Source organism: Chitinasiproducens palmae (genome assembly GCF_900095735.1).
Taxonomy (GTDB): domain Bacteria; phylum Pseudomonadota; class Gammaproteobacteria; order Burkholderiales; family Burkholderiaceae; genus Chitinasiproducens; species Chitinasiproducens palmae.
In genome coordinates this window covers 132,837-356,334 of record NZ_FNLO01000001.1, presented here as the reverse complement: position 1 = coordinate 356,334, position 223,498 = coordinate 132,837, and the positions used below count along the sequence as shown (strand labels likewise).

The 223,498-nt window shown below is 66.8% G+C and carries 168 protein-coding genes and 3 pseudogenes; 65 read left to right on the top strand and 106 right to left on the bottom strand.

What is annotated here, in order from left to right:
• Positions 1–351 precede the first annotated feature (351 nt).
• The gene (locus BLU54_RS01210; protein WP_211435278.1) at positions 352–906 is read right to left on the bottom strand and encodes a cupin domain-containing protein; all 555 of its coding nucleotides are present in this window, start codon (positions 904–906) and stop codon (positions 352–354) included.
• Positions 907–1,773: 867 nt separating this feature from the next.
• Between BLU54_RS01210 and BLU54_RS01205 the strand changes: the two genes are divergently transcribed.
• Positions 1,774–2,307, top strand: coding sequence for a winged helix-turn-helix domain-containing protein (locus BLU54_RS01205; RefSeq protein ID WP_091903746.1), 534 nt, complete (start codon positions 1,774–1,776; stop codon positions 2,305–2,307).
• 132 nt (positions 2,308–2,439) lie between these two features.
• On the opposite strand, the gene BLU54_RS01200 is transcribed toward BLU54_RS01205, so the two are convergent.
• Both BLU54_RS01200 and BLU54_RS01195 read right to left on the bottom strand, forming a co-directional pair.
• Positions 2,440–4,824, bottom strand: a complete 2,385-nt coding sequence (locus BLU54_RS01200; RefSeq protein ID WP_091903744.1) for an ATP-binding protein — start codon at positions 4,822–4,824, stop codon at positions 2,440–2,442.
• Between the two features lie 235 nt (positions 4,825–5,059).
• Entirely contained in the window at positions 5,060–5,890 is an 831-nt protein-coding gene (locus tag BLU54_RS01195) for a response regulator transcription factor (RefSeq protein WP_235837734.1), read from the bottom strand.
• Between the two features lie 1,058 nt (positions 5,891–6,948).
• On the opposite strand from BLU54_RS01195, the gene BLU54_RS01190 reads away from it, so the two are divergent.
• Positions 6,949–8,286: an MFS transporter gene (locus BLU54_RS01190; protein WP_170844971.1), complete on the top strand. Its 1,338-nt coding sequence runs from the start codon at positions 6,949–6,951 to the stop codon at positions 8,284–8,286.
• A gap of 30 nt (positions 8,287–8,316) precedes the next feature.
• Here BLU54_RS01190 and serA read toward each other — a convergent pair whose 3' ends face one another.
• Both serA and BLU54_RS01180 read right to left on the bottom strand, forming a co-directional pair.
• The gene (gene serA, locus BLU54_RS01185) at positions 8,317–9,528 is read right to left on the bottom strand and encodes a phosphoglycerate dehydrogenase (RefSeq protein WP_091903740.1); all 1,212 of its coding nucleotides are present in this window, start codon (positions 9,526–9,528) and stop codon (positions 8,317–8,319) included.
• Between the two features lie 330 nt (positions 9,529–9,858).
• Positions 9,859–10,791 carry a tyrosine-type recombinase/integrase gene (locus BLU54_RS01180; protein ID WP_091903738.1) on the bottom strand — a complete coding sequence of 311 codons (933 nt, stop codon included), beginning with the start codon at positions 10,789–10,791 and terminating at the stop codon, positions 9,859–9,861.
• A gap of 332 nt (positions 10,792–11,123) precedes the next feature.
• Between BLU54_RS01180 and panS (BLU54_RS01175) the strand changes: the two genes are divergently transcribed.
• The gene (gene panS, locus BLU54_RS01175) at positions 11,124–12,095 is read left to right on the top strand and encodes a ketopantoate/pantoate/pantothenate transporter PanS (protein WP_091903736.1); all 972 of its coding nucleotides are present in this window, start codon (positions 11,124–11,126) and stop codon (positions 12,093–12,095) included.
• Between the two features lie 217 nt (positions 12,096–12,312).
• On the opposite strand, the gene BLU54_RS23555 is transcribed toward panS (BLU54_RS01175), so the two are convergent.
• The 17 genes from BLU54_RS23555 to BLU54_RS01085 all read right to left on the bottom strand — a co-directional run bounded on the left by BLU54_RS23555 (position 12,313) and on the right by BLU54_RS01085 (position 31,713).
• Entirely contained in the window at positions 12,313–13,386 is a 1,074-nt protein-coding gene (locus tag BLU54_RS23555; RefSeq protein WP_170844970.1) for an IpaD/SipD/SspD family type III secretion system needle tip protein, read from the bottom strand.
• A gap of 275 nt (positions 13,387–13,661) precedes the next feature.
• Positions 13,662–14,546 carry a hypothetical protein gene (locus tag BLU54_RS23550; RefSeq protein ID WP_170844969.1) on the bottom strand — a complete coding sequence of 295 codons (885 nt, stop codon included), beginning with the start codon at positions 14,544–14,546 and terminating at the stop codon, positions 13,662–13,664.
• A 21-nt stretch (positions 14,547–14,567) separates the two neighbouring features.
• Positions 14,568–16,283, bottom strand: coding sequence for a type III secretion system translocon subunit SseC family protein (gene sctE, locus BLU54_RS01155; protein WP_091903728.1), 1,716 nt, complete (start codon positions 16,281–16,283; stop codon positions 14,568–14,570).
• Positions 16,284–16,303: 20 nt separating this feature from the next.
• Positions 16,304–17,128 carry a SycD/LcrH family type III secretion system chaperone gene (locus BLU54_RS01150; RefSeq protein ID WP_091903726.1) on the bottom strand — a complete coding sequence of 275 codons (825 nt, stop codon included), beginning with the start codon at positions 17,126–17,128 and terminating at the stop codon, positions 16,304–16,306.
• A gap of 239 nt (positions 17,129–17,367) precedes the next feature.
• Positions 17,368–18,528, bottom strand: coding sequence for an EscU/YscU/HrcU family type III secretion system export apparatus switch protein (locus BLU54_RS01145; RefSeq protein WP_091903723.1), 1,161 nt, complete (start codon positions 18,526–18,528; stop codon positions 17,368–17,370).
• Positions 18,529–18,576: 48 nt separating this feature from the next.
• Complete coding sequence (gene sctT / locus BLU54_RS01140) at positions 18,577–19,329, bottom strand: type III secretion system export apparatus subunit SctT (RefSeq protein ID WP_091903721.1); 753 nt, start codon at positions 19,327–19,329, stop codon at positions 18,577–18,579.
• Between the two features lie 40 nt (positions 19,330–19,369).
• Entirely contained in the window at positions 19,370–19,624 is a 255-nt protein-coding gene (gene sctS, locus BLU54_RS01135; RefSeq protein WP_091903719.1) for a type III secretion system export apparatus subunit SctS, read from the bottom strand.
• 15 nt (positions 19,625–19,639) lie between these two features.
• A complete protein-coding gene (locus BLU54_RS01130) occupies positions 19,640–20,455 on the bottom strand; it encodes an EscR/YscR/HrcR family type III secretion system export apparatus protein (protein ID WP_091903717.1) in 816 nt (271 codons plus the stop codon).
• Positions 20,452–21,630 carry a FliM/FliN family flagellar motor switch protein gene (locus tag BLU54_RS01125; protein WP_170844968.1) on the bottom strand — a complete coding sequence of 393 codons (1,179 nt, stop codon included), beginning with the start codon at positions 21,628–21,630 and terminating at the stop codon, positions 20,452–20,454. Before BLU54_RS01125 ends, BLU54_RS01130 begins: the two co-directional genes overlap by 4 nt.
• A gap of 90 nt (positions 21,631–21,720) precedes the next feature.
• The gene (locus BLU54_RS23055; RefSeq protein ID WP_139169384.1) at positions 21,721–22,029 is read right to left on the bottom strand and encodes a hypothetical protein; all 309 of its coding nucleotides are present in this window, start codon (positions 22,027–22,029) and stop codon (positions 21,721–21,723) included.
• 1,144 nt (positions 22,030–23,173) lie between these two features.
• Positions 23,174–23,506, bottom strand: coding sequence for a hypothetical protein (locus BLU54_RS01115; RefSeq protein WP_139169382.1), 333 nt, complete (start codon positions 23,504–23,506; stop codon positions 23,174–23,176).
• A gap of 91 nt (positions 23,507–23,597) precedes the next feature.
• Complete coding sequence (locus BLU54_RS01110; protein WP_091903708.1) at positions 23,598–24,950, bottom strand: FliI/YscN family ATPase; 1,353 nt, start codon at positions 24,948–24,950, stop codon at positions 23,598–23,600.
• A complete protein-coding gene (locus BLU54_RS01105) occupies positions 24,947–25,354 on the bottom strand; it encodes an InvB/SpaK family type III secretion system chaperone (RefSeq protein WP_139169380.1) in 408 nt (135 codons plus the stop codon). Before BLU54_RS01105 ends, BLU54_RS01110 begins: the two co-directional genes overlap by 4 nt.
• 33 nt (positions 25,355–25,387) lie before the next feature.
• Positions 25,388–27,484, bottom strand: coding sequence for an EscV/YscV/HrcV family type III secretion system export apparatus protein (locus tag BLU54_RS01100; RefSeq protein ID WP_091903703.1), 2,097 nt, complete (start codon positions 27,482–27,484; stop codon positions 25,388–25,390).
• Complete coding sequence (locus BLU54_RS01095) at positions 27,478–28,836, bottom strand: HrpJ domain-containing protein (protein ID WP_091903701.1); 1,359 nt, start codon at positions 28,834–28,836, stop codon at positions 27,478–27,480. The genes BLU54_RS01100 and BLU54_RS01095 overlap by 7 nt, the downstream gene beginning before the upstream one ends.
• Positions 28,833–30,683: a type III secretion system outer membrane ring subunit SctC gene (gene sctC, locus BLU54_RS01090; protein ID WP_170844967.1), complete on the bottom strand. Its 1,851-nt coding sequence runs from the start codon at positions 30,681–30,683 to the stop codon at positions 28,833–28,835. Before sctC ends, BLU54_RS01095 begins: the two co-directional genes overlap by 4 nt.
• A 109-nt stretch (positions 30,684–30,792) precedes the next feature.
• Positions 30,793–31,713 (bottom strand): helix-turn-helix domain-containing protein, encoded by a 921-nt coding sequence (locus BLU54_RS01085; RefSeq protein ID WP_170844966.1) that lies wholly within the window; start codon positions 31,711–31,713, stop codon positions 30,793–30,795.
• 501 nt (positions 31,714–32,214) lie between these two features.
• Between BLU54_RS01085 and BLU54_RS01080 the strand changes: the two genes are divergently transcribed.
• From BLU54_RS01080 to BLU54_RS01050, 8 genes are all read left to right on the top strand, one after another.
• Positions 32,215–33,594 (top strand): PrgH/EprH family type III secretion apparatus protein, encoded by a 1,380-nt coding sequence (locus BLU54_RS01080; RefSeq protein ID WP_091903693.1) that lies wholly within the window; start codon positions 32,215–32,217, stop codon positions 33,592–33,594.
• A 5-nt stretch (positions 33,595–33,599) separates the two neighbouring features.
• The gene (locus BLU54_RS01075; protein WP_091903691.1) at positions 33,600–33,866 is read left to right on the top strand and encodes an EscF/YscF/HrpA family type III secretion system needle major subunit; all 267 of its coding nucleotides are present in this window, start codon (positions 33,600–33,602) and stop codon (positions 33,864–33,866) included.
• A gap of 5 nt (positions 33,867–33,871) precedes the next feature.
• The gene (sctI, locus tag BLU54_RS23545) at positions 33,872–34,285 is read left to right on the top strand and encodes a type III secretion system inner rod subunit SctI (RefSeq protein ID WP_170844965.1); all 414 of its coding nucleotides are present in this window, start codon (positions 33,872–33,874) and stop codon (positions 34,283–34,285) included.
• Positions 34,275–35,363 (top strand): type III secretion system inner membrane ring lipoprotein SctJ, encoded by a 1,089-nt coding sequence (gene sctJ / locus BLU54_RS01070; protein WP_170844964.1) that lies wholly within the window; start codon positions 34,275–34,277, stop codon positions 35,361–35,363. The genes sctI and sctJ overlap by 11 nt, the downstream gene beginning before the upstream one ends.
• Positions 35,353–36,147, top strand: coding sequence for a hypothetical protein (locus tag BLU54_RS01065; RefSeq protein ID WP_170844963.1), 795 nt, complete (start codon positions 35,353–35,355; stop codon positions 36,145–36,147). Before sctJ ends, BLU54_RS01065 begins: the two co-directional genes overlap by 11 nt.
• Entirely contained in the window at positions 36,131–37,036 is a 906-nt protein-coding gene (locus tag BLU54_RS01060; protein ID WP_091903685.1) for a hypothetical protein, read from the top strand. Before BLU54_RS01065 ends, BLU54_RS01060 begins: the two co-directional genes overlap by 17 nt.
• A complete protein-coding gene (locus BLU54_RS01055; RefSeq protein ID WP_091903683.1) occupies positions 37,033–37,278 on the top strand; it encodes a hypothetical protein in 246 nt (81 codons plus the stop codon). The genes BLU54_RS01060 and BLU54_RS01055 overlap by 4 nt, the downstream gene beginning before the upstream one ends.
• Positions 37,279–37,394: 116 nt before the next feature.
• On the top strand, positions 37,395–39,203 hold the full coding sequence (locus BLU54_RS01050; protein WP_091903681.1) for a thiamine pyrophosphate-requiring protein: 1,809 nt from the start codon (positions 37,395–37,397) through the stop codon (positions 39,201–39,203).
• Between the two features lie 219 nt (positions 39,204–39,422).
• Here the strand turns inward: BLU54_RS01050 and BLU54_RS01045 are convergent, their stop codons facing one another.
• From BLU54_RS01045 to hpnH, 3 genes are all read right to left on the bottom strand, one after another.
• Positions 39,423–40,133, bottom strand: coding sequence for a lytic polysaccharide monooxygenase (locus BLU54_RS01045; protein WP_091903679.1), 711 nt, complete (start codon positions 40,131–40,133; stop codon positions 39,423–39,425).
• Positions 40,134–40,924: 791 nt separating this feature from the next.
• Positions 40,925–41,959: a hopanoid-associated sugar epimerase gene (gene hpnA, locus BLU54_RS01040; RefSeq protein WP_235837733.1), complete on the bottom strand. Its 1,035-nt coding sequence runs from the start codon at positions 41,957–41,959 to the stop codon at positions 40,925–40,927.
• A 153-nt stretch (positions 41,960–42,112) separates the two neighbouring features.
• Positions 42,113–43,291 (bottom strand): adenosyl-hopene transferase HpnH, encoded by a 1,179-nt coding sequence (gene hpnH / locus BLU54_RS01035; protein WP_091903674.1) that lies wholly within the window; start codon positions 43,289–43,291, stop codon positions 42,113–42,115.
• A gap of 874 nt (positions 43,292–44,165) precedes the next feature.
• Between hpnH and BLU54_RS01030 the strand changes: the two genes are divergently transcribed.
• Positions 44,166–46,157: a TonB-dependent receptor gene (locus BLU54_RS01030; protein WP_235837756.1), complete on the top strand. Its 1,992-nt coding sequence runs from the start codon at positions 44,166–44,168 to the stop codon at positions 46,155–46,157.
• An 88-nt stretch (positions 46,158–46,245) separates the two neighbouring features.
• Here the strand turns inward: BLU54_RS01030 and BLU54_RS01025 are convergent, their stop codons facing one another.
• Together BLU54_RS01025 and BLU54_RS01020 are read right to left on the bottom strand one after the other, a co-directional pair.
• A complete protein-coding gene (locus BLU54_RS01025; protein ID WP_091903669.1) occupies positions 46,246–46,830 on the bottom strand; it encodes a Fur family transcriptional regulator in 585 nt (194 codons plus the stop codon).
• A gap of 124 nt (positions 46,831–46,954) precedes the next feature.
• Complete coding sequence (locus BLU54_RS01020) at positions 46,955–48,148, bottom strand: alpha/beta hydrolase (protein ID WP_091903667.1); 1,194 nt, start codon at positions 48,146–48,148, stop codon at positions 46,955–46,957.
• Between the two features lie 201 nt (positions 48,149–48,349).
• Between BLU54_RS01020 and BLU54_RS01015 the strand changes: the two genes are divergently transcribed.
• From BLU54_RS01015 to BLU54_RS00985, 7 genes are all read left to right on the top strand, one after another.
• Complete coding sequence (locus BLU54_RS01015) at positions 48,350–48,682, top strand: HNH endonuclease signature motif containing protein (protein WP_091903665.1); 333 nt, start codon at positions 48,350–48,352, stop codon at positions 48,680–48,682.
• A gap of 148 nt (positions 48,683–48,830) precedes the next feature.
• Entirely contained in the window at positions 48,831–50,186 is a 1,356-nt protein-coding gene (locus BLU54_RS01010; RefSeq protein WP_091904458.1) for a Gfo/Idh/MocA family protein, read from the top strand.
• Positions 50,187–50,738: 552 nt separating this feature from the next.
• Positions 50,739–51,242, top strand: coding sequence for a sigma-70 family RNA polymerase sigma factor (locus BLU54_RS01005; protein WP_211435277.1), 504 nt, complete (start codon positions 50,739–50,741; stop codon positions 51,240–51,242).
• Positions 51,239–52,231, top strand: coding sequence for a FecR domain-containing protein (locus BLU54_RS01000; RefSeq protein ID WP_091903661.1), 993 nt, complete (start codon positions 51,239–51,241; stop codon positions 52,229–52,231). The genes BLU54_RS01005 and BLU54_RS01000 overlap by 4 nt, the downstream gene beginning before the upstream one ends.
• Before the next feature lie 115 nt (positions 52,232–52,346).
• Complete coding sequence (locus BLU54_RS00995; RefSeq protein WP_091903659.1) at positions 52,347–54,755, top strand: TonB-dependent siderophore receptor; 2,409 nt, start codon at positions 52,347–52,349, stop codon at positions 54,753–54,755.
• Positions 54,749–55,987: a PepSY-associated TM helix domain-containing protein gene (locus BLU54_RS00990; RefSeq protein WP_091903657.1), complete on the top strand. Its 1,239-nt coding sequence runs from the start codon at positions 54,749–54,751 to the stop codon at positions 55,985–55,987. The genes BLU54_RS00995 and BLU54_RS00990 overlap by 7 nt, the downstream gene beginning before the upstream one ends.
• Positions 55,984–56,214 carry a hypothetical protein gene (locus tag BLU54_RS00985; RefSeq protein ID WP_091903655.1) on the top strand — a complete coding sequence of 77 codons (231 nt, stop codon included), beginning with the start codon at positions 55,984–55,986 and terminating at the stop codon, positions 56,212–56,214. Before BLU54_RS00990 ends, BLU54_RS00985 begins: the two co-directional genes overlap by 4 nt.
• Before the next feature lie 142 nt (positions 56,215–56,356).
• Here BLU54_RS00985 and BLU54_RS00980 read toward each other — a convergent pair whose 3' ends face one another.
• From BLU54_RS00980 to pxpB, 7 genes are all read right to left on the bottom strand, one after another.
• Positions 56,357–56,887: an ankyrin repeat domain-containing protein gene (locus BLU54_RS00980; RefSeq protein WP_091903653.1), complete on the bottom strand. Its 531-nt coding sequence runs from the start codon at positions 56,885–56,887 to the stop codon at positions 56,357–56,359.
• 196 nt (positions 56,888–57,083) lie between these two features.
• Positions 57,084–57,737 carry a pyroglutamyl-peptidase I gene (gene pcp, locus BLU54_RS00975; protein ID WP_091904457.1) on the bottom strand — a complete coding sequence of 218 codons (654 nt, stop codon included), beginning with the start codon at positions 57,735–57,737 and terminating at the stop codon, positions 57,084–57,086.
• A gap of 241 nt (positions 57,738–57,978) precedes the next feature.
• The gene (locus BLU54_RS00970; RefSeq protein WP_091903651.1) at positions 57,979–58,935 is read right to left on the bottom strand and encodes a DUF979 domain-containing protein; all 957 of its coding nucleotides are present in this window, start codon (positions 58,933–58,935) and stop codon (positions 57,979–57,981) included.
• Positions 58,932–59,660 (bottom strand): DUF969 domain-containing protein, encoded by a 729-nt coding sequence (locus BLU54_RS00965; RefSeq protein ID WP_091904455.1) that lies wholly within the window; start codon positions 59,658–59,660, stop codon positions 58,932–58,934. Before BLU54_RS00965 ends, BLU54_RS00970 begins: the two co-directional genes overlap by 4 nt.
• A gap of 92 nt (positions 59,661–59,752) precedes the next feature.
• On the bottom strand, positions 59,753–60,514 hold the full coding sequence (gene pxpA, locus BLU54_RS00960; protein ID WP_091904453.1) for a 5-oxoprolinase subunit PxpA: 762 nt from the start codon (positions 60,512–60,514) through the stop codon (positions 59,753–59,755).
• Between the two features lie 198 nt (positions 60,515–60,712).
• Positions 60,713–61,705, bottom strand: a complete 993-nt coding sequence (locus tag BLU54_RS00955; RefSeq protein WP_091903649.1) for a 5-oxoprolinase subunit C family protein — start codon at positions 61,703–61,705, stop codon at positions 60,713–60,715.
• A complete protein-coding gene (gene pxpB / locus BLU54_RS00950; protein WP_091903646.1) occupies positions 61,699–62,358 on the bottom strand; it encodes a 5-oxoprolinase subunit PxpB in 660 nt (219 codons plus the stop codon). The genes BLU54_RS00955 and pxpB overlap by 7 nt, the downstream gene beginning before the upstream one ends.
• A 371-nt stretch (positions 62,359–62,729) precedes the next feature.
• On the opposite strand from pxpB, the gene BLU54_RS00945 reads away from it, so the two are divergent.
• The 4 genes and pseudogenes from BLU54_RS00945 (at position 62,730) to metE (ending at position 68,225) form a co-directional block, all read left to right on the top strand.
• Positions 62,730–63,248, top strand: coding sequence for a winged helix DNA-binding protein (locus BLU54_RS00945; protein WP_091903644.1), 519 nt, complete (start codon positions 62,730–62,732; stop codon positions 63,246–63,248).
• 118 nt (positions 63,249–63,366) lie between these two features.
• Positions 63,367–64,506 (top strand): MFS transporter, encoded by a 1,140-nt coding sequence (locus BLU54_RS00940; protein ID WP_091904452.1) that lies wholly within the window; start codon positions 63,367–63,369, stop codon positions 64,504–64,506.
• A 352-nt stretch (positions 64,507–64,858) separates the two neighbouring features.
• Positions 64,859–65,468: pseudogene (locus BLU54_RS00935) on the top strand (RBBP9/YdeN family alpha/beta hydrolase).
• Between the two features lie 456 nt (positions 65,469–65,924).
• Positions 65,925–68,225 (top strand): 5-methyltetrahydropteroyltriglutamate--homocysteine S-methyltransferase, encoded by a 2,301-nt coding sequence (gene metE, locus BLU54_RS00930; RefSeq protein ID WP_091903640.1) that lies wholly within the window; start codon positions 65,925–65,927, stop codon positions 68,223–68,225.
• 64 nt (positions 68,226–68,289) lie between these two features.
• Here metE and BLU54_RS00925 read toward each other — a convergent pair whose 3' ends face one another.
• On the bottom strand, positions 68,290–68,916 hold the full coding sequence (locus BLU54_RS00925; protein WP_091903638.1) for a flavin reductase family protein: 627 nt from the start codon (positions 68,914–68,916) through the stop codon (positions 68,290–68,292).
• A gap of 171 nt (positions 68,917–69,087) precedes the next feature.
• On the bottom strand, positions 69,088–69,876 hold the full coding sequence (locus BLU54_RS00920; RefSeq protein ID WP_091903635.1) for a bestrophin-like domain: 789 nt from the start codon (positions 69,874–69,876) through the stop codon (positions 69,088–69,090).
• 287 nt (positions 69,877–70,163) lie between these two features.
• On the opposite strand from BLU54_RS00920, the gene BLU54_RS00915 reads away from it, so the two are divergent.
• Positions 70,164–70,937, top strand: coding sequence for a class II aldolase/adducin family protein (locus BLU54_RS00915; protein ID WP_091903633.1), 774 nt, complete (start codon positions 70,164–70,166; stop codon positions 70,935–70,937).
• A 220-nt stretch (positions 70,938–71,157) separates the two neighbouring features.
• Here the strand turns inward: BLU54_RS00915 and BLU54_RS00910 are convergent, their stop codons facing one another.
• The 7 genes from BLU54_RS00910 to BLU54_RS00880 all read right to left on the bottom strand — a co-directional run bounded on the left by BLU54_RS00910 (position 71,158) and on the right by BLU54_RS00880 (position 94,435).
• Positions 71,158–72,306, bottom strand: a complete 1,149-nt coding sequence (locus tag BLU54_RS00910; protein WP_091903631.1) for a BamA/TamA family outer membrane protein — start codon at positions 72,304–72,306, stop codon at positions 71,158–71,160.
• 24 nt (positions 72,307–72,330) lie between these two features.
• On the bottom strand, positions 72,331–85,368 hold the full coding sequence (locus BLU54_RS00905; RefSeq protein WP_091903628.1) for an Ig-like domain-containing protein: 13,038 nt from the start codon (positions 85,366–85,368) through the stop codon (positions 72,331–72,333).
• A gap of 109 nt (positions 85,369–85,477) precedes the next feature.
• On the bottom strand, positions 85,478–86,644 hold the full coding sequence (locus BLU54_RS00900; RefSeq protein ID WP_091903627.1) for an HlyD family efflux transporter periplasmic adaptor subunit: 1,167 nt from the start codon (positions 86,642–86,644) through the stop codon (positions 85,478–85,480).
• Positions 86,641–88,809 (bottom strand): type I secretion system permease/ATPase, encoded by a 2,169-nt coding sequence (locus BLU54_RS00895; RefSeq protein WP_211435276.1) that lies wholly within the window; start codon positions 88,807–88,809, stop codon positions 86,641–86,643. The genes BLU54_RS00900 and BLU54_RS00895 overlap by 4 nt, the downstream gene beginning before the upstream one ends.
• Positions 88,806–90,206, bottom strand: a complete 1,401-nt coding sequence (locus BLU54_RS00890) for a TolC family protein (protein ID WP_091903623.1) — start codon at positions 90,204–90,206, stop codon at positions 88,806–88,808. Before BLU54_RS00890 ends, BLU54_RS00895 begins: the two co-directional genes overlap by 4 nt.
• Positions 90,207–91,846: 1,640 nt before the next feature.
• Complete coding sequence (locus BLU54_RS00885; protein WP_328586089.1) at positions 91,847–92,578, bottom strand: DUF72 domain-containing protein; 732 nt, start codon at positions 92,576–92,578, stop codon at positions 91,847–91,849.
• Positions 92,579–92,875: 297 nt separating this feature from the next.
• Complete coding sequence (locus tag BLU54_RS00880; RefSeq protein WP_091903619.1) at positions 92,876–94,435, bottom strand: FAD-dependent monooxygenase; 1,560 nt, start codon at positions 94,433–94,435, stop codon at positions 92,876–92,878.
• 385 nt (positions 94,436–94,820) lie between these two features.
• Between BLU54_RS00880 and BLU54_RS00875 the strand changes: the two genes are divergently transcribed.
• A complete protein-coding gene (locus BLU54_RS00875) occupies positions 94,821–95,072 on the top strand; it encodes a hypothetical protein (protein WP_091903617.1) in 252 nt (83 codons plus the stop codon).
• Between the two features lie 206 nt (positions 95,073–95,278).
• Positions 95,279–96,490 carry a zinc metallochaperone GTPase ZigA gene (gene zigA / locus BLU54_RS00870; protein ID WP_091903615.1) on the top strand — a complete coding sequence of 404 codons (1,212 nt, stop codon included), beginning with the start codon at positions 95,279–95,281 and terminating at the stop codon, positions 96,488–96,490.
• A 629-nt stretch (positions 96,491–97,119) separates the two neighbouring features.
• Here the strand turns inward: zigA and BLU54_RS00865 are convergent.
• Positions 97,120–97,761 (bottom strand): helix-turn-helix domain-containing protein, encoded by a 642-nt coding sequence (locus BLU54_RS00865; RefSeq protein ID WP_091903613.1) that lies wholly within the window; start codon positions 97,759–97,761, stop codon positions 97,120–97,122.
• A gap of 119 nt (positions 97,762–97,880) precedes the next feature.
• Here BLU54_RS00865 and BLU54_RS00860 point away from each other — a divergent pair, with 119 nt between their 5' ends.
• Both BLU54_RS00860 and tdh read left to right on the top strand, forming a co-directional pair.
• Entirely contained in the window at positions 97,881–99,080 is a 1,200-nt protein-coding gene (locus tag BLU54_RS00860; protein ID WP_091903612.1) for a glycine C-acetyltransferase, read from the top strand.
• A gap of 12 nt (positions 99,081–99,092) precedes the next feature.
• Positions 99,093–100,121, top strand: coding sequence for an L-threonine 3-dehydrogenase (gene tdh / locus BLU54_RS00855; RefSeq protein ID WP_091903610.1), 1,029 nt, complete (start codon positions 99,093–99,095; stop codon positions 100,119–100,121).
• A 186-nt stretch (positions 100,122–100,307) separates the two neighbouring features.
• On the opposite strand, the gene BLU54_RS00850 is transcribed toward tdh, so the two are convergent.
• The gene (locus BLU54_RS00850) at positions 100,308–101,213 is read right to left on the bottom strand and encodes a LysR family transcriptional regulator (RefSeq protein WP_091903608.1); all 906 of its coding nucleotides are present in this window, start codon (positions 101,211–101,213) and stop codon (positions 100,308–100,310) included.
• A gap of 158 nt (positions 101,214–101,371) precedes the next feature.
• On the opposite strand from BLU54_RS00850, the gene BLU54_RS00845 reads away from it, so the two are divergent.
• A complete protein-coding gene (locus tag BLU54_RS00845) occupies positions 101,372–102,682 on the top strand; it encodes an MFS transporter (RefSeq protein WP_091903606.1) in 1,311 nt (436 codons plus the stop codon).
• 25 nt (positions 102,683–102,707) lie between these two features.
• Positions 102,708–104,177, top strand: a complete 1,470-nt coding sequence (locus BLU54_RS00840; protein WP_091903604.1) for an N-acyl-D-amino-acid deacylase family protein — start codon at positions 102,708–102,710, stop codon at positions 104,175–104,177.
• 16 nt (positions 104,178–104,193) lie between these two features.
• On the opposite strand, the gene BLU54_RS00835 is transcribed toward BLU54_RS00840, so the two are convergent.
• From BLU54_RS00835 to BLU54_RS00810, 6 genes are all read right to left on the bottom strand, one after another.
• Complete coding sequence (locus tag BLU54_RS00835) at positions 104,194–106,485, bottom strand: TonB-dependent siderophore receptor (protein WP_170844961.1); 2,292 nt, start codon at positions 106,483–106,485, stop codon at positions 104,194–104,196.
• A 356-nt stretch (positions 106,486–106,841) separates the two neighbouring features.
• Positions 106,842–107,963, bottom strand: a complete 1,122-nt coding sequence (locus BLU54_RS00830; protein WP_091903600.1) for a FecR family protein — start codon at positions 107,961–107,963, stop codon at positions 106,842–106,844.
• Positions 107,964–108,038: 75 nt separating this feature from the next.
• Positions 108,039–108,530 carry a sigma-70 family RNA polymerase sigma factor gene (locus tag BLU54_RS00825; protein ID WP_407919384.1) on the bottom strand — a complete coding sequence of 164 codons (492 nt, stop codon included), beginning with the start codon at positions 108,528–108,530 and terminating at the stop codon, positions 108,039–108,041.
• Between the two features lie 381 nt (positions 108,531–108,911).
• Positions 108,912–109,823 (bottom strand): MarR family transcriptional regulator, encoded by a 912-nt coding sequence (locus tag BLU54_RS00820; protein WP_091903595.1) that lies wholly within the window; start codon positions 109,821–109,823, stop codon positions 108,912–108,914.
• The gene (locus BLU54_RS00815; RefSeq protein WP_091904450.1) at positions 109,816–110,070 is read right to left on the bottom strand and encodes a hypothetical protein; all 255 of its coding nucleotides are present in this window, start codon (positions 110,068–110,070) and stop codon (positions 109,816–109,818) included. Before BLU54_RS00815 ends, BLU54_RS00820 begins: the two co-directional genes overlap by 8 nt.
• A 68-nt stretch (positions 110,071–110,138) precedes the next feature.
• The gene (locus BLU54_RS00810; protein WP_091903593.1) at positions 110,139–111,542 is read right to left on the bottom strand and encodes an MFS transporter; all 1,404 of its coding nucleotides are present in this window, start codon (positions 111,540–111,542) and stop codon (positions 110,139–110,141) included.
• 309 nt (positions 111,543–111,851) lie between these two features.
• Here BLU54_RS00810 and BLU54_RS00805 point away from each other — a divergent pair, with 309 nt between their 5' ends.
• The 6 genes from BLU54_RS00805 to BLU54_RS00780 all read left to right on the top strand — a co-directional run bounded on the left by BLU54_RS00805 (position 111,852) and on the right by BLU54_RS00780 (position 117,579).
• The gene (locus BLU54_RS00805) at positions 111,852–112,652 is read left to right on the top strand and encodes a sulfurtransferase (RefSeq protein WP_091903591.1); all 801 of its coding nucleotides are present in this window, start codon (positions 111,852–111,854) and stop codon (positions 112,650–112,652) included.
• A gap of 38 nt (positions 112,653–112,690) precedes the next feature.
• Complete coding sequence (locus tag BLU54_RS00800; protein WP_235837732.1) at positions 112,691–113,599, top strand: TauD/TfdA dioxygenase family protein; 909 nt, start codon at positions 112,691–112,693, stop codon at positions 113,597–113,599.
• 45 nt (positions 113,600–113,644) lie between these two features.
• Positions 113,645–114,625: an ABC transporter substrate-binding protein gene (locus BLU54_RS00795; protein ID WP_091903587.1), complete on the top strand. Its 981-nt coding sequence runs from the start codon at positions 113,645–113,647 to the stop codon at positions 114,623–114,625.
• Positions 114,622–115,455 (top strand): ABC transporter permease, encoded by an 834-nt coding sequence (locus tag BLU54_RS00790; RefSeq protein WP_091903585.1) that lies wholly within the window; start codon positions 114,622–114,624, stop codon positions 115,453–115,455. Before BLU54_RS00795 ends, BLU54_RS00790 begins: the two co-directional genes overlap by 4 nt.
• On the top strand, positions 115,445–116,218 hold the full coding sequence (locus BLU54_RS00785) for an ABC transporter ATP-binding protein (RefSeq protein ID WP_211435275.1): 774 nt from the start codon (positions 115,445–115,447) through the stop codon (positions 116,216–116,218). The genes BLU54_RS00790 and BLU54_RS00785 overlap by 11 nt, the downstream gene beginning before the upstream one ends.
• Positions 116,219–116,418: 200 nt before the next feature.
• Positions 116,419–117,579, top strand: coding sequence for a porin (locus BLU54_RS00780; RefSeq protein ID WP_091903582.1), 1,161 nt, complete (start codon positions 116,419–116,421; stop codon positions 117,577–117,579).
• A gap of 246 nt (positions 117,580–117,825) precedes the next feature.
• Here BLU54_RS00780 and BLU54_RS00775 read toward each other — a convergent pair whose 3' ends face one another.
• Positions 117,826–118,617 carry an enoyl-CoA hydratase-related protein gene (locus BLU54_RS00775; RefSeq protein ID WP_235837731.1) on the bottom strand — a complete coding sequence of 264 codons (792 nt, stop codon included), beginning with the start codon at positions 118,615–118,617 and terminating at the stop codon, positions 117,826–117,828.
• A 155-nt stretch (positions 118,618–118,772) separates the two neighbouring features.
• On the opposite strand from BLU54_RS00775, the gene BLU54_RS00770 reads away from it, so the two are divergent.
• Positions 118,773–119,978, top strand: a complete 1,206-nt coding sequence (locus BLU54_RS00770) for an MFS transporter (RefSeq protein ID WP_091903580.1) — start codon at positions 118,773–118,775, stop codon at positions 119,976–119,978.
• Positions 119,979–120,165: 187 nt separating this feature from the next.
• On the opposite strand, the gene BLU54_RS00765 is transcribed toward BLU54_RS00770, so the two are convergent.
• Positions 120,166–122,628 carry a hypothetical protein gene (locus BLU54_RS00765; protein ID WP_091903579.1) on the bottom strand — a complete coding sequence of 821 codons (2,463 nt, stop codon included), beginning with the start codon at positions 122,626–122,628 and terminating at the stop codon, positions 120,166–120,168.
• An 843-nt stretch (positions 122,629–123,471) separates the two neighbouring features.
• Here BLU54_RS00765 and BLU54_RS00755 point away from each other — a divergent pair.
• Entirely contained in the window at positions 123,472–127,716 is a 4,245-nt protein-coding gene (locus tag BLU54_RS00755; protein WP_091903577.1) for a hypothetical protein, read from the top strand.
• 72 nt (positions 127,717–127,788) lie between these two features.
• Here the strand turns inward: BLU54_RS00755 and BLU54_RS00750 are convergent, their stop codons facing one another.
• Positions 127,789–129,189 carry an MFS transporter gene (locus BLU54_RS00750; protein WP_091903576.1) on the bottom strand — a complete coding sequence of 467 codons (1,401 nt, stop codon included), beginning with the start codon at positions 129,187–129,189 and terminating at the stop codon, positions 127,789–127,791.
• An 847-nt stretch (positions 129,190–130,036) separates the two neighbouring features.
• Between BLU54_RS00750 and BLU54_RS00745 the strand changes: the two genes are divergently transcribed.
• Positions 130,037–131,431 (top strand): amino acid permease, encoded by a 1,395-nt coding sequence (locus BLU54_RS00745; RefSeq protein ID WP_091903575.1) that lies wholly within the window; start codon positions 130,037–130,039, stop codon positions 131,429–131,431.
• 59 nt (positions 131,432–131,490) lie between these two features.
• Here the strand turns inward: BLU54_RS00745 and BLU54_RS00740 are convergent, their stop codons facing one another.
• The 3 genes from BLU54_RS00740 to BLU54_RS00730 are packed head-to-tail and all read right to left on the bottom strand — an operon-like array spanning position 131,491 to position 135,231.
• Positions 131,491–132,174, bottom strand: a complete 684-nt coding sequence (locus tag BLU54_RS00740) for a GntR family transcriptional regulator (RefSeq protein ID WP_091904448.1) — start codon at positions 132,172–132,174, stop codon at positions 131,491–131,493.
• Positions 132,174–133,877, bottom strand: coding sequence for a dihydroxy-acid dehydratase (ilvD, locus tag BLU54_RS00735; RefSeq protein WP_211435274.1), 1,704 nt, complete (start codon positions 133,875–133,877; stop codon positions 132,174–132,176). Before ilvD ends, BLU54_RS00740 begins: the two co-directional genes overlap by 1 nt.
• A gap of 10 nt (positions 133,878–133,887) precedes the next feature.
• Entirely contained in the window at positions 133,888–135,231 is a 1,344-nt protein-coding gene (locus tag BLU54_RS00730; RefSeq protein ID WP_091903574.1) for an FAD-dependent oxidoreductase, read from the bottom strand.
• Positions 135,232–135,349: 118 nt separating this feature from the next.
• On the opposite strand from BLU54_RS00730, the gene BLU54_RS00725 reads away from it, so the two are divergent.
• A complete protein-coding gene (locus BLU54_RS00725) occupies positions 135,350–136,684 on the top strand; it encodes an MFS transporter (RefSeq protein WP_091903573.1) in 1,335 nt (444 codons plus the stop codon).
• A gap of 70 nt (positions 136,685–136,754) precedes the next feature.
• Here BLU54_RS00725 and BLU54_RS00720 read toward each other — a convergent pair whose 3' ends face one another.
• From BLU54_RS00720 to coxB, 7 genes are all read right to left on the bottom strand, one after another.
• Positions 136,755–137,000, bottom strand: a complete 246-nt coding sequence (locus BLU54_RS00720) for a hypothetical protein (RefSeq protein WP_170844960.1) — start codon at positions 136,998–137,000, stop codon at positions 136,755–136,757.
• Positions 137,001–137,071: 71 nt separating this feature from the next.
• Complete coding sequence (locus tag BLU54_RS00715; RefSeq protein ID WP_091903572.1) at positions 137,072–139,366, bottom strand: FdhF/YdeP family oxidoreductase; 2,295 nt, start codon at positions 139,364–139,366, stop codon at positions 137,072–137,074.
• 137 nt (positions 139,367–139,503) lie between these two features.
• Entirely contained in the window at positions 139,504–141,003 is a 1,500-nt protein-coding gene (locus BLU54_RS00710) for a c-type cytochrome (RefSeq protein ID WP_235837730.1), read from the bottom strand.
• Entirely contained in the window at positions 140,985–141,419 is a 435-nt protein-coding gene (locus tag BLU54_RS00705; protein ID WP_091903571.1) for a hypothetical protein, read from the bottom strand. The genes BLU54_RS00710 and BLU54_RS00705 overlap by 19 nt, the downstream gene beginning before the upstream one ends.
• Entirely contained in the window at positions 141,416–142,021 is a 606-nt protein-coding gene (locus BLU54_RS00700; RefSeq protein ID WP_091903569.1) for a cytochrome c oxidase subunit 3, read from the bottom strand. Before BLU54_RS00700 ends, BLU54_RS00705 begins: the two co-directional genes overlap by 4 nt.
• Entirely contained in the window at positions 142,014–144,293 is a 2,280-nt protein-coding gene (ctaD, locus tag BLU54_RS00695) for a cytochrome c oxidase subunit I (RefSeq protein WP_091903566.1), read from the bottom strand. Before ctaD ends, BLU54_RS00700 begins: the two co-directional genes overlap by 8 nt.
• An 8-nt stretch (positions 144,294–144,301) precedes the next feature.
• Complete coding sequence (gene coxB, locus BLU54_RS00690) at positions 144,302–145,294, bottom strand: cytochrome c oxidase subunit II (RefSeq protein WP_091903564.1); 993 nt, start codon at positions 145,292–145,294, stop codon at positions 144,302–144,304.
• A 350-nt stretch (positions 145,295–145,644) separates the two neighbouring features.
• Here coxB and BLU54_RS00685 point away from each other — a divergent pair, with 350 nt between their 5' ends.
• On the top strand, positions 145,645–146,190 hold the full coding sequence (locus BLU54_RS00685; RefSeq protein ID WP_091903562.1) for a PRC-barrel domain-containing protein: 546 nt from the start codon (positions 145,645–145,647) through the stop codon (positions 146,188–146,190).
• A gap of 445 nt (positions 146,191–146,635) precedes the next feature.
• On the opposite strand, the gene BLU54_RS00680 is transcribed toward BLU54_RS00685, so the two are convergent.
• The 5 genes from BLU54_RS00680 to BLU54_RS00660 form a co-directional block, all read right to left on the bottom strand.
• On the bottom strand, positions 146,636–147,628 hold the full coding sequence (locus BLU54_RS00680) for a carbohydrate kinase family protein (protein WP_091903560.1): 993 nt from the start codon (positions 147,626–147,628) through the stop codon (positions 146,636–146,638).
• A gap of 209 nt (positions 147,629–147,837) precedes the next feature.
• Complete coding sequence (locus BLU54_RS00675) at positions 147,838–149,526, bottom strand: GMC family oxidoreductase (protein ID WP_091903558.1); 1,689 nt, start codon at positions 149,524–149,526, stop codon at positions 147,838–147,840.
• The gene (locus BLU54_RS00670; protein WP_407919383.1) at positions 149,486–150,181 is read right to left on the bottom strand and encodes a gluconate 2-dehydrogenase subunit 3 family protein; all 696 of its coding nucleotides are present in this window, start codon (positions 150,179–150,181) and stop codon (positions 149,486–149,488) included. Before BLU54_RS00670 ends, BLU54_RS00675 begins: the two co-directional genes overlap by 41 nt.
• Complete coding sequence (locus BLU54_RS00665) at positions 150,145–151,188, bottom strand: hypothetical protein (protein WP_235837728.1); 1,044 nt, start codon at positions 151,186–151,188, stop codon at positions 150,145–150,147. The genes BLU54_RS00670 and BLU54_RS00665 overlap by 37 nt, the downstream gene beginning before the upstream one ends.
• A 31-nt stretch (positions 151,189–151,219) precedes the next feature.
• Entirely contained in the window at positions 151,220–152,320 is a 1,101-nt protein-coding gene (locus BLU54_RS00660; protein WP_091903557.1) for an enolase C-terminal domain-like protein, read from the bottom strand.
• A gap of 387 nt (positions 152,321–152,707) precedes the next feature.
• On the opposite strand from BLU54_RS00660, the pseudogene BLU54_RS00655 reads away from it, so the two are divergent.
• Positions 152,708–153,130: pseudogene (locus tag BLU54_RS00655) on the top strand (CinA family protein); the annotation flags it as partial.
• 174 nt (positions 153,131–153,304) lie between these two features.
• Positions 153,305–154,099, top strand: a pseudogene (gene nadE, locus BLU54_RS00650) (ammonia-dependent NAD(+) synthetase).
• 52 nt (positions 154,100–154,151) lie between these two features.
• On the opposite strand, the gene BLU54_RS00645 reads toward nadE, so the two are convergent.
• The gene (locus tag BLU54_RS00645) at positions 154,152–156,017 is read right to left on the bottom strand and encodes a sensor histidine kinase (RefSeq protein ID WP_328586092.1); all 1,866 of its coding nucleotides are present in this window, start codon (positions 156,015–156,017) and stop codon (positions 154,152–154,154) included.
• A 5-nt stretch (positions 156,018–156,022) separates the two neighbouring features.
• A complete protein-coding gene (locus BLU54_RS00640) occupies positions 156,023–156,694 on the bottom strand; it encodes a response regulator transcription factor (protein WP_091903553.1) in 672 nt (223 codons plus the stop codon).
• Between the two features lie 382 nt (positions 156,695–157,076).
• Between BLU54_RS00640 and BLU54_RS00635 the strand changes: the two genes are divergently transcribed.
• The gene (locus BLU54_RS00635) at positions 157,077–157,664 is read left to right on the top strand and encodes a glutathione S-transferase family protein (RefSeq protein ID WP_091903551.1); all 588 of its coding nucleotides are present in this window, start codon (positions 157,077–157,079) and stop codon (positions 157,662–157,664) included.
• A gap of 178 nt (positions 157,665–157,842) precedes the next feature.
• Here BLU54_RS00635 and BLU54_RS00630 read toward each other — a convergent pair whose 3' ends face one another.
• From BLU54_RS00630 to BLU54_RS00620, 3 genes are all read right to left on the bottom strand, one after another.
• Entirely contained in the window at positions 157,843–158,769 is a 927-nt protein-coding gene (locus BLU54_RS00630) for a 3-hydroxyacyl-CoA dehydrogenase family protein (RefSeq protein ID WP_091903549.1), read from the bottom strand.
• Positions 158,770–158,925: 156 nt separating this feature from the next.
• Positions 158,926–160,020, bottom strand: a complete 1,095-nt coding sequence (locus BLU54_RS00625; RefSeq protein ID WP_091904436.1) for a tartrate dehydrogenase — start codon at positions 160,018–160,020, stop codon at positions 158,926–158,928.
• Positions 160,021–160,457: 437 nt separating this feature from the next.
• Entirely contained in the window at positions 160,458–162,635 is a 2,178-nt protein-coding gene (locus BLU54_RS00620) for an ATP-binding protein (protein ID WP_170844959.1), read from the bottom strand.
• A 227-nt stretch (positions 162,636–162,862) separates the two neighbouring features.
• Between BLU54_RS00620 and BLU54_RS00615 the strand changes: the two genes are divergently transcribed.
• Together BLU54_RS00615 and BLU54_RS00610 are read left to right on the top strand one after the other, a co-directional pair.
• Positions 162,863–163,192: a 2Fe-2S iron-sulfur cluster-binding protein gene (locus BLU54_RS00615; RefSeq protein WP_091904434.1), complete on the top strand. Its 330-nt coding sequence runs from the start codon at positions 162,863–162,865 to the stop codon at positions 163,190–163,192.
• Positions 163,193–163,348: 156 nt separating this feature from the next.
• Positions 163,349–164,434: an SDR family oxidoreductase gene (locus BLU54_RS00610; protein WP_091903545.1), complete on the top strand. Its 1,086-nt coding sequence runs from the start codon at positions 163,349–163,351 to the stop codon at positions 164,432–164,434.
• Positions 164,435–164,504: 70 nt separating this feature from the next.
• On the opposite strand, the gene panS (BLU54_RS00605) is transcribed toward BLU54_RS00610, so the two are convergent.
• Complete coding sequence (panS, locus tag BLU54_RS00605) at positions 164,505–165,452, bottom strand: ketopantoate/pantoate/pantothenate transporter PanS (RefSeq protein WP_091903543.1); 948 nt, start codon at positions 165,450–165,452, stop codon at positions 164,505–164,507.
• A gap of 291 nt (positions 165,453–165,743) precedes the next feature.
• On the opposite strand from panS (BLU54_RS00605), the gene BLU54_RS00600 reads away from it, so the two are divergent.
• From BLU54_RS00600 to BLU54_RS00575, 6 genes are all read left to right on the top strand, one after another.
• Positions 165,744–166,373, top strand: coding sequence for a CDP-alcohol phosphatidyltransferase family protein (locus BLU54_RS00600; RefSeq protein ID WP_091903541.1), 630 nt, complete (start codon positions 165,744–165,746; stop codon positions 166,371–166,373).
• Positions 166,370–168,301, top strand: a complete 1,932-nt coding sequence (locus tag BLU54_RS00595) for a bifunctional alpha/beta hydrolase/class I SAM-dependent methyltransferase (protein ID WP_091903539.1) — start codon at positions 166,370–166,372, stop codon at positions 168,299–168,301. Before BLU54_RS00600 ends, BLU54_RS00595 begins: the two co-directional genes overlap by 4 nt.
• Before the next feature lie 34 nt (positions 168,302–168,335).
• Positions 168,336–169,898 carry a phosphatase PAP2/dual specificity phosphatase family protein gene (locus BLU54_RS00590; protein ID WP_211435273.1) on the top strand — a complete coding sequence of 521 codons (1,563 nt, stop codon included), beginning with the start codon at positions 168,336–168,338 and terminating at the stop codon, positions 169,896–169,898.
• A complete protein-coding gene (locus BLU54_RS00585) occupies positions 169,895–170,407 on the top strand; it encodes a hypothetical protein (RefSeq protein WP_211435272.1) in 513 nt (170 codons plus the stop codon). The genes BLU54_RS00590 and BLU54_RS00585 overlap by 4 nt, the downstream gene beginning before the upstream one ends.
• Before the next feature lie 151 nt (positions 170,408–170,558).
• Positions 170,559–171,287, top strand: coding sequence for a lysophospholipid acyltransferase family protein (locus BLU54_RS00580; RefSeq protein ID WP_211435288.1), 729 nt, complete (start codon positions 170,559–170,561; stop codon positions 171,285–171,287).
• Positions 171,287–172,216 carry a phosphatidate cytidylyltransferase gene (locus BLU54_RS00575; protein WP_091903535.1) on the top strand — a complete coding sequence of 310 codons (930 nt, stop codon included), beginning with the start codon at positions 171,287–171,289 and terminating at the stop codon, positions 172,214–172,216. The genes BLU54_RS00580 and BLU54_RS00575 overlap by 1 nt, the downstream gene beginning before the upstream one ends.
• Before the next feature lie 407 nt (positions 172,217–172,623).
• Here the strand turns inward: BLU54_RS00575 and BLU54_RS00570 are convergent, their stop codons facing one another.
• From BLU54_RS00570 to BLU54_RS00560, 3 genes are all read right to left on the bottom strand, one after another.
• Positions 172,624–175,086, bottom strand: a complete 2,463-nt coding sequence (locus tag BLU54_RS00570; protein ID WP_091903533.1) for a DUF2207 domain-containing protein — start codon at positions 175,084–175,086, stop codon at positions 172,624–172,626.
• Between the two features lie 4 nt (positions 175,087–175,090).
• Positions 175,091–175,648 carry a LemA family protein gene (locus BLU54_RS00565; protein WP_091903531.1) on the bottom strand — a complete coding sequence of 186 codons (558 nt, stop codon included), beginning with the start codon at positions 175,646–175,648 and terminating at the stop codon, positions 175,091–175,093.
• Between the two features lie 97 nt (positions 175,649–175,745).
• Positions 175,746–177,005, bottom strand: a complete 1,260-nt coding sequence (locus tag BLU54_RS00560; protein WP_091903529.1) for an MFS transporter — start codon at positions 177,003–177,005, stop codon at positions 175,746–175,748.
• A 204-nt stretch (positions 177,006–177,209) separates the two neighbouring features.
• Here BLU54_RS00560 and BLU54_RS23540 point away from each other — a divergent pair, with 204 nt between their 5' ends.
• Positions 177,210–177,878 carry a hypothetical protein gene (locus tag BLU54_RS23540; protein ID WP_170844958.1) on the top strand — a complete coding sequence of 223 codons (669 nt, stop codon included), beginning with the start codon at positions 177,210–177,212 and terminating at the stop codon, positions 177,876–177,878.
• 80 nt (positions 177,879–177,958) lie between these two features.
• The gene (locus tag BLU54_RS00550) at positions 177,959–178,771 is read left to right on the top strand and encodes an IclR family transcriptional regulator (RefSeq protein WP_170844957.1); all 813 of its coding nucleotides are present in this window, start codon (positions 177,959–177,961) and stop codon (positions 178,769–178,771) included.
• A 371-nt stretch (positions 178,772–179,142) separates the two neighbouring features.
• Here the strand turns inward: BLU54_RS00550 and dmpG are convergent, their stop codons facing one another.
• The 12 genes from dmpG to BLU54_RS00490 all read right to left on the bottom strand — a co-directional run bounded on the left by dmpG (position 179,143) and on the right by BLU54_RS00490 (position 192,885).
• On the bottom strand, positions 179,143–180,171 hold the full coding sequence (dmpG, locus tag BLU54_RS00540; protein ID WP_091903522.1) for a 4-hydroxy-2-oxovalerate aldolase: 1,029 nt from the start codon (positions 180,169–180,171) through the stop codon (positions 179,143–179,145).
• Complete coding sequence (locus BLU54_RS00535) at positions 180,168–181,130, bottom strand: acetaldehyde dehydrogenase (acetylating) (RefSeq protein WP_091903520.1); 963 nt, start codon at positions 181,128–181,130, stop codon at positions 180,168–180,170. The genes dmpG and BLU54_RS00535 overlap by 4 nt, the downstream gene beginning before the upstream one ends.
• A gap of 193 nt (positions 181,131–181,323) precedes the next feature.
• Positions 181,324–182,100 carry a 2-keto-4-pentenoate hydratase gene (locus BLU54_RS00530; RefSeq protein ID WP_091903518.1) on the bottom strand — a complete coding sequence of 259 codons (777 nt, stop codon included), beginning with the start codon at positions 182,098–182,100 and terminating at the stop codon, positions 181,324–181,326.
• Between the two features lie 11 nt (positions 182,101–182,111).
• Complete coding sequence (locus BLU54_RS00525; protein ID WP_091903516.1) at positions 182,112–182,924, bottom strand: 2-keto-4-pentenoate hydratase; 813 nt, start codon at positions 182,922–182,924, stop codon at positions 182,112–182,114.
• Positions 182,921–183,130, bottom strand: a complete 210-nt coding sequence (locus BLU54_RS00520; RefSeq protein ID WP_091903514.1) for a tautomerase family protein — start codon at positions 183,128–183,130, stop codon at positions 182,921–182,923. Before BLU54_RS00520 ends, BLU54_RS00525 begins: the two co-directional genes overlap by 4 nt.
• Positions 183,131–183,765: 635 nt before the next feature.
• Positions 183,766–185,529, bottom strand: coding sequence for an NYN domain-containing protein (locus tag BLU54_RS00515; RefSeq protein WP_091903512.1), 1,764 nt, complete (start codon positions 185,527–185,529; stop codon positions 183,766–183,768).
• A 115-nt stretch (positions 185,530–185,644) separates the two neighbouring features.
• Positions 185,645–185,812 carry an MFS transporter small subunit gene (locus tag BLU54_RS23050; protein ID WP_139169376.1) on the bottom strand — a complete coding sequence of 56 codons (168 nt, stop codon included), beginning with the start codon at positions 185,810–185,812 and terminating at the stop codon, positions 185,645–185,647.
• 134 nt (positions 185,813–185,946) lie between these two features.
• Positions 185,947–187,335: an L-lactate MFS transporter gene (locus tag BLU54_RS00510; RefSeq protein ID WP_091903510.1), complete on the bottom strand. Its 1,389-nt coding sequence runs from the start codon at positions 187,333–187,335 to the stop codon at positions 185,947–185,949.
• A gap of 108 nt (positions 187,336–187,443) precedes the next feature.
• Complete coding sequence (locus BLU54_RS00505) at positions 187,444–187,677, bottom strand: formate dehydrogenase subunit delta (RefSeq protein ID WP_091903508.1); 234 nt, start codon at positions 187,675–187,677, stop codon at positions 187,444–187,446.
• A 71-nt stretch (positions 187,678–187,748) separates the two neighbouring features.
• Positions 187,749–190,721, bottom strand: a complete 2,973-nt coding sequence (gene fdhF, locus BLU54_RS00500) for a formate dehydrogenase subunit alpha (RefSeq protein ID WP_091903506.1) — start codon at positions 190,719–190,721, stop codon at positions 187,749–187,751.
• 56 nt (positions 190,722–190,777) lie between these two features.
• The gene (locus BLU54_RS00495) at positions 190,778–192,334 is read right to left on the bottom strand and encodes a formate dehydrogenase beta subunit (RefSeq protein ID WP_091903504.1); all 1,557 of its coding nucleotides are present in this window, start codon (positions 192,332–192,334) and stop codon (positions 190,778–190,780) included.
• A complete protein-coding gene (locus tag BLU54_RS00490; RefSeq protein WP_091903502.1) occupies positions 192,331–192,885 on the bottom strand; it encodes an NAD(P)H-dependent oxidoreductase subunit E in 555 nt (184 codons plus the stop codon). The genes BLU54_RS00495 and BLU54_RS00490 overlap by 4 nt, the downstream gene beginning before the upstream one ends.
• A 161-nt stretch (positions 192,886–193,046) precedes the next feature.
• Here BLU54_RS00490 and BLU54_RS00485 point away from each other — a divergent pair, with 161 nt between their 5' ends.
• Entirely contained in the window at positions 193,047–194,150 is a 1,104-nt protein-coding gene (locus BLU54_RS00485; RefSeq protein WP_091903501.1) for a substrate-binding domain-containing protein, read from the top strand.
• A gap of 139 nt (positions 194,151–194,289) precedes the next feature.
• Here the strand turns inward: BLU54_RS00485 and BLU54_RS00480 are convergent, their stop codons facing one another.
• Positions 194,290–195,714 carry a DUF445 domain-containing protein gene (locus BLU54_RS00480; protein ID WP_235837727.1) on the bottom strand — a complete coding sequence of 475 codons (1,425 nt, stop codon included), beginning with the start codon at positions 195,712–195,714 and terminating at the stop codon, positions 194,290–194,292.
• A 299-nt stretch (positions 195,715–196,013) separates the two neighbouring features.
• On the opposite strand from BLU54_RS00480, the gene BLU54_RS00475 reads away from it, so the two are divergent.
• Positions 196,014–196,910 carry a LysR family transcriptional regulator gene (locus tag BLU54_RS00475; protein WP_091903497.1) on the top strand — a complete coding sequence of 299 codons (897 nt, stop codon included), beginning with the start codon at positions 196,014–196,016 and terminating at the stop codon, positions 196,908–196,910.
• A gap of 149 nt (positions 196,911–197,059) precedes the next feature.
• Here the strand turns inward: BLU54_RS00475 and BLU54_RS00470 are convergent, their stop codons facing one another.
• Together BLU54_RS00470 and BLU54_RS00465 are read right to left on the bottom strand one after the other, a co-directional pair.
• A complete protein-coding gene (locus tag BLU54_RS00470; RefSeq protein WP_091903495.1) occupies positions 197,060–198,058 on the bottom strand; it encodes an ABC transporter substrate-binding protein in 999 nt (332 codons plus the stop codon).
• A 131-nt stretch (positions 198,059–198,189) separates the two neighbouring features.
• A complete protein-coding gene (locus BLU54_RS00465; RefSeq protein WP_091903493.1) occupies positions 198,190–199,002 on the bottom strand; it encodes a TauD/TfdA dioxygenase family protein in 813 nt (270 codons plus the stop codon).
• Between the two features lie 225 nt (positions 199,003–199,227).
• On the opposite strand from BLU54_RS00465, the gene BLU54_RS00460 reads away from it, so the two are divergent.
• Entirely contained in the window at positions 199,228–200,325 is a 1,098-nt protein-coding gene (locus BLU54_RS00460) for a porin (protein WP_091903489.1), read from the top strand.
• Positions 200,326–200,345: 20 nt separating this feature from the next.
• On the opposite strand, the gene BLU54_RS00455 is transcribed toward BLU54_RS00460, so the two are convergent.
• The 3 genes from BLU54_RS00455 to BLU54_RS00445 form a co-directional block, all read right to left on the bottom strand.
• Positions 200,346–200,633, bottom strand: coding sequence for a hypothetical protein (locus tag BLU54_RS00455; RefSeq protein WP_091903487.1), 288 nt, complete (start codon positions 200,631–200,633; stop codon positions 200,346–200,348).
• A 221-nt stretch (positions 200,634–200,854) separates the two neighbouring features.
• Complete coding sequence (locus BLU54_RS00450; RefSeq protein WP_091903485.1) at positions 200,855–202,018, bottom strand: mandelate racemase/muconate lactonizing enzyme family protein; 1,164 nt, start codon at positions 202,016–202,018, stop codon at positions 200,855–200,857.
• Positions 202,019–202,069: 51 nt separating this feature from the next.
• Complete coding sequence (locus BLU54_RS00445; protein WP_091903483.1) at positions 202,070–203,434, bottom strand: MFS transporter; 1,365 nt, start codon at positions 203,432–203,434, stop codon at positions 202,070–202,072.
• A gap of 216 nt (positions 203,435–203,650) precedes the next feature.
• Between BLU54_RS00445 and BLU54_RS00440 the strand changes: the two genes are divergently transcribed.
• Positions 203,651–204,784, top strand: a complete 1,134-nt coding sequence (locus BLU54_RS00440) for a LacI family DNA-binding transcriptional regulator (protein WP_091903481.1) — start codon at positions 203,651–203,653, stop codon at positions 204,782–204,784.
• Positions 204,785–205,000: 216 nt separating this feature from the next.
• Here BLU54_RS00440 and BLU54_RS00435 read toward each other — a convergent pair whose 3' ends face one another.
• The 4 genes from BLU54_RS00435 to nhaA all read right to left on the bottom strand — a co-directional run bounded on the left by BLU54_RS00435 (position 205,001) and on the right by nhaA (position 211,244).
• Positions 205,001–206,452 (bottom strand): bifunctional 2-methylcitrate dehydratase/aconitate hydratase, encoded by a 1,452-nt coding sequence (locus BLU54_RS00435; RefSeq protein WP_091903479.1) that lies wholly within the window; start codon positions 206,450–206,452, stop codon positions 205,001–205,003.
• A 72-nt stretch (positions 206,453–206,524) separates the two neighbouring features.
• Entirely contained in the window at positions 206,525–207,736 is a 1,212-nt protein-coding gene (gene prpC / locus BLU54_RS00430; RefSeq protein WP_091903477.1) for a bifunctional 2-methylcitrate synthase/citrate synthase, read from the bottom strand.
• Positions 207,737–208,952: 1,216 nt separating this feature from the next.
• Entirely contained in the window at positions 208,953–209,384 is a 432-nt protein-coding gene (locus BLU54_RS00425; protein ID WP_091903475.1) for an HU family DNA-binding protein, read from the bottom strand.
• A gap of 300 nt (positions 209,385–209,684) precedes the next feature.
• Positions 209,685–211,244: a Na+/H+ antiporter NhaA gene (gene nhaA / locus BLU54_RS00420; protein ID WP_091903473.1), complete on the bottom strand. Its 1,560-nt coding sequence runs from the start codon at positions 211,242–211,244 to the stop codon at positions 209,685–209,687.
• Positions 211,245–211,539: 295 nt separating this feature from the next.
• Between nhaA and epsC the strand changes: the two genes are divergently transcribed.
• Positions 211,540–212,457, top strand: a complete 918-nt coding sequence (gene epsC / locus BLU54_RS00415) for a serine O-acetyltransferase EpsC (RefSeq protein WP_091904428.1) — start codon at positions 211,540–211,542, stop codon at positions 212,455–212,457.
• Positions 212,458–212,526: 69 nt separating this feature from the next.
• Here the strand turns inward: epsC and BLU54_RS23045 are convergent, their stop codons facing one another.
• Positions 212,527–212,709, bottom strand: a complete 183-nt coding sequence (locus tag BLU54_RS23045; protein ID WP_139169374.1) for a hypothetical protein — start codon at positions 212,707–212,709, stop codon at positions 212,527–212,529.
• Here BLU54_RS23045 and BLU54_RS00410 point away from each other — a divergent pair.
• The 4 genes from BLU54_RS00410 (at position 212,702) to BLU54_RS00395 (ending at position 216,248) form a co-directional block, all read left to right on the top strand.
• Complete coding sequence (locus BLU54_RS00410; RefSeq protein WP_091903471.1) at positions 212,702–212,977, top strand: hypothetical protein; 276 nt, start codon at positions 212,702–212,704, stop codon at positions 212,975–212,977. The two genes, BLU54_RS23045 and BLU54_RS00410, sit on opposite strands and share 8 nt — an antisense overlap.
• A gap of 9 nt (positions 212,978–212,986) precedes the next feature.
• Positions 212,987–214,597, top strand: a complete 1,611-nt coding sequence (locus BLU54_RS00405; protein WP_091903469.1) for a PepSY-associated TM helix domain-containing protein — start codon at positions 212,987–212,989, stop codon at positions 214,595–214,597.
• A complete protein-coding gene (locus BLU54_RS00400) occupies positions 214,594–214,941 on the top strand; it encodes a DUF3325 family protein (RefSeq protein ID WP_091903467.1) in 348 nt (115 codons plus the stop codon). The genes BLU54_RS00405 and BLU54_RS00400 overlap by 4 nt, the downstream gene beginning before the upstream one ends.
• A gap of 134 nt (positions 214,942–215,075) precedes the next feature.
• Positions 215,076–216,248: an alpha/beta hydrolase gene (locus BLU54_RS00395; RefSeq protein WP_091903465.1), complete on the top strand. Its 1,173-nt coding sequence runs from the start codon at positions 215,076–215,078 to the stop codon at positions 216,246–216,248.
• A gap of 298 nt (positions 216,249–216,546) precedes the next feature.
• Here BLU54_RS00395 and BLU54_RS00390 read toward each other — a convergent pair whose 3' ends face one another.
• Complete coding sequence (locus BLU54_RS00390) at positions 216,547–217,374, bottom strand: aldo/keto reductase (protein WP_091903463.1); 828 nt, start codon at positions 217,372–217,374, stop codon at positions 216,547–216,549.
• On the opposite strand from BLU54_RS00390, the gene BLU54_RS23040 reads away from it, so the two are divergent.
• The gene (locus BLU54_RS23040; RefSeq protein ID WP_139169372.1) at positions 217,373–217,609 is read left to right on the top strand and encodes a hypothetical protein; all 237 of its coding nucleotides are present in this window, start codon (positions 217,373–217,375) and stop codon (positions 217,607–217,609) included. The two genes, BLU54_RS00390 and BLU54_RS23040, sit on opposite strands and share 2 nt — an antisense overlap.
• 145 nt (positions 217,610–217,754) lie before the next feature.
• Here BLU54_RS23040 and BLU54_RS00380 read toward each other — a convergent pair whose 3' ends face one another.
• The 4 genes from BLU54_RS00380 to BLU54_RS00365 all read right to left on the bottom strand — a co-directional run bounded on the left by BLU54_RS00380 (position 217,755) and on the right by BLU54_RS00365 (position 222,179).
• Positions 217,755–220,280, bottom strand: coding sequence for a heavy metal translocating P-type ATPase (locus BLU54_RS00380; RefSeq protein WP_091903460.1), 2,526 nt, complete (start codon positions 220,278–220,280; stop codon positions 217,755–217,757).
• A gap of 98 nt (positions 220,281–220,378) precedes the next feature.
• Complete coding sequence (locus tag BLU54_RS00375; protein ID WP_091904426.1) at positions 220,379–220,576, bottom strand: heavy-metal-associated domain-containing protein; 198 nt, start codon at positions 220,574–220,576, stop codon at positions 220,379–220,381.
• 372 nt (positions 220,577–220,948) lie between these two features.
• Positions 220,949–221,347, bottom strand: a complete 399-nt coding sequence (cueR, locus tag BLU54_RS00370) for a Cu(I)-responsive transcriptional regulator (RefSeq protein WP_091903458.1) — start codon at positions 221,345–221,347, stop codon at positions 220,949–220,951.
• 217 nt (positions 221,348–221,564) lie between these two features.
• Positions 221,565–222,179, bottom strand: a complete 615-nt coding sequence (locus BLU54_RS00365) for a glutathione S-transferase (RefSeq protein ID WP_091903456.1) — start codon at positions 222,177–222,179, stop codon at positions 221,565–221,567.
• 399 nt (positions 222,180–222,578) lie between these two features.
• Between BLU54_RS00365 and BLU54_RS00360 the strand changes: the two genes are divergently transcribed.
• Entirely contained in the window at positions 222,579–223,256 is a 678-nt protein-coding gene (locus BLU54_RS00360) for an alpha/beta hydrolase (protein WP_091903454.1), read from the top strand.
• Positions 223,257–223,498 lie beyond the last annotated feature (242 nt).

Genomic DNA, 223,498 nt, shown 5'->3' with positions numbered 1-223,498 from the left:
GTCCCGTGCCTTTGTCCCGTGCCTTTGTCCCGTGCCTTTGTCCCGCGCCTCTGTCCCGCCGCTCTGCCTCCCCGCGCTGCCCCGTGGCTCCACCTCCTCGCTGCCATGCGCCGGTGGACAATTTCAACGGCGGCGGTCGTAGGAAATTCCGCAGCGGTCCCGCGCTCACCCGATTCAGCCAGCGTTGCGCCGCCCCCCTTCTTCACTCACCGTCGTCAGTCGCCGTCCTCAGTCACCGTGCCCGCTCGCCGCTCGGCCCGACGCGGGCGTGGCGACCAGCGCGGCGCCGCGGCGGCGCCGCGCCAGCCAGCGGCAGCGCGCACCGGCGCAGCGGGCGAACCACCGCACCCGCTAGTCGTTCTTCGACGGCGCGGGCTCCATCACAGGCTGCGTCAACGGCACGCCCTTCGCGCCCGCGTAGAACACCAACAGCTCAAGCGGCTCGCTGCCGCTGACGCCGCGATGCACGCCATCGACCATTTCCGGCAGCGCCGCGCCCGGACCCAGGGTCAGCGTCGCTCCATCGGCGCGGCGCTCGACGGTCAGGACGCCCTTCACGACATACGCCACGTTTGGCACCGGATGCGCATGCCACGGCAATGCGGTATGCGGAGGAATCCGGTATCGCAGCAGCGACAGTTGCGGCTGTCCGGCCGGATAGCGACGGTAGCGGCGCCTGTCCCAGGATTCGGTGGTCTGCAACAAGGTCTCGACCACCACCTGCGACGCGCCGACCGGTGCCTCGGCCGGTGCCTCGGCCGGTGCCTCGGTCGGAGTCTCGGCGGCAGCGACAGGCGTGATGCCGCCCAGGCAAGCCAGCGGCACACAGCTCAGCCACAGCAGGCCGGCGGCGCCAGCCCGCGCGACCGTCATGGATGGTTCGTCGTAGCGTTTTCTGCAAATCATCGGCGTACCCGCTTGAAAGTTCGGATGCCTACCTTATTGGACAGCATCGCGGCCGTCAGCAAATCCGGGCGCCGCTTGACCTTCTGGCACGAAGCGACGCGCACACCTCAGGCAGTGCGCAGCGGCACGCTGGTCCGACGGCGGCTGATTCGTTGCTGAGTGGTTGCTGATTGGTTGCTGATCCATTGCCGATCGATCAATGACGCGCGTTGATCCAGCGCCGAGGCGCGAGGCTCCCGAGCGGATCACCTCCATGCAATGCACACCGGGACTCGTTGCGACCGCGGTCGTCGTCGGCCGCCGCGACCGTGTGCGCCGCTGCGGCTACACACCCATGCGCTCACACGCCCAGATGCGGCGAGGCCCACATGTCGATAGGCCGATACGCCGATACGCCGATACGCCGATACGCCGATAGGCTCATGCGCTGAGACGCCGATGAGCCGCAAGGCAACCTGTCAGGGAATGGCTTTGATCGACGGCGCGCCGGCCAACAGGCCGCTTCCACTCGTTGCGCGCCGCCGCGACGCATCGAGCCACCGCGATCCGGGCCAGTTCGATGTCGTGGCGCCCAGTTCCGCGCCTTTCGTAAGCGGCCACGCGTGCCCACGCGGAGCGCCCGTTTCGGTCATGCCGGCGCGACCCGGACCAGGCCGCCCGGTAAGGGGGTGTTTCCACACCGGCAATCACGGCGATTTAGTCCTGTGCCTATTCACGCCCCGGAGTACAGCGACGCAATATGAATTTGGGCGAGTCATTCGACCGGCTGTTTTCGTGGCGACGCTCGCTTGCTTTCCAGTCCGCTACAGTCCGCTCCGCGGCGCGCCGTAGTCAGCATCTCAAACCTCAGCAGTCCGCAGGATTACGATGAATACAACAGCCTCGAACCCGTCGCGCGCGACCGTCGACGACGCGACGCAGCAACTCACGCATCTACTCGGCGACTTCCTGTTCAAAAGCGACGTGCCCGTGCTGACCCATTCGAAGACGGGCAACACGTGCTTTCTGACGACCAAGGAGTTCGAGTTGCTGCGCGCGCTCCTGACCGGTCCAAAGCGAAAACATGACATCATCGATCGCATCTGGACGCGACGCGGCGTCGTCGTGAGCGACGACAGCTACTACCAATTGGTCCGCCAACTGCGCAAGCGGCTCGAATGCGCGGGCTTCCAGCGGGAGGTGATCCGTACCATCCCCGGTTTCGGCCTGACCATCGGCGTACCGATCTATGCGCTCGACTCGACCGGGGCGCCCCCGGCTGCAGCGATCGACGGCGTCCGCGGTCCGGTCGCGCCAGGCGACGATCCGCCGACTGCCGAGCATGCGGCCTCCGGCGGCGCCAGAGCCGCCGTGCCTGCTCGCGCCGAAGCCCGGGTCGATGCACGGCCCGACGTCCGCTGACGACAACGCTGAACCCACGCAGGCCTGAGCACCCGCAAGCCAGTCGCGGCGTCGCTTGCATACGCTGACAGGTCTGGGCTCGGCCCAAACCTCGTTGGACCCGCCTCGCTCCCGGCACGGCCGGGCAGCACGCTATTCGCCCAGGCGCTGCACGGCGGCGACCAGCTCGTCGATTCGCGTCGCGAGCCGTGCCGCGGCGTCGGGCGCGAGCTTGCCCGCACGAAGATCCCGCTCCAGACGGCTCGCGAGCGTCGCGATGTCGTTCAGCGACAGCGTCAGGGCCGCGCCCTTCAGACGATGCACGTAATGCGCCATCAGCTCGGTATTGCGATCCCTGAAGGCGGCCAGTAGCGCCAACGCGTCCTGCCTGAGCACGGCCGCCACGTCGAGCACGACGTCCGCACTCGTTTCCGGCGTCAACGGCGCCACCGCAACTTCACACCACAATTCCAGCAATGCGGCAAGCTGGTGCAGGCGCACCGGCTTCTTCACGAAGCCGTCGATGCCCGCATCGAAGCAAACGCCCTGCTGGGCATGCGTCACGCCCGCGGACAATGCGATGATCGGCAGCCGCGGCGCGCCGGTTTCGGCCTCGAAACGACGTCTGGCCTTCGCCACCGCATCGCCCGCCATGTCCGGAAGGTTGTAGTCCAGCAGCACAAGGTCGAGCGCTTCCCGCTCCAACAGCGCGATGCCGGACGCGCCGTCCGGCGCCAGCAACACGCGGCAGCCCAGCGATCGCAACTGGCGGTCCAGCACATAGCGATTGACCTCCTGGTCCTCGACCACCAGCACGCGCGCTTCCTGGCGCGCGCTGCGCAGGTCGGGGCGCTCGGATAGCGGTTCGTGTGCCGCCGGCGCCGCATCGGCCAGCACCAGCGTGACCGGCAGGCGCACGTCGAAGCATGCGCCCGGTCCGTCGTGCTCGCTCAGCGTGATCGTGCCCCCCATCAGCGCCGCCAATTCCCTGCAGATCGCCAAGCCGAGTCCGGCGCCGCCCGCGGCCGCGTTCGAGCCCCGCACGAAAGGCTCGAAAATCCGTGCGCGTTCCTTCTCCGGGATGCCGATGCCGCTGTCGGTGACGCGGATCCACAATTCGCCGCGCGACGCGCGCTGCCGGCCGACAGTCAGCGTCACGCGCAGCGCGATACGTCCGTGCGACGTGAACTTGACCGCGTTGAACAGCAGGTTGCGCATGATCTGGCCGACGCGGCGCTGGTCGAGATACGGCACGACGTCGTCGGGTGCATCCACCGTTTCAACGAATGCCAGGCCTTTCGCCTGCGCCTTGAACTCGATCAGAACGGCAACTTCGCGAACGAACTCGCGCAGCGGCGTTGGCACCGGCGCAAGATCGGCCCGCCCCGCATCCAGCCGGGAAATGTCCAGCGCGTCGTCCAGCAGGCCCTGTAGCGCCTGCGCGGCCGAAATCGCGATCTGGGCGAGCCGCGCCTGTTCCGGATCGAGGCGCGCGTCGTCCAGCAGTTCGATGGAGGCGAGAATGCCATTCAGCGGCGAACGGATCTCATGGCTCATCACCGCGAGGAACATGGCCTTCTGCCGCTCGCTTTCCATCGCGGCGCGACGGTCGCGCCGCGCCCGCACGAAAAAGAAGATCAATACCGAGACGCAGAAGGCCAGCGTTGCGGCTTCCTCCGCATAGTAGGCCGCGAGCACGGACAGCGATGGCGCACCGTAGTCCTCCCGAGCCAGCACTTCGCGCGTGATCACGTCCGCCTCGCCGGCGCTGACGCCGCGCAACGCCTTGCGCACGATCGACTGCAGGATCGGCAGGTCGCGGCGCACGCCGATCGAGAGGTCGGAGGTCATCCCTGACAGCGCGCCGGACACCTTGAGGAAGCGGCCATAGCGCCGCCGCAGCAGCGGGCTGACCGCGATGTCGCTGTCGATTGCGGCATCCGCGCGCCCCGAGATCACCGCCTCCAGCGCATCTTCGGTATCGTCGGCGTCGACGATCTCGATCGACGGGTAACGCTTCGCAACCGCTGTCGCCTGCGCACCGTCGCGCTTCATCGCAACGCGCTTGCCGGCCAGATCGGCTGCTTCGACCATCATCGGCGCGTTGCCCTGCGTGACGATCACGGTCGAACTGACGAAGTAGGTGCCGACGAACGTGAGTTGCGATGCTACTTCCGCGCGCAACATGTGCTGATACTCGGCCGGCAGCATGTCGATCTCGTCGCGCCGCAACAGGTCTGCCGAGTGCCGCCATGCGCCGGGCGGCGCAAACGTGAAGCGCAAGCCTGTCTCGCGGGAGATCAGCCGCAGGTACTCGACGGCAAGCCCATGGTAGTAGCCGTTCTTCTCGTAGACGACCGGCTTGCACACCGGGTCCGCCGCGACGCGCACAACCGGATGGGCGGCGATCCATGCGCGTTCCTCAGGCGTGAACGACACGGCGTCGGCCGGGTATCCCGGCGCGGCCCAGGCGACGGAGAGCAAGCCCAGGAGCAGCCACGAAGACAGGCGGGCGGCCGGCGCGAACCACGACTTCATTGCGCCCTCGCGCAACGTCGGGGTGGCCGGGCAAGAAGCGGCCGGCCGGCGCCGCCGTCAACCGTCGCAGCTTGGCCACGCTGCGCGCCGCGCCGCCATGCTGCCACGGCAGATGCTCGCGCCGGTCTCGATGACCGGCGCACCTGCTGGCAGCGACGGCCGGCGGGCCAGCCAGGCGGATTCGATCGCCCCGCCCGTGTGCACTGCCAGAGCACCTGCAAGTGCTTCGACTGCTTCAATTTCCGTCCTGCTCCAACACCCCGTCGAGCCTGCCCAGGCCCCACACCTTGAAAAACTCGCGGTCGGAGCGGATGCCGAGTTTGCGGTAGGCAGACGCCTTTTGCGCACTGATGGTCTTTGGGCTGCGCCGGAATTTGGCCCCGATTTCCGACACCGTGAGGCCCTCGAAGAAGCAGCGCAATACTTCGACCTCGCGCGGCGTCAGACACTCCTGCAGCAACCGACGTTGCTCGACTGCCTCGCCCTCTCCGCGCCGCAGCACGGGACACGGGCCATTGACCCATGCGCACGTGTCGTCCGAGGCAGTGCAGGCGAGCGCCCCCGCTTGCGGCGCTTGCCGACCCGCGGCGTCGCCGTCGCCGGGCGCGCCCTCGACGCCGCTGGCCGGGGCCGGCACGCGGGTCGTGTCCGGCGCATTCCGCTTGCGGAGCATCACCGAGCGGACGCGTCGCACCAGTTCGGCCGGCGCCAGTTCCTTGCCAAGGAAGGCGTGCGCGCCGGCCCGCTCGGCCAGCATCGCGATCGAGCGATCGTTCAGCGCGGACAGCACGATCAGCTTGGTGGTCGGAAACCGGCTGCGCAGCGCCCGAATCAGCGTCACGCCATCGATCTCGTTCGGCCCGAGCGCGTAGTCTATCAGCAGGACATCCGCTGGGGTCGTACGCAGTCCTTCCAGCAGGCTGCGACTGTCGCCGTAACTGCCGACGACCTCGAAGCGCCCGTCCTCCTCGAAGCGCTTCGCCAGCCCGTAGCGGACGATTGCATGATCGTCCAGGAGTGCGATGCGGAAATGCTCAATGCCCGACGATAGGAATGCTTGACTCAAGTCGTTCTCTGCCTGTTGTCCACCTTGACGGAAAGTAGCAGGCGCTGCCGCGCGAACTCGTGCCCATGGTCGATCCCGTTGCACGACGCGACTCAGCGAGGCGCACGTCTGCGGTCCGTCACGCCGTCTCGTACAACTGACCACGTACCCTCGGCCGGACGACGCGGGCGAAATCGGACACGGTCATTGTAAGTCAGTATGCCCGACATCCCTTCTGGATTCGTCACAGTTGGCACTCAGGCACCGTGCATGCGGCACTTGGCGCGCGCTATTGACGCAGGCGCCGTCGCATCTCCGATCTGATCGCAGTCGAACACGCGCCACCTTTCCATCGAGAGGCGTTCGCCCGCACACCGCCTGCGCCCGGCGGTCGATATAACGTTTTGCAACATATTCTTCGGACACCTGCCGTCGTTCTTCGTCGATCCTGCAGGTCCTCGGCGCGACTTGGACGAAGTCCGACGCCGCGTCAGCGCGCCCGGGCGACCCGCCTGCACGGCCCGTGTGCATGACCCGTGTGCATGACCCGTGTGCACGACCCGTACGCATGATCCGTGTGGATGCCCCGTCTGCATGGCCCGTCTCCATGGCCCGTCTGCATGGCCCGTCTGCAAGATTAGTCGCCACGGAGGAGGCACTGACGCGTGCGGCCTTCGGGTTAGTCGTCGGGGCAGGCACCGCGCACGCGCCGCCACCGGCGGCATCGCGCTTCACCGCCACTTGTTGCAGCCTTGCGCGGCATCGGGCCGCCACGCGCTCGCGACCGCACGGCCAAGCCGCGCCCCCGTCGACCTGTGGTGCAGCCGTCGGAGGCCGGCGCCTCGCGCGAAGGCGTGCGGCCAAGCGATGTCGCCACGGCTACCGTGCGCCGTGGCATGCGCCTGCGGCGCTGCGCGCCGCCTCGCTGGCCGACCACTACGGCACCGCGGCCAGGCGGGCATGCAGAGGCCGGGGCGTTCATCCTGGCACGCCGCCGTGGCGCGACCCGGCCTTTTAAGAAAACGCCGAACCCTCGCATCCAGCCATGGGCCGCGTCATACAAGAAAGGAGACCAAGTGATGAATCCGAGCAGAAGGCAGGACTGTTCCGGCACACGTCCATCCCTGATCTGGGCCATGCCGCTGCCACGCAGACTGCGCTCTCGCGAGATCGGCATGCTTGCGCTGTCGACCCTGGGGGGCGCGCTGGAATTGTACGACTTCGTCGTCTTCGTGTTTCTCGCCAACGTGCTCAGCGAACACTTCTTTCCAGCCACGACGCCGATCTGGCTGCGTCACGCACAGACGCTCGGCATCTTTGCAGCCGGCTATCTGGCGCGGCCGGTCGGCGGCCTGATCGTCGCGCATTTCGGCGATCTGCTCGGGCGCAAGCGCATGTTCATGTTGAGCGTGTCGCTGATGGCCGGTCCCACGCTGGTGATCGGACTGCTGCCCACCTACGCCACGATCGGCGTGACCGCCCCGGTTCTGTTGCTGACCATGCGCCTGCTGCAAGGGGCCGCCGTCGGCGGCGAAGTGCCGGGAGCGTGGGTGTTCGTTGCCGAGCATCTGCCCGAGGACCGCATCGGCCTGGCATGCGGCGTCTTGATGAGCGGCCTGATGAGCGGTTTCCTGCTCAGCTCGGCGATCGTCACCGGGCTCGGTGCCTACCTGGGCGAGTCCGCGATGCTGGCTTACGGTTGGCGCATACCGTTCGTGATTGGCGGCGTGTTCGGCCTGGTGCTGGCCTACCTGCGCCGCTGGCTGCGTGAAACGCCGGTCTTCTGTCGGCTGCGCGACGAACGCGCGCTGTCCAGCGAAGCACCGCTGCGCACGCTGATGCGCGCGCAGCGCGCGACCGTGCTGCGCTGCATGGTACTGACCTGGTCGATCAGCGCCTGCGTGCTGGTCATCGTGCTGATGACGCCGACCTTCCTGACCGGTCGTTTCGGCGTGGACGCAGAGGACGCCCTTTGCATCAGCACCACGATGCTGGTCGCACTGGTCGTCGGCAGCGTCATCTTTGGGGGGCTGATCGATCGCTACGGCGCGCGCCGCACCGTCAGCCTTGGACTCGGGGCAGTCGCCCTATCCTATGCAACGTTGATGGAGACCGCGGCGCAAGGCGCAGACAAGGCAACGCTGCTGGCGCTCAGCGCCTGCGTCGGCCTGCTGGTCGGGGTGGCCGGCGCGATTCCATCGATCCTGGTTGCCGCCTTTCCGGCCGAGGTGCGCTTCACCGGCCTATCGTTCTGCTACAACGTCGCCTACGCGATCTCGGGTGCGGCGACGCCCTTGCTGATCGCCTGCGCGACGCCGTTCACGCCGCATGCGCCGATGCTGTACGTGTTGTTGGTTTGCGCCACCGTGATCGTCGTGCAGTGCTGCTCGAACGTCAGCGGCGGCGCGGAGCGCTGAGGCAGTGAGGGCGTGCTGCCGAGCGGCTGCTCAGACCGTCTCTGGCAGGATCACGCGCGAGCGGATGAAACCCGACTCGCCAGTGAGTCGCGCCAGCAGCGCCTCGGACGGCCGGCGGTCGAGGTCGGTCACCACATAGCCGAGTTCGCCGCGCGTCTGCAGATGCTGCGCACAGATGTTCGCGCCGTCTTCGGCCAGCGCGGTGTTCAGCCGTGCCAGCGCGCCGGGCGCGTTGCCATGCACGTTGAGCAGGCGCGCGGCACCGGTGATCGCGCCGGGGCTGATCTCCGGAAAGTTCACCGCGCCCGTGGTCGCGCCCGTCTTCAGAAAATTCAACAGTTTGGCTGCGACCTCGATGCCGATGTTCTGCTGCGCTTCCTGCGTGCTGCCGCCGATATGCGGCGTCAGAATGACATTCTTCGCGCCCCGCAGCGGGCTCTCGAACGGCTGGCTGTTGCTGCCGGGCTCGACCGGGAACACGTCGATCGCCGCGCCGCCGATCTGCCCGGCGTCGAGCGCCGCCTTCAGCGCATCGATGTCGACGACCTTGCCGCGCGACGCGTTGATCAGCATCGCGCCACGCTTGCAGTATGCCAACACTTCCGCCGTGATCATCCCGGTGGTGGCCGGCGTCGCAGGCACGTGCAGGGTGATCACGTCTGCCTCCCCGACCGCGTCGCGCAGGCTCGTCGCACCGCGCGCCACGCCCAGCGGCAACTTCGGCTGCACGTCGTAGTACACGACCCGCATGCCCAGCGCTTCCGCGAGCACACCGACCTGGGAACCGATGTTGCCGTAGCCGATGACCGCGATGGTCTTGCCCCGCGCTTCATACGCACCCGCCGCACCCTTCGCCCAGACACCGGCATGCGCCAGCGCGGTCTTCTCCGGGATCCGCCGCAACAGAAGCACCGCCTCGGCGATGACCAGTTCGGCCACCGAGCGGGTGTTGGAGAACGGCGCGTTGAACACCGGGATGCCGGCGCGGGCTCCGGCGTCCAGATCGACTTGCGAGGTGCCGATGCAGAAGCAGCCAAGGGCGAGCAGCGACTTTTGATGACTGAAGGCTTCCGCATCGACGTGCGTCGCGGAGCGGATACCCAGCAGCTGCGTGCGCGCGATCGCCTCGGCGAGCGCATCGCCTTCGAGCGCGGAAGGCTGGCGTTCCACGTCCAGACCGGCCTGGTTGAGCAGATCGTAAGCCGTCTGATGAATGCCTTCTAGGAGCAGTACGGGGGTCATTGCAGGCGCTAGGGTACGAATGATCGGAAAGATCAACTATGCCACGACGCCGGCGGCCGCGCTGGCCACAGGCCAATAGCCCGACCGCGAACAGGGCGTAGGAACACGCACGCGAGGTCATCTTGGGGGCGAGCAGTGGCCTGGACTGCCGGGCCTCGGCATGGACGCGGCTCGGGGCAGCCGCACGGGGCAGCGGCTCGGGCCGAGCCCGTCGACGCCGCTGCCGCAGCGCCTGCACGGCGCACCGGTGCGCCAGGCCCGCTTCGACCAACGACGAACCACGGCGGGCGGCTGGGGCGCTCCGGACAGCACGGCGATGCGACGGCCCGCTCAGTCGCGCGCGTCCACCACGCCGCCGTCGATCGTGCGCTGCAGGCGAACGACCGTGCGCGAGCTGGTCAGGCCCATCAGACGGCTGACGTTCTGATGATCGTCGCCAGCCAGCAGACGCCGCCTGCCCCATGTGTTGCGCAGCACGCGCGGGCTCATGTCCGGCGCGCTGAAGCCAACGTCGAGCAATGCCTGACGAACGATCCGGCACAGCGCTGCGGCCGACACGTCAGGGCCGCGGTCGCCCGGGAACAGCAATGCGTTGGGCGGATCGTCGCGCAGCCGGCGCGCGCGCCAGTCGGTCAGCAACGGGATGGCGAAGGCTTCCAGCGCGACGGTGCGCGCCGGCCTCGGCCCGTGCTCGCCAACGTGCAGGTAGGGCGGCCGCCCGTCGGTGCGCAGGTCTTCGGTGCGGGCGGTTCGGAACTCGATGGCTGTCACACCGGTCGCGAGCAACATCGCGACGATGGCCTTGTCGCGACGTGCCGCCGCATCGTCGCCGGGATCGGCTTGCGCCCATTGCTGCAGCCGCAGGTCCGCGTCGGGCGGCATGTACAGCGGCACCGGCTCGGTGGTCGGCCAGTGCGCGTCGGCCAGCAGCTCGGCCACCGGATGTTCACGGCGAACCTGGTCGGCAATCAGTTGCCGGCTCAGGCGGTCGAGCAATTTCAGGTAACGAAGCCGCGTCGTGGTGCCCGGCAGGAATCGCTGCTCCGACTCCGCAAAGAACGCTTCGACATGCGTGGCGTCGAAGCTGGCAAGGTTGACGCCGCGCCCGATCAGGAAGCGCAGGAAGCGCCGAAACATCGCGCGGTGCTGAACGATCGAGCGCGCGGAGAAAAGGCGGCGGTCGGCGCCGACGGCTTCACGCTCCTGCCAATCGGCGTAGGCGTTCTCCGGATCATGCAACCAGCGTGAGGAAGCGGCATTCATGCGGCGCGTCAGGGGTCGAGCGAAATGGGACGAAAAGAGACGGATGGGACGAAAAGAGACGGATGGGACGAAAAGAGACGAAATGGAACGAAACGGAAACAGAAGGAGCGAACAGCGGCGATGTCGAACGCGCCGGCGGGACCTGAAGCAGCGCAAGCGGCGCGGCTCGCTCGATCCATCCGATTCTACGCGAGTCTGCGCCACTTGGAGGCGCCGGCACGCCCCGCGGGCGGGCACCGATGCTACCATCCCGCAGCGCACCGTCGCGCAGCCTTCGCCGATCGCCGCTTCCCTCGTCCGCTGTCGGTCCAACCGCGCTCGAACCCATCGTCATGTCGCATCCATCGCAATCCGCCGGCGGCAGCCGCGTCATCCGCGTCCTGCTCCGCCTGTTCCCGCTGTGGGCGCTGGCCGTCGCGGCGCTCGCCTGTGTCACGCCCACCGCCTTCACCTGGCCTTCGGCGCACCTGGCCGGCCTGCTCGGCTTGGTCATGTTCGGCATGGGGCTCACCTTGACGCCAGCCGACTTCGCGCGTGTGCTGGCCAGGCCGGCTCCGATACTGGCCGGCGTCGCACTGCACTATCTCGTAATGCCGGCAGCCGCATGGCTGGTGGCGCATCTGCTGCACATGCCCGCCGAACTGACGGCGGGCATGGTGCTGGTCGGCAGTGTCGCCAGCGGCACCGCTTCGAATGTGATCATCTTCCTGGCACGCGGCGACGTGGCGCTGTCCGTCACGATCAGCGCGCTGTCGACGCTCGTTGGCGTGGTGGCCACCCCGCTGTTGACGCGCCTCTACGTCGACGCGTCGATCGCCGTCGATGTTGCAGGCATGCTCATCAGCCTGGTACAGATCGTCCTCGCGCCGGTGATCGGTGGCGTGGTCGTGCACACGCTGCTTGGCGAACGTTTGAACCGGGTGGTCGACGTGCTGCCGCTGGTCTCCGTGCTCGCCATCCTACTGTTGATCGGCGCCGTGGTCGCGGGCAGTCGCGACAGCCTGTTGGCCGCCGGTCCGCTCGCCTTGGTCGGCGTCATCATGCACAACAGCCTGGGCCTGGCCGGCGGCTATTGGTCCGCGCGGCTGCTGCGCTTCGACGAGGCAACCTGCCGCACGATTGCGATCGAAGTCGGCATGCAGAATTCCGGGCTCGCCGCGGCGCTCGGCAAGCTGTACTTCGGACCGCTTGCCGCGCTACCCGGCGCGATTTTCTCCGTGTGGCACAACCTGAGCGGGTCGCTGCTGGCGTCGCGCTGGGCCGCGCGCCCGCCGCGTAATAACGCGCTTGCCGCGCGGCGCTGAATCCCGGCTGGCGAACGGCTAATGGTTGATGGCAAGTGGCTGATGGTAAGTGGTTGATGCGTAGTGGTTGATGCGTAGTGGTTGATGCGTAGCGGTTGATGCGTAGCGGTTGATGCGTAGCGGTTGATGCGTAGCGGTTGATGGCTAGCGGTCGGAGGTGGGCGGGCACGGGCCCGCGTCGCGGAGTGCCGATGGCGCCCGACTTCCGTGGCGCGTGTCAACGGGCCAGCTGCGTCTTCATCATCTCGGTCAGGCTGGCCAGCGCGTTACTCAGCACGCGCACCAGATTATCGAAGTTGCCGACGGCCCGCGAAAACCCTTCGGCTGCACGTTGCGCATTCATCTGCAACAGATCCCGATAATTCGTGAAGCCGGTGTACCACGCCTGGTATTCAACCATCGACTTCGTGCCGCCGGCAGGCAGCGACTTGCGTATCTTCTCGACCAGATCAGTGCTGATGCGAATCCCGTCGTTGTCCACTTTCGCCAGGTCGCCGAGCTCCGCCTGCCAGGTCGCCTTTTCCGCGCCGGTCAGCTTGAGCGGCACGAAAAAGTCGCCCGCAGGCGACGCAATGTCCTTGAAGAGGTCGTCCAGTCCTGGCGGAAACGTGACGGTCGATTTGTCGTCGCCCTCCTTAAATGTCAGCTTTCTGCGCACCTCGTCCATCGCGGAAGTCAATCGCGCGAGCAGGAGCATCACCTTGCGCGCGACCTCACCATAGGGACCGACCGCTTTCTGCTGAGCGTCGGCGATCACCTGCGACAGGTCGTTGGCCGGCTCCCACGGCGTCGGCTCGTCGCTCTGGCCCAGCGTGCGCGGATCGATGTTCGCGGCCGCCACCCGGCTCGCATCGATCGCGGCGCTCAGCGCGCTCGCGCGATGCCGCACGGATACCTCGTGCCGGACAATCGAACCCGTGCCCCCCGCCAGCGGCGCGTCCGTGAACAGATCGAGCGAGCGACGCAGTGCTGCATTCGCCAACGTCAGGGCGCTGTCGCTCGCGCGGTTGCTCTCACCTTCGCGCTCGGCCGAGACCGCGGGCAGCGCCACGCCAAGCTGGGCCGCCAAGCGCGTCAGCGCCTGCATCGCGGCATCGGCATGGGCTTGCATCGGCGTACCGACGTCCGCAAGCAAAGGCGCCGGGCTGTCGCCATTGCCGACGCTGCCGACGAGCGGCGCGACGATGTCGGGTACTACAGCAGTGGACGTGGCTGCCAGCAACGCTTCGTTTGCGGCCACGCCACCGGTCGGACGTTCGACGCCCGGCTGCACTGTGTATCGATATGACATTGAGTTGCCTCCAATGCAACGCGCCGGCACTGCGGCGCTGGGTCTCCAAGATGGCGAGCTGGTCCGGGTTGCTTCCCGGCGGCATGTGGACGGACATGCGAACGGCACGCATGCGGTCATGCGAACCGCACGCGTGCGCCATGGGCGTTGCCAGCGCCGCGCAGCGCAGCGCCCGTCAAGCGTCGCGACAGCCGACCGCATTTCGGCCCCCCAGGACGAGGCGCCATGAGAAGCCCGCAGTCGTGCCGCGCTAGGTGAATCGTGCGCCGCGGTGGTCAGACCCGCATGTTCGCGGCGAGAGCGGCATTCGTCTGCAGGCGAGCCGACAGGTACTGCATCATCGTATCCAGCCAGCGTTGGATGTCGCCCAGGTTGCGCGACATCGTGTCGTTCTCGACATTGGTGAGGTTCATCGCGACAGTCCCTTCGCTTTGCGCAACGACTTTCTCCCCTTCGAGCGTCGCCGCGCCCGTCCTGCCGCCGTTTTGCGCGGTGCCTGAGATGGCCTCGCCGGTCGCTTTCCACATGTCTGCCCTGCCCAACTGCTTCTGCAGTATCGGGTCCGCCCGACCGAGATCCGACGGACGCTTGTAAGCGCCGCTGCGGATCGAACCGCTGCGCCATACGCCGCCGATCAGCGCCAGTCCGCCTGCCAGGCCGCCGCCAAGCTGCGCGTAGCCCGCGCTGGCCGCCTTGCTGGCCTGGACGTCCGCCGCGTGGCGCTGCGCCGCAAGACCATGCGCAACGTACTCGTGATTGACACGGCGCGCCTGCGCGGCGAGGCTAGCCATCAGGATGGCAAGCTCTGCCATCGCACGGTCGCCGAGCACGCCATGAAAACAGCGGCCGCCATCGGCGCTGCCCGCGCCTTGCTGCGCTCGCGACGCTGCCGGCTCGCGCAGTCGCGGCCGTGCCGATGCCGTCGCGCGCGCCGCCACGGCATCGTCATCGGGTGCAAGCGCGGCACGCGCCGCGCCTGCCGTTGCGCTCCCCGTGTGCACGGCGACGTCCCGCTGCCGCGCCCCGCCGGACGCGGCTTGCGTCGGCGCCGCATCGGCGTCGCTGCCGGGCGCACGACCTGCGCCAGCCATCTCACTCATCAGCCAGACAGCGCGGCGCGCCGCTGCGTCGACTGCACTGTGGTTTACATTGCTCAACATCCTCGGCTCCTGTTCACACCCTCAAACGCGCGCAAAGTTTCGCGCAATGGCCTGCTTGGCCGCCGTGTCGTTCGCCAGCATGTCACTGAGCAGGCGGGCCAGACTGTCGGCCAGCGCGGCACGCCGCCCGACATCGTTGGCGGTCTGCCGGATGAATGCGCCGTGTTCGACAAGTTCATAGCGCGACCGGATCATCGCGCTCTCGCTCTCCCCGACACGCGCCTCCACGCACCCGGTACCGATGCTCATTGCGCCGGACGTCGCTGCGCCTAGCGTCTCCGCGCGAATCTGCCAGCGTGCAACACTGCGTTGGAACGTGGCCACCTCATTCACCGTGGCCGGCAGCAGACGCGTCTGCGCCCGCGCGAACGCGTCCGCGACCGGGCGCATGCAGGTCCGCAATTGCGCCAGCACCGGGCGTAGGCCGGCTTTGCCGACCGCTGCCTGCAGTCCGCGCAGCAACGGCCGCCCGAGCCGCATCAGCGTTTGCGAGACGAGCTTGCTGCCGGCGCCACGCATCACGCCGTAGGCAATGGCCGCAACGGTCGCAATCGCCGCCAGGCAAGCGGTCAGTTGCCCGATCGCCTGGGCCGCGGCCGTGCTCATGCCATGCTTCTCGCATTCGAGCGCAATGGCCTTTGCCGCTTGCTGGACCCACTTGCCGATCTGCCGCATCACGGGCGCGAACGCCTCGGCAAGGAACGACTTGCCCGTCACGGCCTCGTGGATCGTGTCGGCCGCCGTCAGCGCAAGACCGGCGGTGGCGACCACCAGCGACGCGCCACCCGTGAACAACGCGCCGATGAAGCCGAAGATCGCCATGCCGATGCCGACGATCTTCGACACCGTTCCCATCGTGCGCTCCGCAACGCGCGCCTTTTCGAGTTCCCGCGCATAGTCCTCGGCCTGCCGACGCGCGCGCAACACGCGCGACTCCTGCACCGCCTTGATGGTCCGTTCGTGAGCCTGCTCATCCCCCACCGCGGCGTCACGCAGCAGCGTGCTCAACTGCGCCATCAGCAACACCAAATCGGCGGCGTGCGACTCGCTCGCGTCGAGCAGAAAGCGGTCGGGCGCCACCATGGCAGCCGCCGCTTGCGCAATACTTTCCCGGTAGCCCAGCACCGCGCGATTGACCGCGGCCACCGCGTCCAGCAAGGCCCGATGCAGCGAGGCTTGCTCACCGCTGCGCGCGGCTACGGCACCCGCGCCCGCCTCCCGGATGGCGGCGAGCGAGCGCATGGCCGCATCGCGCACCGCATCGACGCAGGCCTCGGCTTCACGCGCCCGTGCGCCGATGGCAGCGGTCAGCGCATGATGCGCGTCGAGGCGTTGCAGGCATACCGCGCCGTCGGCCTCCTCGCCGCGAGCCAGCGCGTGTAACACACTGGCCGGAGCGAGGCGATCGGACGCGCCGCACGCTCGCGCGCCTCCCGTGCGTGGCGCCCGCAACTGGGGCATCGCCAGTGCAGCGCCGGCAACGGCGCGCGGCGCGCTTGCCGCCCCTTCACATGGCGGGCACTCGCCTTCGGACAGCGCTGCGCCGCGCAACGCAGCCACGACCTTCGCCCGCGTCGAGCGCGCCTCCTCGTCCGCAACGATCGTTCCGCCCTCACCCGAGGCGGCCAGCAGCGCACTCATCGCGCCCGGCAATGCGTCGCCCACCGAGCCCCATGGCGCGAAGCGCCACGCGGCAGCGCCTGCCGCCGAGCCAGCCATTCCTGCACTTGTCGTCATCGTGTCTCTCCCCTTTCCGTTCAGGCGGATCGCGCCACCACGCGCGCCGCCCCCATCGCTGCCTTGGCCAAGCCCCACGTATCGCTGTTGGATGCGCGCGCGCCGCTGCCACGCGCGTTTGCCGCGAGGGGCAGCGCGGTCGCGGGCAACGTGGCGGCGACCGTTTCCCCGCACGCGCCGCCGGCGGCGCTTACGTCATGCGCAGGGCTGTCGGCGCGCGCGGCGCCGCCGGGCGCCCAGCCGGGCGGCGCGGCGGTGTCCGGCATCTGGCTAGCGTGGTCGCGCGGCGTGGTAAGCAAGGCGCCTTCAGCGCCCGTCGCAGCGGGGTCGGACGACGCAGGCGAAGACGGCTCAGCGCCGGCAGCAACTGCCGGCAGATGAGCGAGGTAGTGCCGCGCCAAGGTCACGACGTCGTGGTGAGTGCTGGCGGCCACCACTGACTCGAAACACCGGCGAGCACGACCGACGCGTCCCATCGACAGGTAACACTGGCCGGCATGCAGCATCGCCCGATAGTCGTCGCGCGACTGCGCGAACGCGATGCCGTAGAACTCCACCGCCTTTGCATACTCCTGACGCGCTTGATAGACCGCTGCGAGCCCGAACGGGTAATCCGGATTGGCGAAGTCATACATCAGCAGGAAACGGAAGAAGGTCTCGGCTTCGCTCAGCTTCCGTTCCTGGTAGAAGCGGTAAGCGAACGCATAGAGCTCCTCCATCGTCTCGTCGGACAGGCCGCTCATCGCCCGCCGCGCCGCGTCGCCGCCTAGCGAAGCGATCAGCGCGGCACGCGCCTCGTGTTCCGTTTCGCCGGGTGGCGGCTTGGCGTCTGAAGGTTGGTTCATCTCGGCTCCTGAGACAGCCGCCGACGCACGCGCGCAACATACGGCGGGTGGCGGGCATGAGGGACACTCGCTGACAGCGCGAGGGCGACCGTTTCATGCTATCGAGCGCGGTCTCGAAAAGCTGTCACGTTCCGCCCGACACCAGCCTTCTCGTGGCGAGTGGCGTTCATCAACTTGCGGCGAGCGCGGGGCGAGTGCGCGGCGCATATCGATTACCGGCATGCGCTCGCCGCGCCACCTCAGGCGGACGTGCCGCGCTGCGCGGCGCCGTCGCGCACGCCGGCCGCTGGATCGCCGTCGTACGGCGCCGAACGAACGTCGTCAGCTCCGCTCGCTCCGGAGCCGGGATCGTTGGCCGCGAGCTCGACCTCGCGAAGCCAGATCAACACGCGCAATACCGCTTCGAGTTGGTCTGGGTGCACCAGCGAGTAACGCGTCGCCGTGCGATAGACGCGTCGAGCGAGCGGCGGGTCACGCACCACTGGCACGCCGACCGACTCGGCGTAGGCGATGACCGCCAACGCACGCGCATTGCGCTCCCGTACCGACACCATCGGCCAGAACAGCAGTGTTTCATCCACGTACAGGCCGACCGCGAAGTGCGTCGGATTGGCGAGCACCACGTCGGACTCGCGCACACTGGCCTTGGTCTCGTCGTCCAGCAACTCCGCGCGCAGATCGCGCCGACGGTATTTGACGTGTGGATCGCCTTCGTCGCGCTTGATCTCCTGTTTGACCTCGTGCTTGTCCATGCGCATCTGACGATGGAACAGCAGGTGATCGATCGCGGCGTCCAGTACGAGCAGCGGTAGCATCGCTGCAAGCAACAGCAACACCAGATCCTGCGTCAATCCTGCCCAGGAGGAGAGATCGAGCGCCGACGACGGCAGCGCGAACAGGCGTCGGCCGGCAAGGCGTACAAAGGCGGTGGTGGCACAGCCGAACGACAGCATCACGATGACCGCCTTCAGCGCATCCTTCAGCGTGCGGACTCGGAACAGGCGCTTGAAGCCCCGGGCCGGATGCAGCGCGGCAAGGTCGGGACGCATGGCCTCGACCGCCAGTCGCAAGCGCGTCTGTGCAAGCGTCGCGACCGCCCCCACGACGAAGCAGATCAGCAGCAACGGCGCGCTACAACGCAGCCACAACGACATGGCGTCTTCCAGCGCCGGGCGCAGTCCGGCGGCCGACCCGGGCGCCGCAAGCGCCGCGGTGCCGAACGCGAGCGCGAGCGCCGCGCGCACCCCGTCGCGCAGGACACCGATACCGACCGCCGGGAGCGCCAATGCCGCCGCACCGAGCACGCACGTGGTAACGAAGTCGCGACTGACGAACATCTGCCCCTTGCGGGCAGCACGCGCCAACTTCTGCGGCGTCGCCTTCTCGGTCTTCTCAGCCATCGCCGCTCCCGGCAGGCGGTTGCGCGGCAACACACGAGGTCCGCATGTTCATTGCGCTGACATGAGCGCCGTGCCGGTGCGCAACCATAGCGTCCACAGCCCAGGGCCCACGGTATCGCCGAGATACAGCAGCAGCACAGCAAAGGCCAGCAGGCTCTTGATCGAGAGCGACAGCGAAAACGCGTTCACCTGCGCGCAATACCGGCTGTAGATGCCGAGAATCGCGTCGCCAAGCAACATCACGAGCATGGCCGGCGCAGCAAGACGCATGCCCTCGGCGAGTAGCGTGCTCAACAAGCCAAGCACCGTACCGACCGAACCGAGGCCGCCGATCGGCCAGGCATCGTAGCTGCGCTGCAGCGCGCGTACCACCGTGTGCAAACCATCACCAGCGAAGAAAATCGCCGAAAACAACATGCCGAGAAACGACGCGAGCGTCGACGATTCGTGCCCGCTGGCCGGGTCGATCGACTCCGCCAAGGTCGCCCCGCGCTGATTGTCCAGCAATTCGCCGACCGCCTGCGCCACCCAGAACGGCAGGCAGAGCGGCAGTGACAGCAGCAAGCCAATGGCAGCCTCCCGTCCCAGTGAAAAAGCGAGAGTCGGCAGGTCCGGGAGTGCCGTATCGCCGCTTACCCCAAGACCGACAGCGGTCCAGACGACCAGCGTGGCCCGCACGGTCACGCCAGGCAGAATACGCTCGCCCAGGCACGGAAGCAGCATGAACACGGGTAAGGTGCGGGCGCCGGCGTAGCTGAATGCGACCGCCTGCGCGAAGAACATGTCGATCAGCGTCAGCATCGGCAAGCGTCGCGCGCGGGAGCTTTACCGACGCTCGGCATCAGCGCAGCGCCAGCGCGAACATCTCGTTCGCGAAGGCGAGCATGCGCGCCGACAGCCAGTCGGCGGAAAAGAGCAATACGCCGATCACGGCGATCACTTTCAAACCGAACGGGAGCGACGCTTCCTGCAGTTGCGTAATGGTCTGGACGATGCCGACCAGCAGACCGACCAGCGTCGCCACGCCGACCGGCAGCGCGGCGAGCAGCAACGCGATCAGCAACGCCTTGTTGCTGCCGTAGATGAGTTCTTCCATTGCACCGCGCCCCGCTCAAGCCGGCGGCAGCGCCAGATAGGGTTCGATCAGCCCCCGGCCCAGCAGCGACCAACCGTCGACCGCGACAAACAGGGCCAACTTGATCGGTATCGCAATCGCGATCGGACTCATCATCATCATGCCGAGCGCAAGAAGCACACTCGATACCACCATGTCGACGACGACGAAAGGCAGGTAGATCAGAAATCCGATGCGGAACGCGTCCTTGATTTCCGACAAGGCGTAGGCGGGCAGCAGCGCAAACAGCGACGGCTCGCCCGCGTGCGACGCGGACCCATACGCGTCGGCGCGCGCCTCGCTGCCGCGCGCGTCGCCATTGCCGCTTTCTTCGCCACTTTCTTCGCGATTTTCCTCGCGATCTCCCTCGCCGTCGCCACCGACCTCTCCATCCCGCGGCGCCCCCCCTGACCATCGGCCGTCGCGCATCTCGATGCGCAAGCGCGCCCGTTGCGCACGCTCGAAAAACGCGATCATGTCTGGACTGGCCTGCCGCTTCAGAAACGCGCGGTAGGCGCCGAGTCCGTCGGTGAAGAAGTCGTCGACCGCGGCGGCATCGCGCGGATCGATCGTGTGCGTCTGCAAGTAGCGGTAGGTTTGCTGCCCGATCGGCATCATCACAAAAAGCGAGAGCGCCAGCGCCACGCTGTGCAACACCATATTGCTCGGAGCCTGCTGCACGCCGAGGGCATTGCGCACAATCACCAGCACGATGGAAATCTTCAGGAAACACGTGCCCGACGCGATGATGATCGGCAGCAGCGTGGCGAGCGACACCGCAACGATCAACGACAACGGAGAATCAACCGTCATCCGCCAGCACCCGACGATACATGCAACGCGTCGATCTCCACGGCCAAGCCATCTTCCAACCGCACCAAGCGACCGTGGGCCACCCGAGTGCCGTCAATGCGGATGTCGACGCGGGACAGGCAGCCTTGCCGAAGCGGCAAGGTGGCTCCCGTCTCCAGCTGCGCCAGCTCGCCGAACGACAATGTCAGTTCATCGAGCACGAACGTCGCCTGGACGGGCACGTCCTGAATTGCAGGAGTCGATGCGGTGAGCGCGGTTGGAACGATGGCCGGCGCCGCGGCCGCGGTGTGCGACGCCGTACTGCGAGGCGGCGGCCGGTCTGCGCCGGGAGGGAGATCGCTTGGCCACCCGTCGTCGCCATGCGCTGCACGGTCGGGCGAGCCACCCCACATCGAGCCGTCGCCACTGTGGCAATCGTCACGCGCCATCGCTTCCGCAGGGCTTTCGTCGGCAAGGGGCCTCGGCGCCTCTTCCCATTGACCGTGCGGCATTGCCGGCAGCGCTTCGTCATCCCATGATTCGGTCAGTGCGATATTGCGTTCCATCACTTTCACTCTAAAAAGGCCGTGCGCAGCCGGGCCCGGGCCGCACTCAAGCCGCGCATCGACGCGCTCGATCACAAGCAGGTCGCCGATCGACATGCGTGTCAGCAACCTGGGGCGAACCGCACTGCGTCCAAGCACCACGCGCACCGGAACGCGGTGCCCCGCGATCCAACCCGGCACGCGCGTGTCGAGCCGCGCCGTAGGCGCGCGGGGAAAGGTCTCGAAGAACACCTCGTGCGGCTCGCTCGGGCCGCTGCGGTGTGCGACGGCAAGCTGCCACGCCGCGCCGTCGGCAACCGCTTCAACGCACAGCGGCGTCACCGATCGCCAGCCGCCCGCAGGTGCGGGCAAGAGGGCCGCCGTGACAGGTTTCGACACCGTCAGCGCAACCAGCACGTCCGAGTCGATGGCAGCCCAGTCGAGCGCGGGCAGGCCCGGAAAGTGGTGTGCCAACCAGAGCGGCAACGCGACGCGAGCGCGATGCGCGTCGTGGTCGGTGCGCGCGTCGACGACGACATGCGGGCCATCTGGCAACCGCGCGGGCCTGGCCTGCAGCCCCAGTCGGCGCAACGCCGCACAGTCGCGACGGACCGCAACGAGACGTGATTCAAGACAGGGGATATGAATCATCGGTGCGGGCACGGGCTCATCAGGCGGAGGTGCCTGTTCATCGGGCAGCGCCGCGCATCGCTGGGCGTGGTCGGTCGGCGTGCGGTCCATTCAATCGGCCCGCCGACTGACTGTTGCGCGCGGCACGGATCTGCCGACACGCGGGCGGAAACGACCGCCACGGCCGTCGTCCGTGACAGTCTCTTCCGCAGCCTCGGCGCTCGATCCTGACTGCTGTCCCCCGGCGCCACCGTCCCCGTCGAGCGCATCGCCGAGCGAGGCCAGCCGCGTGCCGGCCAGTTGACGCGTATTGCCTGCCAAGCCGCTCGCCGGTTCGAGCCGATAAGTGTCGGGCAACGCACTGGCATGGGCCTGCAGCGCGGCCGTCACGTGCGCGTCGCTGCCGGCAATCGACAGCACGAACCTCGCACCGCCTGCGGCCGGCGCTGCGCGCCGGACATGCAGCGCGACCGTTGGATGCGCTGGCCAGGACGCGAAGCGATACGCAATCACACCTGGCCCACCGCCTTGACATGCATGCTCGACCGTGCGCCGCATCGTGGTGGACAGCGCGCGGCGCGTGGGCCCGTTCCCGGCCAAACGGTTAGCGACACCCTTTTGAGTGGGAGGCGCTCCGCGATTGTCATTGAACGTAACCATGCCGGCCCAGCGATCTGCTTGATGCAGGTCGCGCGCGTTGCTGTCGTCTAAGCAAGACCGAGCATGGTCGCTACCACGCGTGTGATGCGTCGACGCTGCCCGTGCATCGCTCGGTACCACGGCAATCGCCGAACACGCGTCACCGCATGCAACACTCGCGTTGCATGACACGCCGCCGGCACGCTCGACGTCGGCGCGCCCGCGTGCGCGGTCGTCTTCGAGGGCGTCGGATGCGCTGGCCCGCGATGTTTGCACTCCGGCGCGCGGCGCGTGCATCGAACCGACCTCGCCCGCAGCTGCGATTGCTGCGGCCTGCCGTTGCGTCGTCACATCTCGCCCTGCTGCCGGCTCGCCGGCAAGCGACAGCCGCGCTGCCGACCGGCGCATGGCATGCGCCGACACGAGACCGCGACGCGCTCCGCTCCGCTCGCGAGCGCTCGCCTTTGTCGACGACAACCCGAATCCGCCTGGCGCGTCTTCGCTGCGCATCCGCGCGCTGCCATTCACCCGGGCCGGCATGCCACGGTGCGCCGATTCGTGCGCCGACCCACGCGACGATGCGCCCGACCAGTCCTGCGTCGCTCGCGGCGCGCGGCCAGCAGAGACGCCCAAGCCGCCGGCGGCAGGGACTTGCGCATCGTCGCGCTCAGCATCCCCGCTCGCTTGCGCGTCGCCGCGTCGGCAGTCTTCGGCGTCACCGACCGGATCGCGCGCCGCGGCCCGCCCTACGCAATACGACAGCCAGGCACGGTAATCCGGCGTTGCCGCCGCCGTCTCCGCTGCGCGCGCGCGGGCCTCCTCGGCGATACGCATCAATGCAGAGCGGCGCACCGCCAATGGCCGACCAGTCGCCGGGCCCGTATCCGCCTCGTCGAGGCGCCCGTCGCGCATCGGCGCACTCACGCTATCGGCGTTGATCATCTGCCTGCCTCTCCATCGATCGGTTCTCGGTCCGCCGCGCCCCGCGCTGGCGCGCAGCACTGGCACGCCGCAACGTTTCTCCGTGCTTCGCTTCGCTGCGGCGCAGCGCCTGCGTGGCGCGCGCGATCGACTCCATGTGGGCCGCAATCGCATCTCTTATCTGTTCGCGCTCAATCTGCAGCGCGACTCGCTCGGCCAGCCGCGCCGTTTCCTCCGCGCGCAGCGCGAACAGGTCGCGGCGGCGCATGGCCCCGCAAAGATGGGTCGCGTCGATCTTCGCGTCCAGCGCTGCCAACATTTCGTCGAGCGCGCGCAACGCGTCCTCCAAGGCCCGCCCTTCGAGCACCTTGGCGGACAACGCGCGGCGCGCGGCGCGCAGGCGCTCATCGCGTAATTTCAGCAATTGCTCAATCCTGGCCAACGAGTGCCCCCATTCTTGCCACCGTTTGCGCCATCGCACTGCTCTCTGCCAGCCCCTGCCGCAGGAACGTATCGAGCTCACCACGCGCGGCGAGCATCGCGTCGACTTCCGCGTTCTGCCCTTCGCGGTATTCGCCAAGTTCGATGTACAAGCGCCACTCCTTGTACAGGGCCAGCATCGCGCGCATACGGCTCGCCGCCTGTACGTGCGCCGGCGAGGCAACCGCATTGAACACGCGGCTGACGCTACGCAGCACGTCGATCGCCGGAAAGTGGCCCTTGCCGGCCAGTTCGCGGCTCAGGAGCACGTGGCCGTCGAGCAGCGAGCGGATCTCGTCACCGACGGGGTCGCTCTCGTCTTCCGATTCGATGAGCACCGTGTAGAACGCCGTGACACTGCCACGGCGGGTCGCGCCCGGTCTTTCGAGCAGCCGCGGCAGCCGTTCGAAGACGCTGGCCGGATAGCCGGCGCGTGCCACCGGTTCGCCTGCCGACAATGCCACGTCGCGCAGCGCGCGTACATGACGCGTGATCGAATCGACGAACAGCAGCACATCGGCGCCGCTGTCGCGCAACCATTCGGCGATTGCGGTCGCCACGGCCGCCGCGTTTGCGCGCAAAGCCGATGGCTGATCCGAAGTCGCATGGACGAGCACGGTCCGCCCGCCGCGCGGGCTCGCCCGCAGCGCCGCGATGCATTCGCTCAGCTCGCGGCCGCGCTCGCCAACCAGTGCGACGACAGACACATCGGCTTGGCCGTGGCGCAGCAGCATTTGCATCAGCATCGACTTGCCCGCACCCGCCGCGCCGAAGATGCCGATCCGCTGTCCGACGCCGCATGTCAGCACGCCGTCGATCACCCTTATACCGGTATGGAACGGCACATCGACCGGCAAGCGCGCCTCTGGCCCAGGGGGCTCGCATTCGAGCGGCCAGGTCGCCGCGGCGGACGCAAAGCCGGGCAGACTTTCGTCGACCGGCGACAGACGACCCACGACACGGCCTTCGCCATCGATCACCGCGCCCAGCAGGTGGCTGCCCACCGTGACGTGCGCGGTGCGTCCGGTCGGCATCACCAGCGCGGCCCGCGTCAGACCATCTACCGCGCCGAGCAGGCTCAACGTCGCGCCTTCGGCGCTCAAGGCCTGCACCCGCGCCCGCGCCAGCGCTCGCGCGTCTCCGAGCGCGGCGCGTACCATGCACGACTCGCCGACCGCCACGCCGTCCAACGGCGCTTCGATGGTGGTGCCGCGGATACGCGACGGATGCGCGCCATAGTCGCCCAGCCCCGCCAGCCCGCTCCGCTGCGTGGCGGTGCCGAACACCCGTCGTCCACTCATTTCGCCAGAATGTCGACGACCGCGCACAGGTCAGCGTAGAAGTTCTCCAGCGCTTCGGCGAACGCCTCCTCGTTTTGCAGCGCGGTCGCCGTCAATGCCGCATGCAATATCAAGCGCCCCTCGAGTATCGACAGCACTGGCCGGCGTTCAACGAACAGCGCGCTGTTCAACGGCAGCAGATAGGCGAACAGGTCGGCCGACACCGCGAGCACGGCCTCTTCGCCGATGTCGCGCATTTCGCTCCACAACAGACAATATTGATCCCGCGTCTCGATCAGGATGTCCGGCACCGCATTCAACGAAATGCAGATCGGCGAGTGGGCGTCCAGGTCGTCGCCGATCGCATGATCGCAGCCCATGAACCGCAAGGCGGCCTTTACCAGCTCAGGTAAGTCAATGTTCAATCGCTTCTCCTTTTGTTGCACTGCGTCGATCGTTCATACGGTACAAACCACGTTGACTTGACCGGCGTCGCCGATCTCGCCGAGCGAGAGCACGTCCAGGGCTTCCAGGCGCGGCTCGATCAATGCGCGCGCAAAGCGGCGGATGTCGACTGACGTGATCAGCACGACCTCGGCCGCTTGAAACCCGCTCTGCTCGACGGCGGTCTCCACGGCGTCGAGTAGTTGCGCGGCTTCGTTCGGATCGAGATTCAGGAAAGTGCCGCCCGCCGTTTGCCGGATGCCCTTACGCACGATGTCCTCCGTTTCTCCGGAAAAGACGATGGCGTTCAGCATCCCGTCGGACGTGTAGCGGTGCGCGATGTAGCGGGCCAGCGCGCCGCGCACGTGCTCGACCAAGGTAAGCACGTCCTTCTCGCGCGCGCCCCATTGCGCCAGGGTTTCGAGGACCAGCTTGTGGTGTTTGATCGGCACCTGCTCCCGCATCAGCCGCTGGAGTACTTCGGCGATCCGTTGCACCGGCATGTGCCGCATGGTTTCCTTGACGAGATCGGGATACTGTCGTTCCGTGCGATCGAGCAGCGCCTTGGTTTCCTGGATACCGAACAACTCGCCGATGTGTCGCGCCACGACGCCGCACAGGTCTCGATAAAGCACCTCGTCCGCGCGCCGCAGCGATACGCCTAGCTCGCGCAGACGTTCGCCCTGCGCGTCGTTGACCCAGATCGACGCACCGCCCGACGGCTCATCGACGATCCGCAGCGGAATGTCCAGGCCGCGTACCATGTCGACCGCGCCCAACACCCGTCGACAGCCGAATGCAACCGCGGACCAGCCGGCCGGTACCTCGTGGATTGCAAGCTCGGCCCGATCGGCCTCGATGTGCGGGGATGGTTGACACGCGAACGGTGGCAGCGACACGCCAAGCTCGTCCGTCAGACGGGCGTGCCAGCGTTCCACCCTTGCCGGCCAGTCCTCCGCGGCGAAGACGCTTGCCGGGAGCCGCACCACAACCGGCGCCGGACCAGGCTGATCCGCCGGATCGAGAGCGCGGCGCGGCGCGGCGCCGGCGTGCGCTCCCGACGCCTGGTCCGGGCGGTTTGGGTCGCCGCGCGGCGTGCGTCGGCGATGCCACAGCCACAGCAGTGGCAGCGCGATGGTCCAGAACACCGGCAACGGAAAACCGGGCACCAGGCCCATCCCGAGCGCCACGCCCGCCGTCGCCAGCAGCCCGGGCCGACTGGCGAACACCTCTTCGACGATGCTGCGCCCGAGGGTCACGCCTTTGTCGCTGACCCGCGTCACCACGAAACCGGCCGCCATCGCAATCAGCAGCGCCGGAATCTGTGCGACCAGGCCGTCACCGATCGACAACAGGGTGTAACGATGCAGTGCATCCGCCATTCGCATGCCCTGCTGCCCGACACCGACACCGACGCCGCCCGCGAGATTCACCACGATGACGATCATGCTGGCAATGGCGTCGCCCTTGACGAACTTCATCGCGCCGTCGAATGAGCCGTAGAGCTGGCTTTCGCGTTCCAGCGAGGCGCGCCGTCGCACCGCCGTCTCCATGTCGATCGTGCCTGCGCGAAGATCCGCGTCGATGCTCATCTGCTTGCCCGGCATCGCGTCCAGCGAGAAACGCGCCCCCACCTCGGCGACCCGTTCCGCGCCCTTGGTGATCACGATGAACTGCACCACCGTGACAATCATGAAGATGACGAATCCGACCAGTACGTTTTCGCCGATCACGAAGCGCCCGAAGGTCTCGATGATGTGGCCGCCCCGTCCTTCCAGCAGGATCAGTCGACTGGTGCTGACCGACAGGGACAGGCGAAACAGCGTGGTTACCAGCAGGACCGCGGGGAACGCGGAAAAACCGAGGATCTCCACGATGTAGAAGGCGCTCATGAAGATCAGCACCGCCGTCACGATATTGAGACCGACCAGCAGATCCAGTACGTGCGCCGGCAACGGCACAACCAGCATGGTGACGATGGCCAGCATCATTGCCAGCACCGCCAGTTCCGGGTTACGACCGAATGCGCCGAGCCACTGGCGCGCCGTGCCGGACGCGACCGCGCGTCCGGCAGCGGCGGGACCCAGGCGGGGTCGAGACGGGTTCAGCATGCACGGCACTCCGCACGGCTTTCGCAGCGGTGCAGTTCATCCAACCGGGCGCGCACCGCATCGATCAACATCTGACGACCTTCAGGCGTTTCGTACGCATCGTGTGGCATGCGCTCGAAGCCGCATGCGAGCCGCTGCGTCAACGCCGCCTGCGTGCGCGCCGACGCGTCCGGCAAACGCCTGCCCAACAAGATGCCAACGTGGTCGGCCACCACTGCTGGCGAGCCGATGCCGCGCGTCGCGACGCCGAGCAGGTCCGCGTCGCTCAAACGGTCGAGGCCGGGTAGAACGCGAGCGCCGCGGCTCACGAACGAGACAAAGCCGGTCACTGCTTCACTCAACAACCGCAGCCGACGCAAACGCCGCAACAGCGGCGAAAACGCCTCGACATGCCCGCACGCCGGGTCCTGTGCGTGCTGGTCCGCGTTGAACGCAGCCATCAGGAAGTCGATGATCCAGGTCAGATGGCGGAGCGGGTGGCGCGCTGCAAGATCGCCGAGCAGCGAAAGCGGACTCGCCTCGGATAGCAGGAAGTCGCGGTACATGGCTCGCAGCGTGTGCCCGTCGAGTGCGGGCGCTGGTGCCCGCGCCGCCATGCGCCGCGCCACGCCCGACACATTGACGCCAGCGTACAACCGCGTGCGAGCGGCCGCCTCCGAACACGCCGCGACCAATGACGCGATCGCGGAATCGACCAATTGCGCCGCTCCCGACGAAGCGTCGAAGTACGCAGCCCGTGTCACGCCAATGCCTTCGCCGCCATCGCCATCGCCATCGCCATCGACAGCGACACCGTCATCGTCGCCGTCGCCGTCGCGGACATCGACACGACTGAAATCGGACATGTGATCGGGCTGCAGCGGTGCCGCGTCGGCCTGCCCGTCGTCGTGTTCCGGTCGGGATGCGTCATCGGCACAGCAATGGGCATGCAGCGCCTGCAACGCGAGCAGTGCGTCGCTTTCGTCGGCGAACAGCCGGCGCGCGCGGCGCACCAGCGTAACCGGTGTCATCGGGCCAGCGTGCAGCGCTTTTGCCAGCGCCTCGAACTTGACCTCGACCTCGCTGTCGAGGATTTGCTCGAGTTCCGGCAGGCCGGCGCGCCGCGCGCCGGCCGTCAGTCGTCGGGGCTTGAGCAGCGCGGCCGCCAATCTCGCTCGTGCCTCGATGCCTTCGCTCGCGGCGTTGGCCTCAAGCAACGCCGCATCGTCCATCGCCTCCGCAGGCGGGCCGTCTCCCACATCCGCTTCGGGGCGCCACTCGACGGTCGGCCGCGCGTCGCGATGGCGCGCGCCGGGCGCCGCCGGCGGCGGCACGACGGGCGCGGTCCCGATAACGCCAAGCGTGGTGGTCACATGAACTCCTTGAGCAAGTGCACCGTGTCGCGCAGACGCGCGTTGCGTTCCACGGCGCCTGTCTCGAAAGGCTGCCCGTCGGACCAGCTTGCGCCGGCGTCGAGCACGCGGGGCTCGATCAGGAACAGACGCGCGACCTCGTGACGTTGCTTCGAGACGCTGCGGAACAGCCGCCCTAGCCACGGGATCGACGACAGCCCGGGAATCGACGAAGCACGGTCGTCCGTCAGCGACAGCGTGCTGCCACCGATCAACAGGCTTTTCCCACGCGGTACCCGCGCCACCGTACTCAACCGGGTCCGATACACCACCGGCAGGCTCATGTCGGAACCGACTGCCAGGCTGTTCGGCGTCGCGCTGCCATCCTCGACCCCGACAGCCATCTCGATCTCGTCGGCCTCTGTCGACAAACGGGACTGGACGTTGATCATCGTGCCGAAGGTGATGCTGTCCAGGCTGACCGCGCGCTCGCCCTGCAGCCGGGTATAGAACGTCTCGCTGCGGTCGAACATGGCCGGCTGATTCTCCTGCGTCAGCAGGATGGGCCGCGACACCACCGTGGCATCGTCGGTCTGCATCAACGCGTGAACCCGTGCAAGAAAGCTCGTGCCATCCAGCGTGCTGGCCAGCAGGCCGTCATCGTTGAAGCGGACTTGTGCGCCCCCCAGGCGCGCCGCGCCGGACCAGTCCACGCCCAGCCGATCGAACGATGACTTCTTGACGTCGATGATCCAAAGCGACAATTGCAGCTGTCGCTTCTGCACATCGAGACGGCGCACCAGGGACTCGATTTCCGGCAGGCGCTCCGCCGGACCGAACAGCACGATGCTGTTGGTTTCCGGGTGCGCGACGACTCGCACGCCCTGCGCGTCAGTCGACACCGTGAAACCCGTTGCCCCGCCCTCGCGTCCGAGATCGGCGCCGGCCGGCGCGTTCGCACGGGCGTCCGGAGCCGCCGACACCGGCTCGGCCATGGGCATCGGCGGCACCGATGCCTGCCGCAGCAACTGCGTCGCGCCACGCTCGCCCCGCCACTCCTGCGCGCCAGCCCGCGCGTCGTTGCCGGCCCGAGCCGCGGCGTCGGCGCCGGGCGGGACAGCGCCTGCCGCGGCATGCCACGTCGGCAGCGGCGCGCCGTCGCGCAACAGCGGCCGTGCCGCGGTCGCATTGGCCTCTCCAAGAAGGCGCTGCAACATGGTCACCATTCCTGGCACCTTTACCGACGTGCCGCGCATGTCGATGTCGCGATCCACGACGAACGCATGCTGCAGCGGCACCACACGCACGGCCCAGCCGCCGCCGGTCGGGGTACGCGCCGCGTCGAGATAACGCGATGCCGCCTCCACCAACTCGACATAGATCGGCACGCCCGATACATAGAAGACGCGGGCCGCGTCGTCGCCGCGCAGCCCAAAGCGACGGTCAAGCAGACCGCTGCCCGCCAGGAACCTTCTCACGTCGCCGAGTGTCACTTGCCGGGTGCGGATCACGGCATTGCGCGTCTCGTTCGCGTCATACACATAACGTGCGCTGCCGTCGTCATAGGTGAGCAGCGCCAGGCGATCGGCAAGCTGGCGCAGCAGCGCATCGGGCTTCGACAGATCGAAGGTGCCGCTGATCCGGCGGCGCTGTACCGCCGCGCTCGCGACAATCGGCTTGCGCAGCGCGCCGCTCACCGCGTTGAGCAGTTCCTTCATTGAAACGTCGCGTGCCACGAAGCCGGTCGCATCCGGCGCGGGCGCCTCCTCGCCTGCGTCGACGGAAGCGCGCTCCGGGGCGAGCGGTGCCGCCACCCCTTCGGCCCGCGCCTGCATCGCTGGCTGCGCGACGAGGCAGGCAACCAGCACCCGGACAACCGTTGCCCTGGAACGCCGCCGGGCAACGCGCGTGTCCGCAACCCCGCGCCTCTCAATCGATCTGTCGCCCGCCCTGCGTGGTGCCACTGCAGCCACCGGCTCACGCATGGCCGAGTTGCCGGGCGCTGGCAAGTCTGAGTTGCGTAGGCGAGCCGCCGAAGAATTCTCGGATTTCGCGGGACAGATGCGATGGCGTGGCGTAGCCGCCTCGCATCGCGATATGCGTCATCGTCCCTCGGCCATTGACAATCTCGAATAGCGCGTTGACCGCGCGCCAACGCCGCAGTTCCGTCTTCAGGCTGCGTCCGAGCATCGTGCGACACAGCCGCCGGAAGTGCGTCTCGGAAAGTCCGTAGCGTTCGCCCAGCATGCGGGTCGAAGCCGCGCCAATGCCCTGCTGCAGCAGGAAACCCATCAGCTTGTAGGCCTCCTCGCGACGAAAAAAGTCGAACAGCGCGGACTGACGTATATCGCGCTCGAGTTGTCCTCGGATCAGCCAGCGCTCGAACTGTCGGAAGTTCGTTGCGTCGGCCGCGCATACCACGAATGCCGGACGACCGACTGCGGTCCAGCGCGTCGGCGGCGGCATGTCGCGCGGCAGCGCACGGTCGGCGCCACCCACACCGGCGCCGTCCGGTTGAGCGCTCGCGTCGTGCGTGGTCGGGAAACCGCCGAGCGGCGGCCGCTGCGTCGGCACTGGCGCATGCTCGGCGCTGGCGCCGTCCAGGCAGGCGAGCAGCGCACATGCTTTGCGCAGCGGCAGACGGCGCAGACGCCACATCTGGTCGTCGCAGCGCAACTTCAACGGCTTCGCGCAGCCCAACACCACGCCGCTCGCCTCGTTGCATACCGCAACGTCGGTCGTCTCGCCGCTTTGGCGCCAGAGGGAAAGCGTCGCGCTTTCGGCAGCCGGCTTGACCAGCCACAGCGAGGCGCCCTCCAGTTCAACAGTGGCGGCGCGGCGCACCACGCGCCAGTCAGGACGGTCATAGGGGCGGCTTGGCTGGGCGCTCTGGCTCATTGTCATCGAATAGTGAGACCACGTGGAGGGAGACAGTGCCACCGCTCTCGACTCCGACATCGGTGTTACCCGGGACGTCAAGTTGCGGCAGCAATGATGGGTTATGAGCTGGCTTCATCTCCCACGTAAACTCTCTCGCACTACTTATCAATTGGTCAAGGACGACAACGTGTCGCTTCATCGATCTTAAAAATGTTTCAATTGCGCGTTCGATAGTCGGTCGCAATTGGAGACGCCAAATCACCTGCGGATCACGCACGATTCATTCACTTGCCGACGTCAGTCCATACAATGCCTCGCTATATCGCTTGCGCGCCGATACGGCGGCTTAGGTTGCGTTTGCGGCTTGACGCGTACGGCGGTCGAAGTCGCCAGCTGAAGACAACAGTCGCGCGGGCAAGTCAGCATCGGCCTTGCCATGGCGCGATCCCAAGCAACTGCAGACGCTCCGCATGCGCCGCTCGCCGGCCCGCCTCCTAGTAGCCGAACCGCTCACCCGTCATGATCGACCGCAACATTGAACTGCTCTTTGCGTTGCGCATCCTGTCTGGAACGATGGCAGGGACCGAGGTGCCGCTGGAGCGCGACCGCTATCTCATCGTCGCTGGGCCGGGACGACCGGGGGCACCGCCCGGGCCCGCGCGTGCAGCTGGCGATGCGGGCGAGGCGCCGACTTCGGTCGTGGCGCCGGCCAGCATGAACGGACGAGAAGCGGTGGCGGCCGATCTGCTGGACCGGGCGCTGACCGAGGCCAATGGTCGAACCGTCTGGCTGGCGGCGCAAACCGACGTCGCGTTGCGAATCGATCTGTCTGACACTGCCCTGAGCGGTCGGTTTTCGGTAACCGACATCGGCCACGACACGACCGCCTGTTTCGAACTGCAACGCCGCGTCAGCTATGCCGGACTCAGCTTCGCGTTGAAACCGATCGACGCGGCTTGGGAGGAAGCGGTCCTTCTGCCCCCCGATGCATCACCGGATGCACCAGCGGATGCATCGCCGGACGCGTTGCGCGACGCGTCGGCGGCTTTGGCGTCGGGGCTCTCATCGGCTTGCGCATCGAACGCATCGCTCCCCGACGGGCAGGCTGGTGACGTCGCAGCGGGGGCAGGCGCCGACGCCAGCGCCCGACATGCCGAGGCACCCCAACCACCCCGCCGGGCGGGCAGGCTGCCGCTGCGGCGACGGCTGTTGTCGGCCGTCGCGATGCTGTGCGTCGTCGGCTCGATCGCGGCGGCGGCAGCGCGGGCCCTGCCGGGCGCCCTTGCCGAGCGGCAAACCGAGCGCGAATCGCAAACCCGCATGGTGGCGCCGCCCGAGCGCGCGCGCGGCGGGGCGCTGCTTACGGCAGCGATGCCGCAGCGGCTGGCCGGCGTCGAGGCCCGACGATCGGTCCACCAGGCCGCGATGCAAGCCGGTCTGAAGCCGGTTGCCATCCGCTTGGCGTCCGGCGCAGGTCGAGTCGTCCTTCTCGACGATGGCACGCCGTCGCCCGTGCGCGCGCGCTTGGCAGCGCGTTTCAAAGCCGCGCTCGCCGGTCTTGCGCCCGCCGTTCCGATTCCAGAACTCGAATATGTGCCGGCCAACGCCGCCATTGCCGCGGCGCGGGCGCTGTTCGTTCAGGCAGGCATCCCGATGCGGGAACAGCGGCACGGCAACGGCATCCGCCTCTCGCCGGCCGCACGTCTGGACGATGCCACCCGTCAAAGCATGCGCGCGCCGTTACAGCATTTTCGCGCCCAGTGGGGCGACACACTGGTGCGGATCGACTTCGAGCCGTTGCGTGACCCACGCGACGGTAAATCGCATCTCGACGGCCGCGCGGGCTACGTACTGCTCGCCCCCGGCCATTGGTACTTCCCCGACGTTCTGAAAGGATAGCAGTCATGCCCGAAGAGACCGTGCTCCCCACCATCACGCTGACCGGCATCGAGGTAATCGACAGGTCGCAGGCCTTCGAAGTGGGTGCCACCCAGCTGAAAGCGAAACTCGAGGCGGCGCAGGCTGCGATCGAAGGCGACGCCAGTTCTGCGTTCAAGCTGGCCCAGTATCAGTCCGCCTTGTCCGCGTACACGCTCTTTCGAAATGCACAGAGCGCGACGGTCAAGGCGCATCGCGACATTGCCGCGACGACTCTGTCGAACCTGCGCTGAGCACCATGTCGATTCTTCATCTGATGGCGGGTCAGGCGATGCCGCGCTGGTCCACGCCGATCGCGCCCGTCGCCTCTGGCGGCACAGCGTCTCCGCTCGCACCGCTCCGGCTCGACGGTCTTGCGGACCGGGAGGCAGGGATCGCCGTCGCCCACCTGCGCCCGGTCGGTGACATGCCGAACGCGGTCGACGTCGGACTCGGCGCGGCGCTACGCGCGACCTATGCGCGGCTGGCGGGCCGCGAAGCGTCGTATCACGCGCAGATCACCGCCTTCGCCGACGGCAGCGCCGGTCAGGATGCCGCCGCACTGCTGCGCCTGCAGGCAACCCTGGGCGACGCAAGCAACGAGTTCGCATTGGCGAGCACATTGGCGCGCAAATTCGTCGGTGCAATCGAGACGCTGGCTCGTGCTCAGTGAAACCGATGCATGGCAGTCCGGCAGCGATCGCCTTCGCTCCGCGCTTTGCGCTCTGCCTCGCCCGCGCTCCAACCGCCGCAGCCGCCGCCGCAGCAGCAGCGGCTTCACGTTACTCGCGGTACTGCTGCTGTCAGGTTGCGACCACGACACGCGCCTGCTCGACGCGCTGGATCAACAGCGCGCGAACACGGTGGTGGCGGTGCTGCTGCGTAACGGCGTTGAAGCGCGCAAGACGCCGGTTGACAAGGCAGGCTACGCGGTGGATGTCGCGCCAGCGGACTTCGCGCTCGCAGTGGATCTGTTACGGCGCTACGAATTGCCCGGTCGGACGCCCGTCGAGGTCAGCCAGGCCTTTCCCGGGGACGCGCTGATCACGTCGCCCGCGGCGGAACGTACACGCGTCCTTTCCTACATCGAACAGCGGCTCGAACAGACGCTTGCCACGTTGGCCGGCGTGGTGAGCGTGCGGGTCCATCTGAGCTATCCGATGCCGGGCACCCTGGAGACAAGGAAAACCCAAGCGATGCGTGCCTCGGTGCTGCTGCACTATCGGGAGGACGAACGTGGCGAGGGCGACGAGACCTGGCTGATCGCCACCGTGAAACGGTTCGTCGGGAACAGCGTGGCCGACCTCGACACGGCGAACATATCTGTCGTTCTCGACGCCAGCAACCCACCGGCGCCGCCATCCAGACCGCGAACGCGTGCGCCGGCCGAACCCGGCTTTTCGATGCCGCTGCGCATCGGTGCGGCGTCTTTTCTGGCGGCGGTGGCGGTGACATTCTGGTTGGCGCTTCGCGGTCGGCACGGCACTCCGACGATGCGTCCGGGCGAGACGAGCGCGGCCGCCCACGTCGCGCCGGGCCGGCCAGTACCGGCGTCGCTGATGGCGCGTGTCGCAGCGATCGTTCATGCCGCGGTTTTGCGCTTCGGGCACCGCTTCGGGGTCCGCTTCCGAGACCGCAATGGCGACGCATTCAGCACGGGCGCGCCGCCGCATGACGCATCGCGCGTGGCTCCCTCGTCCGCGACGCATTCGACCGCCACCGCGCTGCCTGGGGACGGCGATGCCCGATGAGCACTGCTCGGCCGCGACCCCGCTCGGAGCACTGGACCGTGACACGGCTGCCGCCCTGTTGACTGTGCTGTACGCCCCGTCCAGCTACCTGCATCCGGCGCGCCGACGTGGTTTGCCGGCCATCGCGGGGCTGCCGCCGGCGCTCGCGCACGCTTACCTTCGCCGCATCTACCGGCTGCAGGGTCGCATGGCATCGGATACCCGACTCGACGCGCTGTGCGAACGCTGCATCCGGGAGTGGCGGAACTTGCCACGGGTCGCGGCGCTGATCGGCGCGAGACTGATGCATGGCACCCTCCTGACCGGCTCACTGCATCGCACATTGGACGCTCGGCTGTTGGCGTTCCTGCGCCTACCCTTGCCAACCGTTTCAGCCGCGCTCAGTGCGGCCGCACGTCGCGGTTTCACTGCCGAGTCTGCTTGGCTGACGGGAACCGTCTCGCCGGAGCAGGCGCACGACAGCCTCGCATCCGTGGGACTGACGAGCATCGCGCCGCTATTCGCCACCTGGCCCGCCGCGTTGCGCGAACGTCTACCCTTGCTGTTCAGCTCCACGGTCGCAACGCGCGGCGGCCTGCCCGGTGCAGGCGACGACGATCTGGCAAGCCAGGCACGCCCGCTCGCGACAACGATGCCTCGCCCGACAATCAGCGCGACCGTTTGCTCAGCCGATGCGCTGACCGAGCCAGCGTACAACGACGCCTCGCCGTCGGTGCCTGGCGTCTCCGAGACCACCATTCGCAACTGGCTTGCCTTCGCCTTCATCCATGCACGACTTCCCTGATTTGCCCGGCCTGTCGCGATACCGGACCCGCGCCGGCGGCGACGCATCCCGTCCCGCCACGCGCGTCGACGGCGTGCTGCTTCCGTGCGCTACCAAACGCGCGGCGACGCGCGCCGATGCCCTGCTACGGGACGCCCATCGCCATGCACGACACATCGTCAAACAAGCTCAGCGCGAAGCAGACGCGATCTGCCGTCTGTCATTCGCATCGGGCTACGCGGACGGCTATGCCGGCGCGGTCCGCACATGCATCGATTCGTTCGATCACATGGCGGATTTGATGCTCGCCGAAATGCGCGAACAACTCGACGACGCTCGCCACGCGCTCGCCGCTCGCCTGGATAGCGAGAGCGTCTGCCGCCAGTTGTTGGAGGAACTGTCCGACGACTTTCGCCAGCGTGGCGATGCGGTGGCGGGCACCGTCCTGAAAGTGCGTTTGCCGGACAGCGCCGCTGCCCTTGCACCGGCCCTGCGCGCGGGACTCGGCGGTGCGCGCCCGCCGGCCGGCAGTGTCGTCGTCGAGACCGGCGGTGCGTGCTTCGCGCTTGAATGGGCGGGCCGCGCATTCGTGTTCGAAGCGGCGGATGCGGCCATGCGCCTGCTACCGGCACGCGCCCTGCCGAAGCAATTGGGTGTCGACACGCATATGCTGCGTCGCCGGGCGATCGCCGCCCTGGCGGAGGGGCTGGAACACGAGCTCAAAAATGCACCGGCACGCACGCCTGCCGCGGCCAGTGCGCCGCGTTCGGAAGCACCTGCAGGCTCACCCTTCGACCAGCCTCACGTCGCGTCCGACGGCATCATCGCGCGCCGCGCCGCCGGTACGCGGACCGATACCGCCCTGATCGCTGAGCAAGCACGTTACGAATCGAAAGGAGAGACAGAATGAGGATCGTTGGCCTCCCGCCAATGCACGCGCCGGCGAGCGCCCCAGCGACGCCGACCTGGGCCGACGCGAGCCCCGTCAACGCAGGCAGCGAGCACGTCGTGGAGCGCCCCGCACTCAGCGAGGAAGAACGTCGCGCCTGGATCCTCGCGCAATTTCGGGAGGAGATGATGCGGCGAATCTTCTTCCCCGACCCGGATGCCCCCGACGCGCTGCCTCGCCTTCGCCCGGACGGCGGCGACTGAAGGCGCACCGTCAGCCCCTTTGGACTGGAACTTGCTGGCTCTGCGGTATCTGAACGAGGACGGTCGACCGCACATGCGCTTGTGCGACGGTCCCTCACATCGTGGAAGGCACAGACATGGCACAGACAGTTGGCGATTTCCTGGTCGAGCGTTTGCATCAATGGGGCGTGCGGCGCATCTTTGGCTATCCCGGCGACGGCATCAACGGCGTGTTTGGCGCGTTGAGCCGCGCGGGCGGCAAGATCGAATTCGTGCAAGCGAGACACGAGGAGATGGCTGCCTTCATGGCTGCGGCCCATGCGAAATTCACTGGCGAACTGGGTGTCTGCATCGCGACCTCCGGCCCCGGCGCATCCCACCTGCTGACAGGCCTCTACGATGCGCGCATGGATCACATGCCGGTGCTCGCGATCGCGGGACAGCAGGCGCGCACCGCCCTGGGCGGACATTACCAGCAGGAACTCGACCTCAAATCGATGTTCAAGGATGTGGCGGGCGCCTTCTGCGAGCAGGCGACGGTCCCTGCGCAAATGCGTCACCTGGTCGACCGCGCTGTACGGGTCGCGTTGGGCGAGCGAAAGGTTACCGCGCTGATCCTGCCGAACGACCTGCAGGACATGCCTTACGAGGACCCGCCGGCAAAGCACGGCACCGTTCACTCCGGCATCGGCTACAACGCCCCGCGCGTGGTGCCGCAGGATAACGACTTGCAGCGTGCGGCCGAGGTGTTGAATGCCGGCAAGAAGGTCGCCATTCTGGTGGGCGCGGGCGCGCTGCGCGCCACCGATGCGGTGATCGCGATCGCCGACAAATTGCAAGCCGGCGCAGCGAAGGCGTTGCTCGGCAAGGCTGTGCTGCCGGATGCGCTGCCATGGGTCACCGGTTCGATCGGCCTGCTTGGCACCGAGCCGAGCGACAAGATGATGCGCGAGTGCGATACCTTGCTGATGATCGGCTCCGGCTTCCCTTATTCGGAATTCCTGCCGAAGGAAGGCAAGGCGCGAGGCGTGCAGATCGATCTGAAGCCGGACATGCTGAGCCTGCGTTACCCGATGGAGGTCAACCTTGTCGGCGACGCCGGCGAAACCCTGGCCGCGCTGCTGCCCTTGCTCGACACGAAGACCGACACCGGATGGCGCGAGAAGATCGAAGGATGGACGCGCGATTGGTGGACGACGTTGGAGAAGCGCGCGCTGACGGACGCCAAGCCGATCAATCCGCAGCGCGTCACGTGGGAGCTGTCGCCCCGCCTGCCCGACCGCGTGATCCTGAGCAGCGACTCCGGTTCCTGTGCGAACTGGTATGCGCGCGATCTGAAGATGCGGCGGGGCATGATGGCGTCGCTGTCCGGCGGACTGGCGTCGATGGGTGCCGCCGTGCCATACGCGATCGCGGCCAAGTTCGCGCATCCCGACCGTCCGGTGATCGCGCTGGTCGGCGACGGCGCAATGCAGATGAACAATATGGCGGAGCTGATCACCGTCGCGAAGTACTGGCAACAGTGGGCCGACCCGCGCTGGATTTGTGCCGTGTTCAATAACGAGGACTTGAACCAGGTGACCTGGGAGCAGCGGGTCATGGAAGGCGATCCGAAGTTTGTCGCGTCGCAACAGATTCCGAATGTTCCGTATCACCGCTTCGCCGAATCGATCGGCCTGACCGGCATCTATGTCGATTCGGCTGAGGGCGTGGCCGATGCTTGGGAACGCGCGCTGCAGTCGGACCGCCCGGTCCTGCTCGAATTCAAGACGGATCCCGACGTGCCGCCCTTGCCGCCCCACGTCACGCTGGCGCAGGCCAAGGCATTCGCGACCACGTTGCTCAAGGGCGATCCAAACGAAGGCAACGTGATCGTCAATACCGCAAAGCAGGTGCTGAACTCGGTGCTGCCGGGCAAACATGGCAAGGCCGACGACGACGCCTGAGCCACGTCGGACCTTCTCCCGGCCAACCCAGCCGGGCAGTAGTCGGACATGTAACGGGCGTGCGTCAGCACGCGTTCTCGCGCGGCGATGCACGCCGCCACACGTCGTAGCGGCTCGCCGCGTGCGCGCACGCGGCGGCTCGGTACGCGCCGCGGGCCTGCCACGCGTGGCCGCCCTCACCACTTCGCATTCCGGTCGCCAGGCGCGCCCGATGCTTGATCACTCGCGCTTCGTCGGCGGTGCGAAGGGACTCGTCAGCGCCGCCCCACCATTGACGAATTCCGCATCGATCTGCTGATAGAACGCATGTGGCGTGTCGGCCACCTCCCACACCGCGAGAATCACGTGGTACCCATCGCGCTTCGGCAGCTTGCAGGTGTGGACGGTCGGCGACGTGGGCATCAGCTCGGGATGGTCCCAATAGGGCTGCTGGCTGTTCTGATACTGGCAGAACGGCTTGGCCTCGAATTGCGCCCGTGTCAGCGGTGCGTTCGGATTCCAGTCTTGACGGGTGATGAAATAGTTCCAGCGGCGCGTTTTGTGAAGTGCGCTATATTCCCACACAAAGCGCTGGTGCTCGCCCGCATGCATCACCGTCTTGCGCCAGCGCTGTGCGCTTTGCTCGTCCAACACCTTCTCCGCGCCATTTACACTCGTGCTGGCGATTTCGCCGTCACGCGGCGGCGTGCCGTTGGGCGCGTCAGTGCTCGCCACAGGATCGCTCAGCCCGCCGTCCCGCGCGGGAAAGAACTTGCCACTTTCCATCGCGTTCGTTTTCCACGCAGGGATCGGACAGTCGCGGTTCTCGCCTTGGCTGCAGAGTACGACCCGCGACGGGGGCTCGACAACGCGGCCATGGGCTTGCACTTGCGACGCGCCGCACAACGCGACGATGAGCCACAGCTGCGAGAGACGATGCTTACCATTCATGCGATTTTCCCCTTTTCGTTACCGAATCGATGCCGCCGGTCGCGCTGCGTGATATTGGCAATGCGGGCAATGCTCGACGGGCATCGTGTGCGCCCGCACTTCAAGCACCGCCACCCTCGATGGCAGCCGATATGAGGGTAATCCTCGACAGACTTGGACAAGCTCGCATAAATTTGAGAAAACGTGCGGAATTGCGACGTGCGCCATGGCCATCGAGACAATCCAAGCGCGTTCGGCAGGCGTCGCGCCGCACTCGCCGATATCCGTCTGTAGTCCGAACCGATTGTGGTTGACGCTCACGCGTCTGGCCACATCACTGTCGCAGTCAAGCCGCTCAGGCGCGGATGTCCCCGACTCGACGAGTCAGCGACTCGACCGAGCGACGAGGCGGCCAGGCGGCAATACAAGGGGCGACGCTGAAACGCATGGGTGTTGGGATCAGTGAGGGCCTGCATGTTGTCCCTCCATGCCTGTACCCGCCCTTACACGCATGCCTTCGCATGCCGTCCGATGTGCCATCCCGTTCCCCGCCATGACTGGCAATACCTGGGCGGTCGTACGAGGTTACGTCGGATGCCCTGTTATGCGCGCCGGGAGTTGGCAGCGACGCCGGCGCACGCCTGACGTGGGTCGCCCGTAGGCGCTTGCACGCGGGCGAGGCGCTTGCACCCGTGCAAAGCGCGCGCGCCAAGCAGGCTTGCACACATCAGACGTGGGCGGCGCGTGGGCTAGGATCAGGAGTGCGAGCTGGCTGCTGCAACAGCCGTGAGGAAGCCGTCCGGGGCCGGCCCTCAGCGTAGATAGCCGTTGACGTCGAACCAGTCGAGCGCATCTTGCAGACCCTCGACGTAGGGCCGCGCGCGATAGCCGAGCTCCAACTTGGCCCGGCTCGAATCGAAGAACATCCGATAGCGCGACATGCGGAGCGCGTCGCGCGTCAGCAGCGGCTCCTTGCCGGTGAACCGCGCGCCGAATTCAGCCAGCGCCGCCAGTGGATACAGCGGCGCGCGCGGCAAGCGCACGGTCGGCGCGCGCCGACCGGTACGCGCCGCGATCTCGGCCAACAGCGTTCCGAGCATCACATCCTCGCCGCCCAGGATGTAGCGGCGCCCCAGCTGGCCGCGAGTGAGCGCCAGCAGATGCCCTTCCGCTACGTCGTCGACGTGTACGAAGTTCAGCCCGGTGTCGACGAACGCCGGCATCCTGCCGCGCGCCGCCTCGACGATGATGCGTCCGGTCGGCGTCGGACGGACATCCCGTGGCCCGATCGGTGTCGATGGATTGACGATCACTGCCGGCAGGCCGCGCTCGGCGACCATCGTCTCGACCAGTCGCTCTGCCACGACCTTGCTGCGTTTATACGCGCCTATCGTCTGCTCGGCCGTGGCTGGGCGGCTTTCGTCGACTGGCACCACGGTGTCGCCAACGCGCAGCGTTGCGACGCTGCTGGTGTAGACGACCCGCTCCACGCCAGCGCGGAGCGCCGCCTCCATGATGTTGCCGGTGCCCTCGCGGTTCGCACGGACGATCTCTTCAGGGTCCGCGGCCCACAGCCGGTAGTCGGCCGCCACATGGAAAACAAAACGCACGCCACGCAATGCGGCGTCCAACGAGGCCGGATCGCGCAAATCGCCCAGGGCGACGTCGAAGTCCTGGCCTGCGATATTGGTCGAAGCACTGGTGGGACGCACCAGCACACGGGTACGGTAGCCGGCCCGGCGCACCGCGCGCGCCACCGCCGCGCCGACAAAGCCGGAGGCCCCGGTCACCAGCACCCGGTCGGCATCGACTGCCGCCGCGCTGCCGCGCGTCATAGCTGCTGTCATGCGTAATATCGTTTCAAGATGACCACGTGAGCGCGCTGCCCGTCCCGGTCAGGGGCTGCCGCAGGCCGAGGCCACGGCGGCCGCGGAAGATGCACGGGCGCACGGGCGCACGGGGCACAGGTGCCTGTCGCGAGCGCCGGCGGCCACCCGCGATCATGCCACCTGTTCGTCCGCGGTCTTCGGTGCCGCCTTCGGCGCCGCCTTGGGCTTGGCCGGTGTCTTGCGCTTGATTTCGTCGAGCTTGATTTCGACGTGTCGCGAAAACACGTATTCGGCGGGGCGCTGTCCATCGAGCACCACGTCCGGCGCCATCTCGCCATCGGTCTTGACGCCACGCAGCGCCACGCCCAACGCCTTCAGCGGATGACGCAGGGTATCCTTCACCGCGGTGGCCTCGTAGCCGCTATGCACCATGCAGTCCGCGCATTTCTCGTAATTGCCGGTGCCGTATTTGTCCCAGTCGGTGGACGCCATCAGCTCCGAATATGTCTTCGCGTAACCTTCGCCAACCAGGTAGCACGGGCGCTGCCAGCCGAACACGGTCCGCGTCGGGTTGCCCCATGGCGTGCAGTGATACGTCTGGTTGCCGGCCAGGAAATCGAGAAACAGCCCGGACTGGCTGAATGCCCAATTGCGCCCACCGCGACCGCGCCGGAAGATGTCCCGGAACAGCGTCTTGGTTTTCTCGCGATTCAAGAAGTGCTGCTGATCGGGGGCACGCTCGTACGCATACCCCGGCGAAACGGTGATGCCGTCGACACCGATCCGCTTCACTTCGTCGAAAAAGCTTGCGACGCGCTCCGGGTCCGTATCGTTGAACAGCGTGCAATTGATATTGACGCGGAAACCCTTGCGCTTGGCGAGGCGAATCGCCTCCACCGCCCGGTCGTAGACGCCTTCCTGGCAGACCGACTTGTCGTGCGCCTCGCGGTCGCCGTCCAGGTGCACCGACCAGACGAAGAACGGGTTGGGCTCGTAGTCGTCGATCTTCTTTTCCATCAGCAGTGCATTCGTGCACAGGTACACGAACTTCTTGCGCGCGATGATGCCTCGCACGATCGACGGCAGTTCCTTGTGCAGCAAGGGTTCGCCGCCGGCGATCGAGACCACCGGCGCGCCGCACTCGTCCACGGCTTCGAGACACTCGGCCTCGGACAGGCGCTGATTCAGAATGGGATCCGGATAGTCGATCTTGCCGCAACCCGAGCAGGCCAGGTTGCACCGGAACAACGGCTCCAGCATCAGCACGAGCGGGTAGCGGCGCGTGCGCAGCAGGTGGTGTTTGACGACGTACGAACCGACATACATCGCCTGCAAAAGCGGAATGGCCAAGGGGTTACCTCGCGGGCTGCATTGGCAAACGGGCATTTTAGCGCCGATGCGCAAAGGAGGTCGGCCGTCCCCGCAACGCCGATCGCATCGGCACGGCCCCGGCGGTCGGCAAGCGGGCGCTTCCTCCGGTTTCCCCGGCTTCCCGGCAGCCATCGGCCACGGCATGGACTATCGGGCGGAGCGCCGACGCGCGGGCGTCGCCTATATGTCCGGCGCCAGACCGGGCCGGCGCCCGCTTGTCATACGGTGCATGTTCGCCCGCCAACCCGCCACGCGGGGACGCAGCAGATTGTCGGCTCAGAGGAGGCACTGAGTCCGCGCTTCCAAAGCGCCGATGCTGCAGCAAGACCTTGCTGTTTCAAGGGCCTTTGTCCGGGCGGTAGCGGTTCCTCGTACGAGGGCGCGATCCGGGCCGCTCGGTAGGTCGCTCTATAGGTCGCTCGGTAAGCCACTCGGTAGCCGGTATGGAATCCGAGCGCTGCGACTGCTGTCACCAGCGTGCTGACATTATCCGGCTGACGGATATGACATCGGTAGCTTCCGCGCATATGCGACGGGCGGTTGCCACGCCCCACATTCGGCCGCGAGCGCTCCGGTGCAAAAACACAACATGCCAGTAATTGATACGTTATTTTATAACATTGGCGTTATACAAAGTTATAACATAACGAACACGTTCAACCTGCTGCTGCCCGCTTCCGTGACACGCCCTCCTCTCGATTCCGACTCTCGTGCCCGCCGCATTCGACCTGCCGGCGCCCGCCCCTTGCTTCGACTGACGCCCATCGCGCTGCTGGCGCTCTCCGCATTCGCGCTCGCGGCCGAGCCCGCCGACCCGGCCACCGCGCCTCAAACTGCAACAGCGGCAGCGGATATGCCGCAGCCAGCAGGAACTGAAGCAACGCGCGTGGACGATGCGCAGGCGCCGGTCCTTACTACCGCCAACCCGCTCGGCAGCCGCGAAATCGCATCGCCGTCCACGATTCTGTATGGCAACGCGCTGGCCCTGGCCGAACAGGATTCGCTCGGCGCCACGCTAAACGGACTGCCCGGTGTGTCGACCACGACCTATGGCCCGTTTGTCGGGCGTCCGATCATTCGTGGCATGGACGGCGACCGCATCCGCATCCTGCAAAACGGCGTCGCGTCGCTTGACGCGTCGTCGCTGTCGTTCGATCACGCGGTGCCGATCGACCCGTTCTCGGCGGAGCGTATCGAAATCGTGCGCGGGCCGGCGGCGCTGCTGTATGGGGGCAACGCGGTGGGCGGCGTCGTCAACACCATCGACAACCGCATCCCGCGCGAATCGCTGGACGGCGTCAGCGGACAGGTCGACAGCCGCTACGACACCGCCAACCGTTCTCGCAGTGGTGCGGCGATGGTCGAGGGCGGCAGCAACGGTTTCAACTTCCACGTGGATGCGTGGGCGCGCAAGACCGGCGAGGTGAAGATCCCCGGTTACGCACACTCGGCAGTGCAGCGTGCGCGCGACGACGCCGACGCCGCCCAGCCGTACGGCACGCTGCCCAACAGCGATGGCCAGGACAGCGGCGGTTCGGTTGGTGCTTCCTACACCTGGGCCAGCGGTTATGCAGGACTCGCCTGGTCCGGCTATCAGGCGGATTACGGCTCGGTCGCCGAGCCGTCAGTGCGCCTGCGCATGCGTCAGGACCGCCTGACCGGCGCGGCTGAGGTTCGCGACCTGGATGGACCGTTCAAGCAGGCGAAGTTCGATTTCTCGTACACCGATTACCAGCACAAGGAAATCGACGACGGCGAGACCGGCACGATCTTCAAGAACCGGGGCTTCGACTCGCGGCTGACGCTGACGCACCGCGACATCGGACCGGTGAAGGGCGCGGTCGGCGTCCAGTTCTCTCAGAACACGTTCTCGGCACTCGGGGATGAGGCGCTGGTGCCCCGTACGCAGACAACCACGGCCGCCTTGTTCGGACTGGAAGAGTGGCAGGCGCTGCCACGGCTGAAGGTATCGCTCGGCGCCCGCTACGAGCGCGTGCGCCTGCAACCCGATGCGGCCGGCAACGAGCGCTTCGCCGGCGCCGCGTCGCGCGAGTTCAACGCCGGCAGTGCCGCATTGGGCTCGATCTTCCAGTTGGCACCGAATTGGTCGGTGGCGGGCAATCTGTCCTATACGGAGCGCGCGCCCACGCTCTATGAGCTCTACGCCAACGGACCACATGAGGCGACCGGCCAGTTCCTGATCGGCAATGCCGACGCCGCGAAGGAAAAGGCAATCTCCGCTGACCTGTCATTGCGTTTCGAGAACGGCCCGAACAAGGCAAGCTTTGGCGGCTTCTACAGCCGCTTCCACAACTATCTGGCGGAATACGCGACGGGTCGGCTGGTTGACGACAATGGCACGGTGTCGCCCGACGGCGAACTCGCGGAGGCAGTCTACCGCGGGGTGCCGGCGACCTTTTACGGCCTGGAAACCGACAGCACGCTGCGTGTGTTCGAGCGCGGCGGACACCACGTCGACGTCGGCCTGCGTGGCGACTACACTCACGCCCGCAACAGCGACACCGGCGAGCCGATTCCGCGCATCGCGCCGCTGCGCGCCACGCTCAGCCTGGATTACGGCTACGGTGCATGGTTCGCCCGGGGCGTGATGGTTCATGCGTGGGCGCAACATCGGCATCCGGACGACGACACGCCGACCTCGGGCTACACGACGCTCTCGCTCACCGCGGGCTACCGCTTCAAGATCGGCCGGAGCAATGGCCTGCTCTACGTCCGTGGCGACAATCTGACCAATCAGACCGTGCGCTACGCCAGCTCCGTGTTGCGAGACATCGCGCCGCAACCGGGCCGTGGCGTGACGGTCGGATTGCGCACGACCTTCTGAACGTCGGGGCGACTATCCGCGCGACCATCGGCACAACCATCGGCGTAAGCCCCGGCCGAAAGGCGCGGCGCCAAGGGTCGACGCGACATCAGCGCGTCGGCGCTTCGCCGTTTGCTGCGGCGCGAGCCTGACACGCCGCGCAGACACCCTTGATTTCGGCGGCGTCGCCGGCGATTGCATAGCCGACACGCGCGATGCTCTCGGCAAGCGCGCGCTCGATCGCGTCATCGTGAAACTCGGCGATTTTCCCGCAATGCTGGCAAACGACCAGCAGGCCGTGTCTGCAATGCGTGACGTCGTGGCAGGCCGCAAACGCGTTGATCGACTCGATCTTGTGCACCAGTCCCATCTCGAGCAGGAAGTCCAGCGCGCGATAGACGGTAGGCGGAGCCGAACCGGCGTGAACCTTTCGCATCTCGTCGAGCAGCGTATACGCCTTCGTCGCGCGATTCGACGCCAACAGAAGGCCGAAGACCTTGCGCCGGATCGGCGTCAGTCGCTCACCGCGCTCGCTGCAATAGGCATCGGCGAGTTCAAGCGCCGCCTCCACCGCGGCCGGGCTCAGCGGACTGGCGTCGTCATGGTGATGGGCGTGCGCATGCTCGCCGCCAGCCGTACCGGCGACGGACGGCTCGACAGCCGGCTTGGAGTGAGAGGGAGTTGCGTTGGGCATGGCCCGATTGTACCCGGGACTTGCTTGTGCCGTGCTTGGCAGCGTGGCAGGCAGCCAGCAGGCAAGCCACGCTGGCCGTTTGGGCGCAGCGTGGCATCGTTCCGAGCCGGAACGGGCGCCCGCATTACCGCTGCGCGGTCTGACCGAAGGCCTGGCCGAGACGCTGTCCCGCGTACTGTTGCGCGTCCTGCGCCTTCTGCACAACCGCGGCGGTACCGAAGAACTCGTGCGTCACGCCCGTGTAGACCTTGCGCTCGACCGGCACGCCGGCGGACTGCAACGCATTCGCGAGCTGTGCACCGTCGTCGCGCAGCGGATCGATCGTGGCGTTGATGATCGTAACGGGCGGCAGCCCGGCCAGTTGCGCATGCACCAGGTCAAGCCGCGGATCCTGCTTGTCGGCTGGCGTGCGGATCAAATTCGCGACGAACCATTCGATCATCGGGCGGTTCAAGGGCTTGGCCGTGGCGTTTTCGATGTACGACGGCGTGTTCAGGCTGCCGGTCTGAGCGACCGGATAGACGGACACCACCGCCAGCGGCTTCGTCACGTTCGCGTCGCGCGCGGCGATTGCAGTGGCGACGGCAAGATTGCCGCCGGCGCTCTCGCCAGCCAGCGCGATGCGCTTCGGGTCGCCGCCAAGTACGTTGGCGTGCGCGACTACCCACTTGTACGAGGCGAAAGCGTCATCCCAAGCAGCGGGGAACTTTGCCTCCGGCGCGCGTCGGTAATCCACCGACACGACAATGGCGTTCGCCTGCTTGGCCAAGCCGCGCGCACCCGCGTCGTATACGTTGCGGTCGGCGATCACCCAGCCGCCGCCGTGAAAGTACACGACGATCGGGAATGGCCCCTTGCCCGCCGGCGTGAAGACACGCGCGGCCAAGCCACCCGCGGCGCCCTGCACGGTAATGTCGCGGCTCGTCACGCCCGGCACCAGCGCTGTCGGAGACGTGTCGCGCCCTTGCTGACGAAGCACCGAATTCACCGCATCGGCAATGGTCGGCTGCTGGCGCGCCTCGGCCGGCGTCAATTTTTCGATGGCTTTCGGATCCAGTGCCTGGAACGCATTCAAGACGGTCAGCATGTCCTGGTCGGCGCGGACTTGCGCGCTCGCTTTCGCGACAGCGTTCGCGACCGGTGACGGCTTGTCCGGCGGCGTGTTACATGCGGACAGCAGGAAAGCCGCCGATGCCGCCAAGACGGCACCCGCTGCGCCGACACGCACCGGCAGGCGGGCCGAGCGGCTGTCCCGCGCGGCTTCAAGGATAGGCGCAGCCTGATGGTCAGTGCAGCGTTCAGCGGATTTGGTTCGCATCTTGAGTCCTTATCGTTGTCTGGATTGCCAGCCTGAGTCGCGCTTGCGCGCGGCGGCCGCACTTCGGTAGGCAAGCGCCATGCCCACCGATGCGCCGCACGCGACTGCATGCCTGCGGCGGCGGCATGCTTGGTTTGGATTGCGTATGACCTGCCGGCCCGGCGGCGCACACGTTTGAAGATGTCAATAGTAGACTGGGTCATGGTAGTCAAACGCCGCCTTCGCCAACTCGACCCGCCGACGTCCCCCGCACCCCAGACCGCGCGCTGCGGTCTGTGCGGTCGGCCACTTCCCGCCGATGCGACCGTCGACCAGCATCATCTCGTGCCCCGCTCGCAGGGCGGCCGCGCCACGGTGCCGATTCATCGCATTTGCCATCAGAAGATTCATTCCGTCCTGACCGAAAGGGAACTCGCATCGGCCTACGCAACGTTCGAGGCGTTGCGCGCGGTGCCGAAGATTGCCCGCTTCGTGCAGTGGGTCGCGGGAAAACCAGCCAGTTTCTATGACCGCAGCAAGCGTCGTCGCCGTTGAAGCGTGCCGGAACGGTCCTTGCGTTCGTCTGCATTTCCGAACGTTATCGAGACGCCTCGCGCAACCCGTGCTTCGAACGGAAGCGGTTCACGTTGCGAACATCTCGAAAGGCGTCGCCACGCGCGGCTATCACAGTAAGGGACAGGACATGCAGACGGATTGGAACTCGGCGGAAGACACCGCCACGCGTCGTTCGGGCGGTACGGACACATCGCGAGCCACTGCGCGGCACGGCGATGCCCAGCCGGCACCCGGCGGCGCGCGCCGGAATTTCCTACGCGCCGCTGGCGCGGGCTTGGCGGCATCGATTGCGTCCGGCAGCGCGCTGGCGGCAGGAACGGCCGAGACCGAACGCAACCGCGTGGGCTTCACACCGATCGACGACCCGAAAACCGAGGCACCCAAATCGATGCCGGATCCGAATGCCGCGCCGGACGATCGCATCGGCTATGCGGTCGTCGGGCTCGGGCGACTGGCCGTCGGTGAGATTCTGCCCGCGCTGGCCGAGTGCAAATTCTCGAAAATCGCCGCCCTGGTCAGCGGCGACCGCGACAAGGCATTGAAGCTGGCGCGCCAGTACGGGGTCAAGACCGAGTCGGTCTACGATTACGCGAGCTACGACCGCTTGGCGAGCAATCCCGACGTGAAGGTGATCTACATCGTGTTGCCGAACAGCATGCACGCAGATTTCACCGTGCGTGGCGCGCGCGCCGGCAAGCACATTCTCTGCGAAAAGCCGATGGCGACCAGCGTTGCGGACTGCGAACGGATGATTGCGGCATGCCGTTCGGCCAACGTCAAGTTGATGATCGCGTATCGAAGCCAGTACGAGCCGATGGATCGGGCCATCGCGAAGATGGTACGCGACGGCGCACTCGGGCCGCTGCGCGAGTTCGTCGCTGGTAATTCGCAGAACACCGTCGACCCGCAGCACTGGCGGCACAAGAAGGCGCTGGCCGGTGGCGGCGCGCTGCCTGATATCGGCCTGTATTGCCTGAACGCAGCACGCTTCATGTCCGGCGCGGAACCCGAGGAAGTCTTCGCCACCACCAGCCGCGTGCCCAACGACCCACGCTACGCGGAAGTGGAAGCCGGCGTCCATTTCATTCTGCGCTTCCCGGGCGGATTCACCGCAACCTGTGTCAGCAACTACGCCAGCCACGACTCCCGCTTCCTCCGGCTGCAAGGCCCGAACGGCTGGGTGGAATTGAATCCCGCCTTTGCCTACAACGGACTCAAGCTACGGCACTCGCGCTTGCAGGACAAGCACAACACCGTCACGGATATCGAATTTCCGCCGGCCAATCAGTTCGCGCTGGAAATCGATCACATGTCGCTATGCGTAATGCAGGACCGCACACCGCATACGCCCGGCGAGGAGGGACTACAGGACCAGCGCATCATGGAAGCCATCTACCGGTCCGCCGAAACGGGCCGTGCGGTGCGCCTGTCACCGCCGCCGGGACCGACGCGCGGGCCGGAGCCGGACGAGCAGACGTTCTGACCCGTCCTGCCCGACTGGTGGTCCGACTCGCCGGAAACGGCGTGCGCGTGGGATGCGGGTCGCCGCGCACCGGCCCGTGCAACCTGACCGATATCGGTCAGCTCGCTTCTGACTCGGCGGTTAGTTTGGATGGTCGCCGCGCATGGCCCGCGCCGATCGTGGCGACTGGGCGGCGTGGCTGGGCGACCGCCATACTCCGGCGGCGCCGGCCGCTGATGGTTCATGCGCGAGGCAGCGGCGAACATCGCCAATGCTGCTCGACGTTTACCGACGCGGCGAGATCGCGCGAACGGCGCAGCGCGAACCGCAAACGGACGCTGGCGCCGAATCGGTGCAGATCGCGCCGAAACACGCCGAATCGCACTGAGTCGCGCTGGGTCGCGCTGAGTCGCGCTGGGTCGGGTCGTCCGCGGGGCGAGATGTCCGATCGCCGGCGAGCGGCTGTAGCGGCTGTAGCGGCAAACATACACCGGCGAGCGTTTCGACCGAAACAGGATTGCTTCTCATTTACAATCCAATCGTCTCTGTTCATCTCCGAGTCAGATAGCCATCGTGCCGCCCTCCTTACGTGCCGATGAAGAGCACATCCTCTACGTCGACAACCACGCGTGGCTGCACGCCTGGCTGCGGCGCAAGCTCGGCTGCGCGTTTGAGGCGGCCGATCTAGCTCATGACACTTACGTCAGACTGCTGGCGTCTCGGCGATTGCCGGCGCCGCAGGATTCGCGTGCGTATCTGATGCAGATTGCGAAGGGCCTGGTGGTCGACCTCCGCCGGCACCGCCGCATCGAGGCGGCGTATCGCGAATCTCTGATGCTGCTGCCGGAAGCTCATTGGCCCTCGGCCGAGGCACGCGCGGCATTGTTGGAAACGTTGGTCGAGATCGACGCGATGCTCGACGCGATGCCGCCAAAAGTCCGCCAGACTTTCGTCCTGTCCCGTTTCGACGGCCTGACCTACACCCAAATCGCGGACCGGCTCCGCGTATCGGTGCCCAGCGTGCGGAAATACATGTTGAAAGCCGCGCAAGCTTGCTTGACTATCATGGCTGCATGAGCACGCGTGCCCCGCAGGCGCGGCGCGGCGCCGCTTGTGCAAGCCCTAATGACGGGCCGCTCGACCAGGCGCTGCAGTGGTTGGTCTTGCTGTGGTCGGGCGAAGCCGACGCGAGCCAGCAGGCGGCGTTCGCGCGGTGGCACGGCGCCAGCGCCGCCAACCAGGCTGCCTGGCGACATGTACAACAGATCAACGACCGGCTAGGTTCAGTGCCGCCGGAACTTGCCAACACCACCTTCCGGCAGGTGGCGCGACGCCAACCACGTCGCGGCGCGCTGCGTGCAATCGCCCTGTTGGCAGGCACCGGCGCTCTGGCCTGGGGCGGTCGCGAGCTTCTACCCTGGCCGGTGTGGGCCGCCGACTACCGCACCGGCGTTGGCGCTCGGCGCGCGCTGGTCCTGGCGGACGGCAGCCGCCTCACCCTCAATACCGATACCGCGGTCGACGTCCGCTTCGACGTCCGCACGCGCCGCATCATGCTATGGCGCGGCGAAATCCTGATCGTCACGGGCCACGGCGCCGCCGCCGGAGGCCGGCCCTTGCGAGTCGAAACCGCACAGGGCTCCATCCTCGCGCTCGGCACCCGTTTCAGCGTGCGGCAAGAAGATCGGCGTTCCCGCGTAGCGGTATTCGAAGGTGCGGTGTCGGTCGAGCCACGACGTGGCGGCGCGCCGCTGCGGCTCTCCGCCGGCGAGCAGACGACGTTCTCGGCGGGCGGGGCCGCGCTGCCGTCGAGCGCTGAAGCCAACGCACTGGGCTGGACGCGGGGCGAACTGATCGTCGAGCAAATGCGTCTCGACGCGTTTCTGCGCGAACTCGACCGTTATCGCCCTGGCGTCCTGCGCTGCGATCCCGCAGTCGCAGCACTGCGCGTCTCCGGCGTATTTCCAATCGGTGAACCCGAGCGCGTGCTTGCCGCCCTGGAACGCGCACTGCCGGTACGCGCCCATTACGCAACCCGTTACTGGGTGATGGTTCGCGCGCGTTGAAGGGCGCCGAGTAAGGGGCGCCCCGAAAAAAACTTGCAGATGCGGTATCACTTTTCCGATCAGGCGCGGGATAGGAGAGCAGCACTTCTCCAAACTGATCAGAAAAGGATCTTGGATGTCCACTCGCCTCGCCCATTCCTCCCTGGCGCGCCAACTGCTCGCCGCGCCGCTGCTGGCTTTCAGCCTGTCAGCATCGCTCGCCGCCGCGCAAGGCACCCCGACCCAGCGCTATGACATCGCCGCCGGCACGCTCGATCAGGTTTTGAATCGCTACGCCAGCCAGGCGGGCGTGCTGCTGATGATCGACAGCGCACTAACGGCGGGACGCAGCAGCGCTGGGCTGCACGGTCGTTACGCGTTGGATGCTGGCTTCGCCGCCATCCTGGCCGACAGTGGCCTAGCCGCGCTGCGCGATCAGACCGGCGGCTACCGGCTGGCTCGGGTGGCCGCGAGCGCCGCGCCGGCGACGGTTAACGAAGGCGAACTCAGCCCTGTGTTGGTAACCGGCGTTGCCGAGACAGCGCGCGGCCCGGTGCGCGGCTACGTCGCGTCGCGCAGCGCCGGCGCTACCAAGACCGACACGCCGCTCCTCGAAACACCGCAATCGGTCTCGGTGGTCACACGCGACCAGATGGACGACCAGGCAGTGCAGAGCGTTCGCGAGGCACTGCGCTACACCGCCGGCGTCATGTCGGAATACCGCGGCGGCGGCGGCAGCCGCTATGACACGGTCACGTATCGCGGTTTCGGCGGCGGCGCGAACTACGACTACTCGTATCTCGACGGCACTCGGCTGCTCGGTGGCAATTACGCCGTACCACAAATCGACCCTTACAACCTTGAACGCGTTGAAGTCGTCAAGGGCCCGGCCTCCGTGCTGTATGGCCAGATCAACCCGGGTGGCATGGTCAATCTGACCAGCAAGCGGCCGACCAGCGATGCGCAACACGAAATCGTCGTGGCAGCCGGCAACCATGGACGCTGGCAAGGCGCCTTCGATCTCGGCGGCCCAGTCGATCAAAACGGCACGGTGCTGTACCGATTGACGGGGGTGGCGCGCGACAGCGACACGCAAACCGACTTCGCGCGAGAACAGCGCGTGTCGATCTCGCCGTCGCTCACGTTCCGTCCGGATCGCGACACCTCGCTGACGCTGCTTGCAAACTATCAACACGACCCGCGCGCCGGTTACTTCGGCTTCCTCCCGGCGGTGGGCACGGTTTTGCCCAGCACTTTCGGCCGCATAGCCACTAATTTTTTCGACGGCGATCCAAATTTCGACCGCTTCGATCGGACCCAGTATCAATTTGGCTATGCGTTCGAGCATCGCTTCGACGACGTCTGGACGGTCCGCCAGAATTTTCGCTACATGCACATGGACACCGACTACGAGTCGGTCTATACCAGCGGCCTGGCGGCCGACGGCCACACGCTGACGCGTCGCGCGATTCGCGCCGTCGAACACAGCGACGCGCTGACTCTCGACAACCAGGCACAGGCGAAATTCGATACGGGGCCGGTTCGGCACACAGTGCTGTTCGGCGTCGATCTGCAGCGTTACACGGAGAGCATGGCGCTCGGCACCGGCGCGGCACCAACGCTCGATATCCTCCACCCGATTTACTATCAGAACATCGTCACACCCGCGCTTAGCCAGTCGAGCAACCAGATCAATAACCAGATCGGCGTCTATGCCCAGGACGAGATACGGCTCGGGCGCTGGGCGCTGCAACTGGGCGCACGCAACGACTGGGCGACCGCTCAGACTCAGGACCGGGTGGCAAGCACCACGGCAAAGCAGGCCGATCACGCTTTCACCTGGCGCGCCGGGCTGCTGTACCTGTTCGACAATGGTGTCGCGCCATACGTGAGCTACGCGACTTCGTTCCTGCCGACCAGCGGCACCGATGCAGGCGGCCGCGCATTCGTCCCCACCAAAGGAGAGCAATACGAGGCCGGCGTGAAATACCAGCCGCGCAACTTCAACGGCTTTTTCACCGCGTCGATCTTCCAGCTCAAGCAGCGCAACGTGCTGACCACCGACCCTCAGAACCCGCTGTTCAGCATCCAGACCGGCGAGGTGCGGGTGCGCGGCGTGGAATTGGAGGCACACGCTGAACCCCTGCGCAATTTGAGAATGGTGGCGTCGTACACCTATCTGAACGACGTGGTCACGGCTTCGAACGACGGTACGGTCGGCAAGCGGCCCGCGATGATTCCGACGCACATGGCCACGCTGTGGCTGGACTACACGCTGCCGAGCCAGACGCTGCCAGGTCTGGGCGCCGGCGCGGGGGTGCGCTACGTCGGCCCGAGCTACGGCGCGGCGACCGATAGCTTTCGCGTACCCGGCGTCACGTTGTTCGACGCCGCCGTGCACTACAACCTCGGCCAACACTGGCGGCTCGCGGTGAACGTCGACAACCTGTTCGACCGCACCTTCGTGTCCTCCTGCGCAACCGCGACGAAGTGCTTCTATGGGGCGCGCCGCACCGTGCTGGGCAGCGCGCGCTATCAATGGTGAAGCCGGCGGCGAAGCGGCCGCCCGCCAAGTCGCGCACACGCCGTATCTGGCAATCGGTACACACCTGGAGCAGCCTCGCCTGCGCGGTCCTGCTGTTGCTGTTGTGTTTGACCGGCTTGCCGCTGATTTTCCACGACGAAATCGACGCATGGCTGGACACCACCACTTCCCGAGCACCGGAAGCGACGCCGGCGGTGATCGACGGCGCCGACGGCATCGCAACAGCCAACCTCGATCGGCTCGTCGATGCCGTGGCACGGCAGTACCACGACGAACGCGTTCAATACGTGATCTGGAGCGATGACGACGATGCAAAACTCAAGGTGAATCTCGCCCCGCCAGCCGGTGTCGCGCGAGGTAACCGGCTCGTGACGATCGACATGCACGCCGGGCGCATCCTGGGCAGTGCGTGGAGCGAGAAGGATTGGCGCCAAGGCAGCCTCATGACGGTCGTACTCACACTGCATACCGACATGTTGTTGGGCCTGACGGGTAGCGTGATCTACTGCGCGATCGGGGCGCTTTTTCTGCTGTCTCTACTGTCGGGCGCCGTGCTGTACGGACGGTTCATGACAAAGCTGGCGTTCGGCACGGTGCGCGCCGCGCGCGGCGCCCGAATCCATTGGCTCGACCTGCACAACCTGCTCGGCATCGTGACGCTGGCATGGGCCGTCCTGATGGCGGCTACCGGGATGCTGAACACGCTCGACGCACCGCTGTTCGGTCACTGGCAGAAAACGGAACTCGCTATGCTGTTGTCCGCCTACCGCGACGCCCCGCCCGTCGTGCGCCCTGCCTCGCTGAGCGGCGCCATTGAGGCGGCCAGGCGCGCGACGCCCGACCGCACACCCTCGTTCGTCGCATTCCCCGGCAGCTTCTTCAGCAGCCGTCACCACTATACGGTGTACATGCACGGCACGACACCGCTGACGTCACGACTGCTGGTACCCGTGCTGGTCGACGCCCGCAACCTGACGGTGAGCAAGGTGGCGCGCTTACCGTGGTATCTGATCGCGCTCGAAGCATCCCGGCCGCTGCACTTCGGCGACTATGCGGGTTGGCCGATGAAAGTGCTGTGGGCGTTGCTGGACTGCGTGACCATCGTCGTATTGGCGAGTGGCTTGTATCTTTGGCTGGCGAAGCGAAGGCCGGCCGCGTCCGAGGCCACGGCGGGTAGATCCCTGTCCCGGCCGACTGCGGACATACGCCGCCCGCCGGAGGAGCGTCAATGAAGCCGCGCCAACGCGCCGCCGGGGCTTGGCGCATGCCCGTGGTGTTTGCTGGCTTGATCCTGGGCAGCCTGTGCGTCGCCCTGGCCGGCGGCGCGATTGGCCGCTACCTCGCATGGACCGGGCTCGCGTGTCCGCTGCTGGCGCTGGCGTGGTACGTGCCGCGTGCATGGCGTCGGCCCGCACGTCGTACCGGACCGATAAACGGGACTGGCAATGAGCCGAACTGATCCGCGTCGTCACCCATTCAGCGCGCCGCTTGAAGCTTGCGACAAGGGCAACTCGTGGGCAACTCGTGGGCAACTCGTGCGGTCCCGAATAAACCGAACTGGGAGAAAGCGACGCCACTCGTCGGTGCGCGCCGAATCAGCGTCAACTGGACAGACGGCCGACGGCATTGACCGCGCCCATGTGCTCGGCGGCCGCTTGTGCCGTCACGCCGTTGGCATCCCGCGCGTCGCGATTTGCGCCGCGCGCGAGCAGCAAGTCGACGATTTCGCCGCGATCGAACATGGCGGCAATCATCAGCGCGGTTCGGCCATCCGGCGACGCGCCGTCGACGTCCGCGCCGGAGTCCAACAGCAGGCGCACCATCTCGACGTCGCCCTTGAAGGCAGCGCCCGCCAGCGGCGTCTGGCCACGTGCATTGCTCAGGTTGGGATCGGCACCACTTTCGAGCAGCACGCGCGTGCTGTCCAGATGGCCGTGATAGCTCGCCAGCATCAGCAGGCTGTCACCGCTCTCGTTGCGCAGGTTGGGCGGCAGGTTGCCTGCCAGCAGGCCTTGCAGTGCGGCGGCATCGCCGCGGCGCGCGCAATCGAACACCTGCGAGGCGAAAGCCAGCGTCTCCGCGTCGAGCGACGACGGATCGTCTGAGGTGGAATGGGAAGGTTGATCGGACATGAAACGGCTCCCTCGGGGCGGGTCGGTCGGCGCAAGTGGGTGCAAACTGGTGCAGACCGGTCTGGAGCGGCCGCTGGGCGGCTGCCGCGCAGTTTCGATTGTAACGACGCATCGTCTCGCGCGGGGAACGTCAACGCGCGACGCCCGTCGCGCCACTGCGCGGCGGTCGCCGCCCAGGATGCCGAAGCGGCAGTGCTCAGTGCAGTGCGCCGCCCGTCTCGACCAGATCGGGGCCGGGTCGCAGTGCCTCTGCGATGGCGACGCGCAAGCCGGTCGCAATGATCTCGACCGAGACGCTTGCCACCCCTGGCCGCGCCGCGGTCTGCGACGGCAGGTAAGGCACATGGATGAAGCCGGCGCGAGGCGCGTCGTCCCGGCCGGCCAATGCATGCATCAACGCATAAAAGATGTGGTTGCAGACGAAGGTGCCGGCGGTTTGCGAGACCGCCGCCGGCACCCCCGCGGCGCGCATTGCGTGAACCACGCGCTTGATCGGCAACGTCGAGAAGTAGGCGGCCGGTCCGTCTGCCACGATCGGTCGATCGACGGGCTGAGCCCCGGCGTTGTCGGGAATGCGCGCGTCGTCGACATTGATCGCGACCCGCTCGACCGACAGTTCGGTGCGCCCGCCCGCGACGCCCGCCGCCACGACGAGACAAGGCCGCAGTGTATCGAGCGCGGCGCCCAGTTCTTCGCGCGATTTGTCGAACACGCACGACAACTGACGCGCGACGATACGCGCGCCGCCGACCATCTGCCCGTCGAGCAGGCGCGCTGCCTCCCACGACGCGTTGACGGGCTCTTTCTCGAACGGCTCGAAGCCAGCCAGCAAGACAATTTGCTCAGTCATCGAAGCCTCCTTGGCATCGATTGATGCAGGCGCCGTTTGATGGGCGCCCGGGACGGAATGCAACGACACGCTGCGCGCCGCCACCGGCGATTTCGCGCGCCCGACGTCGTCGAAACCACACCGGCGCGCCGGGCGGCAACGCCGGCCGGCCTTCGGTGAGGGCGGGCCGGCATGAATTCGCACGAGTCGACCGGTGCCAGCGGCGCCGGCACCGGTCACACTCAGGCAGCGCGGCCCGCCCTCAGGCGAAGCCGAATACGCTCAGGATCACGATATTCGCAATCAGCACCGCGATCGCCGTCGGGATCTGCGCCTTGATCACGCCGTGCTTGTCCTTCAGCTCCAGCAGCGCGGCTGGCACGAGGTTGAAGTTTGCCGCCATTGGCGTCATCAGGGTCCCGCAGTAGCCGGAGAACATGCCGATCGCCACCATCAGTGCCGGATTGACGTGAAACACGCTGTACAGGATCGGCACGCCGACGCCGCCGGTCATGACCGGGAAGGCCGCGAAGCCGTTGCCCATCACGATCGTGAACAATGCCATGCCGACGCAGTAGACGATCACGGCGGTGACGCGCATGTCCATCGGGATATAGGTCGTCGTCAGGTGGGCGACCGCCTTGCCCACGCCCGCATCGGCGAACACCAGACCGAGCATGCCGAGCATCTGCGGCAGCACCGCGGCCCACGACAGCGCATCGACCAGACGCCGCGTCTCGCGCATCGATTGGCCGACGGTATCGCGCGTCATCAGGCAGGTGACGATCAGCGCCACGATACAACCCACGCCGAATGCCACCAGCGTTACGTTCTTCGGATCGAGCAGCGGCTTGCCGGCGATGACCAGATAGCCGGCGCTGAGGGTCAGCACGACCGTCACGACCGGAATCGTCAGCGCGGGCACGAACAGTTTGTTGCCGAGACGGCGGGCGCTGGCGTCGCGGACCGCCTGCGACACGCTGCGCTCCCGCCCCGCCGTCACGCCCTTGAAGCCGGCGATCAGCGCCATCACGATCACGGCGCCGCCGACGATCGCCGGCGGCAGCACGTCGCCGATCAGGAAGATCAGCGCATAGATCAGCCAGAAGCCACCCGCCGCGAAACGACGCGGATGCGTGCGGTCACTCAGGATCATGCCCGAGACGACCAGCAGAATGATGCCGACGAGCCAGTACAGATAATTGATCGACAGAATCACTTGCCGTCTCCGTTGGGAAGGTCGTTGATGCGTGCGCCGGCGCCGAACTCGCGATCGAGTCGCCGGTCGAGGCGCCACATGCGGAAGCCATGGATCAGGAACGCGCAGATGGCGGTGGGGATGCCCCAGACCGCGACGTGAAGCGGCGCGACGTCGATGCCGGCTTCGTGCAGGAAGGTCACCATCAGCACGATTGCGCCGAATGCGACGAAGATGTCCTCGCCGAAGAACAGACCGACGTTGTCCGTTGCGGCGGCGAAGGCGCGCAGGCGCTCGCGCAGTGCCTCTGGAACATCGCCGTAACGCGTCTTGGCCGCACCTTCGGCCATCGGCGCGAGCAGCGGACGGACCATCTGCGGATGCCCGCCCAGTCCGGTCAGTCCCACCGCGGCGGTCAGTTCGCGCGCGAACAGGTAGACGATGAACAGGCGGCCGACGGTGGCCGAGCGGATGCCGGCAATCCAGGCCTGCGCGCGCTCACGCAGGCCGTGGCGTTCCAGCAACCCGATCACGGCCAATGGCAGCAGGATGATCAACGGCAGGTTGCGGGTCTTCACGAAGCCCGTGCCGATCACGGCGAGGACTTCCACTGCGGTGTGGGGGGCAGCCAGTCCCGTCGCCACCGCGGCGATCGCGACCACCAGCATCGGATTGAAACGCAGCAGAAAGCCTGCGATCAATACCGCGACGCCAATCATGGGCCAAAGGTTCACTGTCATGGACAACACGCTCCGCTGAGGAAGGATGACGACGAGAGACTGCTTCTGGGACATCGGCACCGTCGACGCCTCGGCGTCGACGATGTGATTCGGTCACTTCACGGCGTCGCCACTGCGACGGATTCGGGCGCGCGCACCGCGATCCCGGCGGCGTCGAACGCGGCCCGCAAACGGCGCGCGAAGGCGACCGCGTGCGCGCCGTCGCCATGCAGGCAGATCGTGCCTACCTGCAGCGGCACCCACGCGCCGTCGATCGACTGCACACCGCGTCGCTCTATCATCGCGAGCGTTCGGCGCAACACTTCTTCTTCGCTGTCGAGCAACGCACCGGGCTGGTTGCGCGGCACCAGCGTACCGTCCGCGCAGTAACCGCGGTCGGCGAACACTTCGTCGACGGAACGCATGCCGGCGCGCTGCGCGGCGGCGATTAGCTCGCCACCGGCCAGACCGAAGATGGCCAGCGACGCATCCACGCCGCGCACGGCATCGACGATCGCCTCGGCCAGGCGCCGGTCGCGCGCGGCCTGGTTGTACAGCGCGCCGTGCGGCTTGACGTGGGCGAGCCGCCCGCCGGCGGCGGTCGCGACGCCGGCCAGTGCGCCGACCTGATACGCGACGAGACTGAAGGCGTCGGCGGGCGCGATCTCCACGGTGCTGCGGCCGAAGTTCGCGCGATCGTCGAAGCTCGGATGCGCGCCGATCGCGACGTGGTTGTCGATCGCCAGCTCAACCGCGCGACGCATCAACTGATGCGAACCGGCGTGGAAACCACAGGCGATGTTGGCCGAACTGACCAGCGGCAGCAGCGCCGCATCGTCGCCGATGCCTTCGGCGAGATCTGCATTGAGGTCGATGCTCATCATGAACGGAACTCCGTGAAGCCAGCGTGGCAAGCGGCCCGAGGCCGATGAAGGCGTAAAGACAATGACGGCGATGAAGACGATGAAGGCGATAACGCGCTAAAACCGCGGAAAACAGGTCAATCCGAACCGCAGGCAGCGCTGGACCGCCCGGCGTCGCTCCCCGTCGTTTGCTGCATGTCCTGCCACTGCACGGCGCTATCGCATCGCTTCCCCGAGCGCGTCGGCCACCTGACGCAGATAGTCGCCGACCGCCTGCAACGCGTGGCGCGCCTCGGCGGCGTCGACCTCGACGAAGCGCAGCGTGGTATTCAGGCGTGCCTGCGAGAGACGCCACAGATCCGCGCCGATGACCGCGCCGGCGCGCGGATAGCCGCCCGTCGTCTGCGCGTCCCGCATCAGGATGATCGGCTGTCCGTCCGGTGGCACCTGAATTGTTCCCGGCAACACCGCATGAGACAGCAGGTCGTCGTCTCGCTCGCGCTGCAGCCCACGGCCCTGCAAGCGATAGCCCATGCGGTTGCTGTTCGGCGTGATCTGCCAGCGTTGCTGCCAGAAGTCGTCGCGCGTCGCGCACGAGAACTGTTCGAATTCGGCACCCGGCAGCACGCGCACCGTCAGCACGTCGTCGCGCGCTGCCCCGCCGCGCGGCGCCAGCGAACGGCACAGCGCCGGCGACTTCACCCCGATCGGCGGCCGTTCGAGACCGACGCCGGCCTGGTCGCCCGGCGCGCCGAGCGGCAACGCATCGCCGTCATTGAGCGCGCGCCCGTGGAAGCCGCCGAAACCCGCGGCGAAGTCGACGCTGCGCGAGCCGAGCTTGACGGGCACATCGATGCCCCCGGCGACCGACAGATAGGCGCGCATGCCGGCGCGTGGCGCCCGCAACACGAGCGCCTGTCCCGGCTGCGCGGTGTAGGCCCACCACGCGTGCACCGGTTCGCCGTCGAGCCGCGCGTCCCAGTCCGCGCCGGTCAGTGCGAAGCGCACCGCGCGGTCGAAGCGCAGCGCCACCGGACCCAGCGTGAGTTCGAGCCCCGCGGCATCGGGCGCATTGCCCACTAGCAGATTGCCCACCGCGAGCGCGAGCGGATCGAGCGCCCCGCTGCGTCCGACGCCCAGATGGCGCATGCCCTGGCGCCCGCCGTCCTGTATCGAACTGAGCCGGCCTGCGGCCACGACGGTCAACATGGCTGGTCTCCGACGGCTTCGAACCGGACGCGGTCGCCCGGTTTGAGAAAGGTGGGCGCGTCCGCATCCGGGTCGAACAACGCGACGTCGGTTCGTCCGAGCAGTTGCCACCCGCCTGGCGACTGCGCCGGATAGATGCCGGTCTGGGCGCCGCCGATCGCCACCGTGCCGGCCGGCACGCGCAGACGGGGATTGGCGCGCCGCGCCATGTGCAGTCGGGCGTCGAGCCCACCGAGGTAGGCGAAACCCGGCTGGAAGCCGACGAAGAACACCGTGTACTCGACCGATGCGTGGAGCGCGATCGTATCCGTCACCGACAGGCCTGCGTGGCGGGCGACGTCGTCGAGATCCGGGCCCGCGTCGCCGCCGTAATGCACCGGCACGCGCCGTAGTTCTCCCTGCACCGCGTCCGCGGAGGCCGATTGCCGCCAGGCGTCCCGCATGCGCGCTTCGACGATGTCCGCCTCGATGGCCAGCGGATCAAATACAACCGTGACGTTGTTCATGCCCGGCACCACATCCACGACGTTGTCCCAGCCACGCGCCGAACGCGCCAGCGCCAGCATGCGCGTCTGGCACGCATACGTTGCCGGCGGGGGCGCCGAGCAAACGAAAGCGGCCTCGCCGAGCGGATAAAACACAGGTTCAGTCATCGACAATCGTGTCCACCAGTGAGCGCGCACAGCACGACGGCGCGCGCTTTCGCGGCGCCGAGCGAGCCAGCGGCTGCCGCAAGTCTCGTTGCGTACGCGTAAGCGAGGTCCGAGACGCCGGCCGGGCCGCGCCAAGCCGCGCCGGATGCTGCTCACGGGCCGCGTCCCGGCACGACGTCTCGGAAAAACCGGCGAATCATACCTTATCAATAAAATGCCAATAAATTATCGCTAACACTGAGACTGTCGCGTCTCGTCTTCGCAACCTGCAGCCGCTGCCTTGCGACCCGCGGCGCAGTCGCCGACGCCCGCGGGCGGGCTTATACTGCTGCGCTGTGCTCTACCCTGCCTTGCGCTACCTGTTTCCCGCCATGAAGCCGACCGCGTTGCCCAACAAGCTGGTCTCGTCGAACCACCTCGTCTCCGAACGAGGCCCGGAAACCTCGGAATTCGAGTTCGCGCTGATCATGGTCGGCAACGCGTTCAATCGCTGGATGGTGCGTTGCATGGCGGCAGCCGGCGCGCCGGACATGACGGCGGTCGAAGTCTCTTTGTTGCATCACATCAATCATCGCGACCGCCCGAAGAAGCTTGCCGACGTGTGTTTCGTGCTGAATATCGAGGACACCCACATTGCCAGCTATGCGCTCAAGAAGCTGGTCGCGCGCGGCTTCGTGCGGCACGCGAAGAACGGCAAGGAAGCGTTCTTCTCGGCCACCGACGCGGGCCGCAAGCTGTGCGCGCGCTATCGCGAGGTACGGGAGCAGTGTCTGATCGACTCCCTGGGCGAGACTGGTCTGCGCAACGACGAGTTCGGCAACGCCGCCGCGCTGATGCGCGCCGCGTCAGGCATGTACGACAGCGCGGCCCGGACCGCCACCTCGCTGTGAACCGCCACCTCGCTGCGAACCGCCACCTCGCTGTGAACCGCCACGTCGCCGAGCACCGTACCTCGTCATGCGAGTGCGCATACGGCGTGCCGGGCCGGCGGGCTGCCGCATGAGTCGCATGAGTCGGGTCATCGCGCCGCTCGCGCTGGCGATGTTCGCACTCGGACTGGACGCCTTCGTGGTCGCCGGCCTGCTACCCGCGATCGCGACGCAGTTTGGTGTCGACACCGCGCAGGCAGGTCAGGCAGTCAGCGCTTTCACCCTCTGCTACGCTCTGTCCGCACCGATTTTCGCGACGCTGCTCGCCGGTCGTTCGGTGCGCCGTGTGCTGCTGGCCGCACTTGGCCTGTTCACGCTCGCCAATGCATCGAGCGCGCTTGCGCCGGATTTCGGCATATTGCTTTTGACACGCGCGCTGGCAGGCATCGGCGCCGGCGTCTTTGCGCCACTGGCGCTGGCTGGTGCGGCAGCACTGGTCCCGCCGGCGCGGCGCGGACGCGCGCTGGGCCTGACGATGGGCGGGATGAGCTGCGGCACCGTACTCGGCGTCCCGCTAGGCCTGTGGCTCGCGCACCGCGCAGGCTGGCAAAGCACGTTGTGGCTGGTCGCGGCCTGCGGCGCGATTGGATTCGCAGGCATTGCGTTGCGCCTGCCAGACGTGCCGGCCGCGCCGCCGCCCTCGTTGCGGCAACGCCTGGCCATGCTGCTCGACCGCCGCGTGGCCGTCACGGTCGCGGTCACCTTCCTGATCGGGGTCGGCAGCCTGGGCCTCTATACGTACGTTGCGCCGATCCTGGCCACGGGCGGAGGCGTCACGGACCCGACGCCTTATTTCTGGGCATGGGGCGTCGGTGGCGTGGCGGCGAGTGTTTCGATCGGGACACTGATCGACCGGACCGGCCGGCCACGCGCGCTGATGGCGGTGGTGCTCGCCACGATGAGCGTCGCGCTCGCGCTGTTGCCGTCGACCGCCGGTATATCGATCGCCTCCATCGCGGTGTTCGCCGTGTGGGGCGCGATGGGTTGGTCCACCGCTGCTCCGCAACAACACATCCTGCTCGGCCTGCAGCCCCGGCACGGCGGTGCGGCCGTTGCGCTGAACAGCTCGTGCAGCTATCTCGGCAGCGCGGCGGGCGCGGTTGCGGGCGGCGCCCTGCTGGCCGGGGGCATGCCGGCAACTCGACTGCCGTTCGTCGGTGCCGCCGTTATCGCGCTCGCCCTGCTCCTCCAGTGGCGCAGCCTGCGCGCCGGCGCCTGATCCGCGCCTGATCCGCGACTGTGCGGCGGCTGTGCGGCGGCTGGACCCCGCGCTTTCGCGCGGATTTGGAGACTGGCTTCGCGACCCGACGCACCGTCAGTGCTACCGTCCGCCGCAGCGGCTGATCCGGCAGCCGGCCGCTGCTCTATGGGTTCCAAAATAAGCGGCACGATCTTGCAGAAAAACTGACCGATGTCGCGCGAAAGCGACCCATGACAGTTTTTGGCATAAGAAAATGAAAACTTAGACGTTCGCAACGCGCTCGATCATGCCTAGACTGAGCGTTAATGTGATGGCGAACGCGCACCGCGCGCTTGCCGGCAATTGCGAGAATTGGAAAGAGGCTGGCTCAATGGTACCGCTGTCCACAGTTCAAACTGCGCTGCTCGTCACCGTGCCCGGACTGCGCGGAAGCGGCGAAGGTCATTGGCAGACCTGGCTCGAAGGACAGTTCGAGCGAAGCACCCGCGTTCAACAACGCGACTGGGCGCATCCCGAGCTTGACGAGTGGGCGCAACAGATCGTGCGCACGGTCGCTGCTGCCGAAGAGCCTGTGGTCCTGGTGGCGCACAGCTTCGGTTGCCTCGCGACTGCACGGGCGCTGGCCGACCTCGCGCTGCCAGCCGTTCGCGGCGTGCTCTTCGTCGCGCCCGCCCGTCCGGAGCGGTTCGCCGTGCAGGTCGAACAGCTGGCTGGCAGGCTCACCTGCCCGTCGATCGTCGTCGGCAGCGAGAATGATCCGTGGATGCCGCTCAACGATGCTCGGGCACTGGCGCAGCGTTGGGGCAGTTCCTTTCTCAATTACGGCCTGTCCGGCCATATCAACACCGAGGCGGGTTTCGGTCCGTGGGAAATGGGCCGGCAGATGATTCTGAGTTTGATGCACTGCGCGCGTCCTGCGCGCAGCGAGGCGCCGGCGCACGCACTCGCCGCCTGAGCCGCTACCGACGGCCTGCCGCTGACGGCGCCGCGGGCCCGCGGCGGTCATCTCGTCATCACGTTGCGTGGCGAACGGGCGCGCCTGCGCACCCGCCCGGTCCAGGCTCGATCGTCATCGCGCCCCATCGCACCCCCTTGGTACCCGTAGCACTCGCTACGCGTCGTTCCCGCCCCTGCCGGGGTCGCGCCCGCGCTGCACCAGCGTTGTGCCAGCGCATGGTTGCCTGCTGCTTGCGACGCGCCCGACGCGCCGTTCAGTCGGCCGGCTCTGTCGGCTGTCCAGGTCGGCCCCGCTCGGCACTACCCAGCCGCTGGCGGAGGCGCCGGCATGTCGTATGGGGTCGCGGCACCATTCCGACCCGGTCGCCTGCGCCATCGTGCCTGCATGAACGAAATTCAACTTGATCTGAAAATCGCTCGTTTGAATTTCATGTTGAAAGGCGACAGACTCGGGCTTTCATCCAGTTGATGGAAGCCCAATGGCACAGACTCACATTCTCGGCTTTCCGCGCATCGGCGCACAACGCGAACTGAAGTTCGCACTGGAAGCGTTCTGGCGCGGTGAAGCGGGGCCGACGCAGCTCACCGAGGTGGGCGCCCGCTTGCGCGAGCGCCACTGGGCACGCCAACGAGAGGCCGGCCTGGATCGCGTCACGGTCGGCGACTTCGCATACTACGACCAGATGCTCAACACCGCTGCGCTGCTCGGCGCGCTGCCGTCGCGCTTTGGTTTCGATGCGAAGACGCTGACCCTTCCTCAATCGTTCGAACTGGCGCGCGGCAACGCCGCCCAGCCGGCGATGGAGATGACCAAATGGTTCGATACCAACTATCACTTCCTGGTGCCGGAGCTATCGGCGCAAACCCGCTTCGACGGGGGCGTCGACTGGCTGTTCGATGAAGTCACGCAGGCGCGCCAGCTTGGCCATCGCATCAAGCCGGTGCTGATCGGACCAATCACCTTCCTGTACCTCGCCAAATCGCATGCCGCCGATTTCGAGCGGCTGTCTTTGCTGGACGCCGCACTCGACGCGTACCGCCGGATTCTCGCGCGCCTTGCCGAGCACGGCGCGGATTGGGTACAGGTCGACGAGCCAGCCCTGTGCCTCGACCTGCCCGCGGCGTGGCGCGCGGCCGCCGAGCATGCCTACGCGACGCTTGGCGGTCAGAACGTACGCCTCTTGCTGGCCACGTATTTCGAGCGCGCCGATGAGCATGCTGCTTGGCTAGCGAAATTGCCGGTGGCTGGCGTGCACGTCGACCTGGTGCGGGCCCCGCAGCAACTGGCGGCATGGCTGGACGCGCTGCCGGCCGATCGCGTGCTGTCCGCTGGCATCGTCGACGGCCGCAACATCTGGCGCACCGACCTGCGACGCGCGCTCGACACGCTGGCGCCGGTCGCCGCACAGCTCGGCGAGCGCCTCTGGGTCGCCCCGTCGTGCTCGTTGCTGCATGTGCCGGTCAGCCTTGAAGCGGAGCGCAGGCTCGATCCACAGATCAAGGCATGGCTGGCGTTCGCGGTCGAAAAGCTCGACGAAACGGTGGCGCTCGCGCGCGGCCTGTCGGCGGGCCCGGCGGCAATTGCCGATGCGTTGACGGCGTCGGACACCGTGCAGCGAACGCGCCGCAGCTCCGAACGAGTCGTCAATCCGTTGGTGCAGCACCGGCTTGCCGAGGTCGATGCCGACATGGCGCAGCGCGCCAGCCCGTTTGCGCAACGCATCGCCGCCCAACGGGCCGCACTCGATCTGCCCCTGCTGCCGACCACCACCATCGGTTCGTTTCCGCAAACCCCGGCAATCCGCCAAACGCGCGCCGCCTACAGGCGCGGCGAACTGGACGCTCTCGGCTATCTCGAAAGCATCCGCGCCGAGATCGCGCATGCGGTGCGCCGACAGGAAGCGCTCGGGCTCGATGTCCTGGTGCATGGCGAAGCCGAACGCAACGACATGGTCGAATACTTCGGCGAGCAACTGTGGGGTTATGCGTTCACCGAGAACGGCTGGGTGCAGAGCTATGGTTCCCGTTGCGTGAAGCCGCCGATCATCTATGGCGATGTCTACCGTCCCGAAGCGATGACGGTGGCAACCACCTGCTACGCGCAAGCGCTGACCGACCGCCCGATGAAGGGCATGCTGACCGGCCCCGTCACGATGTTGCAATGGTCCTTCGTCCGGGACGACCAGCCGCGCGCGACCACCGCGCTGCAACTGGCGCTGGCCATCCGCGACGAAGTCAGCGACCTGGAGCGCGCCGGTATTCGCGTGATTCAGATCGATGAACCAGCGTTCCGCGAGGGGTTGCCGTTGCGACGCGCAGACTGGGAGACTTATCTTGAATGGGCCGTGCGCACATTCCGGATCGCGTCGACCTCGGTTCGCGACGAGACGCAGATCCACACCCACATGTGCTACTCGGAATTCAACGACATCCTGCCGGCAATCGCTGCGATGGATGCGGATGTCATCACCATCGAGACTTCCAGGTCGGCGATGGAGCTGCTCGACGGTTTCGGTGCCTTCGATTACCCGAACGAAATCGGACCGGGCGTCTACGACATTCACTCGCCCCGCGTGCCAGCCGCGGACGCGATGCGCCAGTTGCTCGACCGCGCGTGCACGGTGATTCCGCCGGAGCGCCTGTGGGTCAATCCGGATTGCGGACTGAAGACGCGCGGCTGGCCGGAAACCGAGGCCGCGCTTGCCAACATGGTGGCGGCGGCGCGCGCGCTGCGCGAGCGGTTGGCGCGCGAGGGCACGGCTGCGTTGACGAGCCGCTGAGCAACACCCGCGCCGGACCGCAGACGCGGCAGCGGTCCGGCGCGAAACAGGCTCCAGGCAGGCGTCAGGCAGCCGGACGGCGCATCCTGAAACGAGCGGCTTCGCTGATCGTGAAATAGTCGGCGGGTCCACCGCCACGCAGGATCGGGTCGGCCGCGGCTGTCTGGTAGATGCCGCCGGGCAGCAGATCCTGCGCGATATGCACACCCACCACTTCGCCCAGCACCAGCCATGTATCAACCTGTTCGCCGGATGCGGTCTGCAGACGGACGATCTGAGTCAGGCGACATTCGAATGAAACCGGCGCTTCCGCAACACGTGGCACGGAAATCATGCGCGACGCCACGGGCGTCAGCCCGGCCAGCTCGAACTCATCGACCTCCGGCGGGACCGCAGCGCAACTGGCGTTCATCCGCTCGGCCAGCGGGCGCGTGGCGAGATTCCAGCCGAACTCGCCGGTGGCCTCGATATTGTTCAGGCTGTCCTTGCGACCGACGCTCGAAAAACCAATGATCGGCGGCACATAGTTGAAGCCATTGAAGAAGCTGTACGGCGCCAGATTCAACCGCCCCCGGGCGTCGTGAGAGGAGATCCAGCCGATCGGCCGGGGACCGACGATCGCATTGAACGGATCGTGCGGCAAGCCGTGCCCACGGCTCGGTTCGTAGAAATGGAAGTCGTTGTCGCTCATTGCAGCGGGATTGGCGGGTGACGAAGCCGACGCACTGTCGGTTTCTATTCCTACCAGTGTATCGGTCGCGCGCCATCCGCGCTGCGTCTGTCCGAGGCGCGGCGCGTGCCGTGGACGTCCTTGTGCCGGGCGCGCGGCAGCGCGCTCGACTCGCCCCGCCCTGCCCGAGGTCTACCGTTCGACGTACGCCAGTGCATCCGCGATGGGACGCGGCGAGATCGTGATCAGGCCATCGAACGGCGTCTGCAGTTCAAAGATCAGGAAGAGCGACGCGCCGATCGTCACCGCGGCGCCGAAGACGGTCGCGAACACGAGTGCGTTGCGCGTCGCACTCAAGCTGAAAACCACGAACATCATCACCAGCCACAGTACAAGGACCGCGAAGAACGGCGCGTCCGCGACACCGTTGGTATTCTCGATCATCTGCCAGCGCAGATCGGTCAGCGAGCGCATCAAGTCGAGCGAGTCGGTCTGCAACCTGAGCGCAGTGGCATCCGGCGAAGGCCATGCGCGCACGTCGCGTTCGATCTTGTCGAACAGCGCGCCCTCGGCGATGCCACCGAAACCGCTGCGCGGATTCTCGCGTGGCGTCGGCGGCCGATGGTGCGCGCTGTCGATGGACAGCTGCAGGTAATCCCGCAACATGCCGTGAGCCGGCTGCGCAACCGGCCCACGTTGCCTGAAAAGGCGGTCGAGTTCGATGAGCCGCGACGCGAACAGCTGTACCGAATGCCCGGTCGTTTCGAATTCGCTTTTCTTCGCGGTGATCAACAGGCCGAGCACGATCGCGGTGAACGTGACGAGCATCGTGAAGATCGCGTTGAGCACCTGCGCGGTATCGCGGTCGCGATGGTGCACCGGCAGGCGCAAGCGCAGGTGCATGCCGATCCAGGTGGCACCCACCATCAAGAGGGTCAGACCAACCGAGATCAGCAAATGACGATAGTCCCCAAAACTCATCGTGCTCCTTTCAGCCACTCGGGCTGTCGCGCGTGAACCGGCGGCCGCGGCGCCGGAAGGTCGAACGCCCCTCCCGCGCCGCGGGCCCCGGCCGCACCGCCGGTGCCGGGGCGCCAGCGGACGGGTTCCATCATACGGGGCGCGCAGGACCGACGCGGCGCGGTGCGATCGGCGCTTACCCTAATGGCGAAGCGCGAACGCAGCGCATATCGTTCACCCGTTAATAAATCTATTGTCGGCAGCCGGATCTGGCCCCGACCCCACTTCGCTTGCCGCCAGGAGGCGTCATGTCCACCGTTCTCGAAAGCCCCTCCCTGCAACGCCAGTGTAGCGACGCCGAATGGCAGGCACGGCTGCGTCTGGCCGCCACCTACCGCGTGTTCCACATGCTCGGCTGGACCGAGCTGATCTTCAACCACATCACGCTGCGGGTGCCCGGGCCCGACAAACACTTCCTGATCAACCCGTTCGGGCTGACTTATGACGAAGTGACGGCTTCCAACCTGGTAAAGATCGACCTCGCCGGCAACATCCTCAGCGAAAGCGCCTACCCGATCAATCCCGCCGGCTTGATCGTGCACAGCACCATCCATGAAAGCGTCGACGACGCCCACTGCGTGATGCACACCCACACGACGGCCGGATTGGCCGTGGCGTGCATGGCAGACGGACTCGAGTACAGTAATTTCTATGCGGCGCAGTTGCACGACATGGTCGCGTACCACACCTTCGAAGGGATCACCGTCCACGACGCCGAAAAGCCGCGCATGCTGGCTTCGCTCGGCGACAAGCGCCTGTTGATCCTCCGCAATCATGGCCTGCTGTCGCATGGCGCATCGGTCGGACACGCTTTTGCCCTGCTCTGGACGCTTAATCGGGCCTGCGAAATCCAGTTGGCGTGCCACTCGATGCGCGGTCAGACGCTGCCGATCGCATCGAACATCGTCGCTCAGTCGACCCGCGATTCGCTGCAGTTCGACCCGCGCTTCGGTGCCGGCGACGCGATCCTCGACGCGTTGATCCGCCAGGTCGACAAGATCGACGACAGCTATCGTCAATGATGCGGAAAAGTCGGCCCTGCTCGCGCGCCACGCGGCGGGTCGGCCGAGCGGTGCACGTCGGGCAGCGGCACGCGTCGCCGACCTGGTCGGCTCACGCCGTGGCCGCAGCGGCGGCCCGTCCGCCCCCCGTCGTCATATCGACAGCCACGACCGTGCGGCAGTCGGGCAGCGCCGCCTGCCACGCAGCGCCATTTCCATCCGGTCCCCGCTCGCACACGCTTCAAAAGCGCATGCTGACCGACATGCCGAAATTCTGCTCGACGTCCTCCCGCTGCTTTCGGAACGGCTTCGCCGCATAGAGCGAAACGGGCAAGCCGGCGACCGAGAAGGTGACTGCGACGCCGGCCGACGCGCGCACGACCGCGCGCGTGTCCGCTGCCGCGTCGGGCCGCAGGTCGCCGCCCCATAGCGAGCCGACATCGGTGAATACACTGATCGACACCGCACTGCCAAGCAGCGTGCCGACTTTCTTGATGACGTCCAGACTGGCGGTTGCGTAGCGATCGCCGCCCGCGAAGTAGTTGCCGTCGCGCGGCCCCACATGGCGCGGCTCGAAGCCGCGCAGGCTGACACCGCCAATGAAGAAGCGATCCGCGACGCTCGGCGAGCCGCCGCCGACCGCGTGCATATAGCCGACGCGCACGATGTTGAGCAGGCTGAGCGAATCCGGCACCAGCGCGACCTTGGTGCGGAGGCGGCCTTCGGACTGGAAGACCCCGTCCCGGCCGGAAGCAAGGTTGTAGAGATGGTTGTCGAGGTCGGCGCTCATCGTCAACCGCGTCGTGTCGACGAATTTGTCCAGCGCATACGACGCGCGCAGGTACACGCCCGACCGCGTTCCTTCGTCGTGCCGGAACGATAGGGGTGCATCGCCGGCGAGATGGTCCACCGTCTGCACACGGTAGCCCAGGCCCGTGGTCAGCACGCCCTTGGCGCCGATATGGAACTGCACATAGGGCTCGATGCCGTAGGTCCTGGCGCAGAAACCCTGGTCGTCATACGCGTCGCGGCGATAGTTGAAATCCACGCCGGCATCGACGCGCTCGCCGAACGCGTTGGGCTTGAAGAGGCCGGCCTGGCCGCGCTGCGTCTCGCGCGCGTAGCGGAACGTCGCGAATGTGAAGACGCCTGGGATCAGATTGTTCTTGCCTACATAGGCGGAGCCGATCAGACCGCTCTCGCTGTCCACCGCCGCGCCAAGTTCGAGGCGTTCCGGCCCGGGCGACGGCGGCGCGGCATGACGTGGTTCGGTGGCGGACGCATCGGCCGCCGGCGCGGGTGAAGCGTCGCTGGCCCGTGCCGTCGTGATCGAGGAGATCAGCGAACAGCACAGACCGGCGGCAAGGGTGAAACGGCGCACGGACGTCATAGGCGAGGCCCGCGCGCGACAGGCTTAGATCGGTGTGACATTGACGTGGATCTGGTCCTCGATCAGCACTGTGGTACTGCCCAGCGTATAAGACTCGTAGGCATGGTTGTTGATCAACACCTGCCCGTGGAACACGCCGCCGGCCAAATTCACGGTATCGTTCTGCGACCCCTCGATCGTGAGTTGCGGAGCGCCACCCGTGGCCTTGTTCGCGCCCGCGGCATCCAGCGTCAACGTGTGCGCGCCGTTGTCACTGCCCAGCTGGATCGTCTCGATGTTCTGCACCGGCGTCGACTTGCCGACGATCGAGGCCACCGCATCCTCGATCAGCAGCGTATCGTCGCCATCACCGCCATCGATCACGATGTCGTTCGCGTCATACACCAGCACGTCGTTGCCGCCGTCGCCGTACAGCGAGTCGGCGCCGACGCCACCGCGCAGCAGATCGTTGCCGTCATTGCCGTGCAGGACGTCGTTGCCGCCGAAGCCATAGATGTGTTCGTCGGCGGACGAGCCGGTGATCGTCTCGCTGTTCGTCGTGCCCAGCATGATTGACGAGTTGATCGTTGTACCGAGACCGAGGTTCGCCAGCGTCGTCGAACTCGTGGTGGCGCTCAGCCCGCCCGCATCGGTCGCAGTGAGCGAATAGGTTGGCGCCACCCCGATGTTCAGCGCGGTATCGAGATAGACCGAGCCAAGCAGCTCCAGCACCGCTTGGTTGTCGATCGTACCGCCGGTGAGCGAGGTGATGGTGAGCGTCGACGACTCTGGCGCGCCGGTCAGCACATTGTAGTTGCCGTGATCCACGCTGTACTGCAGGCCCAGCTCAGTCGCCAGCGCATTGGACGCCGCGAGGTCGAACGCACCGATATTGATCGGCACGCTGTATTCGATCGAGACACTCTGCAGATTGTTGCCTGTGTCGTAGGCGACGAATGTTTGATTGCCGATGTCGGCCAACTCCAGCGCGTCGACGCCCAACAGGCCGCCCAGCAGCCCGTTGTTCAACGCGACGACCGGCGACTGGTTCGAGGTATCGATCGTGACAACCTGTGAGGCGGTGTTCGTGTCGACGTTGCCGCTCTGGTCGACGACCTGCACGGTGACCGTGTGCGCGCCGCCGGACAACGCACCCGGCCCGAAGAACCAGGTCGTGCCGCTGGCGTCGCTCGGGTCGATGGTGGCGTCGGTCCATGCGCCGCCGTCGATGCTCACCTGCACCCGTTCGCCGGTCGCGAGCGGCGCATCGACATGACCGATGATCGTCGGGGAAACGTCCGTGGTCCGCCAGTCGCCGACCGTGCCGGTATCGTCGGAGATCGCGGTAATGGTCGGTGTGACCACCGGTGCCACCGTATCGACGATATTGATCGTCAGCGTGGCGCTGTCGGCCACGATGCCGTCGGACAGCGTGTAGGTGAACACGTCCGAATGGTTGAACGCGGCCGGGTCGCCCGAACCGGTATAGGTGTACGACCCGTCGGCGTTGATGTGCAGCGATCCGTAGAGCCCCTGGATCGTCGCGCCGTTCACCGCGTCGACGCCGACGGTCGTGCTGTCCCACGTCACCTGGGTAACGGAGGCGTTGCCGTTGACGCCCAAGTTGTCGGCGCCCGCTGGATCGGTGATCACATTGCCGGTCAGATCGCCGTTTTCGAACGCATAGCCGGTGTACTGGGTCGTGATCGACGTTTGCTGCAGCAGCGACAGCGTGTTACTGAGCAGGGTACTGGCGAGCGTGCTGATCACGCTGTTGAGCAGGTCCCCGGAGTCGAGACCGAGCGGCGCCAGCGCGGTGGTGACTGCGTTGTTGCTCAGCACGTCGCCGAGGATGCCGACCAGCGCGGAAACCGGCGTTTCCTGCCCGGTGGCATTGACTGCGTCCAGCGCAGTCTGCAGCAACGGTTCGACGATCGTCGAGCCGAGGTTGCCCAGCGGGATGCCGAGCACGCTGCCGTCAAGCGCGTTCGCGACCGTATCGAGAATCAGCGTTTCGTTGTCCGGGCCGAGCAGAACACCGCTGTTGCCGAGTTCGGTCAGCGAGACGCCGCCATCGTCGTTCGAATCGAGCAGGTCGGTCAGCGTGCTCTGATCGGCGTTGTGCACCACGACGTGGTAGGTGCCTGCCGGCAGTCCACCGACGTCCGCCGTCAGCGTGTTGTCGCCAACGACGCCGAGCACGCCGACGTTGCCGACGCCGCCGAGCAATTGGCCGCTCGACGTGGCGGAATATACGACATTGCCGTTCGCGTCGACCACGTCGATCTGATACGCGTCGGCCACCGCCACCAGGGACGTCTGCGTCACCTCGATGTGGAGGATGCCGGCGCTGTTCGGCGCAATCGTGAATGCCTGGCTGCCGTCGGTCCCGTCGTCCGCTTCCGCGACACCCAGCACCAACACGTCGTTGCTCGTGACCGGCGCCTGTTCGACCGCGACCACGCCGCCGCCATCCAATGTCGCAGTGTCGGGCACCGCGTCGAGCGTATCGCTGCTCGTGACCGTCAGGTCGTAGCCGACGCTACCGGTACTGGTGTTGCCGGCCGCATCGGTGGCCGTCGCGGTGATGGTATGCGGTCCCTCCGCGAACGGCGCGGTGGGCGTGAACGTCCAGCCACCGTTGCCGTCGGCCGCGGCCGTGCCGATCGGCACGCCGTTGTCGTAGAGGTTGATGACCGCGTTCGCTTCGGCCGTGCCAGAGAAGGTGGGCGTCGTGTCGTCAGTCGTCCCGCCGGACGCGACCGGTCCAGTCACGGTGCCGACGTCGTCGTTCGCCGACGTGATCGCCGGCGCGAACGGGGCCTCGGTGTCGACTGTCACATCGTACGCCGCACTCGATGCGCCAGTGTTGCCGGCCGCGTCGGTGCTCGTCACGGTGAACGAATGCGCGCCGTCGTCGAGCGGTGCGGTCGGCGTGAAGTTCCAGTCGCCGGAATCGTTCGCCGTCGCTGTTCCGATCACCGCGCCATTGTCGTAGATCGTCACGGTCGAGTTGCTCTCGGCCGTGCCGTTCAGTGTCGGCGTATTGTCGTCGGTCGACGTGCCTGCGGTGACCACTCCGGTGACGACACCGACGTTGTCGGTCACCGAGACGAGCGTCGGGGCGGCCGGCGCAGCCGTATCGACATCAATCACGTAAGCGGCGCTCTCCACCCCCGTGTTGCCGGCGGCATCCGTCGTCGTCGCGGTGAAGCTGTGCGGACCGTCGTCCAGCGCCGCGGTCGGCGTGAAGCTCCAGGCACCCGTGCCGCTTGCCGTGGCGGTACCGATCGCCGCGCCGTTGTCGTATATCGTGACGGTCGCGTTCGACTCGGCCGTGCCGGTCAGCAGCGGCTGCGCGTCATCGGTCGTACCGCCCGATGCCACCACGCCGGTAATCGCGCCGACATCGTCCGTCGCCGACGTGATGGTCGGCGCCACTGGCGCGGCCGTGTCCACTGTCACACCGTAGGGATCGCTTTCGGCGCCGGTATTGCCCGCAGCGTCCGTGGTGGTGGCCGTGAAGTTGTGCGGACCATCATCGAGCGGCGCGACCGGCGTGAAACTCCACGCGCCCGTGCCGCTGGCCGTGGCGGTGCCGATTGCCGCGCCGTTGTCATATATCGTCACCGTCGCGTTCGCTTCGGCCGTACCGGTCAGCAGCGGCAGGTTGTCGTCGGTCGTGCCGCCGGGCGCAACCACGCCCGTGGTCACGCCGACGTCGTCGGTCACCGACGTGATGGTCGGCGCCACCGGCGCTGCCGTGTCGACCGTTAGATCGTAGGCGGCGCTCGCCAGGCCGGTATTGCCGGCGGCATCGGTCGTCGTCGCGGTGAAGCTGTGCGGACCATCGTCGAGCGGCGCGACCGGCGTGAAGCTCCACGCGCCGGTGCCGCTGGCGACGGCAGTGCCGATCGCCGCGCCGTTGTCATAGACGGTCACCGTCGCGTTCGCTTCGGCCGTACCGGTCAACAGCGGCAGATTGTCGTCGGTCGTGCCTCCGGAGGCGACCACGCCCGTGGTCGTGCCGACGTCGTCGGTCGCCGAGGTGATGGTCGGCGCCACCGGCGCTGCCGTGTCGACCGTTAGATCGTAGGCGGCGCTCGCCACGCCGGTATTGCCGGCGGCATCGGTCGTCGTCGCGGTGAAGCTGTGCGGACCATCTTCCAGGGGCGCGATCGGCGTGAAACTCCACGCACCGGTGCTACTGGCAACGGCAGTGCCGATCGCCGCGCCGTTGTCGTACACGGTCACCGTCGCGTTCGCCTCCGCCGTGCCCGTCAACAGCGGCTGGGTGTCGTCCGTGGTGCCACCCGACGCAACCACGCCCGTGGTGGCGCCAACGTCGTCGGTCGCCGAGGTGATGGTCGGCGCCACCGGCGCCGCCGTATCGACCGTCAGATCGTACGGCGCGCTCTGCGCGCCCGTGTTGCCGGCCGCGTCCGTTGTCGTGGCGGTGAAACTGTGCGGACCGTCGTCGAGCGGCGTCGTCGGCGTGAAACTCCACGCGCCAGTGCCGCTGGCAATGGCGGTGCCGATCGCCGCACCGTTGTCGTACACCGTGACCGTTGCGTTCGCTTCGGCGGTGCCGCTCAGCAGCGGTTGCGTGTCGTCGGTGGTGCCACCGGACGCGACCACGCCGGTGCTTGCGCCGACGTCGTCCGTAGCCGAGGCGATGGTCGGCGCGACCGGCGCCACCGTATCGACGACGATGTCGTACGGGGCGCTCTGTTCCCCGGTATTGCCGGCCGCGTCGGTCGTCGTCGCGGTAAAGCTGTGCGGACCGTCGTCAAGCGGTGCCGTCGGCGTGAAGCTCCACGCACCCGTGCCGCTGGCGACGGCGGTACCGATCGCCGCGCCGTTGTCGTACACGGTCACCGTCGAATTCGCTTCGGCGGTGCCGGTCAACAGCGGCAGGTCGTCGTCGGTCGTGGCGCCCGCCGCGATCACGCCGGTGGTGGCACCGACGTCATCCGTCACCGCGCCGATCGACGGCGCAACCGGCGCCGCCGTGTCGACGGTCAGATCGTAGGCGGCGCTTGCCACCCCGGTATTGCCGGCGGCATCGGTGGTGGTCGCGGTGAAGCTGTGCGGACCATCGTCGAGCGGTGTCGTCGGCGTGAAGCTCCAGGCACCCGTGCCACTGGCAACGGCGGTGCCGATCGCCGCGCCGTTGTCGTACACGGTCACCGTCGCATTCGCTTCGGCGGTGCCGCTCAGCAGCGGCTGCGTATCGTCGGTCGTCCCGCCGGACGCGATCACGCCGGTGCTCGCGCCCACGTCGTCGGTCGCCGACGTGATGGTCGGCGCGACCGGCACTGCCGTATCGACGGTCAGATCGTAGGGCGCGCTCTGCGCGCCGGTGTTGCCGGCCGCATCCGTCGCTGTCGCGGTCAGGCTGTGCGGGCCATCGTCGAGCGGCGTCGTCGGCGTGAAGCTCCAGGCACCCGTGCCACTGGCAACGACAGTGCCGATCGCCGCGCCGTTGTCGTATACGGTCACCGTCGCATTCGCTTCGGCGGTGCCGCTCAGCAGCGGCTGCGCGTCGTCCGTCGTGCCGCCCGACGGGACATTGCCGGTGACGGCGCCGACATCGTCGCTCGCGCCGTCAATCGACGGCGCGAGCGGCGCGGCGGTGTCGACGGTCAACGCATACGGTGCGCTAGCCGGGCCGGTATTGCCGGCCACATCGGTGGACGTCGCGGTGAAGCTATGGGGACCGTCGTCCAGCGGTGTCGTTGGCGTGAAGCTCCACGCGCCGGTGCCGCTTACGATCGCCGTGCCAATCTGCGCACCGTTGTCGTAGACCGTGACCGTGGCGTTGGCCTCTGCCGTGCCCGTCAGCAGCGGCTGGTCGTCGTCGGTCGTGCCGCCGGAAGGGATCGCGCCGGTCGTGGCGCCGACATCGTCGGTGGCGGACGCGATCACCGGCGCTTGCGGCGCCGCGGTATCGATGGTCAGCTCGTAGCCGGCGCTCGGCGGACTGGTATTGCCGGCTGCGTCGGTGGCCGTCACCGTGATCTCGTGCACGCCGTCGCCCAACGGCGTCGTGGGCGTATACGTCCACTCCCCGGCTTCGTTGCTGGGCGCGGTGCCGATCGGCGTGCCGTTGTCGTAGATCGTGACCGTCGCGTTCGGTTCGCTATTGCCGGTCAACGTCGGCGTGGTGTCGTCGGTCGTATCCCCGGACGCGAGCGGGCCCGTCACGGTACCGGCGTCGTCGGTCGCCGAACCGACGCCTGGCGCCGCGGGTGCGACCGCATCGACCGTCACGTCGTACGCCGCGCTCTGCGGACCGACGTTACCTGCCACGTCGGTCGCCGTCGTGGTGAACGCGTGATGCCCGTTGTCGAGCGGGGCATCGGGAGTGAAGCCCCAGACGCCGCTGCCGTCGGCCCGTGCGGTGCCGATGGCCGCGCCGTCGTCATAGACCGTGATCACCGCATTGGCCTCGGCGGTGCCGGTCAGCAAGGGCTGGGCGTCATCGGTCGTGCCGCCCGCCGGGACCGTGCCCGTGATCGGCCCGACATCGTCCGACACGGCGCCGATCGTCGGCGCGTCCGGCGCCGTCGCGTCGACATTGACGGTGTACGCCGGACTCGCTGCGCCGGTGTTGCCGGCGGCATCGGTCGCCGTCGAAGTGAACGCGTGCGTGCCGTTCTCCAACGGTGCGGTAGGCGTGAAGCTCCAGGCACCGGTGCCGTCGGCCGTCGTCGTGCCGATCTCGTCGCCGTTGTCGTAGACGGTCACCGTCGCGTTCGCTTCGGCGGTGCCGTTCAAGGTCGGCGTGTTGTCGTCGGTGGTACCGCCCGACGCGACCGGCCCGGTCGTCGCCCCCACGTCGTCCGTCGCGGAACCGATGGTCGGCGCCGCGGGCGCTGTTGCGTCGATGTTGACGGTATAAGCGGCGCTTTGCGGCCCGGTGTTGCCGGCGGCGTCGCTCGCCGTGGACGTGAACGCATGCGCGCCGTCGGCCAGCGGCGCGGTAGGCGTGAAGGTCCACGCGCCGGTGCCGTCGGCGACCGCGGTGCCGATTGCCGTGTCGTTGTCGTAAACGGTGACCGTTGCGTTCGCCTCGGCCGTGCCGGTCAGGCTCGGCGTATTGTCATCGGTCGTCCCGCCGGAGGCGATCGGACCCGTCACCGTGCCGGCGTCGTCCGTCGCCGAACCGATCGCCGGCGCGGCCGGCGGTGTCGCGTCGACGTTGATGGTGTAGGCCGGACTCGGCGCGCTTGTGTTGCCTGCCGCATCGGTCGCGGTGCTGGTCAGTGCGTGGGCGCCGTCGGCCAGCGGCGTGGCGGGCGTGAAGCTCCAGGCCCCGGTGCCGTCGGCGGTCGTCGTGCCGATCTCGTTGCCGTTGTCGTAGACGGTGATCGTCGCATTCGGCTCGCCGCTGCCGTTCAGGGTCGGCGTGTTGTCGTCGGTCGTGCCGCCCGCGGCGATCGGGCCGGTCACCGCGCCGGCGTCGTCCGTCGCCGAGCCGATCGCCGGCGTCGCTGGTGCGGTTGCGTCGATGTTGACCGTGTATGCCGGGCTCGCCTCGCCGGTGTTACCCGCAGCGTCGGTCACGGTGGTGGTAAAGGCGTGCGCGCCGTCGGCCAGCGGTGCAGTCGGCGTGAACGTCCACGCTCCCGTGCCGTCGGCGACGACCGTGCCGAGCGCCACGCCATTGTCGTAGACCGTCACTGTCGCGTTGGCTTCGGCGGTGCCGTTCAGGGTCGGCGTGTTGTCATCGGTCGTGCCACCCGCGGCGATCGGCCCGGTCGTCGCGCCGACGTCGTCGGTCGCCGAAGCGATCGCCGGCGCGGCGGGCGCGGTGGCGTCGACATTGATCGTATAGGCCGGACTCGCAGGTCCCGCGTTGCCCGCCGCGTCGGTTGCCGTCGCGGTCAGCGCGTGGGCACCGTCGGCAAGCGGCGTGGTGGGCGTGAAGCTCCAGGCACCGGTGCCGTCGGCCGTGGTCGTGCCGATCTCGTCGCCGTTGTCGTAGACGGTCACCGTCGCGTTCGGCTCTGCACTGCCGTTCAGGGTAGGCGTGTTGTCGTCGGTCGTCCCGCCTGCAGCGATCGGACCGGTGACCCGACCCGCATCGTCCGTCGCCGAGCCGATCGCCGGGGCGGCCGGCGCCGTCGCATCGATATTGATGTCGTACGCCGGGCTTGCCGGGCCGGTATTGCCGGCGGCATCGGTTGCCGTGGTCGTCAGCGCGTGCGAACCGTCGTCCAGCGGCGTGGCCGGCGTGAAGCTCCAGGCGCCGGTACCGTCGGCGGTCGCGGTGCCGATCGCGTTGCCGTTGTCATAGACGGTGATCGTCGAATTGGGTTCGGCCGTGCCGTTCAGCGTCGGCGTGTTGTCATCGGTGGTGCCGCCGGCGGCGATCGGGCCGGTCACGTCGCCCGCGTCGTCCGTTGCCGAGCCGATCACCGGCGCAGCCGGCGCGGTCGCATCGACGTTGATGTCGTACGGCGCGCTCTGCGCGCCGGTATTGCCGGCGGCGTCCGTTGCCGTGGTCGTCAGCGCATGCGCGCCATCGGCGAGCGGCGTGGTCGGCGTGAACGCCCATGCACCCGTGCCGTCGGCCACGGCCGTGCCGATCGCCGCGCCGTTGTCGTACACGGTGATCGTCGCGTTCGGCTCCGACGTACCATTCAGCGTCGGCGTGTTGTCGTCGGTCGTCCCGCCCGAGGCGATCGGACCGGTCGTCGCACCCACGTCGTCCGTCGCCGAACCGATTACCGGCGCGGCCGGCGCCGTCGCGTCGACGTTGATGTCGTAGGCAACGCTCGCCGGACCGGTGTTGCCTGCCGCATCCGTCGCCGTCGACGTGAACGCATGTGCCCCGTTTTCCAACGGCGCAGTCGGCGTGAAGCTCCAGACGCCCGTGCCATTCGCCGTCGTCGTGCCCAGGGCCACGCCATTGTCATATACGGTGACGAGCGCGTTGGCTTCGGCCGTGCCGTTCAGCGTCGGCGTGTTGTCGTCGGTCGTCCCGCCCGAGGCGATCGGACCGGTCGTCGCACCCACGTCGTCCGTCGCCGAGCCGATCACCGGCGCGGCTGGCGTCGCGGTGTCGACGGTCACGTCATAGGCGGCGCTTGCCGGGCCGGTATTGCCGGCAGCATCCGTGGCGGTGGTGGTAAACGCATGCGCGCCATCGGCGAGCGGCGTGGCCGGTGTGAAGTTCCAGGCGCCGGTGGCATCGGCGCTCGCGGTGCCGATCTCCGTACCGTTATCGTAGACGTGGACCGTCGCGTTGGCTTCGGCCGTTCCGGTCAGCGTCGGCGTCGCATCATCGGTGCTGCCGCCCGCTGGCACGGTGCCGGTCACCGCACCGACGTCGTCGTCGGCCGCGGCAATGACGGGTGCCGCCGGCGCGGTCGTGTCCGGTGTGCTGGCATCGACCGTGGTCGTGCCAGGCGCGCCCGTGTTGCCGGCGGCATCGGTCGCCGTCGCGCTGATCGTCGTACCGTCGGGCACCGCGCCATTCAACGGCACGGACCAGTTGCCATCGGGATCGGCGGTGGTGGTGTAGTCGGGACGACCGTCGCCGTTCACATCGACACCGACGGTCGCGCCCGGTTCCGCGGTCCCCGACAGGACCGAACCGTCCGCACCGTTGGTGGGGTTGACGGTCGGCGCCGCGGGCGCGGTCGTGTCGACACTCAGGTCATACGCGGCGCTGCCAGCGCTGACATTGCCAGCGGCGTCGGTCGCGGTGCTCGTGAAGCTGTGTGCGCCTTCGGCCAACGGCGTCGCCGGCGTGAAGGTCCAGGCGCCGCCGCCGTTCGCAACGACGGTGCCGATCTGCGTGCCGTTGTCGTAGATCGCGACGGTCGCGTTGGCTTCCGCGGTGCCCGTCAGCGTCGGCGTCGTGTCATCGGTGCTGCCGCCCGTCGGCACCACGCCCGTGTTCGCGCCGACATCGTCGGTCGCCGACGTGATCGCCGGCGCGACCGGGGCCGCGGTGTCGATCGTGATCTGATAACCGCCACTCGCCGGACTGGTGTTGCCCGCCGCGTCCGTCGCCGTGGTGGTCAGGTCATGGGCGCCGTCGCCCAGCGGCGTGGTCGGCGTGTAGCTCCAGTTGCCGCTGCCATCCGTCACGGTCGTGCCGATCGTATTGCCGTTGTCGTAGACGGTGACGGTCGTGTCGGGTTCGGCGGTGCCCGTCAACGTCGGTGTCGTGTCGTCGGTCGTGCCGCCGGACGCGATCGGGCCCGTCACCGGCCCCGCGTCGTCGGTTGCCGAACCGATCGCCGGGGCGCTCGGCGCCGCGGTGTCGATCGTCACGTCATAGGCCGCGCTTGCGGGGCCGACATTGCCGGCGGCATCGGTCGCGGTGCTCGTGAAACTGTGCTGGCCGTCGGCCAGCGCCGCAGGCGGCGTGAAGGTCCATGCCCCGCTGCCGTTGGCGACCGCGGTGCCGATCGCCGCGCCGTTGTCGTAGACGGTGACGGTCGAGTCGGCTTCGGCCGTGCCGGAGAGCGTCGGCGTATTGTCGTCCGTGCTGCCGCCAGACGGCACGTTGCCGATCACCGCGCCGGCATCGTCCGCTGCCGCCGAAATGACCGGCGCCGCCGGCGGCGTGGTGTCCGGCGCGCTCGCGTCGACCGTGACCGTGCCGGGCGCGCCGGTGTTGCCCGCGGCGTCGGTGGCCGTCGCACTGATCGCCGTGCCGTCGGGCACCGCGCCATCAAGCGGCACCGACCAGTTGCCGTCTCCGTCGGCTGTCGTCGTGTAGTCGGGCGAACCGTCGCCGTTGACGTCGATGGCGACCGTCGCACCCGGCTCCGCGGTGCCGGACAGCACCGCGCCGTCGGCGCCGTTGGTTGGATTGATCGAGGGCGCGTCGGGTGCCGTCGTGTCGACCGTCAGCTCGTATGCCGCGCTCGCCGGGCTGGTGTTGCCGGCGGCGTCGGTGGCGGTGGTCGTGATCGCATGCGCGCCCTCGGCGAGAGGCGAGGTCGGCGTGAAAGTCCATGCCCCGCTCGCGTCGGCGTTCGCCGTGCCGATCTGCGTCCCGTTGTCGTAGATGGCGACGGTCGAGTTGGCCTCGGCCGTGCCGCTCAGCGTCGGTGTCGTGTCGTCGGTGCTGCCGCCGGACGGCACCGTGCCGGTGATCGAGCCGACATCGTCCGCGGCAGCGGCGATGACCGGCGTGGCGGGCGGCGTCGTGTCGACTGCCCCCGCATCCACGGTCCCGGTGCCGGGCGCGCTCATATTGCCGGCCGTATCCATTGCGATCGCAGTGATGGTGCTGCCGTCGGACACCGCCGAGCGCAGCGCCACGGACCAGATGCCGTTTTCGTCGGCGGCCACCATGTAGTCGGCCTGACCGTCGCCGTCCACGTCGATCGCCACCATCGCGCCCGCCTCGGCGGTGCCCGTCAGTACTGAACCTGCCGCGCCATCGGTCGGATCGACCGTCGGCGTGGCCGGCGGCGTCGCGTCGACGGTCAAGTCGTAGGCGGCACTCGCGGTGCTGACATTGCCTGCCGCGTCGGTCGCGGTGGTGGTGAAGCTGTGTGCGCCGTCGACCAGCGGGGTGGCGGGCGTGAAGGCCCATGCGCCCGCGCTGTCCGCCTGCGCGGTGCCGATCATCACCCCGTTGTCATAGACCGTGACCGTCGCGTTCGCTTCGGTGGTGCCGGTCAAGGTCGGCAACGCATCGTTCGTGATGCTGCCCGAGGCGAGCGACCCGGTCATCTGATCGACGTCGTCGATCGCATCGTTGATCACCGGCGCGGCGGGCGGCGTCGTATCGCCGCCAGTCCCGGCGCCGACAGTGACCGTGCCGGGCGCACTCGTGTTGCCGGCCGGGTCGGTCGCCGTGGCGGTGACCGTCGACCCGGCCGGCAGTTCGGAACCGATCGTCACCGACCAGTTTCCGCCGCCGTCCGTGGTCGTCGTGTAATCCGGCTTGCCGTCACCGTTCGTGTCGACCGCGACGGTCGAGCCCGGTTCGGCAGTGCCCGACACCACCGATCCGGGCGCCCCGTCGGTGGGATTGACGGTGGGCGCGCTCGGCGCGGTGGTGTCGACCGTCACCTCGTAGATCGGCGTCAACGCACTGACATTACCCGCGGCGTCGGTGGCCGTCACCGAGAAATTGTGCGCGCCGTCCGCCAGCGCCGTGCCAGGGGTGAAACTCCAGTTGCCGAACGCGTCGGCGGTCGCGCTGCCGATCGCGACGCCGTTGTCGTACACCGTGACCCTGGAGTTCGCCTCGGCGGTGCCGCTGAGAGTGGGCGTGTTGTCGTCGGTCACACCGCCAGAGGCGATCGTGCCGGTCGTCGCGCCGACATCGTCGGTCACCGCATGGATCACCGGCTCATCGGGCGCAGTGAGGTCGGGCGCCGTCAGCGAGGTGGTCGGCGAGGTGCCGCCCGGCGTCGTCTGCGTGACGTCGACCTGCTGCCCGTTGTTCTGCGGCTCGGTCAGCGGCACCGTGAAGTTGCCCTGCCCGTCGGCCGTGCCGGTCCCGATCGTCTTGCCGGACCCGTCGGTGACGACGATCGTTGCATTCGGCGCGCCATGGCCGGTCACCGCGGTGCCGTCGGCGTTGAACTGCGCGCTCGGCGCGTCGGGCGTTGCTGCGCTGGAGCCGCCGTGCCCGTGCGGGCCGCTGCCGCCGCCGCTCGCCGCCGCAATGCCAATGCCCGCGCCGAGTACCGCCAGGCCGCCGAGCAACAGCGGGCTCAGGCCTGCGCCGCCATCCGCCACCCACGCGAACGCAACCGGACCGCTGGATGTGTCGCCCGCCGCAAAGCACGCCGCGGGATCGAGCTCCGCCTTGTAGACCTGCTCCGCACCGCTCGCGTCGTTCTGATCGTCGAGCACCAGCTTCGGCATCTCGTCCGTCGGGCAGTCGAAGTAACTGACCAGACGCACGACCGTGCCGTCGGTGTACTTGATGATCAGATCATGCCCCTGGCGCTGCATCGACTCGATGTCGCCCTGCTGGGCGAAGAGCCGGACCTCCGTGCCTGCCTGGACCTGAATGGTGGCGTCTTGCGTGGCCTGCGAAACGGTGTGCGTCTCAACTGCTCCCGACTGCGCTTTTACGTCAATCCGCTTGTCCATTTTGGCTCCTGGCCGTGGGTCATGGGTGGCCGGCCGACGCGATCCGCCGCGGCCGTTCCTGTATCGCGAAGACTATTGATCGGTAAACCTTGCACAGCCGCGCCGGGTCTCAGCGCAGCCGGGCCTTCATCAGCGGACGTGTGAGGTAACTCAATATCGACCGGCGTCCGGTTTCGATATCCACCTCGGCAACCATGCCGGCCCGGATCGGCAACTCCACACCGTTGCGCTTCAGATGCGAGCGGTCGGTCGTGACCATCACCCGGTAATATTCTTGCGGACCATGCGGCGTGTCTTCCTTCACGGTGTCTTCCGAGATCTGCGTGACCTTGCCGCGCAAGTCGCCGTATACGGAGTAGTCGTAGGCAGAGATCTTGACGCTGGCCGGCATGTCGGGCGCGATGAAGGCCACGTCCTTCGGCTCGACCAGCGTTTCCACCACCAGTTGATCGTGAATCGGCGTGATCTCCATGATCGTTTCGCCGGGCTGCACGACGCCGCCGACCGAGTTGATCTTCACGTTGTTGACCAGTCCGGCCACGTGTGCGGTGACAAGCGTGCGATTGAGCTGGTCCTTTTTCTGCAGCATGCTTTGCTGCAGTTCGGCGAGCTTCGCCTTCTTGTCGACCATCGTGCTGTACGCTTCCTGCACGTATTGATTGCGCAGATCGCCGATGCGCCCATGCAGTTGGGCAGACTGCTGCTGCAACTGGAGAAGTTGCGAACGCGGCGCCGACTGCTTCTCCACCAACGGACGGATCATTGCGATCTGCTGTTGCAGGATGCGGTCTTCTTCCTGCAACGCGCCGATCGACTTGTTCAGGCGTGCCCGACGGGCATTGAACAGCCTGACCTCGGACTGGCGCGCCTTGTCGTTGCCGTGATCGCTGAAGGTCAGCTCGCTTTTCTCGCTCACCTCGGCTTCGAGACGACCGACTTCGGCGGACAGCGTGTCGATTTGCGACTGCGTTTCGTTGTAGGCGGACTGGAAACGCGTGCTGTCGATCCGCGCGAGTGGTTGGCCCTGGTGGACCACGCCACCCTCGCGCACGAGCAATTCGGTGAGGATTCCGCCTTCCAGGCTCTGCACCGACTGCAGGCGCGACGATGGCGTGACCCGCCCCTTGCCGCGCGTTGTTTCGTTGACTTGCGCCCATGCCGACCACGCGATCAGCAGCACCAGCACGGCGGTGATGAGCCACACCGTACGGCTTGCCCGCACCCGGTGCAGGCGGCCGCCGTCGGACACGTCGAGAAGCACCGGATGGCTGCTCATGATGCATTTTCCGAGACGACTTTCACCTCGGGCGCCGCGGGCGCCCGCTTTGCACGCTGCGCGCTGGCCAGCTCCACGAGCTTGCCCATCTCGCCGTCGTGGACCACCTTGCCGTCGTGCAGCACCACCGCACGCTGCGTCAGCGCGAGCAGTTCGCGTTTGTGCGTGGCGATGATCGCGGTCCGTCCGTGCAGCCAGGTCTTCAGGAAACTGACGACCTTCGCCTCGTTCGCCTGATCGAATGCCGAGGTCGGTTCGTCCAGGATCACGATGCGCGGGTCCTGCAGGATGACGCGAGCGAGGCCTATCGCCTGCTTCTGCCCGCCGGAAATGTTGCCGATCGACAGGATGTCCTGGTCGAGTCCCCGCACATGCTTGCGCACGAATGTGCCAAGCCCCACCGCATCGAGCGCATCGTAGAGCTGCGCGTCGGTCCATAGCGCATGGCCGAGCGTCAGGTTCTCGCGCAGCGTGCCCTGGAACAGCGCCACCGACTGCGGCAGATAAGCGATCTGCCGGCGCCGGTCGATCGGATCGATTTGCGCGATGGCCAGGTCATCGAGCAGCACGTTGCCTTGTTGCGGATCGGTCAGCCCCGCCAGCAAGCGCATCAGCGTCGACTTTCCGGCGCCGTTGCCGCCCAGCAGCGCAACGCGCTCGCCCGCCTTGATCGACAGGCGGCCGATCTGGAGGGCCGGCGCGCTTTCCGCATCGTGCGCGTACTGGACGTTCTCCAGCCGGTAGGCGCCGCGCAGATGTTCGGCCCGCACGAAGTGGCGCTCGACGGGCCGCTCGATCGGCAGCGCGACGATGCGGTCGAGGCCCTCCATCGCCGCCTTCACGAACTGCCAGCGCGCCAGCAGACCGGCGACCTGGCTCATCGGCATCAGCACCCGACTGGACAGCAGCGTGCAGGCCACCATGCTGCCGGTTGTCAGGTCACCCGCGGTAATCAGGTAGACCCCGACGATGACGACCGCGGTGTAACACAGCTGCTGGGTGCTCGTGCCGAGCAATTGCAGCATGCCGGTGACATCGCGCGTCTTCGTGCCGGAAGTGGCCATGATCGCGGTGAGGCTGGCATGCGCGCGCTGCAGCCGCTCTTCGGAACGCGTCGCCTTGACGTTCTCCAGGTTGTCGACCGCCTCGAGCAGCAGCCCGTTGAGCGCGGCGCTTTCCTTCGCGTTCTGGCGCGACAGATCAGCCAGTCGGCCCTGCATCAACATGCCCGGCAAGACGATCAGCACGACGGCCGCCAGCACGACGAGCACTGCCCAGCCGCCGATGACACCGATCAACGCAAGCAGCACGACCATGAACGGCAAGTCGCACAGCGTGGCCAGCGTGCCCGACGTGAAGAAATCGCGCACGCTGGCGAAGTCGCGCACCTGGTTCGCGAACACGCCGATCGACGTCGGACGGTGCGCGAAGCGCATGTGCACGACACGCTCGAACAGTTGGGCGGACAACCGCAGGTCGAGCGCCCGCCCCGCGTGGTCGATCAGGCGTGCGCGCATATAGCGCAACACCCACTCCAGCAGGATCGCGATGCCGACACCGCTGGCCAGCACCCACAGCGTGTCGAACGCCGCATTCGGCACCACCCGGTCGTAGACCTGCATCGAGAACAGCGCGGTGCCGACCGCGAGAAGATTGGCCATCAGCGACGCGAGCAGCACGTCGCGATAGATGCGCCATTGCTCCCTGACCGGCCCGAGAATCCAGTGGCGTGGCTTGCCGTCGAAGCTCGCGTCGAGGTGCGGCGAGACGACTTCCACGTGCTTGGCGATCAGGTAGTGGCCCGCATAGCCGTCCTCGAGCGCGTCGCGCGGCAGCGCGCTACGCCCCGCTCCCGACTCCGGATGCGACACCTCGGCCGCGTCCGACATCAGCTTCTCGAGCACCAGGCAACTGCCGTCGCGCATCAACAACAGCACGGGCAACGCGTGGTGCGAGATTTTCGAGAGCGGCAAGCCGACCACGCCGCACGTCATGTTCACCCGGCGCAACGCGCGCTCCACCTCGACGAACGGCAGCACCCCCGGCGCGCTCAACAGCCCGTCGCCAAGCCGCTCGGCCGATGTCGCCACGCCATGCGCCGCGCAGAGTCGGACCAGCCCGGGCAGCAGCCCGCGCTCATACACGGACATATCGATCGTGCTCAACGCATGACCTCCCGGCCTTTGAAGGGCAACATGCTGTAATGGCCCGGATCGTCGAAGGGTGCTGTCGGCTGCTGCGCCTGCAACTGCCCCGCCGTTGGCGAGTCGGGGAGGAACGTTGGAAGGTCCGGCAGGGGCACGTTGGTTTTTTCCTGCAACAGCGTGCCCTGCAGGCCCAGCGTCTGTGCCGCCTTGTATTCGGTGCGGCGCAGTTGATCGGCGGCCGCGATCCAGTTCAGCTGCGTGCTGTACAGCTCCTGGATGCTGGTGAACAGGTCGGTCATGCTGCGCAGGCCGGCGGTGAACTGCTCTTCGTACGTCGACACCACACGACGCGCCTGATCGACCTGCTGTTTGAGCAGGGCCTCGCTTGCGGCCAGCGTCCTGAGTTGGCGCGCATAGCTCTGCGTCTGGTTCTTCAAATCGCGGGCGACGCCTTCGAGGCGCTTCTGACTGCCTTCGTACTTTTGTTCCGCGGCCTGTGCCTGGCGACCGAACAGGTCGGACACGCCAAGGTCGACGCCCAGCACGAGTCCGACCGACCCGCTCGTCGGCCCGCCCCCGGAAAAGCCCGGGTGACCCGCGGCTTCAGCCCGGAGGGTCGGCTTCGTCGACGCCTTCGCGACATCGATGCCGGTGCGCGCCGACTCGACCGCTGCCGACGCTTTCAGATAGTCCGGCGCATCCTTGATCGAGGCATCGATGGCCGCGGTGGAGTCGACGCGCGGCGCGTAGTCGAGGTTCGGCACGGCTTGCGTTGCGACGTCCGGCTCGCCAACGAGCAAGTTGAGTTGAGACAGCGCCACTTCGCGGTCCGACTCGAAGGTCTGCAGTCGCTCCTCAGCCCGGGAGCGCTCCAATTCGGCGCGCGACGTTTCGGACAAATCGCCCAGTCCGCCCTGCGCGCGGTCCTTGGTCATTTCGCCGAGCTTGATCGCGTTCGTTCGGTATTCGTCGGTGGCCGCAAGCCGGGCCTTGGCAGATTCCGCATCGAGATACAGTCCGGAAATGTTGAAGATCACCGCTTCGATCTGCTTTTTCAGGTCGGAGACGATCTGCACGCGGTCGTAACTCGCACCTTCGATCTGAGACGAGACCTTGCCCCAGTCGAACAGCATCTGCGACACCACCACTTCCGAGCCGATGTTCTGCTGCAGGGCCAAGGTCTCGTCATGGCCCAATGCAGTGGCGCGGCCCACGTTGACGGAAATACGCGGACGCTCGCCGTCCTTGATGATCTCGATATTTGTCTCTTGCTGAGCCACATCCTGACGCAAGGCCGCAATCATCGGATCGCGCAATGCCGCCAGCCGCACTGCGTCCTCCAGGGGCATCGCCCGGGACAGGCACGGTATTACGGCCAGGCTGAAAGCGAACGCAAGATGCGCCGTACGACTCATGTGAACCTTTAGAGATTCTTCGGATAAACGCGGCAGCAAGGATATGCCGCTCCTACTCACGGCCACTCGCCATTGTTATTCAGGCAGCCGCATGTAGCAGTCTCAGTAAAAACTCCTGGCGTGCCCACCCGTCGGCCGCCGCTACGCTCTCTCCAGGGCCCCTGAGCGGCGCCTCGCAATTAGGTTCCTTGTTGCCCGAGGCATTTTCCCCGTTACCCGATGGAGCCGCTTTTCAGTGCCAGACCCATTTCCCGGTGAAGCCATTGTAGTCGAGTTTTTTGCGCACAATCAATTGGCTTTATACATGCCTAAATACTTTTCATTCGGGCGTTTGAATTGATGCATCGCCTTTAAGGAAAACTATTTCTTTATTGATCTAAGTCAGTTGGTCGCGATAAGGAAAGCCATAGTTGCGCTGCATATTCTGTTGTTGTATATCACGCGCGAGCCATGCATCCCCCACCGATCTCCCCGCTTCCAGTTCTATTGCCGACCGCTCCAGACAGGTCTCCGGCGCCGGCCATCGGCATCCGGACTTGATCCAATAGTTCTGACCAATCAAGACGTTGCGTTGCGGATGCCGGTCATGTGATGGTGCTCGACATCAGCCAGCGGCAGCCTCGCCGAATGCAAAGCGCGCCAGTGCTGGCCTGTGCGTATTCATCGAGAGAGATAGCTACCGCGTCTTCGATTAACGGGAACATGCAAATCGACATAAATCAGGTACAAGCTACGCTCGCAGGCGAAGCCTAGCCTATTATCGATAATTATTACTCCCCTGTTCGCGTTAGAGAACGGCAGTTTGCGGCAATCATCGATTACAACGCGAAAGGCCGGCCTGCCAAGCGGGCAGAGCTGCGATTAGTGCCGCGCATGCACGCGCGACCCAGTGCGCTGCTGCAAGACTAGTCGTGGCGTACCGACCGCATACACTTCGCAGGGGGGTAACTGGACGAATTACCGGCGCCATAACCTTTGAAGAGACCACCGCATCGAATGAAACTTCACGGGGCGCGCCGGGCTCCTGGACAAGGCTCGAAGGACACCGATTATTAGCGGACACAGGGCGTACCCGAGTGTTCGCGATTTGATCTTGGAAGAACAACCAGAAGATCAAGATAGCTGTCCTAACGGTCAATGCCACCGCTTATCTATTGCTCATTTCTTTTGTGAAACGTATTGGCACGGCTCGCCATCGGAGGACTATGTGCGGAGTTGGCTCAAGGACAGAACGCTTGCCATGCCATCGTCCCGAATACGAGTGAGTGCTTGCGGCAATGCAGAACGCGCCATCCGCAAGGAATGCATTACCGTGGCTGAGAGCAAGCCGCGATGCCTGCCATCGCACGCCACCTTGCACGGACCTGCTCGCCGTTAGCATGCCAAGGCAGCTTTCTCGTTGATGTTCTATCGGAGCGCTAACGATGCGGTATGCGGCAGTGCAAAGTTGTACGTGATACCAGGCGATGAACGGAAGACGCAGGCTCAGTGGGTCAACGGACACAAATCATCGGATGATTCGCACTGTGAGTTCCGTGCCGACAGAGCGACGGGCAATGCCATTGACTCGGGCGCAACGCCGATCGACGACAGGCTTCGCACGCGGAACCTCGCCCGGGCTTCCGCCGCGAGGCGTGGGCCTAGCCGATCAGTGCTGCGACTTTCGCGCGAAGCGCGAGAGCGTTGGGCACCGCTTCGCCACTGGCAGTGTTATCGAAGATGCACCACACTGCCTCGGCGGCATTGCCTGCCTGCACGAGTCGATTCGCCAGTGCGTCGAGGAAAGATGCTTCGTACGCTGAATAGTAGATTCTGGGCGAACCATGCAGTCGCATGTACAGCGGCCCCCCGTCAGCACTCGGCGGCATCGCGCCGCGGACTGGCGCCGGGTCTGCGTGCACGAAGGCGACCCCGAAACCGGTCATGGTTTCTTCCGCCTGTTCCGAAAACCAAGTCGCGTGTCTGGGCTCGCAGACCACCCGCACCGCCGTCAGGCCTCTCAACAACGCGAAGAACCGCTGAACAGCGGTCCGTTCAAATTCCAGACTCGGTGGTAATTGCAACAGCAGGCAACCAAGCTTCTGATCCAGCGCCGAGACCTCGCGCACGAAACGATCGAGCGGAACCTCGGCATTTCGCAGCGCAAGCTCGTGCGAGATGGTTTTCGGCATCTTTACCGAAAAGCGAAACGCGTCCGGCACAGTGGCGGCCCATCGCGCGTACGTCTTGGGCTGATGCGAACGATAAAACGACGTGTTGATCTCCACCGACGTGAAGACCTGTGCGTAGCGCGCAAGGTGGCTCCCGTCCGCCGGAAAGCGTGCCGCTTGGGCTGTTGGCAGAGCCCATCCAGCGCAGCCGATGCGAATCACGGGCGCGGGGCCATGCGTGTCGAGGGATGTGTTGCGGTGTATGTTGCGGTATGTCTGGGGACTCATGCATGACAGCGTAGCGGATCGCGGCGTTGCGCGCTGCGCCCATGACGAGCTAGCCAAGCAGTCGCAATGTCCACGGCACTCGTCCGCCATGCCTGGGGCGCCCTTTCGTCACGCCGCCATCAAGCATCGGTCTCGCGTCCATCGCGCAGACAGAGAACGCAGACAGCAGCGCGGCCAGGCGTCGGGCGATTTTCGACGAAAAACGGCAACCAGCCGGCGCCGCTGCCCGTCCTAGCGGCCGCGCGCCTCGCCCTCAGGCGTGCCGAACCAGCGGGACAATGCGTCGGCGATCGGATCCAGCGCCACCGCGTCATCGCTGGCAAACGCCACAATACCGTCGGGACGCACCAGTAGGACACGTAACGCCGGACACCGCGCCGACTTGGCAGCTGCATACAGAACGCGCCCCGTCCATCGCCGGGCAAGCGCTTCGAGCCGCCGGTCCGGTCCAAAATCCAGGAGCACGCCTTTGCCTTCATTGAGTCGTTCGTCAACGGCACCGCTGGGGGCGAGACCGACATCGGGCATGGTCTTGCCGATCAGCGGATGCAAGCCGTCCGTCTCATAGCGAAGCGAGATGCCCGACACCCGCTCGGCGAAGTAGGTAGCGCCATCGCGCGTCTCCATCAGGTCCTGGAGGACCCCGCGCAACGCGTGCGCGCCCGCGTCGGGCCGCATGAGTGCAACCTGGGCGCGCGACCACGCCAACACGCGCGCCGCGACCGGATAACGCTCGGCTTCATAGCTGTCGACGAGGCCTGCCGCTGCGTCGCCGCGGACGGCGGCGGCCAATTTCCACCCCAGGTTCAACGCGTCGCCCAAACCAAGATTCAGTCCCTGACCGCCCAGTGGCGAGTGCACGTGCGCGGCGTCACCGGCCAACAGCACACGGCCCTTTCGATAGACCGCTGCCTGGCACGCGCGGTCCGTCCAGGTCGTTGCGCGCTGGAGCCTTGTCAACCTCACGTCCGCGCCGGAAATGCGTCGCAGGACCGCTTCGACATGTTCCCGCGCGATCGGCGCCTTGCGATGCGACGCCCCGCCGTCGAACTCGACCATCGCAATGGTGGACGGCGGCGTGAAGGTGTACATACCGGCCGATGTCAGATGTCGACCGGCAGCAAGCACGTTGCCGTCGGCAAGGTCGATTTCCACCGAGTACCCGGTGAACTCCGGGGCGGTGCCCTCGAAGCGGAAGCCACCTATCTTGCGGACCGCGCTGCGCCCACCATCGCAGCCCACCAGCCACGCAGCACGGAAGCGCTCGGGACCGGCGCATACACCGACCTCGTGGTTCGACGCCAGATAACCGTCGACCGTCGCACCGCGCCGGATCTCGACGCCGAGCGCTTCGGCCCTACCTGCCAGGACGGCCTCCAGCACTTCCAGCGTGACCGCCATGGTCCGGTCCGGCAGACCGGGCAACGGTGCCGGCCAATGCGATTCGTCGACTCGGTCCCTGAAGAACTGGATGCCGGCAAAATGGCCCGCCGGCCGACGCGACTGATGCTGCCAGTGCGCTGCCTGCGTAACGTCGCTTGACACATTGCTGGCGCGCTGCGCGGCGACCAGCGCTTCGAGCAGGCCACGGCGGTACAACGCTTCGAGACTAGCCGTCGACAGCCCTCTCAGGCCGAACGGCAAGCGCTTCAGCGGCGCGTCGGCCGTTTTCGCCTGCTCCAGCACGAGTACGGACACGCGCTGCAACGCAAGTTCGCAAGCGAGGAAAAGCCCGACCGGGCCCGCGCCAGCGATGATGACATCATGGGAAAGAAAGGAATTTTCGTGCATGAACGGCTCCAGTGTCGATGTTCGACCGGAGCGTTCCCCGAAGCGAGGTCCACACGGACGAACACCGGGACGCGTTCGCGTCCGACGTTCGTCGTGGGGATCTCGTGCACGAGGCCAAAGACCAGAGCTTTCGTTACCGAAAGGACTTGGGCTGACCACACCAAGTCTGCCTTTTCCGACAGCGGTTTATAGCATTCCGCCATCGCGCGCGCAAGCACCGCACCGAGTGCGAACGCACCTGGCCACGCATCGCCGCAGGCTCGCGGCGCGTCATGTCGGCGGGCCCTGTGCGCGATGGCGGGCGCGCGACGCCCTGTCGCCACGCTGTCCTCATCGGCTTCCTGACGGCGACGGCCGCCGTCATGCAGTGCCCGTCAGGAGTACCGTGCTGCAAGCCGATGCCGACGCCGATGCCGATGCCGATGCGCGCAAGTCGGCCGTGCGCGTCGACCGTGCAGGATCAACGCGTCGCCGTCCTCGACGAACGCGCGATGCTCACCGTTCGCCGTCTGCCGCGATGCCGGCGGCCGTCGAAGTGCCAGGACGTCACGGCACATCGGACGAGGCCCAGCAACGACACGTCGCGCTGCAATGCATCGTATCGAACCGCATTGCACAGAATTTTGATATGTTATAACATATTTAAAAGCGTTACTAGACTTCGCTGATTGGCCCGACATCGGGGAATCCAGTTGGCACGCTCGCCCGACCAGTGCCGCACCCTTCGTGCAATTGCCACGTCCTCACCGCGCGACAACGCTTCAAGCGGGCGCCGGCCGCGTGAAACACCCAGCCCAGTGCCGCCGCAGCGCGTGACCGCCCTCCCACAGAACGATAGCCCCGATGCGCAGTGCACCCACGATCAAGCCGGGACGCCTTCCCGTCACCGTACTGTCCGGCTTTCTTGGCGCGGGCAAGACCACGCTGTTGAACCATATCTTGAACAACCGCGACAACCGGCGCGTTGCGGTGATCGTCAACGACATGTCCGAGGTCAACATCGACGCGACACTCGTACGCGACGGTGGCGCGGCGTTGTCACGCACCGACGAAAAGCTGATCGAAATGAGCAACGGGTGCATCTGCTGCACCTTGCGCGAAGATCTATTGGTCGAAGTCGAACGACTCTGTCGGGATGGACGTTTCGACCAGCTTGTGATCGAGTCGACAGGTATCTCGGAACCGCTGCCGGTCGCCGAAACCTTCACGTTCGAAGGTGAAGACGGCCGCAGTCTCAACGAGGTCGCGCGCCTCGACACGATGGTGACCGTCGTCGACGCATTCAACTTCCTGCGCGACTATGGTTCGGTCGACAGCATCGCCGAACGCGGCCAATCGCTTGGTCAAGACGACACGCGGACCGTCGTCGACCTGCTCATCGAACAGATCGAATTCTGCGACGTGATCGTGCTCAACAAGATCGACCTCGTGGACGCGCGCGAGCGCAAGCGGTTGATGGCTATCCTGCACGGTCTGAATCCGCGAGCGCGTATCGAAATCGCCGAATTCGGACGCGTCCCGCTTCAGTCGGTGCTCGACACAGGATCGTTCGACTTCGAGGAAGCGTCGAAGGCCCCTGGCTGGCTGAAGGAACTGCGCGGCCAGCACATGCCGGAAACAGAAGCGTATGGCATCCGCAGCTTCGTATACCGCGCACGCCGTCCATTCCACCCCCAACGCTTCTTCGATCTCGTCGAAAGCGAGTGGCCGGGCGTCATCCGTTCGAAAGGGTTGTTTTGGCTGGCATCCAATCCCACGCTGGCCGGCTCGTGGTCGCAGGCCGGTGCGGTTGCCCGCCATGCTGCTGCCGGCCTTTGGTGGGCCGCAGTGCCACGCGACGACTGGCCCAGCGACCCGGAAATACGCGAGTCGATCGAAGCGGATTGGGATCACGCGGTCGGCGATGCGCGTCAGGAGCTGGTGCTGATCGGAATCGGAATGGACGAAGACGCGCTGCGCGCGCGCCTCGACTGCTGTCTGCTGAGCGACGACGAAATGCAAGACGGTCCGACTGTGTGGACGACGTGGCCGAATCCGTTCCACGAGTGGGCCTGAGCGGCGAACGACGGCTCGTCGGCAGCTCGCGCTCGCTGCCATCAACTGCTGACGCCCGAAGACCGACGCCGCACCGAATCGGGCAGCCGAACGCATGCGGTCGCCAGGCGTTCAGGCCGATGTCACCATCGCGTTGAGCGTACGATGCCAGTCGCCGTCGCCCGTGCCTGCGACAGCATAGTGCGACGAGCCGTGCGTCGCTCGGGAGGACACGGCGCACCCGAACAGCATTCGAACACGTGATCGCGACCGTGCGGTCCCGCCAAGTCAGCCCGTTCACCGCCTCGTCACCCGCTTCACCGACTTCACGCAGTTCAAGAAAGGCCGTCGGCGGCAGGGCGCGCAGCGTGGTCAGCGGCATGGGCGCCATGGCGCGCGACGCGTCGATCGCTCCATTATGCGGATCGCTGAGCGGCGTGCCGAACGTCGGAAGACGATCGGCGGTCGGCGGTCGGCGCTGAACATCGGTCGCGATCGGCAACCCGGCAATCGCGGTTTCCTGATCCGCTGCCGCATCACCGCACGGCTCCGCAAGGCCGAGCACGTGCAGCGGCGCTGCGCTGCTGCTTAGCCATTCGACAATGGTCACCAGCCACCGTGCTCGCCGCCGCTGGCTGCGTGCCGCCTGCTCAGCCATGTACCACAACGAGCAGTGCCTTGGCGGCAGCCTTGCCGGGATTCCGGATGACATGGGGTTCATCGGCGACGTAACGGGCCGTTTCCGTCACGCGCAGTCGCTTGCTGTTACTGCCGGTCTCCACTTCGAGACTGCCCTGCAGCACGGTCAGATGCTCGCGCGTGCCCGGCTCGTGCGCGTTCGACGTCAGGGCACCACCCGGTTCGATCGTCAGTTCGTACCATTCGAACTTTCCGGCCAGATCGATCGGCCCCCAGACCCGCAGCTGATATTTGCCGTCTGGCCCGCTCAGCGTCGGCATCTCGCTGGGTGATGACACCGAGATCGCCTCAGGCGCCTTCGGATTCGCGAACAGGTAGTCCAGCCCGACACCCAGCGCATTGGTCAGCCGCCAGGCCACCGCGATGGTCGGGTTTGCCCTGTCGCGCTCGATTTCGGACAGCATCGATTTCGACACGCCAGCGGCACGCGAAAGCTCGTCCAGCGTCATACGGCGCGCACCACGCAAGCGCGCGATCTGCTCACCCACGCGGGGGGGCGCGGTCACTGCGGCGTTCGCAACCGCGTCGATCCCGGCGCGCTCGGTGGCGATGTCCTTCGGCTGCGTCTTGCGGCGCGATGCTGCGCTTGCCATCTGGCTTCCTATCCCTTAGAGTTCGTTCGACATACCGAACGCGAGTTCGATATATTAATACTTTCAGCGTCGGTTCGGAAGTGCCGCCGCCGCTCGCCCGTTGCCACCGGATCCGTGTCATGACCGATCGATATCTCAAACATCTACGCGCCACGCTCGACACCATACGCGCCGACGGCTTCCACAAGTCGGAACGCATCATTGCGACGCCCCAAGCGGCGGAAATACGGCTGGCGGATGGAACGCCGTTGCTCAATCTGTGCGCGAACAATTATCTCGGCCTGGCCGATGATCCGAGATTGATCGAAGCCAGCAAGCAGGGCCTCGATCGCGACGGCTTTGGCATGGCATCGGTACGCTTCATCTGCGGCACGCAAACGGTTCACAAGGACCTCGAAAACGCATTGGCGGCATTTCTGCAAACCGAGGATTGCATCCTGTATTCCAGCTGTTTCGACGCGAATGGCGGTTTGTTCGAGACGCTGCTCGACGACCACGATGCAATCATCAGCGACGAACTGAACCACGCCAGCATCATCGACGGCGTGCGCCTGTCGAAGGCGAAACGCTACCGCTATCGCAACAACGATCTGGCCGATCTGGAAACCCGCCTGCAGGAAGCGGATGCGGCCGGCGCGCGCTTCAAGCTGATTGCGACCGACGGCGTTTTCTCGATGGACGGCATCATCGCGGATCTGCGCGGCATCTGCGACCTCGCCGACCGCTACGATGCGCTGGTCATGGTCGACGACTCGCACGCGGTCGGATTCGTCGGCGAGCATGGGCGAGGCACGCCGGAGCACTGTGGCGTGCTATCGCGCGTCGATATCATCACAGGCACGCTCGGCAAGGCGCTGGGCGGCGCGTCCGGCGGCTACGTCGCCGCTTGCAAGGAAGTCGTGGCATTGCTGCGCCAACGGTCCCGGCCCTACCTGTTTTCGAACACGCTTGCGCCGAGCATCGCGGCCGCCACGCTCAAGGTGTTGGAATTGCTCGCCAGCCCGGAGGGTGCGCGTCTGCGTACGCAGGTGCGCGCCAACGGCGCGCGTTTTCGCCGCGCGATGGGCGATCTCGGCTTCGACCTGGTGCCGGGCGACCATCCGATCATTCCGGTCATGCTGAGCGATGCGCAGCGCGCCACTCGCATGGCGGACGCATTGCTCGACGAAGGCGTCTACGTGATCGGCTTTTCGTACCCGGTCGTTCCGAAGGGGCGCGCCCGCATTCGCACGCAAATGAGCGCGGCACACACGTTCGCGCAGATCGATTCGACCGTCGAGGCGTTCGCACGAGTCGGCCGGTCCCTGGGCGTCATCTGAGCGGAGATCACCATGAAGGCGCTCGTCAAGCAGGAACGTGGTCCGGGGCTGGTGCTGGCGGATGTCGCGACTCCGGAGATCGGCCACAACGATGTGATGATACGCATCACGCGCACGGCCATCTGCGGCACCGACATCCACATCTGGAAATGGGATGATTGGGCGCAACGCACGATCCCCGTGCCGATGCATGTCGGTCACGAATATGTGGGCGAGATCGTCGGCCTGGGCCAGGAAGTTCGCGGCTTCCAGATCGGCGACCGGGTGTCGGGCGAAGGGCACATCACTTGCGGCTTCTGCCGCAACTGTCGGGCGGGCCGTCGCCATCTGTGCCGCAACACCATCGGCGTCGGCGTCAACCGCGAGGGCGCGTTCGCGGAATACCTGGTGATTCCCGCGTTCAATGCGTTCAAGATTCCACCGGATATCTCCGACGATCTCGCCGCGATCTTCGATCCGTTCGGCAACGCGACCCACACCGCCCTGTCGTTCAATCTTGTCGGCGAGGACGTGTTGATCACTGGCGCGGGGCCGATCGGCATCATGGCGGCGGCGATTGCGAAACACGTGGGCGCGCGGAACGTCGTCATCACCGACGTCAACGATTACCGACTCGACCTGGCAAGCAAGATGGGCGCGACGCGTACCGTCAACGTGGCGCGCGAAGCGCTGTCCGAGGTCATGACCGACTTGCACATGACCGAAGGGTTCGACGTCGGGCTGGAAATGTCGGGCGTGCCCAGCGCGTTCACCGGCATGCTGGCGGCGATGAATCACGGCGGCAAGATCGCGCTGCTCGGCATTCCGCCGTCGCAAACGGCGATCGATTGGACCCAGGTGATTTTCAAGGGCCTCGAAATCAAGGGCATCTATGGCCGGGAGATGTTCGAAACCTGGTACAAGATGGTGTCGATGCTGCAGAGCGGCCTGGACCTGTCGCCGATGCTGACGCATCGCTTCCCGATAAGCGAGTATCGCCAGGCCTTCGAGACGATGCTGTCCGGCGAGAGCGGCAAGATCATTCTGGATTGGACCGTCTGACGGTCATCCAGCAAGCCCGCAGTTGGCCCGGCGGCCGGTTGCTCAAGCTTGCCTGGAAATCTTCTGGCGGTAGGCCCAACGCGAGCCCAATGCAAGCCCAACGGAGGCCCGGCCCAGGCGTGACCCGGGCGCAACCCGGGCGCGATGGCAGCGTCGTGCGCCCCTTTGGCCGCCACCGCACGGCCGTCATGCCTCGGGCTGCCAGTCCGCGGCCGCCGCGACCAGACACTTCATGAAGGCGTCGGACGCGTCGGTCGCCGGCGTGTCGGCGTTGTAGACGATCGACATCCGCAGTGACGGCAGTGGCTCTTCGATCGCCAACGCGACGATGTCGGCGTCGCTTGGCAAGCTCGTCAGCGAGAGGGCTGGCAGCACGCTGACGAAGTCCGCGTGTCGCACCAGAGCCGTGGCAATCGTCAGCGATGAGCACTCGACCACCGTCGCGGGCGGCTGCATGGAAGTCGGCCAAAAGCTTGGCGTCGGGAACACGCCGCGCCACTGCGGATGTTGCGGCACCACCCACCGGCAGGCCATCAGTTCGGGCAACGACCTCGCGCTACGCATCGGATGGTCGCGCCGCACCACGATGCGCTGTTCGATATCGAACAGCTTGATGGTCTGGATGTGATCCGGGAACTCGCCGGGCCCCAACTGCAACACCGCGAGGTCGAGGCTGCCATCGAACAGTCGATCCAGCGCGGTCTTCAGCGAAGACTCGATCATGGCGACACGCGCGCGCGGCAGGCGCACCAGAAACCGTTCCAGCGCGGCTGGGATTAGCGTCAACGCGGCGGAGGCACTGACCGCTGCCATGACGCTGCCTCCGTCCCCTTCGCGGCGCGCGGCCATCGCGTCGGCGGTGCGGCGCATTTCGGTGTCGACGCGCTGCGCGTGGCGCAGCAGCGCATGGCCGTGTTCCGTCAGGACCACGCCGTTGATCGTGCGTTGCACGAGGGGCAGTCCAAGCTCCCGCTCCAGCAGCCGGACGGTCTTCGTCACGGCTGGCTGGGTCAGCCCGAGCGCGCGCGCGGCGCCGCGAATGCTGCCGTGCTCGGCCATCGCCAGAAAGAACTGCAGGTGCTGATGTTTCATCGCTTTTCGGTCGGACGTCGCCCTGGACGGGTGACAACTTTTCGTCTCGAGAACACGCGGTTCGTTGTCTTCCCGTGGAAATTTGACGTTAGCACACTCCGCAAATCGAACACAAAGACCGACGCGACCGGTCCGTCCGGAGATCGCTCGTGAGCCAGATGCGTGCTGCAACGTTGGACATCGGGGACACTCACCCGCCACGGACGGCGCGGCTCGTCGTGGCGACCAGCGTCGGCAGTGCGCTGGAGTTCTTCGACTACACCGCGTACAGCTTTTTCGCCATCGTCATCGGCAAGCTGTTCTTCCCGTCCCTGTCGCCCTATATGCAATTGCTGTTGTCGGTCGTCACATATGGCATGGGTTATGTGATTCGGCCGCTCGGCGGCCTGATCTTCGGGTCGATGGCGGACAGGCGCGGCCGCAAATCCGCCATGATGGCTACCGTGTTGCTGATGGCGCTCGGCTGCGCCGTGATCGGATTGGCGCCGACCTACGCGACGGCGGGAAGCATGGCGCCGCTGTTCATCATCGTCGGACGCGTTCTGCAGGGGATTTCCGCCGGCGGCGAAGTCGGCGCCGGCACCACCATCCTGGCGGAAGCGGCCGCGCCGGCCCGTCGGGGTCTGTTCGGCAGCCTGACCTTCGCGAGCCAGGGACTGGGCGTGACGTTGGGCGCCCTGCTGGCGGTGTTGATCAACCGCACCCTCTCCCCCGAACAGATCGCGCAATGGGGCTGGCGCGTGCCTTTCCTGCTCGGCGTGCTGATTGCGTTTGTCGCACTCTTCCTGCGTTCGTCAGCGCGCGAACTGGACATCGGCGCGGCGCCAGCGCCGCCTGCCCAGGCGGTGCGCCGACCTGCGGACCATCGCATCCTGTCGGCGTTGCGGGACCATATCGGCAAGCTGTGCTTCGGCACGCTGCTCGTGATCGGCAGCACTGTCTGCGCGAACATCGTCACCTTCTACATGCCGACCTACGCAATCAGTGTGCTGCACATGGCGCCAGCGAATGCGTTGACCGCGGCAATGACCTCAGGCGCGGTCGTGTTCGTCGGCTCGATCTTGGCCGGTTGGCTGTCCGACCGCCATGGCAGGAAGACGGTCATTCTGTACTCGCGCCTGGCGCTGGTCATCGTGCTGTATCCGGCGTTCCGCTGGCTGGGCGAGGCGCCGACCCCGAGCAATCTGATCCTGGCTGTCGCCTTCCTGAGCGCGTTGTCGGCACTCACCACGGCGCCGAGCATCACGATGATTCCGGAGATGTTTCCCGCGCGGATCCGGGCGAGTGGCGTGTCGATCGTGTACAGCGTCGGCGTCTCGGTTTTTGGCGGCTTCGCACAGGCAAGTGCGGTCTGGCTGATCCACGTGACGGGCAGCAACCTGGCGCCCGCGTATTACACGATCGCCTGCATCCTGGTGTCGACCGTCGCCCTGTTGTTCGTGAAGGACCAGACCGGTCGTCCCATCTGACACGTCTCCAACGCACACGCAGACCATGAACGTCCCCAACCTGTTCGACATCGTGATCGCCGGCGGCACCGTTATCGACGGCATGCGCACGCCGCGTTATGACGCCGACGTCGGGGTGATCGGCGATCGCATCGCGGCCATCGGCAACCTGACCACCGCACCACGGCGTCTGACGCTGGACGCCCGCGACCGGATCGTCGCGCCCGGCTTCATCGACGTCCACACGCACGACGACCAGGCGGTGCTGCACGAGCCGGAGATGCCGGCGAAAGTGTCCCAAGGAGTGACAACCGTGGTCACCGGCAATTGTGGAGTCAGCGCGGCCCCCTTGCCCGCACGCGCCGAACTGCCGATGCCGCTCAGCTTGCTTGCCGAAGCGGGTCTACGCTTCGGCACCTTCGCCGACTACATGGCACGCCTGCGTGCGTCGCCTTCTTCGGTCAACGTCGTGCCTCTCGTCGGACACTCGAGCCTGCGCGCTTGCGCAATGGCGCGCCTGGACCGCGCCGCCGAGCCGGAGGAAATCGACCGGATGCGGCAGATGCTCGACGAAGCACTCGAACAAGGAGCGTTCGGCTTGTCCACGGGGCTGGCCTACCCGACCGCGAGCGCGGCGCCGACGGCCGAAGTCATTGCAGTGGGACGCGCGTTGCGGGAGCACGGCGCGCTCTACGTCTCGCACATGCGCAACGAGTCCGATCGGGTCGAGGAGGCGTTGGAGGAGACCTTCGAGATAGGCAGGGCGTTGGGCGTGACGGTCCTGATCTCCCACCACAAGATCGGCAATCCGCGCAACTTCGGTGGCTCGGCGCGGACGCTGCCGATGATCGCGGCAGCGATGAAGAGGCAGGGCATATGTCTCGACTGTTATCCCTACGATGCCGGCTCCACGATGATCAGTACGGATCCGGATATGCTGGATGGACGCGTCCTGATCGTGACGAGCGAGCCATACCCGGAGCATGCCGGTCGCGATCTGGACGACATCGCGCTGCAATGGCGGGTCGGCAAGCAGGAGGCGGCACGGCGGCTGCAGCCGGGCTCGGCGATTTATTTCCTGCTATCGGAAGACGACGTGCGGAACATCATGCGGTTTCCGGACACGATGATCGGCTCGGACGGGCTGCCGGGCACCGATAAGCCGCATCCACGCCTTTGGGGTACGTTCCCACGCGTGCTGGGGCACTACTGCCGCGACCTGGGCCTGTTTCCGCTCGAGACTGCCGTCCACAAGATGACCGGCCTGACCGCCACGAACCTTGGCCTGACGAACCGCGGTGCCGTCATCGAGGGCTACGCGGCGGACCTGGTCGTGTTCGATCATGTAACGGTGGGCGACCTGGCGGATTATCGCGCGCCCAAGCGAGCGAGCGCCGGCATCGACCACGTCCTGACCAACGGCAGCGTGACGTGGACCGGCGGCAGCCACACCGGACGTCGCCCCGGCTGCATACTGCGTCGCCGGGAGAAGGCCGTCGCAGCCCGCCCCGCCTAGCCGCCCACGCGGCCGTTCAATAGCGCCAGGTCAGCGTGACGCTGCCGTTCAACGGCGCGGCGTACAGCGCCCGGTCATATTCCAGTGTCGCGAAATGCTTGTTGTTGAAGGCGTTGTTCAGATTGCCGGTGATGCTGAAGTGCCGATCGACATCGTAGCGCATCATGAAGTCGACGCTCGCATAGGCATTCTGCCGCGCCGTCCCTTCGCCCGCCAGTTCGAAACGCGTTGCGCTCTGCCAGCGCACGCTGCTGCCGACCGTCAGCTTCCGCTCCAAGGCCGGGACACGGTACGTCGTCGACAGGTGCGCCGCCTTGCGTGGAATGAAGGTTCGCGCTGACAGCCCGTCGTCGCCGACGATACGCAGAAGCGTCGCGCCCGCGCTCACGTTCCAGTCCGGGGTCAGCCGTCCCGACACCTCCGCCTCGATGCCTTTCGAGGTCGCATTGCCTGCCGTGTAGTACTCCTGCTGGGTCGCGAGATTCAAACCAGCGTCGGTCGCGATGTTGGTCTGCCGGATCCGATAGACCGCCAGCGACGCGTTCAAGCGGTTGTCCAGAAATGCGCCTTTGATGCCCGCTTCGAGACTCTGACCACGCGCCGGTCCCAACAACGATGAATTGATGTCGAGCTGGTACTGCGGATTGAAGATTTTCGTGAAACTCGTGTACGCGGTGACCTGCGGCGTCAGGTCGACAGTCAGGCCGACGTATGGCGCGGACCCTGACGACTGCTGCGCGTAGCTGGTGCCGCTGGCATCCCCGCTGCTGCCGGCCTGCGTGTAGTTGATGCCGAGCAGCAGCTTAACGCGATCGCTCAGGTTCCATCGCGACGACGCGTACAGCGAGCGGCGTACGTCGAGATAATGGGTGTAGAGGATATCGCCGTTGAAGACAGGCTTCGGAAACGTGCCCGCCAGCAACTGTGCGTAGCTTACGTCGGAATAGTCGGTATCTCCCTCGCGCGACGGATTGCTCAGTTCCGAGCGGGAAAAGTTCGCGCCGACGACCAGGTCGTGGCTGCGCCCGAACAGATCGAACTTACCGGACACATTGGTATCCAGGACGAGTTGCCGATTCGACTCCTTCCACCACGAGGTATATGAACTGAAGCCGCTCGTACCGTCCGCGTTCAAGCTGCCGAGCGGATAGAAGATGTTCGCGGTACTCGTTATATCGTTGTAGACGGCGGACGTCTTCCACTTCCAGCCAGCGCCGAGCTGTTGGGAGAGTTCGGCGAAAGCGCGCTGCTCCTCCGTATTGAAATAGGCCCAGCTCGGCGCCAGACTGGTTCCCACGCCGTAGGACATCTGTCTGCCGTCGGCGTCGAGCAACGGCAGTCCGCCCCACTGCGCGCCGGGCGACCGATTGCGCTGATAACTGTAGCCCAGGGTCACCAGCGTGTCGGGCGTGACGCTCGCCTCGATCACACCGTACAAGACATCCTTGCTGGGCTTGTAGCGATCGATGTACGAATGCCCGTCCTGATGAACCGCGACCAGACGACCCGCGACCGTACCCGCCGCATTGAGCGGCCCCGAGATGTCCGCCTCGACGCGCTTGGTATTCCATGACCCGTAGGACACGTTGCCGGACGCTTGGAATTGATAGGTCGGACGTTTGCGGATCAGGTTGACGGTGGCCGACGGGTTGCCGGTCTGCGCGTTCAAGCCATCGGCGCCGCGGAGCACCTCGACGCGGTCGTACAGCGCCATCTCGATGTCGCCATATTGCGACTGGTAGATCAACGGCAGGCCGACACCGTCGAACTGGAAGTTCGTGATCTGGAAGCCACGCGAGTTGAAGTCGGTCCGATCCGTCTCGTATTGATCGACCGTCACGCCCGTCACGTGCTGCAGCGCGTCGTTCACGCCGTTCAGGTGGAAGTCATCCATCTCGGCACGTGACAGCACCGACACGGACTGCGGTGTTTCCTTCGGCGACAGCGCGATCTTGCTGCCGGCGGTGGTCGAGTCGATCGTGTAGGAGCGGGTCTTTTCGGTCGGCAGCTGCATGCGTTCGTTGCTGGCCGCCACAGTGACCACGGGCAGCATGTCGTCGGTCCGTTCCGCCGCCGGGGCTGGAGCCGCCGGCTTCACCGTCAGCGTGTCTGCCTGTAGCTCGGGAACCAGGTCGCTGCCGGCGAGGAGTTTGGCCAATGCCTGCGCCGTCGTCATGTGTCCTTCGACCGCGGGCGCCGCCTTGCCGGCTACCAGAGACGGCTTGACGAGCAGTTGCACACCGGCCTGCCGGGCGAGCTCGGTCAATGCGCTGCCAAGCGGTTGCGCGGCGATGGAAAATGTCTTCACCGGTCCCGCGGCAAGTGCGGGCGCCACCTCGGCGCGCGCGCTGGGCGCCGCAAGTGTTGCGACGGCGGAAACAACGGCGACCGTAAGGATGGCTAGCGGAAGGCGGGGCAACAACATCAACGACATCTCCAACAGGTAGCGAAATGAGAACCACTACTGAGGAAGACGCATCGCCGATCCGAATCCTGACATGCCGTCTTGAAAAAATCTGATCGGCAGCCTGAAGACAGCGCGAAGACAGCGCGAAGACAGCGCGAAGGCAGCGGGGAGACAGCGGGGAGACAGCGGGGAGGGGCGCGGCAACGCGAGCGCACGCGGCCGCGCGGGCCGGTCGGAGACCGCATGCAAGGCAGGACTTATCCGGCCCTGACGATCTCCACCGTCTCGCCGCGCTGTCGCAGGCGAACCGGAAGCACGCGGGGCAACGCCTGCACGAAACGACCCACTTGCGCGATCTCGAAACTACCGGTCAACCGCATGGCACGCACAGCGGGATCGTGCACGGCGACGTTGACCGCTCCGTAGCGCGCGAATTCCTGCAACGCGCTGACCAGCGTCGTGTCATCGAAGTTGAGGCGCCCCGCGCGCCACGTCGCGACACGGGCCGGCGGCATGGATGTGGCGGCGAGCAAGCGCCCATTCGCATCGGTCGCCACCGTCTGGCCCGCGAAGAGTTCGACAGTGGCTCGCGGTGCGCCCTCCGGCTGCCCGGCGCCGACGCGCACGTGGCCCTCCTCCACTGCAACGCGGACATTGCCGCCGTCGAGTCCGGTCTCCGTGCAACGAACGGCAAAGCGCGTCCCGAGCACGGTCACCGTCACCGCTCTCGCCAGTACGTCGAACGGACGCTGCCGGTCCGCGGCTACGGTGAACATGGCCTGTCCCCTCAGCAGCCGCACTTCGCGCCGGTGCCGAAACAAGCGCACCTCGAGCCGGGTTCCGGTATCAAGCTGCAACACGCTGCCATCCGCCAGCGTGACCGAACGAAACTGGCCGCGGCCAGTTTCATAGTCCTGCGCGAACACGAGACTTTGCTGCCAATGACGCCATCCAATCACGCCGGCACCGACCAGCGCCACCGCGCTACCGGCCATTGCGACGCGCGGCAAGAGCGCGCGTCGTGCGAGCGATACGGCCTCATGCCGGAAGTGGTCGCCGGCGTCGGTGCCGGTCGAAGCGAACCTCCCGCGCAGCCGCTCGATCTCATGCCGTGGCACGCGATCGAGCGCTTGCCAGGCCTCGCAGATGCGATCGTAAGCTGAGCGATGCACTGCGCTGTGCTCGAGCCAGCGCTGAAACGCCGCTTCGTCCGCGGCATTCACGCTGCCCTGACGGCTGACCAGCCAGGTTGCCGCCTGCGCGTCGATCGCGGCTGCGGCATCGGCCCGCGCCCCGTGCGCCGACGGCGGCGCGTCCTTGTGAGTTCGTTCGCCATCCGGCGGCAGTTCGTCACCCGGGGTCGATCTCGGCATCGTCATAGTGTCAGCGCGTATAAGGATGAAGACGCGCGACGACGCGAAAACCTGACATCGGTGGACGCTGATTCATTGCTTTCAATTGGCGATAGGCGCGTCGGTGCTCGTGGCACCGTCGAACGCAGCAAGCTGCTGCCGACAGGCAAGCATGCCGCGGATCACATGCTTCTCGACCATGTTACGCGAGATGCCCATCCGCGCCGCGATCTCCGCGTGAGTCAACTCGTCGAACTTGAACAAGACAAACGCCTCGCGGCAGCGCGGTGGCAGCGATTCGATTGCCGCGATCAACGCCTTGGTGCGTTGCAACGACGCGCAGATCTGCTCGGGCTGGCCGGCCTGGTCGGCAACCGGCTCGTCGACGCATTCGGCATTGTCGAAATGACTTGCGCGTACCGTCGCGCGACGGTGGGCATCGACGACCAGGTTGCGCGCCGTACGATACAACAAGGCGCGCAGATCGCTGATGGGCGTTCCCGCGTCCTGCAGGGAAAGAACGCGGACGTAGCTCTCCTGGGCAATGTCCGAGGCGGCGTCGCGGTCTCCCACCAGTCGGGAAAGGAACCGCAACAATTCTCGGTAGTAGCGTTCGACCACGGACGTGACGGGTTTTCGGGACCCGCCTTCCGCGCGCGTGCAAGCGCGCCTATCGAAATTTGGGATAAACGATAATGATTATCATTGACTTTGCGTCGCGGGTCAACTTTCTGCGCGTGCCCTCTTTGTCGGTAGCGTTGGTACGCCCGATGATCGCGCCTCGCCCGTCCGCGCATGGGCCTGGCTTCGACACGTCATCGCGTGCTGCAAGCTGCCTCGCGTGCCGCGCTGACGCTGATGACGCTGATGACACCGGCACGTCCAACACGGCCGCCGAACCGTGCGGTCGGCATGGGCGGTTTGCGTCGCATTGAAGGCGGCGCAGCGACGGCGGCGCAGCACCCCCCAGTGCAGCTACAACGGGTGGAAAGGCGTGCGCGCCCTGTCGTCGAGCCGAGCGTTCAGACGGTTCAACAACGCGATCAGCTGCATCTGGTCGCTTGCGTCGAGGGCCGACATCAACTGCTGATAGCCCGCGTCGAGGCATGGATCGACCCGGTCGAGCAGCGCTTCGCCGGCCTCGGTCAACGCAACCGCGACGCCCCGACGACCGTCGGCAGGACAACGCGTCAGCAATGCGCGCGCTTCCAGCGCGCGTACGAGATGGGAGGTCGTGACCTTGTCCAGGCCGATGGCACGAGACAGCGTCGCCTGGTCGACGCCGGGCCGGGCACTGAGGACCGTCAGTACCGAGAGCTGGCCCGGCGTGATGCCGACACCGCCACAAGCCCCTTCGAAGATGGCGACCGAAATCTGATGCGCACGGCGCAGCAGGAAACCGGGCCGCGCGTACAACAGCGCCAGGCGCGCCTTCGGCGTCTTGCGACCGCCGCCTTTGCTCCGGCGCGCCCCGGTCGGGGCTCCCGTGTCGAGGAACGGGTTGGCGACACGCACGTCAACACCGGTATCGACAGCATTGGACAGGCGTGCGGAATACAGGACGCGGCATCCCGCGTGTTCGGCGGCGGCGACAAGCAAGGCGTCGTTATACGCGAGCGAGGTGCGTTTAGCCACCACGCAGGCGGCAGCCACCGTCGCCTCCGACACCTGATGCAGCGATGTGTGCACTCCGATCGACTGAACGAATTCGTCGATGTCCGGCCAGCTCATGCGCAGGACGCCTTGCAGCGCCTGTATCGTGTCTGCGATCACCTGCGGCGTCACCGTCACCCCTTCCCGAACAATCTGTTCGGCGAGGTCGGCCTTCCGGCTGTCGGCATCGATCAGATGCAGCAACACGCTGCTGTCGACGAAAGTCTTAGCCATGAGCGTCGCCGTCGACGCGCGCGAAAAATCCCGCCGGGAGGCGGCCTCGGAAGCGACGCAGGCGTTCGAGGCTGCCCTGGTGTGTCGCGCGATGAACTTGGAAACCGTGCGTTGCGCACTGGCTGACTTCCAGCTCGTCTCCATCCCGCAAGTCCAGCGCGTCAACGACCGACGCGGGCAGGCTCAGCAGCAGGGAATCGGCGAGGCGCACGACGCGCGCGCGCTCGACGGCAGGAGACGTTGGCATGATGGCAAACATTTCGGGATGGGAACGAGCGCCAACATTAACGCATTCAGGCGTGACATGCGCATTTTTCAGCGGCGCGCCGCGTGCCCGCTGAGCTCGTGCCCCGCCTGCGCACTCAGGCGAAGACAAAAGACGACACTCAGCATCGCGACGCAACCGATCGCCGCGAATGCATGCGAGAAGTCCGCCGCGACAGGCTGAGCGCGCATGCCCAGTTGGGCGGACACGCCGACAATAACGGTACCGATCGAAATGCCCAGCATGACGGCCAGCTGTTGTGCCGCCGTGTTGAGCGTCGTCGCGGGCGAAACCTTGCTGGCGGGTAGATCCGCGTAGGCGATGGCGGCCAGCGCATTGAACTGGACCGATCGCGAGAAGCCGCCGGCCGACACGATCACGGCGATGAGGGTGAAGCCCCACTCGGCACGGAACGCCGCGCAAGCCATCAGCGCAGCGGAGCACAGCACGCCGTTCACGATCAGCACGCTTCGGAAGCCGAAACGGCGCAACAGTCCCGTGGTTTGCGTCTTCGTGACGAAGGCGATGGCGCCGCTCGCGAGCAGCACCGCACCGCTCTTCACGGCGGAATAACCCAGACCGATCTGCAGCATGAGCGGCAACAGAAAGGGCAGCGCGCCATAACCCACCCGAACCAGACTGCCCGCCCAGAACGAAGTCTTGAACGTCTGGAAGCGGAGCAGACCGAAGTCCAGCAAAGGGCGTCGGCTGCGGCGCGCCGCGGCGATGTAGCACGCTGTCGACAACGCGAAGGTGACGCCAAGGCCGAAATAGGCCGCGCCCGGGATTGCCTGATGACGCACAATTTCCAGCATGGCGACGAGGGAGGCCAGCGCTACGCCAAGGCTCAGCCACTCCCACAGGTGGAACGGCGAGTCGTCCTCCTCGACGATTTGCGGCACGACACGGCCGGCGAGGACGAAGCCGACGAGTCCGATCGGAATATTTATCCAGAAAATCCAGCGCCAGGACGCAAATGTCGAGATCAAGCCGCCCAACGGCGGGCCAAACAGGGGGCCGAGCATCGCAGGGGTGATCATCCATGCCAGTGCCAGCACCAGCTGCGCGCGCGGCGCAGTCCGCACGATCGCGATCCGTCCGACCGGCACCATGAGCGCGCCGCTGAAGCCCTGCACTGCCCGCGCCGCAATCAGCGCCGGCAGAGTCGGCGCAAAGCCACACATGGCGGAACTGAGTGCGAACACCAGCATGGCGCCGCGGAATGTGGCGCGCGTGCCCCATCGCCCGGCGAGCAGGCCGCTGAGGGGAATGAATATGACGCTGCAGAGCAGGTAGACCGTCATGCTGAGATCGAGGCTGAGGGCGCCGACACCGAGCGCCTGCGCGATCTCCGGCACGGCCGGCGCAATGATCGTCGAGTCCAGCTGCTCCATGAAATAGGCGCTGCCGACGAGGAGCGACAGCGGACGGAAATTCGTGTTGGCGTCAGACATGCGGTTCGAATGGTTTCGTACGCTAACTATCTATGAAGTACGTCGCGCTGTTTCGACTTGCGTCGGAGCGAACGTGCGTCGGGGCGGACGCTACGCGATTCTGCCCTCCCAGCGCCCGGAGACAAATGCGTTTTCTCGCATTGCTTCGGCTTAATCGAGATAAGCGCCTACGCTGCTTTCGCCTAAGATGTGCTGCACGAGCGCTTGCATGCAGTCGCAACATGGTTAGTGTACTTACCTGTTTCGCTTAAACGACTGCGCCGGCGTCAAAGCAGTCGTTGAAACAATTGGCCGACTCTTTTTCCATTCATGACTCAGATCAGTTTCTCCGCCGCGGCTGCACTGCCCAACCTCCCGGAAGACACCATTGCACTGGATCTGCGCGCGCCCGATGCGTATTGGCACGCACACCTTCGGGGCGCCCGACATGTCGACGCCACGCTGTTTGCATTGCCAAAGACGGATGCGGCGTCGGTGCAACAATTCGAGGCGCGGCTGCGCTGGCTGCTGTCAACGCTGGGTGTCGCTCGTGACGCGTCGGTACTGGTCTATGGCGACACCCTCGACGGAACGGTCGCGCGAGCCGCCTGGGCCCTCTCCTTTGCCGGTCTCGACCGGGTAACGGTGCTCAACGGCGCATTCGCCAAGGTGGATCCCGCGCGGCTGACCGACGAAGCTCCCGCGGTGACTGCAATCGCGGCACGCTTCGAATTCCGTCACGAGCAGCTGGCGACATCGGCCCGGATCGCGGCCGACATCGGTCACGGCGGCGCGCATCTCGTCGATGCGCGCGACGCCGATGCCTATCACGGCACGCTGCCCCACCCCGTCCGAAGTGGCCATATCCCGGGAGCCCGGCACTGGGACAGCCGTCGCGAAGTGAGCGGCGAGGGCGGCATCGAAGATGCCGAAACGCTCATCGAACGGTTCGCAGCGCTGCCGATCGCACGCGACGAGCCGGTGATCGTTTACTGCGGCAGCGGCCCGCGCGCCTCGCGTACCTGGCTGGCCTTGCAACGCGCCGGCTTCACACGGGCGAGCGTGTACCAGGGTTCGTGGAGCGAATGGAGCGGATTGAAGGACTTGCCGGTGGAAGTCTCGGCGACCTGAGTCACGCCCGCCCCCGCCGTATTCTTTGGAGAGACATTGTGGCAACCCTCGTCGACGACGATTTCGAATTACTGCAACAACGCCTGCTGCCGGAGAGCAGCTACCGGGATCGGGGCGAGGCCCGGCTCGGCATTTCGCTCGAGCCGTATTCACCTGTCGTCGGCGCAACCGTGCGTGGCTTCCGCATCAATGGCACGACGACGGTGACAGGCGAAACGCGTGAGTTTCTCAACGAGAGCCTGAACCGCTACGGCTTCCTCGCGTTCGAGCCGGGCACCGTGTCGGCGAACGACTTCAAGTATCTGGTTCAGTTGTTCGGCCGCTCTGAATACACCGGCACGCCGTACACGCCCGTTGCGGAAGAAAGTTCGAACGTCAACACGATCGACTCGAAGATCAAGAAGACGCGCATGAACTTCATCTGGCACATCGACCAGGCGTTTCGTGCGGAGCCGCCGCGCTTCACGATGTTGTTCGCGAAGACAGTACCGCCTTACGGCGGCGACACGGTGTTCAGCAACGCCCAAGCCGCCTACGATCTGCTCGACCCGCTGTTCGCGCAGTATCTCGAAACGCTGTATGTCGTCCAGGACGTCGAGACGATGGGGTTCCTCACGCTTGCCTATCGAGACGCGGACGAACTGGCGAGGCAGAAGGCACGTTACCCCTGGATCAAGACGCCGTTGATCCGCGTCCACCCGGACACCGGCAAGAAACAGATCTACGTCAACGAACTGTACACGCAGCGGATCCTTGGCGTGTCGCGGGTCGCCAGCCAGAACATCCTCGGCATCCTGTTCGATCTCATCAAGTCGCCGGAAGTTCTGACGCGCTTCCGGTGGGAAGAAGGCTCGGCGCTCATCTGGGACAACCGGGTGGTACAGCACCGAGGCGTTGGCGACTACGGCTCCGGGCACCGGGTCCTGCTTCGCGCGGTGGTCGAATAGGCCCGTTCGCAAGCCATAGTTCCTTCCAATCGAATCGGAGTCACGATGAATCGCCGTGAAGCACTCAAGGGGCTTGCCGCGCTTGGCCTGGTTGGCGCGGCCGGCCAAACGCCGGCGGCCGGCGCAGCCAGTTCGGCGGAGCGGCCGATCCGCATTACGCTGCCGTCGACCGGCAGCGCCGGCTCGGCCTGGCGCCCGCTGATCCAACAGAACGGTTTCGATAAGGGACTGAATCTGCAATGGGTCACCGCCGACCCCGGCAGCATGCAAGTGCAGTTGACTGCCGGTTCCCTCGATGTCGGGGTGTTCGGGGCGGTGGGGCTGGCCACGCTCGCCAACAAAGGCAGCGACATCGTGCTGTTCGGGCCTGCACTGAACAATCACGGCCGCTGGCTGGTGAGGGCCGACAGTCCCTACCAGAAGCCTCTCGACCTGCGCGGCAAGACGATTGCATCGACCGCGGAGACGAGCGAGACATGGCAACAGGCACTGATCGCCGCGCATCTGGACGGTCTGGACCTGCGCAAGGACTTCAAGGTGATCCACGGTTCGCCAACGGCGAACCTCGCGCTCTTCCAGCGTGGCGACGTCGAGGCGATCGTCACGCTGGAGCCGACCGCGAGTCGTCTGGTCGCGCAGGGCGCGCGAGAGATCGCGCGCGTCGCGGACATCTGGAAGCACGCGACCGGCGAACAGACGTCGCCATTCCTGGTCGGTCTCGCCGCCAGCCAACGATGGCTCGACGCGAACCGCGCGACCGCGCAGCGCATCGCTGCGATGTTGGTGACGGTGAACGGCTATGTGCACCAGCACCCGCAGACCCTTGCGCAGATCGCGCCGCAGATCGGCTTCAAGCCGAGCGAGCGGGCCGCCGCAGCGCTTTTGCCGCAGCGGCTGGCGGATGCATACGCGACGACCTGGGACAGCAAGACGTTCGCCACCATCGACCGCCAGATCGACACGGCCGTTTCGCTCGGCATGTTGCCGAAGCGACCGGGTAGGAAGATCTATACGCAACTGTCATGAGCGATGCTGTCAAATCGTCGTTGATCCGGCCCACCGCGCTGCGGCGGCGCACGCCCAGCCTGCGGCTGGTGACCGCGCGCTTGCTGCCGGCCGTGCTCTACTTCCTGGTGCTGCTGGTGCTGTGGGAGGCCATGGCGCGTCGCCTCGATTCGCCGCTGGTCCCCGACGTGCGCGCGATCTACGCGCAGCTTGTCGAGATTACCGAGAACGGTACTGCGTTCGTACAGATCTGGCTGACCTTCGGACGCATGGCGTTGGGCTTCCTGCTCGCGCTGACCGTGGCGTTGCCGGTCGGTATCGCCACGGCACGCTCGCGCATGCTGTCCCGTTTCGTCGAGCCGGGTGTCACGCTCGGCCTGACCGTGCCAGGATTGGTGTGGGCCCTGCTGTGCGTGATCTGGTTCGGTACCAGCCTCTGGTCGCCGGTCATTTCGGTCGCGCTCGGCGTGCTGCCCTCTCTCGTGATCTCCGTCAAGGAGGGCATCCAGTCCCTGAGCGGCGAACTGGTCGAGATGGCGCACGTGTTCCGCCTGAAGAAGACCACGGTGCTGCGCAAGATCTGGCTGCCGGTGCTGTACGCGTTCATCGTGCCGGGCACGCGCGTCGGCTTCTCAATCGCCTGGAAGGTCATCGTGCTGGTCGAGATCTTCGGCATGTCGGACGGCGTCGGCTATCAGCTCAACGCACAATTCAGCACGCAGAACGTGGAAGGCGTCATCGCGTGGACCGTCGCCTTCTGGGCGACGATGCTGGTGGTCGAACACCTGATCTTCGCGCCCATCGAGCGCCATGCCAATCGTTGGAAGAAGAGAGCATCACATGAGCAGTAGTATCGCGATCGAACGGGTCCGCAAGACATTCGCGCGCTCCTCGCACGGCAACGGCGTGACCGTCTTCGACGGCATCGACATGCAGATTCCCGCCGGCGAGCTGGTGGCGCTGGTGGGACCGTCCGGCTGCGGCAAGTCCACCCTGCTCAACATGATCGCCGGTCTGGAAGCGCCATCGGCCGGCACGATCCGCTTCGGCGCGAGCGACACCCACGTCGCCCCGGAACTGAGCGTGGTGTTTCCGCAGCCGCGTCTGATCGATTGGCTGCGGGTCGAGGAAAACATCGCGATCGCCTTCGATCGCGCGCTGGAGCCGGGTCAACGCGCAACAGCCAAGGCCGAGCGCGAGGCGACCACCACCGAATTGCTGGCCAAGGTAGGGCTCACGAGCCATCGGCGCGCCTACCCGCAGTTCCTGTCCGGCGGGCAGAAGCAGCGCGTCGCGATCGCACGCGCATTCGCCGTGCACCCCGACGTGCTGCTGCTCGACGAGCCGTTCAGCGCACTCGACGAATTGACCGCCCGCAAACTGCGCGAACTGTTGCAGGACATGTGGGTCGCCGAACGCGAGCATCGTCCCACCGGCGTCTTGGTCACCCACAACATGCTCGAAGCGGCGTTCCTCTGCGACCGCATCTATGTGATCGGCCGCCAGTCCGGGCAGATCCGCGCGTCGATCGACGTCGACGTGCCGCGTCCGCGCGACCCCGACGACCCCGCGCTGTTCCAGGTGCATCGCCGCATCATGCAGGCGCTCGAATAGCCGGCCGCGGCTTTCGTTGGCAGCGGGTGGGGCCGCCCTTTACCGCCCTTTACCACCCTCTGCCACCCTCTGCCGCGCTCCGCCGCCCGCTACCGCTTCAAGCACTGCTTTCCCACGCCGCGCCCGCTCGCAATCGGGCGCAATCGGGCGCAATCGGCCGCGTCCAGTAAGCCGGCATCGCTCTCGCCCTCCCGACCACAATGAAAAACAATCGCACCCATCGACACGTCGCATATGCTGTCGTCGCGCTGTCATGCCTGCCCGCAATGCAGGCACGCGCGCAAAGCAGCGTGACCCTGTACGGCATCATCGAGGATGGCCTGGTCTACACGAACAATCAGAAAGGCGGCGCCGCGTTGCAGGCGACCACCGGCGCCACCAACACCAGCCGCTTCGGCCTGCGCGGCACCGAAGACCTGGGTGGCGGCTATCGGACCGTCTTCACGTTGGAAAGCGGTTTCGATGCATCGACAGGCAAGCTGGGACAGGGCGGCTTGATGTTCGGACGAACGGCGAGCGTCGGCCTGGCGTCGCCCTACGGTACCGTCACGGCGGGCCGTCAATACGAGCCGCTCAGTCAATACGTCGGCACCTTGAGCAGCGCGTTGCAATGGGCCGGCTGGACCGGTGCGCACCCCGGCGACGTCGACAACATGCAGTCGACGATCCGCTTCAATCATTCGGTCCAATACGCGAGCCCCGCCCGGAACGGTTTTTCGTTCAAGGCGATGTTCGCGCCGGGCGGCGCGGCGGGCTCGTTTGCGCGCGAGCGCGCCCTGAGCGTGGGCGCGGGATGGCAAAGCCGGCTCGGAGGCGTGAGCGCCGGCTATCTGAACATGCGGGATCCGTCCGTGTCGGCATATGGTGGCACGCTGCTGCCGGGCGAGGCCGGCTACACCAGCCCGGTGACCAGCCCAATCTATAGTGGCTATGCATCCGCGCGGACACTGCAGATCATCGCGGTCGGCGCGAATGCGCGGTTCTCGCAGGTACGGGTCAACGCGATTTATACCAACACGCGTTACCAGGACGTGTTGACGACTGCCAGCACGCCGTTCCGTGGCGGAACCGCACAGTTCAACACCGGCGAACTGAACGGCAGCTATCAGTTGACCGCCAACCTGTTGACCGGCGTCGCCTTCATCTATACCAAGGCCGAGGACGCAAGGTACATGCAGTGGAACCTCGGTGCGGACTATGCGCTTTCGAAACGCACCGATATTGGTCTGGTCGGTGTCTGGCAACGCGCGACCGGCACCGATTCCACCGGCAAGGCTGCGGTCGCGCACATCGCAAGTTTGACCGCGTCGAGCAACAGCAACCAGGTCGCGGTCAGGCTCAACCTGCGGCATCGCTTCTGAGAAAGAGGTCGCAGGCGGACGGCGGCACGGCGAGTTGCGCTCGGCGGCGGACCGAGAGCGCCATGCAAGGCCTGAGGTCAGGTCGCGCGGCGCCCCGCTGGCCGCACGGCAAGCGGCGGCGCAGCACGTTGGCGGCAGTCGGTCGATCAGATGCCCGGGGCTGCCGGCATCGCCATGGCCGGTCCGGCGACCGCCGCCTGTGTGGTCGTCCCGAACAGAGAACGGCGCGTCGCGCCCGGCGCGGGCTTACTTCCCGTCACGCACCCATGCTGGTGCGCGCTTCTCGAAGAACGCAGCAAAGCCTTCACGCGCCTCGTCGGTCGCGCGCAGGCGCGAGATCGTCTGAGCGGTCAGTTCACGGGCTTCGTCGCCAAGCGGCAACGCGTCGAGCGCGGCGAACAGGCGCTTGATCTCGGTCTGGGCATTCGGCCCATTTACCAGCAGTTCATCGATCAGACGGAGCACCGCGTCGTCGAGCAACTCAGCGGGCACCACCCGGTGCACCAGGCCCATCACCAGCGCCTCGTCGGCACTGATGCGGCTCGCGGTCAGCGCCAGCCGCGTGGCCTGGCGCGCTCCGATCGCGCGGACCAGGTACGGACCGATCACCGATGGGATGATGCCGAAACGGGCCTCGCTGACCGCGATCTTCGCGTCGGTACTGGCGACCACGATGTCGCACGCCGCCGCCAAGCCAACGCCACCGCCGAACGCCGCGCCCTGGACGCGGGCGATAGTGGGTTTCGGGCAATCGCAAATGGTCGCCATCATCGCGGCGAACTCGCGCGCGTCCGTGAGGTTTTCCGCCGGGCCGTTCTTGCTGGCGCGCTGCATCCAGTTCAGATCGGCGCCCGCGCAGAAGGCTTTGCCCGCCGCTGCCAGTACAATGACGCGCACGGCCGGATCGGCACCGAGCGTCTCGAAACGTTCGCGCAGTTCAGCGATCATTTCCTCGTCGAAGGCGTTGAAAACTTTCTCACGCGACAGAGTGAGCGTTGCGACGCCGCGCGCGTCGATGGCGGTCTGGGTGGCGGACAAGTTCAGTCTCCTTTATTCGGTGTGGATGCGGCGCCCGGTCCCCGGCGGGGCTGGTGGCCGCCCTGCTCCGGCATTCTAAAGTATCGTCGCACGACGGTGACGCCTCGCGCCGCTTTCGCCTCGGCCTCTATCGCCTCATCCGCAGGGAATCTCGTATGACCGAAACTTCCAGCCAGTCCGCGCAACAGCCGTTGCGTCAAGGGCTGCTGATGCTCATGGCTGTCGCAACCGGGCTGACCGTCGCCTCGAACTACTACGCCCAGCCATTGCTGGCCGTGATCGGACGGCAAATCGGTCTGTCCACCACCGATGCAGGCTTCATTGTCACCACCGCACAAGTCAGCTACGCGATCGGCCTGCTGTTCCTGGTGCCATTGGGCGACCGGCTCGAACGGCGCAATCTGATCTCAGGCATGACCGCCCTGTCGGCAATGGGACTGGCCATTTCCGCACTGGCCACCAGCCCGGCTCAACTGCTGCTCGGCACCGCCATCTCCGGCGTGTTTTCCGTCGTCGCGCAATTGCTGGTGCCGCTTGCCGCCACCCTGGCGTCGCCGAAGCAGCGCGGTCGCGCGGTCGGCGTGGTGATGAGCGGCCTGCTGCTCGGCGTCCTGCTCGCACGCACCTTCGCGGGCGCCCTGGCGGCGCTCGGCAGCTGGCGCATCGTCTATTGGGCCGCCTTCGTCGCGGTCGGCGCAATGGCGATCGCGCTGTGGCGCGTGCTGCCGCCGGGCCGTCCCGCGGAGCGTCTCGGCTACGGCGCCCTGCTCGGTTCGATCTGGACGCTGTTTCGCGAAGAGCCCGCGTTTCGGCTGCGCTCCGCGCTGGGCGGCCTGTCGTTCTGTACATTCGCCATGCTGTGGACGGCGTTGACCTTCCTGCTGTCCGCGCCGCCATTCGATTATTCGCCCGCGACCATCGGCCTGTTCGGCCTGATCGGCGCGGCAGGCGCGCTCGCGGCCAACCAGGCAGGCCGGCTGGCGGATCGCGGCCACGGCGCCCTCGCCACCACCTGGGCGCTCGTGCTGCTGGTCGCGTCGTGGCTCGTGCTGTGCGCCGGGCACCTGTCGCTGTGGCTGCTGGTGATCGGCATCGTCGTGATGGATCTTGCCATCCAGGCGCTGCAGGTCAGCAATCAAAGCGTCATTTACAAGCTGCGGCCGGAGGCGCGCGGCCGCCTGACGGCAGGCTACATGACCGCCTATTTCATTGGCGGCTCGATCGGTTCGGCCATCGCGGCCGCCGCCTATCCGCGGATCGGCTGGACCGGCGTATGCGCGCTCGCCACCGGCGTCTCGCTGGTCGCGCTGCTGGTCTGGGCCCTGCTGCGCGAGAAACGGGCTCGGACGGTACGCAACTGAGCCGACCTCGGCTCGTTCGGCTCGTTCGGCTCGTTCGGCAGGAGCGCACGGCGGAGGCAGGCCAACCGCGCGAGCGTTGCCGCCCATGCCGGGGCCGGACCCGCGTGCGGATGATCAGCCGTCGCCGCGACGGCCGAGCCACCAGTGGCCCACCTCCGGCGACCGCCAGCGCCACGTGCGTCGCAACTCATTGTGGCGGCTGGTCCAACCACCCATGCATGTACAGCGCGACGAAGTCGCGCAGGTCCTGCAGGCGCTTCGCCAGCGCTGCCGGAAGCGGCAGGGCATCGTCCCACTCGTGCGCCACCCAGGCGCCAGGTTCGGCAGGTTCGGCTGCCACCACCGCCTGATGCTCGACCGACGCGAATGCCGAATGCGAGGTGGACGATGGGCGCGCCGCCGCGGATGGTGCTTCGACATTCGCGCGAACCAGGCGCGGACCCGACGGTCCCGACGGTCCGGACGGTGCATCGTGCGTTGCTGCCGATGCCGTCATGGCGGGACGCAACGGCATCGGCATCACGGGTAGTCGATGAAACGCGCCCTGGGCACCGCCAGGCCGGGCTTGCGCCAGCCGCTGACGCGCCTGCTGCAGCGCCGCCCGCGCCCGTCCGAACGCATCAGGCGTGGCCTGCCACGCCTGAGCGATCGGCTCCACCTCGTGACGCAAAAGCCCGTCGCGCACCGCGCCACCGTGCGAACCTGCATCGCCGCTCGGGCTCGATACACGGTCACCGATGCGAGGCAGGCCGGCGGCCGTGCGCCGGTGAGCGGCGAGCATGTCGCGCGGGAGATCGCTGCCTGCGGTGGCGCGAAGCGCTGCGCTCAGCCGCTGCGCGTCGGCCGCAACGGAATCGGCTCGCGGCGGCGTCAGGTCGCTCGGTGGCAGCGACGCCAATGCCAGGCGGAGCGCGGCTTCCTCCTTCTGCACAAACGACCGCGCGAGCTGTGCGTCGAAGATGCGCAGGTAATCGCTGGGCGACGCCGCGGTCCGCTCGGCCATGCCACCGGTTTCTACAGCCGGGAGCCGTGGTGGAAACGGAGACCCGATCATGGCGCCACCGCCAAGCGTGTTGCCGAACGGCGGGAAGCGGGCATGCGGTGAAGTGTCGGCATTCGCCATGCGAGCCACGGCTGCCCGGTCGGCGCCCATGCCCGCCGGCGCACGCGCTGGTGCCTGGGGCTTGCCTGCCCAGGCGACGCGCCTGTGCATGACTGACGCTTCATGCCGTTCATGGACCTGATGCGCCTCACGTGCTTCCCGCTCGCCCGCCGCCTGCGCTGCCTCCGCGACGGCCGCCGCGCTGACCAGTTCCAGCATCTGCAGGCGCACGGCTGGCTCGCAACGCTCGATTGCGGCTGTCACCATCGACGCCGCGCCCGGCGCATCCAGCGTCGGCATCGCCCAGTCGAGCGCGGCAGTGGGAGACAGCGCACCACGATGCAGCAAGGTGGCGACGAGCTCGAGATAGGGGGCGACCAACTCGCCGACGTGGTTCCCGATAACCGGATCGAGCACGCTTTGCGCCAGTCGATTGCCGGCGTGATAGCCGTGCATATCGCGCTCGGCCAGACGCTCTGCCGCCCAGCGGGGCTCGCAAGCCGCCAGCAGGCAAAGCTCGCGCAACTCGATCAGAGCGCCGGCCGGCGTCTGGAAGCGCTCCTCAAGGGTGACGCGGGAGCGTTGCATGCGACAGCCATCGGAGCGGCGCAAGTACTCGCAGCGCTGCGCGTCGGACATCGCGCACGCGCGCAACACGAGCGTCGGGCGTCCGCCCGCCTCGACGTTGCCGCTCACATCGCAAACGAGAAAGCGTGTGCCTGGCGGGAAGATGACTTCGCCGCCTCGTTCGGGCATGACCGCGCCGGTTTCCACCCCTGCGTCGCCGTCGACGCGCCGAATCACGCAATTCACGATGACATGATCCGTCTGCGCCGGCATGCAGCCTGGTGGTTCCGCGCCATCCGGCTGATTGAAGGCGCCGGCCGCCGTCATCTCGGCGCTCGTGGTCGCCGTCATGAAGCGACCGGTGACCACTTCCGGTTCCGTGCCCGTTTCCTTCGCCGCGGCCCATCGCGCCATCAGCGCGGCCAGCGTCGCGCGGCTGATGGTCTTGACCGCAAACATCAAGTTCTCCCGCGGCATGGCCTCGGTACGCACCAGCGACAGGCGCTTGAGCGCGCGTTCGAGGTTGCGTTCGAATCCGACCACGGCATCGCGCTCAGCCACCGTCATCGGAGACGGCCGGGCCCATTCGTTGACGCCGGCGGGATGCATGCAGGCGAAGCGTCGCAGTGTCAGCCAAGTGGCAAAGCTCAGCAGGGCACGCGCCGGGCTGGCATTGTAGGCGGCGACTTCCACGAACAGGACCGGTTCCTCGACCGCGCCGTCCAGGTCGCCGAACATCGCGCGCGACAGCTGTACCGCCTCTTCCATCGACACCGCTTGCCCGACGCGTTCCAGCTCCGGACTACCTTCCGCGGCGCCGATACACAACGGCGCCAACGCAGCGGCGGGAACCGCGGGAAGGTCGGCAATCGTCAGTGGCAAGGCGTGCGCGCCGTGCGCCGCGGCGCGTTGCACGGCAGTCGGCACGCGCTCCGCATCAAACGATCGCTGCGCGGACCCGGTCGGAAACGTCGATTCCATTGCACTCTCCTTGCTCTCGGCTGTTGCAGACATCCCCGGACGACCGCTGCTGCGCTGCGTCGCTCGATGTCGCGCTGCATCGCCAGTATCCGCGTGACCATCGTGCCGCGCCTGCATGGACAAACCATGCACGCTCACGCTGCCGGGCGCGCCAGGCTGGCGACAAGCGGACGATGCCGGCGACCGCCACGGGCAGCAGCGCGGGCGCGATCACCGACGGAAGCGTGCCAAAAGGCTAAGAAAGTCCATGGAAGGCCGCAAAAGGCCACAGAAGGCCACTTGGAAGCGCCTACATTGATGCTGCGCGCCGATCGCCTCCTGCTTCGGCATCCAACCGGTCAGGCCGCCGCGCGCCGTGTTCCGCCACACCCAGGGTCCGCCATGCCGAACCGCCGTCTGTCACAACTGACCGACGCCCGCCGCGCGATCGGTCTTCACGTGCAACGCGGACCGACGCTACATCGTCGCGATAAGCCGCCGCCCCATCGCGGCGTCCAGTGCGCGTGGCCAGGCGCCGCCTTGATCGCCGTGTTGCTGCTCGCGGCAAACCTGCGCCCCGCTCACGCTGGCGATTTCCCTTGCGGTCAGCGGACCCGGCGAGGGGCGCCGTCCAACCACGACGGATCGGCTCAGACAGCCGTGACGCCGCCCCACGTGCGGCGATGTTCATCTGCATTGCCGAGCCCGTGCTCGCCCACCAGCCATGCCGGAGCGTCGCCGGCCGCCTGGCTCGGCTTGGACGTCAGATGCCCGTCCCGGTCGCGGGCCGGCCTTCGAAACAGTCGCGCCCGCAGCCACGCCGACGTGCGGGCCGGGCGGTCCGCCCGGTCCGCCCGGTCCGTAGTGGCGCAAGACCAACTCGCTCTGCTTGCCGGGACGGCGGCGTCGCATCCTGCCCGCGCGGCGCGCGCGACCGGTGCCGGGACCGCCACCCTGGATCGCGCGCGGCGTGTGAGCGCGACCACCACGCCACCGCGTGGCTCCGCTGCGAAGCCTGACGACGTTCCGGCGCCATTGATCGACCTGCCGAACGCGGCAGACGCCGGAGGCGATATCACGCTGTCGCTGCCGGCGCTGGACCAGCAACTTCGCCACGTCCGCGCCTTCCTGGCGCGGCAGCGCGATCGTGCGACGCTGGATACCACCGGGCTGGACGAAGCGCGCAGCGTCGTCGCGGATATGCTGTCTTTCCTCGACGCGGCAGCCGGCAAACGCTCCGATCGGCAATTGCGCCGGGTGGCGCGGCGCCTTCTGCTGGGGAGCGGGTTATTCGGCGCAAGGCATCGTGAGCGTCTGGACCGCCACTACGCAGAAGGACTGGTGCGCCGGTTCGCACGCGAAGTGGTGCTGGAAAGCCGTAGTGCGCCAGAAGCGCTCGCCGTGGCGTGTGCGCGGACCGTCGCGCACGCGCCATCCGAAGGACCGGATCCGGCCGGCGACGCGCCCGCGCCGTTGCGCGCCGATACATTGCTACGCTGCCTTCGGCAAGCGGCCATGCCGTCGGCGCGCACGCCCTCCACGCAGCCGCTTATGCAGCCGCTTATGCAGCCGCTTATGCAGCCCTTTACGCGGCTCTTTACACAGCCCGACGCCGCGTTCACGACCGAACGGGATGCGCCCGCGCTCGATCCCGTCGACACGTCCCGCGGTGCTGCATCGCCACCGCTCGCCAACTGGCCGCCTTCGTCCGGGGAACGCGACGCAGCATTGGCGCTGGCGACCCGGATCATCGCCTGGACGTCGCCTGCGCTGCTGCATGCCGACAAGTCTGCCGCAGCGGCGGCACAAGACGTCTACAGCGTGGACTGGGCATATCATCACTGCGGCGCGCTGCTGGCGGCGGCTGCCGGGCAGATGCCGGATTCGCTCACCGTGTCCGATTTGACTGCGATGGGGCAAGCGCTGATGCTGGTTGACAGTGACGCGACCACATCAGCCATCGATGCCTGCTTCGCGCTTCCCGCGCGGCTCGCCCATGCGCGCGACCATCCCGACGTGTCGCTGGACGCGCTGGCCACGTCGGAACGGACGCAGGTTGCCAACGAAGCCTTTCGCGAACGGCTGGCGGAAGCCGCAGAACGCGCATGGCAGGCAACCCCGGAAGCGCGCTTCGAAGCGGCAAGGGCGGCCTATCGCACGCGCACCGAGATGGCCAGTGCGGTGATCGTCGATGAGTGCGCCGAGCCGGCGGGCACGCGACGCCACCGCGAACTGGTCGAGCGGTACAAGAACCTCGGCGCGCGCTTCCGCTGCCGCGAGCGCTCGCCAACGCTGCCGGATATCACACAACGCTTCAGGCAGCAGGTGGAAGATCTCGGACAACGCTTTGCGGAGATGGAGCGCACACTCTGGCAGGCGAGCCTGCAGAGCCTGCCGGAGGCGACCCAGCGCTTCCTCGATGCCACCGCGGTTGACGTGTTGACTCTTCGGCTGCACGAGCCGCGCGCAGTGCGCTTCCCGGGCAGCGGTTCGCTGCCGCGTCCGGCGCCGCGCGCACTCCGCCACGACGTCGTCGTGCTCGGCTCGCCCCCATCGACCGACGGGGCGTGCTGCTATGTTCTCGACCGCGGCGCCGACCCCTTCCACTGGCGCGAGCTACCGTTCGATGCGCCGGCGCTGGCCCGCTATTTCGAGCGCCCGCCGATCCGGATCGGCGACGGCTACACGGTGACGCGCAGGAGTGTCGGCGTAAGCAAGCGGGCCGACGAGCCACTCGCCGCCCTCGGCGCGCGCTTGGCCGACCGCCGCCGCGCCGAATTGCAAACAGGCCTCGATGCGCTCGGTATGGAGAAGACGGGATGGGAGGAAATGCTCGACTTCCTGCCTTCGTTGATACCGCTGAAGACGTGTCTGCTCGGACCGACCGAAACCACCGGCCAGCGCATCGTTGCATGCTTTGCCGACGCCTTCGCAGTGCTCCCTGCCATCAAGCCGGCCGCGCGCGCCGTCGGCGCGTTCGGCCGAGGCGTGTCGAGCGCGGCGCGGCGTCGACTCGGCGTGGCGGCGCTGAGCCGACGCGCGGCACTGGCTCACGACCTGGTGTGGGCGACCGCGCAGTCTGCCATGCGTGAAACGGCGCGCCATCCGGTCATTGCACCGACGCGCCAAGCCATGCACGCATTCGGCACGGTCCTGCGCACAATCGATGCCGATGCGGCACGCGGTTACCTGCTCGAAACGGACGCGCTGTCGGCCTTCGCGGCGCGGCTCGACGTACTCGAAGTCCTACTGTCGCAACCGCTGTCCGGCGCGTTGACGAGCCTGTTACGGGACGAACGCTGGGCAGTGCCGTCGTCGACAACGGGCGGGGCAGCCAGCCACGCGCGCGCGTTAGCCATCGAGACGACGCCTCACGAAACACGCTACGTCGCGCTGGATCCGACCGGTCGCGCCGGTTTCGGACCACGCTGGATTTGCATGCCCGGCACGCGATGTGTCACGGAAGAGACCGCAGAGAAATTTCGTCTCGTGCACACGCTGTGCGGCGGGCGTGTCAAGCGCGCGCCGCCACACGATGCCAGCCCACCGCTCGACGCGGCGGAGCGGTGCGCGCTCGCCGCACGACTCGAAGCCATGCGTTTCACCGCCGGTGGCTCGCAACTACCGCCACTCACTGGCATCTTCGCCGATGAGATCCGCGCCGAGCCGGCCACCGCGGCCGCGCCGCTCACGCTGTTCCGGCAGAGCGCAACCACGCTCTTTGCGCCGTCCCGCTTCACGACCCTGCGCAACGTGCTGGATGCGCCCTCGTCGTTCGAGCATGCCGCGCATCCGGTATTGCTGGCTCGCTTGCGCGAGGTCGCCTTGCTGGACCGCCTCGGCACGGGCCAGCGTCGCGCCCTGTTGCTTGAGGCCGCGCGCTACCGTCACGACATTCCCGGCGCTCGGCTACGCTTGCGACCCTCGGTAAGCCTGCTCCGTCGAGTCGAAACCCCGGCATTGGCGATATGGCAGTCGTTCGAGGACAGCATCGCACCGTCGATGCTGCGGCTCCCGCCCAGACAGCGGGTCTTTGCCAGCTTGCCGATCGACTCGCCGCCGTTGCTGCCGGCTTGGGTGGTCGACCAGCACAACCGCGTCGTGCTGGTCGGCCGCGAGCGGCTGTTCGCGTTCGACACCGTATTGGGCAGCGCGCCTTCGCATGCGCTGGTGCGACGCTTGGAGATCGTTCATCCCGACGGCGCCACGACGCTGCCGGTAGCCCTATTGGATCAAGGCTGCAGTGCCGCGCCGACCAGCGCACCGCCGCCGCGCGCGCCGATCTTGCCCGGCGCGTTCATCGACTCGCCGGCCGCCGTGCTTCGCGTGCGCACCAGCATCCCGCACGCCCTGCCGGCGGCGCCGTCGGGACCCTTGCCCCGCGTCCTCGACACCATCGCTGCCTCGCCCCGCCACCTGCAACTTGCGCTCGCTGACCACGTTCCCGGGCGCGACGGCAAGGGCGTCAGCATCGTCGAGTTGTTCGACGTGCGACGCGCCGGCGCCACGGCCATCGAGCCGGCAGTCCGGCTCGAACGCCCGGAGAAGATCTACCGTGCGTTGCCGTCGGACGAAGGCGCGCTGGCGCTTCTGCCAATGGAGTCGAACGGCTTCATCGACTTCTGGACGCCCACCGCGCAGTGGCGTCTGGCGGTGGCGACGGTGCGCGAGCCGTTGGGCTGGCTACAGGACGAATGCTTCTACTACCGTGCCGACGAGCACGGCGGCCTGCCTGTGATCGTGCTTTACGAAACCGTCGAACGTCGCTCGGTGCAGCTTCCGTTCGACGCCGCCCACCTACGCGTGCGCAACGGCGTGACGCACTTGCCGAAGCTACGCGCGGTCGCCTTCAGCCCGCTCAGGGCGTTGGCGGCCGTGCTGTACTACGACAATCTGATCCTGCTTTTCGACGTGGCACATGCCACGGCGGGCGCGGGCGGCTGGATCGCGCCCGTGCTCCGCACGATCCGGCTGGAGGGCATGCGCGGCGTGACGGAGTTCGGCACGTCGCTGCGCTTCGGCGACGGTTTCGACGAACTGTATCTCGTCTCGTTCGAAACGGACTCGCCGGACGGCCCGCTCGCGAAACAGATCCGCGTCGCAATCTAGCCGCCGTTGGAAGCCGCGTTGCACCTGGACCGCGCGGCGCCCCACGCGAAGCGTGGCCTCGGCTGCAGCGCGTCAGAGCACGCCGCGGCGGTCCGCTGCATCGTGCGCCAGCGCCACTTCCAGAACCCCCGGGACGGCGCTCGCAACGGGCGAGGCGGCGGCAGTCATCGAGGCCGCTCGGCGATGGTCGATCAGAGACACCGCCGCCGCCGCGATCACCGCTGGCACCGCCATCGCGAGGAAGTTCTGGTGCAAGGGAAGCGACATCGCGACCAGTACGCCGATCACGATCGGCGCGAGGATCGCACCGCTGCGACCGACGCCGGATGCCCAGCCAATGCCCGTCCCGCGCATTTCCGCCGGATAGAACTGACCGGCATACGCATAGGTGACGATCTGGGTGCCGATGGTCGACGCCCCGGCGAGCGCCACGAAGAAGAAAAGCAGCGGCGTCGGCATCTTGAAACCGAGCAGGCTGATCGACACGGCGGCAAGCAGATACATGCCGATCAGCACGCGTCGAATCTGGAAGCGGTCGGCGAGCCACCCGCCGCCGATGGCGCCCGCCATCGCACCGATGTTGAGTGCGAGAACGAAATTGAGTGCGGAGCCGAGCGTGAAGCCGGCACCAGCCATCAGCTTTGCCAGCCACGAGCTGAGCGCGTACACCATGAACAGGCACATGAAGAAGGCGACCCACAGCATCACCGTGCTGCGGCCGCGGCCGTCATCGAACAGCCGGCGAATCGGTGCACCGGCAGCGGTCGTCGTGTTCGACGACGCGAACACCATGTCACCGGAAACGCGATACGACGGCTCGAGCGATCGGACGACACCGCGCAGCGTGTCGAGCCGGCCCTGTCGCAGCAGGAAGGCCTTCGACTCGGGCAGGCCGCGCAGCATCAGCGGCACGAACAGCACGGGTAGCCCCGCCGCAAGAAAGACGGACTGCCAACCATATTGTTCGATCAGCGCCTTGCCGAGCAGTGCAGCCACCACACCGCCGACCGAATAGCCACTGAACATCAGCGTGACCAGCGTGCTGCGCAACCGCTTGGGCGCGTATTCGGTCATCTGCGCGACCACGATCGGCATCACGCCGCCAATGCCGAGCCCGGCGAGGAAGCGTGTCGCCGCAAAGGTGACAGGATCGGGGCTCAACCCGGCCGCTGCGGTAAAGATGCTGAACAGCGCCACACACAGCGCGATCGTGCGTGGACGTCCGAGACGATCGGCCGCCATGCCCATCACGATCGCGCCGAACATCATGCCGAACAACGCCGAACTGACCATGACCCCGGCGGCCGTCGCATCCACGCCCATCGACTTCATGATCGATGGCAATGCAATACCCGCTACCGCGAGGTCGTAGCCGTCGAAGACAATGATCAGCGCGCACCAGAACAGGATGCGCGCATGGAAGCGGTTGAAGCGGGCGTCATCGCCCACCGTGAGTACATCGACCTGACGCATGACGTTGTCTCCATCGTCGATAGGCTCCCGTCGAAGCGCGGGAGTCGAAAAAAGCGAGCGTGGTCCGCGTCGGGCGGCCGACCGTGCGCGCGGCCCATCGGGCCGACCAGCGACACGACACTGGCGCGCGTTGTCGGTCGACCCCGCGGTGACTCGGATTTGCCGCGACGCGCATGTCCGTGGGCACGCACACGTCCGCGCCGCGGACACGTGTCGCGACCAACGTCCGCTTTGTCAGCGTTGTCTTTCAAGTGCCTGACTGCAATATAGTGCGAAATTAGTGAGAAGCGCCGTTAATTTCAAGCGTTATTTTGCATGCTTAGGGTATCTCGCTATCCGTGCTTCCGAGCGGCAGGCCGTGCGCTCGGAGCGCTCGGCAAGGTGGCCCATGACGCCTTCCGCAGTGCGATGCCAACCGCTCACACGCCGCATATGGCGAATCGTCTGCCTGACACGACCGGAGCTCAGCGCAATGCCGCGACCCGGCCGCCGGTGCAGCCCAGCCTTGCGTGGCCAGCCAGCCAGCGCCCCGTCCTTGGCGCAATCGAAAGCGTTCGCGATCAGGCAACCGGAGCAGCGGTCATCTGGCGTCCCGACGTAGCGAACAGCGACGAGCCAGGAGCGACGAGCGTCGCAAGGCGCGGACGGCCAGGCCGGGTCGAAACCGGCGCGCGACTGGCGAACGGAGACGGGCGACACCAAGCCCGGAACGTTGCTCGCCAAACGGATGACGCGAGATCCGGCCGCAACGCGGTGACTGCTGAAAGGTCGTCACATATTTTCATAGTGGTCCGAATTTTGTCATCGCCAAGATACGGGTTCCAGCATGTAAAGGAGACCGTTTGCGATGTCACTGTTCAGAAGAAAGACCGTTGAGTGCATGCTCGACGGCGCGGGGGGTGTCAGGCTGAGGAAGACGCTTGGGGTGGTGGATCTGACTTTCCTGGGCATTGGCGCAATCATCGGCACGGGGATCTTCGTGCTGACCGGCACCGGTGCGACGCAGGCCGGGCCGGCGCTGACCATTGCCTTCGTGGTGGCGGCGATCGCTTGCTGCCTCGCCGGTCTGGCGTATGCCGAATTCGCATCGTCGATTCCGGTGGCCGGTTCGGTGTACACCTATTCGTATGCGACGCTGGGCGAGCTGCCGGCATGGATCATCGGCTGGGATCTGATGCTCGAATATGGACTTGCGGCATCGGCGGTTTCGGTCGGCTGGTCAGGCTATCTGCAATCGCTGCTGGCCGGTTTCGACATTGCACTGCCGATTGCACTAACCGCGGCGCCGGGCGCGGTGCCGGGCCAGACCACCTGCTTCAATCTGCTCGCGTTCCTGGTGATGATGTTCATCACCACGCTGCTGTCGATCGGGGTGCAGGAGTCCAGCCGTGTCAACAATTTGATGGTCGCCATCAAGGTCGGCGTCGTGCTGCTGGTCGTCGGCGTCGGCGCATTCCATGTCACCCCTCGCAACTGGCAACCTTTCATGCCGCACGGCTGGTCCGGCGTGTTCGGGGCGGCGGCGATCATGTTTTTCGCCTTCATCGGCTTCGACGCGGTGTCGGGCGCGGCCGAGGAAGTGAAACATCCGAAGCGCGACATTCCAGTGGGCATCGCGGCGTCGCTGCTGATCTGCGCAACGCTGTACGTGGCAGTCGCCGGCGTCGTGACTGGCATCGTGCCGTACACTGAATTCGCCAATACCTCGCATCCGGTGTCGTACGCGCTGCAAGCGGCCAGACAGAACTGGGTGGCGGGGTTCATCGATCTGGGCGCGGTGCTCGGGATGGTGACTGTCATCCTGGTGATGAGCTACGGCCAGACCCGCGTCATCTATGCCATGTCGCGCGACGGCCTGCTGCCCGCCCGCCTGTCCAGACTCCATCCCCGCTTCGCGACGCCGTTTCTCGCCACCTGGTCGGTTGGACTGGTCTTCGGCCTGATCGGTGCACTGGTGCCGCTCAACGTACTGGCCGAAGTGATCAACATGGGCACCCTCGCGGCGTTCTCGATGGTCTCCATCGCCGTGCTGGTCCTGCGCCGCACACATCCGGCACTGCCGCGCGCCTTCCGCTGCCCGGGCGTGCCGCTCGTGCCGATTCTGGCGGTGGCAGCATGCGGCTTCCTGATGCTCAACCTGAAGCCGGTAACGTGGCTCGCCTTCCTCACCTGGCTGACGATCGGGCTTGGCGTGTATTTCGGTTACGCACGCAGCCGGTCGAAGCTGGCCGGCCAGCGCTGACCGCGGCGCCGCCACGGCGCCCTATCCGGCTGGACCGTCACCGCGGTGCCGCCGCGTGCTCAGGAGTCGAGCGTCGCACGGGTGAACGCCTCGACATTGTCGATCAATGCGTCGAGGCCAGCGCGGGCGGCGTCGCGCGCGCCATCGGCGATCGCAGCAGCAATGGTTGCATGCAGGCGCGCCGTCTCGGCCAGGTTGGCAAATCGCTTGTAATGCGCAAACCAGAACCGACGCGACAGCCCCTGCATCAATTTCATCGTTGCGCTCGCATATTCGTTGCCGGCACTGTCGAGCAGCAGACGATTGAAGCGACGGTCCAACGCGAGGAAGGCTTCGCCGTCGTTCGCCTGCCCAGCCGCGAGCATGGCGTCGGCCAGCGCGGCGAATGCCGTCCGCTGTGTCGGATCCGCGTGCCTGGCCGCCGCGCCGACCAGCAGTCGCTCGACTTCCCGGCGCACTTCGAGCAGACGCAGCTGCTTGCGCACGTCGATTTCCGAAACCATGATGCCCAGCTTCGGCATGATGACCACCAGCCCCTCGCGTGCGAGCTGCTGCAGGGCTTCCCGGACAGGCGTGCGGCCCAGCCCGAGAAGCTTGGACAGCCCGTTTTCCGAGACGATCTGGGCGGGCTTCAGGCTCAGGGTCGCGATCCGTTCCTCGATCTGCGCGTACGCCTGATCGGCAAGGCTCTGCTCGTCCAGGTCGGCATGGGCGGGGGCAGGAAGAGGAACGGGTCCATTCATCATTCAGTCTCAGGTGAGCGGCGCGCGCCACGCTCCCCGAGCACGGCACCGCGAGAAAGCGGTTGCACCAGTTGTCGATACATGGCGAGCCAGCCCTTTTCCGTCGTCGGCGGCAGCGGCGGCAGCGCGGCGATGCGGTCCTTCAGCACCTGCGCCGACAGCTCGAGGTCGATCGTGAAGCGGTTCAGGTCGATCACCACGGTGTCGCCATCCTGCACGGCGGCCAGCGGACCACCCTCGGCCGCCTCGGGCATTACCTGGCCGATGGTGATGCCGCTGTTGAGGCCGGACAGCTCGCCATCGGTGACCACCGCCACTGCGTCGCCCAGCCCCGCGCCCACCAGCGCGGCCATGAAACTGGCCGCGAACACGGTGCCCGGGCCGCCCTTCGGTCCCAGCATGCGCAGTACCACCACCGACCCGCGGGCAATTCTACTCTGCTCGATGGCGGCGATCGCATCGTTCTCGTCTTCGAACACTGCCGCGGGGCCGACGAAGCGTCGAACGTGTGCCGGCACCGCGGAGAGCTTGACCACCGCCCCGTCCGGCGCCAGATTGCCGCGCACGATGATCAGCCCGGGCTCGGCGCGGAACGGCTCGGCCAGCGGCGCGATCACCGCCTCGTCCGGCGCGGGCTGCCGGGCCAGATTCTCGGCGAGCGTATCGCCCGTGACTGTCAACACCGAGGTGTCGAGCACCGGCGCGAGTTGCTTCATCGCGCCTGCGCACCCACCTGCGGCGGCAAAGTCTTCGATGCGGTCCGGGCCGTTCGGCCGGACCCGGGTGATCTGTCCGACGTGTTGCGCCGCTTCTTCGAACGCGGCGATCACGTCGATGTCGCACTCCGCCTCGATCGCCGCCGCCAGCAGATGCCGCATCACGTTGACCGACGCACCAATGGCGACGGCGGTGCGCACGGCATTGCGGAACGCCGCCGCGGTCATGATCTGGCGCGGTCGGATGTCGCGTTCGACCAGCCCGACGATGGCCGCGCCGGCACGCGCCGCATAGGCCATCAGTTCGTCGCTGCCAGCGCGAATCGGCGCGTTGCCGGTCAGCGCCATGCCCAGCGCCTCCGCCATGCAGTGCATGGAGTTGGCCGTGGCCAGTCCCGCGCAGACGCCGGGGCCCTTGATCGCGTGGCACGTCATGTCCGTCAAGGTGGCCAATGTGATCTTCTTGGCCTTGTACGCGCCAACCGATTTATAGACTTCCTCGATGTCCACGTGGGCGCCGCCGCACTCGCTGCCGAGCTGGAAACCGCAGGTCACGACGATGCTGGGCACGTCGAGGCGGCCGGCGGCCATCAGTTGTGCCGGCGTGGTCTTGTCGCACGACGCCAGCAGCACCATGCCGTCGAGTTCAGCGCCTTCGACCTGCACTTCGATGTCGTTGACCAGCAGGTCGCGCGTTGGCATCAGATACCGGCCCTGCTTGCCCGCGCTGGTGACGAAGTCAGACGGGGCGACCGTGCGGATTTCGAACGGCACGGCACCGGCCGCGCGAATCGCGTCCTGGACCACGACGGAGACCGCGTCCAGATGCTGGTAGCAGACCGACAGCTTGCTCGACGAGTTGACCACCGCGATCTTCGGCTTGTGAAAGTCGCTCTCTGACAATCCCATGGCGAGCCACTGCGCGCGGCGTACCGCCCAGCGCGTGGTTCCGGGGGTGAATTCGCTGCGGAGCTTGGTCTTGTTCATCATCTAGGTCCTAGTGGAGTTGCGCGCCGTCGCGGTTCAACAGCGCGCGTATGTCTTCGCCGGGTATGTCGCGAACGCGCGCTGCGCCACGGACGGCCAGCGCCGCCGCGTGACCGACCGCGTGGCCGTATGAAAAACATTGGGCCGTGACCCGGGCCGAAGCGACGGCTTCATGCTCCGCGGAAAGGCAACGTCCGGCGACGAGCAAACCGTCCCCCGTTGCCGGGACAAAGCAGCCAAGCGGCACTTCGTAGAAGTCATCCAGCAGCCATTCGACCCGCGGCCGGCTGCCGCTGTGCAGTTCGATCGGCCAGGGCGAGCGGGCGATACCATCTCGAAACTTGCTCGCGGCGAGGATGTCCGCATTGCGCAGCGTGCTGGTGCCGACCACCTGGCGGGTTTGCCGGACGCCCACCTGCACGCCGCTGTCGTTGACCCAGCTCTGCTCGCAGCCGATCAGCGTGTCTCGAAAGAAACGCGCGTATTCGCGCATCTGCGTCCGGCCTTCGAACTCCGCCTCGGTGAAGTCGCGGTAGTAGACCGGATTCAGCTCCCGCCCATCGGCGCCCGTGACGCGCGTGCAGTTGCACAGCAGCTCGCCGGGCCGCGTCGTCGGAAACAGCCAGATCTTCGCGCGCGGCAGCCGGTAGCCCGCCTCGCCCGCCGCCACGATGGCGGCCGATACCTCGGCGGGCATGATCGTGTCGTCGCCGTAGTGCGCCAGGAAGCGCGGCACGTCGACACCGCCGAGCCGGAAGATCATGGTCGGGTTCTGCACCCGGCCGTGGTCGCCCATCGTCGTGTCGCGTCCCGCCATCGCGACCAGGTTCGCGTCACCGCTGGCGTCGACGGTCACCGGCGCGAACACGCGCACCTTGCCCTGCGTGGTGACAAGTTGCGCGCCGCGCACCATGTCGCCGTCGGCCAGCACCTCGGCGACCGTGGCGTGGTAGATCACCTGCACCCCGGCTTCGCGCAACAGCGCGTCGGCGACCTCGCGCCAGATCAGCGGGTCGTGCACGAGCGTCCAGGTCTTGCCGTAACGCAGTGGTGCACTCAGCCCGCCGCGCCGCTGCATCGACGCGATGAATTCGTCGACAAAGCCGTGCACCAGCTGAACCGGGCCGCTGTCGCGATCGGACGCGGCATACAGCCCGCAAACGGTGCCGGACAGGCCAGCCACGGCGCCGCCGCCACAGAATCCATAGCGTTCTGCAAGCACCACCCGGCAGCCTTGGCGCGCTGCCGTCACCGCCGCGGCGAGTCCGGCGGCGCCGCCGCCAGCCACCAGCACGTCCGCTTCGATGGTCGTGCCCGGGCGCCGATCAAGCGCGTCTCCGTGTTTGTTTGCCACGCCGGCCTCCTTGGAAATTGTTGTTGACACTCTATCGATACGGTTCGTATTCTGTCAACATCTTACTGACATACTAGCAAGATACTTCTAGATAACAAGGACATGGAGGAGACCTGGCATGGAGCCGAGACGCATCCCCTACCGCTGGCTGATCGCGATCGTGTTGTTCGTCGCATACAGCATTCAGTATCTCGACCGGGTCAAGAGCAGCGTGCTTACCCCGTCGATCGCGCATGACATCGGACTCACCACGACGGACGTGGGTACCGGGGCGTTTCTGATGCTGCTGTTCTATGGGCCGTCGCAATATGTGTCGGGCTTACTCACCGACCGTTTCGGCGCGAAGCGAATGCTGATCTTTTCGGTGATCGCCTGGTCGGTGATGACCATGTACATGGGCTTGCTCCAGACGCGCGAGGAATACCTGTGGCGGATGGCGCTGTTCGGCGTGCTGGTGGGTACCGAATACGTGCCGTCGGCGCGGATCCTGATGCGTTGGTTCAACCGCGAGGGCCGCGCCCGCGCGCAGACGGTCCTGGCTTGGGCGTGGATCCTGACGCCCGCATGGGCCAGCGTGCTGGCAACTCAGTTCGCCGCGCATGCCGACAGCTGGCGCATCGTGTTCTATGTCACCGGGGCGATGGGCGTCCTGCCGTTGCTGCTGATTTTGTTTGCGGTGTATGACCGCCCCGAGCAGTATCCGCGCGCGACCGATGACGATCTTGAATATGCATACCGCGACGAAATCGAAGCCGGCGTGCTGCGCAAGGGCGATTATGCGAATGTGCGCCAGGCCATCGCGCCGAGCGGTTCCGTGCCGTTGCTCGGCTTGCTGCGCAATCCGACCTACGTCGCCGTCGTGTTCGTGGATATCGTCATGCAGATCACGCTGTACGGCGCGCTGACATGGATACCGCTTTATCTCTCGGACGTATTCGGTTTCAAGCTGCAAACGATGGGATGGTGGAGCAGCCTGTACTTCGTCGCTGGCGCGCTCGGCAGCTTCCTGTCTTCCTACCTGTCCGACAAGGTGTTCCGCGGCAATCGCAAGATCATGATCGTGATCTGTTTCGTCGGCCTGGCGCCGTTCGTCGTGCTGCTTGGCAGTCTGCAACACGCGGACCCGCTGCTGCTTGCCGTGGCGCTGTGCGGGATGGGCTTCTTCGGCAATATGGCATGGGGCCCTTTCCTGGCGCTGCCGGCGGAAATCTTCTCGCCAGAGGTCTACGGCAAGGCGATGGGCTTCGTGAATGGTGCCGGCTACTTCGTCGCCGCCTTCTCGGCGAAGATCTTTGCGGCGCTGGTGGTCGTCGACGCGACCGGAAGAAAGGACTACACGTACGGCTGGTACTTCATCGCGGCCTGCGTGGTTGCCGGCATCGTCGCATCCGCCTGCATCCGTTCATCCAAACCGCAGAACGCTGCGGCGTTGGCGGCACCGGCGCGGCACTGAGCGTTGCCGGTGCCGCCGCGCGGCGCACGCCGTCCCGCTCGCAGAGACGCCGCGCGCCATGCGGCACGAATCACTTCTGCTGACCGTTCTGGGCCGCCTGTTGCTGGGCCTTCTCTTTTTCCTTCTTCTTCGCCATATGGTGACCAACCGCGCAGCCGCCGGCCGCACCGATCACGCCGTGCTTGCCGGCCACGTGCCCGGCCACACCGCCAACCGCCGCGCCGGTCAGACACCCTGCCTGCGCCGGCAAACTCAGCGCAGCGGCCGAGATGGCGAGGGCCGTGAAAGCCGAAATTCGCTTGCTGATTCGATTCATTACAGATTCCTCTAGCGTTGATGTAAGTGGGATGAGGGAAAATTTGGCCGCGTGGCGTTTACCGCATCGGCTCAGGCCACGATGCGGATCGGCACCGACTTCGCCGCCGGCACCTTGCTTTCCTTCGCGTGGTGCCAGAGCGGTATCAACGGATTGAGTTCCGGGTAGTAGCCGAACGCACAACCGGCAGGGATGTCGAACGGCTCGACGCGCAGTTTGTCCACCTGGCGCTCGAAACCGTCATGCGCATCGGTGCGGGCGCTGACGATCTGCCCTGCCGCAAGACCCAGGCGGTCGATGTCGGCCTGATTCATCATCAGCACGCGGCGCGTGCCGAAGACGCCCCGAAAGCGATCGTCGAGCGAATACACGGTGGTGTTGAACTGGCTGTCGCCCCGCGTGGTCATCAAGCGCAACACATCCGGGCCGCTGGACTTCATGTCCGGGTCCGCATCGAAGCCATCCGGCGTGATGAAGTTGGCACGTTTGTTTTCGGTTTTCCAGACACGTTCGCGAGCGCCGAGCGGTCTTGCAAAGCCGCCAGGTGTCCACATGCGAGCGTTGAAGTCGTGAAAGATATCGGGGAAGGTTTCCGCGATCGCGTCGCGTATCAGGGCATAGTCGCCGACCCACGCATCCCAGTCGACCGACGGATTGGGCGGCAGCGTCGCCTTCGCGATACCGGCCACGATCGCAGGCTCCGACAACAGGTGTCGGCTGGCAGGGTCAGCCATTCCCTTCGATCCGTGCATGCAGCCGGTGCTGTCCTCCATCGTGACCGCTTGCGGCCCACTCGCCTGCTTGTCGATCTCGATGCGGCCGAGACACGGCAACAGATAGGACTTGCGTCCGTGGATAATGGCGCTGCGATTCAGCTTCGTGAGCACCTGGACAGTCAGGCGCATCTTCTTCCAGGCCGGCTCGATCCGGTGATGGTCGGGCACCGCGCGTACGAAATTCCCGCCCAACATCACGAACGCCCTCACCTTGCCATCCAGGATGCCTTCGCACGCTTCCACCGTATTCAAGCCTTTGTCGCGTGGCGCGGTGAAGCGGAATTGGGACTCCAGCTTGTCGAGCGGCGCCAGTTCCGGTTTCTCGGTAATGCCGACGGTCCGCTGCCCTTGCACGTTCGAATGGCCGCGGATCGCACAGATGCCGGCACCGGGCTTGCCGATGTTGCCGCACAGCAGCAGCAGGTTGGTCAACATCTGGACATTGCGCACGCCTTCGCGATGCTGCGTCAGTCCCATGCCATACAGGATCATCGCGGCCTTTGCGTTGGCATACGTGCGCGCCGCGGCCTCCAGTTCGCCGCGGCTCACGCCGGACTCGCGTTCGATCTCGTCCCAGTTGCTGGCACGCGCGGCCTCGGCGAAGGCCTGGAAGCCGCTGGTGTGCTGCTCGATGAAAGCGGTATCGACGAGCCGACGCCCGCCAGTCCTGGCGGCTCCGTCGTCGGTTTCGATGATCCACTTGGCCATCCCCATCACGGCTGCCGTGTCGCCACCCAGCCTCAGCTGCACGTACTGAGTGCTGATCTGCGTCTGCTTTGGGGTGAGCATTTCCAGCGGCGACTGCGGATTGGCGAAACGTTCAAGGCCGCGTTCCCGCAGCGGATTGAACGTAATGATCGGCACCCCACGCTTGCGGGCTTCCTGCAACGGATGGAGCATGCGCGGCGCGTTGGTGCCGGTATTGTGGCCGAAGAAGAGCATGCAGTCGCTCTTCTCGAAATCGTCGAGCCTGACCGTGCCGACGCCGACGCCGATGGTCTTCGGCAACGCCACCGAAGTCGACTCGTGGCACATGTTCGAGCTGTCCGGCAGGTTGTTGTTGCCATACATCCGCGCCATCAACTGGTACATATAGGAAGTTTCGAGCGACGCGCGGCCCGACGCATAGAACACTGCGGACTTGGGGTCCAGGCTGCGCAGTTCCGCGCCGATATCGTCGAACGCCTGTTGCCATTCCACCGGTACGTACTTGTCAGTGGCCGCGTCGTAACGCATCGGCGCGGTCAGCCGCCCGATCGATTCCAGTTCGTGATCGGTCCAGCTTTCGAGGTCGGTGACCGTGTGCTTGTCGAAGAAGCCGGGCTCGACGCGACGGCTGGTGATCTCCCATGCCGTTGCCTTTGCGCCGTTTTCACAGAACTCGAACAGGTGCGGATCGGCCGGTTTGGCCCACGAACAACTGACGCATGCGAAACCGTCCGGCTTGTTCTGCTTGCGGAGAATGCGAGCGCCGTCGATCAGCACGTGTTCCTTCGCCAGGATGGACGCTACCGCTGCCGCGGAACCCCAGCCACCGGCGGGCTGTGTGTATTCCTCGAATTTGGCGTCTTCCACTGAATCTTTCTGCATGTCCCCTCCCGATATGCGGCGCGGCCGAGCCTGTTCAGACAGGGCAATCCGATGGAGGGAAGCAAGCAAAAAGCGGGCGCGGACCGTGGGTTCGCTCACGCCGCGTGCGCTGATTCGAGAAACAGCTTTCGGGATGCTTACTGTTTGCGCAGCGTTGCCCGCAGCCGCGTCACTGCGCGGGTCGTCGGCGGCACTGCACGATTGCCCCAACTGTTCCGGACAAAGCCAACCACCTGGGCGATCTGCTCGTCGTTCAAGTGTTGGCCGAAAGCCGGCATCGCGACGCGCGGCATGCCATTCACCTCGGGGCTGTGTCCGCCTTCGAGCACCAGGCGCACGAGCGAAGTGGCATCGTCGGCCAAGACAAGAGAACTGCCCGCCAGCGCCGGGTAACCGTCTTGTCCGCGTCCATCGATCCGATGGCACCGCGCACAGAAATTCGCGTAAAGGCCTGCGCCCGGCAGTTCGACCGAGCCGCTCTGCAGCCAGGCGGCGCTGCGCTGTGCCTCGGACGAAGCCGACGCGTAGCGCGCGGTGGACCCGCCACGCGGCGCCAGCGACTTGAGGTAATGCGCGATCGCCTGGACGTCGCGTTGTTCCAGATATTGCAGGCTCTCGGTGACGACCGGGCCCATGGCGCCGAAGGCGATCGCACCGTTGCCGTGACCCGTCGCCAGGAAGCGGGTCAACTCAGTCTCGCTCCAGCGCCCCAGACCGTCCGCCGCACGGCCGGTCAGGTTCGGCGCGAACCAGTGGTCGTTCACCGCGCCCGTGAGGTAGCGACGCGACGACTCGTCATAGCCCCGCTCTTCGTAAGCGGGCCCGCGTGGCGTGTGACATGCCCCGCAGTGACCGGCGCCTTGAACCAGATAGGCGCCACGATTCCACAATGCATCTCGCGACCGGTCGGGGACGAAGCGCTGGTGCTCGACGAAAATGCCGTCCCATAGCGCAAGCGCCCAACGCTGATTGAACGGGAACGGCAGGCGGGTCGCCGGAACGACGTGCTGCACAGGCACGACGCCTTTCATGAAGTACGCGTAGAGCGCATCGATATCGCCATCGCTCATGCGTGCGAAGGACGCATAGGGCATCGCCGGGTAGAGGCGCTTGCCGCCCCGCGCGATGCCGCGACGCAAAGCGGCCTCGAAGTCGTCGCGCGTGTAGCGGCCGATGCCCGTCTCGGCGTCGGGCGTGATATTGCTCGCATAGATCTTCCCGAACGGCGAATTGAGCGGCGCGCCACCTACGAACGGTACGTTCGCGTCGGATTTGTGGCATGCGGCGCAGTCGGCGGCCAACGCGAGATAGCGACCGCGCGCGACCTGCGCGTCACGCTGGACGGCCAGCGTTTCAAGTGCCGCCGACGCGGGCACCCGCGCTGGCTGCGCTGCGGCCTGCACGACTGCGGGGGCGGCGCTCGCCGAGGTGACGGCACTGGCCGCCGCGCCTGCCACGGGCGGCGTGGTCGGCCGTCGCACGGGCGTCGCGGCCGGTGCCGCGTCAGGCGCGGCCTGCGACCCCGTAGCGAGCCCGCTGCCGCTCAGCGCGCCGATGCCGAGCAGCGCACTCGCCAATATCCTGCGCGCCGCGGCGACGCCTCGCATGCGCGCCGGCATCATTGGGTGGTTCCACATTCGTTCATGACCATCATCACCGCGGCGGTGAACACGATCGCGATGCCGAAGACGACGCCCATCAGGAAACCAACATGCATCAGAAAGCGGATCGGGCCCGGTTCGTCCTCGGCCGCCTCGCGACGCATCTTGCCCCATGCACGCCACGCATACCATGCACCGGCGCCGCCGAGCACGACGCAGAACACGTTCAACAGCAACAGCTGAGCGGTCAGCCCCGACCATTTCGGATCGACGAGTGGCGTGCGGTGCGGATAACACGCGTACGCTGCGAGGGTCTGGCTCGACAGCACTTGCAAGACCCAAACGGCTGGCACGCCGAACAGACCCGTGCCAACGTGCAGCGCGGTCGGCAGTGCGTTGCCGCGTTTCTCCGGCCCGGGCGTGGTGTTTTCGGATTCGTGCGGCGTGTTCATCGGATCAGATAGGGGCTGAGATAAAGGGTCGCGAAGATCAACAGCCACACGACGTCAACGAAGTGCCAGTACGCACCACCGATGGTCAACGCCGCATGGCGGCGCTCGTCGAAATAACCGAGCAGGACCCAGACCAGCATCACGGCCAGCGCCAGCAGGCCGACCGCAACGTGGGCCAGATGGAAACCCGTGATGGTGAAATACAGCGAGCCGTACAGATGCGTCGCGGGACCATAGGGATGGTCGTGCCATTCGTGCAACTGGATCGCGATGAACACCCCACCCATCGCGATCGCGACCGCCAGGGCCGCAGCGCTCGCGATCCTGTGACGACGCGCGGCCAGCTTTTCGGCCGCCCATACCACCACGCTGCTGCCCAGCAGCAAGCCGGTGCCGAGCAGCCCCGGCGCCAGCTTCGGCAGTCCGTCCGGTGGCCATTGCGCGGCGTTGTCGAGGGCCAGATAGAGATAAGAGAAAATCAGATAACCGAACAGCGCTGCCTCGGTCGCGATCAATGTCCAGACGCCCCACCAGCCGCCGGCGCGCTGTCCGGCGCTGCCGACCGGCAACGCGCCGACATCGCTGGGATCGAAGTCAGCCATGCGGCACCTCCGGCGCAGGGCGGACCGCATCGGGCGCCGCGCAGGTCTGACCCAGCGCGCGCTCCGGCCACAGCCACGCGATCAGCGCGATCGCACCGCCAAGCCCGGCCAGCGCCGCCATCCACCATGCGTGCAGCAAAAGGCCGATGCCGAGCAGCAGGCCCGCCAGTGCGAGGAAGAGCGGTGCATAGGAGTCGCCCGGCATCTTGAGGATCGCTTCGGGCCGGGCATACAGCAGCGTGGTGGCGAAGGCCTCGCGCCCTTGGTCGAGCACGAACCCGCGCTGCAGCGACGATCGCTCATGCGCTTCCTTGGCGGCGCCGCGTTCGCGCCCTTCTTCGTTGGGAGCGGCATTGTCGGCACGTCGCGCATCGTGTTCGCCGACTGGCGCGTCGCGTGTGAGGGTGGCATCGGCGGCGGCCGCTTCACGCGCGTCAGCACTGCCGTCCGGGCTGGCATCGGCCTGCGATGCCGTTCGCAGCTGGGCGACGCGATCCGCCGCCGGCACGCGGGCGGAAGTCGGCGCCTCTTCGTCCAGCCCGCGCCGCTTCGCGTCTTCGAGACGGTCCTCCCACAACGGGTACATGCTGGCGACGATCGGCACCACCGCGAAGTTGTAGGGCGGCGGCGGCGACGGCGTCGACCATTCGAGGGTGGGCGCATCCCACGGATTGTCGCCGGCAACGGCGCCGTGCCGACGGCTCCACAGCACATTCACGACAAACAGCAGCACGCCAATCGCGAAGACGAACGAGCCGATCGAGGTGAGCAGGTTGGCGGTGTTCCAACCCATCCCGTCACTGTACGTGTAGATGCGACGCGGCATGCCGAGCAGTCCGGACACATGCATAGGGAAGAAGCCCAGATTGAAGCCCACGAACACGATCCAGAACGTCCATCGCCCGAGGCGCTCGCTCATCATGCGCCCGGTGAATTTCGGGAACCAGTAGATAAGGCCGCCGAACACGGGGAACACGTTGATGCCCAGCAGCACGTAGTGCAGGTGAGCAACGACGAAATACGTTTCGTTGAGCTGCCAGTCGAGCGGCACCACGGCGGTCATCACGCCCGACACGCCGCCGACCACGAACAGGAAGATGAACGCGGCAAAGTAGAGGAACGGCGTGCGAAATACCGGCCGCCCGGTCCAGATGGTGGCTAGCCATGCAAACACCGCAACGGCGCTCGGTACGGTGATCACGACGCTCGCGGCGCCGAAGAACGACAAGGCCAGTGTTGCGATGCCGGTTGCGAACATGTGATGGATCCACACCTCGAAACCCATCAGCATGGTTGCCATCGTCGAGATCGCGACCGGCGCATAGCCGACCAGCGGACGCCGGCAGAAGGTGGGCAGCGCGTCGGAGACGATGCCCATCGCTGGCAACACGATCGCGTACACCCACGGATGACCGAACATCCAGAACAAGTGCTGCCACAGCAACGGGCGGCCGCCGTTCACCGCGTCGAAGAAGTGCGTGCCGAACTGGCGGTCCAGCCACAGCATGAAAAACGCGAGGCTGACCGCCGGTACGGCGACCAGGTTCGCGAGCGAGGTGGCCAGCGTGCCCCAGACCAGCACCGGCAGCCGGTTCACTGACATACCTGGCGCGCGCATGCGGAACAGCGTAACGACGAAGTTCGCGGCCCCGATCGTGGTCGAGGCGCCGAGGAACACCATGCCGAGCGCGTAGACGTCGATGTTCGGCCCGGGGTTGAAGGCGCGGTTCGCAAGCGGCACATAATTGAACCAGCCGGCATTGGCCGCCTCGCCCAACGGGAAACTCGCATACATCAACAAGCCGGCGAACAGGAAGGTCCAGTACGACAGCGCGTTCAGGCGCGGGAACGCCATGTCGCGCGAGCCGAGCACCAGCGGCCACAGGTAATTCGAGAAGCCGGACAGGATCGGCAGTGCATAGAGGAAGATCATCGTCACGCCGTGCATCGTGAACAGCTGGTTGTACTGTTCCGGCGTCAGCAGCGTCTGGTCCGGCCGCGCCAGTTGCACGCGCATGATCAGCGCCTCGATCCCGCCAACCATCAGAAACAGGAACGCGGTGACGAGGTAGCGCAGGCCGATGGTCTTGTGATCGACGGTCGACAGCCAGCCACGCCAGCCCGGCGCCGTCTCCCAGGTGTCGCGCAAGCGCTGCTCGGCGGCTGAGCCCCGCGCGACGACGCCCAACCGCGGCACCCGACGATGCGGCGTGTCACCCTGCGCATCGGGCACCGCGCCCTGCGAGTGGCTGCCGGACTCTGGAGAAGCCATCTGAATTCCTATTTCAGCGTTGCGAGATAAGACATCAGTGCCGAGAGCTCGGGCTCCGGCAAATCGAAGTCCGGCATGCGCGCGCCGGGTTTGATGGACTGCGTGTGCCGCAGCCAGTCGCGAAGATGCGCCGCGTCGTTGGGCAGCGTGGCCGCGGCCAACATGCGGCGGCTGCCGAGGTGCGTCAGGTCCGGCGCATGTTGGCCGGTCGTGCCGCTCCCGCGCACCGCGTGACAACCCGCGCATAGTTGCCCGAACAGCGCCTGTCCACGCAGCGCCAGCCGATCGCGAACCGGTGCGGCGGTGGACGCCTGGGCCGCACGCCATCGCTGGAACGCCGCCGGAGACTCCGCGATCACTTCGAACGCCATGTGCGCGTGCTGCGCACCGCAGAACTGCGTGCACTGGCCTCTGAAGACGCCCGGTCGATCAGCCTGCAACCACTGGCGATTCGTTTGTCCGGGAATGGCTTGCGTCTTGCCGGCCAGCGCCGGCACCCAGAACGCATGGATCACGTCGGCACTGTCGAGGTCGATGCGCACTGGCACACCGACCGGAATGTGCAATTCGTTAGCCGTGACGAACGCCGGTGCGTCCGGCGACGCCGGATAGTCGATTCGCCACCACCAGTCGTACGCGGTCACGCGCACCGCCAGCTCCGTTGGGACGGCAGGCCGCGACACGGCGCGCAGTGCCACGAGCATCGCCACCACGATGCCGAGCAGGGCGATCACTGACAGTGCGGTGCCGAAATAGATCCACTTCACGCCGCGGCCGCTGCGTTCGAGTTGACCGAACTCGCGAGCTGGTCGCCGCCGGGCGAGCGCGCCGACCAGCAGCAGCGCCACGATCAGGCACACCAACACGCACACGGCGCCAACGCCCCAGACCAGCCACAGTGCCGGCCGAGCCGCCGGCCCGGCTGCGTCGACGACATAGCTCAGCGGCGCCGCGGCCGCTACCGCTGGCGACGCTGCCAGCCATGACAGCGCGGCGAGCATGGTCCCTATCGCGCGGCCGATTGCGAACGCACACAAGGGCCGGGGAGCGGAGCGAAGAAATGGCACTGTGCGCAATATGTGAAGGAAGAAGTCGGTAGCTGCTACAGCAGTAATAGCAAAATTCCTGGACGCTCGCTCAGGCGTCGCGGTCACGGCATCGAGACGCCCCGAATCTGCGGCTCACGCTGGCGCCGTACCTTACAAAACTTGCCACGGCGCTTGCGCCATGAGGACCAGTCGACAGGGCGACCCGACACGATTGAGCGGGAACACGCGTTGCATCCTCGTTTGTGTAGCACGTCGATTCCGACGCTCGGCGTCGGCCCGCAACCAGAGCAAGGAGAGCAATCATGCAGACCACGAACGATCCGCTGAACCGCACGACCGGCGAAGGTGCGACGATCATTGGCAAGGGCAGCGCAACCGCCGACGGTCCGGGACCCTGGGTGATGGCGGCGGATTCCCTACAGGGCAATACCGTAATCAGCGCGGACGGCGACGACGTCGGCAGCATCAAGGACATCATGCTTGATGTCGGCAGCGGACGGATTGCGTACGCAGTGCTGTCGAGTGGCGGCTTCCTCGGCATCGGCGACAAGCTGCTGGCGATTCCATGGCAGGCGCTGACGCTCGACACGGACCGCAAATGCTTCCACGTGAATGTAAGCAGCGAAGCCGTGCGCGCCGCGCCGGGCTTCGACAAGGACAACTGGCCGACAATGGCGGACACGCAGTGGGCCACTGAAGTGCACGACTATTACAAGACCGATCCCTACTGGGACCGCCGAGTCAGCGACACCGATATCGATCCGCTCCGCACCGAGCCGCTGCCGCGCGATTCGATAACGGCGGATCCGCTGTCGCCGACCAACCGCAACGTGCCGGGCGCGTTCTGACGCGCCAGCCTGCGCCGGCGGCGCGTGTGGGCCGCGTACCGACCCACACTGTCGGACGCGCATGGCCGGCAGGCCGGGCGTCCCCGGGCCACGACGCAGCCTCGGCGTGGCCTGTTGCGGCGGGAGAGCACCAACACATCGCGATGTGCTGGTGCTCGGTTGCTCACCGCCGTGCGTCATGCCGCGACGCGTTACCGTCTGCCACCGTCGCGGTGCCGTCGCCTCCCGCCTGCTTGCGTTGGAAGCGGAGGCCCGCATGCGTGGCCACCTGCTCGACGCACGCCGCTGTCACTGCGCTCGTGCCGTGCCGGTAAGCGCCCGGCGCACGCGCCGGGTCCGGTCGGCGGCTGCGTCGCTGCGGTCAACTTGACCGCATCAGAGCGGGGGCGCCGCTCACGCATCACGCTCACTCATGACACTCCCTCAGCACGCTCACTCGGCACACTTACCCATCAAGATCGTAAGCGTTGCGCCGCAACCGCTCGACAAGCGGCGCGAGCGCCGCACGATCCACATAGCTGGCCTGCGAACCGTAGACAGTGACGGCGTGCCGTGATGCCGCCGTAGCCAGGATTACGGCTTCGTCGGCGTCGAGGCGCTCGTGGAGCGCCACCGCGAGCACGCCTGCAAACGCGTCGTCGGCGCCGGTGCGGTCGACCTCGGTCACGGATGCCGCCGGAACACACAGGGTGCGCACCCGTCCGTTCGCGCCATCGTCGAACTGCGCGATGCAGCCGCCGTCGGCGCGCTTGATGCAGGCAAGCCGCACCCCACGCGCGCGCAGTGCCCGGGCCGCAGCGCTCATGCTTCGCATGTCGCGGCCGCGGAAACCGGTCAGCGTGGCCAAGGCTTCTTCGTTCACGGCAATCGCGTCGGCACCGCGCAGCGCATAGTCGAGGACCGGCCCGGACAGTCTTTGCGTCGGCGAGGCATCGAGCACCAGGCGATGCCCGTTGTCGCGTCGGCGGCGATACACGTCCAGCACGGCCGAGACCGCGCGCGGTGCGATCTCGAAATCGAGCACGAGAACCGCGGCGCCGGCCTGCATCGCCTCGTCCAGATTCCCGCGCAACACCGCCAGCGAAGTCTCGTCCCACGTGTCGTTTGCGTTCAGCGCAAGGGCGGCGTGCTTCGAACCGTCGGTTGCGACCTCGATCATCGACACTGCAGTCGCGACGCCGGTTGCGCGTCCAACGCCGGCGAGGTCGACGCCGATTGCCGCAAGCGGCGACAACGCCTGCCCTGCCAGATCGTCATCGCCGACTCTGCCGAACAGACGCGACACGTGACCATATCGGCGCCCGATGTAAGCGGTATTCGCAGCCTTGCCGCCGGACGAGCGGATGAAGTCACGCGCCAGCAGCGTATCGGCGCCACCCGGCGTTGCGTCCACCCGCATCTGGAAGTCCGCGTTGATGCTGCCGATCGAGAGAATCATCCCCTGCCTCCGCTTCCGTACGTGCGACGCCTTTTACCAGCGTATTGCAAGCGACGGTCCCGCTCGACAACCGGACTTACCCGAGCCCTGTTTCAATCGTCCGACCGCATTGCGCCACGGTGCGCACCTCGTCCGCGCGGCACCGGCCGTGCCAGCGCAGCGCCCATCTGCGTCGTGCGCCGCACGTAAGGCCGTCGCCTCGTTGTCCGCTACAGTTCGTTGCGCGCGGCCAGGACCCGGATCCGGTCGGCGGTGCGGCACGCCAGCGCCTGGATCGTGAGCGAGGGGTTGACGCCCCCCACCGTTGGGAACACCGATCCGTCGCAGATCCAGAGATTCGGGATGTCCCAGCTGCGGCAATCGGCGTTCACCACGCTTTCGCGCGGATCGCTGCCCATGCGCGCGGTCCCGTTCAAGTGGCACGTGTTGTCCGTCTCGCACCAGATATCGCTGCCGCCGGCGGCAGCGAGTCCATCGCTCATGAAGCGCAGCGCGTGGGCCACCATGCGCCGGTCGTTGTCGCACATCGACCACGTCACGCGCGCGACCGGCAGGCCATAGGCATCGCGCTCGTCCGCGAGGGTCACGCGGTTGTCGGCCTGCGGCATCGTCTCGCCAACCATCTTGAGGCCGGCTTGATGGTTGTAGTCGGTCATCGCATCGACAAGTGCCCGGCCCCACAGCTTGCGGTTGCCGGTCTGCGTTTCCGCCCAGGCACCCGGCAACGGACCCTGGCTCATGAAGCTGTAGCCGCCGAAGAAATCCTTGCCGCGATCCTCGTAATTCCAGTGTTCGCACAAGGCCAGCGACGGCGGCCCCTTGTACCAGCGAATCTCGTCGCGCATGCTGCCCCATGCGGCGTGATTGGTCTGCACCATCAGGTAGCGGCCGACCAGCCCGTTGCTGTTGGCCAATCCGTCGGGATGACGGGCGCTCGCCGAATTCAACAGCAGGCGCGGCGTTTCGATTGCGTAGCCCGCAACCACCACGTTGCGCGCACGCTGGAAACGCCACTTGCCGCCGCGATGATAGTGCAGGCCGGTGGCACGCCCGTCGCTGCCTGTCTCGATACGTCCGACCATCGCCAAGTCGCGTACTTCGGCGCCCGCGGCCAGCGCACGCGGGATCCAGGTGACCAGCGCACTCTGCTTGGCATTCGTCGCGCAGCCGGTCACGCAGAAGCCGCGATAGACGCAGGGTGGCGCGTCCTCGCGCGGCGCGGACACTGTTGCCAACGGCGTCGGTGCCCAGGCCACGCCCATTGCCTCCGCCGCCCGTGCCAGCACGAGTCCCGCGGCGTTCACTTCGTGCGCGCGGTATGGATAGCGCGGACGCTTCGGTCCCCACGGATAGCGCACCGGGCCGGCAATCTTCAAGGCCTGTTCGACCTGCTTGTAGTACGACCACATCTCGCGCCAGTCGATCGGCCAGTCCGCGCCGTAACCGAGCAGCGACCGCGCCTTGAACCACTCGGGGCGGAAGCGCAGCGACACCATCGCAAAATGCACGGTGCTGCCGCCCACCGCCCTGCCGCTGTTATTGCTGCCGAGCTTCAGCGGATCGTCGCCATCGCAGATGCGTTCGTCGTTCCAGAACAGCTTCTGCTGATGCGACTCGTCCGACGCAAATTCCTCGGTCGGCCGCCACCACGCACCGGCGTCGAAGGCGACCACGCGGAAGCCCGCTTCGGCCAGCTTGCAGGCCAGCGTGCCGCCACCCGCCCCGGTACCGACGATCGCGAAATCGACCGTCTCGTCGTCCGGGTATTCACGCATCGGCACCCAGCCGCCAGCGCGGAACACGTCAGGTGCGCGGCCGTCGACGCCGCGCGGTTTTTCCAGAGCGTCGAGAAACGGATTATCGGACACGTCGATTCTTCTCCTCGATGCGCCGTGCATCGGCGCTGTCGGACGCGTCGCTTGCTTCGGCGGCTTCCCATGCGTCGCGCTTGTTGAAGTTCATCCGCACGTAGCCGCGCGGGCTGGCCGGACCGCCGAAACCGATCTCGTTCCATGCGACCGGATCGGCGTAATACGCGCTGGTGATGTCGTGCACCAAGCGCTCGGAGAAGAACAGCGCCGACGGCATGCCTTTCCACGCCGGGCCGTCCAGCGCGCCGTCCTGCGCAGCCTGTAACAACGCATCCTGCGCCGCGCCGCCCAGCGCCGCAAAACCGCTGTCATGGCGTTCGCGGGCAGCGACGTCGAGCGCGTCCAAGCCGAGCCGATAGGCGTCGAGCGGCGCGGGCAGGCGCGCGTCGCGATAGCCGTCGCTACCGCGCTCGAACAGTCGCCCTTCGACCAGGTCCGGCAGCGGCACCGGCGGACGGTCGGTCGGCTGGGGGACGATGCGGGCGCATGCGGCGCACAGCACCTGCCACTGCTCCTGCGTCAACAGGCGTGGGCCACGCACCGGCGCGCGGCGCGCGTCGATGGCGTGACGCGTCGCGTCGTTCCACGACGGACCGTCTCGCTTGCTCATCACGTCATAGCCGGGGTAACGGCGGATCCGTTCGCTCATGTCGCCGCTCCATCGCGGCGCGCGCCGCGCCATCGCGAAAAAGGCGCGAAGGCACGCGCCGCCGCGCGATCGGTCAGCGCCTGCCGTCCGTGCGCGTCGCCCCGGGTGCTGCGTTCGCGCAGCAACTCGTGCGCGGCAAGTCCCGCCATCGCCAGACCGGTGAAACTCGGCGGCGCGGGCAGCGGCGGCCCGGCCAGCAGGTTCTGCCGCCAATTCGACCAGCCACCCATGCTGCGGGCAATGCCGTTGGCGTGGAACGCGCTGCCGGCGAAACCGAGCAACGCCGTGAAGCGGAGCGTCACGCGCGACCACCAGCGCAAGCGCGGCGTCCGATCGTCCAGAACAGCGGCGGCGGCCAACATGAGCGCGGCAAGCGGCGGCGCGGCCACCGGGAGATACATTGCCGGATGCTGGAACGCACCCCTGAAATGCAGCAGTGCCGCCTCCGCGGCAGTCCCCAGCAGGCCGCCTGCCGCGAGCGCCGCCACCGCGTCGGCGGCGCTGACGCCCAACACGTGCGGCGCTGGCTGCGGCGCCGCATCACGCACCCGTTCGGCCAGCACGCCGAGCATGCCGGACAACACCAGCGCGGACGGCGCGCCGATCGGCGCCGCGTAGAACAGGTTCTCCCAGCTGTAGCCGCCGGGGCGCTTGCCGACGTTGTACAGGTGAAAGCCGGTTCCCGCCAGGCCGGTCACGGCGGCAAGCAGATACGCCGGGTCGCGCAGCCAATGCGCTTCGCGGCGGCGGTCGGCCACGCCATGGCCGCTCGCCAGCAGCGACAGCGCCGCGGCAACCAGCGGCGCGTACATCGCCGGTCGTTCGAAATCGCCGCGCAGGTGTTCCATCCCGCTGTCGGCGAGCACCGCTGTGGCCAGCACACCGGCGCTGCGGTTGAGCTTGCGTGCCGCGTCGACCAGCGCCGTGTCACCGCGCGGCAGACCGCGGCGATACCGCGCGTCCTGCCAGAGTATGGCAACGCCTCCCATGGCGGCAGCCGCGCCCGTCGCGATCCACATCAAACTTCTGTTGCTTGTCATCGCCTGCGGCTCTCCTTTTCGATATTCGACGCTAGGCCACGCGACAGGCCAGCCCGGCGCGCAATGTCAGGCCGTTGCCCGCGCGGCTCAGATCCGGCCGGATGACACCGGCCGCCGGCACCGGTACGCCGTCGAACAGCATCGCCTCCACGCGTACATGGTCATGGAACCATTCGATGTGGCGCAGTCTAGGCGCCGCGCACGCGACGTGCAGGTGCAAGGCGGGGGCGCAGTGCGCCGAGAAATCGGTGTGGGCCGCGTCGGCCTGCGCCGCCGCCGCGAGGAAACCGGTGAACCCGCCACAGCGAGTCGCATCGGCTTGCAGCACGTCGACCGCCTCGGTCCTCAGCAGCGTGCGGAACGCTTCCGGCGTGGCTGCATACTCGCCGGCCGCCACGTCCACCGCTAGGCCGCGCGCGCCGATGCCATCGCGCACCCGACGTAGTCCGGACGCGTCATCGGACGAGACCGGCTCCTCGAACCAGCGCACGTCATGCCGCGCCACTGTTTCGATGAACGCCAGTGCCGTGCGCGGTGTCAGCGCGCCGTTGGCATCGACGAACAGTGCAGCGTCGCCGATCGCGCGGCGCGCAATTGCAACTCGCGCGGGATCGCGTCCGATCTCGGCGCCGATTTTCATCTTGACGGCGTGGCAGCCGTCTCGCTCGACCCAGTCCGCGAGCTGCTTTGCCAATTGCCCATCGTCGTAACTGGTGAAACCGCCACTGCCATAGATCGGCACCGCATCGCGCACGGCACCGAACAACACACAAAGCGGTACGTCGAGCAGGCGCGCCTTCAGATCCCACAGCGCACAGTCGACGGCGGAGAGCGCGTCCATGGCCAGACCGTTCCCACCCAGATTGCGTACCGCGTGAAGCAGGGCTCGGTGAGCGCGTTGAGGAGCAAGGGGATCCTGCGCGCGTATCGCGTCGGCCAGCGTGTCGTTGAGCAGACCCACCACGCACGAATCGGTATACGAGTAACCGACACCGGTGTGGCCGCCCGCGTCCAGTTCGACAGCGACCAGCGTGGTGGCGCGCCACGTCAGCGTGCCATCCGCTTCCGGCGCATCGCAAGGGATGCGGTAGGCGGATACGCGCAGTGCGTCGATTGGGACGGTATTCGGCATTGGAGGCGCACTCGTGTAAACGATCGAGAAGGACACTGCAGGGGCAACCGCTGGCCGGCAAAGCGGCGGCCGACGAGACGACTTCCAATATGCGGCCGCCCTGGCAATACAACCGCAGTGCAAGACGACCGAGTGCAATGCAACGGCGCTGCAAGCACGCTTGCCGCACCGTCGCGCGCTCAGTCCCTTCGGCTTTGCAAGAGTCGAGCCCGTAAGGCGGTCGAAGGCACCGACAAGATACGGCTGGCGACAACTTGCCACCGAGGAGCAACCAAGGCATGTGCTCGCGACGGCCGACCCGGCAGCGATCTGGCGGCGGGAACGGTACGTGCAGCAAGTGCCTGATTGCGGCCCTGGCCGCATGGTTCTCAAAACGAGGAGGAGACGATGTCCGAAGCACTCGATCTGCGCGGTCTGGCGCGCTTCATGACCGACAATTCGCTACGGCTGGTCACTGTCGAGTCATGCACCGCCGGTCTGATGGCGGCACTCATCGGCGATTTGTCCGGCAGTGGGCAATGGTTCGAGGGCGCACTCGTCACCTACTCTCCCGACGTCAAGCGTGACGTCGCAGGCGTCTCGCACCTGACCATCGAACGCTATGGCCTGACCAGTGAGGAAGTCGCCCGCGAGATGGCCGAAGGCGCGCTTTCACGCACCGATGCGCAAATCGCCGTCGCCAACACTGGCCTGGCGGAAGCCCCGCCCGACGGCGAGGGTCCGCCGGCCGGCACGCAATGTTTTGCCTGGGCCATTCGCGACAGCGCCAGCGGACTGCCGCGCGTCTTCAGCGAGACCACCCGCTTCGATGGCGAACGCAACGAGATCCGCCACGCCGCCGCCCGCTACGGTCTTGCGCGTATCGAGCAGTACCATCGCCGCGCACGCAGCGAGGCAGCCAGCGCGACCAGCACGACCAGCACGACCAGCGCAAGCCGCGAAACCGCGGCCGCCGATGCCAAGCAACGGGCGCAACAATCGCGCATCATCGCCGAGCTGGGTGTCAGCCGGGAGTTCGATGCAGCAGAGGAAGTGGCACACCGAATCGACTTCCTCCGCGACTACCTGCTCAAGGCAAACCAGCACGCGTATGTGCTTGGCATCAGCGGCGGCGTCGATTCCACGACGGCCGGGCGGCTGGCGCAGCTTGCCTGCGAGCGCGCCCGGCAACAGGGTCACGCCGCGCGCTTCTACGCGGTCCGGCTGCCGTACGGCGCCCAGGCGGACGAAGCCGATGCGCAGCGCGCGCTGGCATTCATTCGCGCCGACGAGATCTTGACGGTCAACGTGAAGCCCGCATCGGACGCGATGCTGGCGTCGCTGCGCGAGGCCAAGGTGGCGTTCAAGGACGACGCGCACGCGGATTTCGTGCTCGGCAACATCTAGGCGCGCGAGCGGATGATTGCGCAGTATGCGATTGCCGGTGCAGTCGGCGGTCTGGTGATCGGCACCGATCACGCCGCAGAGGCGTTGATGGGCTTCTTCACCAAGTTCGGCGACGGCGCGGCGGACATCACGCCGCTCGCCGGCCTGAACAAACGTAGGGTGCGAGCGCTGGCCGAAGCGTTGGGCGCCTCCGAAGCGCTGTCGCTGAAGGTGCCGACCGCGGATCTGGAAACGCTGACACCGCAGCGGCCCGACGAGGATGCCTATGGCGTGACCTACGCGCAGATCGACGACTTCCTCGAAGGCAAGTCGACCCCCGACACGATCTACCGGACCATCATGCGCTTCTACGAAGGCACGCATCACAAGCGCGCGCTGCCCGTCGCTCCGTGACCAGACGCGGCGGCGTGGCCGATCTGTCCGGTCGCCTGGGGCGGGCGGCGCGCTAGGCGGCGCCGGTCCGCCGCCAGGCGAAGCCGCGCGCCATCTCGCCGCCGACGGCGTGCAGGCTGACCGGCAGGCGCAACGTCACTTCGGTGCCGGCCGAGGAACTGTCGATCGACAGCGCGGCCTGTAGACGGGCCGCGCGCAACCGCATTCCGCTCAGGCCCCGCGACCCGGTCGAACGAGGCGCGCCGTCGAAGCCTCGCCCGTCATCGACGACCTGCACGTACACCGCGTCGCCGTCGGCGCGTGCGCTGAGCCGGATGTGCGTCGGGGCGGCGTGCTGCAACGCATTGTTGATGGCTTCCTGCACAATGCGCAACACTGCCAGGGCGGAGTCGGGCGTCAGGTAGTCCAGTTCGGGCAGGGGCGGACGGACATCCCACTCCAGCGTGATGCCGAGCGCGCGCAAGCGTGGCGCGAGACGGAAACGCAGATTGCCGAGCAGCGGCAGCAGGTCCTGCTCGGTCAGGTCCAGCGAGTCGATGATCAGACGCAGGTCCTGCAGCGACTCCTCGATCGTGCGCGCCAATTCGGCACGGTTGACGTCTTCCCGGCGCGCCAGATGCAAGGCGGTGATCAGGTGCGAGCCCATGCCGTCATGCATGTCCTGCAGGATGCGGTTGCGTTCCGCCTGAATGGCCGCGCGCTGCTCCGAGGCCGCCTTGTCGCGGTCGAGGATGAACCGCTCGGCGAAGAAGAACAGCAGCACCACGCAAAACGGCGCGGCGCCGACGATGCTCCACCGGAAAGCGTCCCACGGCAGCAGTTCCATCAGGATCAGGTTCGATTGCGCGATGGTCACCAACCACAACGCGGCCGTCAGCCCCAGCAATGCGAGCTTGGTCGAACGCCGCTGCCACGCATGACGCAACAGCAGCGCGACCACGACCGCTCGCACCGCAACGTGCAGCCACGTGATCAGCCAGAGCCGGTCGCTGGCCTCGCCGGCGATGGTCAGCGCCAGCGCCGCGAGCAGCGTCAACGCGGAGCTGATGTGGATCACCCAGAGCAGGCCGCGGATGCGCACGCCGCTCATCCGGTAACCGAACACGCACAGCATCCAGTACATCGACGTAGTGATGCCGACGCGGACCGTCTGCTCCTCGCCGCGCATGATCGGCAATTCAAGGAACGTGTACGACGTGGTCGAGATGACTGCCACCATCAGCAGCAGGTGCACCACCGTCAGACGTCGCTGCAACCAGATATGCGCAGCCAGGAAGCAGAGGGCCGCGCCGAGCACCACCAACATCGCGTACGGGATGACCACCTGCATCGCATAACGCCAGCGCCAGCTGCTGCGGACCGCATGCTCGGGAGCCAGGCGTATCGCCGACAGGCCACTGCGCACTTTCTCGCTGCCCTGCAACCGTATTTCCAGAACGTTGCGGCCACTGCGAAACAGCCCCGTCGGCAGGATCAAATGCACCGGTTCATCGGCCATGCGTGCGCCCAGGCTGCCGTCCGGACCATCGAAGCGCACGCCGGGGTTGAGCAGCGAACCGTTCAACCAGAATTCGGCGGCCAAGGCAACGTGCGGCACGAAGAGCACCATCGGCTGTTCCGGTGGCGCATGCAGATCGAACGGGATGCGGTACCAGGCGAAGCCCGCCAGTCGGGGATGGCTACGCCGCCAGTTATCGGGCAGGCGCACTGCCGTCCAGCCTTCGCGTGGCGGCATGGCGCCCGCGGCTGGCGCGAACAGCGCATGCTTGAACGACAGGTCGGGCGCCGTTTCGCCGCCCGCCGCCGACGCCGCGAGCGCCACGGACGTCGACAGCCACCCAAGCACGATGAGCAGGCAGCCCGCCAACCATGCCGCGGCGCGGCCTGCCCGTCGCCGGGCAACGCGCGCGCCGGGCACCGCGTTCAAAGGATCAGCCCCTTGCGACGCGCGGTATTGACTGCCTCGACGCGGTTGTGCACCGCGAGCTTGCTGTAGATATTTTTGATGTGCGTGGTGACCGTGTGATACGAGATGGCCAGCAATTCGGCGGTCTCGGCCACCGTATAGCCTTGCGAGATGCGCGTCAGGATGTCGATCTCCCGCGCGGTAAGCGCGTCCACGTCCGGCGCGGACGCCGCTGTCGCCTGGCTGGCGCGCGCGGCCGGCGCCAGGCGCTTGAGCAGATGGCGCGCGACCTGCGGCGAGAGCGGCGAGCCACCCTCATGGACCGCGGCGATCGACCGGACCAATTCGTCGGCCGTCGTGTCCTTGAGCAGATAGCCACGCGCACCGGCCTGGATCGCCCGGATCACGTGCGCTTCGTCGCCGAACACGGTGCTGACCAGCACCAGGGTGCCAGGCGCGCGCTCACGCAGCATCGCGATCAACTCGGCGCCGTCGCCATCCGGCAGGCCCAGATCGACGATGGCCACGTCGGGCGCTGCCGCCATCAGGGCGGCGCGGGCGTCGGCCAGCGTCGCGGCGCTGCCAAGCAGGGTGAACCCTGCACTGTCGCGCACCATCGCTTCGAATGCCGCACGCATGCGGTCGTCGTCCTCGACTACGAAGACACGAATCGTCGGGCGCGAACTCATCGCATCCGCGCCACGCGGCGCCTGGCTTGAAGCATGTTGTTCTCCTGAGCGCGGCTTGGTCCGCGCCACTGTCGTGCGCCCATCGGCGGCCGGCCAAGGGCACCGCCGCCGTGCCACCCATTATTGGCGAGCCAATCCTTGCGCCACGGCATACTGTAGACGCGGGCGGACTGCCAGGCATCCCGCGAAACGGGGAGCGCAGATGCCCGCGATTATACGGGGACGCACGCGGCGCCAGCCGCCGCATCGCGGCGGCGCGGCATCGGAGGGCACAGCGGTTGCTTGCAATAGGCGGAGCAAGCGACCGGCAGGTCGCATCCCAGCAACCCAAGAAGCGCCCGCGCCCCGCGTCGGCGCGCCGATCAGAACGGAGGCCATTCAGATGCAACTCTATTATTCGCCCGGTGCCTGCAGTCTCGCGGATCACATTGCGCTGCACGAAGCAGATATCAAATTCGACCGGATCAAGGTCGACCTGAAGGCAAAGCGGACGGAAAACGGCGAAAATTTCCTCGACATCAACCCGAAGGGCTATGTGCCGGCGCTGCGGCTCGACGATGGGCAACTACTGACGGAGAACATCGCGGTCCTGTCCTGGGTGGCGCGCCAGGCTCCGGCGCTGGCGCCGCAGGGCGATCTCGCGCCGTTCCGCCTGATCGAGATGCTGGCCTTCATCTCGACGGAACTGCACAAGCAATTCGCCCCCATCTTCAAGGGCGCGGGCGAGGCGGAACAGCAGGCGGCGCGCGACAAGATCGGCCAGCGGCTCAGCTACCTCGACAAACAGTTGAACGGCGACTACCTGTTCGGCGCGAACGCAACCGTTGCCGACAGCTATCTGTTCGTGATGCTGATGTGGGCGCAGAAAGCCGGCATCGAAATCCCGTCGAAGCTCAAGACCTACTTCGAACGCGTCAAGGCACGGCCGGCCGTCGCCAAGTCGCTTGAACACGAGGGACTGAACGGCTGATCCGAGCGGCGGACCGGAGCAAGCGGTCCGGCTGATTCGAGAAATCGGTGGCGGGCGGGCCGGCATGACGCCGGCCCGCGCCCCCGCAAGGCGACCGGGTGCCACCTATGATGTCAGGTGCCCGCCAGCACGGAGGTCGGTCGCGAAACAGGCGTGCTGCGCGTGTCCGCCAATCTCTTCACGGCAGCAACGCATGCCGCAACTGATGTTCGCGACGACGCTTGATGCGTTCACGCCGCGCCACGTCCCACTGGTAGAAGCCCTCCCCGCTGCGCACACCGGTCTGCCCAGCCGCGACCTTCTGCTCCAGCACCGCCAGCACGTGCTCGTCCTTCGCGAGTTCCGGCATCAGATGCCGCGAGATGTCGAGGAAGGTGTCCAGCCCGCCCATGTCCGCGGCTTCCAGCGGGCCTACCATGCCGTATCGTCGGCCAAGCGAGGCTTTCATCACCGTGTCGATGGTGGCCGCGTCGGCCACGCCCTCCTGTAGCAGGTGCAGCGCTTCGCGCAGAATCGCGAACTGAATGCGATTGCCGACGAAGCCCGGCACCGCGCGTTTCAGGATGACCGATTCCAGCGCATTGTCGACGAGCAGTGCGTGCAAGCGTTGCAGCAACGCCGGATCGGTCGCCGTGCCCGGCACCAGCTCGACCAGCGGAATGAAGTGCGGCGGGTTCCAGAAATGCGCGATCAACAGGCGTTGCGGACGGCGCATGCCTTCGGCAAGCTGGTCGGGCGGGAAGCCGCTGGTATTGCTGGCGATGATCGCATCGTCGCCGAGCACCCGTTCCAGGTCCGCATAGAGGCGATGCTTCAACGCCAATCGCTCCGGCGCGGCTTCGATGACCAGGTCGCTGCCCGCCAGCGCCTCGAGGTCCGTGACGCCGCGCAGCCGCGCCACCGTGGTGTCGGCTTGCGCCCCGTCGAAGCGCCCGCTGTCGGCGAGTTCCGCAAGGATCGAGCGCGCCACCCCAGGTACCTCGGCGATCCGCTTCGGATCCACGTCGAACAGTCGAACGGGCAGTCCGAAGCGTGCAAAGTGGGTGGCGATGCCGACGCCCATCAAACCGGCGCCGACGACTGAGATAGTCTGGGAAGAAGTCATGGATGCGTGCAGTCAGCTTCGACAAGCTTCGCACTTTACTGCGCCGCGTGCGAATGCGAAAGCAGCGGCTCGGTCTCGCCGCCGCCCAGCCGCGCGGGTCGGCCGCCAACCCGCCCATCGATGCGCGGACCCGAGCCCGCTACAGGGTCCGCGGACCTAGGCCAGCCGCGCCGCGATCGCGGCGCCGACCTCGGCGGTGCTGCTCGTGCCGCCGAGATCGCGCGTACGTGGGCCCGTACCTGGCCCTTCACGCAGCGTCGCTTCGATGGCGGCGATGATCTCGTCATGCGCGGCCTGCTCGGGACCCGTGCCGCGGCCAAGGAATTCGAGCATCATCGCCGCCGACCAGATCATCGCGATCGGATTCGCAATGCCCTTGCCGGCGATGTCCGGGGCCGAGCCGTGGACCGGCTCGAACAGCGACGGAAACCGGCGCTCTGGGTCGAGATTCGCGGACGGCGCGAGACCGATCGTACCGGTACAGGCGGGGCCCAGGTCCGACAGGATATCGCCGAACAGATTGGTCGCCACCACCACGTCGAAGCGGTCCGGACTGAGCACGAACCGCGCGCTCAGAATGTCGATGTGTTGTTTGTCCCAGGTCACGTCCGGATACTCGCTGCCGATTTCGGCAGCGAGCTTGTCCCACCACGGCATGCTGATCGCAATGCCGTTGCTTTTCGTCGCGACTGTCAGCGTGCGACGCGCGCGTCGCTGCGCGAGATCGAACGCAAAGCGAAGCACGCGTTCGCTGCCGCGCCGGGTGAACACCGACTCCTGCAACACGAACTCGCGGTCCGTTCCCTCGAACATCACGCCGCCGATCGACGAGTATTCGCCTTCGGTGTTCTCGCGGACGATCCAGAAGTCGATATCGCCGGCCTGTCGATTCGCAAGCGGTGACGGCACGCCCTCGAACAATCGTGCCGGCCGCAGATTCACATACTGGTCGAATTCGCGTCGAAACTTCAGCAGCGAGCCCCACAGCGAAATGTGATCCGGCACGCTGTCGGGCCAACCGACCGCGCCGAACAGGATCGCGTCGGTCTGCAGCAACTGGTCCTTCCAGTCGTCGGGCATCATCTTGCCGTGCCGCGCATAGTAGTCGCAGCTTGCCCATTCGATCTCGCGATACGCCAGCTCGATGCCATGGCGCCGCGCAACGGTGTCAAGCACGCGCAACGCTTCAGGCATCACCTCCTTGCCAATGCCGTCGCCTGGAATGACCGCTATCGTATGCCGCTGGCTCATGCTGCGTCGTCTCCTTGTTGTGCTGTCGTGCTGTTGTGCTGTCGTGCTGTTGTGCTGTTGTGCTGTCGTGCTGTTGTGCTGTCGTGCTGTTGTGCTGTCATGCGCATGTGCCACGACACGCGCGAGCGTGACGGGCATCACAGCGAAACCCCGATTGTAGGCGGGCGCCGGCGTGTCGTGAAATGGGCGCGAACTTCGCCGGGCAAGGTGACCACAGTGGCGAGAGCCGGCGGCGCGATGCCGATGCCAATGCCGATGCCAATGCCGATGCCGATGCCGCAGCGCGCGTGGCGGGCCGGTGTCGACCGCTGTGGCAAGGATGGCGTGCAACGGCGGCGAGACCGGCATCTGCGCGCGCGGATGCCGGTCCACCAAGCAGTCCACCAAGCAGTCCACCAAGCAGTCCACCAAGCAGTCCACCGACCAGTCCACCAACGTCAGTCCGTCAACAGCTCCCGCACGCGAACCGCCAGCGCGTCCATCGCGAACGGCTTGGTCAGAATCGACATCCCTGGCGCGAGACTGCCGTTGCCGATCACCGCCGCATCGGCAAAGCCGGTGATGAACAGCACCTTGAGCCTCGGATGCAGGCGCCTGGCCGCATCGGCGAGTTGCCTGCCATTCATGCCGCCGGGCAGCCCGACGTCCGTGACCAGCGCATCGAGCCGCTCCAACTGCTCGATGCGCCGCAGCGCCGTCGCACCATCCTCGGCTTCCAGCACGTGATACCCGAAGCCAGCGAGCACTTCGCTTGCCACCATGCGAATGACCGCTTCATCGTCGACTACCATGATCGCCTCGCCCGGTTGCACCTCCGGGGCCACCGGCTCGGGCATGTCGTCTTCGTCGGTCTGCGGCGCTTCCGACATGCATGGCAGATGGATCGAAACCGTGGTGCCGACGTCGACGGTCGAATGAATCCGGACCTGCCCGCCCGACTGCTTGGCGAAACCGTAGATCATCGACAACCCGAGCCCTGTGCCCTGCCCCAGCGGCTTGGTTGTGAAGAAGGGGTCGAACGCGCGCTTGGCTACGTCGGGCGGCATGCCGGTGCCGTTGTCGGTAACTGCAAGCCGCACGTATTCGCCGGGCGCGACTTCCTGCTCGCGCGCCAGTACCTCGTTGACCACCACGTTGCTGCTCTCGATCGTCAACTTGCCGCCGCCCGGCATCGCGTCGCGGGCATTGATCGCCAGGTTCAGCAGCGCGTTCTCCAGCTGATTCGGATCGCACAGGATCAGTTCGGGACCAGCGGCGAGCACGGTCGAAACGGAGATGGACGGGCCGACCGTGCGGCGGATCAGGTCCTCCATGCCCGCAATCAATTCATTGGCGTTGATCGCCTTCGGCGCGAGCGTCTGCCGGCGAGAAAACGCCAGCAGGCGGTGGGTAAGTGCCGCGGCGCGATGGGCCGAGGTCAGCGCGGCCGTCGCGAACCGGTCGAGATCGTTGATGCGCCCCTGCTTGAGCCGCGCCTGCACCACTTCCAGACTCCCCGTGATGCCTGCCAGCAGGTTGTTGAAGTCGTGCGCGATGCCGCCCGTCAACTGCCCGACCGCCTCCATCTTCTGGCTCTGCCGCAGGCGCTCCTCGGCGGCCTGCCGCTCGCGCTGTTCGAGCTCGAGCGCCCGCGTGCGCTCCTGCACGCGGGCCTCGAGCTCGCTGGCTGCCTGGCGCAGCGCTTCCTGCAGTTCGTGTTGCTGCTGCGTGTCCTCGACCGTGCCGTACCAGCGTACGACGCGCCCGGCGTCGTCACGGCGCGGATAAGCTTGCACACGCGCCCACCGATAGCCGCCGTCGGCCTGGCGCAACCGCACGGTCACGTCGTACGCCTCGCCGCGCGCGACCGCGTCCCGCCACGCGTGTGCCATCGCGTGCCGGTCTTCGGGGTGCGCAACGTTCTGCCAACCGTCGCCGAGCGTAGCCGCCTCGTCGACGCCGGTCATCACCACCCACCGCGCGTCGACGGAATCGACGGCGCCGCCGGGGTCCGCGGTCCAGGGAATTTGCGGATTGTGTTCGGTCGACGCCCGATAGTGGTCCTCGCGCTCGCGCAGGACCGCCTCCTTCGCACGCATTTCGTCGAGGCTGCGTAGCCGGTTGACCGCTGCCGCCAGCAGGTTCGCGTAGCTGCGCAGGAACTGCACGTCGTCATCGCTGAAGTTGCGCGGTACGCGGCTGTCGACCTCGAGCAAGCCGTACGGCGGCGAGCCGGTCGGTCCGATGATGATCACGCTCACCAGTGCGCGCACGTTGGTCGCATGCAGGAGTTCGGCGTGCGCGAAGCGCTCGTCACTGCGCGCAATGTCGGGTGACGAAACCGGCTTGCCCGTGCGAATCGCCTGTCCTTCGGCAGTACTGGCCTCGGCGCGCAACAGGCTGTTTCCCGCCATCTCGGCAGGCAGGTTGACGCCTGCGCGCACCAGCATTGTCACGCCGTCCGGCTGCAGTTCGAGCACCTTCGCGAAGTCTGCCCGGATGCCGTCAAGCGCCAATTCGCAGGCGCGGTGCAAAATCGTGTCCAGCCGATCCGCGCGTAGCGCATACTCTCCGAATTCGGCGAGTATCGCCCGCTGTCTGAGCAGGATCGACTCGCGATCCAGAAGTGAGTGCATGCTGTTTTTTCCTTGGCGGTACGCATTGCCGCCCGAGCCGCCGGACACTCGTGGCTCGCAAGCTTCGTACCTTCGCGGTCCAACGCGCACTCGTTTTGCCCATCGCACTGTCTGTCCGGCAGCACTGAAATGTCGGCCACGCCGCCGGGCAGGCGCGCCGCCGAAGATCCGCCTGGGCGCCGTCCTGCGGCCGCGCAAGCCCCCTATTGAACTGATCATTGTCTGCCGTGCCTGCCTCCGCGCCCCAACTGACCATCCTGCCAATCGCACGTGTTGTGGAGGCGCCGGAGGCGCTTACGCTGTTGCAGGCGGCGCTCGCCGCAGGCGTCGTGCTACCCAGCTCGTGCCGTAACGGGACGTGCCGGGCCTGCCTCTGTCGGCTCGTCAACGGCGACGTGCGCTATCGCATCGAATGGCCCGGCGTGACGGCGGAGGAGCGGCGCGAGGGCTGGCTGCTGCCCTGCGTCGCGGTCGCCGTAGCCGACGTGACCATCGAACAGCCGGAAGCCATCGACGCCTGCGATCTGCCGGTTCGGCTGGCCCGGCCGCGCTTCTGAGCGCCATTCCATTGCAGGCGGCGATACGCGAGGCGGTGCCCGATGGCACCGCATGCAGCCGTCGCGCCTCGACGGTTCGCCCTGTCGGGAATCCGCATTGCTTTACGGAACGGAGTCGCCAAGCGGCGGCGCGATCGTGTGCAGCGGAGGTGAACAGTGGATCAGGACGACATCTCGCCGTCGCGCCGCCGTCTAGTGACGGGCGCGACCATCGGACTCGCCGCGGGGCTGGCTGCTCCCGCGCTCGCGCAGCGCAGTGCGGGCGCGGCAGGGCCCGCCAACGCCACCACGGGGGCCACTGAACGCGGCGTCGGCACCGCCGGCGGCAGCGCGGCCGCGGCCAATGCGACCAGCGGCGTGCAGCCGATGCGCGATGTGCGAGACCTCTATCCAAAACCGCCGTTTCCTCACCAGTCCCAGCCTTGGCCCGGATTGGCAGGCCGCATGACGCCGCGACCCGACCACGGCGAGGACAGCTATCGCGGCAGCGGACGTTTGGCGGGGCGCAAGGCGCTGATCAGCGGCGGCGATTCCGGTATCGGACGCGCGGCAGCGATCGCCTATGCGCGCGAGGGTGCCGACGTGGCGATCGGCTATCTGCCCGCCGAAGAAGCGGACGCGCGCGAGGTGCTTGAACTGATTCGGGCGGCGGGCCGCAAGGCCGTCGCGCTGCCCGGAGATATTCGCGATCGGGCTTTCTGCAAACAGATCGTCGCGCAAGCCGCTCGCGAGTTGAACGGCCTCGACATCCTGGTCAACAACGCGGCGCGCCAGCGCACGCACGACTCGATCCTCGAAATCAGCGACGAGGATTTCGACTGGACCATCCGCACCAATCTCTACGCGATGTTCTGGATCACGCGCGAAGCCGTGCCATTGATGCCGCCCGGCGCGACCATCATCAATACCGCGTCGGTGAACGCGTACAACCCGTCGGCCAATCTGCTCGATTATTCGGCCACCAAGGGCGCGATCGTCGCCTTCACCAAAAGCCTGGCGAAGCAGATGGTCGCGCGCGGCATCCGTGTCAACGCAGTGGCGCCGGGTCCGTTCTGGACGCCGCTGCAGGTCAGCGGCGGGCAGACCCAGGAAAAGCTTGAACAGTTCGGCGGCGACACGCCGCTCGGCCGGCCTGGACAGCTGGCCGAACTGGCGCCTTATTACGTGATGCTCGCGTCGACCGAATCGAGCTATGTCACCGGTCAGGTGCTGGGTGCGACCGGCGGCGGCGGTCAGCCCTGACCGTCGCGCGATGCCGGGCGAAGTGGCACCGTTCCGCTCGACTCGGAGCTGCCACTTCGTCGGCGGGCGCTCAGTGCAGGCGGTCGCGCGCCGCCACTGCGTCGCGGCTGTCCGGTGTCGGACGGCCCGACCAGTAACCGGCCAGCAGCGAACCCGAGAGGTTGTGCCAGACAGAGAACAGCGCGCCCGGCAGGGCGGCGAGCGGCGTGAAATACAGCTTGCCGAGTGTCGCCGCCAAACCGGAGTTCTGCATGCCGACCTCCAATGCCAGCGTGCGGCACACCGCTTCATCGAAGCCCAGCAGCCGGCCGCCCCAGTAGCCGCCGAGCAGGCCAATGCCATTGTGCAGCACCACCGCAACCATCACCATCGGGCCGACCGAGGCAATGCTTGCCTGCGTACCGGCAACCACCGCGCCGATGATCGCGAGAATCGCGAGCACGGAGATCACCGGCAGCACGGGCTCGATGCGTCGCACGAACGCATGCAGGAAGTGATTGATGACCAGACCGAGCACCACCGGGATCGCGACCACTTCGACGATGCTCTTCAGCAGCCCACCCACGTCGACCGCGATGTCGGCCGACACGTACAGGCGCGTCAGAAGCGGGGTGGCGATCACGCCGACGAAGGTCGACATCGCGCTGATGGTGACCGACAGGGCCACGTCGCCGCGCGACAGGTAGACCATCACCGTCGAGGCGGTGCCGCTGGCCACGCTGCCGACCAGGATCATGCCGGTGGTCAGGTCGGGCGGCATGTGCAAGGCTTTCGCGATCGCCCAGGCCGCAAGCGGCATGATCAGGTAATGCAGGCCCAGCCCAGCCAGCACCGGCCCGGGTCGCACGATGACCCGACGGAAATCCTCGAAGCGCAGCGTGACGCCCATCGAGAACATGATCACCGCGAGCAGCGTGGTGACGGAGGGGCCGATCGGCCGGAACACCGAAGGCGCGAAGTAGGCGGCAATTGCCACGAGCAGCGCCCATAGCGGGAACAAGCGGGTGATAAACGACATGCGGGCGTCTCCTTTGTATGGTCGGGCTCGGCGAGCCGGCCATGCAAGGCGAGTCGGCCCGAAGCGGCGCCGATTCTACTCCCCGACGCCACGGTGTGGCGCAAAACGGCAGCGAAATTCGAGACAGCCCGGCGCGCAGCGTGGCGTGCGCGCCATGGCGGCCGACGAGCCGGCCGCGCAGGAATGCGCGCCTTTCGCCCGGTACCGACCGCCAAGCGGTCAAGCCAGCGCGCCAACCGCGCTTCATTGCGGTATGCTTTCAACGCATAAGCCACGGACTGCGCCGCCCGGATGATCTCGATCTATCAGCTCAAACCGAAGTTCCAGTCCCTGCTCCGCCCGCTCGTGCGCAAGCTGCATGCACGCGGCGTCACGGCGAATCAGGTCACGCTCGCCGCGTGCGCGGTGTCGCTGGTTTGCGGCGCGATCGTCGCGATCGCGGCGACCGATGTGCACCCGGCGGTGTTCTGGCTGATCCCGACCTGGATGTTCGTGCGCATGGCCTTGAACGCCGTCGACGGCATGCTTGCCCGAGAGTTCGGCCAGGCCTCGGCGCTCGGCGCCTATTTCAACGAGCTCTGCGACGTGATCGCGGACAGCGCGCTGTTCCTGCCGTTCGCGTTGCTGCCCGGCGTCTGGCCGGCTGTCGTCGTGCTGGTCACCCTGCTCGCGGTGTTTACCGAGTATGCGGGTGTGATGGCGCCGCTGATCGGCGGGACGCGTCGCTACGATGGCCCGATGGGAAAGAGCGACCGCGCGTTCGTGTTCGGCCTGCTGGCTGCCGGTGTGGCGCTCGGCTGGCTGTCGTTCGTCTGGCTCAACACCGCGTTCGTGCTGCTGAGTCTGTTGCTGGCCTGGACGATCTGGAACCGGGTGCAACGCGGCGTGGCCGCGCGCGAGGCGTCGGAGGGGGCGCAATGAGCCAGCACGACGCCAGCCTTGCCGGCCCACTGGAAGCCGCTCCCGCCAACGCCAATGCAAGACAGGATGGCTCGCCCGTGGCCCCGCGCGATGCGGTCGGCACAGCGCCCGATGGCGCAACCGACGAAGCATGCTATGAGGCGGTGCCGGACGGTGTGACGCCCGCGTTGCCCGAGCGGCGCCCCAGCGCGCAGCATCGCTTCGCCAGTCACGACGGCGTCGAACTGGTATACCGGCATTGGCCGGCGGCGCATGTCGCACCGGCAGCGCGCCGCGGCATCGTGTTGTTTCATCGCGGTCACGAGCACGCCGGCCGCATTGCGCATCTGGTCGACGAGCTGGCGCTGCCCGACGTCGACTTCTTCGCATGGGACGCGCGTGGCCATGGCGAATCGCCGGGCGAGCGCGGCGACAGTCCGGGTTTTGCGCACAGCGTTCGCGACATCCAGTCGTTCGTCTCGCATATCGGCGAACGCCACGGCATCCGCTGCGAGGCGCTGGCCGTCGTCGCGCAAAGCGTTGGCGCGGTGCTCGCCGCCACCTGGGTGCACGACTACGCGCCGCCGATCCGCGCATTGGTGCTCGCCTCGCCTGCGTTCGACATCAAGCTGTATGTGCCGCTGGCAAAACCGGGCTTGCGCCTGCTGCACGCGCTGCGCGGCAACTTCTTCATCAACAGCTATGTGAAGCCTCGGCTGCTGACGCACGACGCGGCGCGCGTCGCCAGCTATCAGACGGATCCGTTGATCGCGCGCGCCATTTCGGTCCGCATGCTGCTGGGCCTGTACGATGCCGCGCGCCGCGTCGTCGCCGACGCGCAAGCGATCCATGCCCCGACCCAGCTGTTGATCTCCGGTTCGGATTTCGTCGTGCATCGCAAGCCGCAGGACCGCTTCTTCGACCGGCTCGGCACCACCCGCAAGGAACGGCACGTCCTGCCCGGCTTTTTTCACGACACGCTGGGCGAACGCGATCGCGCGCCGGCCGTCGCCGCGGTGCGGCGCTTCGTGCTGACCTGCTTCGACACGCCGGCGACAGGCCCCGACCTACGCGACGCCGACCGAATCGGCCCGATGCGCGCGGAGGCCGATGCGCTGGCCACGCCGCTGCGGCGCGGCTCGCCAGCCGATCTGTACTGGCGCACCACGCGTGCGTCGCTGCGCCTGGCGGCCACCGTGTCGGCCGGGGTGCGTCTCGGCATCGAAACCGGCTTCGACTCCGGCAGCACGCTCGACTACGTCTACAGGAACGAACCGGGCGGGCGTGGTGGACTGGGCGGCTTGATCGACAAGCAGTACCTGAATTCGATCGGCTGGCGCGGCATCCGCCAGCGCAAGGTGCATCTCGAAGCCATGCTCGCGCAAGCCTGCAACGCATTGCGCGCACATGGCATGCCGGTGCACATCATGGACATTGCCGCGGGTCATGGACGTTACGTGCTGGACGCGGTACAACGGCTGACCGCGCCACCTGATTCCGTGCTGCTGCGCGACTACAGCGAGATCAATGTGCGAGAAGGACGCGCGCTGATCGCCGCGCGACAGCTTGGGGCCATCGCGCGCTTCGAGGCGGGCAATGCCTTCGACCGCCAGGACCTCGCCGCACGATCGCCTCGCCCGACCGTGGCGGTGGTGTCGGGGCTGTACGAGCTGTTCTCCGACAATCGCCTGGTGAGCACTTCCTTGGCCGGTCTCGCCGAAGCGGTGCCAGCCGATGGCTATCTCGTTTATACCGGACAGCCCTGGCACCCGCAGCTGGCGTTCATCGCACGCGCGCTGACCAGCCATCGCGGCGGCCAGGCTTGGGTCATGCGCCGACGCACGCAGGCCGAGCTCGATCAGCTGGTGGCGGCGGCCGGCTTCGAAAAGATCGATATGCGGATCGATCAGTGGGGCATCTTCACCGTCTCGGTCGCGCGCCGTCGATGAGCGTGGCGGCCATGCAGCGCGCCGGAGCCTTCGCGTGACGTCCGCTGGCGATCCATCGCAAGGCGCCGCGCCGCTGCCGGAGGGTGCGGCGACGCTGCCTTCGATCGTTGACCAGAAGGGCGTGAACGACGCGCCCGCTGGCGGCGCCGGCGATCGCGAGCATGGGCTGTTTGGCCGTGCGTTGCTCTGGCTGGTCTTTCTCGGACCGTTCTTCTTCGCGAGCTACGGCTTCGCAACGTGGTACTCGAGTCGCTTGCCTTCGGTGCACAGCATCGTATATAGCTGGGAGTCCGCCATCCCGCTATGGCCGTGGACCATCGTGCCGTACTGGTCGATCGACCTGCTCTACGGGCTGTCGTTGCTGCTGTGCGCCAGCCGTCGCGAACTCGATGCCCACGCCAGGCGCCTGTTGACCGCACAGGTGATCTGTGTCGCCGGCTTTCTGCTGTTCCCGCTGCGCTACGCCCATGCACGCCCCGCATCGGACGGCTTGTTTGGCTGGCTTTTCGATGTGCTCGGCGGTTTCGACAAGCCGTTCAACCAGGCGCCATCGCTGCACATCGCGTTGCTGGTGATCCTGTGGGTCCGATATGCGGCCCATCTTCCCCCAGATCCGCCGCCGAATCCGCCAGCCCACCCGCCGGCCGGCAACGGCCGCTGGCGCCATGCCCATCGGCCGGCGCGCTGGCTGCTGCACGGCTGGTTCGCGTTGATTGGACTGTCGGTGCTCACCACCTGGCAGCACCATTTCATCGACCTGCCGACCGGCGCACTGGTCGGCTGGCTCGCGGTATGGCTCTGGCCCGACGGCGGCGGCACGCCGCTGCACGGCATGCGTGGCCTGCCGGACGCGCGGCGCCGACAGCTCGGCGTGCGCTATCTGAGTGGCGCAGTGGCGTGCGCGGCGCCCGCTGCGTGGGGCGGAGCGTGGCTGTGGCTGCTGTGGCCGGCGAGCAGCCTCGCGCTGGTGGCTGCGGCGTACCTGGCCATCGGACCGGCGGCGTTTCAGAAGGATCGCAGGGGGCGCCTGAGTCTCGCCGTGCGATGGCTGGCACCGTTCTACGTGATGGCCGCATGGTTCAACTCGCGGGCCTGGACCGGGCGCCACCCTCGCCCCGACGCAATTACCGACGACGTCTGGCTGGGGCGCATACCGTCCGGGCGCGACCTGGCGCGTGACGGTTTTGCCGGCATCGTAGACTTGTGCGCGGAGCTGCCGATTGCCCCGGGCACGCGGCTGTATCGCAATCTGCCGGTGCTGGACCTGACCGCCCCGGCGCCGGACACCTGCCTGGCGGCGGCGCGCACCATCGAGACGATGCGCGCGCACGGACCTGTGCTGGTGTGCTGCGCGCTCGGTTACTCACGCAGCGCGACCGCCGTCGCCGCGTGGCTGCTGTTGAGCGGCCGGGCCGCCAATGTCGACGATGCGTGCGGGCAACTGGCGGCGCGGCGTGCAGGCATCGTTCTGGGCGCCGCGCAGCGAGCAAGCCTTGCGATGCTGGCGCCGACGATGCGCGACGGCGCGCGATCGGCGGCAACGCTCGCCGACGCGTGTGTGCTGGAGCCGGTTGCGTTGGAGACGCTGCGCCGATGAGCGAGACATCTGTTCCATCGCAGGCGCCGGCGGACTCGGGTTCGGCGCAGACGCCGCCATCGCTGCAAGCGGCCGGCGCCGCAGCGCCTGCCACTGGCATCGCCCCTGCTGCGGTCGCGGCACTGCTCCGCCGCGGACGCGACCTCGATCGGCTCGCGGGATGCCTCGCGGTCGCCGGCTTGTTTGGCATGGCGGCAAGCTGGAGCGCCGCGGCCTCGCAGCCTCGCCTGCTGTGGGTGCTATGCGTCGTGTCTATCGTGTCAGTCCTGCCGCAGAAATACTGGGCGATACGTGTCGCGCTCGATGCCGACCTGTTCCGTCTCGGCGATGCAGCGGCCATCGATACGACGCTCGGCGCCCTTCGGCTGATGCCGGCGAACAAGGCGGGTCGATCATGGGATGCACGTGCGCGCGGCGCGCTGCGTCTGCTGCGCCGACAGGCTGCCTGCGTCGGCGTGCAGCTGCTGGTTCTGGCGTGCGCTTTTGCGACCTTGCGGTGGCCCGCGTGATGAGCACGTCGCGTTGCAGCCGTGCTGGCTTTCCGCACTGTGCTGGCGCTTGTGCTCGCGCCTGTGCTGGCGCTAGTGCCGGCGCTTCTTCGGGCGCGTACCGAATGTCACGACCGGTGTCGGTTCCCCTTTCCCTCGTTTCGAGAAACGCCTGATGCTCGCACGTCTGATCGCCGCCACGGTGCTCACCCTTGCCCGTCTGCTCACGGGAGCCCGCAGCCTCTGGCTCGGCTGCGCTCCCCTGCCCGTCCAGCGGATCTACTATGCGAACCACAGCAGCCACGGCGACTTCGTGTTGCTGTGGGCGGCATTGCCGCCGGCCATCCGCCGCCGCACCCGTCCAGTGGCGGGCGCCGACTATTGGCTGAAGACACCGCTGCGGCGCTATCTGATCGAGCGCGTGTTCAATGGCGTCCTGGTCGACCGCAGGCGGCCGGCGCCGGGCGAGCAGTCCGTCGCGCTCGACACCATGCTGGAGGCGCTCGATGCGGGCGACTCGCTGATCCTGTTTCCGGAAGGCACCCGCAATCTGGACGAGAGCGGCCTGCTGCCGTTCAAGGCTGGCCTGTATCACCTGGCCCGCGCGCGGCCGCATGTCGAAGTGGTGCCTGTCTGGATCGGCAACCTGAATCGCGTGATGCCGAAGGGCCGGCCGATTCCGTTGCCGCTGCTCTGCACCTTGAGCTTCGGTGCCCCGCTGACCGCGACAGCCGACGGCCACGACGATCCGCATCACGACGTGGCGGGACCGCCAAGCGCCGTCGATCCGGGGCAGGACGATTCCCGCCCGCGTGGCGTCGATGAGAGCGACGGCAAACGACGCTTCCTGGCCGAGGCCAGCGCTGCGCTGCTCGCCCTCGCGCCGCAGGAGGTGCGCTGATGGACCGCTCGACCTGTCTCGTATTCGGCGGCCTGGCCATCGTGCTGGCGCTCGCCTCCCTGATCGCCGCCGTATTGAAACGTCGCGCGCGAGGGCCGCAGCCTGTCATCGACAATCTCGTCTCGCGCATCAATGCCTGGTGGGTGATGATCGGCGTGCTCGCCATCGCGTTCGCACTGGGGCGCGTCGCGACGGTTCTGCTGTTCTATCTCATCTCGTTCTATGCGCTGCGCGAGTTCCTGACCATCGCGCCGACGCGACGCGGCGATTATCCGGCACTGGTCGCGGCGTTCTACGTGGTGTTGCCGCTGCAGTATGTGCTGGTGGGCATCGGCTGGTATGGCATGTTCGCAATCCTGATCCCGGTCTACGTCTTTCTATTGCTGCCGATCCTGGCATCGCTGGGCGGCGACACCACGCGGTTCCTCGAACGGGCGTCAACCGTGCAGTGGGGCTTGATGATCGCGGTGTTCTGCATCTCGCACGTGCCGGCGCTGCTCACGCTCGACGTACATGGCTTCGACGGCAGCCGCGTGTTGCTGATCGTGTATCTGGTGCTGGTGGTGCAGGCCTCCGACGTGCTGCAGTACGTCTGCGGCAAACTGTTCGGCAAGCGCAAGATCGCGCCGCGACTGTCGCCGTCAAAGACGGTGGAAGGGTTCGTCGGTGGCGTCGCGCTGGCCACCCTGCTCGGCGCGTCGCTCTATCGCATCACGCCGTTCACGTTCTGGCAGGCGGCACTGGTCTCGCTGATGTTGACCTTGCTTGGCTTCTTCGGGGGCATCGTGATGTCCGCCATCAAACGCGACCGCGGCGTGAAGGACTGGGGTCAGATGATCGAAGGGCACGGTGGCATGCTCGACCGGCTCGATTCCATCTGTTTCGCTGCGCCGATCTTCTTCCACGTGCTGCGCTATTGGTGGGTCTGACGCAAGCCGCGCGCGCAGTTGCGCCAGAGACGCCGATCATGGCGTGCGGACTGCGCGGACCGCGCGTCGGACTGGCCTGAGGCCGTCGCGCGGCAGCACGGGCCGCGCTTGCCGCAACGCATAGCGGGCGGCGCAACGCCGCGCGGGCGCCGGGGCGCCCGTTGTTTCGCCGGAGCCTGATTCGACGGTCGAGTCTAGCAAGGCATAGGAAAGCGGCAGCGAACCGGTCCGCGCGGGAGCGGCGCGTCGGTCCGACCGACCAACGGGGCCGCGGCTTGGCGCCGCCCTGCACCCGACCGCCTCGCGCGTCGGCGCGCTTCATGAGCCGCTACAGCAGCGCTACACCAGGGCTACAGCAGCGCTATGCCAGCGCTTTACCACCGCTTTACGACCACGACAGCACCAGTTCACCAACCGCTGCCACCGCCGCCGCCACCGCCACCACCGGACGAACCGCCGCCAGACGAACCGCTGGACGACGACGAGCTGTCACTGCCGGACCAGCTGCCGCTGCTGCCGGGCGAGCTCGACGACGAGGGTGTCGACACCTCGGCCGGTGCCAGGTCGCGGCTCAGACTGCGCAAGCTCACACCGGACAGTCCATGCGCCGATGACATGTCATGATCGCCGTAGCGCGACTGCATCAGTGTCACTGCCTCGCCGGCGGCGGGATCGGTGAACAGATCCGCGAACGCAGCATTCCACGCCTTGCCGACGTCGAGCGCGATAGCATAGGGCAGGAAGCGCTCGTACAACGCCAGCTTTTCGTCGACCGTCTTGAGCATCGCAATGCGCGGGGTCTCGGCGACGGTGAGGAACTGCCTGAGACCGTCGATCTCGTCGCGCACGACGAAGCCTGCCGGCGTGTAGCTCTGCAGAAAACGGAAACTGCGCATGACAACCGGAAGCATCAGCAGCGGCAATAACGCCGCGACGCCCTGCAGCCAGTCGCCGGTCGTCAGCATGAACGCCAACATCATCAGCCCACCCGACAACGGAATCAGCGAGAAGACCGTCCAAAACACGCGCGCGATCGAGACACGGCGATCGAAGATGCTGAAAACAAAGCTCGCCAACACCATCACCGCGATCGCTGCGAACGGCATCGCCATCCAGATGCCGCTTGCGCCGCTGTCGCGGTGCAGCAGCCAAGCCGTCAGCACGAACCACGCGAACCAAGCCAGGGCGCCGAGACGCGCCGGACGGCGTGCGGGCCGCAGCAAGTGGCCGTGCTCCGCCTGCAACAGGTCGGGCAACGACGACATCGCACGCCCGAGGTTGCTACGTCCCGCGCGTTCGCGGTCGATCGAGGTCTGTTTTCCAAAGAGCGTCGTACGCAAGCTGTCCAGCACCGTATCCGGTGCGGCGCGCCGCGGCTCGAGCTTCTCGAAGAACACGGACTTGTCCGCGTCGTCGCCCTCGCCGTCATCGTCCGCGGCAGCGTCGCCCGACGGCGAGGCCGCCGCGCGGCGGGCGCGCTCGGCGCGGTCCTGCTCGGCGGCCATCGCCATCGCGGTCTGCATCGACGAGTCGTCGGCGAGCGCGCCCTTTCTCTTGCGCGCCGGCTTGGCACGGACCTTCCTGACCATCTTCATGCGGCCGGTCGCGATCAGGTCGAGCATCGCGCTGACGAAGGTCTGCTCGTCATAGCGCTGCGTGCGGATGTAGCGGGTGCCGGCCGCGCTGACGCCAGCCGGCGCCTCGAAGCGCGGCACCACCGTGCCGCGCCTCTTCCGGCGACGGCTGAACCACAGCGCGAAGTAGTAGACCGCGAAGAGAACGAACGCAACAGCGCAAACCACCAGCGCGAGGTTATCCCACACGAAGCCGCGCAGCACCTGCGCACGGGTCGGCGGCGCGATCAGCCCCTTCCGCCAGGACGCGGCCACCGTCAGTCCTTCGCCGGCGGCGAGCGGTGCGGTCGTGACGAAGGTCACCGTGCCGGGCGATTTTTCCCGCACCGTTGCCGCCTCGCCGCGCGCGCCGGCCGGCCCAGTGTAGAACGCGGTGTGCAGGATCGGCACGGCGGCCGGTAGCGTGATCCGCGCGGCCGCCTGTTCGATCGGCAAGGTCCAGCCGTTGCCGGTCACGTTCCAGTACAACTCGTCGAAGTCCGGAAAGAAGCCGAGCTGCCGTGTCGTGCGGTAGCGGATCACGAACTTGTGCACGCCGTAGTCGAGCATCCTGTCAGGCTGGCCGATCCGCACGCGCACGCCGTTCTTCAGGCGAATCAAGGCGAACTGCTCCGGCTCGCCATCTCGCGACACGTCGAGCACGTCGAAACCGACCACCACCCGCGTGCCGTCCGGCCGATGGTAGATCGTCGGGAAGTCGCGCTGCAGCCCGCGCTTGATCTCGCGCAGTGCGGCGAACACGTCGATCGACTCGGTGACGACCATGCTGCCGTCCCGTTCGACCTTGACGTCGCTGAGGAACGCTAGAATGCGCTCGCTTTGATCGAAGCGCTGGCGGAGCGAAGCCCGTCCGCTCGGTTGCAAGGCCCGCCGCAACGCACTGTCGACTTGGCCACCGTCGACAGGTCCCGCGATGTCGACGTTGTCCGTCGCGTCAGCCGCGGTGGCGACGTTCGCGCCGGTCGCGGTATCGACCGGCAATGCCTCATCGCTCATCGCGGCGGCCGCCATGTCCTCGGCGGCGTAACGCTGGGCCTCGGCCAGCGCGTTGAGCGCCGCCCCGCTATCGGCAGAGGCTTCGACCGGGGCGGCCACCGCGTTGCCGACCGGTGCGGACACGCCTACGGCGGCAAGCAGCACCAGCCTCAGCGCGATGGCGACAGTGCCGGTGGCGAACAGGAACCGGCGCCGGGTGGCATGAACGAACTGCGCGCGACGCGCGCCTACGGTGCGCATCGGCTCAGAACGCGACGCGCGGAACCGCGCGTTCGCTCGCGTCTTCGATCTCGAAATAGGGCTGCGTCTCGAAATGACCGGCGCGCGCCACGATCATCGACGGGAAGGACTCGACCAGATTGTTCATGTCCCGCGCGGTGCCGTTGTAGTAACGGCGCGCAAGCTGCAGCGCATCCTCGATCTCCGCGAGCTGGTCTTGCAGTGCGATGAAGTTCTGATCGGCTTTCAGCGCTGGATACGCTTCCGCCACTGCGAACAGGCGTCCGAGCGCGCTCGACAGCCCTTGCGCGGCCTGCGCCTGCTCGGCGACGCCGGTGGCCTGCATGCTCTTCGCGCGCTGCGCGGTCACGTCGTCGAACACACCGCGCTCGTGCGCCGCGTAGCCCTGCACGCTGCGCACGAGATTCGGAATCAGATCGGCGCGGCGCTTGAGCTGCACATCAATGCCGCTCCAGCCCTCGCGCGCCATGTTGCGGCGGCTCACGAGCCGGTTGTAGGTGGCCACCGCGTAGACGATCACTACGACGAGGACCGCGAGAACAATCCAGACGCCAGACACCATCTGTCTTCCTCCGTGCACGTTCATGATGGGCGGCCGTCTGTCGCGGCCGTGTCCCATGTTGCCATACACGAAGGCCTTCCGTCCCCGCGCGGCGGTCTTACTCCAATTCGCCGCCGCGCGTCTCGGGCAGGAAGAAGAACACGATCAGCGCCGCGAGCGCGAAGAATCCGGCGGTGGCGGCCAGCGCGCTGCCGACGTGGTTGCCGCTGGACAGGAAACCGACCATGGCTGGCGCCAGTGCGCTGGTCGCGCGACCCGTGTTGTAGATGAAGCCTTGCGCGGTGGCCCGCACATTGGTCGGGAACAATTCCGCGAAGGTCGGCGCGAAGCCGCTATAGAAGCCGGTGCCGAAGAACGCGACCACCGGGCCGAACGTCAGCAGCAGCCACGGCGACTGAATCGCCACGTAGAGCGGCACCGCAACGGCCGAACATGCGAAAAACAGGATGAACGCAAGCCGGCGACCGATGCGGTCGGCGATGTAGCCGAAGCAGATGAAGCCGAGCGCGGCACCGACCTGCATCACGACGATCCAGGTGGTGGAGCGCATCAGATCGAAACCGGGGCCGCCTTCGCTGACCGGCGTGGCCAGATAGGCTGGGATCCAGGTGAACAGGCCCCAGTAGCCGCACATCGCCGCCGCGGTGAAGGCCAGACCGACCAACGTACTGCGTAAGTGCGTGCCGAACAGGGCCGCCGCGGTTTCGCGCAGGGTGAGGCGCTGTTTCTGGCGCAGCCAGATCTCGGACTCGTGCGTATGGCGCCGCACCCAGAACGCGAACAGCGCTGGCAGCAGGCCCACCGCGAACACCCAGCGCCAACCGAGGTGCGGCAGAACGGCAGCCGCGACGAGCGCGGCCAGCGCGTAGCCCGCCGCGAAAGCACTCTGCACCCACGCCATCACCTTGCCGCGATGCTCGGCGGGCCACGTTTCCGTGATCAACGCCGCGCCGGCGGACCACTCGCCCCCGATGCCGAGCCCCAGAATGAATCGAAACACCAGCAACTGAGCGACGCTGTCGGCAAAGCCGCAGAGCGCGGTGCCGACCGAGTAACACAGGATGCTCAGCACCATCGAGCGCGTGCGACCGATGCGATCGGCCAGATAGCCGAAGATCAGTCCGCCCACCGCCGTGGCGAGCAATGTCAACGAGGCAATCGCGCCGGCCACACCCTTGTCGAAATGCAGGTCGGCGCTGATGAATCGAATGACCATCGCAAACAGCATCAAATCCATGATGTCGAGCATCCACCCGATGTAGGCGGAGCTGAACGAACGCCACTGATCCGACGTGGCACCGACATACCACTTGCCGCTTGACTGCGTCGCCTTCAACGACGCCGGTTTGCTGCTCATGCCCGTCTCCTATCGAGTGGCTGCGCGCCGACCGCTGCGATGGCAGTCAGACGTATTTATGAACAATACGAACATTAACGAAAACAGATGTTATAGCGCCTTACGAAAATATTCCGTCGTGGTTAACCATAAATAGATATACACGTATCGTTAAACGATACTCTTGCCATGGCGTCGTTTGGCGCATCACCCACGGAGCACAAAATGGCAGCGTATTCATTGCGCCTCTACGAGGACACCCTGGCCCCCAACCACGCGCCAATCTATCTTCCCGCGGCGGCCCGCGCGTGCTACGTCGTACATGGCAGCGCCACCTTCGAATACGACGAGGGCGCTCAGCATCAGCGGGCTGGCGGTGCCTGGCTTGGCGACGCGCCGCTGGCGCTGCTGGCCGGCGAGGAAGGTGCAACGCTGTGGCGCTGGGAACTGGACGCGACCGATGCGCCGCCCGGCGAACTGCGCTCGGCGCCGGGTGCCACCAGCACCTGCAAGCTGGCGGAGACGATCGACCTGGATCCGCGCCAGCAATGGCTCATGCGCTGCGATTCGGTGTACTTCCCGCCGGGCGGGATTGCGCACACGCATGTGCATCAGGGACCCGGCATCCGCTGCACGCTGGAAGGCGAGATTGCGATCGAAACACTCGGTCAGCGGCACGTGCACGGACCCGGGGATGCCTGGCTGGAACTCGGGCATGCGCCAGTGCTGGCACCCACGACGGAGGCGCGCGACACCACGTTCATCCGCTGTTTCGTGCTGCCGCGCGCCTGCCGGGGCCGCAGTTCGATCCGCTACGTGCATGCGGAAGACGGCGGCAAGCAGAAGCCGCAGCGGTATCATGTGTTCGGGGAACGCTTCATCTCGCTCGCCTGAGTCCTTCGCTCTTTCGCGTTACCTGGCGACGCGCCTGTCGACGGGCGCGTCGGCTCTCTCGGGCGGACTACCGGATTTGTATGAACAGACTCTTGGACCGCGCCGGGATGCGGAACGACGCGGAGGCGTCCGCCGACTCCGCCGCCTCGTCCACCTCGCTGATGTCGCTGCGCATTCTCGAAGTGCTGGCCGAGCGCGGCGAGGAATGCGGCATCACCAGCCTGGCGGAGGCCATCGGCGTACCCAAGGCACGCGTGCATCGCCATCTCGGCGCCCTGCGGCAGCGCGGCTACGTGACACAGAACCCAAGCACCAGCCGTTACCGCATCGGCTGGCGGCTGTTCCTGCTGGGCCAGCGTCTCGTCAAGCAATTCGACGTGGTCGGCCTTGCCCGGCCGGTGATGGAAGAACTGCGCGACGAAGTCGGCCAGACGATCGTCATCACGACCTTCACCGACAAGGAAGTCGTCGTGCTCGACCTCGTTCGGGGCCGCAGCCCGCTGGAAATCCTGCTCCATCCGGGCACCCAGTTCCAGTTCCATTCGGTTGCGCAGGGCAAGGTCGCACTCGCGTTCGGCGCGCCGGAGCGTCTCGACGCACTGCTGGAGCAAGCGCTGGTCGCCTGCACGCCACACACCATCGTCGATCCGGAGCGCCTGCGCTACGAGATCCAATTGGTCCGGCAACGCGGCTGGGCCGAAGCGCCGGAGGAAGTTTTTCTGGGCGTGAATGCGCTGGCAGCGCCGCTGTTCCAGGAGGATGGCTCGCTGTTCGGCGCCGTGGCGGTGGTCGGCTCGATTCATTACCTGCCCGCGCGCGCCGATCCGGCCACGGTCGAAGCGGTCAAGAACGCCGCGTCGCGTATCTCGCAGATGCTTGGCGCACACCGCTGAAGGCAAGCGGCGCGATATCACTCGCGCGCCCCCGGCGGGAGGCGCTGCCAGGCGGGAAACACGTTTCGCGGCGCGGCATGGCCGCCGACCGGCACGACGCCGCGATGCCTTCATGCCTCCATGCCTCCATGCCTCAGCGCGCCGCTTCGGACGCAGGCACGCGCGAGACCGACCGTGCCTGTTCGCGACACCGTGCACGCATCGCTTGCACGGCGGCCTTCGCGCTGTCCCTTGCGGCTTCGCTTGCCGCGTTGCGCGCTGCACCGCCTCGCGCAAGCAGGGCTGGCGAGCGCAACGGGCGGCGGCGCGTATGCGGGTGCGATGCCGCGCGCGCCATCCGGCCGCGCAAGCGCGCCAGCGCGGCGCAGATCTCAGGCCGTCGCGCCTTGCCGCGCCGCCAGATCGAGCGCAACGTCGACGATCATGTCTTCCTGGCCGCCGACCATCTTGCGTTTGCCGAGCTCGACCAGGATGTCGACCGTCTTCAGACCATACTTCTGCGCGGCGACCTCGGCATGCCGCAAAAAGCTGGAATACACGCCGGCATAGCCCAGCGCGAGTGTTTCCCGGTCCACGCGAACCGGACGGTCCTGCAGCGGTCGCACGAGATCATCGGCCGCGTCCATCAGACCGTACAGATCGCAGCCGTGATGCCAGCCCTGCCGCTCCGCTGCCGCAATGAAGACTTCCAGCGGCGCGTTGCCGGCGCCGGCGCCCATGCCGGCCAGACTGGCGTCGATGCGGTCGCATCCCTCTTCCACCGCGATCAGGGAATTCGCAACCCCGAGGCTGAGGTTGTGGTGCGCATGCATGCCGGTCTGCGTCTCGGGTTTCAACACATCCTTGAATGCGCGAAAGCGGTCACGGATGTCGTTCATGCCCAAAGCACCGCCGGAGTCCACCACGTAGACACAGGTCGCGCCATAGTCCTCCATCAACCTGGCCTGTTCCGCCAGCTTCTGCGGCGTGGTCATATGGCTCATCATCAGGAAGCCGACCGGGTCCATGCCCAGTTCGCGCGCGTACGCCAGGTGCTGGCGCGAGACGTCGGCCTCGGTGCAGTGCGTCGCCACGCGGACCACGCGCGCGCCCGCGTCGTAGGCGTTGCGCAGGTCGTGCATGGTGCCGATGCCCGGAATCAGCAGCGTCGCAATCTTCGCGCGGCTGACGCTGTCGGCTGCCGCCGCGATCCACTCGACGTCGGTGTGCGCACCGAAGCCATAGTTGAAGCTCGAGCCTTCCACGCCGTCGCCGTGCGCGACCTCGATGCTGTCCACACCCGCGGCGTCCAGCGCAGCGGCGATCGCCTTCACGTTCGCCACGCTGTATTGATGCCGGATCGCATGACTGCCGTCGCGCAGCGTCACGTCCGAGATATAGAGTTTCTTGTCCGCGTTCATTGCACCGTCTCCGATTTGCCGCGCGCCACGCCCGCTTCCATGCGCCGACGCGCCATCATTTCGGCGCAGGCCAGCGCGGCCGAAGTCATGATGTCCAGGTTGCCCGCGTACGCGGGCAGGTAGTGCGCCGCACCTTCGACTTCGAGATAGACCGACGTCTTCAGCCCATGGGTGGCACCGACGCCCGGCACGTTGAGGGGACGATCGGCGGGAATGTCGTCGAACTGCACCTTCTGCTTGAGGCGGTAACCCGGCACGTAGCGCTGCACGCGCGCGACCATCGCCTCGATGCTGCGCTCGATTGCCTCGCGTGCCGCGGGTGCCGACAGCACGAACACAGTGTCGCGCATGATCAGCGGCGGCTCCGCCGGATTCAGGATGATGATCGCCTTGCCGCGCTTCGCGCCGCCCAGCTTCTCGATGGCGCTGCGCGTCGTCTCGGTGAACTCATCGATGTTGGCGCGGGTGCCCGGGCCAGCCGACTTGCTGGCGATCGACGCGACGATCTCCGCGTAATGAACCGGCGCCACCTGCGAGACAGCCGCGACGATCGGAATCGTCGCCTGGCCGCCGCAAGTCACCATGTTCATGTTGTTCGCATTCTCCTTTTCGAGATTGATCGCCGGGATCACGTACGGTCCGATCGCGGCCGGCGTCAGGTCGATCACCTGCACGCCGTGCGACTGCAACACCTCGTTGTGACGCTTGTGCGCGCCGGCCGAGGTTGCGTCGAATGCGATGTCGATGTCCTTGAAGACATCGAGCGCCACCAGCCCTTCGATGCCGTCGGCAGTCGTTGCCACGCCAAGACGCGCCGCGCGGGCGAGACCGTCCGAGTTTGGATCGATGCCCACCATCGCGCCCATCTCAAGGTGCTGGGCGTTGCGCATCACCTTGATCATCAGGTCGGTGCCGATGTTGCCCGAACCGATGATCGCGACTTTTACCTTCTCTTTCATGATCGGATTCCAATGAGACGGTGACGGATCGCGCGACGCCTCATGCTTCGCGCGCGCGACCGGTCGCCGTCATTTGCTTCGTTGCGGCGCCGACAGGTCGACCGTGCGGTGTCGGTACCGCCTGCGCCCGGCCCGTGTTCAGCCCGTGTTCAGCCCGTGTTCAGCCCGGGTTCAGCCCGGGTTCAGCCCGGGTTCAAACCTTCACGTGGAAACCGGCGCTGCCGAGTTGCTCCATGTCCACCGACACGTACTGTCCCGGCCGGATCCATTCGGCCGGCGTGGCACCGCCAGCCATCACGATCCAGCCCGGCTGCAACGGTTCGCCGGCCGCCGCCGAGAGTCGCGCCGCGGCCACCAGCGAGCGCAGCGGGTGGCCAAGCAGCGCCGCGGTCGAACCCACCTGCACCACGCGGCCATCGAGGCTCAACGTCAGCCCTAGGTTGCCGAAGTCGAGTTTCGGATCGCGCCAGGCGCCGAGCACGAAGCCGGATGACGAAGCGTTGTCGGCGATCACCTCGGGCAGGGTGAACTTGAAGTCGCGATAGCGCGAATCGATGATCTCGAGCGCCGGCGCAACGGCTTCCACCGCTGCCAGCGCTTCGGGTCCGGTCACGTCGCCCGCCAGCTCGCGCTTCAGCACGAAAGCGATTTCCGGCTCGACGCGCGGATGGACGTAGCGCGAGAACAGACTGCTGCCACCCTCCTCGATCTGCATGTCGCTGGTCAACCGCCCCCAGATGACGTCGGAGAGGCCCATCTGCAGCATCTTCGCGCGGCTGGTGAAGCCCATCTTCACGCCCACGCGGCGTTCGCCGCGGGCGAGCCGCCGCGCGATCGACGCGGACTGGATGGCATAGGCATCGTCGAGCGACAGACGGTTGTCCGTGTCGAACTGAGCGACTTCGCGCGCCTCGCGCGCTGCGTCGTCGAGCAGCGCGGCATACCGCGTGACCTGGTCGGATACTGCCATTGGCGAACTCATCAACGCGCCTCGCTCGTCTCGTTTTCAAACACGGCTCGTACCGAGCCGAGGCCATTGATGCGGGTCTCGAATACGTCGCCGGGTACGACCGGCACCATCGGCCCGAGCGCGCCCGACAGGACGAGATCGCCCTCCCTCAGCGGCGTACCGAGGCGTGCCATCGTGCGCGCCAGCCACACCACCGCGTTGAGCGGATGACCGAGGCAGGCGGCACCGGCGCCGACCGAGACCGGCTCGCCACGCCGCTCCAGCACCATGCCGCACAGGCGCGGATCGAATGCGTCCAGGCGCCGGGGCGTTGCGCCGAGCACGAACGCCGACGACGAAGCGTTGTCGGCAACGGTGTCGGCGATGCGGATGTTCCAGTTCTCGATGCGGCTGCCGACGATTTCCAATGCCGGCAACGCATAGTCGATCGCGCGCAGCACGTCGAGCTGGCCCGGGGTCGACATGGTCAGGTCGCGTCCGATCACGAAGGCGATCTCGGCCTCGATCTTGGGTTGGGCCAGAATCGCCGCCGGGATCGGCTCGCCATCGCCGTAGCCCATGTCGTCGAACAACACGCCGAAATCGGGCTGATCGACGCCAAGCTGCTTTTGCACCGCCAGCGACGTGAGGCCGATCTTCACGCCGATGCGGCGCGCGCCCGCCGCCAGGCGCCGCTCGGTGTTGTGCCGCTGGATGGCATAGGCATCGTCGACGCTGATGCCGGGAAACGTTTCACGCAATGGCGCGATAAAGCGGCCGCTGCGCGCCGCGGCGTCCAGTGCGTCCGCCGCCGTGACGATCGTATCGGTGGCTAGCTGATTCATTGCGCTGCCTGCCGCGCGGCGTCGATCTCATCCTTGGTACGCCCGCCGACGGCCCAATGGATCGCCGGCGTGGTGGTGACATAGACGCGGATGCTGTCCAGCGGGGCGCCGAGCGTCTCGTGAACCGTGTTGGCGACAGCCTTCACACACGTCTTGACCAGTGCGTCGTCGCGGCCCTCGACGAGGGAAATGTGCACGATGGGCATAGTGTCTCCGTTCAAGTGCGTGGCCGAGCCCGAACAGGCCCGTCTGCCGTCATATTGCGCAGCGAAGGAGATACCGTCCAATACTGATTTCTGTAGAACCGATACCGTTTCGGTATTACCCGATCACGCGCTGCGGTGTCGGGCGATAGCGCGGCGTGGGGTCGACGTGGCGTTCCACGCCACTGGCCGGGCAGGGACCAGCGCGTGCCCGACGCGCCGGGGCCTTCGTCGGAAGGCCAAATCGTGCGCCGCTGCGCAAGCGCGCCGCTCGGCAAGCCCGTGCGTGCGCACTGCCGGTGCGCGCAGTGCCGCGGTTGGTCGGACGAGCGATTGAATTTACGACAGACAGGGGCAGCCAGAACCAAGGCTCGCCGCTAGCCGGTGATTCGCGATCCGAGTCGGCAGTAGCGCGCCGCAGCATGCGACGCGTCTGACGATGGAATGCGGACGCAGGGCCGTACCGCGACGCTTGCCATGGCGCCGCGCCGACATCGCGTGCGACGAACGCTGACGACCGGTTGCGATGGCAGCGGCGCTGCGTGCGACGGCCGGCAGCGGCTGCACCGGCGGGCCAGCTTGTCCGCTTCGGCTCACACGCAGCGGGACGTGCAATGCCGGCCAGCGGGCCGGCCCGTTCAGCCGGCGCTGGTCGGCGTCTTGCGTGCGCGACTGCGTGGGGCTCGGCGCGGCTTGGCAGGACTCGCCGCGTCTTGCGCCGATTCCTGCCTAATGGCTGGCACAACCGCTGGCACAACCGCCGGCGCGATCGCTGGCGCACCGGCTGGCGCATCGCTGCCGGATGGTGCCGCGGCGGCGGAAGCGTCGGCCGCCGACTGATCGTCGTTGGAGCCGGCCGGCGCCGCGTCGCGGGCTGGACGACGACGCGCCGCTTTGCGAGCCGGCTTGCGCGCGCCCGCCACCGCATCGGCCCACTCCGACGGCGCTATCGCAAGCGGCGCCGGGGCTGCCGCGTCGCCGGCCGCGCGTTGTTCGTCGGGACGCGCGCTGCCGCTGCTTGCGGCCGTCTGGGTGGCATCGCCATCGTCGGCATCGCTGGCCGCCGCGGTGGTCGACGTGTCCACGATCGGTTCAGCGAGCAACGGCGCGCCACCGAACAGATCGTCGTCGGCCGTCGTCTTGTTCTTGTGTCCGCGCGCGCGCTTGGCCCGCGCGCCGCGTGGTTCCCGCCCCGCATCGTCGGACGACGCACCCGACGGCGCACCCGACAGCGCGCTCGCCGTTTGGCCGAGCGGCGCATTCGCGGCGCCTTCGACCGCCGGCAGATCCGAAGCGACGGCGAGCGCTGCAGCGGCATCGCCATGCTCGGAGCGCATCGTCTCGGGCGTTGCGGCCTCCGGGCCGTCGACAGCGTCAGGCGTGACCACGGCCGCGTCGCCCGCGGCAAGCGGCGTCGATTCGGACGGCGGACGCTCATCGCCGCGCCCGCGCCCGCCGTTGCGGTCGCCCTGGTTGGCAGGCCGGTTGTCGGCGCGCTCCCCGCTGCGGTTGCGACGACGGCCGCGCTCCTCCTGCCCCTTTTGCGCGCCGGCTGCATCGGTGCCTGCAACCGCAACCGCATCGCCGCGCGGCGCCTCGGTGGCGTTGCGATACACATACGCGCCGGACTTCTCGTCGCGGCCCACTTCCAGCAGGCCGCGCGCCTGCGCCTCGTCAAGCAGGTTGCCGAAGGCCCGGAAGCCGTAGTACGACTCGTTGAAGTCCGGCTTGCGCCGCTTGATTGCGCTCTTCAGCACCGAAGCCCAGAGCTTGCCGCTTTCGCCCCGCTCGGAGACCAGCGCCTCGTAGGTCTCGACCGCGATGGCAAGCGCCTTGGCCTTGCGCGCCTCGGCTTCCTGCTTCGGTTGCCGTTCGTCCTCGGCCGCGCGTTTCGCGGCATTGGCCTTGGCAACGGCCCGCTGCTGCTCGCGGACGAGGTCGTCGTAGAAGATGAATTCGTCGCAATTCGCGACCAGCAGATCGGACGTGGAGTTCTTGACGCCGACGCCGATCACCTTCTTCGCGTTCTCGCGCAGTTTCGAGACGAGGGGCGAGAAGTCGGAATCTCCGCTGATGATCACGAAGGTGTCGACGTGCAGCTTCGTGTAGCACAGGTCGAGCGCGTCGACGACCAGGCGGATGTCGGCGGAGTTCTTGCCGCTCTGGCGGACATGCGGGATTTCGATCAGTTCGAAGCTGGCTTCGTGCATGGCTGCCTTGAAGCCCTTGTAGCGCTCCCAGTCGCAGTACGCCTTCTTGACGACGATGCTGCCCTTCAGGAGCAGCCGTTCGAGCACCGGCTTGATATCGAAACGTTCGTAGTTCGCGTCGCGCACGCCGAGCGCGACGTTCTCGAAATCGCAGAACAGCGCCATGCTGACGCTTTCTTGGGGCAAGGCCATGACATCTCCATCGTTGCGGCGCGACCCTAGGCGGGCCGCACAGCACGCATCATAGCCTGTCGCGCGGCGGCCGCCGAAGCGCGCTTCGCATCGGCCGCGCCGCCGCGCTGGCTGGTCAGCGGAAAAGCTTGACCGCCTGCACCAGCGTATTGATCACCCCCCAAGCCAGCGGGATCGACACGCCCGCCCAGAACACGGCGAGCGCGACGGGCGAGGTGGGACGCGAGGACGGGACCGCGGTGCCGTTGAGTGCGGTGTCGTCGAGTGTACGTTGCGTAGCCATGATTCGATTCTCCTTCGGTCTCGCCGCACGTCATGCGGCGCAAATTCCGTCTCGAAAGACATTGCCTTGGGCCGACGCCGCGTGGAGCGTGGTTGCGCCATCTCCAGAGGCCGGCCCGCGGCACTGCACTGCGCTCAGTGCACCGTGCGCTCGTCCGAGGACGTCATGTGGTGCTTCGCGTCGACGGGGCGAACCAGCAGGTTGCAGATGAAGCCGACCACCAGCAGCGCGGCCATCAGGTGCAGCGTCATCGCGTACGCGTCGGCACCAGCCACCCCTTGCCCGACCTGGTAGGCGCGGATGTAATTGACGAGCACCGGCCCGGCGATCCCCGCCGCGGCCCAGGCAGTGAGCAGCCGGCCGTGGATTCCGCCGACGAAGGCGGTGCCGAAGATGTCGGCGAGATAGGCCGGCACCGTCGCGAAGCCGCCGCCATACATCGACAGGATGATGCAATACGCCAGCACGAACAGGACGACGTTGCCCGCCGACGCAAACTGGGGCACCAACCAGTACAGCACCGCACCCAGCGCAAAGAACACGAAATAGGTGTTCTTGCGGCCCAGCCAGTCCGATGCCGAAGCCCAGACAAAGCGCCCGCCCATGTTGAAAAGCGACAGCAGGCCGACGAAGCCGGCCGCCGCTGCCGCGTCGATGGTGCCGCGGAAGCTCTCCTGCACCATTACGGAGGCCTGGCCCAGGATCCCGATGCCGGCCGTCACGTTGCAGAACAGCACCAGCCAGATCAGGTAGAACTGTGGCGTCTTCAGTGCTGAATCGATGTGAACGTTCTGGCGCGTGATCAGCTTGTTCTCGGTTGCGGCGGGCACGAAGCCGGCCGGACGCCAGCCGGTGGGCGGTACGCGGATCGCCAACGCGCCGATGGTCATCGCGATGAAGTAGACGATGCCGAGCACGACGAAGGTCTGCGCCACGCCGACGCTGCTGTCGCTGCGGAAGTGCGCCATCAACGCCACCGACAGCGGCGCGGCGATCATCGCGCCGCCGCCGAAACCCATGATCGCCATGCCGGTGGCCATGCCGCGCCGGTCCGGAAACCAGCGTATCAACGTCGAGACCGGCGAAACGTAGCCGAGCCCGAGGCCGATGCCGCCCAGCACGCCGTAGCCGAGGTAGAGGAGCCAGATCTGATGCCAGGCGACGCCCAGCGCGGAGACCAGGAAACCGCCGCCGAAGCAGCACGCGGCAGTGAACATCGTGCGTCGGGGGCCGACGCGTTCGAGCCACTTGCCGGCGAAGGCCGCCGACAGGCCAAGGCAGACGATGGCGATGGAGAAGATCCAGCCGAGCGTGGTCAGCGCCCAGTCGCCGGGGGCCGGCGCGGTGATACCGATGACGCGCGACAGCGGCGCATTGAATACCGAAAACGCGTAGGCCTGGCCGATGCACAAATGCACGGCCAGTGCCGCCGGCGGCACCATCCAGCGCGAGAACCCTGGTGCCGCTACGGTCGCCTCCTTATCGAAGAACGACGCCTTCCCTCCAGTGACGATGGTGCCCATCTGCGCCTCCCTGTGTACGCATGGCCTGCCATTTGCGCCGGCTGTCTCTGCCGGCATTCTTTTCAACCGTCATGATTCGTGGAGTCGCCCGGCCGCAAACGCTACCGCTCAGGACGCGGGCGTGAGCATGGCACGGTCGCGCTCGAGCGCCGTGCGGACGATCGGGGAGAGCTGCTCGGCGGCATCGGTATCGAGCGTCTCGAGCAGCGCGCGTCGCATGCGGGGCGCCCAGAATTTGCGGATGTGGTCGCTGATCGCGTCGAGCGAGGCGGCGCGGTCCGGCTGCGACTCGAAGAAGCCGCCGATCTGATTCGCCATCGTCACGAGGTTGTCGACGTTCATCCATGGTCTCCATGCCGGCCGCGCGGGCCGGTCTGCTTATGTTTTTCGTGCTTGCAACCGTGCGCGGCCGCTCAGCCCACCACCGGTGAGTCGGCGGGTGCGTCCGCCAACGCGTCGGCACGCCCGTCCGCGCCGCGCAACAGGCCGATCTGCTCCTCGTGGAACGCAGCGTAGCGGGCCTGCCACTCGGAGCGCTGTTCGACGGCCTGGACCTGGACCGCGGTCACCTTGTACTCCGGACAATTCGTGGCCCAGTCCGAGCTGTCCGTCGTGATCACGTTCGCGCCCGACTCCGGGAAGTGGAACGTGGTGTACACGACGCCGGGCTGCATGCGCTGGCTGACTCGTGCGCGCAGCACGGTATGCCCGGCGCGCGACTCGATGCCGACCCAGTCGCCCTCGCGGATGCCGCGTTCCGTCGCGTCGTCCGGATGGATTTCCAGGCGATCCTCGTCATGCCATACGACGTTGTCGGTCCGGCGCGTCTGCGCACCGACATTGTATTGCGACAGGATGCGCCCGGTGGTCAGCAACAGCGGGTAGCGACGATTGACGCGCTCCGGCGAGGCATGGAACGGCGTCACCACGAAGCGGCCCTGGCCGCGTACGAAGCGTTCGACGTGCATGATCGGCGTACCGTCCGGCGCCTCCGCATTGCACGGCCATTGCAGGCTGCCGGCTTCCTCGAGCCGGCGATACGAGACGCCCTTGAAGGTCGGCGTCAGTCGCGCGATCTCGTCCATGATCTGCGCCGGGTGCGCATAGTGCATTGGATAACCGAGCGCGCGCGCGAGCATCTGCGTCACCTCCCAGTCGGCATGGCCGGCGAGCGGCGGCATCACCTGACGCACGCGCGAGATGCGCCGCTCCGCATTGGTGAAGGTCCCGTCCTTCTCCAGGAACGACGAGCCGGGCAGGAACACGTGCGCGTACTTGGCGGTCTCGTTCAGGAAGATGTCCTGTACGACGATGCACTCCATCGCGGACAGCGCGGCGGCCACGTGCTGTGTGTTCGGATCGGACTGCACGATGTCCTCGCCCTGGCAATAAAGGCCGAGGAAGCTGCCGTGCAGCGCGGCATCGAACATGTTCGGAATGCGCAGACCCGGCTCGTCCTGCAATGCAACGCCCCATTCCGCCTCGAAGACGCCGCGCACGGTCGCGTCGCCGACGTGGCGATAGCCGGGCAGCTCGTGCGGGAACGAGCCCATGTCGCACGACCCCTGCACATTGTTCTGCCCGCGCAGCGGATTCACGCCCACGCCCTCGCGGCCGACATTGCCGGTGGCCATCGCGAGATTCGCAATCGCCATCACCGACGTCGAGCCCTGCGCATGCTCGGTGACGCCCAAGCCGTAGTAGATCGCCGCATTGCCGCCGGTGGCGTACAGGCGCGCCGCCTCCCGTACCTGCTCTGCCGGCACGCCGGTCTGCGCCTCGGTCGCCTCCGGCGACTGCGCCGGATCGGCAACGAACTCGCGCCAATGCCCGAACGCCTGCGGGTCGCAGCGCTCGGCGATGAAGGCCTCGTCGCACAGCCCCTCGGTGACGATCACGTGCGCCAGCGCATTGAGCATCGCCACGTTGGTGCCGGGCCGCAGTTGCAGGTGATGCGAGGCGACCACGTGCGGGCCGTCGACCAGGTCGATGCGGCGCGGATCGATCACGATCAGGCGGGCGCCTTCGCGAACCCGCCGCTTGAGCCGCGAACCGAACACGGGGTGGCCGTCGGTGGGATTGGCGCCGATCACCAGGATGACATCGCTGCTGCCGACGGATGCGAAGGTCTGCGTGCCGGCCGACTCGCCCAGCGTCTGCTTCAGGCCATAGCCGGTGGGCGAGTGGCAGACGCGCGCGCAGGTATCGACATTGTTGTTGCCGAACGCCGCACGAATCAGTTTCTGGACGAGGTAGGTTTCCTCGTTGGTGCAGCGCGACGACGTGATGCCGCCGATCGCGTCGCGGCCATGTCGCGCCTGGATGTCGCGCAGCCGGCTGGCGGCATAGCCGATCGCCTCTTCCCAGCTGACTTCGCGCCACGGGTCGGTGATGCGTTCGCGGATCATCGGCTTGGTGATCCGGTCCTTGTGCGTCGCGTAGCCCCATGCGAAGCGGCCCTTCACGCACGCGTGTCCCTCGTTCGCCGCGCCGTTCTTGTACGGTGTCATGCGCACCACTTCGGCGCCCTTCATCTCGGCCTTGAACGCACAGCCGACGCCGCAGTAGGCGCAGGTCGTGACGATCTCGCGGTCCGGCGTGCCGAGCCGCGTGACGCTCTTTTCCTGCAGCGTCGCGGTCGGACAGGCGGCCACGCACGCACCGCAAGACACGCACTCCGACTCGACGAACGGCAAGCCTTCGCTGGCGGCGACGCGCGAAGCGAAGCCGCGCGACGCGATCGTCAAAGCGAATGTGCCTTGCGTTTCCTCGCAGGCGCGCACGCACCGATTGCAGACGATGCACTTGGACGGGTCGTAGTCGAAATACGGATTCGAGCAATCCTTCTGCAGGTCGAGATGATTCTCGCCCGCATAGCCATAGCGGACTTCGCGCAGGCCGACCGCGCCCGCCATGTCCTGCAGTTCGCAGTCGCCGTTGGCCGCGCAGGTCAGGCAATCGAGCGGGTGATCGGAAATGTAGAGTTCCATCACGTTGCGACGCAGCCCCTGCAGCCGCGCGTTCTGCGTGGTGACCTTCATGCCGGCTTCGACCGGCGTCGTGCAGGACGCGGGATAGCCGCGCCGTCCGGCGATCTCGACCAGACAAAGCCGGCACGACCCGAATGGTTCGAGCGAATCGGTGGCGCACAGCTTCGGCACCGAGATGCCGGCCTCGACGGCCGCCCGCATCACCGAATTGCCCGCCTGCGTGGTGACCTCGACACCGTCGATTTCAAGCGTCACCAGCGCGCCAGCGCGTGCCGGCGTACCGTAATCACGGTCGTCCTGCAGTCCGTTGTCGCCCGCGTCGAACGCGGTGCTCGACCCGCCGCACTGGCAATTGCCGCCACACCGGCCAACGGCCTGCTTCGTTTGCTGTGTCATCGTGTCACCTGCAATCTCGTCGCCACCGGGCCGCGGTCGCCGCCGCCCGCGGGCGCTCAGGAGGCCAGCGCGGCTTGCGCCGGCACGCCGAAGTCCTCGGGAAAATGGTCCAGCGCCGACAGCACCGGAAAAGGTGTCATGCCGCCCATCGCGCACAGCGACCCCGCCACCATCGTGTCGCACAACTCGCGCAGCAGGCCGACGTCGCGCGGCTGCGCGCCGCCCACGCGGATACGATCGATCACCTCTACGCCTCGGGTCGAGCCGATCCGGCACGGCGTGCACTTGCCGCACGACTCCTGCGCGCAGAACGCCATCGCGTAGCGCGCCAGCTCGGCCAGATTGACCGTGTCGTCGTGGACCACGATGCCACCGTGCCCAACGACGGCACCCACCGCGGCGAAGGCCTCGTAGTCGAGCGGCGTATCCCATTGCGACTCGGGCAGATACGCGCCCAGCGGACCGCCGACCTGGATCGCGCGCATTGGCCGACCGCTGGCGGTGCCGCCGCCGAAGTCCTCGACCAACTGGCGCAAGGTCTGCCCGAAGGCGATCTCCACCAGGCCGCCGTAGCGCACATTGCCCGCCAGTTGCACCGGCAAGGTGCCGCGCGAGCGGCCCACGCCGAAGTCGCGATAGAACGCCGCGCCGCGCGCGAAGATGATCGGCACCGTGGCGAGCGTCACCACATTGTTGATCACCGTCGGCTTGCCATAGAGGCCGGCGAGCGCGGGCAGCGGCGGCTTCGCCCGCACCACGCCGCGCTTGCCCTCCAGCGATTCGAGAAGCGCCGTCTCCTCGCCGCAGACATAGGCGCCCGCGCCGACCGCGACGTGCAGATCGAACGCGCGGCCCGAGCCCAGCACGTCGGCGCCGAGCCAGCCCGCGCCGCGCGCGACTTCGATCGCCTCGCGCAGTGTCGCGATCGCGTCCGGATATTCGCTGCGCACGTACAGGAAGCCCTGCGTGGCGCCGGTCACCACGCCGGCGATGGTCATGCCCTCGATCAGTCCGAACGGATCGGATTCCATCGACAGGCGGTCCGAGAAGGTACCCGAATCGCCCTCGTCGGCATTGCACACGATGTACTTCTGCGCGGCGTGCGCCTCCAGCACGGTGCGCCACTTGATGCCGGCCGGGAAGGCCGCGCCGCCCCGGCCCCGCAGACCCGACTCGGTGAGCAACGCGCACGCGTCGCCGGGCGCCATCGACAGTGCCGCGCGCAGGCCCTGCAAACCTTCGTGCGCAACGTAGTCGTCGAGCGAAACGGGATCGGTGACGCCGATCCGCGCGAACGTCAGCCGCTGCTGGCGGGCCAGATAGGGCAGCGCATCGACCGGCCCCACGCGACTTGGATGGGCAGCGCCGCAGAGGAAGTCGGCGTCGAACAGTTCGTCGACCCTGTCCGCCTCGACGCAGGCGTAGCCAATGCGTCCTTCCGGCGTCTCGACTTCCACCAGCGGTTCCAACCACATCATGCCGCGCGAGCCATTGCGCACCAGTTGCACGTCAACGCCGCGATCGGCCGCGCAGGCCAGCAGCGCCGCCGCGGTCTCGTCGGCGCCGACGGCAAGCGCCGCCGAGTCCCTGGGCACGAAAATGCGTACGCTCATGCCTGCTCCCCTTCGGATGTCGTCCGCAGACCGTCCCGCTCGCCCGCCTGGACAGCACGTGCCGCCGCGAGCAGCCGGTCGAAGCGCGCCGTATCCAGGCGCGCGCGCACCTTGCCGTCGATGGTCGCGGCTGGCGACTGCCCGCACTGGCCAAGGCAGTAGACGGACTCGAGCGCGACGTCGCCGTGCTCGGCACCCTCGCCGACTGCCTCGCCGACAGCCTCGTGCAGGTGCGCATCGATCTTGCAGCCGGTGACGGCCTCCGCATGCGCGACCAACGCTTCTCCGCCCATGCTGCGGCACGATTCGGCCCGGCACAGTGCAATCGTCAGTCGCGCGGGCGGCTGGCAACGGAAGTGATGGTAGTAGGTCAGCACGCCATAGACTTCGGCGCGCGACAGATGCATCGCACGCGCGATCGACGCCAAGGTAGCGTCTGGCACATAGCCGAAGTCGTCCTGAACGGCGTGCAACACGGCCAGCAGCGAACGACCTGGCCGCACATGTCCCGCGACGACGGCGTCATAGGCGGGGGTGGGGTCCCGGCGCATTCCGTCTCCTTCGGCCAAATATGCTGAGCAAGAGCATATAATGGCCGACATCTTCTTGAGTGATTGTCAGCCCGATCCGCGACAAGCAGTATGCGGATCATTATGGGTCGAAAGGTATGCGAGTCGCAGGCTTTTCGCAATAGGTTATTTTCAGCATAAAGATGAGCCAAGTTACCGCGCTTGCGACGCTCCATCTGAACGACGCAGCCGGCGAGCCTCTCGTGCTTGACGAAATCGGACGCCTGCTGCTGGCGGTCAAGACGGCCGGCACGCTCGCCGCCGGCGCGCAGGCCTGCAACCTGTCTTACCGCTACGCCTGGGGCCGGCTGCGCGATGCCGAGCGGCGGCTGGGCGCGCCCCTGCTCAGCGGCACGCGTGGCCGAGGCTCGCGCTTGTCGCCGCTCGGCGAATGCCTGATCTGGGCGACGCAACTCGCCGAGGAGCGCCTCTCGGCCAGCCTGGATGCCCTGTCTGGCGAGGTCGGCGCAGCATTGCAGCGCGCCGTCGGCGAGACGCTGGGCCATCGGGCGCGTGCCGAGCTGGCCGACGGCCTGCGCCTGCGCGCGTCGCATGGCTATGCGGTGGCTGCGTTGGTCGCGGCGCTGCAGGAGCGCGGCACCGATGTCGATCTCAAATACCGCGAGAATGCCGAGGCGTTGTCTGCGTTGGCGGCGGGCGAATGCGACCTTGCTGGCTTCTACGTGCCGATCGGCGCGTTCCGCGCGGCGGTCGCCGAGCCCTACCGTGGTTGGCTGGCGCAGGACAGGCACTGTCTGATACGGCTGACGCGTCGCAAGCAGGGCTTGTATTTGCCTCACGGCAACCCGCTCGGCATCGTCGGCTTGCGCGACCTCGCCCGCGACGACGTGCGCGTCGTCAATCGTCAGCCCGGATCGGGCACCCGCGTGCTGCTCGATCTGTTGCTGGCCGAGGCGGGCGTCGATCCCGCGCATATCAACAGTTCGGCATCCACCGAGCTGACTCACTCGGCGCTCGCCGCCTTCGTCGCCAGCGGCATGGCCGACGCCGGCTTCGGTGTGCAGCCGGCGGCGACACAGTTCGGCCTCGACTTCGTGCCGGTCGCCGAGGAGGACTATTTCTTCGCATGCGAGCGGGACGCCCTCGACAACCCGCCGTTGGCCGCGGTGCTCGCCGTGCTGCGCGACGCCGCCTTTCAGGCAGGCGTCAGCCGCCTGGCCGGCTACGAGCCAGTGGGTTGCGGCGAGATCGTCGACGTCGACAGCGGGCTCGACGGACGACCATAGCCTTGGCACGGCCTTGAGCCGCGGCGAAGTGGCGGCGAAGTGGCGGCTAAGCGGCCGGAGGCCAGCGTACGGGCGGCGCGGCGACGACGGGCGGGCCGCGCGGCGCGGCGTGCGGGCGGCGCGACGGCCGTCGGGCATTTCACCCCGCACCGTGTGTCAGCAGCGCGGGCAGCGAGGACAGTGCGAACAGCAGCAAGCCGATGCACGCGCCGACCAACGTACCGTTGATTCGAATGTATTGCAGGTCGCGTCCGATGTTGAGTTCCACCTGGCGCGCGATCTCCATGCTGTCCCAACCGCGCACCGTGTCGCTGATGTGCCGCGTCAGGAAGGCCGCGAATTCCGGGGCGATGTGTTGTACCGCCCGTTCGAGCTGCTCGGTCAGCGAGGCCCGCAGCGCCGGGTCGTTGCGCAATGCATCGCCCAGCCAGCTGCTGGCAGCCACTGCCCGCGCGCGCAGCGCCGATTCGGGGCGCGCCAGATCATCCGCGAGCCACGTCCGCAGCCGGCGCCACACGTCGCCGACGTAGGCGTTGAGGGTGGCATCGTCGATCAGATACTGCTTGATGCGCTCGGCCTGCGCGGCCGCGGACGGGTCGGTACGCAGACGTTTGATCAGCCGCACCACCACCACGTCGAAGCGCCGTCGCAATGCATGCGTATCGTCTTCCGCCACTTGCGCGAGCACGCCGTTCACCGCATTGGCGATCAGCGCCGCGCCGTGCTCGCCCAGCCACTCGGTGGGCAGCACCTTCTCCTTCAGCGGGTGTTCGCGCCGCAACCACTGCACGATCATCGACGCAATGAACGCGCGCGCATCGGGCCGGCCGAGCACCCGCGCGAACTGGCGCAGCATCTGGTCGAGCAACGCCTGATGGCGTCCGTCGCGGGTCAGTCCGCGCAAGATCGACGCGGTGGACCCGGCGAGATCCACCTGCCGGATCGCGGCGTGCACTGCGTCGCGTATCAAGGCCTGAATACGGGCATCGTCCACCGCGTCCAGCAAGCCACCGAACACCCGCAGCGCCGCGTCCGCCAGCCGCTGGGCATTGGCTGGCAGGCTCAACCAGTCGGCCAGTCGATCGGCGGGCTGATGACGACGGATCAACGCGACGAGGGCCGCCGGATCGAGAAACTTTTCATCGACAAAGCGCGCCAGATTGTCGGCGATGCGGTCCTTGTTGCGCGGCACGATGGCGGTGTGCCGGCCCAGCAGCGGCAAGGGAATGCGGCGAAACAGCGCCGACACCGCGAACCAGTCGGCCAGACCGCCGACCAACGCCGCTTCCGCCAGCGCGCGCAATGCGTCGGTCGCGAAGCTGCGCGGCGCCAGCGAGGCGATGACGAACACCGCCGCAGCGACGAGAAGGCACGCCAGCGCCTGACGTTTGGCGCGCCGCAGCGAGGCGGCCCTGGCCTCGGCCGTACCCTGCGCGGTGTGCGCGGACGGGTCGGCCGACGCACGTGCCCGGGCCGCGTCGGCACCGGCCGTGCCGGTGGCAGCCGCTGCGCTGTCGTCCATCGCCCCGCGTTGTTCCGCGGAAGAATCAGTGTCTGCTTGCATCGTCGATCCGGCATCGCACGCGGAGGGTGCGTACCGAACCATTGTGGCGGAAAGCGGCAGCGCTTTCAGGCAGCGCTTTCAGGCAGCGCTTTCAGGCAACGCGCCGCTGGCAACGACAAGGCGATCGCCCCCCGTCTCGCCGCCGTCCATTTTGCGTCGCGCCGGCGCGCGGCTCGACCGATCCCTGCACGATGGCAGCCACGCGATGCGCGCGGCATGTGCCGCTTGCCTGCCTTTATTTCCGACGTCGGCGCCGGCCCGAAGCGCGCTAAGATGCGCGCTGACACTGCACACGCACGATGGAACTGACCCAGCTCAGAAGCTTCCTACAAGTCGCCGAATCCGGCAGCCTGAGCCGCGCAGCCGCGGCGCTCGGTGTCAGCCAGCCCTACCTGAGCCGCCAGATCGGCTTGCTCGAAGGCGAATTGCGCACGCATTTGTTCTATCGTCACGGCCGCGGTGTTGCGCTCACCGATGCGGGGCAACGTTTTCACGGCACCGCGACATCGGTGCTCCGCGAACTCGATCAAACGGTGCGGGCCTTCGGCGAGGCGGACGATGCACTGAGCGGGCGTGTCAGTGTCGGCCTGCCGCCGTCGGTCGGCAGGTCGCTGACGGTGGACCTGGTGCGGGAGTTCGCGGCGGCACTGCCGCGCGCCAGCATCGCGATCGTCGAAGGTTTGTCGACCGGGCTACAGGATGCGCTCGTCACCGAGCGTCTCGACATTGCGTTCCTGTATGACCGGCCGCTGACTGCGCTGGTCACGAGTGAGCCAGTCGCCATCGAGCCGCTGTGCGTGGTGCGACGGCGCAATGCGGACTGCAGGGATGCGCCGGTCTCGCTCGCCGAGCTGAGTACGTTGCCGCTGATACTGCCCAGCGCGCCGCATCCGATCCGGACGATGCTCGAGTTGGCCGCGACGCGCGAAGGGCGTGCGTTGCGGGTGGCCTACGAAGTCGACGGCGTCGAGGCGATCCTGCAACTGGCCGCCGCTGGTCTGGCCGCGACTGTCGCGAATGCCGCGACGGTTCGCAACGGACCTTATGCCGGGCAACTGCGCGCCGATCCCCTCGGGCCGCCGGCCATCACCAGCACCTTGTCTCTCGCCATGGCCGCACGCCGGCCGCCGACCGCGCTGGTCGAGCGCACCGCAACGCTTTGTCGCGCGCTGGCGGCGCGCTTGATCGCCGCTTGATCGCCGCTTGATCCCCGCTTGATCGCCGCTTGATCGCCGCTTGATCGCCGCATCAGCGCCGCATCGGCACTGCATCAGCGCGAGCCCTGCGCTGACTTGCGGCGGTGCGCGCGACCGGCCCGATGCGACGCGTGTTCAGCGCCCGTCGCCTACTTGAGTCCGGCGAAGCGATTCGTATAGAGCGCGTCCAGGGCGCTGGCCTGACGGACAATGCCCTCCTGCACGTAGAAGCGCTGTACGGCCGCGAGCCTTTCCGGCGCCGTCCAACCACGGACCTTCTGATCGCCGTATACATATTTGATGTACAGGCGGAAGGTTTCTTCGGCCTGCGCCTCCTTGCCGGCAAACGACGGCACCGCCTTGGCATAGACGAGCGCGGCGGCGCGCGGGTCGTCGATGATGTCTTGCTGCGCGCGCAGCGTGGCCCGTACGACCTTCGCAACGATCTCGGGATGGTTCGCGATTGCGTCGTCCGAAGCGATGATCGCCTGCGCCATGCTGTAGAAGTCGCCCTTCAAGGGCAGGAAGTCGCTCGCAACGCCCTGCTTCTCGGCCATCACGATCCATTCCGGCACCGCCGCCATCGCCGGCGCCTGGCCGGCCGCATATTGCTGCCAGACGCCCGATGGGCCGCCGGCCTCGATGCGCACGTCGTCCTTGCCAAGACCCGCGGTGCGCAGGAGACCCAGCAACGCGTAATAGGTCGTGTCGCCATAGGCCATCACCGAAATGGCCTTGCCACGCAGGTCGGCCACCGACTTGATGCCCGCATCGCGACGCACCACCAAATGCGTCAGCGAACCGCTGCCCAGCAGCGCCACGGTCCTGACCGGCACGCCGTTGGCGCGGACGATCACCGCGGTATCGCCGATCGCACTGCCCAGCAGCGCGTTGCCGGAGCCGAGCTGCTTGGCGACGTCGACGCCGCCGCGCGCGGTGACGAACCGCATGCGCAGCCCCTCCTGCGCGTAATAGCCCTTCTCGTTCGCGATCATCCAGGGGGCGTAGGCCGGCGTGGTCGGCGGCGCGGCAAGCAGATAGGTCACTTCCTGCGGTGCGGCGTGCGCCACTGCCGAGAGTGTCGAGAGCGTCGAGACTGCGCACCACAATGCGGCCCGCGCGGCACGCCCAAGGTTTCTTACGATCATCGCTTGTCCTGGTGGGGTAAAGGAACGGTCATGGGTCGAGCGGCAGGAACCGCGCAGCCACGCGAGCGTGCGCCGCGCCGAATGGTGGCTGAACGGCCGCCGGATCGCGTTCGAAAGGCGGTTGCAACGCGTCAGCCCGCGACTGGCGCGGCTGTTCCCTCGACCTGAACGCGATAGCCGGAGCGGACATTGGGCCAGTAGTCCCAGATTGCCTTGTGATGCGAACACCGGTTGTCCCAGAAAGCGATCGAATGCGGCTGCCAGCGAAAACGGCAGGTCCATTCGGGGCGTGCGCAATGATCGATCAGGAAACGCAGCACGCGTTCGCTTTCCAGCGCCGGCAGCTCATTGATGTGGCTGGTGAAATCGACGTTCACGAAGATCAGCTTGCGACCGCTTTCCGGATGCCGAACGATCACCGGATGCGACGACACCGGCGTCCCGGCACCGAACACGCGCGTGCCGTCGTGCGTGGCGCTCAGTCCGGCAAGGTACGACTTCATGCGATCGGACAATGCATCATAGGCGGCGTACATGCTTGCGAACATCGTGTCGCCGCCGCCGTCGGGCGGCACGGTATGGTTGTACAGCATGCTGCCCAACGGCGGCACGGCGGCGCAGGACTGATCGCTGTGGAAGTTCTCGCCGGACACCCGCTTCGAGGTGGCGTCGTAGTGGAATTTGCGGACCAGCGGATTGTCGGTGGTCTTGCTGATCGTATTCACACCGACATGCCGGCCCAGCGGCCCGAAATACGACGCAACGCGGATCTGGTCGTCGAAGCCGATCTTCTGATCGCGGAAGAACAGCACCTGGAAGCGCAGGAACGCCTCCTTCAGTTCGCGGATTTCAACTTCGGTGAGCGGCCGGGTCAGGTCGATGTTGCCAATCTCCGCGCCGATGTGCGGCGAAGCCGGGGTGGCCGTGATCGCAGTGAAGTGCATGACGTTCCTCGAGATGGCCGACCGCCTGCCATGTCGCGGTCGCACCGATGGGATGACACGCATTCTGGGCGGCCGCGCCGCCACGCTGCAAGCGCGTCCCGGGACATAACAGTTATGTCCGCACGGTTATGGCTCGATTAGTTTTCCGGCTTTTCCTCGCCCTACGCTTGCGCTGCCTCGCCATCAGGGCAGGCACCGTTCGTCCAACGCCACCCGGGGAGAGCCATGAGATACGCCGCATGTCCGCTGCTGACGCTGTCGCTGCTTTGCGTCAACGCCGCCCACGCCCAAAGCAGCGCCGGCACCGTCACGCTATACGGCAGCATCGATGCAGGCGTCGGCTACAGCAACAACGTCGCCGGTCATGCCACCTGGCGCGCGCATCAGGGCGACACGCAGCCCGACCGATGGGGCCTGCGCGGCGTGGAGGCGCTCGGCGCGGGCAACTCGGCGATCTTCCAACTGGAAAACGGTTTCTCGACCCTCACCGGCGCGGGCACCAAGAGCGGCAGCATGTTCAACCGCCAGGCGTGGGTCGGCTTGTCGTCGCACAAACTCGGCACCGTGACGCTCGGCCATCAAACGCCGTTCAGCTATCAATGGCTCGGCAGCTTCAGTTCGGCTTATGTAGGCTACAGCTATATGCGATTCCATCCGGCGAATATCGATGCCTTGTCGAACACCTCGCTGATCCAGACGGACAATTCGATTCGCTACGTCTCGCCGGCGTTCGCGGGCTTCAGCCTCGGCGCATTGCTGGCGCTCGGCAACACCAGCAATTACGCGAGTGGCCGGAAGTACGGCATCGCGTTGAACTATGCGAGCGGGCCATTCAAGGCCGCCGCCACGTTCGCGGACGAGCACGACCGGACGTTCTCGCTGGGCGCTGCGTCGCTCGGACTGGCATCGTTCCAGGGCGTGACGTTGGCAAACACCGATTATGTCGCCGAGCGGGTTCGCAACGTCGGCGCGGGAGCATCGTACAAAGCCGGAAAGTTCCTGTTCCACGGCACCTACACGCGCGTGACGCTGTCGCGCGCCGGCTACCGCGACATTTTCCAGACCTACGATGCGGGCGTGAACTACCAGGTCAGCGTCGCCAACCTGCTTACGCTTGGCGCGTTCACGTCGACGCTGTCCGGTCGCCGATGGACGCAGATCGGCATTGGCGACGTCTATTTCCTCTCGAAACGCACCCAGGTGTATGCCGACATTGCCGGCCAGCAAGCGGGCGGCGGTGCCCTCGCATCGATCGCCGGACTGGCGCCCGCATCGACGAATCGACAAGTGGCGGTGCGCATCGGCATGCACCATGCGTTCTGACCCCCCTGCGACGGGAACGGTCAACGTTCGCCGGTGTAGCGATTGACCGACGAGGCCGCACTGTTTTGCAGATCCGTGGAACTGCGGCCGATCTGCGTGTCGCTGACCGCCGTCGCCGCTTGCCCGATGACCGGCGTCGCGGCGCTCGACAGCGGTTCGCCGATCCGGGCGACGCGCTCCTGGGTTGGCGCGCTGGTGTCGCCGATATGCTGTTGCACGCGCTCGCGCACGCCGTTGAGCGACCAGTCGCGCGCGAACGCCGTCCCGGTGGCGGTGGCCAGGGTCAGCGCCACCGCGAGCACCGCCAACCGGCGACCGTGCGGCGATGGCGAAACGACAGGAGGCACGGGGTGCGAGTGCTGCAACCGCGCGCGGTATCGGCAATTTGACGGCATGGCAGTGCGGCCACCGGTCGGCAGCCATCGGCAAAGCGCCATTCTACGCAGCGCCCGCCTCGCGTGCACGGCACACACGCCGCGTGCGGCACGCCCGCCACGCCGCGCCAACTCAGCGGGCGATCACTGGTCGATCACTGGTCGACGATGAAGCCGTCGAAATGCGGGCGCATCGAGATCGGTTTCGACAGCGGCGGCCGGATCCGCTGGGCATCCGGCAGCAGTGCCATGCCCAGGCCGGGACCGCTCGGAATGTCCACGAAGCCGTTCTTCGGCAGCGGCACGCTATCGACGATGTCGCTGCCAAGATGGGTGCCGGTCGATTCGAAGATGCCAGCCTCGAAGCCGGTCGAATATTCCTGTATCGCAAAGTTCGGGATTGCCGCGGCCACTTGGAGGCAGGCGGCCAGCCCGATCGGCGAGAGCGGATTGTGCGGCACGATCTGAACATGATGCGCCTCTGCCATCGCCGCGACTTTCTTCGCCCCGGTAATGCCGCCGCACACCGCAACGTCGACGCGCGCATACTCGACTGCATTGCGCGCCAGCAGCGCCTGGAACTCGTAGATCGTGCAGAAGCGTTCGCCGGTGGCGATCGGCACCCGGATCTTTTCCGCGACGCGTGCCATCGCGTCCGGGCCCTCCGGACGGATCGGATCCTCGACGAACATCGGCGTGGTCGCCTCGATACCATTCGTGAACGTGATCGCTTCGGGAACCGTCAAACGGCGATGCAGTTCGACCAGCAGGTCGACCTTTTCACCGACGACCTCGCGCATCCGGTGCACATTGTCGATCGCGTCGCGCATCTTCTTGATGTGCGTCTTGAAATAGACCTGGTCGTTGCCTTCATCGAGGAAGGGATTGATGTGGCCGAACGCCGTGAAGCCGGCTTCCATCTTGCGCTGGCATTCCTCCAGCACCTTCTCGATCGTGCTTTCGTAGATATGGCCGTAGATGCGCGCCTTGTTGCGCGCCGGGCCACCGAGCAATTCATAGATCGGGACGCCCAGCGCCCTGCCCTTGATATCCCACAGCGCAATGTCGATCGCCGAGATCGCCGCATTGATGGCCAGCCCCTGGAAATAGCTGAACCGATGCATCACGTTCCAGTGGTGCTCGATGTCGAACGCACGCTTGCCGACCAGATACTCGGCGAACCGCTTGATGGCCGTGCCGGCCGCTTCAATGTGACCCCAGATGCCTGCTTCGCCGTAGCCGACGATGCCGGCGTCGGTCTCGATACGGACGAACATGAACTGGCCGACGTGCAGCGGTTCAACCTTGACGATCTTCATATGACGACTCCTTGAAACGGTAAAGTGATGCTGATGCGATTGCCGCGACGGTCAGCCCGCGCGGTGCGTCTCGTGCCACGGCTCGCTGCCGGGCGCGCTGTCCAACGTGCCGGCATCGTCGAGCGAGCGGCCGCGTGTCTCCGGTCCCAACACGACGGAGATCGCGGTGATGACACCGAGCGCGACCACGTACCAGGCGACCAGGTGCGGCGAGCCGCCCCCGGCGGCAAGCAGGGCGACGGCGATCATCGGCGCGATGCCACCGGAGATCGGCGAGGTCACCTCGCGGGCGAGCGAAAAGCCGGTGTAGCGCACGCGCGAGGGGAACATCTCGGCAAGCCAGGGACTCTGCGCGGACGTCATCATCGTTTTCGCCACCGACGAGACCAGGAACAGGCCGGCATAGATCCATGCCGTGTGGCCGGCGCCGAGCATCGCGAAGAACGGAAACACGGCCGCGCCTGAAATCAGCGCGCCGCCGATGTAGACAGGTTTGCGGCCGATCTTGTCGGAGACCCAGCCGAAGAACGGCACCGTGATGAACTGCATGGCGGTGCTGAACATCAGCGCGGATACGATCACATCGCGCGACATGTGCAATTGCTGAGTCACGTAGACGATCACGAAGGATTCGTAGATATACGCGAGCGAGTTGTCGCCGAGGCGCGCTCCCCATGCGCACAGCATCGGACGCAGCGAGGTGCGGAACACTTCGCGTACGGGCGCCTTGACCTGCGCATTGCGCTTGCGGATTTCCTCGAACACCGGCGTTTCCTTCAGTTTGCTGCGCAGCACGAGGCCAAGGATCACGACCACCGCCGACAACAGGAAAGGAATGCGCCAGCCCCAGTCCTCGAACGCAGCCTTCGACAGGTTCGACGAGAGGTGGAAGGTGGCGAGGGACAGCAGCAGGCCAAGCGCGACGCCGGTATAGGGCAGCGCACCATACAGCCCGCGCCGCTTGGGCGGCGCGTACTCGACCACCATCAACACCGCGCCCGCGTATTCGGCGCCCGAGCCCAGGCCCTGCAAGGCGCGCAATACGCACAGCAGGATCGGCGCCCAGACGCCGATGTGCGCGTAAGTCGGCAGCAAGCCCATCAGCGTCGTCGCGCCACCCATCAGCAGCAGCGTGACGATCAGCACTGCCTTGCGGCCGATGCGGTCGCCGAGGCGTCCGAACAACACGCTGCCCGCCGGCCGCACGATGAAGCCGATCGCGAAGCTGGCATAGGCGAGCAGCGTCCCCGTCAAATGGTCGTACGAAGGGAAGAACAGTTTGTTGAACAGGGTCGCCGCGGCGGTGGCGTACAGGTAGTAGTCGTACCACTCGACCGCGGTGCCCACGATCGCGCTCAGGATCGCGCTGCGTACGGCTCGCTGGACTTCCGGTGTGTCACGGGTAGCGCTTTGCAAGTCTCACCTCTTGTTGTTGCGCGCGCCGGCAGTGCCGGCGGCGCGGTCTCCTCGGTTGTGAGCGAAGCGCTGCCGCGATCCGCCGGTGATGGTCGTGCCGACGCGCCGCGCGCTCGGCGCACGGACGTCTTGAATCGAGAAACTGGAAACGTTTCCCGGAAACGTTTCCAAACATAGATGGAGTAGACTGGCGAGTCAAGCGACAAGGGGTAAACGATGAGCAAGGACGGCGCCCGGACCCGAACCGGCATCAAGGCAGTGGCCGCGCTGGCAGGCGTGGGCATTGCCTCCGTCTCGCGCGTCCTGTCGGGTCAGCCCGGTTCGAGCCCGCAGCTCACGCAGCGCGTCCTCGAGGCCGCGCGGCAGCTCGGCTACACGCCGAATGCGCTGGCGCAGGGACTGAGGCGCAAGACCACGCGATCGATTGGCTTCGTCGGATCGGACATCACCAACCCGCTGATCGCCTCCATCGTCAGCGGCGCGGAGGCCGTGCTGAGCCAGGCCGGGTTCTCGATCCTGCTCACGAACTCCGCGGGCGTGGCGAGCGTCGACGCCGAGCGTATCGAGACGCTGCTGCAGCGACAGGTCGACGGCTTGATCGTGTTGCCGGCGCTGGAGGACGACCCGGCAACGCTGGCCGTGATGCGCAATGTCGGGGTACCGCTGGTGCTGATCGACCGGACCCTGCCCGAAGCCGTGCCGGCGCACTACGTGCTGTCCGATCATTATCGTGGCGTCGGCGATGCGTGCCGCTACCTGCTCGCGGCCGGTCATCGCCGCATTGCACTCGTCGTGGGGCGCGACGTGCGCCCCACCCGGGAGCGCGTCCGCGCCGTCGAGGACGCGTATGCCGCGGCCGGCCTGCCGGACGGCCTGCGGGTGCATCACGGTACGCTGACGCTCGCGCACGGCGAAGCGGCCGTCGAGGAAATGTTGTCGGCGAGCCAGCCGCCGACGGCCGTCATCCTCGGCGGCAATCAGTTGCTTGAAGGAGCGCTGCGCGTGGTGCACAGAAGGGGGCTGACGCTCGGCGTCGACCTGTCACTGGTCTGTTGCGACGACGTCCCGCTCAGTCGCTTCCATCAACCGCCCATCGCGACCGTGATGCGCGATTCGACCCAGCTCGGCCGCCGTGCCGCCGAAGTCCTGCTCGCTCAGATCGCCTCGCCAGGCGAGTCCGAGCCGGTGCATCTCGAAACTTGGTTCGAGCCACGCGGCAGTGCCGGCGCGGCGCCGACATCCGCGCCAGGGCCAGTGAAGGGGCTGCGCAGCCGGCAAGCGCGCAGTGATGCGGTCAAGGCGACACCGGCCAGCGCAGCCCGCCAGCGCAAGCGCCAGTCGGGGACTTGAGGGGACGGCGGCGGCAGTCGGGTGGATTCGCGGTGATGGCGCCAGCCTTGCCGAGATCGCCCGTCGCACGGTCCGACGCACAGCCCGTCGCATCCTTCACGCGTCGGCTGGCGTTGCCGTCGCCGCCCCATGTGTACTGGCCGGAACGCGCGCAACGCCTGTGCGGTGACCACGTGCCAGCGCTCGCGCTGCGCGACGTGTCCGACCGTCACACCGTCAGATGGCGTAGAGATCCACGTACTCGTGTACCGGCATCGCGGCAAGGCGCTCGGCGTCGAGCGAGACGGCTGCGATCCGATGCTGCTGCTTGGTGGCGAAGCGGCGCGCCAGATTGGTACGGAATTTCTCGATGAGCAGCGGGATGCCGTCCTCGCGGCGCCGACGATGCCCGATCGGATACTCGACCACCACCTCGTCCAGGCGCGTACCGTCGTTGAATTCGATCGTCAGCGCGTTGGCGATCGAACGCTTGTCCGGGTCGTGATAGTCGCGCGTGAATTGCGGATCCTCGACGCAGACGATGCGGTCGCGCAGCGCGTCGATGCGCGGGTCCGCGGCGATGTCGTCCTCATAGTCGGCGGCCGTCAGGCGGCCGTACAGCAGCGGCACCGCGACCATGTACTGGATGCAGTGATCGCGATCGGCCGGATTGTCGAGCGGGCCCTTCTTGTCGATGATGCGAATCGCCGCCTCATGGGTACGGATCGTCACCTGCTTGATCTCGTCGGGCACGCGGTCCAGCGCGCGCAGCCGCTCGTGGATCGTCATCGCTGCCTCCACCGCAGTTTGCGAATGGAATTCGGCGGGGAACGAGATCTTGAACAGCACGTTCTCCATCACGTACGAGCCGTACGGCCGCTGGAAGCGGAACGGCTGGCCCTTGAACGACACGTCGTAGAAACCCCACACCGGCGCGCTCAGCACCGATGGGTAGCCCATCTCGCCCGTGCGCGCGATCAACGCGAGACGCACGCCGCGGCTGGTCGCGTCGCCGGCTGCCCATGACTTGCGGCTGCCAGTGTTGGGCGCGTGCCGGTAGGTACGCAAAGACTGACCGTCCACGAATGCAAGCGACACGGCGTTGATCAATTCCTCGCGGTCGAGACCGAGCATCTTGCCAACCACCGCGGTCGTGGCAACCTTGACCAGCAGCACGTGGTCGAGGCCGACACGGTTGAACGAGTTCTCCAGCGCGAGACACCCCTGGATCTCGTGCGCCTTCACCATCGCCACCAGCACATCGCGCATCGTCAACGGGGCACGGCCCGCGGCCACGGCCTGACGTGACAGCCAATCGGCGACCGCGAGGATGCCGCCCAGGTTGTCCGACGGATGTCCCCATTCCGCCGCCAGCCAGGTGTCGTTGAAGTCCAGCCAGCGGATCATGGCGCCGATGTTGAACGCCGCCTGCACCGGGTCGAGCTGGTACGACGTGCCGGGCACCTTCGCACCGTTCGGCACGACAGTGCCCGGCACGATCGGCCCCATCAGCTTCGTGCAGGCCGGGTAGGTCAACGCTTCGAGGCCGCAACCGAGCGTGTCGATCAGACAGTGACGCGCGGTGGTCAACGCGAGGTCGCTGTCGATCTCGTAATCGAGCACGTACTCGACGATGTCGACCAGTACCTGGTCGGGGGCGGGACGCACGGTGGAAATCGCTTGGCTCATCTTTGCTTTCGCTGGGTGGTATTCGAAATCGGAGGATTGCGCTGCTTCAGGGCGCTGCTTCAGGTGCGCTGTTCAGCCGCGCTGCGCGAGCGGCACGAACGTCTGGTTTTCCGGCCCAGTGTAGTTCGCGCTGGGCCGGATGATCTTGTTGTCGATGCGCTGCTCGATGACGTGGGCCGCCCAGCCAGTGGTACGCGCGATCACGAACAACGGAGTGAACATCGCGGTAGGAACGCCCATCTTCTGATAGCTGACCGCCGAGTACCAATCCAGATTCGGAAACATTTTCTTGGCGTCCCACATCACCTTTTCCAGACGCTCGGCGATCGAGAACAGCGCCGGATCGCGCGCCTCGTCCGACAGCGAGCGTGCCACTTCGCGGATCACCTGGTTGCGCGGGTCGGAGATCGTGTACACCGGGTGACCGAAGCCGATGATCACCTCCTTGTTGTCCACGCGGCGCCGGATGTCCGTCTCGGCTTCGTCCGCATTCGCATAGCGGCTCTGGATCTCGTAAGCGACTTCGTTCGCGCCGCCGTGCTTCGGTCCGCGCAGTGCGCCGATCGCGCCGGCGATGGACGAATACAGATCGGCCCCGGTGCCCGCAATGACGCGCGCGGTGAACGTCGACGCGTTGAACTCGTGCTCGGCATAGAGAATCAACGAGGTGTGCATCGCCTGCACCCACGACTCGGACGGCGGACGCCCATGGAGCAGATGCAGGAAGTGGGCGCCCACGGACTCGTCGTCGGTCTCGACGTCGATGCGCCGTCCGTTGTGTGACCAGTGATACCAATAGAGCAGCATCGATCCCAACGACGCAATCAGGCGATCGGCGATGTCGCGCGCGCCGGCGGCGTTGTGATCATCCTTCTCCGGCAGCATCGTGCCGAGCAGCGACACGCCGCTGCGCATCACGTCCATTGGATGCGCGCTGGCCGGAATCTGTTCCAGGGCGACGCGCAAGGCGCCAGGCAGACCGCGCAGCCCTCGCAGTTTGACGTAATACGCATCCAGTTCCGCGCGATTCGGCAGCCGACCGTGCACAAGCAGAAATGCAACTTCCTCGAAGGCGGCATGTCCGGCGACGTCGAGTATGTCGTAGCCGCGGTAATGCAGATCGTTGCCGCTGCGCCCCACCGTACAGAGCGCAGTGTTGCCCGCCGGCACACCCGACAACGCCACGGACTTCTTCGGCTTGAAACCGCCTGTACCTTGAGTGCTGCCCGGCTTGCCGTCCCGATCACCGCCCTGGTCGCCGGCCTGCTTGCTGTCGTCGCTCATAACCGCCCCTAAAAGAGATATTCGAATGTGTGCTGCATCGGCGCCCTAAACCAGGACCGCCGGCACCGCGGCACAAGAATGTCGATGCGCGTTGAGCCCGGCTGGTTGCAGCGCGTGGCGTCGCCCGACCGCCTGCTCGAAGCGGTGGTCCATCCCGCCGCTTCGCGCAAGCGTTATGCCAATCGGAGCGCCCCGCGATAGTGCTTCTGAATCATCGGTTTGCCTATCGGCGAAAACACGGCGCACGACATTGGTTTCAAGATTGAAACACGCAACATCAAAGGTGAGACGTGCGCGCTGGCGCTGCCTCGCGCTGCTGCGTGGACGGACGGTCGCAGGTGAGGCCCCGCACCGGCCGCTGAGGTGGGTTGAGAACGGTGCGCGAATGCCGAGCGACGTGGAGGAGATGCCCGTCGCCGTTTCGAGTCGGAGCGTGCCACGCCGTCGTCGGCGGGCCTGACACTCCCATCAGCTGTCGCGCGACTGGGCGGCGTTAACCCCCGCGCAACATACGCAGGATAGCGACTACAGCGCGACAAGCGCGAGGCCGCACGTTGTTTGGCAACGCGTCGGCAATGCGCTCGCTCACTCGGCCGGCAGCGGCTCGCCCTCACGATGTGCGGCAATGAAGCGTCGCGGCAGCCCCGGCGAACGCTTCTTGATGCGACGCCAAAAGGAGGCGGTGGCGGTGGCGGGCGCGTGCGTGGGCACGGCCGCCTCGATCGTTGCCTTAGCGCGGCGTGTGACCATCGCGGCGCGCCGCACGTGGCGACGCGGAGTGACGGCTCGCACAAGCACAACCAACACGGGGGCGGAAAGCAACAGTCGGCTCCGCGCCATCAAGCCACTCTCCGTCGAGGTCAGGCAACCTGCACGAGCCCGCGCCAGCCGTGCCCTGCAAGGACTACCAGCGCGTATCAGCGCAGCGACGCACGCCGACTCACGCCTCGCCACTTCCGGCACCGCTAGAGCCCATCGGCAGCGCGTGCCGGGTCGGCAATGATCGATGCTGCTGGGCTGTCGCGTCGGCCTGCGGCCCGAGCGCAAGGTCGGCAACCCCGCGCCGGCATGCCGCGCGGCAACCGGTCCTTTGCAAACACTGCAATGTTCACGCGGCGGCGCCAGACGAAAAAAAACCGCCGCAAGAGCGGCGGTTTTCGTAGCGGGCAGCGACGGAAACGGCGATCCATCTCGCCGGATACCGCCCGTGCGCGTATTACAGTGCTGCGTCCTTCAGCTTCTTCAGCGCACGAACCTTCACGCGCGTCGAGGCCGGCTTGGCCGGGAACCAGCGCTCTTCGCCGGTGAACGGGTCCTTGCCGAAGCGCTTCTTCTTTGCGGGCACTGCCTGCACGTCGACCTTCAGCAGGCCGGGCAGCGCGAACTGGCCCAGGCCCTTCTTGTGCAGCGACGCAACCATCGTTTGCTCGAGCGTGGCGAGCACAGCCTTCACGGCCTTCGGCTCGACGCCGGATTGCTCGGCGATGTGCACCGCGAGGGACGATTTGGTGAACGATTCCTTGATCGGCTTGAGTGCCGCTGCAGCCGGCTTCGCCGCCCGAGCGCTCTTCGCGGCCGGCTTCGCCGCTGCCTGCGTCTGTTTCTTCGCTGCCGGTGCCTTCGCAGCCGCTTTTTTGGTCGTGGCCATGGATCGTTAATCAGTGGGATGGAAAAGTGACGGACTACATCGCTTGCGCGTAACGGATCCGCGTCACAATCGGAGCCGTCAACCTACGTTGGCGCCTATCTTACCGTATGTCCATTCGCGGCGACTACGGGAAAAGACGTGAAAAACCGGGATATTTGACGTTTCGCGTGCCTGTGCGAACGCATTCGCGAGTAGTTCACGCTTCGTGGTCCTGTCGTTGGCCATCGCCAGTGCGCGGCGCGCGATCGCGGCGTGCCCATCGAAACGATACCGACGGCGCTCGCGTCGCTGCGCGCCGACTCAACGCATCGGGTTCGCAAGACGTCCCTCTTCGCTCTCGCTTGCGTCGCCCTCGCCCTGGTTTCTCGCACCGCCATCACTGCTCTGTCCCCCTGCCTGCGCGTCGACGTCATCGTTGTTGTCGGCTACGGCGTCGTCCCCAGCGTCTTCGTCTCGACCTTCCTGACGGTCCTGCCGTTCGGCATGGCGAGCGGCGAACCAGAAGGCGACATAGCCGAGCGCGGCTGCAATCACCGACGCAATCAACACGCCCAGCTTGGCTTCATTGGCTGCTTCGCCACCGCGGAACGCAAGTTCCGCGACGAACAGCGAGAGGGTGAAGCCGATGCCGGACGACACACCGATGGCCACCAGCATTCGCCACGTCATCCGATCCGGCAAGGCCGCGAGCCGCGTCTTGATGCCAAGCCACGCGAACGCCAGCATGCCGAGCGGCTTGCCAAGCACAAGCGCGACCACGATGCCGACGCCCACCGCGTTGGTAGTGAACTTGTGGATCACCTCCCCCGTCATCTCGACGCCGGCATTTGAGATCGCGAACAGCGGCAGCACGACCCAACTGATCCAGGGGTTGATCGCCTGCGTGATGCGCATCGCCGGTTCATAGGTTGCCTCGGCCGTTTCCGAAAGGCGGCCGAGATGCAGCTCGCGCCGGTCGGCGGCAGTATTCCTGAGCCGCTCGTCGTCGGTGTTCTCGGCGTGTTCGTGCGCGCGTTTGAAGCTGTCTACCTGATCCTGCACGACTTCGGCAAAGCGCTGTTCCGGCATACGCGGCTGCACGGGAACCAGTGCGCCCAGCGCCACGCCAGCGATGGTCGGATGCACGCCGGCCTGCTGGATCAGGAGACAAATCGCGAGACCGAGCAACACGTACGGCATGCTCGGCACGATTTCGAGACGAATCAGGCCGACGATCACCAGATAGAGCACGGCAGCGATGCCCAACAGCATCCAGTTCACGTGCGAGGTGTAAACCGTCGCGATCACGATCAAGCCGCCGATGTCATCGACCGCCGCGAAGGCCAGCAACAGTACGCGAACGCTGCGAGGCAGGCGGGTCCCGAAAATACCCACGAGGGCCAGCGCGAACGCGGTGTCGGTGGTCACCGTCGCACCCCAACCGTGCCGGAACTCGCCACCGTGATTGAGCGCCAGATAGATCAACGCCGGCGCTAACATGCCGCCCAACGCGCACAGCACCGGCAGGGCGGCCGTCTTGCGCTCGGACAGCAGGCCCTTGACCACCTCCCGCTTCACTTCGATGCCGACGCCGAAGAAGAAGATGGGCAGCAGCGCATCCTGCGTCCATTCGGAAAGCGCCTTTTTCAACTCCGCATGTCCGAAGCGGACACCCAGTTCGAGTTCCCAAACGTGATGATAGCTGTGCCCGAACGGCGAATTCACCCACAACAACGCGAGCACGGTCGCAATCAGCAACGGACCGCCCGACACTTCCGAGACCGCGAAGAAGGGGGCCAGCTTGCTTGAAATGTGGCGCGTAAACGTCGAGTGACGCGCCCGCACCGCCGCCTGACCGCGTTTCCTCGGGGGAAGGGACATTGTTGCTCCAGTGTTTTAACGGTGCCGCAGCAAGCGGCATGCCACTGCGCGCCAAGCTGCGGCGGCCCTATGCGCGCGCGCGCGGCAGCCAGCGGTGTCCTCGACGGACTTGAGGCGCTTGACGGACTCGACCGACTTGCCTACCAGCGGCGCGGACCGTCCGAGTTCGCGCGTGCCGCATCGCTACCGGCAAGAGCCGCGCAAGCCGGCTAATATCGAGGCTTGCGCACGCCGCTCGCCAGCGTACGCAGCATGCTGCCGTAGCGCGCGCGTGGTCCGAATCCTTGAGAGCATGATGAACGAAGCCCCAGCTAGCGAGCGCCAAGCCTGGCCGCTCGATGAAATCGTCGCCGCCCTGCGTCACTCCCGCGAAGTCACGCATCACATTCGACATCGCGGCGCCGTGCGCGAACTGCCGTCGCGGCGGGTCATCGCGGAGGTGGTCGAAGGACTGACCGCCGCCCTGTTTCCGACTCACCACGGGCGCGAAGATCTCAACGACGCGAACATCGATTACTACGTCGGCAACACGCTCGCGCGCGTGCTGCCGTTGCTGACCGAACAGGTGCGCCGTTCGCTGCTTTGCACACTGGACGGCACCGACGAAGCCGATCCGCACTACCACGAGCGCGCCCGCGCGATAGCCGCTGAGTTCGCGGCGCAGCTCGTGCCGATCCGTGCGCTGCTGGTCAGCGACCTGCGGGCCGCGTATCAGGGCGACCCTGCGGCGAACAGCATCTCCGAAGTTCTGCTGGTCTATCCGGGCGTGACTGCCGTCGCTTATCACCGTATCGCGCACCGGCTCTACAAGCTGGGGGCAACGCTTGTGGCGCGGTTGATCTCGGAAATCGCGCACTCGACGACCGGTATCGAGATCCACCCGGGCGCGCACATCGGCGAGAGCTTCTTCATCGACCACGGCACCGGCGTCGTGATCGGCGAGACGGCGATCATCGGCAACCGGGTGCGCCTGTATCAGGCCGTCACCCTCGGTGCGAAGCGCTTCCCGGTCGACGAGACCGGTGCCTTGGTGAAAGGCAATGCGCGCCACCCAATCGTCGAGGACGATGTCGTGATCTACGCGGGGGCGACCATCCTTGGACGCATCACGCTCGGCGCTGGCTCGACCATCGGCGGCAACGTGTGGCTCACGCACAGCGTGCCCCCGAACAGCAGCATCACGCAGGCGCAGATGCGCAGCGACTGCGAATAGCGTCGGCGCGCTCCGGCTCGGCCCGCGCGCGGGCCAGCGAAGGCCGCGGCGCGATGAGCCGAGGCTTCATCAGCGAGCGCCGCGCGTGCGGCGCACTGCGGCCACTCCAAACGCGCGTTCGGCGACACCACAGGGCACCGCACCGGCACAAGTCTTACCGCACATGACAAATACCTTGCGGGCATGCAGGTAAACCTTAATAATTCTCATTTTTGAACTGGCGCCCATTCGGCGCGCGTCGTCGATGGTCATCACAGTCCGCTACCGCCTGAACGTGCTGGCGCGGGTTCTCGCCGCCGTGGTCGGCGGTTATGCGCTGGCCAACCTGGCCGGCGCCTGCATCGCCCTTCTGCTGCCGAGCAGCCGCGCGGAAGCCGCGCTGACCGGGCTGATGTCCACCTTTGCGATCTACACCCTCGCCGTCATCTGGGTCTTCGCCGCCAGGAACCTGTGGCGCGCCCTTGGAGGCCTGGCCTTGGCGCTCACGGTAGCCGGCGCCCTTTTCCTCGGACTGCGCTAGGAGCAAGCGGTGCAACACGGTTTTCGTCAATCGATGGCCTGGCTGCATGGCTGGGCCGGGCTTGTCGTCGGCTGGGTGCTGTTCACGATTTTCGTGATGGGTACAGCCACCTACTATCGCGACGACATCTCGCGCTGGATGCAGCCCGAGCCGATCGGACAGGCGACTGCGGAGCAGACGCTGGAGCGCGCACTGACGCGCCTGACGCAGACGTCGCCGCATGCGTCGCGCTGGTTCATCGACATGCCTGATCGCGAAGACGCGCGCGTGCGGATCGGCTCCCAGGAACGCAAGGGCCGCTTCAAGAGCGAGCGGCTCGACCCCGCCACCGGCGAGCCGGTGCAGGCGCGCGACACATTGGGCGGCGATTTCTTCTACGCGTTCCACTTCCAGCTCTACTATTTCTCGCCGCTGATCGGCCGGTGGATCATTGGCGTGTGCGCGATGATCATGTTCATCGCGATGATCAGCGGCGTCATCACGCACCGGCGGATCTTCACCGACTTCTTCACGTTCCGGCCGCGCAAGGACCAACGCTCCTGGCTCGACTTCCACAATGCGAGCGCAGTGCTGGCGCTGCCGTTCCATTTGATGATCACGTACACCGGCCTGGTGACGCTGATGACGCTCTACATGCCAATGCCTTACCAGGCGGCGTATCGCGGCGACCGGCAGGCGTTCAATCGCGAGGTGTTCGACTTCGCGCCGGTCGACAAACCGAGCGGCAAGCCGGCGACGCTGGCCCCGATCGGGCCGATGATGACCCAGGCCGAACGGATCTGGGGCAACGGCACCGTCAGCCGGATCTTCGTCGAGAATCCGGGCGACGCGTCGGCGCTGGTGAAGATGACGCGCGACCGTCAGAGCCGTATTTCTCGGGAGAGCCAGACCATCACCTTCGACGGCGCAACCGGGCAGGTGCGCCGCATCGCACCGGTTCCCGGGCCGGCCACCGCCACGTACGGCACGATGTACGGTCTTCACATGGCCCTGTTCGCCAGTGGTCCACTGCGCGTACTGTTCTTTTTCAGCGGCCTGGGCGGCGCGGCGATGGTCGCGACCGGCCTCCTTCTGTGGGCGCGCAAGCATCGTCAGAAGGACGAGAAGCATGCGAAGAAGGCCGGCACGCACGGCGTGCGGTTCGGCACGCGTCTTGTCGAGTCGCTCAACGTCGCCGCCGTGGTGGGTCTGCCGCTGTCGATGGTGGCCTACCTATGGGCGAATCGGCTGTTGCCGGTGACGCTCGCCGGACGCAGTGAATGGGAAGTGCGCGCGTTCTTCGCATGCTGGGCGCTCAGCGCACTGCATCCATGGCTCCGGCCGGCTCGGCGCGCTTGGCTCGAACAACTCGCGGTGTGCGCGCTGGCCTTCGCGCTGCTGCCGGTCGTCGACCTTGCCACGCTGGGCTATTGGCCGCGTCCTGGCTTCGATGCGGTAGTAGCGTCCCTCGCGCTGTTGCCGGCGGCCGCGATCTGGCATCTGCTGCGGCGCAAGGCTTCCCCCGCGCGCAAGCACGGACCAGCGACCCCGCGCCGCGCGCCCGACGCCACGCTGGAACGGCGTCCCGACGGTTCGGCCGGCGCAACCGCGATGCGTCGCAACGACCGGGAGCGGGTATGACGACGCTCGCCTGGGCGCTGGCCATATGGCTCTCGCTCGCCGGCTTCGCGACGCTGAGCGCCGCAATGTACCGCCACCAGCAGACGATCCTGCGACGCGAGGTCGGCAGAGGCGCGACGCTGTCGCTGCGCCTGGGCGGCGCGCTGCTGCTGGCGGCGGCGGCCGCGCCGTGCGTAGCGCTGCTGGGCGGCCCGGTCGGCACGGTGGGCTGGTGCGGCGCGCTGACCGCCGGCGCAGCGGCGGTCGCCGCGATGCACACCTATGCGCCGCGCGCGGCCCGCTGGTCGGCGGCCACCGGACCGGTCGCCTTGCTCGCCGCCCTGCTCGCGGTCTACATCGCGTAGCCGACCGCCGATAGCCGGTCGCTGCCCCTGCCGGACCTTGCCGACGCCGAGGCCCGGCGTCCCTTCGGCCTGGAGCGCTCCTTGCTCGATTCGTCGAGCAACGACACGCCTCTCGTGTGTCCCAAGGAGCCGCCATGTCCCTCGTCGATACCATCAAATCAGTCCTCGGCGCCGATCCGCTCGAACGCGCCGACGCGGACGTGCATGAAGTGCTCGATGTTCTCGCCCGGCTCGGGCCGACACCGATCGAAACACTCGACGCGGCCAGCGCCCGCCGTCAACCCTCGATTGTCGACGCCGCACGCGAAGTCGCCGGCGCTCGGCGGCGCGAGCCCGCCTTCGCAGATATCGAGACAAAGGACGTGACGTACGCCGGCGCCGCCGGCAACGTGCCCGCGCGGCTCTACCTGCCAGCCACCAGCGACACGTCGCGCCGGCCAGCTATCCTGTATTTCCACGGCGGCGGATGGGTGATCGCCGACGTGGATACCTACGATGCCAGTGCGCGCGCCTTGGCAGGCCTGACCGGGGCACTCGTCGTGTCCGCCCACTACCGACAGGCACCGGAGCATCCGTTCCCGGCCGCGCACGATGACGCGCTGGCCGCCTACCGCTGGCTGATCGACGAAGCGGCGGTCTTGAACGTGGACAGCGCGCGCGTGGTCGTTGCAGGCGAGAGCGCGGGCGGCAACCTGGCGGCGAACGTCGCGCTGGAAGCGCCAGGACGCGGGCTGCCGGCGCCCGTCTGCCAGCTGTTGATCTATCCGGTGGCGGGCACCAGCGTGAGCACGCTCTCCTACGAGGAGAACCGCAGCGCGAAACCCTTGAACAAGGCGATGATGTCGTGGTTCATGGAAAAGGCGCTGGCGCGGCCGGAGGACAAGGACAGTCCGCGTTTGAATCTGTACGACCGGGATCTGCACGGTGCGCCGCCCACGATCCTGATCACCGCCGGCATCGACCCCTTACGCGGCGACGGCGAGAAGCTCGCCGACGCGCTGCGCGCGGCCGGCACCTTCGTCGACTATCGCAACTATGCGGGTTCGACGCACGAGTTCTTCGGGCTCGACAACGCGATCGTCTCGGCGCGCGAAGCCCAGGCGTTCGCGGCCAACGCGTTGCAGCGCTATATCGGCAAGCCGCCGGAGGCATCCGTCGGGACGACAACCGATAGTGAATCGATGACCGACGCGACGGCTGTGACCAACTCCAGCCAGACGCCGCAGACGACTGCGGACACGCCGGCAGGCAACCGCTCGACATTGGACGCCGACACCGGCACCCCAGGCGACACGCCGTTGGTGTGACGACCATCGCCGGGCGTCGCCACCGACGCTCCACGCCGCTCGCATCGCGCGCCCGCCGACGCTCAAGCTCCGGCTGATTGCGGCGCCCGCGCCGGCGACGTCAGCCGACGCGGACAAGCCTCAGTCTCAGTCTCCGTCTCGCCGTCCCGCGGCCCTGCGGTCCCGCCATCGAGCCCAGCCGCGGCGCTGGGGGACCGTTGACCGACTCAGGCGCAGGCCCGTCGTCGACGCGTTTCACGGTAGCAACGACGGCGCACACACTGAAGGCGCGCTGCCCTCAAGCGTTAGCGGGCGAACGTCAGCCGGCAAACGTTTCAGGATCGGGCCCGTCGCGCTGTCCGCGATCCAGTCCATCGATCTCGCGCATTTCGGCATCGTCCAGTGCGAAGTCGAACACTGCGACGTTCTCGCGGATCCGCGCCGGCGTCACCGACTTCGGAATTGCGACCAATCCGTGCTGCATGTGCCAGCGCAGGATGATCTGCGCCGCCGTCTTGCCGTGCCGCGTCGCAATCCGGGTGAGAACAGGGTCTTCGAAGGCCTTGCCGCGCGTCAGCGGGCTCCAGCATTCGGTGATGATGCCGTGCGCTCGATGGAAAGCGCGCAACGCCGGTTGCTGCATCAACGGATTCAACTCAATCTGGTTCACCGCCGGCACCACACCTGTCTCGTCGATCAGACGTTGCAATTGCGTTTCCGTGAAGTTCGACACACCGATCGAACGCGCCTTCCCTGCATCGCGAAGCGCGATCAGCGCCCGCCAGGTTTCGACGAAGCGGTCCTTCGACGGCACCGGCCAATGGATCAGATACAGGTCGACGTAATCGAGACCGAGCCGATGCAAACTTTCGTCGCATGCGGCCAATGTCTCGTCGTGCCCCTGCCGATCGTTCCAGACCTTCGTGGTGACGAACAGCGTGTCGCGGGGGACGTTCGCTGCCGCAATGCCGCGACCGACGCCCTCTTCGTTGCCATAGATCGCGGCGGTATCGATCGACCGATAGCCTGCGTCCAGCGCAACGGCGATCGCATCGCCGACCTCCTCATTGCTGGCGCGCCAGACGCCCAGGCCGAGCTGGGGAAAAGCGCGGTCGTCGTTCAGCCGCAATGTTGGAATGCCTGTCATGAAATCTCCTTCCAGATTAGCGGGCCGCCTACGCGGCCGTTCAGCAACCATCCGCAAGAAGCGTGCATCGCCATCACGCCGGATTGGAATGCCGCCCCCCGCATTGTGGAGGAGCCTCGTGCCGCCCGCGCATCATCGTGCACAGATCGAAACGGTTCTCGACGCCGCTCGCGTTGCTCCAGAAGGACTGACGCCCGGCATCGTCGGCGAACTCGCACTCGACGAGCGGCAATGACCGACGCCGCTCGTTCATTTCAGCGCCTGCCGAAGATTGCGCGGCACGCGACGACGCGACGACGCGACGGCGACCGGTTGCGACGCCGGTCACGAAACGGCTTGCGAGTCGCTGGTGACTGGCCGATGACTCACTCACGACTCGCTCAACCACGCCAGCGACGCAGCAGCAGTGCATTTGCGACCACGCTGACGCTGCTGAATGCCATCGCCGCACCGGCGACCACCGGGTCAAGCAAGCCGAACGCCGCCAACGGCACGCCGACCACGTTGTAAAAGAATGCCCAGAACAGGTTCTGGCGAATCTTGCGGTACGTCAGACGCGAGATCTCGATGGCGCCGGCCACCAAGGTCGGTTCACCGCGCATCAGCGTGACGTCCGCCGCCTCCATCGCGATGTCCGTGCCGGTGGCCATCGCGATGCCGACGTCGGCCGCGGCCAACGCCGGTGCGTCGTTGATGCCGTCGCCGACCATTGCGACCACGCGGCGCCGGCCAGCCGCACTTGGCTGCTGCAAACGGCGCACCGTGGCGGCCTTGTCGGCAGGCAGCACTTCCGCCTCGACCGCGTCGATCCCTAACGTAGTCGCAACCTGTTGCACGGCCGCGCGCTGGTCGCCGGAAACCAGGACGGTCTGCACGCCGATACGCCGCAACGCCGCGATCGCGTCGGCCGCACTCGGCTTCACGGGGTCGCCGAAGGCCAGCAGGGCGAGTACGGTCCGCGTGCCCTCGTCGACGAGCCACGACACGCTCCGGCCAGTGTGGCCCGCCGCCGTGGCGCTGTCAGCCTGGGCCGGTGCCGGCGTGATGCCCGCTTCGTGCAGCCACCGCGTGCTGCCGATGACCAGCCGTCGACCCTCCACCAGGCCGCTCACGCCACGCCCCGCCAACGCCCGAACGTCGCTCGCGGCTGGCACGGCAATCCCCGCCGAATCGGCCGCTGCGATGACGGCACGCGCAAGCGGATGGTCGCTGCCGCGCTGCACCGCAGCGGCCAGCCGCAAAGCCTCGCGCGCTTGCGGCGCATCCAAGTCGACTTGCTCGGCTTGCTCCGGCCGCTCACTCCGGCGGCGCCGCGCCAATCCGGCCGCCGCGTCGGGTGTCTCGAATGCCACCAGGGTCGGGCGCCCTTGCGTCAGCGTGCCGGTCTTGTCCAGCGCGACGACCTCGATCCGGTGCGCCAGTTCAAGCGCAGACGCATTCTTGATCAGAATGCCGCGTCGCGCAGCCGCGCCGGTCCCAGCCATCAGCGCAGTTGGCGTCGCAAGACCCAACGCACACGGGCAAGCGATCACCAGCACCGCGACCGCGTTGAGCAATGCCTGTTCGACCCCTGCCCCGGCCGCGAACCAGCCGCCCGCGGTCACTGCGGCGATCGTGACGATGATGGGAACGAACACGGCGCTGACCCGGTCGACCAGCCGCTGGATCGGCGCCTTCTCTGCTTGCGCCGATTCGACCATGCGCACGATCCGCGACAGCATGGTGTCGCCGCCGATTGCGCGGGCGTCGATGACGAGTTGTCCGTCGCTTGCAATTGCGCCTGTCACAACCGTTCCGCCGGTCTCGCGCCACTGCGGCAGGCTCTCTCCGGTGATCAGCGATTCGTCGAGATGGCTGGCGCCTTCCGCGATCACACCATCGACCGGCACGCGCTCGCCGGGCCGTATCACCAGACGGTCGCCGACCCGCACAGCCGCCAGCGGCACCGTCTCCTCGCCCGCGTCTGTGCGGCGGCGCACCGTGTCCGGACGCAGTGCGTTGAGCGCCTCGATCGCCTCGGTAGTCTTACGTTTGGCACCTGATTCCAGCCATTTCCCGAGCCGAACCAGCGTGATCACAGCGGCGGACGCTTCGAAATAAAGATGGGAGTGGGCGTGCGGGTCGCGCCAAAACTCGAACACACTCATGCCGTACGCAGCACTGGTACCGAGCGCGACGAGCAATTCCATATTGCCCGCGCGATTGCGCAGGGCTGCCCAACCTTGCCGATAGAAGCGCGCGCCGAAGACGAACTGTACGACGGTGGCGAGCGCCATTTGCACGATCGGGGGCAGCATCCAGTCCGCGCCAGCGACCATTGCCACCATGGGCAACAACAGCGGCAGTGTCAGGACAGCACTTGCCGCCATCGCCCAGCCCTCTCGCTGACGCACACGACGCCGCCGCGCCTGTAGCGATGTTTGGTCGGTGGCGCGAGCGTCGGCCGACACGCGCGGCGTCGCGCGGTAGCCGGCCCGGGCCACCGCGGCAATCAACGCGCTCTCCTCCACTGTCTCGAGGACTTCGACATCGGCCGACTCCGTGGCCAGATTGACCGCGGCCTGATTCACGCCAGGCACTGCGCGCAGGGCCTTCTCGACGCGTCCAACGCACGACGCGCATGACATGCCTTCGATATCAAGATGCGCGTGACGCGTCGCGACAGCGTAGCCCGCCTTGCGCACGGCTTCGAGCAACGGCTGCAATGGCGCGCCCGCCTCCGTCTGCACGTGTGCACGCCCGGTGGCAAGGTTGACATCCACCTGATGCACACCCGCTGTGCGGGCAAGGGCTTTCTCCACGCGACCAACGCAAGACGCGCAACTCATGCCCTCGATGGGCAGGTCGAGCGCGCGGCCTGTCGGCGTGGCAGGCGCGCCGCGCGTAACCGAAGCAGTGGCATTCATCCTTGTCTTTTCTCCTGGCGGCGTGTCGCCAGCGCCGCTTCCGCCGCAACAGCGCCCGCGCTGCTTGAACGCGCCGTTGCCGACGACCTGCCAGCGCTTCAGTCGACGCGGCTTGCGGTGTAGCCGGCTTCGGCGATCGCCGCGGTCAGCGCGTCGGGAAGTGCAGTGCTGTTCACCGCCACGCGCTTGCTGGACAGATCCACATCGACTTGCGCAGCCGGATCGGCCTGCTTGATCGCCTCCGTGATGCGGGCGACGCAGTGACCACAGCTCATGTCCGGAATATCGAATTGCATGATTGGCTCCAGTTGATGGCGGAAGCGCACGAACGCACCTTGTCCGCCGAACGATCATCAGCTTAAACCTTCCCACGCTGGGAAGGTCAAGCGAGTCCCGAGGGCCCGCGGCGTGCCGGGGGCGGATGCCGCGGTCGCAGGCCAACCTGCCTGCGAAGGCCGCCGAGCGGAGAGTCAAGTCAGCCACCGCGCGCGCTAGCCGCCGTAAGCGCCTCGCCAGCGTCGCAAGGTGCGGAAAGCTGCGGAAAAGCGCGAAGTTGCGGGGCTAGGCGCGCAACGGTGGCAACGGTACAAAAGGCGCGTCGTGCGCAAGGTGCGCCGTATCCTGCTCTGCGTCTCGGCGCTATCGTCGCGATCGCGATGGTTCGGCCCCTAGCCGTGCCTCGGCGACGCAATCGCGCTGAGGATGGGACAGTCCGGACGCGCGTCGCCGTGGCAACTCGCAACCAGGCGTTCGAGCGTCTGCTTGATCGCAGTCAGTTCGCTGATCCGCATGTCGAGCTCCGCCAGATGCTCACTCGCCAAGCGCTTCACCTCGCGGCTCGGCCGCGACTTGTCACGCCACAATTCGAGCAGCGCGCCCAATTGTTTGACACTGAAGCCGAGACGGCGCGCTCGTCCGATGAAGCGCAATTCCTCGACGTTTGCCTCCGTGTAGCGTCGGTAGTTGCCCTCGCTGCGGGAGGCGGGTGGAATCAAGCCGACCGCTTCGTAGTGCCGAATCATCTTCACGGAAACGCCCGACGCCTGCGCGGCCTCGCCGATATTCATTTAGCTTCTCCCAGCGGGTTCCCGCACCGCGTCGCGACGTGGCTGGCGTCGCAGGCATCGGCGCAGACGCCTCTCGCGCCGCGACGGCCGGTAGATGTCCTGCCTTGAGCGCGCGGCCACGCTGCACGCATGTCGGCTCTGCAGCGGCGCGCTCGAGCAGGCGCTTTGCGCGCTCGACCGCGCGGCCTGGCCTGAAAAGTCGAAGTCAGTCGATGAATCAAGGATAAGGCGATGCCAGAAAGGCCGGCAGCGCTTCGGCCTCCACCGACCACGCCTGTAGGGCAGGATGCGCGACCGGGTCGACGATGCCCGGCAGCTTCTCGGCGGTGAAGCGCCAAGCCACCGCCGCAGTCAGCGACGCCTGATCGGTTCGTTCGCTGTCGATGAGCGGTGGTCTTGCGACGAGGGCGACTTCCAACGCCCGATAGGCGGCAGCCAGTTGTGCGTGCACTCTATCAAGCCATGGTTGATGCTGTTTTTCCGACGGCCGCAGATTGTGTTCGTACACGATCTGGACCGTCTTCTCGCACGCCGCCAGCGCCAGTCCGATGCGCTGCAGGGCAGCGAAGCGCTCGACGGGCTCCGCCGCGAGGAGACGCCGACCCGGTGACACAATGGATTCGAGATAATCGAGGATCAGCGTCGAATCCATCAGCGTGGCGCCATCGTCCAGCACCAGCGTTGGCGCCTTCACGACGGGATTGACCGCGTGAAACTGGTCAAAGGCACTGAATACGGAAACCGAATGCTGTTCAAACGCGATGTCCAGCATCCGCAACGAGATCGCGACGCGTCTCACGTAGGGCGAGTCGAGCATGCCGTACAGTTTCATCACTGCGGTTCTCCAGTGGATTTTCCAAGCAACAGGTCACGCCGACGTTTCGGTAGTGCTGCGCGTTACGTCAGTGATAGCCGCCTCGCCGCGCGGCGGCGGGGATGCGTGTAAGCGTAGATGCGTGTAAGCGTAGATGCCCGTAAGCGTAAAGCGGTCTTAGCGGCATCCTTGCGCGCGTTGCCGCCACACCGGTCCAAGAGCGGACGGAAGGTCCCCCGCCAGGGGCATTGCGCCGGCGCGTTCGGCGGGCGGCCATCGATCACCATCGATCACCATCGATCACCATCGGTCGCAATCGATCGCAATCGGTGGCGCTTATTCTAAACGGATGACGGCACAGAATTGGCAATTGCGCATTAGGATGACGATTGATCAACCATCACTCGTTTCCTCCCCATGCGCGTATCGACCAACACGATTGAACGGCAAACCGGCCCGGAGCCGTCGGCGACGGTCATCTGGCTTCATGGCCTCGGCGCGGACGGCAACGACTTCGTGCCGCTTGTCGACGAGCTGCAGTTGCCGCCGGGCGCGGCGTTGCGCTTCGTGTTCCCGCAGGCGCCGTCTATTCCCGTCACTGGCAACAACGGCTACGTGATGCCAGCGTGGTACGACATCTACACCTTCTCCGCGATCGGTCGACGTGTCGATGAGACCGGCATCATCAACTCCCGCGAAACGGTTCGCCAACTGATCGCAGCCGAGATCGCCCGTGGCGTCGCAGCCGAGCGCATCGTCGTCGGCGGCTTCTCGCAGGGAGCCGCGATGGCCTACGTCAGCGGACTGACGCACCCGGATCGTCTCGCCGGCATCGTGGCCCTGTCCGGCTATATTCCCGCACCGCAGCTCGTCGCGAACGAGGGCTCGCCCGCGAATGCTGATGTACCGTTGTTCATCGGCCATGGCGGCGCGGACAACGTCGTGCCGCTCGCGCTCGGAGAACAGGCCAGGAGCCTGATGGACAATGGTCAGCGCGACGTTGCCTGGCGCGTCTATCCGATCGCACACACGGTCAGCCCGGAAGAGATCGCCGATCTACGCAAGTGGTTCATGGCAGTGCTGTTCGATCGCTAGCGTCGACGACGCGACCGGCCGGACGCGCAATGCTATTTGACGCGGCGTCGCGACGGCAGAGCGCCCTTTGCGTAGACCGGCCGCGACCGGAGCCTAGGTGGGTGTCTGGGCATCTGGGCATCTGGGCATCTGGGCATCTGGGCATCTGGGCATCTGGGCATCTGGGCATCTGGGCATCTCGGCATCTCGGCATCTCGGCATCTCGGCATCTCGGCATCTCGGCATCTCGGCATCTCGGCATC

Bases quoted from the DNA above. Each gene is read 5' to 3' on its own strand.
- BLU54_RS00980 (WP_091903653.1), bottom strand. From the start codon at position 56,887: ATGTCCGATCAACCTTCCCATTCCACCTCAGACGATCCGTCGTCGCTC.
- BLU54_RS00745 (WP_091903575.1), top strand. From the start codon at position 130,037: ATGTCACTGTTCAGAAGAAAGACCGTTGAGTGCATGCTCGACGGCGCG.
- BLU54_RS00750 (WP_091903576.1), bottom strand. From the start codon at position 129,189: ATGCGTCAGGTCGATGTACTCACGGTGGGCGATGACGCCCGCTTCAAC.
- BLU54_RS01210 (WP_211435278.1), bottom strand. From the start codon at position 906: ATGATTTGCAGAAAACGCTACGACGAACCATCCATGACGGTCGCGCGG.
- BLU54_RS01025 (WP_091903669.1), bottom strand. From the start codon at position 46,830: ATGCCCAACGCAACTCCCTCTCACTCCAAGCCGGCTGTCGAGCCGTCC.
- BLU54_RS00530 (WP_091903518.1), bottom strand. From the start codon at position 182,100: ATGGCAGTATCCGACCAGGTCACGCGGTATGCCGCGCTGCTCGACGAC.
- BLU54_RS00705 (WP_091903571.1), bottom strand. From the start codon at position 141,419: ATGAACACGCCGCACGAATCCGAAAACACCACGCCCGGGCCGGAGAAA.
- BLU54_RS00465 (WP_091903493.1), bottom strand. From the start codon at position 199,002: ATGCACTTCACTGCGATCACGGCCACCCCGGCTTCGCCGCACATCGGC.
- BLU54_RS00460 (WP_091903489.1), top strand. From the start codon at position 199,228: ATGAGATACGCCGCATGTCCGCTGCTGACGCTGTCGCTGCTTTGCGTC.
- BLU54_RS00940 (WP_091904452.1), top strand. From the start codon at position 63,367: ATGAGTCGGGTCATCGCGCCGCTCGCGCTGGCGATGTTCGCACTCGGA.
- BLU54_RS01050 (WP_091903681.1), top strand. From the start codon at position 37,395: ATGGCACAGACAGTTGGCGATTTCCTGGTCGAGCGTTTGCATCAATGG.
- BLU54_RS00510 (WP_091903510.1), bottom strand. From the start codon at position 187,335: ATGGGCACCATCGTCACTGGAGGGAAGGCGTCGTTCTTCGATAAGGAG.
- BLU54_RS00600 (WP_091903541.1), top strand. From the start codon at position 165,744: ATGATCTCGATCTATCAGCTCAAACCGAAGTTCCAGTCCCTGCTCCGC.
- BLU54_RS01150 (WP_091903726.1), bottom strand. From the start codon at position 17,128: ATGAACCAACCTTCAGACGCCAAGCCGCCACCCGGCGAAACGGAACAC.
- BLU54_RS01145 (WP_091903723.1), bottom strand. From the start codon at position 18,528: ATGGCTGAGAAGACCGAGAAGGCGACGCCGCAGAAGTTGGCGCGTGCT.
- BLU54_RS00985 (WP_091903655.1), top strand. From the start codon at position 55,984: ATGAAGCCGCGCCAACGCGCCGCCGGGGCTTGGCGCATGCCCGTGGTG.
- BLU54_RS00710 (WP_235837730.1), bottom strand. From the start codon at position 141,003: ATGTGGAACCACCCAATGATGCCGGCGCGCATGCGAGGCGTCGCCGCG.
- BLU54_RS00865 (WP_091903613.1), bottom strand. From the start codon at position 97,761: ATGGCAAGCGCAGCATCGCGCCGCAAGACGCAGCCGAAGGACATCGCC.
- BLU54_RS01200 (WP_091903744.1), bottom strand. From the start codon at position 4,824: ATGAAGTCGTGGTTCGCGCCGGCCGCCCGCCTGTCTTCGTGGCTGCTC.
- BLU54_RS00900 (WP_091903627.1), bottom strand. From the start codon at position 86,644: ATGAGCAGCCATCCGGTGCTTCTCGACGTGTCCGACGGCGGCCGCCTG.
- BLU54_RS00715 (WP_091903572.1), bottom strand. From the start codon at position 139,366: ATGCAGAAAGATTCAGTGGAAGACGCCAAATTCGAGGAATACACACAG.
- BLU54_RS00515 (WP_091903512.1), bottom strand. From the start codon at position 185,529: ATGGCCTTGCCCCAAGAAAGCGTCAGCATGGCGCTGTTCTGCGATTTC.
- BLU54_RS00520 (WP_091903514.1), bottom strand. From the start codon at position 183,130: ATGCCCATCGTGCACATTTCCCTCGTCGAGGGCCGCGACGACGCACTG.
- prpC (WP_091903477.1), bottom strand. From the start codon at position 207,736: ATGAGCGACGACAGCAAGCAGGCCGGCGACCAGGGCGGTGATCGGGAC.
- cueR (WP_091903458.1), bottom strand. From the start codon at position 221,347: ATGAATATCGGCGAGGCCGCGCAGGCGTCGGGCGTTTCCGTGAAGATG.
- BLU54_RS01010 (WP_091904458.1), top strand. From the start codon at position 48,831: ATGCAGACGGATTGGAACTCGGCGGAAGACACCGCCACGCGTCGTTCG.
- BLU54_RS00945 (WP_091903644.1), top strand. From the start codon at position 62,730: ATGAAGCCGACCGCGTTGCCCAACAAGCTGGTCTCGTCGAACCACCTC.
- BLU54_RS01000 (WP_091903661.1), top strand. From the start codon at position 51,239: ATGAGCACGCGTGCCCCGCAGGCGCGGCGCGGCGCCGCTTGTGCAAGC.
- BLU54_RS00820 (WP_091903595.1), bottom strand. From the start codon at position 109,823: ATGGCTAAGACTTTCGTCGACAGCAGCGTGTTGCTGCATCTGATCGAT.
- BLU54_RS00720 (WP_170844960.1), bottom strand. From the start codon at position 137,000: ATGAATCGAATCAGCAAGCGAATTTCGGCTTTCACGGCCCTCGCCATC.
- BLU54_RS23040 (WP_139169372.1), top strand. From the start codon at position 217,373: ATGAAATCTCCTTCCAGATTAGCGGGCCGCCTACGCGGCCGTTCAGCA.
- BLU54_RS00660 (WP_091903557.1), bottom strand. From the start codon at position 152,320: ATGCCGAATACCGTCCCAATCGACGCACTGCGCGTATCCGCCTACCGC.
- BLU54_RS00625 (WP_091904436.1), bottom strand. From the start codon at position 160,020: ATGAGCCAGCGGCATACGATAGCGGTCATTCCAGGCGACGGCATTGGC.
- BLU54_RS00390 (WP_091903463.1), bottom strand. From the start codon at position 217,374: ATGACAGGCATTCCAACATTGCGGCTGAACGACGACCGCGCTTTTCCC.
- BLU54_RS00375 (WP_091904426.1), bottom strand. From the start codon at position 220,576: ATGCAATTCGATATTCCGGACATGAGCTGTGGTCACTGCGTCGCCCGC.
- coxB (WP_091903564.1), bottom strand. From the start codon at position 145,294: ATGCTCGCCGCGCTGTCATGGCTGGCAGCGTCGCCAGCGGTAGCGGCC.
- epsC (WP_091904428.1), top strand. From the start codon at position 211,540: ATGAACGAAGCCCCAGCTAGCGAGCGCCAAGCCTGGCCGCTCGATGAA.
- BLU54_RS00765 (WP_091903579.1), bottom strand. From the start codon at position 122,628: ATGGAATCGACGTTTCCGACCGGGTCCGCGCAGCGATCGTTTGATGCG.
- BLU54_RS00815 (WP_091904450.1), bottom strand. From the start codon at position 110,070: ATGCCAACGTCTCCTGCCGTCGAGCGCGCGCGCGTCGTGCGCCTCGCC.
- BLU54_RS00955 (WP_091903649.1), bottom strand. From the start codon at position 61,705: ATGTTGACCGTCGTGGCCGCAGGCCGGCTCAGTTCGATACAGGACGGC.
- BLU54_RS00565 (WP_091903531.1), bottom strand. From the start codon at position 175,648: ATGGTGTCTGGCGTCTGGATTGTTCTCGCGGTCCTCGTCGTAGTGATC.
- ilvD (WP_211435274.1), bottom strand. From the start codon at position 133,877: ATGAACAAGACCAAGCTCCGCAGCGAATTCACCCCCGGAACCACGCGC.
- BLU54_RS01085 (WP_170844966.1), bottom strand. From the start codon at position 31,713: ATGAGCCAGAGCGCCCAGCCAAGCCGCCCCTATGACCGTCCTGACTGG.
- BLU54_RS00550 (WP_170844957.1), top strand. From the start codon at position 177,959: ATGAACAGACTCTTGGACCGCGCCGGGATGCGGAACGACGCGGAGGCG.
- BLU54_RS00475 (WP_091903497.1), top strand. From the start codon at position 196,014: ATGGAACTGACCCAGCTCAGAAGCTTCCTACAAGTCGCCGAATCCGGC.
- BLU54_RS00780 (WP_091903582.1), top strand. From the start codon at position 116,419: ATGAAAAACAATCGCACCCATCGACACGTCGCATATGCTGTCGTCGCG.
- BLU54_RS00410 (WP_091903471.1), top strand. From the start codon at position 212,702: ATGGTCATCACAGTCCGCTACCGCCTGAACGTGCTGGCGCGGGTTCTC.
- BLU54_RS23540 (WP_170844958.1), top strand. From the start codon at position 177,210: ATGGCAGCGTATTCATTGCGCCTCTACGAGGACACCCTGGCCCCCAAC.
- nhaA (WP_091903473.1), bottom strand. From the start codon at position 211,244: ATGTCCCTTCCCCCGAGGAAACGCGGTCAGGCGGCGGTGCGGGCGCGT.
- BLU54_RS00680 (WP_091903560.1), bottom strand. From the start codon at position 147,628: ATGATTCTCTCGATCGGCAGCATCAACGCGGACTTCCAGATGCGGGTG.
- BLU54_RS00360 (WP_091903454.1), top strand. From the start codon at position 222,579: ATGCGCGTATCGACCAACACGATTGAACGGCAAACCGGCCCGGAGCCG.
- BLU54_RS00560 (WP_091903529.1), bottom strand. From the start codon at position 177,005: ATGAGCAGCAAACCGGCGTCGTTGAAGGCGACGCAGTCAAGCGGCAAG.
- BLU54_RS00535 (WP_091903520.1), bottom strand. From the start codon at position 181,130: ATGAAAGAGAAGGTAAAAGTCGCGATCATCGGTTCGGGCAACATCGGC.
- BLU54_RS00890 (WP_091903623.1), bottom strand. From the start codon at position 90,206: ATGAGTCGTACGGCGCATCTTGCGTTCGCTTTCAGCCTGGCCGTAATA.
- BLU54_RS23555 (WP_170844970.1), bottom strand. From the start codon at position 13,386: ATGTCATATCGATACACAGTGCAGCCGGGCGTCGAACGTCCGACCGGT.
- BLU54_RS00850 (WP_091903608.1), bottom strand. From the start codon at position 101,213: ATGAAACATCAGCACCTGCAGTTCTTTCTGGCGATGGCCGAGCACGGC.
- BLU54_RS00725 (WP_091903573.1), top strand. From the start codon at position 135,350: ATGGAGCCGAGACGCATCCCCTACCGCTGGCTGATCGCGATCGTGTTG.
- BLU54_RS00920 (WP_091903635.1), bottom strand. From the start codon at position 69,876: ATGAGTTTTGGGGACTATCGTCATTTGCTGATCTCGGTTGGTCTGACC.
- BLU54_RS00670 (WP_407919383.1), bottom strand. From the start codon at position 150,181: ATGGCGCGGCGCGCGCCGCGATGGAGCGGCGACATGAGCGAACGGATC.
- sctI (WP_170844965.1), top strand. From the start codon at position 33,872: ATGTCGATTCTTCATCTGATGGCGGGTCAGGCGATGCCGCGCTGGTCC.
- BLU54_RS00840 (WP_091903604.1), top strand. From the start codon at position 102,708: ATGAACGTCCCCAACCTGTTCGACATCGTGATCGCCGGCGGCACCGTT.
- BLU54_RS00490 (WP_091903502.1), bottom strand. From the start codon at position 192,885: ATGCGCCGGGACCCCACCCCCGCCTATGACGCCGTCGTCGCGGGACAT.
- BLU54_RS01065 (WP_170844963.1), top strand. From the start codon at position 35,353: ATGCCCGATGAGCACTGCTCGGCCGCGACCCCGCTCGGAGCACTGGAC.
- BLU54_RS23550 (WP_170844969.1), bottom strand. From the start codon at position 14,546: ATGTTGAGCAATGTAAACCACAGTGCAGTCGACGCAGCGGCGCGCCGC.
- BLU54_RS01080 (WP_091903693.1), top strand. From the start codon at position 32,215: ATGATCGACCGCAACATTGAACTGCTCTTTGCGTTGCGCATCCTGTCT.
- BLU54_RS00795 (WP_091903587.1), top strand. From the start codon at position 113,645: ATGAATCGCCGTGAAGCACTCAAGGGGCTTGCCGCGCTTGGCCTGGTT.
- BLU54_RS01075 (WP_091903691.1), top strand. From the start codon at position 33,600: ATGCCCGAAGAGACCGTGCTCCCCACCATCACGCTGACCGGCATCGAG.
- BLU54_RS00505 (WP_091903508.1), bottom strand. From the start codon at position 187,677: ATGAACGTCGACAACCTCGTGACGATGGCGAATCAGATCGGCGGCTTC.
- BLU54_RS00485 (WP_091903501.1), top strand. From the start codon at position 193,047: ATGAGCCAAGTTACCGCGCTTGCGACGCTCCATCTGAACGACGCAGCC.
- BLU54_RS01030 (WP_235837756.1), top strand. From the start codon at position 44,166: ATGCCGCAGCCAGCAGGAACTGAAGCAACGCGCGTGGACGATGCGCAG.
- BLU54_RS00575 (WP_091903535.1), top strand. From the start codon at position 171,287: ATGGACCGCTCGACCTGTCTCGTATTCGGCGGCCTGGCCATCGTGCTG.
- BLU54_RS01055 (WP_091903683.1), top strand. From the start codon at position 37,033: ATGAGGATCGTTGGCCTCCCGCCAATGCACGCGCCGGCGAGCGCCCCA.
- BLU54_RS01060 (WP_091903685.1), top strand. From the start codon at position 36,131: ATGCACGACTTCCCTGATTTGCCCGGCCTGTCGCGATACCGGACCCGC.
- pxpB (WP_091903646.1), bottom strand. From the start codon at position 62,358: ATGACTGAACCTGTGTTTTATCCGCTCGGCGAGGCCGCTTTCGTTTGC.
- BLU54_RS00435 (WP_091903479.1), bottom strand. From the start codon at position 206,452: ATGAGCCAAGCGATTTCCACCGTGCGTCCCGCCCCCGACCAGGTACTG.
- BLU54_RS00440 (WP_091903481.1), top strand. From the start codon at position 203,651: ATGAGCAAGGACGGCGCCCGGACCCGAACCGGCATCAAGGCAGTGGCC.
- BLU54_RS00910 (WP_091903631.1), bottom strand. From the start codon at position 72,306: ATGACGTCCGTGCGCCGTTTCACCCTTGCCGCCGGTCTGTGCTGTTCG.
- BLU54_RS00915 (WP_091903633.1), top strand. From the start codon at position 70,164: ATGTCCACCGTTCTCGAAAGCCCCTCCCTGCAACGCCAGTGTAGCGAC.
- BLU54_RS00770 (WP_091903580.1), top strand. From the start codon at position 118,773: ATGACCGAAACTTCCAGCCAGTCCGCGCAACAGCCGTTGCGTCAAGGG.
- BLU54_RS00685 (WP_091903562.1), top strand. From the start codon at position 145,645: ATGCAGACCACGAACGATCCGCTGAACCGCACGACCGGCGAAGGTGCG.
- BLU54_RS00620 (WP_170844959.1), bottom strand. From the start codon at position 162,635: ATGCACTCACTTCTGGATCGCGAGTCGATCCTGCTCAGACAGCGGGCG.
- BLU54_RS00425 (WP_091903475.1), bottom strand. From the start codon at position 209,384: ATGGCCACGACCAAAAAAGCGGCTGCGAAGGCACCGGCAGCGAAGAAA.
- BLU54_RS00570 (WP_091903533.1), bottom strand. From the start codon at position 175,086: ATGCGCACCGTAGGCGCGCGTCGCGCGCAGTTCGTTCATGCCACCCGG.
- BLU54_RS01190 (WP_170844971.1), top strand. From the start codon at position 6,949: ATGAATCCGAGCAGAAGGCAGGACTGTTCCGGCACACGTCCATCCCTG.
- hpnA (WP_235837733.1), bottom strand. From the start codon at position 41,959: ATGACAGCAGCTATGACGCGCGGCAGCGCGGCGGCAGTCGATGCCGAC.
- BLU54_RS00860 (WP_091903612.1), top strand. From the start codon at position 97,881: ATGACCGATCGATATCTCAAACATCTACGCGCCACGCTCGACACCATA.
- dmpG (WP_091903522.1), bottom strand. From the start codon at position 180,171: ATGAACGCGGACAAGAAACTCTATATCTCGGACGTGACGCTGCGCGAC.
- BLU54_RS00790 (WP_091903585.1), top strand. From the start codon at position 114,622: ATGAGCGATGCTGTCAAATCGTCGTTGATCCGGCCCACCGCGCTGCGG.
- sctE (WP_091903728.1), bottom strand. From the start codon at position 16,283: ATGACGACAAGTGCAGGAATGGCTGGCTCGGCGGCAGGCGCTGCCGCG.
- BLU54_RS01020 (WP_091903667.1), bottom strand. From the start codon at position 48,148: ATGCGAACCAAATCCGCTGAACGCTGCACTGACCATCAGGCTGCGCCT.
- ctaD (WP_091903566.1), bottom strand. From the start codon at position 144,293: ATGGCTTCTCCAGAGTCCGGCAGCCACTCGCAGGGCGCGGTGCCCGAT.
- BLU54_RS00470 (WP_091903495.1), bottom strand. From the start codon at position 198,058: ATGATCGTAAGAAACCTTGGGCGTGCCGCGCGGGCCGCATTGTGGTGC.
- BLU54_RS00845 (WP_091903606.1), top strand. From the start codon at position 101,372: ATGCGTGCTGCAACGTTGGACATCGGGGACACTCACCCGCCACGGACG.
- panS (WP_091903736.1), top strand. From the start codon at position 11,124: ATGTCGCATCCATCGCAATCCGCCGGCGGCAGCCGCGTCATCCGCGTC.
- BLU54_RS00905 (WP_091903628.1), bottom strand. From the start codon at position 85,368: ATGGACAAGCGGATTGACGTAAAAGCGCAGTCGGGAGCAGTTGAGACG.
- BLU54_RS23050 (WP_139169376.1), bottom strand. From the start codon at position 185,812: ATGGCTACGCAACGTACACTCGACGACACCGCACTCAACGGCACCGCG.
- BLU54_RS00450 (WP_091903485.1), bottom strand. From the start codon at position 202,018: ATGAAGATCGTCAAGGTTGAACCGCTGCACGTCGGCCAGTTCATGTTC.
- BLU54_RS01180 (WP_091903738.1), bottom strand. From the start codon at position 10,791: ATGAATGCCGCTTCCTCACGCTGGTTGCATGATCCGGAGAACGCCTAC.
- BLU54_RS00665 (WP_235837728.1), bottom strand. From the start codon at position 151,188: ATGACAAGCAACAGAAGTTTGATGTGGATCGCGACGGGCGCGGCTGCC.
- metE (WP_091903640.1), top strand. From the start codon at position 65,925: ATGGCACAGACTCACATTCTCGGCTTTCCGCGCATCGGCGCACAACGC.
- zigA (WP_091903615.1), top strand. From the start codon at position 95,279: ATGCGCAGTGCACCCACGATCAAGCCGGGACGCCTTCCCGTCACCGTA.
- pcp (WP_091904457.1), bottom strand. From the start codon at position 57,737: ATGACTGAGCAAATTGTCTTGCTGGCTGGCTTCGAGCCGTTCGAGAAA.
- BLU54_RS00585 (WP_211435272.1), top strand. From the start codon at position 169,895: ATGAGCGAGACATCTGTTCCATCGCAGGCGCCGGCGGACTCGGGTTCG.
- BLU54_RS00830 (WP_091903600.1), bottom strand. From the start codon at position 107,963: ATGACGATGCCGAGATCGACCCCGGGTGACGAACTGCCGCCGGATGGC.
- BLU54_RS00925 (WP_091903638.1), bottom strand. From the start codon at position 68,916: ATGAGCGACAACGACTTCCATTTCTACGAACCGAGCCGTGGGCACGGC.
- BLU54_RS01110 (WP_091903708.1), bottom strand. From the start codon at position 24,950: ATGAGTGGACGACGGGTGTTCGGCACCGCCACGCAGCGGAGCGGGCTG.
- BLU54_RS01045 (WP_091903679.1), bottom strand. From the start codon at position 40,133: ATGAATGGTAAGCATCGTCTCTCGCAGCTGTGGCTCATCGTCGCGTTG.
- BLU54_RS01205 (WP_091903746.1), top strand. From the start codon at position 1,774: ATGAATACAACAGCCTCGAACCCGTCGCGCGCGACCGTCGACGACGCG.
- BLU54_RS01015 (WP_091903665.1), top strand. From the start codon at position 48,350: ATGGTAGTCAAACGCCGCCTTCGCCAACTCGACCCGCCGACGTCCCCC.
- BLU54_RS00395 (WP_091903465.1), top strand. From the start codon at position 215,076: ATGTCCCTCGTCGATACCATCAAATCAGTCCTCGGCGCCGATCCGCTC.
- panS (WP_091903543.1), bottom strand. From the start codon at position 165,452: ATGTCGTTTATCACCCGCTTGTTCCCGCTATGGGCGCTGCTCGTGGCA.
- BLU54_RS01100 (WP_091903703.1), bottom strand. From the start codon at position 27,484: ATGCTGAACCCGTCTCGACCCCGCCTGGGTCCCGCCGCTGCCGGACGC.
- BLU54_RS00640 (WP_091903553.1), bottom strand. From the start codon at position 156,694: ATGAGTTCGCGCCCGACGATTCGTGTCTTCGTAGTCGAGGACGACGAC.
- BLU54_RS00635 (WP_091903551.1), top strand. From the start codon at position 157,077: ATGCAACTCTATTATTCGCCCGGTGCCTGCAGTCTCGCGGATCACATT.
- BLU54_RS00525 (WP_091903516.1), bottom strand. From the start codon at position 182,924: ATGAATCAGCTAGCCACCGATACGATCGTCACGGCGGCGGACGCACTG.
- BLU54_RS01125 (WP_170844968.1), bottom strand. From the start codon at position 21,630: ATGATTCATATCCCCTGTCTTGAATCACGTCTCGTTGCGGTCCGTCGC.
- BLU54_RS00990 (WP_091903657.1), top strand. From the start codon at position 54,749: ATGGTGAAGCCGGCGGCGAAGCGGCCGCCCGCCAAGTCGCGCACACGC.
- BLU54_RS01130 (WP_091903717.1), bottom strand. From the start codon at position 20,455: ATGACGGTTGATTCTCCGTTGTCGTTGATCGTTGCGGTGTCGCTCGCC.
- BLU54_RS00675 (WP_091903558.1), bottom strand. From the start codon at position 149,526: ATGCACGGCGCATCGAGGAGAAGAATCGACGTGTCCGATAATCCGTTT.
- serA (WP_091903740.1), bottom strand. From the start codon at position 9,528: ATGACCCCCGTACTGCTCCTAGAAGGCATTCATCAGACGGCTTACGAT.
- BLU54_RS00740 (WP_091904448.1), bottom strand. From the start codon at position 132,174: ATGAATGGACCCGTTCCTCTTCCTGCCCCCGCCCATGCCGACCTGGAC.
- fdhF (WP_091903506.1), bottom strand. From the start codon at position 190,721: ATGACACAGCAAACGAAGCAGGCCGTTGGCCGGTGTGGCGGCAATTGC.
- BLU54_RS00880 (WP_091903619.1), bottom strand. From the start codon at position 94,435: ATGCACGAAAATTCCTTTCTTTCCCATGATGTCATCATCGCTGGCGCG.
- BLU54_RS00785 (WP_211435275.1), top strand. From the start codon at position 115,445: ATGAGCAGTAGTATCGCGATCGAACGGGTCCGCAAGACATTCGCGCGC.
- pxpA (WP_091904453.1), bottom strand. From the start codon at position 60,514: ATGAGCATCGACCTCAATGCAGATCTCGCCGAAGGCATCGGCGACGAT.
- BLU54_RS00700 (WP_091903569.1), bottom strand. From the start codon at position 142,021: ATGGCTGACTTCGATCCCAGCGATGTCGGCGCGTTGCCGGTCGGCAGC.
- tdh (WP_091903610.1), top strand. From the start codon at position 99,093: ATGAAGGCGCTCGTCAAGCAGGAACGTGGTCCGGGGCTGGTGCTGGCG.
- BLU54_RS00380 (WP_091903460.1), bottom strand. From the start codon at position 220,280: ATGAATGCCACTGCTTCGGTTACGCGCGGCGCGCCTGCCACGCCGACA.
- BLU54_RS00365 (WP_091903456.1), bottom strand. From the start codon at position 222,179: ATGAAACTGTACGGCATGCTCGACTCGCCCTACGTGAGACGCGTCGCG.
- BLU54_RS00630 (WP_091903549.1), bottom strand. From the start codon at position 158,769: ATGACTTCTTCCCAGACTATCTCAGTCGTCGGCGCCGGTTTGATGGGC.
- BLU54_RS23045 (WP_139169374.1), bottom strand. From the start codon at position 212,709: ATGACCATCGACGACGCGCGCCGAATGGGCGCCAGTTCAAAAATGAGA.
- BLU54_RS00595 (WP_091903539.1), top strand. From the start codon at position 166,370: ATGAGCCAGCACGACGCCAGCCTTGCCGGCCCACTGGAAGCCGCTCCC.
- BLU54_RS00480 (WP_235837727.1), bottom strand. From the start codon at position 195,714: ATGCAAGCAGACACTGATTCTTCCGCGGAACAACGCGGGGCGATGGAC.
- sctS (WP_091903719.1), bottom strand. From the start codon at position 19,624: ATGGAAGAACTCATCTACGGCAGCAACAAGGCGTTGCTGATCGCGTTG.
- BLU54_RS00400 (WP_091903467.1), top strand. From the start codon at position 214,594: ATGACGACGCTCGCCTGGGCGCTGGCCATATGGCTCTCGCTCGCCGGC.
- BLU54_RS00495 (WP_091903504.1), bottom strand. From the start codon at position 192,334: ATGAGCGTACGCATTTTCGTGCCCAGGGACTCGGCGGCGCTTGCCGTC.
- sctT (WP_091903721.1), bottom strand. From the start codon at position 19,329: ATGCTGACGCTGATCGACATGTTCTTCGCGCAGGCGGTCGCATTCAGC.
- BLU54_RS00995 (WP_091903659.1), top strand. From the start codon at position 52,347: ATGTCCACTCGCCTCGCCCATTCCTCCCTGGCGCGCCAACTGCTCGCC.
- BLU54_RS00810 (WP_091903593.1), bottom strand. From the start codon at position 111,542: ATGTCTGACGCCAACACGAATTTCCGTCCGCTGTCGCTCCTCGTCGGC.
- BLU54_RS00805 (WP_091903591.1), top strand. From the start codon at position 111,852: ATGACTCAGATCAGTTTCTCCGCCGCGGCTGCACTGCCCAACCTCCCG.